Genomic DNA, 213,552 nt, shown 5'->3' with positions numbered 1-213,552 from the left:
GGAAATAACCCAATTAAGAGTGCAAATCGCAGACAAGAACGCAGTGACAAATTTTGACCTTTAGTACGGGTAAAAAGAATCTATTTAAAACATTTTTCGCTAAAGCCAGCTTACTTGGAGAACGTATTCCTAATTTTAGTATTTGTGTTCGTAAGGGTCAATAAGCAGTATCGCGTGGTACAGATCGCCGTAGGCAATTATAGTAAGAAAAGGCGGCCCGAAGGCCGCCTTTCAGTTAAAGCCATGGAAAGTAATTATTCTTGTCCAACAAAGTCAACGTCAGCAAGGCTGCCAGTTACGTTAACGACACGTGAAGCAAAACGATATCGTTTTGCCGACACGCCGACAACATAGCTCTGACCAGCTTCGACATCTTCGAACGCGTAGATACCGAATGAACCGGTAGTTAACAGTGCGACGATTGTCTTCCGAATCCGTGAGTATAACGGTGCATTACGCAGTGGCTGGTCCGCCTGCCGTTGTTTTCACACGGCCGCCGACACGAACACCAGCAGCTGTCGGGCCGATGACGATATTGCCCGCTTTTCGGTGGGTCGTAGCAAGCAAAGCCCCGGAGCATTCGACACGCCCGGGCGGTCGGGGTGTCGGAGAAGGTCACCCGATACGTTCCGGACCGCAGCGTTTGCTGCAACCGTGAACGTGACCGTCAGATCTGGCGGGTGCCTGCTGCATACGTATTCAGCATCGCCAATACGCCGAGGCGTCCTGCCGCCGTCTGGCTGGTGTTGACCCAAGGTTCGTGCCCGTTGGTACGCCGGCACCTGCGGCTGAGCTCACATATGTGAACACTGCCGGGTTCCAGTTTACCGTAAAGCTGGCCGAAGCCTCGTCGCCCTGCGAATCGAGCTGGAACGAGACGGCTACCGTCTGTCCTGTTGTAGTCGTGGTGTTGACTGCACGGATGATGCGTCCTACTACCTCGGGAGATTCACCCCTTTCAGCTTCGGTCGTACACCGCCGACAACCGTCGGACCGCATGTTGGGAAACCAGAGCCGTGCTGTTGAGCAAGATTGATCTGATGACTCGTAATGTCACCGGAATCGATCTGGCCGTTTCCGCACGGAAGGTTAACGTCAGCACGCTGGAACCGATTCGGTGTGGTTACCCAACCCGTACCGTTCAGGACGTACTGTCTGATAGCACTTACGTCGTTCGCGAGAACGAGGTTGTCGCCAGCAGCACCGCTGCTACCGTCAACGATGTTCGCCTTCTGAATCCGGCAGCAACCGGATCGGGCCGTCATCATTGATCGTGGCAACTCTGTCTCCTGCAGGGCTGACCGAGATCGTACTCTGCCGTAGCACTGATGAGACGTAAGAAGAACGTTTCATCAAGCTCAGGAGTCGTATCACCGACAACCGTAACGGCTTACGTTTGCTGACATAGTACCAGCCGAAGTTAACACAGTTGGCTGCACCCAGCCGTAAGGCCGATGTAGTCAGTTCTTCAGTAGCAGTTCCTGCGACAAACTGGTAGCAGACGTTCGAAGCAACCGATGAATCACCGATTCTGTCAATGGTGAAGGTAATGCCGTTACTGACGTTTCCTTCAGCACCTTCCAGGACCAGGAAGCGAACTGCGAAGGCAAGGCCGTCGTCGTTCACGATCGTGACCAGAGCAGGTGAACCGGTCGGATTGATTACGCCTGCTTTCACCAGCACCGTTGATAACAACATTGAATGTTTCTTATTCGGCTCGAACGTTGCATCCTGACAAACCTGAACAGGAAGGTCGATACTTAGTTCGGTCCGGAAGCCGGAGGTCCAACTGCAGAGGCAAAAGCCGTTTGCAGCGAACGCTACCGTCGCATTCGAAATGTTGATGAAGTCAACTCCAGCTGTACAAGATGAGCGCCCGTAGCGGTGCCACCTGAGGTGCTGGTGCTGTAGGTGATGACAGTCGGTACCTGCGTCGTACCCGTTCTGGTAAGTCTTACGTAGAACGGAGCCGAGGTTCCAGCTGCACCATTGCCTTCAGCCCGAATGACTGGTCCAAGAGCAAAGCTCGGGCCGCGTCGCCAGTACATCCGGCACCACTGTTTACGATGACACCGAGTCCGATAGGATCAGCACCACCAACAGGGTCAACTACAACATCCGATGACGCTCCAACGATCTGAAGTGCAAGGTTTCATCCGTTTCAAACCGTATCGCCGTTAACAGTTACCGGTACGGTTAGGGGTCGAACAGTTAATGAAGCTGAACCGTTGGCCGCCTGGGGTCAAGATACCGACATAGTCGCTATCCGTCGTCGTTGCCGTTCCGTCAACAGTGTTCACGCTGACCGTCGAGGTGAGGTATGAAGCACCCTGTTCTCGTGATCGAATACTGCAGCTGCTGTCCCGCTTTCCGGTTGGGCAGACGCTGATGTCGCTGACCGAAATGATCGGAGCCGTGCACCGTCGTCGTTGATGGTTGCGGTTGCTGATGCCGCGCTGATGACACCATTCGAAGGGATCTGAAAGGGTCGCCGTGAACGACTCCGTTAAGTTCGGCATAGATCTCCACAGTAAGGAACCGTGAAGGTCGTCGTCGATGAACCGGCTGCGATCGTGATCGAACCTGATGAGGTTACGAAGTCACCAGCGCATTGTTGAGTGCACATGATGCACCAGCGGTTGCTGCGGACGTTCCTGAACCAGTCGAGGTTGCCCACCCGCCGTTACCGGGTTCGAGGTGCTGCCTGTTCTGGTTACCGTGAAGGTTACGCTACCACCAGTCGATGGGGTGTTGCCTTCAGTGACCGGGCTGGCTACCGACAGAGCGATCGAAGGAGCACCGTCGTCGTTCTGGATAACGCCGAGGCCAAGACGGTCTGTGATACGCGGATTGCCATTCTGATCAACTGGATTTGTTTCCACTGGACCAGGATTTGCAGTTCCGGCATTCGCCTGAACGCTGACAATTTCCAACGTGAACGATTCGTCAAACTCTGCAACGAGATCGCCATAGACGATGACCGGTACAGTGATGACGCTAGCTCCACCCTGTGTAAAGGTCACACAGTTTGTCGGGCCAGCTGCTCGGGTCGTGTAATCAGGCTCACCGACGTTTGACGGAATAGTTCCGCCCGGACCGCCGATAGCTGGGTTAGGGATTGACCGCAGGATTCTCGATGTCACTGTTAACCGTACGGAAGCAGACCGTTTCGCTTCGCCTGGGCATCACCGGTTCTGGTGATACGGAAGTTGAACGCTGAGGTTGATGCTACCGTCGGATCTTGTGCACTCGGGTTGCCTTCGATCTGAACTACGTTATTGATAGCGAACTGAGTGTTCGGTTCGTTATCAATGATGGTTACGGTACCGGTTCCAACATTGATGGTCGCATTGGTAGGCATCGCACCAAGGGTAACGGTAAAGAATTCATTCGGCTCATCGATGTTGTCATCAATGATAGGAATGACGATAGATGCAGTCGTGCTGCCGGCAGGGATCGAACCCGTGCTTGAACTAGACGTGTAATCAGCGCCAGCTGTTGCGGTATCGCCCATGGCACCAGTGCTGAACGAGAACGACGTGTTGAGGGTCGATACGATGCTCTGGGTAACCGTAAGGGTTGCCGTACCAGCATTTTCGTTAACCTGGATGCTATTGATGCTCAAAGTTGGAGCTGCATCGTCGTCGATGATCGTCGCCGTTGCAACTGCCGGAGCACCAAGGAATCCACCGGTCGGGTTCGTCAACTGAGCGTCGAACGTTTCAGGTAACTCGAATGCCAAATCGCGACATACTCGGATGGTGAAGTCCTGGAAAGTAGACGTCTCACCAATAGCAGCGGCGTTGAACACGAGTGTTCTACCGTCTGCGGTGTAGTCCTGGCCAGGCTGGCAAACCGTGTTCGGTGCACCGCCAACTGCTGTACCTGAACCAGGAACGGTCGATACATCGACGTTACCGGCAGGCGAGTTTTGGCCGTTACGGAACACACGGAAGGTAACAAGGGTTTCGACGTTAGGAATTGGATTACCCTCGGTCACGCCCTGTCCAGCACCAAACGGTACATTGTTTACAGCATCCCAGAACTGGATCGTGTAGGTCGTATCGTCGTTGCCGATATTACCAGTAACCGACGTTGCAGTAACTGGAGTGTAACCAGTACCTGCGTTAACCGTCGTGATGACCGTTTCGTTCGGTTCGACGATCGCGTCGCCTTCCGGCGTCACGATGAACGACACTGTCTGCGTGTTGCTTGCTGAGCCCGCTGGGAAGCGAACCGTACCAGCACCACCAGCACCAGCAACCGGAACCCCTGTCTGAGCACCCGTTAGCACATAGTCACGAGCCGAGCTCGCACCTGAGCAAGGAGCCAGAGCACAAGCTGTACCAGCGACACCGAAGTTAACATCCAGCTGCTGAGCTGCATTAGCACCGTTCGACGTTCTGGTGAACGTGTAACGGAGGCCTCTGCCGCCATTTTCGCTGACTGTGTCACCCGCTGCGTCAGGATTCGTGATCGAGACAGCAACGCTGACGTTGTTGTCGTTGTTTCCGATCGTACCAGTTAATGAAGTGCCGGTCAGATCGTAGCCTTGTGGGCCAGGAGCTGTGACACCGATCGTGTTGACTGCATCACTTCCGTTAGCATTGAAGCCAACGATAACGGTTTCGTCGCCTTCGACGACGCCATCATCAACCGAAGCAATGGTGATAGTTGCAACCGGGTTACCGGCCGTGAATGTCAGGGTACCAGTTGCACCCGTGCCGTTCTGTGAAACACCGGACACCGCACCACCGATGGTGTAGTCGTTAGGATCCGCAGCGTTGCCGCCGAGGAATCTTGCCGAACCAGTAACGGTGAACGGGATCGCGAGGTTAGCAGCACCTGCTGCACCAGCTGACGTTCGGGTACATGTATAGGTCAATGTACCGCCTTCAGTTACGACCGTTTCGGTACCAACTGCACCACCCGTTGGGCCTGTGCAAGCGATATCGTTGTCATCGTTGAGGATGACACCGGTCGACGTAGCACCAGCACCTGCTGGGTCAGCGTATCCCAAGCCGGGCTTGAGTGTAACCGTAAGGTTGTCATTAGGCTCGACGTCATTATCTGCCACTGCGTTCAGGACAACAGTCGCTGTTGCCGAACCGTCAGCAAATGATGCAACATTCAGCGGAGCGTTGCCGTCGTTGCTGAGCGTTGCACCAGTGAAGTCAGACTGAAGAGCACCAGTGTCGCTCGTAACTACGAAGTTGACGCTAAGTGCACCAACAGTGCTTGTACGCGTGAAGGTTGCGGTAAGAGTACCAGCAGCCGATGCGTATGGAGCAACGTTGCCTTCTTTAGCGGTGTTCGTACCCTGGCTTCCCGTGATAACAACCGAAACGCCGGTGTCATCATTGGTGATCGTACCTGCAGCAGCTCCAGGAGCACCGACCGTGTAGCCTGCCCCTGCAACGAGCGTAGCAGTTGCGGTTTCATCAGCTTCGACGAGCGTGTCGAGCTTCGGATCGATAACCAGCGTTGTCGATGCATTACCGCCTGGGATAATGATCGTCTTGCCGTTACCGAGCGTCGGTACACCGCCTTCGAAGTCTGTTGCAGCATCCAAACCAGCACTGCCGGTCAGGGTTGGGAGTAACAGTCAACGGACGAGCCGTGCCGCGTGTTCTTTCGAACGTGTAAACCAAGTTCGCAGCACCGTCCTCTAGGACTGCATTCGGAGCAACCGTTATGCTTACGACCGCGTCGTCATTGAGGATGAGGCCTGATGCCTGTGCCGGATTACCCGGTGTAGAACTGTCCAATGCCAGTGGGTTATCAACCCGGATCTGACTTCTTCATCGGCTTTCGACATCAGCGTCGTCAGTCGGGTTTACGATAAACGTAGCCTGATTTGCCTGAACACCGCCAATATTGTCAGGATTACCTGCTCCTGCAGGGATTCCGATACTGCCAGGCGAAACACCCGCAGTTGCCGTGAACGCATTCGTACAAGGAGCGATCGTCGCAGCCCCGAACGAAGTCGTGTAATCGGTCAAAGCCGAAGCACTAACTCCCGTTGCGTTGAAGTTCGCACAGGTCGGATTGTTCGTTTCACCTATACGCGTGAAGGTATAGATAATGTTTGTAGCGTTCGGAGCCGAAGGGCTGCCTTCGGTAACGGACGCCGGTGCTACACCAACGATAACCTGGAGGTCGTCGTTGTTGATCTGACCGTCTGCCGTAGCGGTACCCGAAACAGCACCGTCAGGCCCAACTACAGGACCAATGCCATAATTGTTAGCTGGTGCACCCGTGTTAGGCGTGATCGTCAACGTAAAGGTCTCGTTGTTTTCCGGCAGATTGTCGTTGACCGGAGTCACGAGAATCTGACCATTAACGTCACCGCCAGCCGGGAACGCGATCGTTCCGGTACAGTTGACCGGGTTGTAAGTCACAACCTCATTACTACCTGAGGAAACGGTGAAATCAGAACCAGTACAATTCGCCTGCGTAGCCGTTGGGGCTAGTGACGAGATGCTGAAATTCACAGTCAAAACATCAGTAACTGCAGGATCGTTATCCGGAACTGCTCCGCCAACTGAGTTAAAGTTACGAACAACGTTGAACTGAATTCCACCAGGACCAGCTTCTGACAACGGCGAATTCGCAGGAGCGACCGTGATCGTTTCATCGTCGTCGTCGATCGTTGCAGTATCGTTACTGTCAGCACCGATCGTATAAGTGTTGCTGTTATTCAGCACTCCTGGAAGGTCAGCTCCCGGAGCATCGAAAGCAAGGATCGTCATTGTGACCGGTTCGTCAGCCTCAACACGCGAATCGTCAACAAAAGTAACGACTGGGAGATTGATCGGATCGTCTTCCGCTCCAATGTACTGGAATACGCCGCGTCCGGTCGTTGCGTTGATACAGTTGAAAGCAGTAACCTGATTTCCACCGCCAACGGTAACGGTATAGTCCGTTCCGCAACCAGAACCCGTTGTCTCAAAACGGATGTTAAGAGTTTGCAACTGGCTATTAGGATCCTGTATTCTCTCCGGATCGAAGGCGACAGAGCCGGCCGCGCCCGGATTACCTTCAGTGCTTTCACCGGGATCGCTGTTTAAGGTGATCGCCGAAAAGTCATCATTCAGGATGACGCCCGTCTTGGTATTCGCACCAACGGTAGGACTGATGGTATAGTTGCCCGCCGCGAGGGTGATGACATAGTTCTCATCCGGTTCAACTCGCAGATCCGTGAGTGTATCGAATACCAGCGTGCATGAAGCCAACCCAGTAGGAATATCGATAAATCCCGTGTTTGGCGAATTAATAAATACCGTTTCGTTATCGCAAGTACTTGCCGCGATATCAACGGTAAGGTCATCGATCGTTGGTGCCGCGTTATTGTCAGCTGCATCAGGACCGCCGCCGTGCGTAAAGTTGACACGCAGCGGGAAGTTGTTCGGAACACCCGCTCGCGAAAACGTGTAGCTGAGCTGTGTGGCTGCATCCTCAAGGGAAGGAGCCGAAACCGCCGATATCGACGTGATAGCATCTTCGTCAGTGACCGTGATCGTGCTGCTTTGCCCTGCGAAGGTGTCTCCGGCCGGAGCTGAGGTGATCGTAATGATCAAAGTTTCCGTAGGCTCAGGAACAGCATCGTTGCAGACCGTCAGATTAAGAACGAGCTGTGTCTGACCCGCACCCCAGGCTACCGCGCTCTGAGAAACGCCGTCATCGCCCGGGTTACAGCCCACGCCATTGACCAGAGTGCCGGTGCCCGTGGTAAAATCGAGGGTCATCAACCCAGCATTAGCACCGGCTGCTCGAGTGAACGTAATTGGCACAACACCGGCGGTTGCTTCAGCGACGGTAAGGGTCGCCGGCGTGATCGTGATCGCGCCGTTCGGAGCGTTAGGCCTGTCGCCTTCAGCAATAACGCCAATTTCCCTCTCGGTTAACGCACGGCCAAAGATCTTGACCTCGTCCACGAGACCGACGAATGGAGCCCGCTCAGCAACCTCAACACCATCAACAGTCAGGCCACGTGTCGAACCAATCTTCAGAGTCGATTCATCGCCGGTGAAGAGACCTTTCTGCTCGTCCCTTGCAACTTCCTGTCCGTCTATATAGAGACGTCGAGTGGTTCCGTCGTGCGTTGCCGCAATATGAACCCATTTATCAGTGTCGATTGACCGATTCGAAGCGGTGAGCACTTCACGGACGCCGTCAGCGTTCATGGAAACGAACGTCGGATTTCCGTTACGGACTTCAAGTGAATATGCATCACCTTTCGAGATCAGACCAAAGATAACCGCTCTATTCGAGAGATTAACCCAGCCGTCAACGGTGAGGCTGTCAACGTTAAGATCCGGTGAATTCTGGATCTCTACCGTTGACCCACCGTCAAAACTGAAGGCTCCGGTTCCTGTCTTACCATCAGCAAATCTGGAAGCACCGACCCACTCACCAGTATGAATGCCTTTAGCATCATATGCGTTGTGGTCGCCGCCGTAGCAGGCCAACAGCCCTTCCGGAGCAGTGTCACAGCCGGTACTAGCGGCCGCAGGTTTCGCTGCCTCGGCAAGGCCGAAGAAGCTTAAAATATTGTTAAAGCTGGAGGCGATAAAACCAGACTGCTGCGAAGCCGCAGTGTCCGTCGTCGCCGCCGTGGCATTAGCCGTCAGTGCATTAGCACTAAAAACGGCCGTAAGAATTACTAACGTAAGAAACACGAAGACCCTTGCCTTCGTTGCTTTCATCGTTGTAACCCCTGTGTTTGAGGACCGCGGAGGCGATCCCTTTCGGGCGTTGGATGACATATTCATTCTCCTAAAAACTAAAGTATTCGTGATTCGAATCTGTTGTTGATTTCTTTCAGTACCGACAACGGAAATACAGCCCACGCAGGGCAATAATTGCTACACCGTTTTACTACAGTCTAAATTTAAATAAACTACTTTTCGGAACGAACTACACGGATTATACCCAATACACCCCTAATGTCAAGCGTATTTTCGGATACAGTTAAACTTTTTTTACATAACGGCGAACCGCTATATCTATTATAAAAAGTCAAATTAGTGTGTTTCTCCTATAGTATTTTACTTAAGCAATGCCCCGCTGTTACCGGCCGCCTGCTAGCTGCAGACGGACGTTGGCGGCATCCAGTTGTTCGCGGACAGCCTCAGTCTCGACAAGCGAGAGCGAAGCCGCCGCTGCAAAAGCCTTTTCCGCCTCGTCACGCGTTGTGCGGGCGGCATCGATATCGATCTCTTCAGCCGTCTCTGCCGAATCGGCAAGAACGGCGACCTTATTAGCGTTAACCTCGAGAAAACCGCCCGAGATCGCCAGTTTATCCGTCGCACCTTTTACCGTAAAGGAAAGGATGCCCGGCTTGATAGCGGAAACGAGCGGCGCGTGGCTCGGCAGAATGCCGACCTCACCCGACGCCGTTGGGACGGTGACGGAATCTACCTCGGCATCGAGGACGCGTTTTTCGGGGGTGACTATTTCTAATCTAAGCATGAACTTTGATTTTGGATCTTTGATCTTTGATCTTCGATCCTATTATTTCTCCCGCGTTGTTTTGCGGGCTGTTTCGTCTACCTTGCGTATGTACGCATTTAACTTTGGCGTTAGTTCGTTTATTAGTTCCGAAAAAACTTTCGTGTTCGCCTCGGTAAGGAGATCCCTTTGATGGGCCCGGCGGAGCCAGTGCCTTGTTTCATAGAGCGATCCCCTAGCCATTCTCAAAAACCTCCGGTTATCGGCTGGAGTCCCGCGACCACTGCCCTCGGATATATTTGCCCCAATACCGTCTGCCGATCGAATGATCTGTTTTCCGACCGTATCTTGAGCGATTCGCCCCCAACCCATTGCCATTTGCCAAATTGCATCGGCTAAAGATTCGGAGATCTTGTAGATATCAAGATTTTCAAAATTAGTCTTTTCCATTCTTTTGGAAAAATCTAAGATCAAAGGTCAAAAATCAAAGATCGATTCGTCTAGGCAGCGGCTGCCATCTTGGCGGCCTTTTCTCTGGCCTGCTCGATCGTGCCGACCATGTAGAAGGACTGCTCGGGCATATCGTCGCATTTACCTTCGAGGATCTCTTTGAAACCCTTGATGGTGTCTTCGATCTTAACGTATTCACCTTTCAAGCCGGTGAACTGTTCACCGACGAAGAACGGCTGCGAGAAGAAACGCTGGATCTTACGAGCACGGGCAACTGTTAATTTGTCATCTTCGCTGAGTTCGTCCAAACCAAGGATAGCGATGATGTCCTGCAGATCCTTGTAGCGTTGGAGGATCTTCTTAACAGACTGTGCCGTATCATAATGGTCGTCGCCGACGATCTGCGGATCAAGGATACGCGAGTTCGAAGCGAGCGGGTCGACCGCCGGGTAAATTCCAAGCTCAACGATCTGTCGCGACAGAGCCGTAACAGCATCGAGGTGAGCAAAGGTCGTCGCCGGTGCCGGATCGGTGTAATCGTCGGCCGGAACGTACACAGCCTGGATCGACGTGATAGCACCGGTCTTGGTCGAGGTGATGCGTTCCTGCATCTCGCCCATTTCCGAAGCCAGCGTCGGCTGATAGCCCACAGCGGACGGCATACGTCCGAGAAGTGCGGACACTTCTGAACCAGCCTGCGTAAATCTGAAAATGTTATCGACGAAGAAGAGAACGTCGTTCCCCTGATCGCGGAAATATTCAGCAACGGTCAAACCCGAGAGAGCAACACGGAGACGGGCTCCTGGAGGCTCGGTCATCTGACCATATACTAAGGACACCTTAGAGCCCTTGATCTCATTCTTATCAACGAGGGAAAGATCGAACTCGCCGGTCTTTTCCATATGCTCGTTAAATTTGTCGCCGTACTTGATAACTTTGGACTCGACCATTTCGCGGAGAAGGTCGTTGCCCTCACGGGTACGTTCACCAACACCGGCGAAAACCGAGAATCCGTCAGAACCGATAGCGACGTTATTGATCAGCTCCATGATGAGAACTGTCTTACCGACGCCGGCTCCGCCGAAGAGGCCGATCTTACCACCGCGAAGGAACGGCTGGACAAGGTCGATGACCTTGATGCCCGTTTCGAACATTTCGAGCGAGGTCGACTGTTCGTCAAATGACGGAGCGTGGCGATGGATCGAGGATTTCGTTTCCGAGCTAACCGGGCCGAGTTCGTCGACCGGATCGCCGATGACGTTCATAACGCGGCCGAGAGTTGCTCCGCCAACGGGAACCATGATCGGGCCGCCGAGGTCGATGACCTTCATGCCGCGGACCATACCATCGGTCGGCAGCATCGAGACCGCACGCACGCGGCCTTCGCCAAGGTGCTGCTGCACTTCGGCGACAACGTCGATCTTAGCCTCGACATCGAAGCCTTCGCTGGTGATGCGAAGCGCCTGATAGATCGGCGGTAAATAATTATCTGAAAATTCTACGTCAACGACAGGACCGATGATCTGTACAACCTTACCGATCTGTCCGTTACCATCTGTGGCCATTATTAAAAGTTGCTCCTAATATATAAAGGTAATAAGCGGACTTATTACAAAGGAGTAAGGATATCACAACGGAATCGAGCGGCGCAAAGGCTAGGGTCGACGTTTTCGATACTATTTTGCTCATTTATTACCGCAGCGATCTGTTGTATGATTTGAAAAATGACGCAAGTACTAAACAATGATCCCGTGACCCTCATCGAACACCCAATAATCCTTTGAAGAAACTAGAACTACCAACGCAGGGACTAAATACGCTTTTCGGCGTTCAGGACCAGAACATTAAATATCTTGAAACTCTGCTCGACGTTTCGATCGGGGCTCGTGGTAATGAGCTGCTCATCGACGGCGATGAACGAGATATCAAGACGGTCGAGCAGATCCTCACCGATTTTGGTGATCTGTTTGCCGATGGCAATACATTTACTGACAAAGAACTACGCGACGCCTTTAAGCAGATCGCTGAGGACGGGGCGTACACGCTGAAAGACCACTTTCTTAAGGCACGCTTCAATCCGGCCGGCAAAAAGGCAGTTGCCCCAAAAACTGCGAACCAGCGAAAGTACCTCGACGCGATCGCGGCGAACGATTTGGTTTTTGGCATTGGTGTGGCCGGAACTGGCAAAAGCTACCTCGCGGTGGCGATGGCGGTCGATGCCCTTTTCAAGAAACAGGTCAGCCGGATCATTCTGACGCGGCCGGCGGTCGAAGCCGGTGAACGGCTTGGGTTCCTGCCCGGCGATCTGCAGGAAAAGGTCGATCCTTATTTGAGGCCGCTTTACGACGCCCTTTTCGACCTTGTGGATGCGGAGAAAGTAACTAAAATGCTCGAAAAACGCATCATCGAGATCGCTCCGCTGGCTTTTATGCGAGGACGTACGCTGTCTGATGCGTTCATTATCCTGGACGAAGCCCAAAACACGACCAGCGAGCAGATGAAGATGTTCCTGACCCGCATCGGCTTTGGTTCAAAGGCTGTCGTTACCGGCGACAAGACGCAGATCGACCTTCCGCGCGGGCAAAAGTCCGGCATCAAGGAAGCTGAGACAGTCCTTGCGGACCTCGAAGGCATTGAATTTGTTTACTTTTCAGAAAAGGATGTCGTCAGGCACAAATTGGTACAGATGATCGTAAAAGCCTACGAGCAAAACTCCGAAGACAACGAACCCGGCGACCACTGACCTATGCCCGACGTCGTCAATCTACAACGAAAGATCAAGCTCGATCTCGCCCCAATTCGTGCATTCGTGGCGCGACTCTCGAAAACCGTCGCGGAATCGGAAAACTCGACTTTCACCGTCGCCTTCATCGGCGACGGTCGCATGAAGCAGCTCAACGAGCTCTTTCGCAGCAAAGCCACCACCACCGACGTCCTCTCATTCCCCCACGAACCCGATAACTTTGGTGGAAGTACCGACTTTAGTCACCAACCGGCTGAAGGCGTGACTCCAAGCCCGGTTTTCCTCGGCGATGTAGTAATTTCTGCCGAACAAGCCGCAAAACAGGCCCTTGAGAACGACCTCACGCTCGAGGGCGAGTTCAAACAACTTATTCTCCACGGCCTGCTCCACCTCTGCGGCTATGATCACGAAACCGACAACGGTGAAATGAACGCCCGCGAAATCGAATTACGGGAATTGCTGGAAATCTGACCTCAGAGAGCACGAACTCGCGAATCCTATCGTTTTCCGCGAACGTTTCTAAACATCCCTCTAACGCACTGAACCGTTCGCCTTCCGATCATTTGCGGAGAGCATCCAATTTTATACAAACATCCTCATTTCTTGGGTCGCTATCATCTGCCGATTATTTGCCTTTTATAGAGATAGTAGCTGATGGACAAAACCGTAAAGGCAATCGCACCGAAAACCGCTCCGACCATCAAAACCCACGGAGTTGCCATTCTCCGCTCGATCACAAAGATCAAGATCGCAATACCTCCCAAAATGATCGGCATCCCTAAACAACCGCCGAGACAGCCGATAGTTTGCCTTCGCTTAAAGGTTGCCGGATTCCTCAGATATTCAAAAATGATGCCCACGCGTCTTAGTTCTCCAAGCCATTTTGAAAAATTGCCGCGAGTCGTGCCGCTTGTTTGGAAAGTTGTCGGCGAATCTGATCCGCCGACTTGCTCCCGACGTCAATCATTTTCTTTCCCTCCAGAATTTGAATCGGATTTCCCGAAGCAAAATACAGCCTTTTTTCGGTTTCATTTTTCTCAAAATAGAAGATCAAATTTCTTTTCTCATCAAAAAGAAACTCAGAGGTCTCAGTCATTGCCGAACGATTGGTCGTGGTCAAAATTTTCAGCAAACGATTCGGATAGGGATCTTTTTCGCGGTCGCCAAATGTATAATAAAATTTGACGATCGATCTATAGATCCCGACTGCCGGATACGAACCATTGTTCTTATTGACAACGACCTCCATCAAAAACGTGTTTGAGGTGTCGCCGTTTTCGTCGCATTCGGCGACCCTTTTATTTACATCCTGATAGATCTTGCGGATCTCTTCGATACGTTTATTCGTTTGGGAAAACACGTTTGCGAAGCATCCGAAGCCAAGTGCCAACATCACGATAGTAAATATTTGCAGCGGTCTGTAGTTTTTAGGCGATATACTCATAGTTTTCTTGCTCACTTCTTGACCGGGATCTTAGCGGTAAAATTACCCTTGACGCTTTTATCGCCGTCGGTCAGGTTTATTTCGCCGCTGACCGAATCAGCTGAAACTGACGTAATTACTACTTCGCCTGTCGTTTTGGCGATCTCAAAAGAATTTGAAGATTCCTTTCCATTAGCGAAATAGGCGACATTCACATAATCAACCTTGTCGAATTTTTCCGCTTTGGTCGTAAAAGTTCCGGTTTTGAATCCGGTCTTTTCGTCCGTTCCTTCTTGTCCGACGAGCTGAAGCGAAACTCTGATCTGGTCAGCCGCGGTCACAGCTTTTCCCATCGAATTCATGCCCGCACTTGTATCAATGTCATAATTACCAAGCACGATGTAGTTTGACGATGCTTTACTGACCTTTGATTGGGCGTCGGTAAAGGTCTTAACGGTATTGTAAGTTCCGCTCGATCTCACACTCACCGGCATCGTTTTGCCGCCTGCCTTGACTTCAATTTTCGATTCGGTCAATGCTCCGCCGCATGCAGCCAACAATATCCAAACCACAAGAATACTTATCAAGTTGATGTTTCTCATCGCATTTCCCTCCGTTATTACTGTTGGCAGACTACTTCGATCTTTTGCATACCGTTTTCATGCAGCTTTAAGCAGCCTTGCTGACACTGGTCGATGTATCTGCGAAGTTTCTCATTATCCATAGCTGCCCATTTTTTCTCCTTCAGCGATATTTTTTCTTGGTTGAAGTCAATAGGAACCTTTTTCGCTTCAGGTGTTTTGATAAATTCCTGATACAGGCGGTCGTAACCCTGGTCGCCTTCTATGCAGTAACTGCTGCACGCATTTTGTCGGGCCTGGGCTTCGACCCGGTCTTCTCCCTTAAGGTCTGTTGTAACCTCGCTTGCCGACCCCTGAAATGTTTTTCCATCAACGGTTAATTTGCCGACACAAGTTTTACCCGACCCTCCGCCGCAGCCAAAAACCAAGCCGAGAAGCATCGAGGATACGAACGCAGCTGATGCAAAATTCTTGTTCAATTTATTTCGGATCATTACATTTCCTCCTTTCGCGTTCCGCGAAAACCGCTATTTCAAGATATCTCCGAATGGAATTGCCTGTTCTGTCGGATCGCCGTCAAATTTGACGAAAATCCGCCCTATCTTGGCATCGACTCTGGAAACGGTCGCATCTTTGAATGTGTTGTATTTTGCTGCTTTTACGTGGTCACCTTCTTTCACATTCGGGACGACAGGAACGGCTTTGCACGACGATTTCGGGTACACTTTTAGTTTGCCCACAGATTCAAGTACCAGGACCTTGTCGCCGGCCACGCGGATCACGATGGCTTTGGTCATGTTCGCACCATCCTGGACGGCGACGGTTGTTCCCGCATCCCATTCCTTAAGCTTGAAGAATGAATCCGGCACGATCTTTTCATCCATTTTGCCGATGGTCGTGACGTTATCGCGGGATTTGGCGGGATTGTCGTAGTCAATGTCGAGATAGCGGACGATCGGTGAGATCGGATCTTTGTCGTCAACCACATATGCCCGGTTCATTCCCGAACCGGTTTGCCACCAAGTTAAGATGACATCGCCCTTCTTTGCTTTCTGTCCCGGGGGGATCGCTACGATGTAGGCATTTGGAACACGTCGGCGTTCGGACATAAATTGGACATCTGAGAATTCCTTCTCCGGCGCAGCCATTTTTTGCACGTACCAAATGAAACTGGTTGTCTCAACGCCTTTTTCGGCAGCATCTTTTAGCCAGTTGTATGACGGGACGAGAACGTAGTCGCCAGCTTTGGCGGTAGTTTCTACCACCGGAAAACCGGCGATCGGAAACTTGACCGGTTCATCGGTGTCCGCCGCGGTGCTCTGAAAACTCGGCGGTTTAGCTTCTGAGAGTTTTGGTTCGCCCGGCGGTGTCGGGGCCGGTGAAATATTAGCCGCAGCGTTGTCCGCCGCGGGCTTCGTATTATTGGCCGGCGGCGGAACATTGCCACAAGCCGAGATCAACAAAAAGCTTGTCAGAATCAGTATTATTTCTTTCATGTTCACTCCTTATTTTCGCCGTGTTAATTCGTTCTTGTCCGGCGAAATGTCAAAGGTCGGGTGCTTTGATCCGACTCGTTTGACGTAGATCTTGTAATCCTCTTCGCCCATTATCCAAATATCCCTGCCTTCGTAAGCGATCGGATTATCTTCCGCTTTCAGATCTTTGATCGGTGCCTGCCAGCTTGACCAGCTTTCTCGCCAGATCCTGTTTGACGGCGCAAAGAGTCTCTGCAAAGCTGTCGTTCCACAGGCAGCAAGGTCATTTTTATTCAGCGTCTGGGCGGACGTAAATTTCATGTGGGCAACGGCTATATATTTTATATCGGCCGGATTTAGATAGAGTTCGAGATTGCTGCCGGATATTTTGTAGATCGCATATCCGGGATAATCTGCTGCCAGATTCCTATCCTCTTCTGGCGAAAGATTGAGGATCAAACCGACATCGCACATCTTTCTATAGACCAACCCCGGCTGAGTCGACACGCCGCCGTCGATCGTTTTCTTAAAAATATCCCGAACGCCTGGTGGTGAATCTTCTCCCAGCAAACAAGCGGAAATTTCCGCCATCGGGATCACTTTGCGTTCTGCCATCGCTTTTGGCGCGAAAAACCACCAGCCCTTGTACTGCTGGCCGAAGCAGATCGAACTCGCTCCAACGGCAATAAGCAAAATCATCAAAATCCTAGTTTTCTTGATCTTCATTTTTTCACCTCTTTGTAACGGAATTTCCGATCGGTCTCATGGTGAAACCAGAGCTAAGCAAATGGGTTTCTCCGATCTGAAAAGGCGCAAGACCTATGCCGCAGTTCGATTTAGGCTTGATCTGAGAATGGGTAACAGTTTGCGGCGGGCGATCGTCATTTCGGCAGGATAGACTTTTCTCCTGTGAACTATTTCACGATCGTTCGCGAGTTTCTTCGCGCGGGAGAGCCTCGCCGTATCCCGAGTCTTGATCATTCCTGTTACTTTGGCATACGCGAATGGTAATACGAAAGGGCTGTTCTATTGGCAGATCTGTGGTTAAATATGAGAATGAATGACACTAAAAAGACCGCAGATCCATGCATTATGGTGATCTTTGGTGCTACCGGAGATCTGACCAAGCGAAAACTCTTTCCTGCACTTTACAACCTGGCTAAAGACGATTTTCTTCCCCATTCGTTTGCGATCATTGGCGTCGGGCGACAAGAGCTCACGACGGAAGAATTCCGGGCTCAGATCATCGAACATCTTCGAGAGTTCATCCCAAAAGGAGCTGATGAAAAGGCGATCGACTGGTTTGCCGAAAGAACGTATTACACCGGCGGGGATTTTGATGATGATAAAAAGCTGTTCTCCGATCTCAAATCACTGATGGACCAAGTAACTGCCGAGCGACAGATACCTGAAAACTATTTTTACTACATGGCGACGCCGCCCACTCTCTTTGCGAACGTCACCCAGAAGATCGTCAAGAATGGGCTTGGCAAAGAGGAGAATGGGAACTGGCGGCGTTTTATTTACGAGAAACCCTTCGGCAATGACCTGCGATCGGCTGAAAAATTGAACGCCGATCTGCTCAAACTTATTAAGGAAAGGCAGATATACCGCATCGACCATTACCTCGGCAAGGAGACGGTTCAAAACATACTTGTCTTTCGCTTCGGCAACAGTATTTTTGAGCCGATCTGGAACCGCAACTATATCGATCATGTTCAGATAACGGTTGCCGAAAAGCTTGGCGTCGAGCTTCGGGGCGGATATTACGACTCGGCGGGAGCGTTGCGCGATATGATCCCGAATCATATCCTGCAGCTCGTCACTCTCACTGCCATGGAACCGCCGGTTTCCTTCGAGGCGGACGCCGTGCGGGATGAGCAGGCAAAGATCCTTACGGCGATCCAGCCGTTCTCGCCTGAGGATGTTCTGCATTCGACTGTCCGGGGCCAATATGGTGAAGGTAAGATCGATGGAAAGGCAGCGGCGGCTTATCGTGACGAACCAAATGTCGCCCCCGCATCCAACACGGAGACCTTTGCGGCTCTGAAGCTCTCGGTCGACAACTGGCGTTGGGCCGACGTGCCGTTCTACATTCGAACCGGAAAGCGTATGGCTGCCCGGCATTCCAGTATCGTTATTCAATTCAAGAAAGCCCCGTTCATGCTGTTTCGCGGCACTCCAGTCGAAAAGCTGACCACCAACCGCATTGTCATCCACATCCAGCCCGACGAAGGAATCACTCTCCACTTCGGAGCTAAGATCCCGGGACCGATCGTTAATATGGGGGCGGTGGATATGGATTTCAACTACCTCGACCACTTCGGCGATCAGGTCAGCACGGGTTATGAACGCCTGCTTTTCGATTGTATGATCGGCGATGCCACACTCTTTCAGCGGGCTGACATGGTCGAGGCCGGCTGGCGGATCGTTTCGCCCGTGCAGGACGTTTGGAGTGCTTTGCCGGCTCGCAGTTTTCCCAACTACGAATCCGGGAGCTGGGGCCCGAAAGAGTCCGATCAACTGCTGGAGCGAGACGGGCGGTCGTGGAAAAATCTCACCGATTGAGCTCGTTCTTTAAAGTTCAGATCTTGTAAAAACACCTGTCGCTAATTTGGCACTTTCAAAAGTGTGAATCGTTTCACACTTTTGTGAAACAGCCGTATTTATTGGCCTACAGAGTGTGAATCGGGCTGATTGGTCGTAGGAATTCACCTTACTGCCGGCGGAAAACAGTCCAATTGGTAGAGTAATTCGGCAGATAGGTCAAACGTTTTTGGGGGGAGAATTGTTTGACCAATCCTGGTGCGTGCAGAACCGAAAAGAGAGATCGAAGTTTGTTAAAAAACAGGCTGCCTGGAATTGTTTCCGGGCAGCCTTTTTCAGGTTGAGGAGGGGACCGGATCTACTCCAGTCCGACAAAGTCAACGTCAGTAATGGCGTTGATAAGGGAAATCATCCGTGACGCGAAACGATAGCGCTTCGAGCTTACTCCAACAGTGTAGGAGCGGTTGGCTTCGACGGCATCGAAGGTGTAGAGGCCGAATGAACCGGTGGTGACCGTTCTGCGGATGCCGGTTTGGTCGGTCAATGAGACCACCGCACCCCTCACGCCCTGGCCGTTCGAGTTAGTGACGCGGCCTGAGATGGTGACATCGGCGGCCGCGTCGGAGATAGTGACGAAGCCGGTTTCGTACCTCGTCGGCAGCAGGGCTCCGTCGATGTTGGAAACGCTGCTGAACGTGGCTGCGTTCGAGAACGTGATCGGGTAGTTTCCGTTCGCTATCCCATCGGCGACCTTTAACCTTACTCGCAGCAGCCGCCTCGTGCCCATCGTCTGCACAATGGTCGAATCAAGCAGCACCCCGAGCCTTCCCTGTTCGGTTTGGCTTGTGTTCAGGCCCATGTTTGTCCCGACTGTTGCGTCTTCGCCGAGTTGGGGGAATTCGTATCGAAGAACCGCCGGATCCCAGTTCGCAGTAAAGCTCTGGGAAGCCTCATCGCCCTGCGAATCCATTTCGAACAAAACCGTCACTGCTCGCCCCGCACTCGATGTCATCCCAACCACACGCAGCACACGTGATTCTCCCGCCGCTGCCACTGCCACTGCCGCTGATCCGTCCCCTTCTCCCGCTGCCACCGCCTGGCCAGTCGGTCCGCAGGCTGGTTTGAGCATCAGTTCGCCGAGGTTGTAGCGGCGAATGACGGTCACGTCACCGGCATCTATCTGGCCGTTGCCGCAGCCGCTGTTGGCATCGAGATTGACGTCCGCTGCCTGGAATTGTACTCCTGCGACCGGACCCGGTATCAGCCCGAGCTGCATCTGGCGGATGACATTCACATCATTTGCCAGAACAAACCCGTCTCCGGTCGTTCCCGAACCATCTGCGTCAACGACATCACCTTCGACACGGCCCTGCGGGGTCGGGGTCGGCGTTGGGGTGCCCGACGGGTTCGGGTCGTCGTTGAATATCACGCCGATGCCGTCCGATTTGACGAGGATGATGTTCGCTCCGCCGGTGACGGTCAAATTTGTCAGTTTAACGAAGAACGATTCGTTCGGCTCGAACACGGTATCGCCGATGACCGGCACGGTTATACGCTGTAGATTCTCGGTATCGGCGTTAAAGGTCAGACTGCCTGATACCGCCTGATAATCGCTGCCCGCCGTCGCGGTGATGTCTACTGTCGAGTAATCAAGCCGAACCTGCGACCCCAAAGGCGGCTCCGAAGAGATCGCGACCTCGAACACAAACCCTGTCACGCCTGAATTCCCCTCGCTCCCCGTCATATCCGTGATAGAGATCGTCCGCACCACAGGCGTCGGAGTTGCCGTCGGCGTTGGATTTGGCGTCGGCGTCGGCGTCGGCGTCGGAGTTGGAGTTGGAGTTGGAGTTGGCGTCGGCGTCGGCGTCGGCGTTGGTGTCGGCGTCGGCGTAGCCGTCGGCGTCGGCGTCGGAGTTGGAGTTGGAGTCGGTGTTGGCGTCGGTGTCGGCGTAGGCGTCGGCGTCGGCGTCGGCGTCGGCGTCGGAGTAACCGTTGGCGTCGGCGTCGGCGTCGGCGTCGGAGTAACCGTTGGCGTCGGGGTCGGAGCAATTCCGGTTTGCCCCTCGAATGCACCAATGTCAGAGCCATTGCCTCCGGAGTCATTTGAGATCGCCGGATCGTCAAAGGGACGGACGAGGCCGCGTTGGTCGGTTATGATCGCGAGCGAAGAGATCGGGTCAACCGCCGCCGCACCTTTGTCGATCGCCGGGCTGCCCGTGAGCAGTGCCATCGTCTGGGTCGACCCACCATTGTTTGCCAGCGGCCCAAGCAGCGGATTGATCGGCGAACCATTCGTCCCGATCTGGTCGGCGGTTCCGGGCGACGGCGTGATCGTCGCGTCTCTGCTATTGCCGATCAGGTTCCAGCCTTGTGAGGTGAGGATGTTAATAAAGTCTGGGCCGAGGCCAGTCGGAGATACGGTGTTACCAGCAATTATAGTGTTCTTTGCATTCACGGTGCTGTTGGCCATGAAATTGTTAACGCCCCCTCCCTCGCCCGTGCCGAGACCGCCGCCAACGCAGCTGCCGCCATTATCTAAATTATTTCCACCCACGGCCGAATTTCCACTGATAGTGCTGTACGTGAGAGTCAATTGGCCGCTATTGAGAATACCGCCACCCGAGCTTTGAATGCTGCAACCAGCGCCGCCTACGCCCGTGTAATTAGGACCTAAGGCTGAATTGCCAACGATCGTGCTGTTTGTAAAATTTGTCGTACCACCGTTCGATATTCCGCCACCAGATCCACCAGACGCGATCCACAAAGTTGCGCTGGTACCCAATATGAAGTTGCCGCCACCAGCGGAATTGCCGGCTAACGTGCTTTTTACAACATTCACGATGCCGGGGCTGATATTGGAAATTCCACCGCCAGAAGCTCCTATTGAGAATGCAGTGCCTCCCCCTCCACCCGGGCCAGGGGGCGTACGAGTATCGCCCTTTGAGGCCGAGTTGCCCGAGAAAGTGCTGCTTGTGATATTTATGGTCCCACCGTTATTGAGAATTCCACCGCCAGATGCACCTCCTCCCAACGCCTTATTGAGATTGTTGACAGTTGTTGACGCTGTGCCACCGCGGGCTGAGTTGTTTAATACTGTGCAGTTTATCAAGTTCACGGTTCCTGTTGTCTGGTTGTAGACACCGCCGCCGTTGCCCTCACCACCGAAAACATTAACGACGCCGATGTCGGGATTATTGTTTCCCCCCGTGGCCGAGTTGCCAGAGAGGGTGCTGTTTGTAATCGTCACCGTCCCGGTGCTTCGGTTATAAATGCCCCCACCGTTACCGATGCCGCCATTCGCGCCACTCCCGCTCGCCTGACCATCGCCGCCAATCGCCGCATTACCAGAAAGGATACTGTCGGTAATGCTGAGTGTACCCGCACTGTCGTTGAGAATCCCACCACCGAAGCCATTCGCCCCAAGGGCCATTGCATCGGCTCCGCGATGCCGGCCATTCGCGATGGTCAGGCCGGAGATGGTGACGTTTAGGTTGCCGGTTCCGATGTTGAATATGCGCGATGCGTTGTTGCCGCTTACTATGAGAACGCTCGAGCCCGGGCCAGTAATTGTCACACTATCGGTGATCGAGAGTTCGCCCGTTGTCAGCGTAATCGTCCCGGTCACACCGCCCGCGAAAGTGATCGTCTGTTCACCAGCCGTCGAGTTAGAACAAATAACTGCCGAGCGCAAACTGCCCGTTCCGCTGTCACTCGTATTCGTTACAACAAATCCACATGCCGGTGGCGTTGGAGTAGGCGTCGGAGTAGGCGTCGGGGTTGGTGTCGGGATCAGACTGAGCCCACCCCATGTGGGTATTAGATCGGAACCCGGATCGGTCGTGAGCCTGACCTGGTTGGAGCCATCGAGATTCATCACGAAGAGATCCTGGTTGCTGTTACGGAATGTCGAAAAGACTATCCTATCGCCCTCCGGGCTGAATGATGGCCCCTGGTCGGACGCCGCATTATTCGAAACATTCGTCTGGTTTGAACCGTCTGTGTTCATTATGAAGATCTCGTACGTGAAATTTGGGCCCGCACGGTCCGAGGTGAAAGCGATCTTGCTGCCGTCCGGGCTGAAATCGGGTTCGAAATCGATCCTGGCATCGTTCGTGAGGCGAACCTGATTTGTTCCATCGGCATTCATCGAGTAGATCTCCGAATTGCCGTCGCGCTGCGACGTGAAGACGATCTTCGTTCCGTCCGGACTGAATGACGGATCGCCGTCTCCTGCCGCGTTATTGGTCAGCCTCAACAGGTTCGTCCCGTCGGGATTCATCGTGTAGATCTCGTCATTTCCATCCCGGCGGGTGCAGAACACGATCTTACTGCGATCGCCGTTGAAAGACGGCGCATTGTCGTTCTGCGCATCATTCGTGAGCCGGACAGTGCCGGATCCATCGGCATTCATCGAATAGATCTCATTATTTCCGTCTCGATTGGAAAGAAAAGCGATCTTCGCCCCATCCCGGCTGAACGCGGGCTGCGAATCGAAGAAGCTATTGTTCGTCAAACGAGCTTCGTTGCTGCCGTTGGGATCGACCGAATATATCTCGACGTTGTTTGTGTTAGCGTCGATCGATCGCACGAACGCAATGCGTTGAGCCCCGGGCACAGGTGTCGGTGTTGGTGTTGGTGTTGGCGTCGGCGTTGGTGTTGGCGTCGGCGTCGGTGTTGGTGTCGGTGTCGGCGTCACTGCACCGTCACAAACCGTTCGATAAAGGTGATCTTGAATGACTGCGTTACCGGCTGGGTTTACGCCGCCGGTACTCCAGATCTCGCCACCCGAACGTCCGGTGCTAAAGAAGCCCGCCTGATTTGCCTGGCGCGGGGATGGTAGATTCGAAGGCGAAGCAACCCACGTTCCGGCGGGCCAGGCGCTGGTCTCAAGTTCGTCCACCTTATCCGATGGATTAAACCCGACGCCCGAAAGATCACCACCGATCGCTACAAGCCTCGTTCCAACGGCCGCCAGCGCAAAATCAGCCCGTTGGGGCGTAAACGCCGGGCCCGTACTCCAGGTGTTCGTGGCCATATCGAGCCTCATGCTGACGGACGAGTTTACCGATGTAGCCGTGAAACCACCGATCAAATAAAGGTATTGACCAATTTGAGTATAACCGCCAAGACGATACGGAGATGGAGCGGCCGGTCCAGAGCTCCACGAGTTGCCGGCGATATTATAGATCGAGACCACATTTGTAGGGTCACCCGGAGTCATGCCTAAGTCGCCCCCTACAAAGTAAACACTGCCATTGTATGCCCCGGCGGCTGAACCGGAACTAGTATAGCCGGGCCTGTTCGAGGGCGAACTCCACGTATCAGTCAATACATCGTAAACACGTAAGAAAGTACTTGCATTCCCCCCCACTGCTCCGTCCGCAACGTAGATTTTGTTGTTGTAGAAGGCCGCAGGCATACCAGACGTGGCGACCGGGTAATTGGCGAGAGACGTCCACACGTTCGTCGATGCGTTATACCGCCGAACGGCGTTTGTCTGAGCAATTGGGTTGGTATAACCCGCGATCACATACATGTCCTCCCCGTTCTGGGCAAAGGCGTATTGCCCAACCGCGGCCGGTGATTGGGCCGCAGCATTCCATGAGACAGGCGAACAGGCCGGGGTTGGAGTCGGTGTCGTCATTGTACAAGTGCCGAGACGCACCGAGACGTTACTTCCACTATTGTTCGCCGTCACAAAATCCGCTTTACTGTCTCCATTGAAATCCCCGACAGCTATCCACCTGGGATCCGTTCCTACTGCCACTTCAGGTGAAGGCGGTGAGGTAAAGCCTCCCGCACCGTTACCCAAGCGAAACGACACAGTGCTTCCACCATTGTTGGCAGTAACAAAGTCTTGTTTGCCGTCGTTATTGAAATCTGCGATCGCCACTGAGCGAGGATTAGAGTCAACAGATATTTCAGGCACGGCAGGCGACGTAAATGCTCCCGCTCCGCTTCCCAAACGGATCGAGATCGTGTCACCGCTGCCATTCACCACAGCCAGATCCGGATTCGAGTCGCCGTTGAATTCACCGACAGCAACGAATGATGTGAATGAGCCGACCGTGATTTCCGGTATGGCCGGCGAAGTGAATCCACCGGTACCGTTCCCCAAACGGATCGAGACCGTGCCCGAGGTTCGATTTGTGGCAACGAAATCCAGATTGCTGTCGCCGTTAAAGTTTCCCACTGCGACCGATGAAGGTGCGGTTCCAACTGTGATCTCCGGAACCGCCGGCGATGTAAAACCTCCCGCCCCGTCCCCAAGACGGATCGAGACGTTGTTGGAACTTAGGTTGGCCGTGGCGAAATCCAGTTTCAGGTCGCCGTTGAAATCGCCTACAGCTATCGAAAATGGGGTGCTGGTGCCACTGGAACCGACCGGAACATTAGGAACCGCCGTAAACCCGCCTGCACCGTTCCCTAGCCGGATCGAGACGTTATCCGGACCTGCACTAGCATTGGCCGTAACAAAATCCAGATTGCTATCGCCATTAAAATCTCCGGTTGCGATCGCTTGGGGAACACCAGAGATCGTTACTTCCGGAACGGCGGGCGAGGTAAATCCACCGGCTCCGTCACCCAAGCGGATCGAAACATTTCCGCCCGTGTTGGTAGCCGCGAAATCCTGTTTTAGGTCTCCATTAAAATCTCCGACGGCAACGGCTAACGGCTGGGCTCCAACCCCAACTTCAGGCACCGCCGGTGAAGTAAATCCAGGCGTTCCAGCACATGCTACTATTGGCATCGCCGCAGCAGCTACCAATTCCGAAGGAGTTTCTGTCTGCTCCGTCATCGTACTCTCAGCGTAAGCAAAACGCATTGAGAAGAACTGTTGCGCCGCAATGGCGATCGAAAACACGAAAAGCGTTACTATAGCTATTCTGATACGAGTCGATTGACGTGACATGATGGTCTCCTTTTGTTCCCCCGAGCAGGCAGATTTTTCCTTTCAACCTATAGGGCGGAAAATCAGAGCAAAAGCGCCAACCGGCGGCGGAAAAAATTTTTGTTTTCTCCGGGATGTTCGTATAATGAGAGCCAAATATTGAATGCCCGCGATGAAGACGACCGACGAAGTAACAAAATTACTAAATGAGTTTGGGGCTGGCAACGAATCATCGCCGGACAAACTCCTCGCCATCGTCTACGATGACCTTCGACGCCTGGCTGGTTCTTATATGCAAAACGAGCGCGGCGATCATACACTGCAGGCGACTGCTCTCGTGCATGAGGCATACATGCGGTTAGTAGATTGGAAGAATGTCTCGTGGCAGAGCCGAGCCCAGTTTTTCTCGGTCGCGGCCGGGGTGATGCGCAAGGTTTTGATCGATCATGCCCGCGCTCGCCGGGCAAATAAGCGAGCTGGGCATAAGCTGGTATTGGATGATGCGATCAGCATACCGGAACAGCGGCCGATCGATCTTATCGCCCTCGACGAAGCCTTGCAAAGCCTGGAAAAGATCGATCCGCGGCAGGCGAAGATCGTCGAAATGCGTTTTTTCGGAGGCCTTTCTATCGAAGAAACCGCCTATATTCTAAAGGTCAGCGAATCAACCGTCAGGCGCGACTGGACATTTGCAAAAGCCTGGTTCCAGCGAGAACTCAAGTCGTGACGAACGATAATGTGTTTGAGTGAAACAACCGGATTGGGAAAATATTAAGGACATTTTTTCGGAAACGCTCGAGATCGCTCCGCAGGAGCGTGACGGGTTTTTGCGGGAACGCTGTAACGGCGATGAAGCTCTTTACCGTGAGGTGCGTTCGCTGCTCGATGCATCCGACGAGCCTGAAAATCTCATCGAAGAAAACTCGATCGACCTCGCCTCGAAGATCCTGGACACGGAATCCGATTATTCCGAGCGGCACTTCGGTAACTACCGGATCATCCGCGAGATAGGCAGCGGTGGAATGGGCACGGTGTTTCTTGCCGAGCGGGATGACGGCGAGTTTTCGATGCAGGTTGCACTGAAGATCGTCCGACAATCGATCGCGGGTTCTGAGGTCATTAACCGGTTCAGGCAGGAACGTCAGATCCTCGCGGGACTACACCACCCCAATATCGCCGTTATGCATGACGGCGGGCTAAGCGACAAGGGCGAACCGTTTCTCGCGATGGAGTATGTCGATGGCGACGAATTTATCGAATACTGCGAAAATAACGATCTGACCATCCCCGAAAAATTGAGACTTTTCCTAAAGATCTGCTCCGCCGTCGCGTACGCTCACCGCAATTTGGTCGTTCACCGCGATATCAAACCGTCAAACATCATTCTGACATCTGAAGGTGAGCCGAAGCTTCTGGATTTTGGCCTGGCAAAGATCTTTCATGAAGACCAAAAACAGACACAAACGGCCCTCCGCGCCTTTACTCCCGCGTACGCCTCACCGGAACAGATCATTGGCGGAAAAGTGTCGACAGCGTCGGATCAATACTCGCTTGGAGTAGTGCTTTTCGAGTTGCTGACCGGCTCGAAGCCGTTCGATTTTGAAGGGAAAACCGTCGACGAGATATTGCTGTCGCTCCAGTCTAGCGAGGCTCGCTCGCCTTCATCTGTAATTTCAAGATCTAACGGCCATGTGAAAAACCGCCTCTCTCGCGATCTCGACAACATTACCCTAAAGGCTCTCCGCAAGGAACCCGAACGACGTTATGGATCGGTCGAGGCATTAGCAGAAGACATCGAGCGCTATCTCGACGGGCGTCCCGTAACGGCCCGCCCAAACACATTTGCATACCTTGCGTCGAGGTTCGTCAGAAGGAATAAAACGACGGTCATTGCGGCGGTATTTGTCGTTTTAGCCGTTTTTACAGGACTTGGCATCGCTCTGTGGCAGGCAGCCATCGCCCGAGCCGAACGTGACCGGGCCGAGCGACGCTTTCAGGAGGTACGCCAGTTATCAACGTCGCTGCTATTCGAGATAGCTCCAAAGATCGAGCGGCTTTCGGGTTCAATTGATGCTCGTGAAACACTGGTCCTCCGCGCCCTCGATTATCTTGATAAACTTGCGGCCGAAAGCCGAAATGACGAAAGCCTCGAGAGCGAACTTGCGAGAGCGTATCAAAAAGTCGGTGACCTACAGGGAAATCCGAGCAAGCCAAATCTTAGTAACTTTGCTGGAGCAATTGAAAGCTACTTGAAATCAAAGGCGATCATCGATGCTCTCCCGCCCACAGCCGAGCATCGTTTGATGCTCGCGTCAACAATGAAAGAACTGGCACGCATCCGCTTCGCTCAGGGTGAGTTTCAAAAGTCAGCCGAAGATTCGCAAACCGCCCTCAATGTGTTCAAAACTCTGGCAGATGAAACACCCGGGGATCTTGCGGTCAAAAAGTCCTATGTCGAAGCCCAGATCGATGACGCCCATCGCTTGGCGATCAATAACCAGTACGATCTGGCGATCCCGAGATATCGTACGGCACTTATAGAACTCGATCAACTCGACCCGGCCGACGGCGATGTTCAAAGGCTGACCGCTATGGTAACGGCTTATCTCGCCAATGCACTATCCTGGGATGGTCAACAGTTAGAGGCAGAGGCTGAAAACGCAAAAGCGGTTGGGGCAGCGGAGATACTTCGCTCAAGATATCCCTCAAACCCCAACATCCAGAAAACCGTTTTTTTAGTGTACTCTTTGGCCGGCAGCAATTTTGAGAGCATCAAGAACGACGTGTCCCTCAAGTATGCTAAGACTGCTCTGGAAATCGCTCGTACCTCCGTCGAGATCGACCCTTCCGATACGCAGGCGCGGCAAAATCTTGGCCGGGCCCTGTCGCGATACGGAGTGACCCTGGCCCTCGTTAAAAGAGCATCCGAAGCAGTCAATTATCTTCGCCAGGCAGAGGAGACCATACTAGAGCTGATCGGCCGAGAACCCAGGAATACCGTATATCAGGATGATCTGGCAACGCTTTACACGCGATTGGGAGACCTGGAGAAGACTCGAGATGACCTGCCGGCCGCTCTCGCTGCATACACGCGGTCAGCCGATATCTTCGGCAAAATGGCGACAAGCGATCAAGCAAACCTGGTCGCCCTGCGAGACTGGGCACAAGCGATGAAAAGTGTCGGCGTCACGGAGGCAAAGCTTGGACAAAATGAGCATGCCAAGCGAAGTCTGGCTGCTGCAATAGAAGCGGTCGCCAGGCTAAAGAGCCAGAACGCACTCGGAAAATGGGATGAAAAGATCTTCAGCGAAATGCAGCCGATCCTGGACAAATTGAGCAGGGAAAGGAGTTCGCATTAATTTAACGGATAAGCCTGTTTGAGGAAGCCGCAAAACAACGTAAAATCAATAGAAGATGGAAATCGAAATAGTCATAGCAGTGATTATTTTGCTCGCTTTGGTTCTTCTCGCGACCGTGGACATGGCATTCTCGCGCCTTTCTGATGTCAGCCTCCGCCGGCTCGCCTCCGATGTCGAAGAAAACGATAACAGAACCTCTGAGATGCTGCGGGAAATGCTGGAAAACCGGCCGCGCTATCGATTCGCACTTTCCGCGACCATCCAGATATTGCTTATCGTTTATTCCGTGATCCTGACTCTGCTTTTGCTGAGGTTTGTCGATGACCGGACCCGCCTTTTGCTTGCCGCTTTGGTGATCGGGTTAGGCTCAACCGTGGTCTTTCGACAGATAGTTCCCCGCATCGTTGTCGCGAGCAATCCTGACAAGCGGCTGCTCTTTTTTCTACCGATCGTTGGGCCGCTCTTTTCGCTGGTTTCCAAGCTCGCGGCACCGTTCGATGCCAGGATGACCGCAAAGGAACGCCTGAAAATGGAACTTACGGCAGCTCCCGACTCCTCAGACGACAGGACAGAGGACAGTGCGGATGATTTCCAGGCCCTAATGGAAGTTGGCGAAGCCGAAGGGATCATCGAAGAAAAGGAACGCGAGATGATCGAGACGCTGGTCGAATTCTCGGACACCCGAGTAGGCGAGATAATGACGCCACGCACTGAAATATGCGCTCTGCCGGTCAAATCAACGGTTAAGGATGCGCGGGACCTGATCGTTGAGGAAAAGTATTCGCGTCTGCCGGTTTATCGCGACAGCATCGACAATATCGAGGGCATGATCTACGTCCGCGATCTGATGCAGGCGTGGGCGGAGGGAAAGGAAGATAAACCGGTCAGCACGATCCTACGCGACGCTTTCTTTATCCCGGAAACAAAAACGGCGTCAGAACTTCTTAAAGACATGCAGCTCAATCATGTGCAGGTCGCCATCGTTATCGACGAATATGGCGGCGTCGCCGGATTGATCACCGTCGAAGACATTCTCGAAGAGATCGTCGGCGAGATCGAAGACGAAGACACCGAGCAGGAAGAGATCATCGAGATCGTCGAAGGCGAAGATGGCTATTGGGACGTTATCGGTTCTACCGAGATCTTCAAGATCGAACGCATCTTCGACGCCGATCTCGAGGACGAAGATTACACCACCATCGCCGGTATGGTAACGAGCGAGGCCGGTTATGTCCCCAAAGAAGGCGAAAAACTTGAGCTTCGCGGGCTGGCGGTTGAGATACTGCGAGCCGACGAGAAAAGGATCCATTTGCTCCGGTTGCGTCGAGCCGAACCCGAAAGTGAAGAGCAGGCAGAATCGGAGGATTAAATCTCTCGTAGATCATTTGCTACAATCGCAGTAACGAAATTTTCATTGGAGGCTTTAATATGTCGATCAGATTAGGGGACACAGCGCCCGATTTTTCAGCAGAAACAACCCAGGGACAGATCAATTTCCACGAATGGCTCGGCGATAGCTGGGGCGTTCTGTTTTCGCATCCTAAGGATTACACGCCGGTTTGCACCACCGAACTCGGCATGGCTGCGAAGCTCAAGCCGGAATTCGACAAACGCAACGTCAAGGTCATTGGCCTGAGCGTCGATCCGCTCGATTCGCACGTTGGCTGGGAAAAAGACATCGAGGAAACACAGGGAACGGCCGTCAATTTCCCAATGATCGCCGACAGCGACCGAAAGGTCTCTGACCTTTACGAAATGATCCACCCGAACGCGAATGATACCTTCACTGTTCGCTCCGTCTTCGTCATCGGGCCGGACAAAAGGTCAAACTAACACTGACGTATCCGGCAAGCACCGGCCGCAATTTTGACGAGATTTTGCGTGTGATCGATTCGCTCCAGCTCACTGCAAAATACAGCGTCGCGACACCCGTAAACTGGAAGGATGGTGACGATTGCATTATCGTTCCGTCGATTTCGAACGAAGACGCGAAGGCCAAATTCCCTGCCGGCTGGAACGAGATCAAACCATATCTCCGCGTAACGCCGCAGCCAAATAAGGCTTAGGTATTGAGGTGTTTTTATGGCGATGTCTGAAAAACAGGCTACTGAGTGGGAGCAAAAGATTAGGCACGGAAAGGCCGTGTTCATCGTTCAAAAAGCTCTGATCTTCTTTGTTCTTTTCACGGGGGCGAAGGTGCTCGTAGAGTATGTATTCGAACGACGCCCTCCAATTTTTTATGGTTCAGCATAGTGTTTACTTTGTTCCTGAGCATCCTTATGGGATCTGTAGCATGGTGGTCTGGTAATGGCCAATACCAAAGCTATTTGCTCGAACAAAAGATCAAAAAGGGCTTGTAGGAATAACCATCTTGATGAAGAAAATGTCCAGAAAGCAGTTTCTCCGTTGGGAAAAGCTGCGGATGAAAGGAAAAAACCATGTCGTGCTTAGGTCGGCAGTTATTTCCGCCGTTTTCTTTTTCGTATTGCTGAATCTGGCGAGTTGGTTGTGGTACGGCTTCTCGCTGCCATCCACATTTCTATTGGCCTATCCGGCATTAGGGCTCGCGGTGGGAACATTGTACTGGTGGCTGAATGAGGAGCGATTCGAAGAATTTCTTTTCGAAAAAAAGGCCCGGGCGGTATCGAAACGTTAGTTGATTTGCGATGAAATTTCTTGCTGAAACAGACGGGAACAAATATGAGATCGATATCGTGCGCGATGGCGAACGCGTCGTCGCGAGCATCGACGGAAGGCAGTACGAACTAGAAGCCTCAGAGCCCGAATCCGGTGTTTTTCTCTTCAAAAAAAGACGGTCAAATATTCGAGGCTTCTGTTTCTCGTAAGGCAAAGTCAGACGATACGAATTTGGTGCGGGTAAAGTCAGGGGTTCACGAGATCCGCATTATCGATCCCAAACGGCTCCGTGGAACCGCCGGCAATGATACTGACGCCTCAGGGAAAGCTGAGATCAAGACCGCAATGCCCGGCAAGGTCGTCAGGGTACTGGTTGCCCAGGGCGATACCGTTCAAAAGGGTGACGGCGTGGTCGTCGTCGAGGCGATGAAGATGCAGAATGAAATGAAATCTCCCAAAGACGGTGTGATCGCCGCGATCAAGGCCGCCGAGGGCGACACGGTCGGGGCGGGAGACGTCCTCGTCGTCATCGAGTAGCTTACGAAACCTTCGTCCTGTTCGCGTTTATCGGCAGACTGGTCAGCGGCCAATTTCCACGGTCGATCTCAGCCTTAAAACATTTGGTGCGATAGGTCGTGCTGCGAACTGCTTCACGTGAATGGTTGGCAAGCCATTCGTGGCGGGCGTTAACATAAGCGGTCGTCCATTCTATTTCATTTCCGCCGTTTGCCGGGACAGTTTCGGGAAACATATTGCGGATCACCGACAAAATGCTGCCGCTCTGGATAAACGAATCGTAGATGACCAATGCCGAAAGCGGCAAAATAAAACCTCTGTCGCTCGCCCATTTTATCGCCGGTTTGTAATAAACCTCATCGAAAAACACATCCTGAACTGTCCGCATGACCGGGTCTTCGTTACCAGCTTTTTTGAGCAGGGTTTTGAAGGTATCATCGTCCGTCAACGGCGTAACGCCAACCTTGTCGACAAAGGGTTTTAGCTTTTTGCTGTATATTCCGCTCGCCGCTGCGTAATTTTTCACGAGCTTGGCAAGGTTGCCGTATTCAGTGGTCTGAGACCGTCCGTACGTGATCTGCCTGATGTCATTCGGCCCGTCGTTAAAGATCGCGATCACACTATAATTCCCGTCCGGCTTGCCGGATTCGAATACGTTTATCACCTTTGTGATCAGTGTCTTGTGCTTGGATGAAAGGTTCATTCGAGATCCCCCAAATTTCGATTGACTTTACTTCGTCGCTTTCGGTTTTTGTGCCTTCGGCAGACTTAGTAGATTTGCGAACAACCGATACGCTCCACTGACGCCATTCGGCAATTGGCGAAAGAAAGAATAGCTGCAATACGTCCAAGTTCCCTTCCCTAACTGCGCGACAACGAGTCCGCCCTTATTCTCCGCCTCGCCGGCATCATGCGATTCTAGAAGCGGCGTGAACTGCGCGTCAAAGGTCACCAGGTTATAAGCATTCCGCTCTTGAACCCAGCCGCTGAAATCCGCGTCAGTGATCTTGTTCGGCGTATTGAATACCGGATGTGCGGGCTCGAGAATATTCACTTTGGCGTTTTCGTCTACGACGCGTGCAATGCTACCTGCAGCCGTTCTTTGAGTATCCGCGACCGTCACCGGAAATGGAGCAAGTGCCGTCCAATTACCGCGTTGGTATTGCACAATGACGTTGCCGCCGTTCTTTGCGTACTCGAGCAGTCGACCGTTATTCGCAACCAGATCAGGCCGCGTTTCCGACGCCCTAATGCCGACCACGATCGTGTCAAACTTCGATAGATCGCCCGACGCGACATCTTTTTCCTCAAGCATCGTGACCGCGAGTCCAATTTGCCTGATCGCCTCAGGCACCTCGTCACCGCTGCCCATAATATAGCCGACCTTGACGGGTGACACCTTTAGATCGAGAACCTCAACCTTTGTCTCGGCACGCGTGTAATAACGGTGCGTCTGAATGTGCGGATAAGCTATCGTCGTCATTGTCTGCTCGGCAGTAACGTTGCCGGACGAAGCGTTCGGAGAGATGTAATAGGTACCGAGCTGCGTTCTTGCAGGAATGCTCATATGGACGCTCAAAGTCGAATTCTCACCTTTGGTTTTGAGCATAAAGCCGCTTGAATTTTGCTTAATATCCCATTTTGGCAGCTTTTCGACACTCAAAGCCGTGACGCCTGAAATCGGCTTTACCGAGTTGCTTGTTACGTTGATTGCCAACGTTCGCGTCTGCGGTTTTTCACTCTGCGGGATGACAATTAATCTTTGATCGACGCTTAGCGATAGGGCTGGAACTACATTGATCTCACGCCGTATTTCGCCCCGCGACGGATCTGCAAAGCGGTACTGCACCGGCTGTTCGAGCACGATCTCGATCCCACCCACGCTGAATGTCGCTTGTGCGGACAGGAGTTGGGGCTGAAACGGCAGGTTCTGTGTATCATCCTGAGGCCAACGAAACAGATCGCCATCACGCGGTTCGATAAGCCAATATGGCTGGGTGATCACCGCATTTTTTGCGACAGTCACTGCGTAATACTCTGCTTGGTTCGCGACATCGCGACCAGCAAATCCAGGATTTGCGGCCGTTGGTGCAACAGTCTTCGCGGCATTCCAGCCGCTCGGAACCTTCAGCGAGATCTGCTTGACGCTGACCGTCTGATCTTTTGGAAAATAAACGTTAATGTTCGCAAGCAGATCGTCACCCGGAACCACCGTTTCCTTGTCAGATAAAGCGTCGAGCGTTATGCCATAACTCGATGCTATTGCCGCCGAAAATTCAGCTTCCTTACGGGCGAGGATCGAGTCAATGGCACGACTGCTCGCCTCGGAGCTGTTCGAGAGCTTGGCTCTCGCATCTCTGGTCGATCGTAGCCCAGTTTGAAGCGCCGGCGACATCGCTCGGATCTCGACCGGACGAAATTCTTTCAGTGCCGTTTCAGCGGATCTCTTGATCGATTCGAGATCTGCCGCGAGCCCCGGAAAAGAGTTCCCCGCAACCGCTGACAAGCCCGTGACCGTCGTATCGAGACCATCAAAAATGCTCGTTTCCTTCTCGACCTTCGCGACTTTACTGTCTACCAAATTTAAGCCCGAGAATCTTTCTCCCCGTACCTCGATCCGGCCCTCACCCTGCGACCTGTGCTGGCTGCGGCCTTCGATCGCGATCTCTGAGTACGATCTCCCAAGCATCGTGTCGAACTGCCCCGTATTCACCCGCAAACTCGGTGTTCCGCCGATACCGCTGTAAAATTTTTGCACTTGCCAAGGCGTTCCTGACTGCGTGCACTGAGCCGGATCCGCCGCCGCTTTCACAGCCAGAGGCGTAATATAGCCGGCGTACTGATGCTGGCCGTGACCATCCGAAGGTGTGCCCGAAAACCGTGATAAAACGACCATCGGCCTGAAGCCGCGGATCCCGCGAACGACGTCGCAGAGAACGATCTTCTCATCCCATTTCTGCTTCGCCTCCGCCAGCGATTTTGAAAAGCCATAGTCGAATGCCCGGGCAAAATACTGCTCCGCACCGTCCAAACGGCGTGCCTGCAGTAGCTCTTCGGTGCGGATGACACCGAGCGATTCGAACAGTTCCGGCCCGATGATGTTCTGCCCTCCGTCACCGCGGGTCAGGCTCAGGTAAGATGTTCTCGCGTTCTCACCGCGTGCGAGAAAGGCCAGCAGCGACGAATCTTCATCATCAGGATGTGCTCCGACCATCATCACGCTCGCCGTTGTATTCAGCTTTCTAAGCAAACGGCCAATTCCCAACGCACCGTAATCATTTACCGGCCTAACCTGCGCTGACGTCGTGAGCGGGAGTGCTGAATGCAAAAGCAAACTACCCGCAAACAAAATAACTGTTAAGGCTCTTGATCTCGTCAGTCTCATAAACTCTGTGTATCTGCGTCTCCGCGTTCTGGTTCATCTCCGACCGTCAAGCTGATCAGGAAACCGGCCAAAACCGTAACCAGACAGCCGATCACGTTGAACCAAAGAAATTCAATGTCGGTAAAAATACTCGCCGTCCAAACCGAAGTGATTCCAAACAACAACCCAAAAAATGCTCCGCGTGCCCGAGCCCTTTTTACCACAAATGCCAGCACAAACACCCCAAGCAGCGAGCCGTAAAAGAACGAGCCAAATTTGTTGACGACCTCGATCAGCGAACCCAGATTTGTCGCAAAGATCGCAACGATACACGCAAAGATTCCCCAGATAAACGTAGTCGCCCGGCCGACGGCTACATAGTGCGCGTCGGTAGCGTCGGGCTTATAAAGACGCCTGTAGAAATCGATGGTCGTCGCCGTCGCCAGAGCGTTGAGTTCCGCCGCGATGGATGACATCGCCGCCGCAAATATCGCGGCGATCAACAGCCCGATCACGCCCATCGGCATATTTTCCAGCACGAATGTCGGGAAGACGTAGTTGATGTCGTTAAAGCCAGGATTACTGGTCGATCGGACGAATGCAACAGCCTCCTTGCGGCTCTCGTTGAACTTTTTATCCGCTTCGATGTAGTTCTGGCGTAACTGCCCATCTTCGGGTTCAAATTTCAAAGCAGCTTCGCGACGTTCGGCATGAGCCGCGGCATATTTACTCTGTATCTGCCGGAATTCTTCTGTCTGGGCCGCTTTGTCGACCTCCGCCGGGTTAAAAACGATCGGCGGTGCCGTGAACTGATAAAACACAAAGACCATGATGCCGATCAGCAGGATCCCGAACTGCATCGGGATCTTCAAAAAAGCGCTCATCAATAGCGAAGTGCGGCCTTCGTCAACCGACTTTGCCGTGAGGAACCGCTGCACCTGGCTCTGATCGCAGCCGAAATAGCCGAGCATGAGGAATAGGCCACCGATCAATCCCGACCAGATGGTGTATTTTTCCTTCAGGTCGAAAGTGGTATCGACCATATTCAGTTTGCCCAGACTGCCCGCCAAATGGAGTCCGTCACCGAGCGTCACACCGGCCGGAAAGCTCCACAGGATCACCAGAAAACAGACGCTCAGCCCAAAACCGATGATCACCATCTGCTTCACGTCCGTCCACGTGACCGCCTGAACGCCGCCAAACACGGTGTATATCGTTGTCGAGAGCCCGATCGCGAAGATCGTGGCTATCAGATTCCAGCCGAAAACGATCGAGAGAACTATCGATGGCGCTGAGATGATCGTACCAACGCCAAGTCCGCGTGAGATGAGAAAAAAGAAGCTCGTAAGCGTGCGAACCTTTACATCGAAGCGCTTTTCAAGGTACTCGTAGGCCGTAAAAACATTGGCCCGGTGAAAGAACGGTACGACCGTCACGCAAAGAATGATCATCGCAAACGGCAGTCCGTAGTAGAACTGAATGAATCGCATCCCATCGCTATAGGCCTGGCCCGTAGTCCCAACGAGGGTGATCGCCGAAAGCTGCGTCGCCATTACTGACAGCCCGACAGCCCACCACGGCAGGCCGCGATCGGCTAGGAAATACCCTTCCTTACTGCCGCTGTGCTTCGTCATTCGGATACCATCCCAAACGACGTAAATAAGGTACGCGACGACGATTGCCCAATCGAGTGATCTCATCTGAAATATTTACCAAATGCCCAAAGAGCCGTGACCACAACAAAGGCCGAGACCACAACTCCCGCGTAAACCCTGTTCCAAAACGCATCGGGCCGCTCCGGTATTTGTTTCTTTTCGTTTTCCATCTAGGTTCGGTGAAACGCCCGCTCAATGTCCTTCATCGAAAGCCGCAAAATAACCGGTCGTCCGTGCGGACAGGTGGTCGGCGACGTCGTGACGAGCAAACGGTCGATCATCCAGCGCATCTTCTCGGGCGTGAGCTTCATGTTGATCTTGACCGCCGCCTTGCAGGCCAGGCTGGCAGCGATGTAATCCCGCAAGGTCTTTTTCGCACCGCCTTTTTTCTCGTGCTCGACAGTGTCCAGGATCTCCGAAAACAGATTTCTCGCCTCCGCCGGCTGCAGATCGGTCGGAATGCTCTTGATCGCCACCGTTCGACCCGAAAGGCGCATCAGTCCGAATCCGAGCGATTCCAGATCGTCCTCGATCAACTGAAAGGCCTCGGATTGAGCCGGCGAAAGGTCGATCGTTTCAGGCAAAAGCAGATTTTGCGACTCGATCTGCCGGTCCGTCTCGCTCTTCCGGAACTTGTCGAAAAGGATCCGCTCGTGAGCCACGTGCTGGTCGATCAGCAGCAGGCCTTCGTCATCCACTGCGATAATAAAGCTGTCATGAAGCTGTCCGATCGGCTGGATCTTCGAACCGGAAACGGCGTCGATCTCGATCGATCTAGCGACCTTTATTCCTGAATCCACCGGCGGCAAAACCGCATAGCCCGCTGGCGGCAACCGCTCTTCGGGAACCGAAATGCCCTCGGCCACGAAGAATCCGGCCGCTTCTAAAGACGGATCTTCGACAACCAGCGGATGATAAACATCGCCTCGCTCGAGCTGCGGATTCGCGGAGGCGACGCGAACAAGCGGCTCGGGCTCACGTGCCTGTTCAGTATCTTTCGGCTTGAATTCAAGCGTGTTGTCAATAAATTCGATCCGGCTTTGCTCAGGCGGCTGAACATGTACCGGCGGAGCATAGACTGGCTGAGTTTCGGGTTCAAGATCACGCTCGGGCCTAAGTTCCCCCACGATCCCGGCGTTCGCGAGAGCGGCACGAATGGCCTCGGCGATCACATCTTTTACAGCTTCTCCGCGGCGAAAACGCACCTCGGTTTTCGCCGGATGGACGTTCACATCTATCTCCTCAAGGGGCATTTCGAGAAACAGAAATGCGACCGGATAAACGCCGTGCGGAAGGACCGAACGGAAGCCTTCGAGCAGGCCGCCCGCGATCGTTTTATCGCGGACAAAGCGTTTGTTTACAAAGAAATACTGAGAATCACGCGTTGTTCGACGCTCACGGGGAGCGGACACAAATCCAGATACCTTCGCCACATATTCCCTGCCGCCATCGACTGGCAAAAGACTCTCTAGCAGATCTCGGCCGAATATTTGGAATGCCCGTTCCCGCAGATCCTTCGCCGGAGCGACGCGGATGACCTCGCGGCCGTTATTCGTCAGCGTGAAAGCGATCTCCGGGTGAGCGAGTGCGTAGTGCGTGACGATACTGGTCAGATGATAATTTTCGGTCGCCTCGGACCGCATGAATTTGCGTCTCGCAGGCGTATTGTAAAAAAGATCGCGGACCGATATCGTCGTCCCCGTGTCGCGTGCGGCGTCCTTTACGTCGATCAGCCGTCCGCCCTCGATAACGACGCGAGAGGCCGTGCCTTCGGGTTCGGTCTTTGTTAAGAGTTCGACCTTTGCAACAGACGCAATAGACGCCAGAGCTTCTCCGCGGAACCCGAGCGTTGCGATGCTGCCGAGATCTTCCGCAGTTTTGATCTTCGAAGTCGCGTGCCGTTCGAATGCCAGGATCGCGTCGTCGCGGCTCATGCCTTCGCCGTCGTCGCTGATCCGCATCAGGCGTCGCCCGCCGAGTTCTATATCGATCTGGATGCGTGCCGCGGCGGCGTCGATCGAGTTTTCGACGAGTTCCTTGACGACAGACGCAGGCCGCTCGACTACCTCGCCAGCGGCGATCTGGTTTGCAAGATTATCGGATAGGATCTTTATCTTGTTCATTTACAGCTCTATTATCCGGTGATCTTTGTCATCAAGATCGATCGCGTCGTAGATCCAGTCGATGAACTGCAATCCGTATCTATTCAGGAACGAGAACACGTTTATCGTGCGTTCCTGCAGCCCGCCGTTCGGCATCAGGCTTGCAAAAAGCTCGGCGATCTGGCGGTTCGAGATCTCATCGTTTCGAACCTTTGCGATCAATGATTTCTTTCGCAACGCCGCTATGTGATAGACGATCCGATGCCGACGGCGGGCAACATTTGCCGCAAGCGTCGGCTCAATGTGCGAAACTGCCTGGTCGAGCCGATTCATCTCCGTATTGATCCGCTCTTCGACCTCCGCAAAGAGCCGCGCGGTCTCAGGCGAAACACTGTTCGCGGCGAGATCCAGGATTGTGTTTTCCTTCTCATCGAACAGATCCTTGAGTTCAAGATCGAATTTGGTAAGCACGCGGCGCTGTTTTGCCTCAACTACGGTAAAACTCTGCCGGTGGAATACGGGCGTCGCCGGACGTCCGAGTACCCGGTAAACTTCACTGTTCTGGGCAAAATATGCAACCTCAGCCCCGCCGCCGAAATAACACGCGGTCGGGAACAGAAAATCCTGCACCACAGGCCGCAGCATGACGCCCGGGCTGAAACGGCCCGGCTCATTTACGGCGATCTGACGCAATTCTGAGACGGAAAACGACCTTCGGCCTGTTTTCTCCTTAAAAACGCCTTCACCGGTCTTTCTGAGGGCAAGACGCCGCCCTTCGTCGTCGTGCCAGAACAGTGGAAAGTAATCTTCCTCGACCAAAACTTGCGCGTGATAGCCCTGATCCACCAATTCCCTGCCGCGAGCAACAACGCTCGACACGATCGCGTCCACATTCTCGATCGCCGACGCAAAGATCGGAGATGAAAGCCGTTTGACACCTGGGTGCATCGGATCGATGTAAACGATCCCAAATTTGCCAAGTAACCAAGCCAGAGTCTTCCCGAATGCTTCACCAAACTTCGTCCCCTCGGCCCAGATCTGAGCTAATCGGTCGGGAATCTCTGCCGAAAATTCATTTCGGGGCAGATCATCGAAAACCTGTTCGATCATTTTCACCAGTTCGCCGTCGATCGTAACGGTCCCGACGGGCGTTCCCTCGATCCTGCTTTTGGGCGAGTACTTCGCAACGGTAACAGAGCCTATCTTGTCTACGAAGAACGCTTCGGAAACCTCTTCGAAATCGTGGTCCTCGGTCGCCGCCCAAAACACCGGAACGGCCTTTATTCCTTTCTCAGTCAATTCCCGGGCCAGCTTTACGGCAGAGAGTGCTTTATAGATCGTATAGAGAGGGCCGGTGAACAATCCTGCCTGCTGTCCCGTTATAACCGCGACCGTTTCCAGATCTCTGAGCTTCTCAATGTTCTCACCCGTTAGAGCACCGGTATCGAGAGCCGTGTTGATCTCAGATAGAACGTCGCAGAGTTGGCCGCGATCGGTCGTGTAATTAGAAAGTACCGTCGGAATAAATGACACGACATCGTCGGGCGATGCGAGTACGTTAGGGTAGAATTTTTTGAGGGACAGAGGGTCGTTCTGATACTGAACAAAAAGCCGCGACTGGTGCGGTATCTCTGAGAATGGTAATCGCGAAACCCGACAGCCAGGCTTCCCCGATGCAGATTCACGAGCGGTCTCTTGCTTCAAACTGATGGCTCCTTGTTATCTCGTCAGATTATAGAATTCCAGCGGAAAAGTTCCAAGTTGCCAACTCACAACCGCCGGGTCAAGCGTAGGGAGCTTTCCGAACCAGCAATGGTTCTGATCAAATAAAAAAGCTGCCTGAATTGATTTTCAGACAGCTCTTTTTCTTAGTTTGACCGGCTTTCGATCACATTCCGGCGGTCGTTTTGGCGATCCGCTCGATCTTGTAAACACCAGAGGAATGCGTCGCCGCAAAGATACGGTCCGGATCCTGAGGATCGAAGGCCATTGACCAGATTCGGCGGCTCGGTAGTTTCATCTCTTTTGTGTCCACCCGTCTCCAGCGGTTACCGGCATCGGACGAAATAAAGACGCCGCCGTCCGTATCGATCGCACTGGAGATAATGATCTCGTCGGTGTTGTTCGGGTTGATCAGGATACTCGTAAAATTACCCAGCGAGAGATTGCCGCCGCGGCGTGTCCATGTTTTGCCATTGTCACGGCTAAGATAGAAGGTCTGAGTTGTGCCCACATAGATGTAATCCGGGCGTTTCGGATCGGAGGTGATGGAACTCACCGGCACATTATCAGCCGCTCCGCCGGCTTTATTCCACGTCATGCCCTTATCGCGTGAAACGAGGACACCCGACGTTGCCGTTCCGACCCAAACCGTATCGGGCCGTGCCGCCGATACGTGAACTGCAAAAACATTTTCATTCAAGCCTTCCCCAAAAGAAAGCTTTTCCCATCCTTTGTTGAGGTCGAGGCTGCGGTAAAGGCCTTTATCCGTTCCGGCGTAGAGCCCGCCGCCAGGGATCATTTCGATGATCGTCACTTTGTCAGTGAGCGCCGGGATAAGCTTTGGTGCTGAGGCCGCCGCTGCATTCGTGACAGCGGGAGGAGCATTTCGGGCAGTGACCGCTGCTGTTTTTTTAACCGTCGACTTAACAGGCGCTTTAACCGCTGGCTTTGCAGCGGGCTTCGCGGCGGGCTTCTTGACCGGCGGTTTTGCTGCCGGCTTAGCGGCGGCAAGTTGAGTCCACGAATTACCACGATCAGTTGTGCGGAATATGCCAAGATTGGTTCCCAAAAACATCGAATTCGGGTTGGTTTCATCCTGACGGAGCGTGAATGTCCTGACTCGGCCAACGTCTAAGCCGATCGACTGCTTCCAAGTTGCACCGCTATCGTCGCTGACAAAAAAGAAACCGCCGCCGGTCGCCGTGTTGTGCGTTGCAGCGTAAAGGCGATTCGCTTTCTGAACGTCCGGCGTGACGAGATAAGTGAAACGGCTGCTGAAATTGGTATTTGTCTGCTGGAAATTACGCCCGCCGTCGTTCGAGACCATTACGCCGTAGTTGTTCGTTCCAATAAAAACACGATTCGGCTCGTCGGGGTGAACAGCGATCGAGTTTATCTCAAGGTTACGCTGCGTCGTCAGAGCCCAGCTCTTCCCGCCATTTGTCGTCATCCAGAATCCCTCGGTCGTCGCGGCATATACCGTGCCGGGAATCGTCGGGTGCTGCAGAATATCTCGGGTTCGGCGCGATTGGGACGGAATGCCATTGATCTTGGCCCATTTTTCCCCGCCGTTGAACGACTCATAAATACCACTGCACGCCGAAGCAATGACGTGATCTGGATTTTTCGGGTTTAGCGTCACGGCAAAAACATCGGAATCATCGATCATTCCGTCGCGTATCAGACGCCAGTTCTTTCCGGCATCGGTGCTCTTGTAGGCACGCCACCAGGTTCCGGCGTAGATCGTGTTCTCGGTCCTTGGGTCGATCGCAAGCGAATCGATATTCACCGGCATGGTAGTCGACGATATTTTCTCCCAGCTTTCACCGGAATTTTTCGAAGACCAAACGCCTCGTGTTGTTCCCAGGAGGATGAGTTTTGGATCGACCGGTGATTGGGTCATCGAGTGGATCGACTCGCCCTTGAGTTCTTTCGATTCTTTCCAAGTCTCACCGCCGTCGGTCGAGCGGAAGAAGCCGCCGGGAGCGTTTCCGCGATGTCCGGAGGTGTAGATCGTTCGCGAATCTTGAGAATCGACCAGCAGTTGATCCAAGATAAGCTCAGCCTTGTTCAGGTTAACGAGAAGCCGCCATGTCTTGCCGCCGTCAGCGGACGTATGGATTTGACCGTCGAGGGTGCTGATATATAGGCGGTTCTTATCCTTTGGATCGATCTCGACGACGCGCACATCGCCGCCAGTCGGGCCGACGACCTGCCAGTCAGCGTACGAATCAGCTGCGTCAACCGAATGTACGTCAGCAGCGAATGCCAATGACAAAGAAACGTGCGAGATCGCAACGGTCAACAATATCGATAAAACGGATCGAAGCTTTCTTAGGTTCGGCATAGTCTTGAGATTCCTAATAACAAAGATGAGAAGGCCTGAAAACAAGTACCTGATCGCAGAGCAAGCGCCGCGTCGCTGGTTTGATGCTCAGAACGGGCCCACAGGTTTGCAGTTCCATCCAAACTAATCTGGTAAATTGACACAACTATTGTTGATGCCGATGAAAACGAACAACCACTATCTTACAGAAAAGCAATGCCAATGCAAAGCGAAATTAAGCATTAGCTTAATACAAGCACAGATATTTAAACAAAAAACAGCCGGGACTTCGTGATGATCGTCCCGGCCGTCTTGGTTATTTGATGTTCACATCCCGAGGGATGCGAAGCTTGCATGCTTACGGCTGTGGATTGTCCGCACCGGCAGGTACCAACCAGAACTTGGTCTTAACCTCGCCGTTGTTCGGACCGTCAACAAACGTCACACGGCCTGCATCGTATTTACGGAAGGTGATCGCCTTCATGATCTGAGCTTTCTGCTTCTTGATCTGAGCGGCTGTTCCGTAGTTGATGATGTAGCCCTTAGCACTCGGATTGTTGTTCAACTGGATATAGAAGTTGTCAACACGAGCCTTGACGTCATCATCTTTGAGAGCACCGTATTCGTCAACCGGGGTTGCGGTCGGGATCGCAGCTACTCCACCATTGTCGGACGCAGTGGTAAGACAGTTGCATGTTGGGTCTGTGCCGCCGATGTTTACCGTAGCGGTTACGTTCGAGCCAGCCATTTCCTTGGTTGTGCGAACAGTGATGCTTGGCGTTCCCTGACCGGATTCGATCGAACCAGCCGAAACTGTCCAGTTATAGGTAACATCGCCGCTTGCGCTTGCCGTGAAGGTCATGGTGTCGCCAGGATTCGTGATTCCGGCAGGTCCGCTAACCGACAGCGTCGGGCACGAACAAGTCTTCGGTGGAGCCTGGCAGTCAGGACATTCTTCAACGCGGATCGTCTTGGTATCCGTTTTGCCGCAAACACCGCAACCATCATCGACGCCCGTCACGATCGTGTAAGTTCCGACCTGAGCCGAACTGAGATCCCACTGAACGTTTGCACCTGTTCCGACAATCCGTCCGCCTGAGACGGTGTAGTTGTAGGTAAGGACGTCGTTTTCAGGATCGCTCGCTTTGGTCGATACGCTGATCGTCTTGCTGTCGTTGCAGGCACCCGATTTGGATGTCGTGCCCGGACGGCAAGGAAGCGTGATGACCATATCGCTCAGCGAGACGGAGTCAACGTTCGCTGGCTGGTTCACGACTTCGCCAAGGCGTTTATCGCGACGACCGATCCAGAAGTTAGCAATGTAACCGTGCGGATCTGCCGAAGTTCCAAGACCAACCGGGACACCTTCTCGGGTGACCGTCGTGGTGGTTGGAACGCAGCCAGGAAGCGAAACAGGTCCGCAAAGAACGGTGACCGAGTTTGAGGTCGTATCACCCTGGAAGCTGTCGAAATCCTGTTGGTTAAAGTTGTAGCGATAAGCCAAACCAAAGCCGAACCAGCGACGCGGATAAACGCGGAAACCAGCGATACCGTCTTTAGGATTCTGCTCAAGAGCATTTGGGGTACGTCCGCCAACATAATCCAACGAGCGGAACTCGAGGATAGGTTGGAAAAATTTATTTACCGGGAAATCAACACCGACCGACAACTGAAGCTCGTCGCCTGGATCGAACATTACATAGTCAGCACCTGCGAATGTACCCTTGACCTTGCTGGTGTAGAGGTAACCCGCATTGAACGACACGTTAGCCCACTTCGTGGCACGTGCGTCAACGAAATAGGTAACGCCGATGTCGCCCTTGCTGCTGCCCGGGCCCGAACCACGCTGCATCATGTTGAAGCCAGCGAGGTCGCTGCCGCTATCCATATAGTAGCGGTAGAAAGCGGTGATACCATGGCCCCACGCTGCTTTCTCATCATTGAAACGCCATTTGAAACCGACGTTCATCGTGTTGAACGACGACGTTCCCCACGTTCTGTTGATGAAAGGAGCATCTGCAGTGTACGTCGGAGCGGTCGAGAAGCTAGCCGGAGCCGTGTTGCCGTTGATCAGCGGCGACGTGGTCAGCACAATACCCGGAAGGATGCTGCCATAAACCGAACCAACGCCCGGGAACAGATCCTGAGCTCCGCCGACTCTCGGCGGTCCAAGCGTGTTAACTGCTGTGCCGAGGTTCGGGGTGTAGAAAACACCGCCCGTGAATGGAAACGCCGTAAAGGCGGAACCGATCGGACGATAGATCGCACGAGTTCCTGAGGTGCCCGGCTCAAGCACGATCGCACCCGGGCGACGGAGAGCGTTACCGATCAGAAGCTGCGAATTCGGCAGGTAAAAACCTGAAAGATTCTGCGGAGCATTCACCTTGACGCCGCGATAGCCTTCGGTCGTGAAGAACAACTCGAATTTATTAGAGAGGCCGACCTGAAAACTTAGCGGGACGGTCGAGATGTCGACGTTACCCGGATCGCGGTCGTAATTGCTGAGTGACGCGCTCAGGGTGTATTCGCCTTTTCTCAAGGTCGAGCTGTCATAGACAGTAAAAAGACCTGTCGGACCACCAACGGGTCCTCCAGTTCCAACAGTTGGAGCCGTGTTCCTGGGCTCTTTCTCGGACTTTTGGGCCGACACCGCGAACACGAGCGTTAATATAATAAGTGTAACAACGTACACTCTTGTAGCGAGTTTCATCACATTCCTCCGCCGAAATAGAAAATTAAATTTCAAATAGTAACAACATCGATCAGCCGCAAAACGCGTCCGACCTCAAACAATTCCATAATTATTGCATACGTTACGCTTAGTTACCAAACCCAAAAGTGGTGGAAACCGGACGTAGTGCAAATAAAGAAAAATCAATACTTACGCTATGTTTATAGAGGAGTTTGACTTCAAAGTCAACACTTAAAGACAATTCCCCCGACTTTTGACGTTAACGTAACTACCCACAAAAATCAAGTTTTTTCGAACCTTGCCGTCGCTGATCAAGCGTAGATCCCGCGCATACGAGTATCATAGGCGACCCTATCGATTGCCAGCATGTACGCCGCTGTTCGCGAATCCACATTATGTTTATCTGCATAATGCACGAGTTCGTTAAAGCTTGCGATCATTTTAACCTCAAGGCGTTCGTTCACTTCGGCTTCAGACCAGAAATATCCCATACGGTCCTGAACCCATTCAAAATATGAGACTGTGACGCCGCCGGCGTTAGCCAAAATGTCCGGAATGACAAAGATGCCCTTATCGTGCAGGATCTTATCTGCTTTCGGTGTGGTCGGGCCATTAGCTCCTTCAGCAAGAATTTTACAGCGAATGCGGTCAGCATTTTCCGATGTGATCTGATTCTCAGTCGCACACGGGGCAAGAACGTCGCACTCAAGTTCGAGCAGTGCTTTGTTATCCACAAATTCGACATCCGGATAGCCTTCGAGTGATTTGTTGTTCTTCAGATATTCGAGAACGTGCGGGATATTAAGGCCGTTGGGATTGTAAACACCGCCGCCGACATCCGATATGGCAATCACCTTGTAACCAGCCGCGTGCATCAATTCCGCACCGATGCCGCCTACGTTTCCCGAACCCTGAACGACAACGGTCGTTTGCTCAGGCGTGAGGTTAAAACGTTTAATAGCTTCATTTACTGTAAACATTACGCCGCGGCCCGTAGCTTCGCGACGCCCGAGCGAACCGCCGAGAGCGACCGGCTTACCGGTGACGACCGCGTTCACTGTGTGGCGCATGTGCATGGAATATGTATCCATGATCCATGCCATCGTCTGTTCACCGGTGTTCATGTCCGGTGCTGGCACGTCTTTGTCGGGGCCGATGAAATCTATCAATTCCGACGTATACCGACGCGTCAGCCTCTCAAGTTCGCCGATCGACATCTGGTGCGGATCGCAAATGACACCGCCCTTACCTCCGCCGAAAGGAACATTGACGACCGCGCATTTCCACGTCATCCACGCTGAGAGGGCCTTCACCTCGTCGAGAGTAACGTCCGGGGCGTAGCGAATGCCGCCCTTTGCAGGGCCGCGAGCAAAATTGTGCTGTACGCGAAAGCCCTCGAAAACCTGAATATGCCCCGTGTCCATTCTTACCGGAATATAAACTTTCAGTTCACGACTCGGCACGCGCATCACGGCGTAAAGGTCTTCTTCGAGATTGAGCAGCCTGGCGGCACGGTCGAACCTTTCGCTCATTGCTTCGAACGGATTCTTTTCATCACTGCCGCGAAAACGCCGCATTTCATCAGCCATCGGATTTGCCATTGTTAAAAATCTCCAACTATAAAAATATCTTATTCTGTAATAACTACTTTTCTAATACCTAGTCTAAACCAATCGGACGCCAATGAGCGAATTCTCCGTCCAACAAAATTCCATGCAAATGCATCTCAAATGAGTTGTCAAAATACACAAATTTTGGCTATTTGGACGCCGTCTAAGGAGAATATCTGTTGAGCGATACGATCATTTCGGCGGGAAACGCGGGCCACAAAAGCCGCCACGTTCAAACTCAAAATTTTAACTTACAAAAAAGTAGGAACGCAAATCTTTGAGACCAAAAAACTTCGCAAACGGCGGACACGAAAATCCTTGGAAGATCTCGCCTCGTCGGTGTTACTATTAAGCATTCGATCTTCATGTTGTATCAATTGTTTACCCGAGATCTGGTTCGAATAAGCCGTGCAATAAGCCGTTCGATGGCGTCTGCCCTGCTTATCGGCACTTTCGCTTTTATCGTGAGCTTTCCCGCGTTTGGCCAGGATGATGAAAAAAGCGACGACCCCGTCGCGGTATTTAGTGAGGCACAAAACCTGCACGAAAAAGGCGATCTCGCCGGTGCGATCAAGCTCTATGAAAAGGCGCTGAAGATCGAGCCCGCATTTCCCGAGGCTCAATACCAGATCGGCACCGCTCAATTGATGCTGGGAAAGAAAGACGAAGCCGAGAGGTCCTTTCGGCTGGCCATCGATCTGCGTACTGACTGGACACTGCCGATGACGGGGCTTGGTTCCCTGCTTATAGACAAAGGAGAGTTTGCTGAGGCCGAGAAGCTTCTGACCAAAGCCGTCAGCCTCGAACCGCAGAATTCTGTCGCCCTGACGGCCCTGACCGAACTCCGTATAAATAGTAAAGCTCCATCAGCCGAGTTGGAAAAGCTCCTGGTGCAAATCAGCATGCTTACCGGAAAAGCCAACGCGACGCCGGCCCTTTGGTCAGCACGGGCAGCCCTCGAAAACGCGCTGCAAAAACGTTCGGCTGCCAAGGCAAGTACGTTGAAAGCCCTTGAAACTGACCCAAAGAATCGATCGGCATTATTCCTCCTCGCAGAAATCGCCCTTTTTGAAGGGGACATCGCCAGAGCAAGAGACCTGGCCGCTCGGATCGAAACATTGTCGGCCCCATCGGATCAATTGAAGCTCCTGCGAGCGAGCATTCTCGCCATCGAAGGCAGATATGACGAAGCAGCAGCCCAATTAGATTCGATCCAAGAGCAAAGCACCTCTTCATCTGAGCTTAGAAGTAAGCTTATTTCGGCGAGATCAACCAAACCTGCCGATCTGGAAAAATTGTATGAAAAGGATCCGACTGATGCGTTTGTATTAGGGCGGCTTTGTACTCTCTATCGCCGTGAAAATCCGGAAAAGGCGCTGTTCTATTGCCGTAAAGCCGCCGACGCGGAACCGGGTAACGTTAATCACGCTGTTGGCTTTGGGGCGGCTCTGGTTCAGGGCAAACAATTCGAAACGGCGGTCGGGATACTGCGAAAGATCCTCGAAATTGTTCCCGATAACTTCACCGCTCATGCTAATCTGGCAACAGCTCTTTTTCAATTGAAGCGATTCGCGGAGGCAAAGACCGAGTTTGAATGGCTCACGGCCGCACAGCCGCGATCGGCGGGTGCTTATCTATTTTTAGGTATAATTCATGACGAGGCCGGCGAATTTATGGACGCGATGGCGAACTACCAACTCTATCTCCGGCTTGCTGATCCCGAGGCGAATAAACTAGACATTGAAAAGGTCAACCTCAGGCTGCCGCAGCTCCAAAAACTTTTGAAAGACGGCAAAGGAAAGAAAAAATAGTGAATAGAAAAGGGTTAACACTTAAAGCTAATCGGGCGGCTAAAGGATTTGGCTACCTTTTTATCGGTTTTCTGCTTTTAATTCTTAACTTTCCCTATTCACTGCGGCCTCAGCTCAGGATGATCAACTCGAGGCTGCTCCGCCGCCGCTGAAGATAATCTCAAAAGACGAAATGACCCGGCTCAATGCAAAGACCGATCTCAAGGACCGCACAAAGCTCTCCGTGGAGATGATGAATCTGCGCCTGACGGCGGCAGAAAAATTGAGCGCGGCTAAGAATTTTGAGGCGATGTATCTTGAGCTCGGCTTTTTTCACGCTCTGATGGACGACGCCCTCGGCTTCCTCAACAAGAAAGATGACGGGCGCGGTAAGGTGCTGGATAATTTCAAACGACTCGAGATATCGCTCCGCGGAATGGCACCGAGGATAGAGGTCATCCGCCGCGATCTGCCGCTCCGCTACGATCCCTACGTCAGAAAGCTGATGGGATATCTCCGTTCCGTGCGGGCTCAGGCAACCGATTCGCTTTTTGGCGACTCTGTAATACCAACGGTTAGGAAACCTAACCAGTAGCCGTTATGAAATTCCAACTTCTGTTTTTGATAGCAATAGGCGTCGCGTTCGTGATCCTGCCGCCGACAGCCTCAGCCCAACGCGACTATTTCACCGCCGAAGAGGTCGAACTGATCCGCGACGCTCAAAAAATAGACGATAGAATAAACCTGCTGACAAAGATCATCGACCGTCGCTTTGATGCCCTGAAGGTGGACGTTCACGGGGCTAAGATATCGCCCAAGGAACAGGAAAAATGGGGCGTCCTGCCTGAGAGTTCCCGGTTTCAACTGCTGCTCGACATCAAACGTATATTGCAAAAGGCGGTAGACGACATCGACGGCCTTGCGGAACGGCCTGATTCAGCGATTTTGCCTGATCCTGACGATAAGAAAGCAAAACAGAGTTTTGCGGACCTTTTCCCAAAGGCCGTGAAAGCTCTCGCGGCAGCGGCCCAACGCTACCAACCAGCGCTTAAAGCGGAACTCGATAAGACAAACGCGGGCTCAGAGACCGGATCGATCCTCGATTCGCTCGAGTTCTGCGACCAGATCATCGCGGCAGTCGAAAAACTGCCTGCCCAGATGGAGAAATCAAAGAAAGGAAAAAACTAGCACCCCGATGCCTGACAAACAAAAAAGACGCGAGCAATTGAAAATCGCCCGCGTCTTTTTCGTTTTTAAAATAACCGTCTATCCAGCCGATGCCGATTTAAGATCGAGGAGAGTGTCGAGCGGCGTGTATTCGAGATTCTGCGATGTGGCAACCGCTTCATAGGTGAGCTTGCCTGCGTAGGTGTTGACACCTTCGTAGAGCCCTGAATCTTCAGCGATCGCTCTCTCAAAGCCTTTGTTCGCGAGATCCAATGCGTACGGCAGCGTGGCATTTGTCAGAGCAAAGGTCGAGGTTCTCGGCACGGCTCCCGGCATGTTCGCTACGCAGTAGTGCAGTACGCCTTCCTCGTAATACGTCGGGTTCGAGTGGGTCGTCGCGTGGGTGGTCTCAAAGCATCCGCCCTGATCGACCGCAACATCAACCAGCACCGCACCCTGCGGGATGAGATGAAGCATGTCGCGGGTCACAAGTTTCGGGGCCGCAGCACCGACTACCAGGACCGCACCGATCACGAGATCTGCATGCGAAATGGCTTCCTCGATCTGGTAACGCGATGAGGCAAGTGTCTGAACCTTCGACAGGAAAATATCGTCAAGCTGACGCAGACGGTCGAGATCACGGTCAATGATCGTGACCTTAGCACCAAGGCCCACCGCCATTTTTGCTGCCTCAGTTCCAACGATACCGCCGCCGATAATGACCACATTTGCGGCCGGAACCCCCGGAACGCCGCCGAGCAAAATGCCGCGGCCGCCGTTCATTTTCTCTAAGTAAGTGGCACCGACCTGCACGGACATACGGCCCGCAACCTCAGACATTGGAATGAGCAGCGGCAAGCGGCGTCCGCTTGTGATTGTCTCGTAGGCAACGCCGGTTACTTTTCGCTCAAGCATTTGCTTAGTAAGTTCGAATTCCGGGGCGAGATGTAGGTAGGTGAAAAGCAGCTGATTTTCACGCATCCGCGGATACTCGGGAGCGACTGGCTCTTTGACCTTGACGATCATATCGCCTGCGGCCCAAACGTCATCCGCCGTGTCGAGCAGCTGACCGCCGGCCTTTGTGTACTGCTCATCCTTAAATCCCGAGCCCTCGCCCGCTGTTTTCTGCACGAAAACAGTATGGCCAGCCGCGGTCAATGCCTGAACACCAGCCGGCGTTAACCCAACGCGGTATTCGTTGTCTTTGATCTCTTTCGGTAATCCGATCTTCATCTTAAATAACTCCTAAGGTTTTATTGATATAACAAATTCTTTTAACCCAGAATTATAACTGTTTGTTGTGATTTTCTAAAATGCCATTAGCCAACTGGAAGGTGAGTACACTGCTCTACGTTGGTTCTTTATCTTTGAGTATTTGCCCGGTTTGTCGGGATCGCAGGGCGAGCAGGATGCTCACCCGCCAGACACAGCCGCCATCACGGCCCTTATTTCACCGTATGAATAATCCTCGCCAAGATACTCTTTGATCGGCGAAAGGGCGTTCGAATCGGAGAACTTCTCGATCGCCTCGCGTATCGGCTCGACCTTTTCGATCGCAACAAATTGATCAAGGCGAACTTCGCCGGTCGGGATAAATCGGGCGAGGTGATTTTCTATCGTCGTCACGGAAAGAGACCGTTCCCTCGCAATTTCCGGGATCGAGAGGCCATCGCGAAAGAGATCGAGCGACGTGATAGGTATCTTTTCCATTTACATCACGCTTTGTCCGCTGTTTTCGCTCGCGTTTCGGAGATTTAAGATCGATCCGTGAGACGAGGCCGTTCCGGACGCAGTAATTGCGGATCTCATTCAGAAAATCGGCTCCATATTTGTCGAACTTAAGATCACCGACACCTGAGATCTTTCGCATTTCCCACTCTGTTTGCGGCAGATATGTTGCCATCTCGACAAGCGTCGCATCGGAAAAGACAACATAAGGCGGAACATTTTCAGCCCGGGCGAAGACGGTCCGCACCTGCCGAAGATCGTTGAACAGTTCAGGAATATGCGGATAAGTAACTTCCGGCGAAAGACGTTTCGTTTTCTCCTCACGCACCCGGGCCTTGATCAATTCGACCGTAGTTTTTCCCGAAAGAACATCGAAACTCGTCTCGGTCAATACGAGCACAGGATACTGGCCCTCGGTCTGAGCAAGATAGCCTTGAGAGATCAGATCCTTGAAATACTCGGTCCAATGGTCTTTAGAGATATCAGCCCCAACGCCATAGGTTTTTAGGTTCTTATGCTCGTCGCGGATCTTTTCAGATTGCGAACCGCGCAGAAAATCGACCAGATAGCTGAGGCCAAAACGCTGATTCGTTCGGTACACCGCACTCAGGGCTTTCTGAGCGATCACTGTTCCGTCGAACCTCTCTACCTGGGTGGTGCAATTGTCACAATTACCACAATTCTCCTCCATCGGCTCGGAAAAATAGTTGAGCAAAAACTTTCGCCGGCACGTCCGCAGATCACCAAAACTGCCCATCGTATCGAGCTTTTTGAGCATGATCGCCGACTGTTGAGCATTTCCCTCAACCTCGGCAAAACCCTTCAGCTTGATCACGTCACCCCAACTAAAGAAAAGCAAAGCATCGCTCGCGAGGCCATCACGGCCGGCACGCCCGGTTTCCTGATAGTAGCTCTCGATATTCTTTGGCAAGTCCATGTGTACAACGAACCGGACGTTCGATTTATCGATGCCCATACCGAAGGCGATGGTCGCGACGACGATCTTCGTATCGTCCTTTAGAAAAGATTCCTGATGTTTGTCGCGAGTCTGTTTGTCCAGCCCCGCGTGATATGACAAAGCACTGAAACCCTCCTCACGAAGATCAGCGGCCAGCGAATCGACCGAACTGCGGCTAAGGCAGTAAATGATGCCGCTATCGTCCTTTCGTTTTTCGAGAAAATCAAGGAGTTGTTCGTATGACTTGCGCTTGGGCTCGACCGTGTAGAAGATGTTTGGCCGGTTAAAGCTGGAAATGAAGAGCTCTGCGTCCGGTATATTAAGCCGCTCAAAGATATCTTTTCGAACAAGCTTGTCCGCCGTCGCGGTCAATGCGACGATCGGAATATCCCGGAATTCTCGTTTGAGCGTCGCGAGCCGTAGATATTCCGGCCGGAAATCGTGTCCCCAGCTTGAAATACAATGAGCCTCGTCGATCGCGAAGAGCGAAACATCGGTCTGATGCAGAAAATCCAGAAACTGGTCACCGCTCTGCAAAAGCCGCTCAGGAGCAACATATAAAAGCTTCAGCTTGGCGCTGCGAACCGCCTGAAAGACCTCGATCTGTTCACGATTCGTCTGCGTGGAATTAAGAAACGCCGCCTCGACGCCATTCGCCCGCAAGGCATCGACCTGATCTTTCATCAGAGCGATCAGCGGCGAAATAACGACCGTCAACCCATCCAGCATCAACGCCGGTATCTGATAGCACAACGACTTGCCGCCGCCGGTTGGCATAAGCACGACGCAGTCCTTCTTATCAAGGACAGCCTCGATCACCGCCTCCTGATTCATCCGGAAGGAATCGTAGCCAAACTGGTGCTTGAGGCTCTCGCGTGCTTTTTCGATGGACATAAAAGAGTTGGCCACAGATCCGACAGATCTAACGGATCTCCACGGAGCTAAAAATGACTATCCGTGTGGATCCGTCGAATCCGTTTTATCTGTGGCCTATTTTCTTCGAAATTCTAAATCGATTTGGTCTATATTTCAACAGCGTCGATCTGTGCCTTTTGGAGCTTGCCGCTGTAATCTATGTAAAGCGATTTCCACTCGCTGAAGATGTCGAGAACCTGTGTTCCCGCTTCGCGGTGGCCGTTACCGGTTCCCTTTGTACCGCCGAATGGCAGGTGAACTTCGGCTCCGATGGTGGCCGAGTTTACATAGCAAATCCCGGTGTAAAGCTCCTGCATTGCGTAGAAAGCCTGGTTAACATCCTGCGTGTAGATCGCTGATGAGAGGCCGTAATTTACGCCGTTTACGATATCGATCGCTTCATCGAGCGTTGAGAACGGAATGACGCTCGTGACCGGCCCGAAGATCTCTTCCTGCTCAATTCGCATTCCGCGCTTTACGTCTGTGAATACGGTCGGCTCGATGAAATACCCGTTCTTATGATCGCCCTTGGTGAGACGAACGCCGCCGCACGCAAGCGTTGCTTTATCGTGTATCTTGCCGATATCGATGTAGCCGAGGATCTTGTCCAACGCTCGCTGATTTATCACCGGACCGACTTCCGTTTTTGGATCGAGACCGTCGCCAACGCGAAGCTGCTTTACCTTTGCGACCAGCTTTTCGCAGAATTTTTTATACACCTTCTTGTGAACGATCAGTCTAGACGACGCCGTGCATCGCTGGCCGCTGGTACCGAAGGCTCCCCACAACGATCCTTCGACAGCATTGTCCAGATCGGCGTCATCCATAACGATGATCGCGTTCTTACCGCCCATCTCAAGGCTCACGATCTTGTTGTCCTGCGCACAGCGTTCCGCAATAACTCGGCCTGTGGTTGTCGAACCGGTAAACGAGATCAATCGGACGTCAAGGTTTTCCACGAGAGCCGCTCCGGCGTCTGAGGAACCATTGACGAGATTAACCACGCCTTTTGGAATTCCCGCCTGTTCACATGCTTTGATAAGGTTTAGCGATGAAAGAGGCACGTCTTCGCCAGATTTGAGAACGACCGTATTCCCGCAAACAAGTGCCGGGATAAGCTTCCACGACGGGATAGCCATCGGGAAATTGAACGGCGTGATCAGCCCGCACAGCCCAACCGGCTGGCGAACGCACATAGCAAACTTATTCGGCATTTCGGCAGGTGTCGTAAAGCCGTGCAAACGCCTTCCTTCGCCGGCTGTATAGTAGGTACAGTCGATCGCTTCCTGCACATCGCCGCCCGCTTCCTTAAGCACCTTGCCCATTTCGCGGGTCATCTGCTGCGTAAATTCGTCCTTGTGTTTGCGCAGAATTTCGCCAAGCGTAAAAAGGAGTTCCGCCCGCTTCGGTGCCGGAGTTCTGCGCCAGCGTGTTGCCGCATCCTTGGCAGCTGAAACCGCTGCGTTCACGTCCTCAGCATTCGAAAGCGGAAAGCGGCCAACGATGTCTGTTGTATCGGCCGGATTTACGTTGTCAAACCACTCGTTAGACGAAGATTTGACCCACTCGCCGCCAATGTAATTTTTGTATTTTTTGATCTCTGTCTTTGCCATAATTGTTCTACCAATAATAAACGACGAGGGACGAGATTCAAACTTCCCGTCCCTCGTCTGCTCCATTTCGCCTACGCAAAGATCACCTTACCGTAAACTGCACGATCTTGGTCTCCTGATTTGCGGACCGTGGATTGTAGCTGATGATGTGAAGCACTACCGGGTCTCCGATCTTTAACTTCGAGACCATCTCGTTAAAAGCCTTGAGATCGGTAACGCTGACGCGGTTGATCCGCTGTATAAGATCGCCCTCGCCGAGAGCCTCGCCCCCGAGCGAATCTTTAACGTCCGCGATAAAACTCGCAGGATTGATCTCTTTTACAACGAGTCCCTTCTGAGTTCCGAGTTTATATTTCTCAACGAGGATCGGCGAAAGTTCGCTGACGGTGAGGCCGAAAGGTTTAGGATCGCCCTTTACGCCATCCACTGGCAAAACGCGCCGTTCACCGTCTTCGTCATCGCGTGCGGTGCGGTTTGTCGGGCGTTCGCGAAGCTTGATCGATGCGCTCTTGGCGTCTAGCTTGTCGCCATTCTCCCGCATAAAACTGATGCTTACCATCTGATCCGGAGGCGTCGACGCGATCTTACCGATCAGGTCCTGAGCAGATTCGACCTGCTGCCCGTTAAACTCAGTAACGATGTCACCGACCTTCAAGCCCGCGATCGCCGCCGGACTGTCAGGGTCACGAACGTCCGTAATGATCGCGCCTTTCGCATCTTTTAGCCCGTAAACCTTTGCAAATTCTACTTTTACCGAATCAAGATATGCTCCGAGATATCCACGCCGAACCTTGCCGTTCTTGATGATCTGATTGAGGACACTTTCGGTCACCTTTGACGGAAGAGCGAACCCGATGCCATTGTAGTCGCCCGTCGAGGTTGCGATCTGTGAATTCACGCCGATCACTTCGCCATCGATATTAACAAGCGGCCCACCGGAGTTTCCGCGGTTGATCGCGGCATCCGTCTGAATAAATCTCTGAAACGCCGAGCCAAAAGGGGTTTCACGCTGCTTCTGCGAAATGATCCCTGCGGTCACCGTTTTCGCAAGGCCAAAAGGCGAACCGATCGCCAGAACCCAATCGCCAACCTCAGCCTTGTCCGAATCGCCAAACCTCACAAATGGCAGATCTTTCGGAGCATCGATCTTTAGTACCGCAAGATCGGTCTGTTCGTCGGTCCCGATGACCTTTGCGGTGTATTCTTCGCCGGAATCCAGCTTGACCGTTATGCGTGAGGCTTCCTCTACAACGTGAGCATTCGTAACAATATAGCCCGCTTTTTCAACTATAAAGCCGCTGCCTACCGCACGTACCGGTTTCTGCTGCATCTGACGCCGCAGAAAATCCATGACGTCATTCCCCTCCGATCCGCTTCCCGGAGTCGGGGGCCGAGTTGAGACCTGCTGAGTCTTACCCTTCGTCTCGATACTGACGACCGCCGGTTCGATCCTCTTTGTTATCTCAGCAAAAGACTTCGCTAACCTGTCGGATTGGGCCTCGACATTGATGCTGAAGGAAGCAGCCGCCAAAAAAACAACCGCTGTGATCGATTTGGAATAAAAATGCCGAGAAGATCGGGCTTTCAACATAATGCTCTCCTACTTGACGTCAAGACACCTCTGACTGTTGAACACAGATTATAGCAATTCGGCGCGTGACCTGGGAAAGAATTTTATCGGTAAACGTTTCCTTACGGCCTCAGCAGGATCTTTAACACTCCTTTCTCCACCGCCCGCCCCATCGCCGCGACACCATCGCTCAGCGGAAGTTCGTCGCTTATCAGGTCATCCACTCGGACTGCACCGCTTGCCAGCAGCTTGATCGCGGGAGCAAACCGCCCGCAGCGTGAACCAACGATCGTTATCTCGTCAACGACCACTCGGGCGGCAGCCCAGGTCGGCGTTCCGTGAAATGTTGATTTGAGAACGACCTTTCCACGCGGCCGTACAAGATCAAGAGCCGTCGCAAACCCCGATTCCGAACCGCTCGCCTCGACGACGACGTCAAATTTATTCGACAATTTGGCGGCATTCGTGGATAGCTCCGTCGAGATGTCACGTCCATTTCGTGACGCATGCGCGAGCTTTTCGGTGTGTTTGCCGATCAACAGCAAGTTCTTTGTCTTAAGCGCCAAAGAGAAAGCACACAACAGACCAAGTTTGCCGTCGCCAATGACAGCAACCGTGGAGTCCTCTGCGATCTCGATCTGCTCATTTATTCCGTAGGCAGCCGCGAGCGGTTCAGCAAAAACGGCCTGCTCGTCGCTAACGGCGTCAGGTATCTCGATCAGATTTCGGCTTGGCAGCTGCAAAAACTCCGCGTGAGCTCCGTCGCGGCCGACGATGCCGAGAACCGTTCGTGCCGGGCAATGCCGCGGATCGCCTGACAAACAAAGATCACAGATCCCGCAGCCCGCATTTATCTCACCCGTAACGCGTTTCCCCACCAGATGCGGAGCGTCATCCGCAACCTCGACAACGCCGACGAACTCATGCCCGATCGTTCCCTCAAATCCGGCATATCCGCGAACGATCTCGATGTCCGTGTTACAGATGCCCGACCTGACGACACGCACTAGGGCTTCGCCTGGCCGATCAGGCGGCGGAATCTCGGCGAGCGAGAGGTTGCCGTTAATAAATCTCAGAGCCTTCATCGACATCAATTATCCAGAGCTTCTGTGCTAAACACCAGCAACCGGAAAGAAGTTTGCAAATCCTCGTTGCGGTAAGATACTCTGACCCTTTAAGAAAAGGTTGAAATTATGCTCAGGATCTTAGTTTTGATAACCGTTCTTGCATTGGTGGCCCTGGGCATCGGATGCGCCAAAGAATCTGTCGGCACCGGCGGCGGGGCAACGCCAACCGAGGCCTATAAACAGCTCTTCGCCGCCGTAAAAAGCAAAGATATCGAGGCGATCAAGCGAAATTTAACCAAGAAAACGGTGGAATTCGGAGCCTCGGCCGCCGCACGCACGGGTTCAACGCCTGAGAAAATGTACGAGAACGGTTTTACCGAATCGACCTTCGCGGCGACGCTACCAACCATTCGCGACGAGCGGATCAACGGAAATATGGGTTCGGTCGAGGTCTGGAGCGCAAAGAAAAGCGCGTGGGAAGATCTGCCGTTTATGCTTGAGGACGGCGTCTGGAAACTCGCTGTTGGTGAACTATTCTCCGGAGCCTTCAAATCTCCCGGCAAGGGACGTGACGAACGGGAAAAGGAAGCAGCAAATATAATGTCGTCACAAACATCGTCGGCTTCCAATGCCAACGCGAACCGCATGGCGCCAAAGGTTATCGAAGTCCCAGCTTCCCCTTCAGGCAAAAAATAATGAGCACCGAGCTAATTGCCGAAATATTTGCGACCTACAGGAAATACGGCTGGGTTCCGCGGCGTTTACTGTTGACTGATGCCGGAAAAAAGAACATCGAAAATCCTGAGCCTGAACTGCCTGTTTACGACGCTGAGATCAATGCAGCTTGGTTCTCGAGGCCTCCGGCCAACGGCGAGATCGCATGGGAAATACGATATTTAGGCAATACGCCGTATGCACTGCTTGAGAATTTGGATGAGGCGTCGCCGGATTTTGAAGATAGGCTTAAAGATGTTCAAAAAAGATTAAAAGCATCGGTCGCGGCGAAACAAAACTGACGTTCACCGAATTTTTGCCGCTTGACAACGCCCCCACCTGATAGCAAACTTACGTTATTGAAATGACGATCAACGAAATCGGCGGAAGGGTCGCAAGTGTTTGGGAAGGCCTGCGGCCGATCACAAAAAAAATGCTTGTCGGTGCCCTTCAGTCCACTGCCTCGGGCACGACAAATTCAAAGCCTCCAAAATTCTCCTACGATGCACATGCCGATTGGGAAGTCAGCCGTTTGTTGACTGCCCTTGACGAGCAATCCAAAGCAACCGACGTTAAGAAAGACGACATTAAACTCTCTGAAATAAAGCAGTTAGCAGAGACTTGTGTTCGCGTACTCGAAGCCCAATCCGCATCTGCCGAGGTTTTTATCCAGCTTGCAGAAAGGGCGATAAAGGACCGCGATTACGCTCGCCTCGACAAACTGGGCGATCACCTTGCCCGCCGATATTCGTCGAGCGAGATAGCGGAGATCGTTCGACAGACAGATCTGCCGCAGATACGTGCTATTGCCTACGAAACGCTGGCGATGATGCCCGTTCAGGCACTGATCCCGCTCCTCGACGATCCGATCTATGCCGGTATCGCCGCAGTATCGCTGGAACAAAAAGCTTACGAATTTGAATCTGAAGAGGCTCGGGATGTTTTAGATCAGTTTGATGAAGAAAGCGGAAGTGCGGGCCAATCCTAGTTTTTCGTTCCTTTTACCGGGTGTTTTTTCTCCCAGTCTTTCCCAAATCCCCAGCGAAACGGAGTCGGGAGGAAGCCTACCCCGCCTGTCCGAACGCCAACCCACATTATTTTTGAGATGAATCGATGGCCTTTGGACCGCACGCATTCGCTTAATCTATTGTCAGCCGCTCGCCGCTCTTTTTTGGTTCCGCCGAAAAAATACGCCTTATCATGTTCTACGCAGCAATCAGCATAGTTTCCATCGGGAAATGAACTGCAGTTATCGCTGACGTAATTTTCCGGAAGTTTGCGAGTATCGGCCCCCTGGGGGAATATCCCGAGGACCAAACCCGCAATAACAACTATCGCTAAGAAAAACTCACGGCTACGCATATCTCATCTGAAGTATCAGGCTGCGGAGAGAGCACCTTCGCTAATTGGCTTCAGCCGATCTGGATACATCGGAAATTTAGCGGTTATTTCGGCTACACCTTTCTTAACGCTCGATCGTACCTCTTCCGATTCCGGTTCGTGAATGACGGATGCGATCATCTCACCGATCAATTTCATCTCACCTTCTTTCATTCCCCGGGTCGTAAGTGCCGGCGTGCCCAGTCGAATTCCCGAAGCCACGAATGGTTTCTGGGTGTCGAACGGAATGGTGTTCTTATTGACCGTAATGTGAACCTCGTCAAGTGCCTTTTCAGCCGCTTTGCCCGTAATTCCCTTGCCGTCCATGTAAACGTCCACGAGCATCAGATGATTGTCCGTGCCTCCGGAAACGATACGGAGCCCGGAATCGGCGAGAGTTTGCGCCAGCTCTTTTGCATTATTGATCACCTGCTGCTGATAGCCTTTGAAATCGCTCTGAAGAGCCTCGCCAAATGCCACCGCCTTTGCCGCGATGATGTGAATAAGCGGCCCGCCCTGCACGCCCGGAAACACGCTGCGATTCACATCAGCGGCAAACTCTTCACGGCACAGGATCAGACCGCCACGCGGCCCTCGAAGTGTCTTGTGAGTTGTCGTCGTCACGAACTCGCAATGCGGCACCGGTGAAGGATGGAGGCCGGCCGCTACCAATCCTGCGATATGTGCCATATCAGCCATCACTTTTGCCCCGACCGATTGAGCTATTTCGCCAATGCGTGCAAAATCGATCGTCCGCGGATACGCCGAAGCTCCGCAGATAAGCAACGTCGGCCGTGATTCCTCAGCTTTTTTCTGAAGTTCATCGTAGTCGATCTGCTCTGTGTCCTTATTAACGCCGTAATCAGCAACGTGGTAATTGATGCCGGAAAAATTCAGCGGATGTCCGTGCGTTAGATGTCCGCCATGTGCCAGACTCATCCCGAGTATGGTATCGCCGTGATTCAACGCAGTCATCAAAACAGCCATATTTGCCTGAGCACCAGAATGCGGCTGCACATTGGCGTGCTCAGCACCAAAGATCTCCTTCGCCCGGTCGATCGCCAGATTCTCGACCACATCTGCAAATTCGCAGCCGCCGTAGTAACGCTTAGATGGATAACCCTCGGCGTATTTATTGGTAAAAACAGTTCCCGCAGCCTGCAAAACGGCCTCTGAAACGAAATTCTCCGAAGCGATCAGCTCCAGCCCATCAGTTTGCCGTCTAACTTCATTATCGACCGCACCACTGACAGCGGGATCGGCCTGTTCCAAACCTTCCGTAAAAAATCTGTTGATTAAGTTTTTTTCCATTGTCCCTTGATTATAAATGCTTCTTGAAACAAATCAAAAATTCCCTTGGTTAAGTTTCGCCGTAACAATGGCGAATCCAAATTCTCCGGCCGCGCGAAAAAACGTATTAGAAAAAATAATTAACTCTACATTCATGGCATTAACTAAAATTATGAAACTACAAAAATCAGATCTGTTTATCCTCGCTGCCGCGTTTTTTTCATTCCTCTTCTCTGTCTCCCTGTGGTTTGGGGTATTTGGTGAGGGAAATCGAGATACCGCTATATTTGTTGGGCTTTGGGTGCCCTCGATACTCGCGTTGGGGCTTTACGGAACAACGACCAGGACAAAAATATGAATAACCTCATCGTTTTTTGCGTCGGCGTACTAGTAAGTGTCTTGGTCGTCTACGGGATATTTACCCAGGTAGTTTCTGAGATGTATTCGGCCCGAAACCCCGTTCAAGCAGAAAATCAGGAATGAAGGCTGCAATAAGGCCAGCTAGATCATTTGACTGAATTCTGCTTCATCCAACACGGGAACGCCCAAGGATTCAGCTTTTGTCAACTTGGACCCGGCATCGCTTCCGGCCAGAACAAAATCAGTTTTCTTGCTCACGGACGAAGAAACGCGGCCGCCGCGTTCCTCGATCAGTTTTGCCGCCTCATCGCGTGTGTAGTTTTCGAGTTTGCCGGTCAGAACGAAGGTTTTGCCGACGAAGCGTTCGTCCAGCAGGGCTGTCGACGATGCGTCAGTTTCTGTTTTGACGCCGGCGGCTTTGAGGCGGTTGACGAGGTCAATGTTTCGCGGATCGCGGAACCACTCATAGACACTCTCGGCGACCGCTAAACCGATCTCGTGAATATCGTCGAGTTCCTGCACACTCGTTTCGGCAAGACGATCTATCGAACGGAAATGATTTGCGAGGATCTTCGCATATCGTTCGCCGACGTGGCGGATATCGATCCCGTAGAGCAGCCGCTGCAGGCCGCGTTCCTTGCTCGCGGTGATCTGGTCAATCAGGTTCGTCCCCGATCTTTCCGCCATCCGCTCAAGTGATGCGATCTGTTCAACGGTCAGTGAATAGAGATCCGCAACGTCTTTGACCGAGCCGTTATCGACCAGCGTATTGATGAGAACTTCGCCGAGGCCTTCGATATCCATCGCCTTTCGCGAGGAAAAATATCCGATCCGGGCCTTAACCTTTGCCGGACAAACTTCATTTGTACATCGACGAACGGCCTCACCCTCAGGCCGTATTGCCTCCGAGCCGCAAACCGGACATATTCGAGGAAATTGAAATTCCATCTCGCTGCCGTCGCGTTTCGTCGTCACGACCGACAAGACCTGCGGGATGATCTCGCCGCTTTTTTCGATCATCACATAGTCGCCGATCTTTAAGTCGAGGCGTTTGATCTCGTCTTCGTTGTGAAGCGAGGCTCGGGAAACGGTTGTTCCAGCTAGCAACGTTGGCTCAAGATGCGCAACCGGAGTCAAAGCCCCCGTTCGGCCAACCTGAATTCCGATCCCGAGTAGCCGAGTCGTTGCCTGACGTGCAGGATATTTGTATGCGATCGCCCAACGCGGGGCTTTGGTCGTTGCCCCGAATTCGTCCTGCAGAGCCGTCGAATTCACCTTTACGACCACCCCGTCGATCTCATAGTCGAGCGAATCGCGGACCGTTTCCATTTCGGCGACGAACGCCGCCAGTTCATCAAAATCGGCACATAAGCGACGATTAGGATTCACGTTAAATCCGTTCCTTTCGCACCACTCAAAATTCTCCCAGTGCGTCGCAAACATCTTCGAACTGCCGGTAAACGCGTCGTACGGAAACATATCGAGCCGCCGCGAAGCGACGATCGCGGAATCGAGCATCCGCAGCGTTCCCGACGCACAATTCCGTGCGTTCGCAAACTGCTTTTCGCCCTGCATGTCGAGTTCAGCGTTGATCTTTGCGAACTGCGACCGCGACAAAAATACCTCACCCCGAACCTCAGCGTGTTCCGGAGCATCCGCCTTTAATTTAAGCGGAATCGACCTGATAGTCTTAACATTCTGCGTAACCTCGTCGCCCTGCTGGCCATCACCGCGCGTGGCTCCGGTCGCAAGAATTCCATGCTCGTAATGGAGCGAGACGCTTAAACCATCGATCTTAAGTTCCGCGACGTAATCCAGCTTTCGCCCCTCGGCCAGCTTCTCACACCGTTCAGTGAATGCCTTCAGATCGTCAAGATCGTACGAGTTGTCCAACGACATAAGCGGAACCGTATGGGTGAAAGGCTTTAGGCCCGTCGCCTTGCCGCCAACGCGCTGGGTTGGGCTGTCCGGCGTGATCAGTTTCGGATATTCGGCCTCGAGGCCTTTCAGCCGTTCAAGCATCTGGTCAAACTCAAGATCAGAGATCTCAGGTGCGTCGGCAAGGTAATAGAGATCGCTGTGCCGGTTGATCTCTGCACGAAGATCTTCGATCACTCTTTGAACATCTAAACTCATAAGCCCTAACTCAAAAATTTGGCGATCAGCCGGTGAAAATGATGCGTTCCCTGCTCTTTTGTCGGCGAATATCTGCCGTGCGAATAGAACCTCGAACGAATTCCCTTCTGTACGCTCTCAACAACGGCTTCGTCTTCCATCTCGACACCGTGCAGGTCAGCTCCGGCTCCTGCATCGATCAACGATCCATCGCGGACGTAGGTATAAAATTCGACAACCGTTTTCGATGGTGTGACCGGGCGAACTACGTTCACGGACACTCCCCAAGGATAATAGTTCAGCATCAGGTTGGGGAAAACGAACAAATACCTCGCAGCCACCTCGCCCGCATCGTCATAACCGGTCTGAAGGCTCGAATAACGGAACGTGTCCGTCGTATAAGTTCCATAATCAACGACCGCGTTCAATACCGGATGAACATACGGGATATGAAAACCCTCGAGATAATTTTCGCAGTACAAAGCCCAGTGAGCGTCGACCTCATATTCGCGTGTCGCCGTTAGCTTTAGTCCTGCGGTCTCGAAATTATCAAACGATGAAAAAGCATCGTCAACAAATGCGTCGAAAGTCTCGACAGGATCAATTGACGCAAACAGGAATCCGTCTTTTTCCGCAAGGGTGATCTTTGTGAGATCGTCGCTCTTGCACGGAAAATTCTCGACCTCCTCAAATTCCGGCATCGACAGGAATTTGCCGTCGAGCGAGAATCGGCGCCCGTGATAACCGCAGCGAATCAGATTTGCCTCGCACGGCTCCTCGATGAGGATCTTGCCGCGATGGGTGCAGACGTTTGAAAGACAGGAAACGGCTTCGTTTTTCTTAACTAGAAGGATGGGTTCGTCTAAGAAACCCGGCAACATCGTCACAGGCCGCAGGCCGGAAAACTCATCCTTATGCCCCAGAAAATGCCACGCTTTCGCGAAGATCTTTTCTCGGGACATCTCGAAATATCGCTCGTCCGCATAAAAATCGGTGGAAAGCGTCCTGGCTTTTCGAATGTCCGGATCGATCTCGAATTGTGACATTTTTAGTCTTTATAGAGCAGGTACGCGGGCCTTACGGCGTCGCGACGGAAAGCCCGGCCCGCCAATCCGGCGGAAAAAGCGGCCTGAAACTCGCCGCGAATGCGAAGCTGCTCGGCTAGCGCCGCCGCAGGATCTGACGCAACCAGCCCAGCCCAGTCATTTGTGATCACGATCTCGGCTTCGGGTTTTCGGTCGTCGATGAATTTCTCGCCCGCCGCGAGAGCCGCAACCTTGGGGCTTTCCAAATGCCATTCGGCGATCAAACGGTCGCTCGCGAGGCCGATCTTGGCATCCGGAGCGGTCGTGTAATCGACCCCGTAGAAATCCACCTCATATTCGGCAACGATCGCGCCGAGCTTTTCGAGATTAAAATACGCATTTCGAGCCTTCATCGGTTCAAATGTCCACTTAATGTATTTTACGCCCTCGCTAAGGGCTCGGCGGCGTTGACCCCATTTAAGTTTTGCTCCGATCCCATGGCTTTGGTATTCCGAACGAACGCCGGTCATGTGGGAATAGAATGCGTGCTCGCCGCGCACGAAAGCGGGCACGCTGAGCACAAATCCCGCCAGCCTGTCACCGTCATAAGCCCCGAGCGTAAAGCCTCCTGCGTTTTTTGTGACAATGAAATGCCGGACCGGCGAAAGCTCGACCTCCGGCAATTGGAACACGTCACGCTGCAGTTGAACGCACTCGGCTAGCTGATCGAGCGTCGCACACTCGCGTATTTCTATCTCGTTTTGCATCAATTTCTCGTATTGCTTCTTAAAAATCGTATCAGAAGTATTTATTAAACGCTAAAAAAAGGCTTAACTTTTCAGCCGGGCATTTGTTATCATTATAGTTGGTGATTTCCTCGCCTTCCCGCTCATCCTTCGTCATACAAAATGACTCCGCAATCCGAACTCGAAATAAAGGGCACTTTTTACAAGCATCCATTCGCTGAACTTCTCGTTGAGATAGGACAGGCCGGGCTGAACGGCTCGCTGCGCGTTGCCAGAAAAGAGGCGAAATGCGTCATCTATTTCAAGGGCGGGCAAGTCGTTTTCGCGGTTTCAAATGCCAGATCGACGCGGCTTTTTGACATCCTTCTCAGACAAGGAAAGCTGAAAAAGGACGACTTGGTTCAAATTCCGAATTTTTCAAACGACTTCGAATTCACGAAGTATCTTATCGAAAAGAACTTTCTGACCAAGGCTGATAGCGACCGGCTGTTCACGGATCAGATCCAAGGCATCGTGCTCGACATGCTGACCTGGGACGAAGGCGAATGGACTTTCAGCCCGCATGCACGGATCCGTGATGGCTTATCCTTCGCGATCGATATGACGAGCCACCTGATGAACTACAGCCGGTGCCTGTCTAACGATGCGATCCTGAACCGGTTTCGCACGCTGGATGAAACATTTCGCCGATCGACAGCTTCTGAAATGGGCGTTGATCTCACTCCCGAAGAAGGTTTCGTCCTATCGCGGGCTGAGGACGGCCATCTTTCAGCGTCAAACCTGATCAGTCTTTCAGCGATGCCTGAGGTCGATGCGCTGCATACTCTCTACAATCTATGGGTTGGCGGCCTTCTTGTTCGTGACAATTGGAATCCGGCGTTTTCACGGACGTTTGTATCAGCTATCAAATCTGCCAAATTCGAGCTTAAGGCAGAGAAGAAGGAACGCGAGTCGTTCCCCAAGACAACGAAGCCAGAGGTCGAGGAAATTCCTCCGACTCCTTCTGAACCTTTATCCGAACCTCGCAAGGAACCGGAAAGCGTCATCCCGCTTGAGGATTATCTCCTTCGCGTCGAAAGGGCGGCCACTTATTACGACATTCTCGGTGTCGACCCAAAAGCGGATGCCGGCGAGCTCAAACGAGCTTATTTCCATCTTGCGAAAAATTTTCACCCGGACCGATATCACTCCGAGGGCGGTATTCAGTTAAAGCGTATCCAGAGCGCCTTTACGGAGCTCGCCCAAGCTCACGAAACCCTCAAGAACGCAGAAACGCGGGAAATCTATGATTACCGGATGCGTAAGGAACTGGTCGAACGCGAGAACCGCCAGGCAACCGGCACGAATGGAGCGGCAGGCATTCAGATGCAGCAGGCTGGCGAAAATTTCGACCGCGGGCTCAGCTTGCTCATGGATGATGATCCGGATGGAGCGGTACCATTCTTTGCTCGAGCCGCGCATTTTGCTCCTAAAAATGCTCGATACCGCGCCTACTACGGAAAAGCCTTATCGTTCGATGAAAAGCAGCGGCATAAAGCCGAATCTGAGATGCAGGCGGCTCTCAAGATCGACCCGAACAATGCTACTTACCGGATCATGCTCGCCGAGTTCTTCATCCAGTTCAGTCTGATGAAGCGCGCTGAGGGCGAACTAAACAGGCTGCTCGCGATCTTTCCAAGTAATCGGGAAGCCCGTGAGTTGCTTGACAGCATCAAGGTGCAAAGTTAGCCCTCTCCGACGATATTTGGGCCCCAAAAATCAAAACCGAATCTACACTTGAAAGTTCTTCCTAAATCAGGCGAAACTAGAAGCGTGGAAAGCATTCTCGTCAGCAGCAAGGAAAACGAAGGTGACCTCTTAAAATTATCGGCAAAGATCGATGGTTTTGAGGGCTACCACAGCCCGCACGGCCAGCGGATCGCGGCGATCGCTGACGTGATGGCTACGGCTTTCAACCTTGCCTCGCGCGACCGCTTTTTTCTGCAGCAGGCGGCGTTGATCCATGACATCGGCGAAATGTCGATGAACCGCGAATACATCCGCGTGCCGCGAGCCCTGGTCGAGACCGAAAGTCTCGATCTTCAGCGGCATCCAGTAATCGGCGAACAGGAAGCCTCAAAACTCGGCCTTCCCCGCGGCGCTCAGCTTATCATTCGCTGGCATCATGAATGGTGGAACGGCAGCGGTTATCCTGACGGCCTCGAGGGCGAACAGATCCCTTTGGCTGCACGCATTCTTCGCGTGTCCGACACTTACGCCGCTATGACGGCGGCGCGGCCCCATCGAGCTGCGAAAACCGCTGAGGAAGCGAAAAAATATCTTATCGAATGGTCCGGCATCGAATTTGACCCGGCGGTTGTCAAAGCATTTCTCGCCGCCGCCCAAAAAGCCCAAACCAAACCGCAGCCCGTGCTTCAGGCTCAGACGGTGTAACGATCTCTATGCACGGCCAAACAAAAATTTCACCACGGAGCTGGCTCGCGTTCGATCTGAATGTTCTGCGTCGGCTTACCTTTACTTCGGTCGCCCTGCCGTTTACCGAGCAAACCTCACTCGGGGCTTATTTGAAGCGCTGGAACGTTAGGGTTGCGGCTAACGATCCGCTCCGATGTGCCTCCACCCGTTCGCTCGCGCACATCGCCAACAGCGGTGAAAGCCTATCTGGCGCCGACGTTGAGATCGTTCTCGAAGACGCGTATGTTCCCGGCTACAGGCTCAATAATCACGCTCTGGCAAATTGGTTCAGCGAGACTGACGCGTGGTGGTTCGATAATGTAAGAAAAAACATCGACAGGCTGCAAACGCCGATGTCGCGAGCGATAGCATCGAGCGTTGCGATGGCAACGGGCGACTATGTGCTCTCGTTCAATAGCGACACCCGCGAACTGCGGCAGCCGCTCTCGAACGTCTTCCGGAGGTTGCTGTCAATACAGCCGGTCACGTTCAATAATGGTCAGAATAACACCAGCGATAACAAGATCGCCGATGATTTCATCGCGGAAACCCCGGCCGATCTGATGTTCCTGCGTCTACCACAGGCTCATGCTCAGGCCGAACGCACCCATCTCGGCCGCGCGGCGTGGCGCGAAGAATGGCTTCGCGGCGGCAGCGATTTCTGGGCAGATCTCGAATCCAGCCTGCACGGCAAACTCGGAGCCGCGACCGAAACAAAATCTCAGTACCTGCACCTGCTCGAGGAAACCCTCCGGCGTGCCTCGCACAACAAAAAATGGGCCATCGCCCACGTCGAAGACGGCTTCATCCAAACCCAGGACATCGCCGACACCGTCGCCAAGATCCGCCGCGTCGATACCGTTTACACTAAGGATTTTTCCGAGTTAACGGGAACGAAGGCCGTGATAATTACTGCCTAAGTGCACAAGCCCGCTCGTAAGCAAGGGCGATTCAAGCAGCTTAATGATCAGTCAGCGGTCAGTTTGATTATTGTCCAAATTGAGAGAATCGCCCTTGCTTATACGCGGGCTTGTGCATTGCTCGGTTCCGTCTTCTTCTCCCGCAAGAACCAAACAATACCCGCGAGAGCGGACAAGACTCCTGAAATGATCGTCAGGGTCTGCGGCGTGATGTAGAACATCATTCCGCTTGCGACGTAGCTTGAGAGGCCGAACATTGTGAGTTCCGCACCGCGATCCAGCGTTGAAATCCGGCCGCGGATGTAATCGGGCAGGCTGCGTTGGAACATCGTTTCCTGCACCGCGTACTCGACTCCAACTATCGCCCGCGAAACAAACACGATCACACTGAACAGCCACAGCGTCGGCATAAAAGCCGCCAGCGAAAACAGGACTCCGTGAATTATCAGCGTCCAGCCTATAAAACCGTGATTGAAGCCCTTGCGGTCTAGATATATAGATGTTCGACGCGCGATAAGCATCCCGAGCGTCAGCCCAAATCCAGTCGCCGTCCACAACATCGCGACCGCGACATCCGGATTCCAGCCCTCGGTCCCCGCAAAATAAACGCCGCCGATCCGCTCAAAAATAACATTGATCGACCCGCCGCCGGTTGCCCAGATAACGTTCATTATCAGGATCGTTAGAGCGAAATGATTCTTGACCGTATAGCTCAACCCTTCGCGGAGCTCAGTCATGAAGGAAGGCCTTTCTTGCCTCCCTTCCTTATGCATCCTCGCCCCGGTCTCCTCATCCCGAGTCGCTTCTTCCGGAATCAGCCAAACCGTGTACGCCGAGATGAGAAATGAAGCCGCGTTGATGATAAACGCCGCCTTGTAACCAAAAGCCGCCGCCGCCCAGCCGCCAAGCGCCGAGCCGATCGCCATAAGCAGGAATCGGGTCGAAAAGAGCAACGCGGTCCCGGCCAGCAAGCCTTCCTTACCCGTCAGATTTGGAGCCGCCGCATTCTTAGCCCCGTCAAAGAAGGCTCCGAAAAAGTGAAGCAAAACCGTTGCAAGGTAAGCGATCCACAGATCGCCCGGGTCATTCACAAACAAAAACGACAGAGCGATCGCCACCCGAAACAGATCGGTCCAGATCATCACCTGCCGCCGCGAAAAGCGATCAACGAACGTACCCGCTATCGGCGAAGCCAGCGCGAACGGTATCAACCTCGCCACAAAAAATAATCCCGCCGCCGTCGGCGAAGCCCCCGAAACCAGGCGCACGAGTCCCAACCCGGCAATAAAATTGAACCAGTTCCCCAACTCCGAAATGAATTGCCCGGCCAGCAGATTGCGAAAATTCTTATTCCCGCGGATCAACTCACCGTAGGTCAGCGAATGCATTTAGATAGGATAAAGCTTGGCCCTCAATTTGTCAGACCTCTGTGTTAAACTGTTAGTATGACCGTTGCTGTAACAATTCCCGATGAGCTGGTTACGGATGCTCAGGGTCTGTCTCGCGACCTCCTAGAAGCCTACACGATCGAGAAATTTCGGCTCGAAGAGATAAGTCTTGGACGTCTAAGAGAAGTGCTTGGCCTCTCGATCGATGAAGCCAATATCCTGCTGAAAGAACGCCGTCTGCCCTCTCAATTTGATCGGGAGTATTTGGAACGCGATCGACAGACGATCGAGAGCCTGCTTCGCAAATACTAGTTGTTTCGGACACAACACCTCTCCATTACCTGATATTGATTGGGCGGATGACATCCTCCCGGCTCTTTTTGCGACTGTGGTGGTGCCGACAGCCGTTCTCACTGAGATGGTGCATCACAATGCCCCGTCCCAGATCCAGTCCTGGGCGAACAACTTACCCGCTTGGGTGACTCTTGAGACTTCATCGACCGCGTCGGGCTCGAAACTGAACGGGCTGGGCCCGGGAGAAACGGAAGCTATATCAATTGCACTCGAACTTCACGCAGATGCGTTACTCCTGGATGATAGACGAGGTATTCGTGAGGCCACTCGCTGCGGACTTTCGACCATCACGACGCTTGGCGTTCTGGAGTTCGCTTCGTCACAAGGACTCCTAAACCTTGCCTCCGCATTCGACGAGCTCGGAAAAACCAGCTTTTACATGCCGCCGCCGGATATGTTGCAGGAAATACTCGACCGGGCCGCCCTTAGCCGTAAAACCGCATAGGCCAGGCAGCTAAACACCTCTTTCACCGCCCTGATAGTATTGCAGTGAATATCCACCGTGTCCGCGATCTCCTGAGCATATCCTCCGCTCATTGTCGTTACGATCGGAATGCCTTCGTCGCGGGCGAATCGCAGTACGGCTTCGTCGCGGCGGCGTAGGCCTTCTTTGGTCAGCTTCAGACGGCCGAGCCGGTCGTTTTCGTATGGGTCGGCTCCGGCGAGGTAGAAGATGATGTCGGCGTTGTGCAGCCGCAGGCGAGACAACGCGTGGTCGAGGGTTTCGAGATATTCTTCGTCAGCGGTTCCGTCGGCAAGTTCGATATCGAGCCGAGATGTCTCCTTAAAAAGCGGAAAATTCTTCGCTCCGTGCATCGAGAATGTAAATACCTCAGGTGAATCCTGAAAGATGAACGCCGTGCCATTGCCCTGATGAACGTCCAGATCGATTATCAAAAACCGGCTTGCCAGATTTTCACGCTGAAGAACGCGGATCGAGACCGCCACGTCATTCAGCACACAAAACCCCTCGCCGCGATCGGGATATGCGTGATGCGTGCCGCCCGCGAGATTAGACGAAACGCCGTCAACTAAAGCCCGACGCGAAGCGTTGATCGTTCCAGATATCGCGTGCATCGACCTTCGCACCAAGGATTCCGACCATGGCAGCCCGAGCTTGCGTATCTCCTTCGCCGTCAGCCGCCCTTCGATCAGCCGCGTGATGTAATCCTCGGTGTGAACGAGCAGCAGATCGTCTATCGCAACTCGCTCCGGGGCAACTATCTCATCCGGCGATAAAGTGCCCTCCGCGAGCAAAATATCCTTCGCTATCTCAAATTTACGGATCGGAAAAACGTGGCCTTCGCCGATGTCGGCATAGTAGTAGGGCGAATAGAAAATACGGTATTCGGACATCTATTTAGATGTTAGTTTGCGGCGTTCATTTAGTAAATCAACCGGAAATGGAGGGTGGCATCACCGGGCTGTGATGCCAATGATCTTGCTCGATCACTATTTAGTTCCACGGTTAGAAAAGGTGGGCTGAGGAACGAGGTATTTTTGTAACTTTTCTGCGGCGGTTTAGGGCAGACTGGTCTCGTTCGACCGCTTTCGCACCCAGCCGGTCAAGCGTCTAAATGTGAGTGCGAATCCTGTATAGACCAGAAACGCGCCGCCGATACATGCGATGAATCCGATGATCTGGCCAATGATGCCGAAAGATTCGCCGGTGTGCGTAAATCTTGACCACGACCGAAGCTGCTGAGCCGCGTTACGCTTTTCGTACGGGTCCCATTTTGTGATCTCGCCGCTCGCGGCGTCGAGCGTCAGCGTCGATCGGGCAAAAATGTTAAGCGACTTGCCTTCGTCGATCGTGAAAACCGCATCCTTCGCGGCGGGCAACCGCATCGAGATAGACTTCCAGCCTTCGCTTTGAGCGGCGGCACGCGACCAGAGTGAATTAATATTCTCCGGGATCACAAAAGCCTGTTCGGCAGACGGAGCGTTCTTCGGCGGAGCCGGAGCCTGCGGCGTGGGAACTTCATTGCCGGTCAGCGTGTAAAGCAAATTCCCCGCCCATTGATACGAGATAATTGCCGCCGTGGTCGTTAGGATCACCAGCACCAGCGATGACCAAAATCCAATTGTATTATGCCAGTTAAAATCGCGTGCCTTGCCCGACTCGGTCGAGCGAAACCAAAGGACTGGCCTAAAATGCTTCCACGTAAACTTTCGCGGAAACCATATGTATACGCCTGAGATCGCCAGGAAAAGGAACATCAGATTGCACGCACCCGTGATCGCTTTTCCAATGGGACGCCCGTCGCCTGACAGAGCGATCCAGCGATGCAGATCGGTCATCGTTCCGAAGAACGCCCTTAGGCTCTTGTTCCCTTCACCAGTTATTGCTCCCGTATTAGGATCAACAAATACCAAGCCTTCACGGCCGAGAGCAAACGTGACCGAAGCCGCCGGGTTGTTCGATACCGCCATTGACGAAGGTTTCGCATTCGGCTTCTGCTCCAGCACCTTGGCCAGCAATTCCTGCTCGCTCAGTCGTTTTTCACCTACAGTCACGAACCGCTGGCCGTACTCGACCCTTTCGAGAATATTCTTCTCAAACGACAGAGCCGCTCCGGTCACGCACATGATAAAGATCACGATCCCGCCCAGCACACCCGCGACCAAGTGCAGCCAGAACAATGTTTTACGAAATATTTTCATCTTTTTTTGTGTGCTTTCGTGAATTTTCGTGGTTACTTCTTGAGAATTGGAACAACGAAAATACACTAAAGATCACGAATCTCGTTTATTGCACGGACGCGTTCATGTAGGTCTCGCCATCGTGATCCATCAGGTCAAAGATCGAGCCGTCGCGGACCGGCCAATCGCTGTAGTTGATATCGACGACGGCCTCAGTGAAGCCCGAAAACTCTTCTCGCGTAAAATTCAACACCATTTTCCCGACAGACATATGAACCACCCCACATCCGCGGCACTGCCAAGCTGTCACATTTGCCATGTTTCGAACCGGTTTCGCCGTTCTCGTGATCTCCATCCATGAACCTCCTAAATAGTTGATCTTTTTTTGTTTTGTCTTTCAGATTCTAATGATAATGATTTTCATTATCATTAATGAAAATGAGAATATCGGAACAGAAATTCTCTGTCAATTGGGGAAGTGAATTTAAAAACTTGTCGGGAAAATCGAAAACGCCGCCGGGCCAATTGTCCCGAGCGGCGTTAGACAGAATGTGAAACTGGAATACTAGTTTCCCGTAAAATTCGGCGGGCGTTTCTCAAAAAACGCTGCAACGCCTTCTTTGAAATCAGCCGATTTGCCGGATTCGATCTGGCATTCGTGTTCAAGGGCGAGCTGCTGGGAGAGATCGTTTGACGACGAAGCGTTTAGCATTCGTTTGATACGGCCGATCGATCCGGTCGGGCCGCCCGCGAGTTTGGCGGCCATCTTTGCGGCTTCGATCTCTAGTAACTGCGGCTGAACGACGTGGTTGATCATACCGATGCGCAAGGCTCTTTCTGCCGTTACGGCATCGCCGGTCATGAAAAGTTCGGCAGCGATCTTGTCACCGACGGCACGCGGCAGGAAGAACGTTCCGCCGCAATCCGGCGACAAACCGATCCGCACAAAAGCCTCGCGGAACGACGCGTCTTCAGCCGCAATGACGATGTCGCACGCTAGGGCAAAATTCACGCCCGCACCCGCACAAACGCCGTTAACTGCCCCGACAAACGGTATCGGCGTCTCGCGCATCAGCCTGATCACGTCGTGCAAAGCCCCGAGCGGATCTTCAAGAAATGCCTCGATGCGGCCTTCTTTTTCCCACATGGACTGCATCTCACGCAGATCGCCACCGGAGCAGAAGGCACGTCCGGTTCCGGTCAGGATCACGGCACGAGCACCATCCGCAACGGCCTGCCGAAACGCAGCCCCGAGATCCAGCGTCAGTTGCATCGACAAAGCATTCAAAGCATCCGGCCGGTTCATCGTCACGGTCGCGACGCCATCTTTTAACTCGTATAAAACAGTCTCAAAAGTCATATCTTAAAAAGGTCTCTCCATCTTCCTAAGCATGCCGAGCGCGCGACCTGCTCGCTTCGTGGCAATCTTTGCACATTACCGAGCGCCCGACCTTTGGCTGAAAGGGCACCGTGTCGTGTCTTCCGCAGTTGTCGCAGACGATCTCAAATCGCGCCGGAGCATCAGGCCGCAGCGCAGCTTTTTTCGAACGGCACCTCGGGCAGCGCTGCGGGGCCATCATATTTCGCTGATAGAACGCTTCCTGTTCTTTCTCGCTAAAAATAAAAATGTCTTTACATTGAACACATGGAATTTCCACGTCGGGCATAGCACACCTCCAAAGGGCAAAATTTGTCGGTTAATTTCACGATTTTAGCACACACTTTCTCAAACGTTGCTATTCCCTTTGATGCAAATTATATTGAATCCATATGGAACACAAAACCGCTACCTGGCACCGCTGGGAGGACATGCCGAAAGAGTCGGTGACCGACCTGCTCGACCGCCGTTTGATCACGGCTGACAAGATGATGCTCGCTCATGTCTACCTCAAAAAAGGCTGCATCGTACCGCAGCATTCGCACGAGAACGAGCAGCTCACCTACATCCTTGAAGGAGCCCTCAAATTCTGGATCGGCGAAGAAATGCGTGAACAGATCGTCCGAGCCGGCGAGGTATTAGTAATTCCCGGCAACGTCCTTCACAAAGCCGAAGCTCTCGAAGACACGCTCGACGTCGACATCTTCAGCCCACCGCGTCAGGACTGGATCGATAAGACGGATGATTATTTGAGGAAGTGATCCTTGATCGTTGATCGTTGATCGTTGATCGTTGATCGTTGGCAAACATAATCCCATCAACCATCAACCATCAACAAACAAATCCCAATGAACCTCGGACTAAACAACAAGATCGCCCTCGTTTGTGCCGCTTCGCAGGGCCTCGGCTTTGCGGTGGCTGACGAACTCGCTGCCGAGGGTGCGTCGCTTATCATTTGTTCGCGTAGTGACGCGAATATCAGTAAGGCAGCTGACGCTATTCGTGATAGACGCGGCGGCGGGGTTCTCGCGGTCGCGGGTGACCTGTCCGTCGCCGCCGATATCGAACGCATCGTTGCGGCGGGCATCGAAAAATTTGGCCGGATCGATATTCTCGTCACCAATGGCGGCGGGCCGCCGGCGGGGAATTTTGACTCGCTTGATGCCGCCGCATGGGAAACGGCGACCCGCGTCGTCCTGACGAGCGTTCTCTATCTGACGCGTCTCGTGCTTCCGGGGATGAAGGAGCGCGGTTGGGGCCGCATTCTGAATATCACATCGATCGCCTCAAAACAGCCGGTCGAGAATCTGATGCTTTCGAACAGCTTACGGGCGGCGGTCACCGGCTTTGCCAAAACCCTCGCGGGCGAGGTCGCGGCTGACGGCATCACGGTCAACAACATCCTTCCCGGCTACACCCGCACCGAACGGCTCGAAGAACTTATCGACTTCCTCGCCGAAAAAGAATCGCTCACCGCCGACGAGATCAAGGCTCGCTGGTCGTCCGAGATCCCGATGCGACGCCTCGGCGAACCCACGGAATTCGCCGCCCTCGCTGCGTTTCTTGTCTCTGAGCGTGCGAGCTACATCACGGGCAGCTCGATTGCCGTAGACGGCGGCTGGATCAAGTCGCTGTTCTAAAAGAACCGCCTGCGTGAGCGGGCGGAACGAACTCAATAAACAATAACGTTCCTCAAATGCCGAGTCCCGACCGCCCGCCTACGCAGGCGGTTCTGACTCAAGTCGATCAAAACCGGTGCAGACGGCAATCGACGCCGCGGCCGAGCATGTTGACGGCGATCGAGACCGCGTCGATCTGGTCGTCGTGGCGTCCGTTCGGAAAACGGCAGATCTCGTCGACAAATTCGTCATTCCACGCGCCGCGAACGAGAATGACTTTGCCCTCCTCAGCCAGATTCAGCCACGCCAGAGCCCGCGTCAGCTTATCGGCAGTAACGTAGACCGCCCGAAACGCGTACCGCCACAGTTCCCTGTCGCGGCGCAGCTCCTGAACGACCGCCTTTCCGTGCGCTGCCGCTTCCACGCCGTGCTCGGTGTTCGCCTCGAACTTCATCCGCTCGACGATAAAGCGACGCTGCTCGGGATACTCGATCCGCGCCCTAAAGCCGTCCGCGATGTACAGATTTCCCTGCTTATCGAACGCACACCGAAAGCTCGCCGTGTAATCGGCCGAAGTTTTGGTTGAGATCGCGAGATCGTAACCCCGCTTCCAACGCAGCCCGTCGGGAGCCTTGTCAACGATATTCTTAAACCAAGCCCGCTTAAACCGCCCGCCCTCCAGCGGCACCGGCCGCTGCTGATACAACGCCGAAAACGAATACGATCCAAGCTTTCGCTTGTATTTCAACAAAGTCTTCGCCGGATATCGCTTAGGACAAAGAGCCTCGCCTTCCTTACGGCCGAGCGGATCGACTGGAACGCAAGCATCCTGCTTGCCAACGCCGGTTCCTCCGGCGTGACGACGATCACGATCATTCAACTCGAGAGCACTCTCTAACGACGCCTTCAAAGACCGGCTTGAATGCTTATCTTCAGCATTTTCACTCCCCTGCACCTTTACACCGGAGGAACCGGTGTTGCAGGCGAGGGCGCCTGCGTTCCAGTCGTTTGCATTCTGCGGTTCCGCGAGAGCCGGCAAACAAACCACGTCCCACTTCTCACCACCGCTTTTCATTTCGTTCAACAAACGCCCGGCGAGGTCGTCTTCGTGCCAGCGGGTTTGGATGAGGATGATCGAGGCGTTGGGTTCCATTCGGGTGTAGATGTCGTCGTTGAACCATTCCCACACGCGGTCGCGAAATGCCTCACTCTCAGCCTCTGCCCGGTTCTTCACCGGATCGTCGATCACGATCAACCCCGCACCAAAACCCGCGATGCCCGCTCCAACCCCAACCGATCGAACCACGCCGCCCGTCGGAGTTTCCCATTCGCAAGCAGAATTAAGACGCCTGCCGACTGGAGCGCAAGCATCCTGCTTGCCAACGCCGGTTCCTCCGGCGTGAAGGCGTTCGATACTACTCAAGCCGGATTCACTGGTCGACGGCGCCGCCAAAACTTTCGTTGAATGTTTTCGTTGAGCTTTCCCATTTCGCGGCGCCGTCACGCCAGAGGAACTGGCGTTGGCAAGCAAGATGCTTGCGCTCCAGTCGGCGTCCGCGACGATCCGCTTGATCCGCCGCGAAAACCGGTCCGCGAGCCTCTGGTTATAGCTGCCGATGATCACGTTCAAACCCGCGTCCCTCAGCAACCGCCAGGCCGTGTAGCGGATCGTCACCATCTCGCTTTTGCCGTGACGCGGCGGCATGAATATCATCAGGCGTTTGCTGCTGCCGGCGGTGATCGCGGCGAGCTTTTCGTAGATGTAACGCTGATATTTCCAAGTCCAATGCAGCTCCGGCGACACTTTTTTGAGCCAACTTTCAAAGCTGTTCCGCCCCGCGTGCCGACGCTGCACGATGCGCTTCCGGATCGCGATCGCCGTCTTGTCCCAACCGAACCGCTCCGGCCAGCCCGGCGTCACGCCGTGCGTATGCTTGGTTGCGTATAGCAGCGACCGGTAAAACCGCCACCCACGCCCACGCATCTCCCGCTCGATCCGCTCCGTCTGCCGACCGTTATATTTTAAGTAAAGTTCCCGTGCATCCGCGATCATCTGCGCCGGATATTCTTTGTATCTATTCATAAGATTGACCGAAACCGGAAACACACCGTTGCACATCCGGCCCGGCCAATCATCCTAGCAACAGCCCAAGCAAATTGAAACCCTGTTTTTCTCACATTGATAGGTTATGCACAAATTGTATCGTTTTGCTCAAATTGCTATGTTTTGCGTACTTCGCGTGCAATCAGTTGCAAAAGCCCGCGCGTAAGCAAGGGCGAATCGCGAACGCCAAGATTTCGACCGCTCGCCCGGGTGGGATCTCGAATATCAGAGTTGAATGAATCGCCCTTGCTCACGCGCGGGCTTTTGCACCGGCCTGACCCCGAAAATCTATTGACGTCCGACCAAAAGAGGAATAAACTTCCCGCAGTCGTACAAAGTAACGTTCCCGGTTGTTTTGTCTCCCAAGACCTTACAGCCCTTCTTTGCAATTGCTCAGAACTAGCGGTAAGGAGAATTGATGAATAAAACAAAACTCTTTATATTCCGAGTTGTCGTAAGTTTGGCAAGGCATAAGAGGCAGTATTTTCTTGGCCTAATCCATCTCTCAATTATTTTTTACTTCATCGGCATCGGCGAGCTGTTTGCTCAATCTGAAACTCGACGAGTAAATCAGCGTCCTTGGGCTGGACAGCCTATTACGATCGAAAAAGTTAGGGTAAAGGATAGATCCATTTCATTTCAAGATAGCTTTATTGAGTCCGAGGATTGGTTGAACGGATTTAGTTTTCAAGTTAAGAACATATCTAAGAAAACAATCGTCTATCTCGACATTTCGCTTGTTTTCCCTCAGGACGAGTTCGGAAACCCTACAAAACCAGCGTCAGAAGTTCTGCGTTTCGGAAAATTCCCGAAAGCCGACAGCGATCTTGGTAAAATAGATTCCAACCTGCCAACGTTAGCGCCTGGAGAAAGTGTGACGTTATACGTAAAAAGCTATTTAGAACTCCAGAAATTACTAGAGTACGCCGGTCATCCAAAAAATATTTCGGATGTGACTATCAGGCTTGAAAGAGTTGTTTTCTCAGATGGAACCATGTTTAGCGCTGGTAAGACACTGACTAGGGACCCTGGCGATCCCGAACGCTGGCGGGTCGAGAATGGGGTCCGTCATGCAATCTTGCAATTTTAGTTTGAACCGTATTTCCGAGGAGATCTTCCCGATCGCGACGCCCGCGGAAATCGCGGCTTGCCGCTCTATTTGCGGGCAAGCTTGCTTGCCCGTAAGCATCTGAACAGATCTTGCGGCTTCGCCGCCGCCGAACGTGAGCATGGAAATATTTTTGAGTGTTTGAGCGGCGGCAAGCCGCAATAGGAAGGAAAGATGCCCGGCGAAGCAAGCTTCGCCGCAAATAGAGCGGCAAGCCGCAAAAAGCACCGAACCACTACCCCAATAAAATTCCCTCAACCCCACACGGAATAGAGAAAACACTGTCGCCGGTTGCGGCTATTAGTTCGCCGGCTCGGGTGAAGCAGAGGCCGACAACGCTGTTTCCGGCGACGAAGTGTTCGCAGGTTTTGCCGTCGGGTGAGATCTTGACGATGCCGTGGCGGCCCTGGTAGCAGGCAGCAACGTAAAGGTTTCCGGCTTTGTCGAAGGCGAGGCCTTGGGGGCGGCCGAGGCCGCGGAAGAATTTTTCGTCGAAGCCCTCGTTGTCGATCACGTGGACCGCGTCGTGGCTCGCGAGGCCCGGAGCGGTCATATATAGTTTGCCGTCGGGGCCGAACGCCATGTGATAGGCGGCGACCGAGGCTTCCATGACGGTGAATGTCTCGACCTCGGCAAAATCGCGGACGCGGTAGATCGTGCCCGAACGGTCACCGACGTACATCAGGCCTTTCTGATCGAACGCGAGCCCGGAGGCGATGCCGAGCCCCGTTGCATAAACTGTCGAAGTTCCGTCCCGCCCGATCGCGTAAACCTCGCCCTGAGCACGGTTTGTGACGAACATCTGGCCGTCTTTATCGAAGGCAATTCCGGTTGGATTGAGAACAGCCTCAGGCATTTCGTCGAGAAAACCGTCCTTCTCAAGCCTAAATAACGTTACCGGCAAATGCTGTCCGCGCGAGCCGGAACGCGTCAGGATCAGTGCGTCGTCCGACGGATCGACCGCCGGATTGGCGACGATGTGCATCCCGCTTTTCAGGCGGCGGCCGACGGTCATTTCGATCGTGTTGCTGACAGCTCCGTGGCTTTCAAGATGCACCGGCGTAAGTTTCCCGCCCGAACGGATATCGACCCCGACGACGTCTTCGGGAATTATCGCCAGCACGCGGTTAACCGATGCCGCGACGATGCGGCACTGCATTCCTTCGACATAAACGCCGTCAGCCGTTCCGTACTTTAATCGAAAGCCCTCGCATTCGATCGCGATCTCGGCACCCGGAATTGCGTACTGCGGCTCGACCGAAATTATCCTGAGCGGTTGTTCCATTGATTTGATTCTACGTCGCGCGCAAACTCGTGTCGAATACGAGATCGACGCACATCAACACGTTTTTTGCCGATTTCATTTGCCCGCCTCACAAAAAAAGTAGCCGGGCCGTGGTCAAAATGCAATAAATACGGTCATTTCTTCGCATTCTGACCGGTCAAAAAAACATTGACCTTGTTAAACGATAGAAGCTAAACTTGTAAGAGTCCTTGAACATCCGTTCTTATCCGGCGGATCCCATCTGAGCAGTACCGTTCAAGCTCCCGTTAGAGTATGGCAACACGAATCGACGATCTTCTGCGAATGGCTATGAGCTTTGGAGCATCCGACCTGCATCTGCGGGCGGGCTCGTATCCGGTCATCCGGGTCACAGGTGAGCTGAAGCCGCTCTCAGGCGTGAGCCGCATGACGCAGGACGAGACGCTGGAGATGGCGTTCTCGATGATGTCGAACCGTCAGAAGCAGCATTTTAAAGAAGCTTACGAGGTCGATATCGGTTACGGCGTCTCCGGGCTTGGACGTTTCCGCGTCAATATTTTTCAGCAGCGAAACTCCATCGGCATCGTCGCCCGCGTAATTTCGGACACGATCAAAACCTTTGCCGATCTCGGCCTGCCGCCGATCCTTAATACGATCGCGGAAGAGAACCGCGGCCTGATCTTGGTAACCGGAACAACCGGCTCGGGCAAATCGACCACGCTGTCAGCGTTGGTCGACCACATCAACCAAACCCGCAACTGCCACATCGTCACGATCGAGGATCCGATCGAATTCCTGCACAAGGATAAAAAATCTTTCGTCACGCAGCGTGAGGTCGATGTCGATACGCGTAATTTTGCCGAGGCACTCCGCGGCTCGCTCCGTCAGGATCCTGACGTGATCCTCGTCGGCGAAATGCGAGATCTCGAAACCATCGAAACGGCGCTCGTCGCCGCCGAGACCGGACACCTGGTGCTCTCTACGCTGCATACTCTGGATGCTCCGGAGACGCTAACGCGAATAATCTCGGCATTCCCGCCATACCAGCAAAAGTCGATAAGGATACAATTGGCGGGATTGTTGAAAGCGGTGGTATCGCAGCGATTGATGAAATCGGCGAAAGGCAGCAGCCGCATCCCGGCGGTCGAGGTTTTGCGTTCAACACCGTTGATCAGAGATTACATCCTTCACGAGGACAAAACTTCGTCGATCCGCGACGCGATCGCTGCCGGTACTTCACAGTACGGGATGCAGACGTTTGACCAATCTCTGTTTTACCTCTACCAATCAGGCCTCATCAAGCTCGACGAAGCCCTGAGAGGTTCGACCAATCCGGACGAATTCCGCCTGCGTCTCGCCGGCATCCAGAACACGACGGCCAGCTCACGCGAAGAAATGGAAAAATTGAGCGGCGTCGGAACGGTAACCGATTATATCCAAAGAGGATAGCGTTACTAGAAGGCAATTTCAGCGGCCAAAACGACGAATTTTGGCCGCTGAACTGTTTTTATCGATCTGGCAAGCCATTTCACAGCCCGTCTTTGCGAGAAGTAAAATCTCTCAAATGTTTATGTTTCAAGGTTTTTCGGCTGTTTTGTCTTGACAGCAGGGCCTCAGCGCGTGTACATTTGCCTATTACCTCATTGAGCGGACCGATAGGAAACCGGGCACTTTCGTTGCGTTGGCCTTGCATCTGCTTTTGGGATCGTGAAGCTCAGGGAATGAAAGGCGGTTTTCTCCGTGTCGGCTCAAGGTGGTAAATAGTTAAAAACAAAGTAAATACAAGGATTTAGAACAGGCGTAAATGACAAACGAGTTAACCCAGGACGCTGAAGAATCGGCAACGATCGAGAAAACAGCGATAGAACAGACAGAATCAACCACCGCGACGGCTGAGGCCGCTGCACCAACAACCACCGAAGCAGCTGCTCAAGAAGAAGCTGTTGAAGCTCCGGCTGCAGCGGAAACGGCCCCAGTTGCCGAAACACCGGCAGTCGCTGAAGCTGCTCCAGAGGCTCCGGCCGCGGAAGTTCCAGTTGCTGCCGCTCCGGTTCAAGAACCGGTAAAGGCTCCAGCACCTGTGCAGGCTGCTGCTGAAGACGATGATACCGCCGCATCCGGTGAGATCGACTTCGGCGCCATCCTCGAGCAGTTCGAACAGGAACAGACGGTGTTTCACCAAGGCGAGCTCGTTGAGGGCAAAGTCGTCGGCGTGACCGACCGTGGAGTTCTGGTTGATTTTGGCTACAAATCAGAAGGGTTCGTACCCGTTGAGGAATTCACAGACGCGAGCGGAGAAATGACAGCTAAGGTCGGCGAATCGGTCGAGGTCATTATCCGCAGCATCCACTCAGGCGACGGAGCACCGCAGCTTTCGAGAATGGATGCCCTCGGCCGCAAGGTCTGGGACGAGATCGAAACCGCATTTAATTCGGAAACCCCGATCGTCGGAAAGGTCGTCGACAAAACCAAAGGCGGCCTGCGGGTCGACATCAACGGTATCGAAGCATTCCTGCCTGGTTCGCAGATCGATTCGCGTCCTATCCGCGGCCTTGATACATACATCGGCCAGGATATCGAAGCGAAGATAATCAAATTCAGCCGTCGCCGCAACAACATCGTCCTCTCGCGCAAGGTCATTACCGACCTCGTTGTCAACGAGCAGAAAGCCGAGACGCTGGCGAAGATCGAAGTTGGCCACATTGTCGACGGCACGATCAAAAATCTCACGGAATATGGTGCTTTCGTCGATATCGGCGGCATCGATGGCCTGCTTCACGTGACCGATATGTCATGGGGACGCATCCATCACCCCGGAGACCAGTTCAAAGTCGGCGATCACCTTCAGGTTAAAGTTCTGAAGCTCGACCGCGAGAAAGAAAAAGTTTCGCTCGGCTACAAACAGCTTCTCCCGGATCCCTGGTCGACGGTTGTTGAGGTTTATCCGGTCAACACGAAGCTCAAGGGCATTGTTTCATCGGTAACCGAATACGGCGTCTTTGTCGAACTCGAAGCCGGTGTCGAAGGCCTCGTTCACGTTTCCGAGATCTCATGGTCACGCCGTGCACAGAGCCCGAAACGCATGTTCCACAAGGGACAGGAAGTCGAAGTTCAGGTTCTCGGTGTTGATACCGTCGAAAAACGCATCAGCCTCGGCATGAAGCAGTTCCAGGAAAATCCCTGGGATATGGTCGATATCAAATACCCGATCGGAGCCAAGATCATCGGCCGCGTTCGCAACCTCACCGATTTCGGTGCGTTTGTTGAACTCGAGGAAGGTATCGACGGCCTCGTTCACGTTTCGGACATCTCGTGGGCCAAAAAGATCAAGCATCCGAAGGATGTACTTAAGAAAGATCAGGAAGTCGAAGCCATCGTCACATCCATCGACAAACGCGGCCAGCGTCTGTCGCTCTCGATGAAAGACCTCACGCCAAGTGCATGGGAAGGCTTCGTGGCGACACACCGTCCGGGTGACGTTGTTCGCGGTAAGGTTTCACGTCACACCAACTTCGGCGTTTTCGTCGAACTTGGTGAAGGATTGGAAGGCCTATGCCACATCTCGGAACTCTCTGATGAGCGTGTCGAAAATGCTGAGTCGATCGTTTCGGTCGGCCAGGAAATGGACTTCAAGATCCTCCGCATCGAGCCTGTCGACCAGAAGATCGGACTTTCGCATCGTGCAGTCGGCAAGGAAGACGAACCGATCGTAGATACGAGAATGTATTCGACCGAAGCCAAGGGCGGCATGGCCTCGTTAGGCGAGCTTGCTAACTTGAGATTCGGCGGCGAACCGGAAGCTGAGGCTCCGGTTGCTGAAGATCCGGAAGAGAAGAAGCGTGCTAAGGCTGCTGCTAAGGAAGCGAAGGCGAAGGAATTCGCCGCTAAGGAAGCCGCTGCCGCTGAAGCAGCTCAGGCTGAAGCTGAGGCACCGGTCGAAGAACCGGCTGCTGAAACCGAGGAGGCTCCCGCGGCTGAGGTTGCCAGCGAAACTGAGGAAACTCCTGCCGCTGAAACCACTGAAGAAGCTCCGGCTGAAGAAGTGGTCACGGAAGCTGCACCCGAAACCGAAATTGCCGCCGAAGTAGCAGCAGCGGAAGAAGCTCCGGCCGAAGAGCCTGTAGCTGAAACCGCTGTCGAAGAGGCTCCTGCGGCTGAAGCCGAAGCTGAAGGTGCTGCCGAAGCTGTCACTGAGGAAGCTCCGGCTGAAGAAGCAGCAACTGAGGAATCGGAAAAGAAATCGGCTTAGTTGCCGGGATTAGTTTTTTATAAGGGTAATACCGGGAATCAGATTTTCTGGAGAAAAAGTGAGGAAATGACAAAAGCTGATCTAGTCGAAAAAGTTGCGCAGGAAGCGGACATGACAAAGAAAGATGCCGAACAGCTGGTTGAGATCATCTTTGACAGCATCACAGGCACTCTTAACAAGGGTGAAAAGATAGAGCTTCGCGGATTCGGTAGCTTCCGTGTTCGCGAACGTAATTCACGCAAAGGCCGCAACCCCAAGACGGGCGAGGCTGTCGATATCCCGGCAAAGCGCGTAGCGTATTTCAAACCGGGCAAGGAGCTCAAAGAGCTTATCAACCAAAGCTAGTTAATTAATAGACCAGAGACAGGAGACGCGGGACGAGAGACAAAAATGAGTCTCAGGTCTTTCGTCTCCTGTTTCAGTTTGAATCTGAATTATGGATGTACTTTGGAGCCCGTGGCGATACGATTACATAACGAGCAGCGGGCCTGTCGAGAAAACGGGCTGCGTTTTCTGCGACATACTTAAAAACTCGGCCAGCGATGAGGAGAATTTCATCCTCAAGCGGGCCGAGTTTAACTTTGTCATCCTCAATATTTACCCGTACACATCAGGCCATCTGATGGTGATCCCATACGAGCATCTTTCCACTCTAGACCAGGCAAGCAAGCAGGTCTCGGACGAATTCATGGACCTTACCAAGGCCGCTCAGGCGGCGATCTCAGAGGTCTATTCGCCCGACGGTTTAAACCTCGGAATGAATATAGGAAAAGCCGCCGGAGCCGGGGTTGACAGCCACATACATATGCACGTGCTTCCGCGTTGGGTTGGAGACGTCAATTTCATGACCGCCATCGGCCAGACGCGCACCATCCCCGAGACGATCAAGACCACCTACGAAAAGCTGAAAGGCAAGTTCTAACCGCGAAATACACGAAAAAGCACCAAAGAAGTGGCTTCTTCTGGATAGGTTATATTTTTGTGATCTCGTGGTTACGATCCTTACACCGCAGATTCGATCTTTGGAACAAAGATAAACGCCGCAAGCAGATTGAAAAATATCAATCCCGTGCAGACGATCGGAGGCAGGAAAGTAAAATACGCCATCACCGCAAACACAAAAGCGAAAACACCGAGGTTGATGCCGATGATGCCCTTCATGATCGAGGGTTCTGTATGCTTAAAGAGCAGATAGCCGTTGATGAGAGCCGCGAAGATACACAGGAAGGTAAAACACGAGCTGAGGGCTGTAAAAAGATTATAGAACGTCGGCGTAAAGCCCGGCCCCATGTTCATCTTGTGGGTGGTCATCAACTCCAGCATCTGACGCTCGACATCGCTTTCCGGCACTGGATTAACGAAAAGGCTGATCGAATGGATCAGCCCGGTCAAGAGCTGAAACATGATCGCGGCAGAGAACCAGAATGTGTAAACGTTTGAGCATTTTTCCTAATTTGATGCTTTTGCATCGGCCTTTCTCGGTTCGATGGACCGGTCGATCGCTTCGTCCTCGATCTCACCGCCCGGGCTGATGGGAATATCTTTTGGATCTGCGTATTTCATCAAACCTCTTTCTTCGCTGTCGCTTTCTATCGCCGGAAACTTAAACTGTCCTGAATTAGGCGGAACGTAGCCGGGATAATCAACCCTCGAGTGATAGATAGCGATGAGGGATTTTATCATCGATTCACGGATCTGCGTGAGTTCGCGTAGCGTCAGGTCACATTCGTCGAGCTGATCGTCCTGCAGAATAGCGTCGATGATCTTTGTCACAATAAATCGGATATTTACCGGGTTTGGCTCTGCTAACGAACGGGCGGCCGCCTCACACGAATCGGCGATCATCATGATCGCAGCCTCCTTGAATTGGGGTTTCGGCCCGGGATATCGAAAATCATTTTCTGAAATATCATGAGGATCGCGAGCTTCGGCCTGAGCCTTTTTCAGAAAATAGTGAAGCGTTCGCGTACCATGATGCTGCGGGATGAAATCTATGATCCGCGTTGGCAATCCCATTTCCCTGCCGAGCTTTACGCCGTAATTTACGTGGCTGATGATGATCTTCGCACTTTGCGTCGGCTTTAGGCGATCGTGGGGATTTTTGTTCGACTGATTTTCGACGAAATGCTCGGGAGCGGCAGTCTTTCCGATGTCGTGATAAAGAGCACCGATGCGGGCAAGCAGACCATTGCCGCCGACTACTCGGCAAGCTTCTTCAGCAAGCTGCCCAACAGCGTGCGAATGCTGATTGGTTCCCGGAGCTCTCAGAGCAAGCTGGCCAAGAGCCGGAAGGTCAGCGTTAGAAAGCTCGAGCAATTTCACGTCAGTCAAGATGCCAAAAACATTTTCACAGATCGGAAGCAAAACCGCAGTCACTGCCGAGGTGATGATGCCACTGGCCAGGCCGCAAGCTATCGAGAGCAAAATGGTGTTCAGAATTATCGGCTGCTGCGTATAAGCGATCAGAGCGATAGCCAGGATCGAGCTCGCCACTCCGACCAATCCACCGGCTATTGTCACGGTCTGACGGCTGCGATAGCGGCCAATCCCATAAACCGCAACGGCCGACACCAAGGCTGAAAATATCGCGAATTCAAATCCACGAGGTGCGATAAATCCTGCAATGAATGAACCAAAAATACCGGTAAACAAGGCAGTCGGCCGATCCGCAAGCAGCGTCATCAACAAACTCGCCGTTGCGAACGGAACCGCGAATGACCACAACATCGGGTCGCTGAGCGGAGCCTTAATATTTTGTATGGCCGTAAATTCAGCCAGCCGAAAAAATATTGCCAGCAAAGCCGTCTGAACGAGGATAACGAAACCAAGAAGAGCAAAGGTTTTACGGGGCGACAACGCCAGTCTCGGCACCACGCCGCGGTGCTGTACAAACTTCCACCCGAGCCAGAAAAGTCCACTGACGAGGATCAGGATGCCGACAAAGCGATTGATCTGACGCGATGAGGCACTGTAGTTTCTGAGTGCAGCGATCTTCGTCAGCATCGCGTCGGTCACGATGTCGCCTTCGTCAGCGATCTTCTGGCCGCGTTTGAGTGAAATGGTACGTGGTTCGATATTGTCAGACGCCGCTTGGCGGGCTGTTTCCGTCGCTACACTGTCGTATGAAACGCTAGGCTCGACCAGTATCTCGCCCGCTGTGTAGAACGCGTCGGCCTCCTTCGGCGAAAGGCTTCTTATCGAGGCTAGCCTCGTTTTGAATTTCTCACGGGCTGCAGATAGCGGCGTCCAGTTGCTCTCCGGCATTGAGACGTTCGTCTGTAGGTTTGGTTTTGAACGGTCGAATACAAAGACCTCGTTCTGAAAATACTGATTCTCGGAATCGTCGAAGATGTAGCCTTCGGCACTCTCTTTCAATGCACCCTGAACTGCGTCGAGTTCGTTACGGCTGAAGGTCCGCGAAGAAAGGGTTTTGCCAACCTCTGGTCCGCCGCCGCCCGTCCAATGAGTTTCAGCTTTTGCGTCTGAGTTCGATAGTTTTGAATTCACCCCTTCGCCGCCATGACGCTGGAGCTTTTCCCAGGAGGAAATAAATCTCTGAACAGCCTGCTCGGCCTTGTTCGATTCGTAGCGAAAGATGGGCTTCACGGCCCTCCGCGATTCTTCTTTAAGCTTTTCGGATTCTTCGATGTCCGTGTAGATAACATCAGCGGGAACGATGATGCTCTCACGAGCGATATCGCCCTCTTTATAAAGCTGTTCACCGCTGGCTCGCCATAACGGATTATGGATCAGTAATGTGGTGCTCACACAGAAAACTGCAAACCCGATCCAGAACTTTTGACCGACAGACAAAGAAGCAAAAGGACGCCCCACAACTTCGAGCAGCCATTCAAACCACTTAGAAAGCGGCGATCGGAGATCTTTTATCCTTTTGCTCATTCTATCCGAACTGCCCGACCGCGATCTCAGATTTACCTAAAAGCTCAGCGATCTGTACGACCATTGGCCGCAGGGTTTCGCGTTTGATAGCTGAAATTGACACGGTTGGTGCTCCCAAGTCAATAGAAATTTGCCGCGTCAGGTTTTCGATATCCTGCTTTTTGAGCAGATCGGTCTTATTCAAAACGATCAATTGCGGTATCTTGCCAAAATCCAGGTCGTTGATGATCTTTGTAACCGAAGCGATCTGCTGCAAAACCTGCGGATGTGCGGCATCGACGACGTGGATCAGCAGTTCACTGTCCGCGATCTCCTCAAGCGTTGCCCGAAATGCCGAAACCAAAGCCTCAGGCAGATCGCGGATAAATCCCACAGTGTCATTGATAATAACTTCCTGATCGTAAGGCAGGCGCAAACGCCGCGAGGTAGGATCGAGCGTCGCGAACATCTTCTTTTCAGCGTAAACTTCGCTTTGAGTCAAGGAATTTAAGAGCGTTGATTTGCCGGCATTAGTGTATCCAACCAGCGAAATTATCGGCAGGTGTTTCTGAACACGTTTCTTACGGCGTTCCTGTCGTTGATGGCCAAGGTTGTCGACTTGCTTCTCAAGCTGCGCGATCTTGTCGCGGACACGTCGGCGATCAGTCTCGAGTTTTGTTTCACCGGGACCTCGTCCGCCAATACCGCCAGCGAGACGTGAGAATGCGGAGTTTTGACCGATAACCAATCGAGGTAAAAGATATTTGAGCTGAGCAAGCTCAACCTGCAGTTTACCTTCGCTGCTCTGTGCACGCTGGGCAAAAATATCGAGGATCAACTGCGGACGGTCGATGACCTTCAGCTCCGTAGCATCGCTCAAGGAGCGAACCTGTGCGGGCGAAAGTTCGGTGTCAAAAACAAGAATATCCGCTCCTAAACGCATCGAACGAACCAGCAGGTCTTCGAGTTTACCTTTCCCAAGCACGGTTTTCGGATCGATCTGCGGGCGTTTTTGGATAATGGTGTCAAGGATGACGACATCGGCCGACATCGCGAGTTCTTTTAGTTCGGCGATCGACTCAGCGGCTTCGTCCGAATCTCCGGTGGTTACGCCTACCAGGATCGCGCGATCGCGCCCAGTCTGGCGGTTGCGGCCGGTGAGACGAATACGCGCCATTTCGTCTTCGAGTGAGTTGATCAGCGAAGTGAAATCGGTGTCGAGCTGCGATGGGATATTTGGCTCAAGAAACTCGTAAGGTAACGACTGAGCTTCTGCCTCGAGGCTCTCAGCGTTTGTCGGGACGAGATGGGCGGAATAGACCATGCCGGGTAGCCCATCTTTCCGATCGACCTGAATAGCTGACATCAGGTCAAGCCGAAGTAGCGCGAGATCGGTAAGGTCGTCCTGCGTCAGCTTTTCACCTGAAAGGTGCGTGTGAACACACCGCAGGCCGCGAAAACGGTCTTCGGAAACACGGGCTCGGCCAAAATCCGGCAGCTCGATAGACTTTGCCGTACCGACCATTACGTAGTCGATCTGGCCTTTACGGTTGATCAGAACACCGATCTGCCTTCCGGTCTCATGCGAGATCTCGGACATCTGGCGAGCGAGTTCCGGCGAAACTATAGTGTCCGCCGCGACACGCCGTGTGCCCAGTTTTTCGATCCGGCGAAGCTGATTATGTTTAAGACCTCGGGTAAACCCGTGAACATCACTGATAGAGCGTAAACCTCCGTAACAAGGGTAATTATAGCAAATCTCGTGGTCATCGGTTCAAACATTAGGGGCCAAGGCTCAAAGTTCGCTCATACGGTACTTTGAAGTTGGACGGTTGGACCTTAAACTACTCTCATGCCCGCACAGACCAAGCGCCAGCGTGAGGTACTAAATATCATTACGCGCTACCTGGAAACGAACGGCTTCCGGCCTTCGTATCAGAGCATTGCGAATAGCCTTGGCCTTAGATCTCGGTCGGGTATTGCCCGGATCGTTCAGGACCTTGAGTCTCAGGGATTGCTCCAACGGCGGCGGGAAAACCGACACTTCTCGCTGGAAATAAAGGAAAGGGGAACCACGGTTTCTATAGCCTGGCTGGATATCCCCGAAGGTGGTTCGAATGGCACTCAGAGCCAGTCGCCGCTCATGCTCCCTTCGTTTATGATCGGAGATTACGATCCTGAAGACGTCCGAGCATTCAGAATAACCGATTCCTCTATGGCCCCGGAGATAGATATTGACGATATTATTCTCATCGAACTACGGGATTACGCGCGAAGCGGACAGCCTGTGGTAGCGCTGCTAAACGATGAGACGATCGTTTTGCGAAGATACTATCGGGCCAGTTCAGAGGTCGAACTCCGTGCGACAAATAACGAGATAAAGCCGATCATTCTCTCCGCTCACGACATGCGTATTGTCGGCATCTATCGTGGGCTGATCAGGCCTATGATCTGAGCAGCCAGGAAGTTGGGCGCTCGTCGTATTTGCCCTAAAGAACCTTTTTCGGCATACTTTTTATTTCGCGTCGAAGCTCGTCTACGTGCGGGCTTTTGTATTTGTATGAATCATAAACCAACACCTAACGCCAGTTACTCGCTTACCCTCAGAGTCAGAATTCAAAATCAACCCGGCAAACTCGGCCAGATCACCACAGCGATCGGCAAGGCCGGCGGCGATATCGAAGGTATTGACATCGTCAGCGTAGGCAAGGACTACCTTATACGCGACATTACGGTTAATGCTGCCAGCGAATCGCACGATCAGGAAATAGTCGCGTCTGTCCGGGATATAGACGGAGTTGATGTTGTGAACGTCTCGGACCGGACGTTTTTGATGCACCTCGGCGGCAAGATCGAGATCGCTTCAAAAATGCAGCTTAAGACGCGGTCGGATCTCTCTATGGCGTACACGCCCGGCGTTGCCCGCGTTTGTGAAGCGATAGCAAAGGACCCGGAAAAGGTATATAACCTCACGATCAAGAAAAATACAGTTGCGGTCATATCTGATGGAACGGCAGTTCTGGGCCTTGGCGATATCGGCCCGGCCGCCGCGATGCCTGTAATGGAAGGCAAATGTCAGCTGTTCAAGGAGTTCGGCAATGTCGACGCATTCCCGATCTGCCTGAACACAAAGGACCCGCACGAGATAATCGAAACGATAAAGAATATTTCGGTCGCGTTCGGCGGGATTAATCTGGAAGATATTTCCGCACCGCGTTGTTTCGAGATCGAAGACCGCTTGAAGGAAGAGCTTGACATACCGGTTTTTCATGACGACCAGCACGGAACCGCGGTCGTCGTACTCGCCGCTCTCATGAATGCCCTCAAGATCGTCGGTAAGAAAATGGAGGATGTTAAGGTTGTCGTCAACGGTATCGGTGCTGCGGGGGTCGCGTGTTCGAAGATCGTGATGGCAGCGGGTGTTAAGAACATCATCGGCTGCGACACAACCGGAGCCATCTATCCAGGCCGTAAAGAGAACATGAATTGGGTGAAGGACTGGTACGCCCGCAACACGAATCCAAATGCCGAACAGGGCACGATCCATGACGTCATTAAAGGTGCGGACGTTTTCTTCGGCCTCTCGGCTCCGGGCGTGATCGATGAGAATGATCTCAAGAACATGGCAAAAGACCCGATCGTTTTTGCGATGGCAAACCCGACGCCGGAAATCATGCCCGAGGACGCCAATGGGCTTGTCGCCGTCATGGCTACCGGACGTTCAGACTATCCAAACCAGATCAATAACGTTCTTTGCTTTCCCGGTATTTTTCGCGGTGCTCTGAATTGCCGTGCTTCGAAGATAAATGAAGAAATGAAGATCGCCGCCGCAACGGCCATTGCCGGGATCATCGGCCCGGACGAGCTGCATCCGGATTACATCATCCCATCGGTCTTCGACCGCCGTGTCGGTGAAGCGGTCGCAGCAAAGGTCGAGGAAGCTGCCTACGCCACCGGCGTCGCCAGGCGGCTCCGTTCGAACTCGGATTCCCAGTTCTAGACGACCAAAAGAAAACACAAAAACGTTACAATTTACCGAACCATAATTTGATATTATGGTTCACATGACAGCTGTGATTAAGGAAAAACTGGGTGCTTTGTCGATCGAGGAACTCGCGAACACGATCACGCACGGATTTGGTTTGTTGCTAAGCGTCATAGGTTTTGCGGCACTTGTGATCCTTGCGAGTTTTCGCGGAGATTTCTGGTCGATCGTGAGCTGCACTGTCTACGGGCTGTCGCTCGTCGTGCTCTATGCCGCTTCGACCTTTTATCACAGCACCACCTCACCGCGGCTGAAGAAGAATCTCCAGGTCGTCGACCACTGCTGTATTTATCTCCTCATCGCAGGCAGTTACACGCCGTTTGGACTGGTCATCGCGGGTTCGACCTGGGGACGCGAGCTGATGTTCGGAATTTGGGCATTTGCGATCGTAGGAATATTGGTAAAGCTCGTAATTCGCGATCGTTTTGCTGCCATTAACGTGATCTCGTACGTGCTGATGGGCTGGCTCGGCGTTTTCGCCGTACAGCCGCTCTTAGCTACTCTTGGACTAAACGCAGTGATCTTAACGGTCGCAGGCGGCATAGCGTATACTCTCGGCGTGATCTTCTTCCCTTGGACGAGCATCAAGCACCACCACGCGATCTTTCACGTATTCATCCTGCTTGGAAGCATCATTCATTACGCCGCGGTTGTGCTGTATGTAATCCCGCATGTGACGTAAGGGTCAGGACCGCCTGCGTAAGCGGGCGGATGGCTTTCGGCGAAGATAAAGCTCAATCGATGCAAGTTAGTTCCCCCCCGCGCACGCAGGCGGTTCTGACTTACACTACTCAAACAGTAAACTTATATCCAAAGCCATGCACTGTCTGAATGAACTGCGGATGCCGCGGGTTCTCTTCGAGTTTCTGTCGCAGCCAAGCCACGTGAACGTCAACCGTCCGCGTCGTCGGCATCGCATCATAACCCCAAACCGCATCTAAAAGATCATCTCGAGAATGAACCGACCCGCGATTCTCGATAAAAAACTGCAGCAGTCTGAATTCCATCGCTGAAAGATCCACCGGCTGACCACCCTTTGTAACCTCAGCCCGCTTGAAATCTACGCCGATCTCACCGAACTTAAATTCCCCATTCGGCACAGCCTCATTATTATTCGGCGAACGACGCAGCAAAGCCTCGACACGAGCTAAAAGCTCGATCACTTCAAAGGGCTTTGTCAGATAATCGTCCGCCCCAAGTTTTAACCCGAGAACCTTGTCGATCGTTTCGCCCTTGGCGGTAAGCATCAGTATCGGTGTGCTAATTCCCTTTTGTCGGAGGTCGCGGCAGATGTCGTAGCCGTTCTTTTTGGGGAGCATTACGTCGAGAATTACAAGGTCGAACTTCCCAGCAAGAGCGGCGTCAAATCCCTTCTTCCCGTCATTCGCCGAAGTTACTTCAAAACCCTCGCTGTGCAAACGGTCGGTCAGCGTAAGTATCAGGCCTTCTTCATCTTCGACTAGGAGGATTTTCATAGAGATTTTGCCACAGAGTTCACAGAGGAAAATGAGGTTCTTTAACCCTTATTTGTCTCTGTGATCTCTGTGGCTAATTTTCGGTTTGCGGCAGTTCGATAGTGAACTTACTTCCACGGCCAAGCTCACTTTCGGCATACACTCGTCCGCCGTGTGCCTCGGCGATCTGCTTGACCAGCGAAAGACCTAAGCCATTCCCGTGGATCTGCGCATCGACCACGTCTTTAGAGCGATAAAACGGCTCAAATATCTGTTTCAGATCGCCTTTAGAAACGCCGATGCCGTGGTCTTCGACAGAGATCTTTACCTTCCCGCCGCCGTTTGATGCGGTAACGCGAACCCGTTTGTCGCCATTGCCGTATTTGATCGAATTCACGATCAGGTTCTGTATTGCCTGGCTGACGGCATAGCCGTCAGCTATGATCAGCGGCAATCTCGGCGATATTTTCGTTTCAACATCGACCCCTTTCTCTTCGATAAGCGGACCACATTCGAGCAGCGCATTTTCCACGATCGATGCAACAGGCGTTTCAGCAAAATTATATTTCTTACGTCCGGAATTTGCTCCGGCAAAATCTAATATCTGCTCGACCATCGCCGACAGCTTTCGGCCTTCGCCTTTGATCAGATTGCCGTAGCGCAAGACCTGCCCGTCTTCTTTGGCTACGCCATCGGCGAGATTCTCGCCGGCCGAGTAAATAACTGCGAGAGGCGTACGAAATTCGTGCGACACGCTCGAAACAAAATCGACCTGCCGCTGGGCGAGCATCCGAACACGCTGGGCCGAAAAAACGACTGCTGCGATCGCCGCCGCAAGCAGAAACAAAATGCCAAAACCGATCGCGAGATTTCGACGCAGCGTTGTGGTCAAAAAAGTCTCAAGCGAGCCCGTTGAATGCTGAACTAAAAGCGTCCACGGCCCCGGTTCCAGATTCCCGGTGGTTGTCGCGGTGAAAACAGTAGTTCGCGGCTTCGGATCTTTTTTGATCTCGATCGTCATGCTGCCCGGCTCACCATTTTTGGTCTCAATCCGGTTAAAGCTGTGGGTCTCGATCCTGGAATTTAATACCACGCCAGGTTTCTTTTCCGCCAGCTCTCCCGTGTCACGCTTGATTGACGTCATCAGCTCGCGGTTGCCGAAAAACATAAAATTATCCGGCGCGAGATTCAGCAGGGCGGCCTTGGCATCGCTTGTCTCGCCGCTAACCGCCTGGAATACAGCATCTCCGGCATTGTCACGCACAGCAGTCTTAAATTCGCCGTCGCCAAAATACTTTGTCGTCAGATCAGGCAGTATCTTTTCTTTAACAGTTGCGGGATCGAGCTTGATCACTAGATAGCCGTACTTTTTCGGTCCATCCTCTATCATGCGATTATGCGGTTCGGTTCGCCCGCTCGTACGCACGACTACTCGATCGAGCTTCGTGGCCATTTCGTGGATCGGTTGGACCAACATCAATTCATCGCCGTAGATAGGCTTGAATGTCTTATCGTTTGAGAATTTTTCGCGAAGCCCTCTCAGATCGGGTGTCATCTCAGCAACCGCAAAGGTCTTGCCCGCCGCGTAGTACTTTAGCGGAGCGGTTTCCGGTTTGTCCTCAAAGAAATAAATATCCGTGACCAGATCAGGATAGGCTGCTTTTTCCCGCCAAAAATCGTATCGCTCATTAAACTCCTTCCAGTCCCTGCTTTTCCAGCTTTCCGGCCCGGTCTGGAGATTAAAATAAACGTTCTGTATCTCGCGATTAAAGTCCGCCGCGAATCGATCGGCCTGTTCCTGTACGCGTTTCCGGGCTTTTTCACCATCAGATTCACTGATCTGGCTCAACCAACGATACTGAAGGCCGCCAAGCAGAACAAGCAAACCGGTTAGCCCCAAGACCAATAAAATTGTAGACCACGAACGTTTCATAGGATCTGTTCGTAGATCGTTGATAGTTTTTCGTTGCGAATTTGTTTACAGCGAACAACCATCAACGATCCACGATCGCCACCTGCATTATGCAATTATCAACGATCAACAAACAACGGACTTTTCGCACATTTTACATTCTTAACATTTTCTTTGCGTCCTCTTAATCACCCGCGAAAACTGGTGGAGCATAATCCATGTTGTAGAAACCGACATGGCCCCAAGGCCGTTGTCCCAAAATACATTCGGCGTAACCGAACGGATATTTTCACAGTCATTAACTACAGATCCAATATTCGTGATAGGTTACTTGGCATTAAAGGAATAATTCGAAATAGTTCGGAGGTAAAATTTATGAAAAGATTCGCAATTACAATTCTTACGGTGGCCGTGTTCTTTGTCGGCCTCGGTGCTCTGGTGGATAATGTCGGGGCTAAATTCAAGTCTGACGAAAAGGCACTTGACCTCGTTCGCAAGGCTCGCGTGGCGATCGGCGGCGATGCCGCGATCAATGCGGTCCAGAGCCTCCGCCTCGTCGGCCAGACGACACGCACGGTGAAGGTCGATGGTACTGACAGATCAGAACAGGGCGAGACCGAGATCGCTCTTCAGTTCCCTGACAAGCTCATGAAATCGATCAAGATCGGACACGGCGATGGTAATGGACTTGTCGAACAACGAATCGACAAACAAGTCGATGTCGTGGTCGTTGGCGAGGCAAAAGAAGGCCAGAAGATGAAGATCATTGCCGATGGAAACAGCGGCGGTGCGGTTGCTCGCAAGATCGTTATCCGCAAAGATGACGGCACCGTTCAGGAATTGACGGGCGATGAAGCTGCAAAGTTTGTGACGAAAGCAGATCATCCCGGAATGCCTGCAGGTGCTCACACCATTACGCTCAAGAAAAATGCTGACGGCACGATCGAGCAGGTTGGCGGCGGCGAAGGCCAGACGATCATCCTTCACAAAGCTGATGGAACCGGTGGAAACGCGACCTTCACTTCAAAAGACGGTAAGACTTTCAATATCGACGGCAAGGACGTCGTTATGGAACGTGCGATCGCAGGCGGCCCAGCCGGCGGCCCGCGTGACAATGAACTTCTCCGCACGACGCTCAGCCTCTTGCTGACCGCTCCGCAGGGAATGGATGTCAGCTACACCTTTGGCGGCGAAAGCAGCGTTGACGGTACGGACTGCAATATCGTCGTCGCTGAATTCGCCGGAACCTCGTACAAGATTTTCCTCGGCAAATCGTCAAATCTGCCTGTCATGATGAGCTATTCGGCACCGAAAATGCCGATGATCTTCGCTCGTACGATCGCTCCAAAAGCCGGCGAAGAGCCGAAAGGCAATGTGATGTTCACCCGCACCATCAGCGGTGATGCAGGCCCAATGGCAGAATACACCGTCAAATTCTCAGACTACCGCGCTGTGAACGGCGTTCAGCTTCCATACAAATGGACGCGCAGCGTCGGCGGTGCTACCGATGAGGTTTTTGACGTGACCAACTACGAAATTAATCCTGCCAACATCTCGGAAAAATTTCAGAACAACAACGTCAAAGTCAGAATGGCAAAGCCCGTGATCGATAAGTAAATTCCCGATCGCTAATTCAACTCAAAGGCTGTCTGAAAAAGGCAGCCTTTTTCGTTTTTGGGGGAAGATCTTTATGTGAATTTTTGTGTCTGTAAAAGCAGCGTCAAAGTAGCCCATTTTAAGCCGTCAATAAAGTGTGAATCGTTTCACACTTTTCATTTTGACTGTTTTAAAACTCGTAAGTGCTGTATTTGCTGCACTTCCTAATAACGAAATTCCGGCCTCTGTCGTTGATGTTTTCAGGGATCGGTAAAGTTAGTGTGCAAGTTTGGTAGAGGTATTTCGGAGATTGGTCAAACGTTTTTCTGAGGCTCACGTGTTTTGTCGGAGTTGGAACTGAGGCGTGTCGCAAGCTGCGGGATGAGGGCCTTTCCGGCGTCGATCGCACCTTTGATATGCCGGTGATCGGTGAAATGTCCGGCGACGAAAACGCCGGGGACATTCGTCTCGAAAGTTTCCGGATCATAGACCGGAACCTCGCCATACTTTCCCTCACGCGTCGCAACGCCGAGCGACTTCATCATCGACAGATCGGCATCTGAGCCGATCAGAACGAAAACCACATCGTTGGCGAGAGTCACACGGTCGCCGTTCTCGTTCTCCATATCGATCTCGCCGGGGCGGATCTCGAGGACCTTGCCGAGAAAGAAAAGGTTGAGGCAATGCTCGTTCAGTTCCTGTTCGAGCGGCTGTTTGACCCAGTATTTGATACAGCCCTGCTTCGGATCGTCGTTTTCCCAGTCGGAGCGAAAAATTGCGAGCGTTGTGTCCGCACCTTCCTGAGCCAGAAACAAAGCCGCCTCGCCGGCCGAATTCCCGCCGCCAACGATCAACGCTTTTTTCTTGACCCAAGGATAGGTTTCCTTAAAATTATCAAAAACATGCGGCAGATCCTCGCCTGGGACATTCAACTTTCGCGGATAGTCCATGGAACCGATGGCGAAGAGGATGTTTTTGGCCAAATACTCGCCTTTGCTTGTAAGCACGGCAAAATTCCCTTCCTCTCCTTCCTGTTCCGTGTCTTCCGTGTGTTCCGTGTGTTCCGTGGTTAAATATTCTTCAGAATTAACCACGGAACGCACGGAATTCACGGAAAGAACGGTTTCCTCTGTCTGAACATTCAATCCATTATCCAAAACAAACCGCACGTAATATGACAGCAGTTCCTCCCGCGTTGGCTTTTCGCGAGCGGGCTTGAGGTCCCCGTCGTTGAATTCGAGTTCGTTGGTGGTCGAGAAAACGGTCAGGCCGACTGGGTAATTGTAGATGGTGTTCCCGATCAGGCCTTTTTCGATGACAAGGTTCGATAGCCCCGCTTTTTTGGCTTGGTAGGCGGCTGAGATTCCGGCCGGACCGGCTCCGATGATTATAAGGTCAAATATTTCGTCGGCCATTGTTTTAATCAGGCAAATACACCGCTTCACGTCGAGTCCGAAAAGCCCTAGGAGCGAAAGTTGTAAAAGAGGCGATCGACAGTCAGCCGGAGGAGCGACACTGAACCCCCCCCCCCCTTTTTCTTCCGCCCTCCGGGGCTTCCGGCGAAGTGAACGATCGCCTATCTACAAACATATCGCTCCTAACGGAGCTACATTGCTTCGCTCCCCCTGCAGGCAATCCTACGATGCATTTTCCAGTTCCTTTAACACCTCAGTCAATTTCTCAATCTGCAAATGCGTATTCTCAAGAACCCGTTTTGATTCGAGATATTTTTCCCATTCGCCCGTGTTCGTCATCGCCTTGAGCACTTCGGGGTCAACAGCGTGTGACATCAGAACGAGCAGGTCGCTCAGAGCCTCGTGGCCGTCGAGGAGCGATTGGATGATGGTGTACGCGAGTTTTGCGTTGGGCAGGTCGATGTCTAGTTGTTCCATATTGATTTGAGCAATATTCATTCTAGCTAATAAAAGGCAGATCGGTCACCGTGCATGTTGCTTCGCCTGCGATCAATTCCGTTCCAGCGGAAAGAAAATCATATCGAACAAAAGCGAGGGCGATCGTTCTATCGACCTTTGGCGAAAATGTGACAGAAGTTATTCGTCCCGCGTTCTTCCCTTCTACAGTTGTCAGTTCCGCTCCGGCTTGGAACCCAGTCGCTATCGCTCCCGGTTCTGACACGAGCCCGGCCAGGCGTTTGGCGACGTGGCCGCGGAAGTGGATGCGGGCGATGATCTCCTGGCCGATGTAGCAGCCTTTGTTGTATGAGATCAGGCCGTCGAGGCCGAGTTCGGGGACGATGGTCGTTTCGTCCATGTCGATGGCGTATTTTGGGATGCCGGACTCGATGCGGAGGATTTCGTAGAGGTCGTCATCTATCTGGACCGCTCCGTTAGCGGCAAGACCGGAGGCAAAGGTGTCGGCTTGATCCGTCCCCACAAAATAACCGGTTGATCCGCTTCCGGTGAAAACGGCCCCACCCGGTTCTGGCACAGAAAACGTGCCAGTGTTGTTGGTAGGCCCAACAACCGCCGCAGGTGGTACTGACCCGTCACCGTTGAAAACTTCAAAATACCGATATTTATCCGAGAGATCCTCAACAAAAAAATCACCCGCGTACGTAAACCGAAAAAGATTTGCGAATAACTTTTCCCGCGTCGCGTCCTCGGTCTCGAACAAAAACCTATCGCCCTGTCGCAAAACGCATACGACTGCGAGCAGCCGGCCTTGCGCATTCGGGAACGCCGCGAGCATTTGGGCTCCGTCCGCGAGCGTTTTCATGTCGTTGGTGATCAGGCCATCGAGGAATTGAATGGCTTCCTTGCCCCAAACGGCGATCAGGCCGCGTTTTTGTTCGTAATATCCGGCGCCGCCCGATCTGATTTGTTCGTATTCGTTGATACTCATTATCTAAAGCGTAAATCCTTGCGTCCAGAATGTCACTCGCGCAGCACACCGTTGAAACTTGCGTGTTGTCGCGGCGTTTTTGTTACAATCTAATTTAACAAAATTAAATGAGCACTATTACAGAAGCACGCGTTTTAGAAGGCCTTAGTCAGATCATCGACCCGGATCTGCGAAAGGATATTGTCACACTCGGGTTTATTCACGATCTCGTGGTCTCGGGCGGCGATGTGTCGTTCACGATCATGCTCACGACGCCGGCTTGCCCGGTGAAGGAGCTGATGGAGGCACAGGCGATCGAGATCGTCAGCGGGCTCGAGGGCGTAACCAGCGTCAAGGTCAAAATGGACGCTGAGGTGCCGCAGGGCCGTGGGATCAAGAACAACATCGCCATTCCCGGCGTCAAAAATATTATCGCCGTCTCCAGCGGCAAAGGCGGCGTCGGCAAATCGACCGTCGCGGTCAATCTCGCCGTTTCCCTCGCCAAGGACGGAGCGAAGGTCGGCATCATGGACGCTGACGTTTACGGGCCGAACGTTCCGATGATGCTCGGCACGGGCTATGATCAGCCCGAGGTTTTCGACGGCAAGCTCGTTCCGATCGAAGCACACGGCGTCAAAATGATCTCGATGGCCGTTCTCGTTCCGCCCGACAAGCCGATGATACTGCGAGGGCCGATGCTTCATGGCGTTGTGCGGCAGTTTTTGAGCGATGTAAATTGGGGCGAGCTCGATTATCTGATCGTTGATATGCCGCCTGGAACGGGCGACGTGCAGCTTTCGCTCGCACAGCTTGTACCGGTTCAGGGAGCTGTTCTGGTGACGACTCCGCAGGAAGTTTCGCTGTCGGACGTTCGCCGTGCCGTCAAAATGTTTGAGCAGGTCAATATTCCTTTGCTCGGCGTGATCGAGAATATGTCGTACTTCATCGCACCTGACACGGGCAACAGGTACGCCATCTTCGGCACCGGCGGCGGCCAGAAATTGTGCGACGAATACGGCCTCAATTTCCTCGGCGAGGTCCCGATGGGCATGGAAGTCCGCGAGGGCGGAGACAAAGGCATTCCGGTCGTCGTCTCGTTCCCTGACTCGCCGCAGGCACTCGCCTTCGACAAGGTCGCCGAAGAAGTCGCCCGCCAGATCTCGATCGAGGCGATGAAGCCCGAGCTTACGATACTGACGCGTGCCGGATAACGCTTTTAAGCTCTCTATCATCATTTCAACAAAAGGGGTTATACGGACATGAAGAAATTTATCGGAATTATCTTGATCTTCTCCCTGACGGTCTTGCCGGCGTTTGCCGATTACAAGATCACGCAAAAACGGACGATGCAGGGCATGGGCCAGGAAACGACCGTTTATTCTAAGGGCGTTCGCGAACGCCGTGAGAGCAAGATGGTAATGGAGGGCGACGCTGAGACGATGGCGATGATGGCTCAGATGATGCCAAACGTCGTCCATATCAGCCAGTGTGACCTGAAACAGGACGTTTCGCTCAGCGACGCGAAAAAGCTCTACTTTGTCGACCCGTACGACTGGACATCTCTAACACCTGAGCAGAAGATCCGGCGTCCGGCGGAAAAAGTCACGATCAAGGGAACGATGACGGTTTCGTCCATCGTTACCGATTCCGGCAAACGCCAGCAGATGTTCGGAATGACGGCGAAATGGCTGAAACACGTCCAGTCCATGGAAGCCTCAGCCGACAGTTGCGAGGGCCGTTCAAATATGCGGATGGAAACCGAAGGCTGGTACGTCGACCTCGTTCTGCAGCAGGACCGCTGTCAGGCACCGCGGGTTGAAGGCCCGACGTACACCGGCGGCTGCCGTCCGAAAATGATCATCAAGGGTATGCAGGACCCGGGCTTTTTGCTCACCGGTACTATGAAGATGTACATGGACGACAAACTCCAGACGACATCGAGCGTCGAGACCACTGCGCTGTCGAAAGCGACTCTCGATCAGGCACTATTCGAAATACCGAAAGGTTATACAGAAGCCGCGTCAATGGATGCCCTCACCAAAATGGATATGTCCCCGATGGCTTCGATGGGATCTTCCTCTAACCCGTCAAAAACCGCCGGCCTGCCGGCGGCCGTGAGCATGGGTAACATTCCGGATAAGAAGATGATCGCGATCGATTTTCTCACGGGCAACGCGTCCAAGGTCGATCAGCCGTCGATCCGAAATTACGTTGCCAGCAAGGTTTACGACGCCGGTATGACCGGCACGCTGGTCAATTCTACTTCGGCGGTCGCGAGCGGTAATTTCGCAAACTTCATAGCACTCGAAGTAAAGAAGGTAAAAGAATCAAGCGGAGCCAAGATCGGCGGCCTTTTCGGCAAGGTGACCGGTGCGGATGATGCGGCAAAACTCGGCGACACTGAGGCCGAGATCACGATCACTGTATATGGAAAAGACGGCAAGTCCGTCGTCGCCAGCGATAGTGCCTCGGTCAAGGTCAAAGGCAAAAGCGAAGATGCGGTCAAAGCTGCGATCGATAAGATCATCGGCGGTTTGCTCGAAAAGATTCGCTGATATCGCTTTCTCCGTGTTATCTTTGGATAGTTCAAAAAAATCTAACTAATACGGAGAAATATGTCTTTGAAGCTGGTTCAACGTTTGCGGCAGAGTGTATTCACGCTCTGCCTTTTTAGTCTCGTCACTTCGTCGCTGCTCGCGCAGACCGGCGGCAAAAGAGCTTTGACAGCTCAGGATTTCGACGCGTGGAAAGGCCTGCAGGGTACGGCGATATCGCGTGACGGCAAGTTTGTCGCCTACGTGATGCAGGCCCAGGATGGCGACGGCGAGGTTTTCGTCCGCAGCACTTCGGGGACGACCGAATACCGCGTACCGCGCGGCTACCGCCCGCCGACTCCACCGCCCGACCCGTCAGATCCGGCCGCAACGCAGGCTTTCGCGGCACTTGGACGTCTTCTGCGACCGGTATTTTCGGCTGACAGCAAGTACGCATTCTTCAACCTCGAACCCGAAAAAGCGGTCATTCTCAAAGCCCGAAAAGACAAGAAAAAGCCCGAAGACATGCCGAAAACAGCTCTCGGCATCATGGATCTTTCTAACGGCAAGGTCACCCGCGTCGAGGAAGTGAAGAGTTTCCAGGTTCCCGAGGATGGATCAGGCTATGTCGCGATCCTAAAAGAGCCCGGCAAGCCCGAGCCTGCCGCTTCGCCGAGCCCGAATGCAAACTCGAACACCGCTGCCCCAGCAGCTCCGCAAGCTCCCGCAAAGAAAAAAGATTACGGAAGCACTCTGATCCTCCGCCGACTTTCTGACGGTAAAGACCGCACGTTCGCGGATGTATTGGAGTACTCGTTCGCTAAAGATGCAAAGACCTTGCTCTACGCAGTTTCATCAAAAAAAGAAGAAACAAATGGAGCATATGCGGTGACCCCTCAGAGCGACGCGGCACCGGTCGCACTACTCTCAGGACCGGGAAAATATATCAAATTTACGTGGGACGAAAAGCAGGAACAGGCTGCGTTCATCAGCGATAAAGTCGATGCGACAGCGAAACAGCCGAAGTTTTCGGTCTATCACTGGGCGAGAACTGCTCCATCGGCAAGCGAGGTCGTTTCGGTAAAGACGGCTGGATTTCGTCCTGAATTCGTCGTGAGCGAAAAAGGCTCGCTCGCGTTTTCATACGACGGCAGCCGCCTGTTCATCAGCAACGCTCCGCCGCCCGATCCTGAACCGGATCCGGCAAACGCCGTTCCGGATGAAGAAAAGGTCGTCGCCGATCTCTGGCACTGGAAGGACGATTACGTCCAGCCGCAGCAAAAGGTCCGCATGATCGCGGACCGCGACCGTTCGTACCGAGCGGTATTGCACATCGCGGACAAGAAATTCGTCCAGCTCGCTGACAGGACGATGGAGAATGTGATCCCAAGTTCGAATGGACTTTACGCTCTGGGCACGGACGACCGTTCGTATAGAATTCGCGGAAACTACGATCCGGGCTTCACGGATTACTATCTGGTGAATACGGTTGACGGTTCGCGCAAAATGCTTCGTCAGTCTCTGCAGTTCGGCATGAGCTGGTCGCCGGGTGCGAAATATGTCGTGTTTTTTGACGGCAAAGACTGGAATTCGATCTCGATCCCGGATCTCAAGGTCACAAATCTAACCAATAAGATCAACGTAAAATTCACCCGCGAGGATCACGATTCCCCGAGTGCCGCACCATCCTACGGACTCGCCGGTTGGACCAAGGACGACAAGCAGGTGCTGATCTATGACCGATTCGACATTTGGCAGGCAAATGCCGACGGCAGCGGAGCGAAAATGCTGACCGGCGGGATCGGCCGTAAGGAAAAAACGGAGCTTCGCTACGTTAGGCTCGATCCGGACGAAAGATTCGTCGAACCGGGCAAGGATATGCTGCTTCGGGCAGAGAACGAAGAGACCCGCGATTCCGGATTTTACCGCGTCAAACTCGACGGCTCGCCGGAAAGACTGGCGATGGACGCAAAGAATTTCACAACGCCGACAAAGGCTCGAGATACGAACACGATGATGGTACAGGCTTCGCGGTTCGATATGTTCCCGGACGTGTGGGTGACGGGCGGTGATTTTAAGGATCTGAAAAAGCTCAGCAACGGCGATGCTCAGCGTGATCCGTTCATCTGGGGAACGTCGGAGCTGATCAAATATAAGAGTGCCGACGGTGTTCCGCTGCAGGGCGTGTTGTTCAAACCAGGAAATTTCGATCCGAAGAAGAAATATCCAATGCTCGTTTATCTTTACGAGAAACTATCGGATACGGTCCATAATTTCGCAAACCCGAACGTCGGCCAGAACGTCAATCCGAGCTTTTACACCAGCAACGATTACGTCGTCTTCATGCCGGACATCGTTTACAAGATCGGTTATCCGGGCAAAAGCGCGTTGAATTGCGTCCTGCCTGGCGTCGACGCGGTTGCGAAAATGGGCTTTGTCGATGAGAAGAACATCGGCATTCAGGGCCACAGTTGGGGCGGTTATCAGATCGCCTACATGATTACGCAGACCAACCGATTCAAGGCCGCTGCACCGGGAGCTTTGGTCGCGGATATGTTCAGTGCGTACAACGGCATCCGTTGGGGAACGGGATTGCCGCGACAGTTCCAGTACGAACGAACCCAAAGCCGCATCGGCGGAACACCGTGGAATTCGACCAAGTTGTTTACCGAAAATTCCCCGCTTTTCTACATCGAAAAAGTACAGACGCCGGTTCTAATGCTTCACAACGACGGCGACGATGCCGTGCCGTGGTATCAGGGCATCGAATTCTATCTTTCGCTCAGGCGTTTGAACAAAGAGGTCTATTTCTTCAATTACAACGGCGAACCACACGGTCTGAGGAAGAGGCAGAACCAAAGGGACTATTCGCGGCGAATGAAGGAATATTTCGACCACTTCCTGAAGGGTGCTCCGGCCCCGGAATGGATGGAGAAAGGAATCCCATATTTGCAGCGTGAGAAAGAGAAAGAAAAGTACCGCCAACCGGCCGGCACGGCTCCGAAAAATTGATCGCGGGGCAAGTTATGCTTGTAATTTGGCATAACTTGCTTTATTATTTACATTAAAGTAAGGATTCGCTTCGTTGAGGAAACTTACGCACGAAGTTAAGGAGAAAACAAAAAAATGGCAGCAGTTGCAGCACCTTCAGTCGAATTAATAGTTACAGATAGCGCAGCGGTAGAGATCAAGAAATTCCTCGCCAACGAGGATGACCTGCCGGAAACAGCCGGGCTTCGTGTTCGCGTTGTGCCGGGCGGTTGTTCGGGCTTTCAGTACAGCCTCAACATCGAGGAAGAGTCGAAAATGGGTGATTTCGTTATGGACAAGCAAGGCATCCGCCTGTTCGTCGATATGTTCTCGGCCCAATATCTTAACGGTATCACCATCGACCACACAACCAATATGATGGGCTCGGGATTCACATTCGAGAATCCAAATGCGACCGGCGGCTGCGGCTGTGGAACGTCGTTCTCGGCATAAGTCTTGCACTTTTTTAGTTAACATAACGAAGGCCCGAATTTATTTTCGGGCCTTTTTGATGTTTTGTTGGAAGCAATAGGCGATTGAGTCTGTTCTAGAAACATACAGACAACTAAAGGAACGCTGAAGGCTCAAGGTGGGGTGATGGATGACAAGCCGCCCGCGAAAGCGGGCGGTTTTCTACCGGAAAACCATAACTTTTTCTGCCTGTTTGCATATCCATTTCTGATGGGGCATAATCTTATTTGCTAGTTTCAAGGTTAATAAGGGATATAAATTTGAGTTTGCAATAAACGAGATTCTTGAAGTTTCAGGAATTGTTTCTGCGTTTATCGTTTTATATAGATGGTGAGGCTTATTGCCCATCTCCTCAGATCTTCCCGGCCAACCGCAAAATTCAATTACTGGAGATACGATTTGATAGTTTTAAGAAAGATGCTCTTTATTTCGGTTTGCGTCGTCGCCGCTGCCGTGTGTTTTACGGGAAAAGCCGCAGCCCAAGGCCGCGATCGCATAGTCAAGTCAACCGGAAGCCAACCAACGAACATGCCGGCACCCACGCAGCCGGTCGAAGTGGTAAGAACATCATCCTCACGTCCTACGCTCACAAATTCAATTAATGTAGTCAAACCAAACGTCGATCCGGCATACGAACCGCTCGTAAACAATACTGGATCATCAATGCCGACGAGCTCCGCCAGCTTGGCCGCGGCCGGAAAGGCTGCATACAGCGCATCGACCAGTGTTCGACTCGATCAGGCGATCAAGTCCCGCTACGGCATCCGATACCGCTACGGTTCGAGCGGGCCGAACACCTACGATTGTTCAGGATTTGTTTGGGCCGCCTTTCAGGAAGCCGGTATTGGCTTCACACGGGCGAGTGCTCGCAGCCTTTGGGCTCAGTCGGAACCGGTTTCCGGCGATGACCGCTTTAAGTTCGGCACTCTGGTATTCCTGAACGGCCTCGGCCATATGGGGATCGTTGCTGATGAGAACGGCTTTTACCATGCGTCGTCGAGCAAAGGCATTACCTACTCGCCCTTCAAAGGTTACTGGGCCAGCCGCATCGTTGGTTTCAGAAAATTAAACCCAGAAGCTCCGACCCTGGATAATAAGTAGATCGTCTCGCTATCCGATCCTTAGGAAGCTGCCTAAACGGGCAGCTTTTTTGTTTTAAGCAGAAGAAAATTCGTATCGAAAAAGGGCGAGTAGTTTTATTCGATCTAAGAAATGCCGCCAGGCGTGACGCGATATTCGGCTACAGAACAGACCGAAATATATGAACGATGATCTTTGGAATAAGGCTTTCTTTGACCGGGGCTTCTACCTTTCTGGTCGTTTTCATATACCCGTCCATAATTTTCATCATTTTTTGATTAAATTCTGGTGAGTAAACCAACATAACGTTTTCAATATCATGTTTGAAGCTTCTTTGGTTTAGGTTCACTGAGCCTATCGATGACAGCTTTCCATCAACAAGAATGATCTTTGAATGTAAAATGTCGGCCGGACTACTAAACTCATAAATTTCAAATTGCTTATAAAACCTATTGATGGCCTTTTTGTTGACCGCTTCCAGCAGTACCCATGCGGCTGTATCACCTTCGAGATTAATTCTTGTGACGAGACGGACGTGCACACCTCTTTTGACTGCGTTCGAAAACGACTGGGTCAATTTCTTAGTTAGATTAAAATATGGGGTTGAGATAACAATTTCTTTCTGAGCAGAGTCGATCAATCCAGCAACATAATTCTCAAGTTCCTGGCCGTCTCGATAAGGCACAGAGATAAAGTGCCTTACCATTGGCTTGTCGCTTGTGAAAAACTCGTCACCTACTACTTTCCCGTTTTTTAGATTGATCGAATAATTTCTAAAAAGCTGCTCATCATTATCATTGTCAAAAACGGTGTGAAACTGTCCGATCAGCGTCTTGACAACAGCTTGATCTCTGATTGATAGTTCAAAATCGGTCCAGCGACAGAAGGACTCGTCTGCTCCTTTCCCTTTCCCGTACTGCACCAGGCCTGGAAAACTAGCAAGGTTAGATGCCGTCTTAAAGATAAAACCATCGTGAATATTTCTCCCACCGATCACCGCCATATTGGACTCTGGATCACTTTTTGAATAAGTAATAAAGGTTTTCATATGGATCGCACGGTGAAACTGATTGACCCAATCAGGAAAGCTCTTTATCGCGGCACCATCCACACGTGCATATTTCACGGATACATTTTTGGGAAAATCAAACTGCAGTTCGTCCAATGACTTTCTATCTTTATCGAGGGTGACCACATCCGCGACAACGATCCTAATTTGAGTTCCCCTTCCGGCGTGATAGCGAATGAGCCTTTCAATGACTGCTCCGTAGTAATCCAATCTAAAAACAAGATAAGAAATATAGATGGCGTCGAGCTTGGGAGCCCGTGAGAAATCAAGTGGGAAATAGGGATCCCGTTTTTCGATCATCTCAGCCGGAAGTTCAAGACCTAAAAGTGCCCTTGCCTTTTCCTGGAGGCCATCAAGTGGTTCCTCCAGAGTTCTAAAGTTCTCCATTTTCTGCGGGCATGAAAATGAATTGAGTGTATCTGTTAAGAAGAATCGTTTGCTCGTGTCTGATCCGGAATATTCTGGCAGGCCGCACACTTCAAATGACCTTGACATCGATCTCAGATCATCGTTCAGGACCTGATCTTCATTTACAAAACGAAAAGTGGCCCTTTCCCCGGTTCGGTTTTCAACATTTACCGAACATTTTTCTTTCGCCGGCGACATGGCAAGTTCAGCAAACTTCTTGTCACCCTTTTCTAATCTAAATTCCGTGACTTGATCTGCCTTTTTTGAACGAAAGATCAGTCCCGTCTTGATCCTGTATTCACCATCACAAACGACTCTGGCAGTGATGTACCTGCCTTCAAATTGTTCGCCTCCAGCCAATAGGTTTTTTAATCTAATGAAGTTCGTTTCAACTCCGATCGAATCGATCATAACCTCCCGGCCATCCATCTTAGAAAGCTCTTTTATTTGTACGGATCGAATGTTATTTCTAAAATTGCCTTCATACTGTGACTTCAAGATCGTTAGGCTTTGATCGTGTGGATCTAGATCCATGATCTGCTGAAACGCCTGGTCGATAAATCGCTCGCCCTCCTCAAGTACCTGAGTTGTCTTTTTCGATTCCAATGCTTCCTTGGAATTCTGAACATTACGTCTAAGTTCGTGAATTTGAAGAGCTCTTCTGGCCCTGACCATTTCGATATCTTTTTTGTACATTTTTTGCAGCAGCTCATTTTGATCTGGAGTCACCTGCCCGAGGACGGTCGGTGCAAAGAGAGCGATCATAAATAGAATTGCTGGAAATACTGAATTCATAAAGATCCGTCGATCATGAAGCGAGCGAGGAACCTGACTCTATACCGTAATGAAATTCATAGCTACCGACATCGTTCCTATTCACTATCGACGCAAAATTGGTGCCAGTTCGGAAAGAGATCTTTTGCTGAAACACCTAATTCTTCATATTGTTCGCTAAGATGGCGGTCTGACACGCGTTCAGGTGTTGACACGCGGCACCAATTCCCTAAACAGCAGTTGCGGAGGCGTATATGAGCGAGTATTTCCGGAACTTATGCGGAGAATTCCCATCATTTGCCGGGAAATATCCACGCTAGCCCTTTCCTAAAAAGCCGTTCGCAGTGGTGCTGGCACAAGACAAGTGCACCAATGCCGAGAGGCCATTGACCGTTTCCGCCCGGACATTCCGATTCAGAAAGCAGGACAAATAACAGCTACGGCCCCTTAATACCGGTTTTATTCAGGAGGCTACCTTATACGACCGCCTCTCAATTATTTGGTTATTGCTGATCTCTAGCTGATAAACCCGGGACGGGTGTGTTGGTCTTTGATCTCGTAAACGACTGCGATCATGTCAACGGAAACGTATGCGACCTTGTCGTCTTCGTCGCGGAGGTAGAGTACGCCGCCTTTTACATCAATTACGTCGCCGCGAAACGCCGCGTTCGAACCGCACGTCACGTCGATCTTCTTTCCCATCAGCTGCTTCAAGAGTTCTTCCATATCTTAATATTATCAAATGCGGGCGTTCAGTTGGGCGAGTCTGCCCGCCAGAGCCCATTTACCGGGCCGGCCGTTTTCCGCGTTCGCGGCAGGCGAGGTGGCGGCCCGTGGTTTTGAATGTGCCAAGGCGGCTGCGATGATCGCGATGTCACGTTCAGTTTCATTCGATTGGCCGGATGAGTTCCGTTCAAAAAACCTCGGAATGAATCCTGTATCAAGCTTCCCGTCGATGAACTCATGATCGTCCATCACATCGCGAAAGAACGGCAGCGTCGTCTTTATCCCGCCGACCTCGTATTCCATTAGAGCCCGCCGCATTCTATCGATGGCTTCGGCTCGGTCGCGGCCGTGAACCGCGAGCTTCGAGATCATCGGGTCGTAATAGATCGAAACCTCGGCGCCATCATAAACGCCACCATCATCACGAACTCCAGGCCCCTGAGGCAGTCTCAGACGCGTTATTCTGCCCGGCGAAGGCATGAAGTTGCTGTCCGGATCTTCCGCATAGACACGACATTCGATCGCGTGGCCGTTGATCTGAATGTCTTCCTGCGTGAACGAAAGCTTTTCGCCCCACGCGACGTTGATCTGTTCGCGAACGAGATCGATTCCAGTTACGAGTTCCGTCACAGGGTGTTCGACCTGAAGACGCGTGTTCATTTCGAGGAAATAGAATGAGCGGTCGAGATCGGAAACAAGGAATTCGACTGTTCCGGCTCCGACGTAATCAACCGCCTTGGCGACCTTAACTGCACATTCGCCCATTGCTTTTCGCAATTCGGCGGAATTGATCGGCGACGGGGCTTCCTCGATCACTTTTTGGTGCCGTCTCTGGATCGAACACTCTCGTTCGCCCAAATAGACGTGATTTCCGTGCGTATCCGAAAAAACCTGGATCTCAATATGCCGCGGTCGAACGACAGCTTTTTCAACATAAACCTCAGCATCACCAAATCCGGCGAGAGCCTCGGCCTGAGCATTTTCGAGTGCGGATTTTAGTTCCGATTCTTCGAATACCAGCCGCATTCCCTTCCCGCCGCCGCCGGCAGAAGCCTTGAGCATGACTGGATAACCGATCTCGGCAGCAGTAACTTTCGCTTCTTCAAACGACGCGAGCGGCTCGGTCGTGCCGGGAACGATCGGCACACCGGCGTCGATCGCGATCTTTCGTGCGGACATCTTCCCGCCCAGCCCTTCCATAGCTTCGGGCGGGGGGCCAATGAATGTGATCCCGGCCTTCGTCACCTCTCGAACAAAATCAGCATTCTCTGATAAGAATCCATAGCCCGGATGTATCGCCTCGACGCCGTTCTTCACGGCAACGTCAATTATCTTCTCCCACCGCAAATAACTCTCAGCCGAAGGCGGCGGCCCGATATGAAAAGCTTCATCCGCCATCCGCACATGCAAAGCATCTTTATCCGCATCTGAATAAACCGCGACCGTCGCGATCTTCATCTCACGGCACGCCCTGATCACACGGCAGGCGATCTCTCCTCGGTTCGAAATGAGTATTTTCTTAAACATCGATGGCTATTATTGCTCTCAAAATAGCTGATAGCTGGAAGCTATTAGCTAAAACTCGTTCTCCGAATTTACTCCACAACCGAATTGCCTTGATTCCTCGGATCGTAACGGATTCCGACTCTCGCTCCCGGAGCATATCTGATCGGATCGCGTCGTTGCTCCGCTGTAAGAATGTCTGACGATTCAAAATCGACGCCGTTCAGCGTGTATGTGTAATAGATGAGTTCCTCACCGGACGGCTCGATCTGGCTGTCGATGATAACGCCGTCGGTAATGCGTCCAGTGGCGAGCAGCATCCGGCGGCGTGCATCCGGATCGGGCTTCTTTCGTCGCAGGAGTTTGTCGATTATTCCCATTAATCTTCATCCAGCTCGAGCGGCGATTTGTTGTACTTCGCTCTGAGTCTATTTATTGCTGAGAGAACCGCGGGACGTTTAATGATACGCGCCTCGATCGGCCTTTTTCCCGGAATGTCGAGAAAGATCACGCCAAGCAGTATAGTTAAGATCCCCTGTCCGGGAACGCCCGGCAGCGAGAGAACAATTCCTAGTAAAATTAGAAAAACGCCGGCGATGTTCTTAGCGATGACGGCTCCCCAACGCACGAGCCATGGGCTGTTGGGGAGAAAATCGCGGTCGTGCCTCGAACTAAAATAGTGCGGCGGAACCTTGACCATCACGAGAGCGATCGCTCCAAAGCTCAAGCCGAGCGAGACAAGAAAGAGGACGACGCCGATGAGGACACCTTCGAGAGTTAGTGATTCCCAAAACCGCGTGAGCCAACTCATTTATTCTCTTTTTCGTTCTTATCCATCAGCATCAACTCGCGACGGATAAAGATCATTCGCTGGATCAGCGTCCACATGGAACCAACAGCTAAAACCCACAATACCTGCGGCATTCTATTCGCAAGAAATGCTGTTGAGTTCCAATCCCACGTCGACAATGCTCCTATAATGAACAACACAACGCGTTCCGGCCGTGCAAGGAAACCGACGTTGGCTTTTACGCCCAGCCCCTCGCTCCGAGCCGTGGTATAACTCACCAAGACTGAAGCAACCATGCCGATCCCGGCAAGCGCGACGTTGAGCACCGAATGTTCCGGCGTGTTGCGGGAATAAAAAATGATTATTCCGACAAAGACCCCCATATCCGAAAGCCGATCGAGCGTCGAATCAAGAAACCCGCCGTATCGCGTTACTCGCCCTGTCAATCTCGCGACATTGCCGTCGAGCATGTCAAAGAGATTCGCGACGATCAAGACGATGCCGGCCCAAAAGAATTCACCGAATCCGAACAGGACGCCGCACGCCAGATTGATTATTACGCCGATCGTGGTCAGAACGTTCGGAGGAATGCCAGCCGAAGCGAGAGCCCGCACCATCGCATTGATGATGCTCATTGCTCCTCGTCCTATGCTCGCTCCAAACATTCTCGTTGGTCCAACGTCCAAACGTCTAAAGTCCAAAGCCTTTGGACTTGGACTTTGGATTAATCCTTATCGTGTATCGTCCTCAGCCGCGTTATCTCAAAATTTCGCCAACCGGTCGGGGTCTTTACTTTGACCTCGTCGCCTTCCTCTTTGCCCATGAGGGCCTGGCCGATCGGCGAGACGGTCGAGATCAGGCCTTTTTCGGGAGCACTCTCTTCAGAGGTGACCAGCTTATAGGTAACTTTTTCTTCTTTTTCAAGATCGTACAAAACCAAGGTCGAGCCGTAGGCCGCGGTGTCCGTCGGGATCTTGGACAGATCGATCGAGTCAACCTCCATCATTCGCTGATGTAGTTGGCTGATCCGTGCCTGTACCATCGACTGGCGTTCTTTCGCAGCTTTATACTCGGCATTTTCCTTTAGATCGCCGAATTCTCGTGCGTGCTGAATATCTTTGGGGAGCTTAAAGTGTAATTCGTGCTCAAGCAGGTCTAATTCCGCCTGAAGTTTTTTCTTAATATCTTCCATACAAATCTCTAATCGTGGGTGATATAGGTCGTCGGAGCGGTCGCCGAAACGCGAGGAACTGAATTGCCGTTTTCAGCAAGTTTCGATTCCTTCGGCGCGGCAAACGAGATACCAATATCGCGTGCGGTTCTAACAAGCTGTCCATCGATCGGCACGGTCTTAATACTCGTGCAGGCTTCGTCAAGCGGAACCGTTATGATCGTTCCGGCTTGAAGGGCAACCATCTTGCCGGTTTCGCCGTTGGCGAGTGCCCGAACGGCGCAGGCACCGAAATTCGTTCCCAACATTCTGTCGAACGCGTTCGGGCTTCCGCCTCGCTGAAGGTGGCCGAGAACAACACAACGCGATTCCTTGCCGGTCAATGTCTCGATATGCCGCCGCAGGTAATCGCCAACGCCGCCGAGCCTTCGCGTTTCTGAATCCTGATACATCTCGGTCTTGCCAACTTCGACGGCGCCCTCGGCAACAACGATATTGGTAAATCTCGAACCCGACTTCTCGCGTGCCTGAACCTTGCGAACGATCGCGTCGAAGCAGAAAGGGATCTCCGGGATCAAGATGATATCCGCACTTCCGGCAAGTCCCGCCGTAAGAGCTATCCAGCCCGCGTTACGTCCCATAACCTCCAGGATCATAACGCGATCATGTGAAGCCGCCGTCGTATGCAGCCGGTCGAGAGCTTCGGTCGCAATGTCGATCGCCGTCATGAATCCGAATGTAAACTCGGTTGCGGCGAGATCGTTGTCGATCGTTTTTGGCACGCCGATGACGGGAAACCCGCGCTTGTGAAACTGTTCGGCAATACCGAGCGTTCCCTCGCCGCCTAGAACGATGAGGGCTTCGATCCCAAGAATGTCCAGGTTCGCGATCGCCTCGCCGATCGGCATTTCAGGATAAACCGGAACGCCGTTAACATTTTTTACAAAGCTGCCGCGGTTACGCGTGCCCAGAATAGTACCGCCGCGGGGCAAAATGCCGCTCACGCTTTTTGTGGTCAACGGCACTGTATGTGTATCGCCGAGAATGCCTTCGAAGCTATCCTCGATACCGATACATTTCATCCCGTATTCGCCGATCGCCGTTCGGACGACCGCTCGAATTACTGCATTTAGGCCCGGTGCGTCACCGCCGCCGGTCAAGATCCCGATCTGTTTATACATAGAAAATGAGTACTCAAAACGAACTAGTATTTTACTCTACGCGCGGAAGAATGCGAAAAGGCGGCGAGCTTGCCTTTCTCTATTCAGCCCACAATAGTTAGCTCTGCAACTTATTATCTAAAATTTTGTGCGAACGTAGCCACCATATTAGCGGCCTGCGGCATCGTCTCGATTGCCTTCAGCACCTGCGGATCGGCCTCGAGCAGAACCTGAACGCCGGCTTCGGTGGAATAGTTGGCGGTCGCAAGTTCCTCGCGGAGGCGACGGCGGGCGTATTCCGCTTGGCCGAGAATATTTTCAGCGGTCAAACCGTTATCTTTGTTGGCGGCCGCAAATGATCTGAAAGACTCAAATACCCGGTCGCTGACCGAGAATTCGTTGGGCTGAAGCGTGGCTTTGAAGCTTTGCTTTTCAACTTTGAAATTCTCGAACCCTGAGATCTTTCCGGATACGAGCTGCCGTACAAAAAAGAATGCTGCTTCATTGATGCGTCCGCGGATCGGACTGAATTTCTGGCCGTCGGCGACAATATCGGGCTCGATCCCGCGGCCGCCGTAGAGCACCCTTCCATTAGCCGTCGTCACCGGGCTGCCGGTTGGTTTCGGCTTCACGTCAAGGTCGGCATTCTCCGGCAGTTCATCCCCGTGCGTGTAGTAATCGTAGATCGAACCGTTGGAGTAATCCCTCTGCAGCGAACGGCCGAACGGAGTATAGTAGCGTGCCGTAGTAAGTGTCAGCCCGGTGCCGTAAGGCAGCCTGAAGACTCGCTGTACGAGGCCTTTACCAAAGCTGTCACTGCCGACGACCAGTCCTCGTGCATAATCCTGGATCGCTCCGGCAACTATCTCTGAGGCCGACGCCGAACCGCCGTTTATCATTACAACCAGAGGGAAGTTCTCATTGCCCCCGCTGGTCGAACGCAGTTCGCGAGCGTCCTGCCCGTTTGCACCCTTGACCGAGACCACGACCTGTCCGCCCGGAACAAACTTCCTGACAACAGCAACCGCCTGTTCCAAAATACCACCCGGATTACCTCGAAGATCGAGGATCAGGCTCTTCATTCCCTGCTTCTTGAGATCGCCGATCGCCATCGACAATTCCTCAGCAGTTGTCTGTTGGAAACCCCCGGTCAATCCCACATAGCCTATCGATTCCGGCAGCATAAAGACGTTTCGGACCGACGGCAGGGGAACACCGCCGCGCACGATCTCAAAATCAAGCGGGCTTGCATTTCCAACTCTATCGATCTGAACTTTTACCATCGTTCCGCGTTCACCGCGGACGTTTTTCGAAACCTCGGCGCTCGTCCATTCCTTCGCATCTTTGCCGCCAACAGTTAGGAAACGGTCGCCGTAGCGGAGCCCTGCTTTATCCGCCGGCGTATTCGGGATAACCGACTGCACGTAGACGCCGTCGCGATGCTGTAGGATCGAAACGCCGATGCCATAAAACTGCGAGGCCTGATCTTCAGTAAGTTTGCGATATTCCTCAGCCGTAAAGTACGAAGAGTGCGGATCGAGCGTCCAGAGCATGCCTTGGATAGAGCTGTCGTTCAGCTTCTCGAAATCGACCTTGCCGGCGTATTCACTTTCGACGAGACGAGCGGCCTCGCGGTAGTCCGCAAGGAGAGTTTCCTTAGTTACTGTTCCCTCAGCCGACGAACGTGAAGGCATTCTGCCAAAGAGCCCGCCGAGTAATGCTCCGATAACTATCAGGATGATCGCAAAAAAAGTAAATCTTTTATTCATAGAAAGCTCGTCGACTCTTATCAATATAGCATAGACGCTATGGTGCCGGGGATTGGTTTGCTTCCCAATGTTATGAGGTGAAATTTACTTTTAAACGGCAAAAACTTACCATTAAATCTTTGTGAAATGAAACCTGATACCTCAATAGTCATTCCCGCTTACAATGAGAGCGAACGCCTCGGGTCGCCGCTGAACACTATTCTCAACTTCGTCGCGGCCAACAACATTAATGCTGAGGTCATAGTCGTCGACGACGGCTCGTCCGACGATACTGCCAAAGTCGCGGAAAGTACTTTTGAAGCCGTACCGTCCGTCTCCACTACCGTCATTAGATACGAAAAGAACCGGGGCAAAGGTTTCGCTGTAAAGACCGGCCTGTTAGCGGCAAAAGCGGATATCGCTCTATTTTCCGACGCCGACCTCTCAACGCCGATCGAGGAAATGTCGAAACTCATCGACCCGATCCGCAAGGGCGAATTTGACGTCGCGTTCGGCTCCAGAGCTATCGATCGTACGCTTATCGGCACGCACCAGCCGTGGCGTCGTGAACAAGGCGGCCGCGTGATGAATCTCATCATAAAAACGATGTCGGGGCTGAAATTCTACGACACACAGTGCGGTTTCAAGGCGTTCAACATGGTGAAATTCCGCCCGCTGCTCGATGTGATGCAGATCGACCGGTTCGGCTTCGACGTCGAATTTCTCTTCGTCGCAAATTACCACAAGCTCCGTCTAGCCGAGATCCCTGTCCGCTGGAACGACGTTGCCGGATCAAAGGTCAGCGTCCTTCGCGACACCCGCCGAATGATCAGCGAACTGAATCAGATCCGGCGGAACGCGAAGAATGGAACGTACGATCTAAAAGGATAGGTGACAAAATGACCGCTAAACTTAACGTCAATATCGATCATGTCGCAACGGTTCGTGAGGCTCGCAAGACTATTGAGCCAAGCGTAGTCGCGGCTGCAGTTATCTGTGAACAGGCTGGTGCCGACGGCATCACGGTTCACCTTAGAAGCGATCGACGGCATATCCAGGATCGCGATATTGAGCTGCTCCGAGACGTCGTCACGACATATTTGAATGTCGAAATGGCCGCGACCGACGAGATGGTCGCGATCGCCGCGAGGATCTTGCCGGATGCCGTTTCGCTCGTGCCAGAAAGCCCGAACGAGATCACGACGGAGGGCGGTTTGGACGTGGTAGGGAATTTTAAGAATGTGCGGTTAGCGTGCGAAGAACTGAAATCGGCCGGTATATTTGTCAGTATGTTTATTGATCCGGACACTGACCAGATCGATGCCGCAAAAGTAGCGGGTGCCCAGCAGATCGAACTCTGCACAGCAGAATATGCCGAGCTAACCCTTTCATCACGCTCCGCTCACGGAACCGGCCACCAAAAAGCCGCAGCGGAATTGATCCGGATAAAAAAAGCCGCACACCACGCCGTCGACCTTGGATTGATCGTCGCCGCCGGGCACGGCCTCACAACTAGGAACGTCGGTGCCCTTGCCGCGATCCCCGAGATCACCGAATTCAACATAGGCCATCACATCATCTCGCGTGCCGTATTTGTCGGATTAGATCAGGCAGTAAAAGAGATGATCGACGCCATTTCATAGCAACGGGTTCTTGCTCGTCCGCAGCACACAAGTTAGAACTACGACGACACCAAACCCTTCTCCAACAATTTATGACCTACATCAAAATGTTCCTCGCCGTAACGTTATTTGTTGCTGCACAAAATACATCTTCGTCCGCCCAGACCCCTGTCTCGCCGAGCAGCGCTGAAAAGATCGACGAATTCTCGTTCCTGGCGGATGCTTGGACCGACAAATGCAAATCCGGAAACTGCGTCAACGGCAAAGGCAAGATGATTTACGGCAGCGGTGACACTTACGATGGCGAATTCGTTAACGGTCAACGACATGGTATGGGTACATATCGGACCAAAGATGGCCAGGTATATGTTGGGCAATTTGCCAAGGGCAGCTACAACGGCAGAGGTAAGATCACATTTGCAAACGGCGAAACTTACGACGGCGAATGGCTAAACAACGAGCGCACTGGCGAAGGAAGAGCCACCTACAAAGACGGTGCAAATTACGAAGGTGTTTGGCTCGCGAACAAGTGGCATGGCTTAGGACGCTGCGCCTATTCAAATGGTGACGTTTACTACGGCAACTGGGTCAACGGAGTCAGAGATGGTAAGGCAACATATTATTTTAAGAACGGCAATTACTACATTGGATTCTGGAAAAACGATCTACAGCATGGAGAAGGGAGATTTGTTGATAAACAAACCGACCAAACTATAACCGGAATATGGAAAGACGGTGTTGCTCCCTATGCACTGACACCAAAGCCAACTCCAGCCACAACCGCCGGTCAGATGACATTCGAGGGTGGAGCAAAATTTGATGAGCCAGTCGAGCAGGCCAAGCCAATTAACTCAACCACGACTAATTGTATTTCCGGCAGTTGTTTAAATGGCATCGGCAAATACCTCTTCCCCAACGGCCTTGTTTACGAAGGCTCTTTTGTAAACGGAAAAGCAAGCGGCAAAGGCAAAGCAACCTACCAGGACGGCTCGACGTATGTCGGCGATTTCGTTAACGGCAAAATGGAAGGCAGAGGCATCTTTTTATATGCCAACGGAAACACATACAATGGCGGTTGGCTGGGCAATGTTAAATCGGGACAAGGAACTCAAACGCTAAAACAGAGCGACGAGCTTTATGTCGGACAGTTTGCCAACGACAAACGGAACGGCAAGGGCAAAGCTACGTATAAAAATGGCGACATCTACGACGGCGATTGGGTGAACGGTCTCCGCGAAGGTCAGGCGACGTACACGTTCCCGAACGGCAGCTATTACATCGGCGGTTTCCTCAAGGATAAACAGCACGGCACCGGCAAACAATTTAACAAGCTGACCGGCATCACGATCGAAGGGATCTGGACAGACGGGAAATTCGTCAACGCTGCCGCCACAACTAAAGTAACTCAGGCTAATTCGGAATCCAAACTTCCCGTGGACGCGATTGCAACGCAATTACGCGAGACGCTGAACGGCAAATACGATTATATGGACCGAAAGCCGCTCACGTACATTGTGACCAATAAAAAGACGAACGAAGTTCTGCGATACCAGATCGAATTCATCAATGACGGCGGCAAGTTAGAGTTCCGTTGGAAAGAAAGCACCAGGAAAGAACAGTCCGAAAAACTCGTCATCACTGACGAATCTCTGAGATCGGCGAGTACATACGTCAACTTCTTCTCCACCAAAACAGTGATCGCAGCAGACAAAGAGATTTCGTTTATCCTTAGCCAAAAGCTTCACAAAGAGCTGAAAGACAAAGAGGAAATAAGCCTTGATCTAGGAAGCGGCCTGAAACGCTATACCTTCCTTATGAGCCTATCGGCTTCGAGCGGAACCTACACTGACAAAAGGATAAAGGTGATTCACCTGCAAGGCTCCGACGGAGTATCCAAAATACAAATCCTAGACGATCCGATCTGTCCGCTCATCATCAAGATCGAAACGACCGAGTATACGTTAGCTCTCGTTTGAGGCTGATAAATGCCCGACGCCTTTGCCGCAGACAAAGGCGTCGTCAAGTTGTCGGCCGACCATGTAGTCGATCCTATTTCGCCGGAGCACCGGTCACGGTAAATTTCATATCCTGCGACGTTTGCGAGAGCTTACGGTCGTTTGCGTTAAAGGCCTCGACTTTTGCAGTATAGTTCCCCGGCGTCAAAGGTTTATCGAGGGTGATAGACGTGCCATCGACACGCTTGTTTATATGATCAAAATCTGTCTCAGCCCCACTGGAGCTGTCGGCGTGGATGCTGTATTTGTAGTACGCCGCATCGGGATAGGCATCCCATTTGACCTCGATTCCTGCGGCTGCAACCTTTGAACCGGCCTTCGGGCTTATCAACTTCACATCATTCTTAAAGAGGTGCGTGTCCGGAGCAAAGTAGGTCTTACCGTCCTCGATATTGTATTTTGCTGCCGAGATAATGCCCGCCGTCGCAAAGACATAATATGGCGTCTCAAAAACCTGAACGGTCAATCCTTCATATGTTCCCGGTGTAACGTCCTTAATCAAGTATTCACCCGAATCATCGGTCTTGGTGGTAAATGTTTCGCCACCGCAGCCATTCATATACTGGCTAAACGTCTTGCAAAGTTTTACCTGAACGCCGGCCGCGGGCTTGTCATTGAAGAATGCCTTGCCCTGAACGTTCGCTTTACCGGAAGCCGGCTTTTCCTTTTCGACGCCCGTGCCTGACGGGATAGTTCCGTCTTTGTTAGGTTGGACGGCCACTTTATTCGCCGGCGCCGGTCCGGCGACGTTATCAACCCGATCCCCCTTAGACCCGCACCCGCCCGCCATCAACGACCCCAACACAACCGCCACACACGTTAACTTAAATACTATTGACATAAATCGTTTGCTCCCTGAAACTAAAAAGATAGGCGAATAAACCGTCTCGCCAGTAATTCTAAGAATTATAGGTTTGAACGGACGCGACGCAAAAGTCTTGCACCCACCCGACAACTGTTCGAAGGAATTGCTACATTTATAAAAAGAAGCAATTCCTTTACTTCATATCTTCGGGAACCACCATAGGGAAGTTGACGATGGACACGCCGGAGCTTGCGTAGCCGCCTTCTTCAGGCACGATTTCTACAAAGACATCGTTCAGCTTATCGTAATCGGATTTTGTGGTGCGAACGGCGTACCAGTGTTTCAGCATCGGTCTATCAAGGCCATCACTTCCCCATTTTCGCCATTGTTCGGCTTTCTTAAATTTTACCTCTTGGGGAACACCGAAAGCATCAGTCATCTTGTTGATAATTTCGTCGAAGGCTGATTGGTCATAGTAGTCCCGTGCCTCCTTCACCATTTTGGACCTCAATAATGGCCTATCATTCTTAATGAGAGCGTCAACGATCAAATCACTAAGCTCGCGCGCTTTCTTTCGATCAAACACATAGTTCTCTGTAGGAGTCCCACTAGGTTCGGCAGGGGCTCACGGTCGGAGATGTGGGCTGTACGGAGGTAACAGGAATTCCTCCGCAAGTAAAAGCTGATATGAGCATCGATATAAGAAGCGTAATTTTCATGGTGTTGGCGGGTCCCTTTTCTTTGGTGGTGCTTCGACGTGGGCGGCGGTGTTCCAGGCGCCGATGGCGCCGGTTTCGCCGGAGCAGAAGTTTGGGACCATGTAGCCGACGATAATCTTTTTATGGCCGCGTAGCGGACGAACGACTTTAGCCGTGGACGTTTGTCCACGAAACGCCGTCAAAAATGATCCTCGTCGCGTAGCGACGATTGAATCAATCAAATATATACCGCTCATCGTAATCAATACCGTTCAATTTCAACATCGCAACATATTCATCCTCGAACGATTGTTGTTCATGATGTTTGCGTTGGTTCTTAATATATTCAACCACATCCGGCACGCTCGATTTGCTCACGCTGAATATGCCATAACCAACTTGCCACTCAAACGAACGCATCTCAGGAAATGTCTCGTGTATCCATCTCGACGATTCGCCCTTTAACCACTGAACGATCTGGCTCGGAGAAAATTTTGGCCTTGCCATTATTAAAACGTGAATATGGTTCTCGATGCCGCCGACTTGAATGGCGATTAACTCGTGATTCCGCGCGATCCCGCCAATATATGCCCAGACGCGGACCTCGATATCTTGGCTAATCAGATCTTTTCGCCCCTTCGTCGAAAAAGCGATGTGGTAGAACAAATTTGAATATGTGTTCGCCATCGCTATTCAATCGTCGCAACGCGACGATGACGTGTTTGACACGTTCTCCGTGGACAAACGTCCACGGCTAAATTCGATCTGTCGCTATGCGACGCACTAAGAATTTTGGGTTTACTGTGCGAAAAGGATACTCGATTAGAGCACGCTTTTCAAAGCCTGGCCGGTAAAGGACTTTTTGACTTTGGCAACCTCTTCCGGTGTGCCGGTCGCGACGATTTTACCACCGCCGGAGCCGCCCTCGGGGCCGAGGTCGATTATGTAGTCGGCTGATTTTATGACGTCGAGGTTGTGTTCGATGACGATGACGGTGTTGCCGGTGTCGACGAGTTTTTGCAGGACCTCGAGCAGTTTGTGAACGTCTGCGAAATGCAGCCCGGTCGTCGGTTCATCGAGAATATAGATCGTCTTGCCGGTGGCACGTTTGCTTAGCTCTTTCGCTAATTTAATGCGTTGAGCTTCGCCGCCGGAGAGAGTGGTGGACGACTGGCCGACCTTGATATAGCCGAGGCCAACGTCGAGCAAAGTTTGCAGCTTTTGCTGGATCGATGGAATGTTTTCGAGCAACGGCAGAGCGTCTTCGATCGTTGTGTCGAGAAGGTCGGCGATCGAGAGGCCTTTAAACCTCACCGCGAGTGTTTCGCGGTTGTAGCGATGGCCGCGGCAGACGTCGCAGGTGACGTAGACGTCGGGCAGGAAATTCATCTCGATCCGCTTCAGCCCGCCGCCTTCGCACGCCTCGCAGCGGCCGCCTTTGACGTTGAACGAGAAGCGTCCGGCTTTGTAACCACGCGTTCGTGATTCCGGCAGCATCGCATAAAGCTCACGCAGCGGTGTGAACAACCCCGTAAACGTCGCCGGATTAGAACGCGGCGTTCGGCCGATGGGTTTTTGGTCGATCTCGATGATCTTGTCGACGAGATCGAGGCCTTCGATGCTGTCGTGTTCGAGCGGCTCGACAGCCGATTTGTAGACGTGTTTGTAGAGCGCGGGATAGAGAATTTCCTCAACGAGCGTCGACTTGCCTGAGCCGGAGACTCCGGTCACAACCGTCAAAAGCCCGAGTGGAAATTCCGCATCGATATTCTTCAAATTATAGGCCCGCGCACCTTTTACCTTGATCCGCTTGCCGTTCGGTATGCGGCGAACTTCCGGCACCTCGATGCTGATCTCGCCACTAAGATATTTCCCGGTCAGCGAATCCTTCGACTTTTCGATATCTTTCGGCTTGCCGCTAGCGACAACCTCGCCGCCGTGCGTTCCGGCAAGCGGGCCGAGATCCACTACCCAATCTGCCTGCTCGATGGTTTCGGCATCGTGTTCGACGACGAGGACCGTGTTCCCCAGATCGCGCAGCATGTGCAAGGTCTCAAGCAGACGCTGATTGTCGCGCGGATGCAGCCCGATGCTCGGTTCATCAAGTACATAAAGCACGCCGCGAAGCTGCGACCCGATCTGCGTCGCCAGCCGAATTCTTTGCCCTTCGCCACCCGAAAGCGTCGCCGACGAGCGGCTCAGCGTCAAATAACCGAGTCCAACTTTGTCGAGAAAATGTATGCGGTCCTTGATCTCTTTCAGCACAAGCCCGGCGATCTTTTCGTCTCGCGGGCTTAGCTTGATCGCGTCAAATTTCTTCGCAGATTCTGAGATCGGAAACTCGGTATATTCCGCAATGCCGAGCCCGTTGACCTTGACCGCCAGGCTCTCCGGCTGGAGCCTTGAGCCGTGACATTTCGGGCACGGGATCGGTGCGATCAGCTCCTCGAGAGCGGCTTTTATCTTTTCCGAAGGCGGATTTTCGATCCGCTCGCTCATCGCCCGCATCGCTCCCAGCCAGTCGCGTTCGAATTTGTAGTCGCCGTGCCGAAAGGTCAGCCGTTTCTTCGTTCCGTTAAAAAACGCGTCACGGATCGCCTGCGGCAGATCGTTAAAATTGACCTTCAAGGCATCGCTTTCGCCGCCCGCAAGCAGATCTTTCACCTTCTTGAGAGTCTTTCGCGGCTTCTGATTCCCGGTCGGCGGCTCGAGCGGATCACCGGTCGTAAACCTTTCGATGATCGCGACCAAAGCCGATTTGAGAAACGCAGCTCCCGATTTGTCGATGCCGCTCAGAAAATCGACCTTCCCTGCCGGAACGTCGCCGTCCGGAACGATCTTTTTCGCCTCGATCTCAAGCACCGTCCCGATCCCTTGACAGCGCTTACACGCACCGAATGCGGAGTTGAACGAGAACGACCGCGGCTCCAGCGGAGCGATGTTTATGCCGCAATTGATGCACGCCATCTTTTCGGAATACATCTTCTCTTCGCCGTCGATGATCGAAACGACGACCGCACCGCCGGTGAGTTTGAGAGCAGTTTTGACCGATTCGGCAAGGCGTTCGCGAACGCCGTCCTTCATCAGAAGGCGATCGACGACGACCTCGATCGTATGATTTTTGCGTTTGTCGAGAATGATCTCTTCGTCGAGTTGCCGGATCTCGCCGTCGATCCGGGCTCTTAAGAATCCGTCTTTATGAAGCTTTTCGAGTTCTTTTTTGAATTCGCCTTTGCGGCCGCGAACAAGCGGAGCAAGAATCATCACGCGTTCGCCTTCGGGCAGTTCGGCCACACCGGCTATGATCTGATCGACCGACTGCCGCGTGATCGGTTCCCCGCACTGATGACAATGCGGCTGGCCGATAGATGAGAAAAGCAGTCGAAGAAAATCGTATATCTCCGTCACCGTTCCAACCGTCGAGCGTGGCGAACGCGAAACCGTCTTCTGCTCGATCGAGATTGCGGGCGACAATCCCTCGACCGAATCTACATCGGGCTTTTCAAGCTGATCGAGAAATTGCCGTGCGTACGCCGAAAGCGATTCGACATAACGACGCTGCCCCTCGGCATAGATCGTGTCGAACGCGAGGCTCGATTTGCCCGAGCCGCTCAATCCCGTGATCACAACAAACTGATCACGCGGAATGTCAACGTCGATGTTTTTAAGATTATGCTGCCGCGCCCCGCGGACCGTGATCTGTTTAATGCCCATTACAGAGTAAAATCCCGCCAATAGTCGAAACTACTATTTTAACAGAAAGCTACCAAGAGACAAATCTTGTTGCAAGGATGCAACTGCGTAAGGTTAAAATAAAGAAGGCGGGAGCAAAATTTTAGAGCAGTTCAAAAACGGCAAACAACGAAACTACCGAAATAACTATCCACAAAATAACACCCTCAAGCAGTGCCATATATCCGCATTTTTTCAACGTCTCCCGCGATAGGCTGACGCCAATAAAAAAGAGAGTCACTGTCAGCCCCGCCTTTGCCAAATTTACTAGAGCATCGTAAATGCTCGGCAAAATGCTGCTTGGCGCGTACGAGCGAAAGGCCGTCGCGAGCAGAAAAAGAAAGATAAACCAGGGGATCGCGATCTTTGTCTTTTTTTCGGAGCCCCGTTCGCGGTAGATGTAGGCAAAAAGCAGTGCGACCGGTGCGATCCATAAGGCTCGGGCGAGTTTGACTGTCGTCGCAACTGCCAGCGCCTCAGGGCCATAGGTGGCCGACGCCCCGACGACCGAGCTTGTGTCATGGATCGCGATCGCCGACCAGATCCCGAACTGATGCTGTGTCAGGTTGAGCAAATGCCCGATCACCGGAAAGAGAAATAACGCCACCGAATTGAGCACAAAAACCGTGCCCATTGAAACAGTTATCTCGTCCTTCTCAGCATCGATGGCCGGAGCAACGGCCGCGATGGCACTGCCGCCGCAGATCGCAGTGCCGGATGAGATCAGCGTTGAGGTTTTGCTCGCAACGCCGAGCATTCTGCCGACAAAATAGCCGAGGATAAGCGTCCCGAAGATCGTTGCGATAGTAAACAAAATGCCATCTTTGCCCGCCTTGTAAACGGAAGTCAGATTCATTCCGAATCCGAGAAAGACGACCGATCCCTGTAGCAAATATTTCGTGACCTTTCCCTCTACCTCAGGAAACGGGTTGCCAATAGTAAACGCCAAAATCAGCCCCAAAGCCAAAGCGATAGGAGGCGAGCCCCACGGCGAGAGGCAAAATAGAACAAGGAGGATAAATAGGGCTTTTTGCCACATAGCCAAAATGACTGGAGCGCAAGCGTCCCGCTTGCCAACACCGCAGCTTCTGCGGTGTTACGGCCCGACGTTTCTGCGAGCTGAATTGATCTGAGGCTCTGTGCGGCCTGCGACCGCTGGCAAGCAGGACGCTTGCGCTCCATTCATCTCAAAATTCCAAAAACCTTCTTCAACAGAGCCGTGGTTCTGCCGATCGGGTTTTCGCGGATCTTCCGCTCTTCATCTGCAACTAACAAAAACGACCCGTCGAGTGCTTTTTGCGTGACGTAACCATCGAGGTCGGTCGCGTCTTTACCGAGCAATTGAGCCGCAAAACCAGCCTTTCCAACCATTGCCTTGTACTTCTGCGTGACACCGGTTTTCTCTGTGAATTCCTCAACTATCGGCCGGAATTTCCCGCGCAAAGTCTCCTCGCTTGACCTTCTAAAAAACTGCGTCGCCGCATCCTTCTGCCCGCTGAACAAGATCTGCCGGGCATCATCGAACGACATCCATTTGATCGCGTCAATAAAAACGTCGATCGCGACCGGAACTGCCTTCTCAGCCGCGTTATTCATCGACGCTACGAAAGCATCGACCGACCTTCCCTGCCCCGCGACACGAAGACCCTTTTCAAGCTTTTGCAGCGATTTCGGAAGCGGGATCTTAACCCGCGGGTTGAGCAAAAAGCCATTCGGCTTTCCCAGCGAGTTGACCGCCGAGCTCACGCCTTTTCCGAGTGCTTCTTTTAGGCCTGCCGCGATGTCATTGTCGGAGACATTTTTCGTGCTCTGAGCCAATAACCCCGTTGAAAGCATCGTGAGAAAAAAGAGAGCTTTGATAAACTTAAACATAGATTCGTTATTCGACGTTTAGCATCCTTTTTTCCGACAACCGGCCACCGACCACTACTTAGCCTTTCCCTGACTTGCGACCGCGTCCTGGGCTGCCTTTATTGCTTCGGCGTCACCGAGATAGTAGCTCTTTATCGGCTTTAGATTTTTGTCGAGTTCGTAAACTAGCGGGATGCCGGTCGGGATATTCACGCCAACGATCTCATTGTCAGGGATGTTATCAAGGAACTTGACCAGCGACCTGAGACTGTTGCCGTGAGCAGCAATGATCAGACGTTTGCCGGCTTTGATCTTCGGGGCGATCTCGCTTTCCCAGTAGGGAACGACGCGGGCAACCGTATCTTTCAGACATTCGGTCTTGGGGAAATTAGCGATGCCGGCGTATCTTGGATCGTTTCCAAGATAGCGTTCATCAGTTTCTTCCATCACCGGCGGCGGGACATCGTAGCTTCGGCGCCAGATCAATACCTGTTCGTCGCCATATTGAGCCGCCGTTTCCGCCTTGTTCATTCCCTGCAGCCCGCCGTAGTGCCGCTCGTTGAGCAGCCATGATTTTGTCACCGGCAGCCACATCCGATCGAGCTCGTCCAAAGTTATCCACAAAGTACGGATCGCTCGCTTAAGCACCGACGTATACGCCTCATCAAACTCAAAACCCTCCGCCTTCAACAACTTACCTGCAGCATGCGCCTCTTCCACGCCCTTTTCCGAGAGGTCAACGTCCTTCCAGCCCGTGAACCGGTTTTCCTTATTCCATTGACTCTCGCCGTGGCGAATTAGAACTAGTTTGTACATATTTGGAACGCCGGCAGCCTGCCGGCAATAGCCTAATTATCAATCATTTCCTTCGCTTCTCCAACCAGGTAAAGCGAACCCGTGACCAATATCAACGCATCATCATCTGTCACCTCGATCGCCTTCGCGATCGCATCCTTCACGTTTTGGGTAATAACGATTCGAGTTCTCCCAAATTTCGCTGACATTGTCCGAACGATCTCATCCGGCTCGATCGATCGTGAATTTTCCGGCTTGGTCAAGATCAGTGTATTAGCCTTCGGAAACAATATTTCCCCGATTTCACCGATCTCCTTGTCCCTCATCGCCGCGAAGATCATCGTGATCGGCTGAGTGACGAACTCATCGAGATATTCACGCAAAGCCTTTGCTCCGGCGATATTGTGAGCACCGTCAAACAGGAATCTACCGACATATTCGAGGCGTCCGGGATGACGGGCGTTTTCAATTCCGCGATCTATATTTTTCGGCGTGATCGAAAACTCGTTTTGTAATATTTCCGCTAGAAGGATGGCGATCTTCGCGTTTTCAAGCTGGTGGTGACCGATCAGGCCAAGTTTTTCGACTTTGTATTGAGCTTTTTCGGTCTCAAACGTCGTCCGCCCGCTCACGCAGGCGGTTCTGACCAGGTCTGCCGGCTTCGCCGGCAGACTCAACTGTAAGAGCCGATCGGCGATCACAATTCTTGCTTCGTTTCGCTGTATTCCAACTACAACTTGAGAGCCGGAGTGAATTATCGCCGCCTTCTCGGCAGCTATCTCTTCGATCGTCTCACCCAGATATTCCTGGTGATCGAGATCAATGGGTGTGATCGCCGCAATTTCTGCCTTCGTGGCTGTTGTCGCGTCATATCGACCGCCAAGTCCGGTTTCTAATATCGCGAGTTCAACTTTCGCATCGGCGAACGCTTGGAGAGCCATCGCCGTGACCTGTTCGAAATATGTTGGAACTCTCCCGAGTTTGCCGTCCTTGACCAGCGATTCCGAAGTTTTACGAACAAGGGTTGCGAGCCGGGCGAATTCTTCTTCGCTGACGTCTTTTCCGCCGATCTTGATGCGTTCGGTAATGGAAACAAGATGCGGCGAGGTATAGAGCCCGGTCGGAATTCCGACCTCGAAACATATCGAATCGAGAAATGCGCAGACTGAACCTTTCCCGTTTGTTCCCGCGACCTGTACTTTTAGGTAATTATTCTGAGGATTCCCGAGAGCATCGAGCAGTGTGCGGATATTCTCGAGCCCAAGCTTCATCGTCTCGACTTCGTTGCCGAGCGAGAGAAGATACGATTCGGACTCGCGGAAATTCACTTTGGTACGGGAGATCTATGCCGCGATCTGCTTGTTCATCATAAAATCAAGCATGCGGATTATGGTTTCTTTCATTTCACGACGATCGACGACCATATCGACCATGCCGTGTTCGAGCAGGAATTCGCTACGTTGAAAACCTTTTGGGAGTTTTTGGCGGATCGTTTGTTCGATGACGCGTGGGCCCGCGAATCCGATAAGGGCTTTCGGCTCGGCCAGAATAACATCGCCCAGCATCGCAAAACTCGCGGTCACGCCGCCAGTCGTCGGGTCGGTTAAGACCGAAATGAACGGCAATCTCGCGTCGTGCAGACGCTGTAACGCCGCCGAGATCTTGCCCATCTGCATCAGGCTTAGCGTGCCTTCCTGCATTCTAGCTCCGCCGGAGGCAGAGAAGATAATGACGGCGCCGCGTTCGTCGACCGCACGCTCGATCAGCCGCGTGATCTTCTCGCCGACCGCCGAACCCATCGAACCGCCGATGAACGACATATCCATCGCCCCGGCAAATGTCAGATGCCCGCCGGCCATCCCTTTGCCCGAAACGATCGCCTCGGGCAACCCAGAAACTTCTTTCGCCTGCTGGATACGATCGACGTACCGTTTTGAATCGGTAAATTCGAGTGGGTCGCCCGAGGTCACTTCTTCGTCGAGCTTTTCATAACGGCCGTCATCAAACAGATCACGCAGGCGTTCGACCGCCGTGTACCGGAAATGATAACCACAATGCGTACAGACCTCGTGCGAATCTGCGAGTTCGCGTTTATACAGAGCGTTGTCGCAGTCAGGACATTTTACAAAAATGCCCTCGGTGCGGACGGTTTGCTCCTCGTCGTGCTCCTGCTCCTCGATCTTCGGTTTGTCTCTGCGAAACCAGGACATAGATTTAATATTGCGGTCAGTTAATCGAAATTTAAGACTAACATACGACGCAGCATCTTGTCAGAACCGTCTGCAGGTCCGGGTCAGAACCGCCTGCGTGAGCGGGCGGAACGCGACTCGGCCTGTCTTCAACGTAAAGCCTCGTCGCGACGTTCGAGATAAGGCCCGATAAACCCTCCCGATCGCGTCCTCACCGCCCGCTTACGCAGGCGGTTCTGACAGTATCTTCTGCATCTCGCCGTGTATCAGACCGTTCGAAACGAGCATCGGCGGCGAATAGACGCTGAATTTCGAGCCATCATAACCGCTGACCTGCCCACCGGCTTCTTCGATCAAAAGCACGCCAGCCGCCATGTCCCACGCGTTCAGCCCTTCTTCCCACATTCCGTCGAAACGCCCGCACGCCACATACGCCAGATCGATCGCCGCCGAGCCGTCACGCCGGACTCCGCGAGCTTTTAATAAAAACTCGGTCAAATGCCGCGCAAAATTCTCGCGGCTCTTAAAATTGTATGGAAAGCCCGTGACCAGCAAAGCCTCGCTCAACTTCTCGGTCTGCGAAACACGGATCGGCTTGTTATTGAGCGACGCACCGCGGCCGCGTTCGGCGGCGAATAATTCGTTTCGCGTCGGGTCAAATGTCACGCCGATGACGATCTCGCCGTCGTGTTCGAGAGCGAGCGTGACCGCAAAACACGGATAGCCGTGAGCGTAATTCGTCGTGCCATCGAGCGGGTCGATGATCCATTTCCAGGTATTTTCGCCGCCGATAATGACGGCATTTCCCGATTCCTCAGCGAGGATCGAGTGTTTTGGGTGATGGGATTTGATGCGTTCGATGATGAGAGCCTCGCTGGCGATGTCGGCCTCAGTGACGAGGTCGATGTCGCCTTTTTTCGAGATCGCGACGCGGCCAAATTTTTCTAGTAATAGCTGTCCGGCTTCGCGGGCTGTTTCGATGGCAAAATTGAGCATGGATTTAAATTTTCGACCCAAAGCCGCAAAGATGCAAAGTCAGAACCGCGTGAGTAAGGGGGCAGAACGAACTAAACGTAGATCAAACCGATAAGACGTATGAGCCTAAACGCAAAAACCGCCCACTTACGCGGGCGGTTCTGACCTAGAATTGGTGGCCTCAGACTTGATCGCAACACACGCTTGTAATTGCTACCGTTGCTCGATTCCTCGCCTAGCGGAGTTCACAACAAAGCGTTGTGCGGAGCCTGAGACCATATGGCGGAAAGGGTGGGATTCGAACCCACGGAACCCTTTTGAGGTTCACAGCATTTCCAATGCTGCCAATTCAACCGCTCTTGCACCTTTCCACGAAACTAAATTTTCAATTACCGGTTAGCCGATCTCGATGATCTCTTCTTCGATCACGACCACATCGGCTGGTTCATCGTCGCCGACCATCCAGCTATAAACAAAACCTGCGAGCAAAGCTCCGAGGATCGGAGCTATCCAGAACAGCCAGAGCTGCCCAACCGCCCAACTATCGGCAAATATCGCTACGAAAACTGCTGGTCCCGTGCTGCGTGCAGGGTTGACCGAGGTGTTCGTCACCGGGATCGAGATCAGATGGATCAGCGTCAGGCAAAGGCCGATCGCGATCGGGGCAAAACCCTTCGGAGCCAGCCGGTGCGTCGATCCGAGGATGACGATCAGGAAAAAGAACGTCAATACGACTTCAGCGACAAAGCAGGCCAGAACCTCGTATTGCCCGGGCGAATGCTCTCCGAACCCGTTCGAGGCAAAACCGCCGGCCATCGAAAATCCCGTCTTTCCTTTGGCGATCAGGTAAAGAATTCCTGCTCCAGAAAGGGCTCCCAGAACCTGAGCGATGACATAGGGCAAAATATCTTTCGCCTCAAATCGCTTCCCGGCCCACAATCCGAATGTAACCGCCGGATTAAAATGGCCGCCCGAGATATGGCCGACAGCATACGCCATCGTCAGAACCGTCAAACCAAATGCGAGCGAAACGCCCGCAAAACCGATGCCGAGATTTGGATAAGCCGCCGCCAAAACCGCGCTTCCGCAACCGCCAAGCACGAGCCACAACGTTCCAAGAAACTCTGCCGACAACCTTTTTGCAATAGGCATAAGGTGGATCCTCCAGAAATATCTAAATTGTGTATTACGGCGCGATAATAACCGATAAATTCTCAAAGAACAAAACAGTTGGCAGAAGCACCAGGCTGTCGGCAGAAAAAACACCGAAAACTGCCGGCTGCTGCAGCCAACTGCCTACAAAATTCAAGTGGCGGAGAGGGTGGGATTCGAACCCACGGAACCCGTTAAGGTTCAACAATTTTCGAGACTGCCCGATTCAACCACTCTCGCACCTCTCCGCGAACCTACAATTCTAAACATTTACCCCTACGCTTTTCAAGTTTGAAAGGAAGAAGAAGGCGGAACCACGAAAATACACGAAAGATCACGAAATCAAATTTCCTATTTTAGTGTTCCTTTCGTGTACTTTTCGTGGTTACTAACTCTTCCGCCGCGCTTTAAAGAATTCCTGCATCAGGCTGCGGCATTTTTCGGCGAGGACGCCTGATCGGATCTCCATGCGATGGTTCAGCTTCGGGCTGTCGCAGACACGGAAGTGCGTTTCGGCGGCACCAAATCGTTCGTCGTGTGCTCCAAAGACCAGCCTTTTGACGCGAGCGTTCACCAAAGCTCCGGAGCACATCGCGCAGGGCTCGAGCGTCGTGTACATCGTCGTCCCGTTAAGGCGGTAATTCCCCGTCCGTATCGCCGCCGTGCGAAGAGCGAGTATCTCGGCGTGAGCTGTCGGGTCGTTATCTTTAATTGTCCGATTAGATGTTGCGGCAAGTATCTTCCCTTCGGCATCGACCAAAACAGCTCCGACGGGAACTTCACCGATCTTTTCCGCTTCGCGGGCCTGATAGATCGCCCGCCACATCCACTGTTCGTCTAGGTCTGAATCCGGCATCGGTTTGAGTGTAACTAACTTTTAGGGAAACAACGAAAAGGGCGCGAGTTCCAACAGAGCGAAGCGAGACTGGAGCGGCATGCATCCCTGCTTGCCACGCCGGTTCCTCCGGCGTTAAGCTCCAAAGGTAAAATCACGTTAAGGGTGCGGAATGCCCGCGGACGTAACACCGCAGAGGCTGCGGCGTGGCAAGCAGGGATGCTTGCCGCTCCAGTCTCGCTAAGCTTGCGCTCCAGTCAAATCTTGCATCCCGCCCTCTAAAATGTTAAACATTATGATAATAAAGCTTTCTCGTCTCTCCAGAAATGCTCCGCTAAAACGCTATGAACGATGAGGTTCGACCGGGAACCCAATCTGCCGATGATATCCACATAACAAATGTGCCGCAGTCGTTCCGCGCCTTTGCTGAGGAAGTCCATAAACGCACGCAAAAACCGAAAACAACGCCGATGGCGATCCCGCAGAAGCTGCTGCCGGCCGAGTTCAACATGGCCCTCGTGCACTTCTACCGCGGCGAGGTACAGCGTTCCAACGTCTGGCGTAGTCGCCTCGATGCAACGACAAACTGGGCGGTGATCACCGCCGGTGCGACGCTGTCGTTTGTTTTCAGCTCACCGGACAACCCGCATTTTGCGATCCCGATCAATACCCTGCTCGTGTCGATCTTCTTGTTTATGGAGGCTCGCCGTTACCGTTATTACGAGGTTTGGGCAAATCGCGTCCGCGTTCTCGAGACGGGCTATTTTGCCCCGATGCTTTCGCATCGCACAATTCCCCCCGACAAAGAATGGGCCGAGCACATCGCCGCCGACCTGATATCGCCGCATTTTACCATCAGCGAATGGGAAGCCGTCGGCCGCCGTCTGCGCTCGAACTATCTTTGGATCTTTATCCTGCTGACGCTCTCGTGGACGCTAAAAGTTTACATTCACCCTTCGCCGATACCTCTCGTCTCGGATGCGGATTACAAAGCCTTCTGGGATGTATTTCTCAATCGTGCGACCGTGGGACTTACGCCGGGCTGGCTCGTTGTGCTGAGCGGTATACTTTTTAATGGCCTGATTTTGTTTGTTGCGTTCAGCACATTAAAATTAAAAGACGCATCCAGCGAGGTGCTGCCGCTCGAAAGTTTCGAATGGCACCCGCTGAAACAGGTTTCCGACTGGGCCGAAAGCAGCCTCAAACGCCGAAATACAATAAGGCGCTCGAAAAAGGCAAAGCAAAGGGTCCGGTCGATACACAAAACGGAAGGATAGTTAGTGGTTAATGGTGAGTGGTAAATTGTTAATAACCCAGCCATCTATCACGAACTAACGATTTACCATTAACCATTTACTATTCAACATTTAACCTATGCCAATCGATCTAGAAAAACGCGGCGACGCACTCGAAAACGAATATTTCCACCGCAAGGAACAGGAACTGATCGCCAAAATGAAGGCGAAACTCGGCGAAGAAAGCGCGAAAAGCCTCGAGATCAAATGCCCGAAATGCGACGGCACCCTGATCGAGACCGATTTTGAAAAGATTAAAATAGACGTCTGCAACAAATGCTCGGGCGTCTGGCTCGATGCCGGCGAACTGACCCAGATCGCCGACAAAGACGAAGAAACCGGCTGGTTCGGCAAGCTTTTTGGCTAGCGACTGGAGAGCAAGCGTCCCGCTTGCCAACGCCGGTTCCTCCGGCGTAATGGCGACGGATATTTATCACGTTAGATCAAGCTTAAGCGCGTAAGCGGTCTTTGACCGATGGCAAGCGAGACGCTTGCGCTCCAATCGAAGGCAAAACCATGAAACTAACCAATCGATCATCCATCCTCAGCCTTTTAGTTCTCCTACTAGCTCTAACATTCTCGCTGCCGCTCTCTGCTCAACAACCGGGCAAAAAGCTGTCTGACCTCAAACTCGCTAGCAAACTGATGGGCCGCGATATGTCGTATCGGGTTGTTTTGCCGCCCGATTACAACGGCGGCAGCTCGCGTTATCCGGTAATCTATTTGCTCCACGGCCTGACGGGAAACTTCGCGAACTGGACCGACAAGACCAAACTCACGGAATATGCTCTCAACCACCGTTTCATCATCGTCACTCCTGACGGCGGCAACGGCTGGTACACCGACAGCGTTTCGGTCCCGAACGATAAATACGAAAGCTATATCATCAAAGAGCTGATACCCGAGATCGACAAAACCTATCGCACCATCTCGACGCGCGATGGCCGTGTGATCGCCGGATTATCGATGGGCGGCTATGGTTCGCTGAAATTCGGGCTGAAATATCCCGAAATGTTCACGCTGATCGGCTCATTCAGCGGAGCGCTCGGAGCTACAAGCTGGACCGAGAAAACCGCTGGAGCAACCGGCAGATCGATGGATGCCGTTTTTGGCACCGACGAAGCAGGCGAAACGAGAAAAAGCAACGATATTTTCAAAATGGTCCGCGAGCTGACCCCGGAAAAGGTGAAGTCGCTGCCGTACGTTTATCAATCCTGCGGTACCGAGGACTTTCTCATCCAAAACAACCGCGATTTTCTCAAACTCCTGAACGACGCAAAGGTTCCGCACGAATACCGCGAACACCCAGGCGTTCACGACTGGGTTTTTTGGGATGCTCAGGTGCGAGAATTCCTCGATCTCGCGGACCGTCGGATAAAAAGATAAACGACGTTAAGGCATCCTCTTGCGTACGCGGCAGGTTGTGCGTTACCACCTCCGAGTAGTTAGCCTCTGCCGAGGCTCGCCGATGAAATTAACCATTAACAACGGTATCACTTGGCTGCTGATCGTTATCGTCGGTCTGTCGCAGGCTGGCCAGGTGTCTAGCCAGACCACAGCGGTTGAAGCGTCGAAAGTAGTCGTTCGGGCCGAAGTAACGACGTCAAAATTCAACAGCCCCTTGATGGGCCGCGAAATGCCTTATCGCTTGATCCTTCCGCCAGACTATAAGACAAAACCGGAACAGAGCTACGCTACTGTCTATCTTCTCCACGGCTTGGGCGGAAACTATCAAAACTGGAATGCTCTGACCCGGTTAGCTGAATACGCTCTGAAGCATAGTTTCATAATCGTTATTGCTGAAGGCGGAAACGGTTGGTACACCGACAGCCTTACCGTTCCAAACGACAAGTATGAGAGCTATATCGTAAAAGACCTGATCCCGGAGATCGATAGAACCTATCGGACCATTCCCGACCGGAACAACCGCATCATGGCCGGCCTCTCGATGGGTGGTTACGGTTCGTTGAAATTCGGATTGAAATACCCGGAAATGTTCTCACTGATCGGCACCTTTAGCGGAGCTGTAAATGCCGCCAGCTATTCTGAAAACAATTCCGCAACCGCGGGCCGCGGGATCGACAAGATAATGGGCCCCGAAAATAGCGAGGCTCGAATGGCAAATGACGTTTTTAAACTGATCCATGATCTCACACCGCAAAAGCTGCGAGACCTTCCTTACATTTATCAGTCATGCGGTACCGAGGATTATCTGGTTAAAAACAACCGCGACCTATTGGCTCTCATCAATGAGAAAAAGGTCCCTCACGAATACCGCGAGCATCCCGGCGGCCACGATTGGATGTTCTGGGACGCTCAGATAAGAGAATTTTTGAACCTGGCCGAGAGGCGTTTGAAAAAGTAAAATATTGATCATATTCACCCTTAAACAGCCATGAAACTTATCCTCACAGGCTTAATTGCCACGATCCTTTTCACCGTTTCCGCTTATCCTCAGGCTCGAACGGAAGTCAACGACGGAAACGCCGCTAAAATGCTTCTCGGCCGCCACAAACTCTCGCTGCAGTGGATAAGCTGGGACTATTTCGGCACCGCGAATGTCACCAACAAAGGCGGTGTTTACTACCTAAAAGGCGAACAGAAAGGTCGTGAGAATGAGGATTTCGTCAAAGTTGAAGGCATCATCACTTCGATCGACGCCAAGCAATTCACTTTCGACGGAACGGTCACGACCCAGGTCAGCCACATTAACGGCGGCAAACCCTGCGAACGAAAAGGCCCGCTAAATTTCCGTATCACCGGTAAACGCAAATACTGGCGCATGCAGCAGATCGATAACCCTTGTGACGCGGTTGCCGATTACGTCGATATCTATTTCCGCTAATCGGACTGGAGCGCAAGCGTCCCGCTTGCCAACGCCGGTTCTTCCGGCGTGACGCTTGTGCGCTTTCGGCGGCGGATCGCGGCGGCCGGCGGTGGACCGCGGTGACTAGCGGCGGCCGGGAGCAACCGGCGGCGACGGAACTGGCGAGAGCGGCAGTGGGCGGCGTAACCATCTCCTGATCCAGATCCGCTTGATCCGTATGGAAAATCACTGAATTCTCAGCTAAAAACACGTTTGACCAATCTCCCAAATACCTCTACCAATCTCGGCAAAGATTCAACGACAACACCTCAACACCTGTAACCAAACCACTCGTTTTTCAAAATTCGAAGATAAAACCTCTCGCAATCGTTCACGGCTTTATCCTTTCTTCGTTATCCATTATCCTTTAACAAATGTCGTATCAGGTGATCGCACGAAAATGGAGGCCGCAGACCTTTGAAGAGGTTACGGGTCAGGAGATCATTACGCAGACGCTGCGTAACGCTCTCGAATTTGACCGGCTCCATCACGCGTACCTGTTTTCCGGTGCGAGAGGCGTCGGAAAGACGACGACCGCCCGCATTCTAGCCAAGGCCCTCAACTGCCATAAAACGCAAGGTAAACCCAATCTAACGCCGTGTTTACTGACCGATCCGACGATCTGCCCGTCGTGTCTCGAGATCTCAGAGAGCCGTTCGATGGACGTGCTCGAGATCGACGCAGCCTCGCACACCGGAATCGATGACGTTCGCGGTACGATCATCGACAGCATAAATTTCAACCCGGCACGCGACCGTTACAAGGTTTTCATCATCGACGAGGTCCACCAGCTCTCGAAATCGGCCTTCAACGCCTTGCTCAAAACGCTCGAGGAACCGCCAGGCAACGTCGTCTTCGTTATGGCGACGACTGAGCTGCACAAGGTTCCGGAAACGATCCTTTCGCGATGTCAGGAGTTCGAATTTCGAACCATTCCGCTGACGAAGATCTTCGACCGGCTAAAGCTGATCGCTGAGGCTGAAAAGATTGATATTTCGGATGACGCTCTGCGTGAACTTGCCCGTTCCGGCGAGGGCTCGATGCGTGATGCTCAGTCTAATTTTGACCAGGTCATCAGCTTTTCAAGCGACACGATCTCATCCGCTGATGTGACGAACGCCCTTGGTTTTGCTGGGGTTGAGGTCCTTTCGAAAGCGATCAACGCCATCGCCGAGCGCCAGCCAAAGGCAGCTCTCGACGTCGTCGATAACCTGATCTCACGCGGCCACGACCTGCGTAATTTTTGCCGCGACGTGCTCGGCCTTTTCCGTGATCTCCTCGTTTTCAAGGTAAGCGGCGGCGACACGAACCTATATGAAGGCGCCGTTTTCAGCCCCGAAGAGCTGGCAAAACTTGCCGAACCGTTCTCCGAATCCGATCTGCTTAGGTTCTTTAATTCATTGGCCGAAACCGAAGCAAGCCTGCGCGAAGCCGTCCATCCGCGTTATGTTCTCGAAGTCGGTCTCGTCAAGCTGATCGAGATGCGAAAGGTCGCGACCATCGAGAGCATTTTGGAACGACTAGATGCCCTGACGAACGGCTCACCGATGCCCGTCAGTTCGATAGCCGCAGCCGCCGTCCCGGAAAAAAAAACTCTAATTATTGACCCGCCGCCCGCCGCGGCAAAGGCCATCGAGCCGATCGAGGCTCCCAAACCCGTCGAAAAGGCTCCGCTTCGCGTTGAAACTCCGGCTCCGCCAAGATTCGACCCGCCCGAACCGCCTGAAGAATTTCACGGATTTGACGAGCCTGTTTTTGAGGAATCCCCGTTTTCGCCGGGTGAGGATTTCGAACCCGTTCCTTTGCCGAGAGCTCCGATTCGGGAGAATTTCTCGCAGCTTCAGGTTCGGCTGATGCCTCTGTCGGCAGACGAACTCGAACATTTCGACGACAAGCGGCTCGATGAAAGCTACGAAGAAAAACTCACATTCGACGACGACGATCTCATGCCGATCAAGAACGCCTCCAACATTGTAAAGGTCCTATTTGGAGACGTTTACGAAAGGCCTGCTGCCAGATCTTATACCCCGAATGGCCATACCGCAGCGGCGGTCGTTCCAGCATTCGATGTGTTAAAGCTAAAAGAGGAACTCGGCCATACAGAAGACGTCCATGTGGAGCTGCCCGTGCTCGGTGCCGAACCGACCGACGAAGAACTATTGGCGTACGCGAAAGCACATCCTTCCGTGAGGGCGGCAATGCGCGTTTTCAAGGCCAAGATCCTCGAAGTTAGAAAGGCGTGATTGCGATTTCGCGAACATCGCATGTTAGAATTCGTAATACTTTCTTGATTGGCGGGACGTTTTTGCCCTACTAATGATAAATAGATCTTTGCCGGCACAATTAAAACTTCTTGTCGCGACGATGGCGGTGGTACTCGGCGTTTTCGCTGCTCACGCCCAGGAAAATCAACCCTGGTCGATCAACACCTCGCCCTTGCCGGCTCCGACCGGCTTCGTCAACGATTACGCCGGAGCGATCGACGCCGCGACCAAACAGCAGCTCGAAGTAAAACTAAAGAATCTTAAGGACACAACAAATCCATCGGTCGAGATCGCAGTTGCCGTCGTAAAAACCACCGGCGACCGCGCGATCTCAGAATACTCGATCGCTGTCGCTCGGGGCTGGAAGATCGGTTCGAAAGAAGACGATAATCCGAGTGCCCTGCTGTTCGTAGCTATCGACGACCGAAAATATTTCACCCAGGTCAGCAAAGATCTCGAGGACGAGCTTCCTGACGGCCTCGTCGGCAGTTTGCAGCGGCAATATCTCGTACCGGAGTTTCGAAAAGGCAATTACGGCAAGGGAATTTCCGATACGATCGACGCCTACATTGCCACGATCAAAAGCAAAAGCACGGGATCGCCCGCCGTTAACACACCTGCAACGACGAAAAAGTCCGCCGGCGGAGTCTCGCTTTTCGGCATTTTTTGCTGCGCGGTCATCATTCTCGTCATTCTCATCATCATCTTCAGCCGCTCAAAAGGCGGGCCGACTAAGGGCGATAAGGATCGCTGGGGTGGAGGCGGATTCGGTGGTGGATCTGGTGGAGGCGGTGCTAGTGCGTTGCCGTGGGTGATAGGAAGTATACTTTCCAGCGGTTCCGGAAGCTCGTCTTCATCGAGTGATTGGGGCAGTTCATCCGGTGGTGGTTCGGATTGGGGTGGCTTTGGTGGTGGTGGTGATTTTGGTGGTGGTGGAGCTGGAGGTGATTGGTAAATATGGAGAGATTTCACGCATTTGTTGATGATCTAAAGGCGACGCACGGCAAGAATCTGTCGTCCGTCATCCTCTACGGCTCAGCCGCGGCCGGCGATTTTGTGCCCAAGCGATCGGACTACAACATCCTGATCGCAATGCACAAGATCGGCCCCGAAGACCTCAGAAACGCGCACGCCTGCGTCCGCGAGTGGGCCCGTCTGGGTAATCCCGTGCCGGTCTATTTCACCGTTTCCGAACTGCAAAATGCGGCAGATGTCTTCCCGATCGAGTTTCATCAGATGAGCATCGCTCGCAAGGTTCTATACGGCCCGGACGTTCTGGCGGGGCTTGAGATATCGGATAAATCCCTGCGTTTGCAGGCAGAATATGAACTGCGAAGCAAGCTGATCCAGCTACGCCGCCAGTACATTCCAGCATCGGCGTCCGTCGATGGATTGAAGCGTTTAATGGCGGACAGCCTCTCGAGTTTTTCGGCTTTATTCCGTGCGGTGCTGATCCTGCAGGGTTTCAGCCCGCCCGCAACTAAGCACGAGATCGTTGCTTTGACGGCGAAGAATCTTAACATCGACGGCACGCCGTTTGAAAAAATATTTGATATCCGTGAGAATAAGTTCACTGGAAAATTTGACGAAAAGAGTGCCAACGAACTGTTTGGTGACTATTTGGAACAGATCGAGAACGTTATAAATGCTGTGGATTCGATCGGAAAATAACAGCTTTATCAATAGGAGAAGTAAAAATGAAAAGAGCGATCTTATTATCTTTGGTTTTATTCGCGGCATTCGGCCTTAGCGGCTGCAGCTACAATGACCTCAACGCAAAACAGCAGAACGTAAAGTCGAAGTGGTCTAACGTCGAGAGTTCGTTGCAGAGGCGTGCCGACCTGATACCGAACCTGGTCGAGACCGCCAAAATGGCTGGAGTTCAGGAGCAGGAAGTTTTTGGCCAGATCGCCGATGCCCGCTCTCGTCTTTTGAACGCCTCCGCTGCGGCACCGACCGGTGCGGATGGCGATAAATCGCCGGAGCAAAAGCAAGAGATTATCGCCGCCAACAATACATTTGGAGGCACGATCGGGCGTCTACTGAGCCTGCAGGAAACCTATCCGGTCCTGCGTTCGAGCGATGCGTTTATGAAGGTGCAAGACGAACTATCTGGTACGGAGAACCGAATAAATACTGCCCGAATCGATTACGGCGACGCTGTGAAAGATTACAATACGCTGCGAAACTCGTTCCCCGCGGTAATTACCGCAAGCATTTTTGGCTACAAAGAACAGCCATATTTCGAAGCGGAACCGGGTTCGCGGACGGCTCCGAGCGTAGGCGATGCTAATTCGCTCAGAAAGCCCGCAGCCGCTCCGGCAGCTCCGGCTCCGGCAAATACGTCACCTGCCAAACCATAAGTAAGTAACTACTAAATAACACAAAAAGCACGAAAAAGGAGCCAACCTATTTCGTGCTTTTTTCGTGTACTTTAGTGGCTAGACTTCTTCCTAAAATCCCCGCGAATTGCACATCGAACATTGATCGCAAGCCTTTGTTGGCTCGAACGTGCACGCCTTCTCTTTCTGAGCAAACAGCCCTTCAACGATCGCTTCCGCGACAGCGAATTTATCTTGGCTTGGATGAACACTATTTAAGATATTCGATCTTAGATTTGAGATCGACGGCGATGCTTCTAGCCGATCAAGACGCTCGTTGATCGCATCGAGGCTCTTCTGTATCGAACCGAGATCTCCCGTTTTGGATTCCGATGCGATCACCTGAGCGATCTTCTCAGCCAGATTGTTTATCTGATCTTTGTTCATTACGTTCGCGGGAAAAGGACGCACGATCTATTTCTCGTTCGGCAGCAGGTCGACGTAATCGACCACACCTACGATCGCCGAATCGATCGCCGCTCCCGGCTTACCGGTCGATGCAGTCGAGGCTCCCCAGCCTTCCTGGACAATGACGACAATGTCGCCCTCGCCTGCGTTTACTGAGTCGAGAGCGATGCAGGTATAATCCATATCCTCGCCCTCCGGAGTGATCTGCCTGCAAAGCATTGCGCGCGTTCCCTCGTAACGCTGATTTTTCTGCGTTGCGACCACGTTACCGATGACACGGGCTAAGAGCATTTGAATGGTTAATCGTAAATGGAGAATTATAAATTGTCTCTCGATTAACAATTTACAATTAACAATTCACCCTTGAAAAACGTGTGCGTCGGAATCGATGATCCCGACGATGGTGCAGTCTGTGGGCGTTTCGTCGCGTTTGAACGGGAACGAGGCCTCTTTGCCGCGGCACCAGAAAACCAATTCGCCTTCGCCCGCACCAACCGCGTCGAGAGCGATCGTTGGCGAGCCTTTCGGCTTAAGATCGGCGTCGAGCGTCTGCACGATCAGAAACTTTCGCCCATCGAGGGCCTCGTTCTTGACGGTTGCAACGACGGTTCCGATTACGCGAGCGATCTGCATATGACTAGACTTTGAAATCTATTTCGTCGATCACCCCTATGATCGCGGAGTCAACGGGACAATCTTTGTTGCCCTCGGCCAGCCGCGCGGATGAGCCGCCTACGACGATTACCTTCTCGTGAAACCCGGCCCCAACCGTATCAACGGAGACGATATAGCCGCTCTGGTCTGTACCGTCGAGGTTGATCGGCTTGACGATGAGCAGCTTTTTCCCGAGCAGGCGTTCGTCTTTTTGGGTGGACACGACCGTGCCCATGATGCGTGCGATGATCATGGATTTTGTTCGTTGTTGGTTGCTCGTTGTTCGTTGTCGAGTGCAAAAAGCAACGATCTACGAACGACGATCAACGAACAATGCCTATTTTTTAACTACCGGCAACGTCTCATCGACGCTTGAGTGCGGACGCGGGATGACGTGGACGCTGACGAGTTCGCCGACTCGGCGAGCAGCAGCAGCTCCTGCATCTGTCGCCGCTTTGACAGCTGCTACGTCACCACGAACGATCGCCGTCACGAAGCCTGCTCCGATCTTTTCGTAACTCACGAGAGTTACATTTGCTGCCTTGACCATCGCATCGGCAGCCTCGATGACAGCCACGAGACCCTTGGTTTCTACCATTCCTAAAGCTTCTTGCATTTAGTTTTACTCCTGATTCGTCTAAAACAATTCTATCCCGCTAGTTTAACCCAATTTGGCCGCTTGGCTCAAAAGGTCGATGAGTTCTTCGCGGGTGAACGATATTTTCTCGCCGTTCGAATTTCCGTTGGACGGATACGAAACGTCGAGATCGCACGCGATCTGGGCTTCGTGTAGATATCCGCACGCCTGACAACGGGCGTTCGTCCCCAAAAAGCCAGCCTTCTCCCTGATCTCTATCAACTTTTTTACCGCACCTTCAGGCAAGTCATTCGCTCCGCCGAGCGCTTTTGCGAGGATCGCGATCTTGGCCGTGTGCTCGAGCGTTTCGAGGCGGTCGTACGCTTGCCAGAGATGTTCACCGTAGGCGACTGCTCCGTGATTGGCCATTAAAAGTGCGTTGTGATGCGGCACAAAGGGTTTCATCGCCTCGGTCAGCTCGTCCGTAGAGGGCGTTCCGTATGCGGTCAGCGGCACGCATCCGAGCGTCAAAACAACTTCGGAAAGGATCGGCTGATCGATCGCCAGCCCAGCCACTGCAAACGCCGTCCCGTGTGCAGGATGAGCGTGGCAAACGGCATGAATATCCGGCCGCATCTTGTAGATCAGCAGATGCATCGCGAGTTCGGAAGAAGCTCGCTTGTCGTTCAGGGGCTTACCGTCGAGATCAGTGAGAGCCAGACAATCTTCGGTCATTCGCCCCTTCGAGGTCATCGTCGGCGTGGCAAGCACCGTGTTCTCGTCAAGCCGAATGCTCACATTGCCGTCAAACGCGACCACATAGCTGCGTTCGTACAGGAGTTTGCCGACCTCAACGATCAGTTTTCTTGCCTGAGACTCGTCCATAAAATAAAGAAACCACAGATTAACACATCGCATCGCGGCACGTTAACCTGTGGTTTTAAACTTTTGGAGAAATTATCTGCCGTGTCTTGGCATCGGCGGCGGTGCCGGCGCGTCGAGTACCGGAATTTCCGGCCCATGGCCTGAAAAATGGTCGTGGCTTACCTTCGGGAGATCGTCGAACGTCATCACTTGGCTTCCGAGCTGATTTTTGAGCCGAAGATTCTCATTCTTGAGCATCTCGTTCTCATAGCGGAGCCGCTTCATTTCTTTGTGGCGTCCGCCCCAATTGCCGCGGTTAAAATTCGGGGCACTGATCGAAACAAAAAAGCTGGCGATAAACAAGCCAAACGCGAAAGTCGCGAAAAACGGCAACATTCTTTTAAGAAAACCTTTGCTACACATCAATATTATTACCTCTCAAACCTCTAAAGATAATTACGTCGGAACGCGGCTTTCGGATTCGCCCGTTCCAGTTATTTTATACCTTTGTCACTCCGCCGCAAAGTTAAATCTTTCCAAAAGGAGTAACATCGTAAATTATTTAGTTGCATGCTCGCGTCTCACTGTTGCCCGATGCGGATGGTTTGTCTACAATCGTCCTGTCATCGCACGCAAACACGAGAATAATGATCGCTTTTCTTTCCGGTAAACTCATTGAGAAACAAGCAAATACGGCCATCGTCGATGTCGGCGGCGTCGGTTACGAAGTGGCGATACCGCTCACCACGTTCTACGAACTAGGTGAGGTCGGCGGCGATGTTCAGCTGCGCATCTACACTCACGTTCGAGAGGATGCGATCCAATTATTCGGGTTCAAGACGCTGCGTGAACGCGATCTTTACCTAAAACTGATCTCGGTCCAGGGAATCGGCCCCAAATCCGGCATCGCAATGCTCTCCGGCATGAGTGCCGACGAAATAATCGTCGCCATCCGCTCAAATGACCTCGCCCGCCTAAAATCGATCCCCGGCGTCGGCCTAAAAACCGCCGAACGCTTGGTGATCGAACTCCGCGACAAGGTCGGCGAAATGTCCGACACAACGCCGCTAGACGCGAGTTCACGATCGAGTTTGCCATCAGACGCGGTATTCGAAGACGCTCTGTCGGCCCTGATAAATCTCGGCTACCAAAAAAATGCGGCAGAAAAGGCCCTGAATCAAGCCGCCGGCGAAGGCATCGAGATCTCGGTCCAAAAACTGCTGAGAAGAAGTTTGCAGATATTAGCCAAATAACGGGCGAAGCGACTGGAGCGCAAGCGTCCCGCTTGCCAACGACGGTTCCTCCGGCGTGGTGTTCGCGAGTGTTTTTCTAGTTGAATTTTATTTTAGCGCCGCCACACCACCGAAGCGGCGGCGTTGGCAAGCGGGACGCTTGCGCTCCAGTCCTTGCTCCAGTCTATGCTCGACATCGTCCGCCAGATCAAAACCGACTTCACCGCACTCGACCGCCGGGCGGTCTTCGCTTTTGTTTACGCGGCGATCGGTCTGACGTGCATCACGTATCTCAAAAGCCCGGAATATCTGAACGCGGTACTCTCAAAAACAAGATTCGCCGCTATCGGCGAGGAAGCCGTAAACTCCGCAAACAATAATCTTTACGCCCTGATCTGGTGGGTTTTTGTGTCGGTTTCTTTTTATTTTGTGATCCCGGCGCTGTTTGTGAAGTTCGTCCAAAAGCGAAACCTGAGCGAGATCGGCCTCGCTCTCAAAGCCGAAAGAGGTTTTCTAAACTTGCTCGCCATCTGCATCAGCGTGATGCTGCCGATCGTTTATGCGATGTCGCTGACCGGCAGCTTTTCGGCTAAGTATCCTTTTCTCAAAGTTTACAACGGCGATCCGTACTGGTCGTCGACGCTTTTGATCTGGGAAATGGTCTATTTCCTGCAGTTTTTCGGCCTCGAATTCTTCTTTCGCGGATTCCTCGTCCACAGCCTAAAACCGTCGCTCGGCATCTATTCGATCTTCATCATGACCGTACCGTACACCATGATCCACTTCCAAAAACCCATGCCCGAAACCTTCGCCGCAATCATTGCGGGGCTGTTTTTAGGCTGGGTCAGCTACAAAAACGGCACGATCTGGCTCGGGCTTGTACTGCATTGCAGCGTGGCGTTCTCAATGGATATTTTGGCTTTATACCACAAGGGGCTATTATTTTGATTGAAGATCTTTAACGCGAAGACGCGAAGAAGCAAAGACGCAAAGCTTTCGACCGTTCAACAGTTATCAAGGATATCTTCTTACCTTTGCGTCTTTGCCCCTTAGCGACTTTGCGTTAAAAACATGACCAACTCTGCACCAGTAAACATCCGCGACGAAGAGCTTTCGACCGACGACAGCCGGTTTGAGGCTGTGCTGCGTCCGGCTCAGTTGTCGGAGTACATCGGCCAGGCAAAGGTGAAGGAAAACCTGCGCATCTTCATGAAGGCGGCGCTGAAGCGGCGTGAGGCTTTGGATCATATTCTGCTGACCGGCCCGCCGGGGCTGGGGAAAACCACGCTTTCAAACATCGTTGCGAACGAGATGGGAGCTTCGCTCAAATCGACTTCAGGGCCGGTGATCGAAAAGGCGGGCGACCTGGCGGCGATCCTGACGGGGCTTGAGGAAGGCGATGTGTTGTTTATCGACGAGATTCACCGGCTCAACCCGGCGATCGAGGAAATTCTGTATCCCGCGATGGAGGATTACAGCCTCGACCTGATGATCGGCCAGGGAACGGCGGCGCGGTCGATAAAGCTTGAACTGCCCAAATTCACGCTCGTCGGAGCAACCACCCGCCCCGGAATGCTGACCGCGCCGTTGCGGGCGAGGTTCAATATTGTATTTAATCTCGATTTTTACAACGTTACTGATCTGCAGACCATCGTCACGCGATCGGCAAGTATTTTGAAGGTAGGGATCGACGGATCGGGCTCGCATGAGATCGCCCGCCGCGGTCGCGGTACGCCGCGAATCGTCAACCGTCTGCTTCGCCGTGTGCGTGATTTTGCCGAGGTCGATCACGAAGGCCACATCAACGAGCACGTCGCCAACGACGCCCTAAACCGAATGGAAGTAGATAGTTACGGCCTCGACGAGACCGACGCCAAGATGCTCAAATGCATCATCGAAAAATTCGACGGCGGCCCCGTCGGCCTTAGTACCATCTCAGCCGCGATCCACGAGGAAAAAGAATCGATCGAGGAAATGATCGAGCCTTACCTGCTTCAGATCGGCTTCCTGAACCGAACCCCACGCGGCCGCATGGCCACACGCCTCGCCTATCAGCACTTCGGGCTTGAGGATCTGATGCGAAGCAATGATGTGCAGCCATCTTTCCTTGTAAACGAATAGATCATTTTCCTTCCTTTGCGGCTTTGCGTCCAACTTCGCGGCTTTGCGGGAAATCTCTTACTCCTTTGACGTTTCCCGGAAAGTCGCAAAGCTAAAACCGCAAAGCTGCAAAGCTGCGGAATAAACGCTCGCATTCTCAGCATTGTCGAAACAGGAGAAAACTATGAATAAACAAAAACTTTTCACAATATCGACAGTGTTGGGAATGGTATTAACAGCGGCATTTGCCGCCTCGGCTCAGATGATGAGCTTTGTCTCGTCTGAGGATGCGGCCAAAAAGGCTTTGAATGTCGGGGCAAAGGCCCCGGAATTCGAGCTAAAAGACAGCACCGGCAAGCTCGTTTCCAGCAAGACACTGCTCAAACAGGGCAGCATGGTGCTCACATTCTATCGCGGCTCGTGGTGCCCTTTTTGCAACACGTATCTACGCAAACTCGGCCAGCGAATGCCTGATATCAAGGCCGCAGGCGGCAATCTGGTCGCGATCTCGGTCGAGAATCCTGACGCCTCGATGGCTGTCGCCAAGAAGAACGAAGTTCTCTTCCCAGTCCTCAGCGACGCAAATCTCGATGTGGCCCGCAAATTCGGCATCGTCTACCAAATGCCGCCGGACACTGACGAACGCTACAAAAAGAACGGCCTCGACGTCGCCAAACACAACGCGATGGACAAACCCGAACTCCCGCTCGCCGTCACCTACATCATCAACAAAAAAGGCGTCATCACCTACGCCTTCATCGAAACCGACTACAAAAAACGCGCCGAGCCGGATGTGTTGATCGAGCATCTGAAGAAGAAAATGTAAAAAGAGGCTGTTAGCGTTTAGCTGACAGCTTTTTTTATTTACATTCAATAAAACGGTGATAAGATCTGCACCATGAATGCCAAACGATTGCTCCCATCTCTTCTCTTAATAATCGCTGGTTATTCGATCGCCGCCGGTCAGTACACTTCGACTGAAGCGGTCAAAACGCTCAAGAACCTATCTGCAGACCTTGCCAAAACCGAACAGAAAGAAAACGAACCATTGGAGTGGTACGTTAATCAAAAAGCTGACCACGCAAGGGGAATAGCGATCGATCTACAAAAAGGTCTGAAGCTAACTTCGGTAAAAACGGAAACACCGCCGCCACCAGTAGAGATTCCTGCTGGCACTCGAAAAAATATTGTGAGGTCGCTCTCGAAGCTTGTCGATGACCTCCTCAAAGATCCGATCCCGGAATCCCCTGAGGGAATCGACGATAAGCAAGCCGCAAAGTTGGCACTCCATCTCAATGCAATAATCCAGTTTACTGATCCTGGGCAATTCGAAAGCCGAAAATCCTATCCATTATCAGTTAGCGATCTTCTTGGAGCGTTCGCGCGAACCAATCCTGTGAGTTCGCCCGATGCCATGGAAGAGCGAGCAATGAATCTTGTGCGCAAGAGATGCGTCGATTTTGTTCTTAACGAAACAACATCTTGGGCCTTCAAAATGGCGGGGGCGAGCGATGCGTTGATCCGGGAAGTCGACTCATGCATATCTCCCGCACAGCGTGTTGCTATCACTGACCGTGATGCTGCCAAACCCATCTCAGATAGAATGAGTGACGATGCCGTCCTAATCGGAGACTTGTTTCGTACGCTATTCATTAGAAAGGACATAGAAAGCCGAAAGCGATGTATTGAGGTGGGACGTGAGTTTATTCGAAGATTTGAGCACTATGAAGATGCTCGCGAATTGGTGGACTATTTAAAGATTTGGATTCCCAAAACCGAAGACAAGATCGCAGCAGAAGAGAGGTCGCGGAAACAGTATTGACTTGACCTCACCCAACTTCCACCGTATGATTATAGATTGCGCTAATTACGCAAGTTTTCACATCGCTTATATACGGCGAAGGAAGTGAACATTATGAAAAACGAAATACATCCAAACTACAATGAGATCTCAGTCGTCTGTGCCTGCGGCAGCGTGTTTCAGACGCGTTCGACGCTGAAGGACGATCTTCACATAGAAATTTGCTCGGCTTGCCATCCGTTCTTTACCGGTAAGCAGAAACTGGTCGACACGGCCGGACGCGTTGACCGCTTTAACAAACGCTACGCTCGCGGTGCCGCTGCTGCCGCTGAAACGAACTAATTGTTTTGTCACGTGACTAAAGTTACCGACAGATATTAGCAACCAAAACCTGACGCCGACTCTTTGGCCGATCGATAAAGGTGTGTTCAAACACGCTATCGAAAGGTGAAAAAAGTCGGCGTCATTTTTATTTTGAATTTCAGATCTCAAATTTGAAATTCAGTTCTTCGATTCCGCATTAATTGAACATCTATTTCTAACAGATCGCTATCTAAGGAATTGATATGAAAAAGAGAACATCGCCCAGACTACTTCGGTTCATTCACACGATCTTTGCTATGGAGCGCGATCTGATCGTCGGCGGCCAGGCCGTGATGGAGGGCGTAATGATGCGCACTCCGTCGGCTTACGCCATCGCGTGCCGCCGTCAGGACGGATCGATCGTCACGACCTCGGAGACGCTGCCGAAGTGGAGCGATAAATACAAATGGCTCAACACGCCCGTCCTGCGAGGCGGCGCGACGCTGATCCAGTCGATGGCTCTGGGCGTCAAAGCTCTGAATTTCTCTGCCAAGATCTACGAAGAAGACGCCGCCGCAATGGAAGCCGCCGAAAAATCGAAGGCCGGCGAAACGCAGGCAGCGTACGTTGACGGAACTGAGGACGAGAATTTTCTCAAAGCTCCGGTCAAGGTCATAATGCCTGAAAAAGCCGAGAGCAAAACCAAAAAGGCCGGACAATCCGCGAGCGCGGTCGGGTCGATCATTTTTGCGCTTGGGTTTAACGTGCTTCTCTTTATCGTCGCACCGCTCGTTTTGACGAACGTTCTGTTCATCTCGCTCGGCTGGGCCGGTTCGCCGACAGTTGCCGCGGACGCGAGTTGGTGGCAGACAGCGATGGCTTACGCTTGGAAGATCAAGCTCGATTCGTTCGGCTCCTGGATCTCGTTCAACCTCATCGACGGACTGATCAGAATGGTGTTTTTCATCATAATGATCTTCTCAATGTCGTTCCTTAAGGATATCCGCCGCGTTTTCGAATACCACGGAGCCGAGCATAAGACAGTTTTCACCTGGGAAAAAGGCCTCGATCTGACGCCGGCCAACGCCACGCTGCAAAGCCGTCAGCATCCGCGATGCGGAACGTCGTTCCTGATGGTGGTGATGCTGGTCGCGATCGTTCTGTTCTCGGTCATTAATTTCGAAGCGACCTGGATGAATCTTGTTGTCCGAATCGCCCTGATGCCGCTGGTCGCGGGGCTTTCGTATGAAGTTATCCGCTACGCAGCGAAGAAGGAATCGGGTGCGATCTTCAAATTCATGACGCTTCCCGGCCTCTGGCTCCAAAACATCACGACCCAGGAACCCGACGATGAACAGCTCGAAGTCGCGATCAAAGCACTCGATGAATCGCTGAAGTTAGAGCCGCAAACGGCCTAAGACATTTGCCCGCGAAAGAACGCGAAAAAATGATTTGATTTCGCGTTTTTTCGCGTATTTCGCGGGCACAAAAAATTTATGTTGGAAAAACTTGCCCAAATTGAAAAATCCTACGAGGAACTGACCGAGCAGATCTCGCAGCCGGAGTTCATGTCCGACATGTCGGCCTATGCCCGTCTGATGAAACAGCACCGCAGCCTCGGTGAGATCGTTGAAAAATACCGCGAGGTCCGCAAAATGACCGAAGATCTGAAGGGTGCCAAGGATCTGCTCGAGGTCGCGGACGACGACGATATGCGCGAGATGGCTATGCTCGAGATCGCCGAGATCGAAGTAAAACTGCCAGCCGCCGAGGAACAGCTAAAAACGCTGCTGCTTCCAAAAGATCCGAACGACGAGAAGAACGTAATTCTTGAGATCCGCGCCGGAACCGGCGGCGACGAAGCGACGCTTTTTGCTGCAGAGATCCTCAGAATGTACACCCGTTACGCCGAACGTCAGGGTTGGAAGATGGACATCCTCGAGATGACCGACACCGGCGTCGGCGGTATCAAGGACGCGACGGCCGTCATCGAGGGCGACAACGTCTACTCGAAAATGCGTTTCGAATCCGGCGTTCACCGCGTCCAACGCGTGCCGCAGACCGAGACCCAAGGCCGCATTCACACATCCGCGATCACCGTCGCCGTTCTACCCGAGGCTGAGGAAGTTGACGTTCAGATCAATAATAATGACCTGCGTATCGATACTTTCTGCTCGTCAGGCCCTGGCGGTCAGTCGGTGAACACGACCTATTCCGCAGTTCGCATCACGCACATGCCGTCTGGCGTGGTCGTCTCTATGCAGGACGAAAAATCGCAGATCAAGAACCGCGAAAAGGCGATGCGCGTTCTCCGTGCCAGATTACAGGAGCTCGAAGAGCAAAAACAGCACGACCTCGAAGCCAGCGAACGTAAATCCATGGTCGGCAGCGGCGACCGCTCTGAGAAGATCCGCACCTACAATTTCAAAGAAAATCGCGTAACTGACCACCGCATCCATCTGACCGTCCACCAGCTCGAACTGGTTATGGAAGGCCAGATCGATGAATTCGTGGAAACGCTGCGAACGCATTACCAGACCGAGAAACTGAAGGCGGAAGCGGTCGGTGCCTAGTGGTTAGCGGCTGCTCCGCTCTATTTGCGGAAAAGCTGTGCTTTTCCGGTAAATTTGTAAAAGATCTTTGCGGCTGTGCCGCCGATCCTACTAAGAGCGGCGGCATAGCCGCAGTAGTTTTACAACCTCTCGGAAAAGCATAGCTTTTCCACAAATAGAGCGGCATAGCCGTGAGACACTGCCGGTGGTTCATTTTTTGCTGTTCGCCTAATCTCTAATCGGCGTTTTTATGAAGGAAATTATTCGCGACAAGCTGCTCGAAATTCAAGGTGAAGAGAATGTTCACATCTTCTACGCCTGCGAATCGGGCAGCCGTGCGTGGGGCTTTCCTTCCGCAAATAGCGATTATGATGTTCGATTTCTCTACGTTCGCGAGAAAGACTGGTATCTCTCGATAGACGTCGAAACGAAACGGGACGTCATCGAATGTCCAATAAATGACGAACTCGATGTCAGTGGCTGGGATCTGCGAAAAGCCCTTGGCCTGCTTCGCAAATCGAATCCGCCACTTCTCGAATGGTTGAGTTCTCCGATCATTTACATGATCGATGAAGAGATCACCGAAAGGTTTAAGGCACTAATGCCGATATGTTATTCGCCGTCGGCGTGCATTTTTCATTATCTGAATATGGCGCGGAATAATTTTCGCGAGAATTTGAAGGGTGATATCGTTTCCGTCAAAAAATATTTTTACGTCATGCGGCCGATCCTGGCGATCAAGTGGATCGAAAAATACCATTCGATAATTCCGATGGAATTCGGCGATCTTGTCGAGGATCTAATAACAGATAATGAACTTCGAGACGAGATCAATGCGCTTATCGAACGAAAACGTGCGGGCGACGAACTAAAACGCGAACCACGCATCGAAGTTATAAGTACATTTATCGAAACGGAGCTTAAGAGGTTAGAATCAATCGTATTTCCCAAACGCGATGACAAGCCTCAAATTGATGCTCTAAATGCGGCGTTCAGAGAGATACTGGAAATGCCGCAGATCGCGAAACTCGGAGCGGCCAAATAACAAATGCCTCCACCAACACGCCTATATCTCATTCGCCATGGTCAATCGGCTGGTAATGCCGAGGGGCGTTTTGGTGGGCACGGGCCGACGCCGTTGTCTGATCTCGGGCGTAAACAAGCCGAGAAAACTGCCGAGGTGTTGGCGAAAGAAGGGATAACGGCGATCTATTCGAGTGATCTTATTCGGGCAGTTCAGACAGCGGAGCCGTTGGCAAAACTGCTTGGCCTGCCGATCCATCAGTCTGCTGCGTTTCGCGAGCGCCACGTCGGCGTGCTGCAGGGACTTACGTTTGACGAATCGAAACAGCGATATCCTGACGATTACTACGCGTTGATCAATCGCAACGTCAACCACATCATCACCGAGGGCGAGAGCTATCGTCATTTGCTCCGCCGCATCACCGCTGAGCTAAGAAATATCCTTCGCAACCATAACCGAGAACGCATCGCTATTTTTTCTCACACCGGCGCGATCTGCTATCTGACGCTGCACCTGATGGGGGCGATCCATCGCGACACGAAAACCACGCCGTGGCTCATTACTTCAAATTGCGGCATCAACCGCTTCGAGTTCCGCGGCCCGCGAAACGTCCGCGTTCTCGCTCTCAACGACACACGGCACCTCGTCCAAACGACTGGCGAAGACTCCTTCGCAGCCCACTAATTCCATTTCCCGAGATTCAAACACTAGTCGTCTTTTGTGTTATAAAAGAGGCTCAGGAAAACCACAAATGATGGTAATTTGCGTAAGAAAGATCGGCTTCGTTTTTTCTCTTTTTCTCGCCGCGGCAGTATTTTTCGGCCCTGCGACTGAAAATTCGCGTGCTCAGACCCCAGAACCTAAGCCCGAAGAACTCTCGCAGCAGGTCGAGATCATTCGCACGGCGTACGGTGTTCCGCATATCCGGGCAGAGAATATGAAAGCTGCCGGTTACGCCCTCGCCTGGCTTCAGCTCGAAGATTACGGCCCGCAGACCGCGATGAATGTGCTCGGAGCGAGCGGCCGCTCGGCCTCGGTGTCAGGCTATGAACGCATCGATTCTGACTTTACGATCCGGCGATATCGCAATGCGGCACTTCGCAATTACCATCTGCTTTCGCCAGAAACGCGCGGCATCTATGAGGGCTTCGCCGCCGGCGTGAACCGGTACATTGAGCTGCACCCCGAGGAATTCCCTGCCCAAATGCCGACGGATCTCACCGGCCGCGATGTCGCCGCACTCGAACTTGCGGCTCCGTCAGCCGCAAAGGTGCGAAACTTTCTGGCGAAAATGGAATCGGCTCCTGCCGCGGCCCGGCCGGTCGCTTCGCCAGATCCGAATAACGAAGGCGAAGAGCCCGGCCCGGACGATGGTTCTAATGCGTGGGCATTTGCTCCGAGCCGAACAAAGTCGGGCAAAGCGATCCTTCTTCGCAATCCGCACCTGCAATGGACCGCAGGATATTACGAAGCTCATTTGACCGTTCCGGGGATCGTGGATTTCTACGGCGATTTCCGAATAGGTGGGCCGTTCGCGGTGATCGGCGGTTTTAACCGCGACCTCGGCTGGTCAACGACCAACAATGCTCAGGACCTCGATCAGATCTATGCTCTCGATGTCGATCCCAAAACGCCTGACAGCTATCTGTTCGACGGCGGCTCTGTTCCGCTGACCCGCGAGCTGATCACTGTCCCGTTCCGCAACGGCGATGGCATTTCGACCGAGACGCGCGAGGTCTGGTCAACGCCGCTTGGGCCCGTGATCTATCGGGCGAACGGCAAGATATACATCATAAAATACGCCGCCGACGGCGAATACCGCGCGGGCGAGCAGTTCCTGCGAATGATGCGGGCGAAAACGCTCAACGAATGGAAAGACGCGATGCGAATGCGGGCGCGCGTGACGTCCAATTTCACCTACGCTGACCGAGCGGGCAACATCTTTATGGTTTGGAATGCCGCACTTCCGATACTGCCGCACGCTCCGGCTGACGAAACCACCGCCATTCCCGCACGCAAAACTGCGGACGTTTGGACGGCCTACGTTCCGTTCGATTCGCTGCCGCAATTTCTCAATCCGCCAGGCGGCTACGTCCACAACGAAAACAGTTCGCCGCATTACACCAATATTCGCGGCGCCGTCGATACCAAAAATGCGTTTCCAAATTTTGAAGAACCAAAGCTTTCGCTGCGCAGCCAGCTCGCTCTTCAACTCATCGGCGGCGACGAGAAATACTCGCTCGAGGATGTCGTGAGCCTCAAACACAATTTCCGAATGCTGCTCGCCGACCGAGTCAAAAGCGACCTTTTGGCGGCCCTAAAAGCCGCAAACCCGGTAGACGATGTTGCCAGTGCCGTGGCATTGCTCGAAAAATGGGACAATACCGCATCCGCCGAAAGCCGCGGATCGACGCTGTTTGAGATCTGGTGGACACACTATTCAGGCATCCGGCCGCCGGAACGAAACGTGCTCCCGGATGACAAACGGTTCGCCAAGGTTTGGAGCATCGCCGATCCGTACAACACGCCGCGAGGCCTCGCCGACAATGCCCGGGCTGTCGAATCCTTTATCTGGGCGGTCGCCGAGACTAAACGCCGCTATGGCAGTTTTGACGTTGCCTGGGGCGATGTTCACCGCGTGCGTCGCGGCTCGGTCGACGTACCCGTCGGCGGCTGCGGAAACGACCTTGGGTGTTTTCGTATCCTCAGCTTCGCACGAGATCCGGACGGCAAACTCTCGGCAAACAGCGGCGACGGCTGGGTTCTGGCGGTCGAATTCGGCGATACGCCGCGAGCTCTTTCGGTCCTGGCTTACGGCCAAAGCCGCATTCCTGCTTCGCCTTATTTCGCGGATCAGGCTGAATTGTTCGCCAAGGGGAAAATGAAAACCGTCGCCTTCACCGCTGCCGACGTCAACGCCCAGGCGATCTTACGCTACCGCCCCGGCCAAAAACGGGTTCGGTAAGAAATATTTATTCCGTCGGGTTATCGTTTGCTGGAGTGTACTCATGAGAATCATCATCTCTGTCTTTTTTCTTCTTTTCCTTTGTTTTTCGGCAGCAGGCCAGGCAAAACCGGCCGCCGTTATTTCGTACGACACCGCTTTCAAGCCCGCCGAATTCACCGATCCGGCACGGCTCGAGAAGATAAAGCAGACATTCCCGGCGATCGAAAAGATCTACAAAGATCATGCCCTAAAGAACCATTTCCCCGGCATCGCCTTCGGCGTTGTGGTGGACGGAAATCTCGTGTTTGCGGGGAATGACGGCTACACAGACATTGATAAGAAGACGCCGGTCACGTCACAGTCGCTCTTTCGGATCGCGTCGATGAGCAAGAGCTTCACGGCGATGGCGATCTTGAAGCTGCGTGATGACGGCAAACTCAAGCTCGATGATCCGGCGTATCTCTACGTGCCCGAGCTGAAAAAGCAGCGATACCCGACCGCCGATTCCACGCCGATCACGATCCGCCAGCTGCTCACCCACGGAGCCGGTTTTCCCGAAGACAACCCGTGGGGCGACCGCCAGCTGGCCGATACCAACCGCGAACTTTCAGAGTTGCTCAATAAACAGGTCTCGTTCTCAAATCCTCCCGGAATTGCTTATGAATACGCCAATCTCGGCTTCGCCCTGCTCGGCCGCATCGTTACCAAAGTCTCAGGCATGCCGTATCAGCGGTACATCCGCGAAAACATCTGGCGGCCGCTGGGCATGACGACCTCCGAATGGGAATACGCCAACGTCGCCCCTGACAAACTCGCCCACGGCTACCGCTGGCAGCGTGAACGCTGGAACGAGGAAACGCTGCTGCACGACACGCCGGACGGTTCGTGGGGCTCGATGGGCGGCATGATCTCGTCGATCGACGAATTCAGCAAATACATGGCGTTTCACCTCTCCGCCTGGCCGCCTTCGAATCTCGCCGAAACCGGCCCGATCAAGCGTGCGTCGGTGCGTGAAATGCATCATCCGTGGCGATTCAACAGCCTCAATCCGAATTTCACTTATCCCGGCGGACGCGTGTGTGCAACAGCCGGAGCCTATACATACGGCCTCGCGTGGCTTCGCGACTGCGAGTCGCGGGTCTATATCGGCCATAGCGGCGGACTACCGGGCTTTGGCAGCCAGTGGCGAATACTGCCCGAATACGGCATCGGCGTTGTGGCATTCGGCAACGTCACCTACGCCAGCCTCGGAAATGTTAATCTACAGGTCCTCGATCTCATGATCAAAACCGCCGATCTCAAACCGCGCCAGCTTCCCGTCTCAAACATCCTCGCCCAGCGAAAGGCCGAGATACTCAAAGTCATCCCTTCGTGGGAAAATGCGGAGAAAAGCGGCATATTCGCGGAGAATTTCTTCCCCGATCACCCGATCGACCTGCTGAAAAAAGACTACGCGGCACTGTGGACAAAGGCGGGTAAGATAATCTCGATCAAAGAAATGATCCCCGAAAACCAGCTCCGCGGCCGCTTCATCATCGAGGGCGAGAACGCCAATATCGAGGTTTTCTTCACGCTCAGCCCCGAAAATCCGCCGCTTATCCAGCAGCTCGACGTTCGGGAAGTGCCGAAAAAATAGCATCGGAATTCAATCTTTGCGGCTATGCGTCCGCCCTTCGCGGCTTTGCGGGAAATGCCAGCCGACCATATCTTGACACGCGTCGCATCGAGGAATATCCTCGGCAATAGATGGACTTTTATTTTTTACTATTCTCGCTCTTCGCACCGCGTATCGTGATGCTGGTCTATCTGCTGATGTTCCCGGCCCTGTTCCCGGCGAACACGGTCCCGCAATGGGCAGACTTACTGCTCGGCGTATTTTTCCCGCGTATCCTGATCCTGATCTACATTTACCAGAACATGGGTTACGACAATATCTGGTTCGCCGCCCACCTGATCGTCGCGATCCTCGCGTACATGGGCGGTACGCACCAAACCAACCGCCGACGCCGCCGTCGATCGGATTCGGAATAGATCATTTGCATCCATGCAACGCTTGACTATCCATGCATTCCTGTGGCAGTATTTCAAAACGCCCTGAATGTAAGGATCACTCTAAACTAGCGCCATGAACATTCGATTGAACCAAACCCGCCGAGGCACCACGTTCGAGATCCTCTGCGACCTCTGCGGCGAACCCGTCTCGCTCAACGAAACGATCCACTACCTCACGCCCCAGGCCCCAAAAAAAGCCGAAGACCTGATCGCCCACAACCACTGCTACCACGCCCGCCCCACACCCGGCTACTGGTCCCAACTCCACCGCGTCCGCTGGCTCCTCGAAGAACTCCTAAAACAAGACCGCGAACGCCACCCAACCCTAACCGCCTTCCTGGCCACGCTACCGAATCAGGAAGAGAAATGAAAACTCCCCTCCTTACGAAGGAGGGGTGGCAGCCGCTTCGGCTGACGGGGTGGTTCTTTGCCAAGGTTGTTTATGCTCCAACAGGATCTGATCAAGACAGGCTGAATTCAAAGCCCTCGAAGAGGGCAACAGCATAAAGCCCCGGGTGCAAACCCGGGGAAAAGGTCGATAATAATTCCAGCCCGTGAAACGGGCGACAGAAGCAAGAGCGTAACCCTGAATCTACGCCGCCCGTCGATCAAACCCGTACCGCGTGCGATGAGCGACCTGAGCGTCGATCTCCTGGTCGATGAGTTCGATGATCTCGTCCGCCGAACGCGATTCCGCCTGCCACGCCTGAATATAAACATTCGCCGTATGCGGCCGCCCATCCACCACACACTCCGCATTCACCAATATCAAAGCCTCCAGACTCTCCCCCAAAGCACTCGCCGCACACTCCTCGATCGAATAACTCGAAAACGCATACGCAGGATTAAAACGATACCAACAGTAAAACGGCGTAATGTACTTATATCGCGGCATGACTGAGATTATACCTGCGAATGATATTACGTTGCAAGAATGATACAGATAAATTAGCGTCCTCTGCGGCCTCAACCTTAAGCCCTCGGAGAGGGCGACAGCATAAAGCCCCGGGTGCTAGCCCGGGGAAAGGGTTCGAAAATAATCCGAGCCCGTGAAACGGGCGACAGAGGAACGAGCGTATTTCAGAATTAATTTAGATCGCGTCGATCCGTTCGCGCAGCCAAACCGTCAGCTCTTCTTCAGAAAGCGTGCCTTCGGCGAGTTGGAGAATGGTGGTGTATTTGTCTGCGGGAGTTGCGATGATCGTACATCCGTTGAGAATGAGAAACGTCCGCATGGCAACGAGGGCGGTGCGTTTATTGCCGTCGATAAAGGGATGATTCTTTGCGATCCCAAATCCGTATGCGGCGGCAAGCCGGGCGATGTCGGCTTCGGGCTCATAAGCGGCAATGTTCTGCGCCCGTGCCAAAGCGGATTCGAGTAACCCGAGATCGCGCACGCCGTCCTCGCCGCCGTGTTCGGCGATCTGGCGTCTGTGCATCGCGAGCACCGCATCGACGCGAAGCCATTTCATTCGGCCAGTTTCCTCAGCACATCCCGATCCTCACGCATCACACGCTCGGCAATCGCCATCTGCTCCGCGAATTCATCGTCAAACGCCCGCAGCTCCACACCATCCGGAGTCTCCGTCACAAACAGCGAATCCCCTTTCCCAACCCGAAGCCGTTCAAGGATCTCCCGCGGCAAAACAACCCCCACCGAATTCCCCACCGTCGTGATCTTCAGCTTAGTCCCCATGATTGTAGATTATAACGCCCGTTATAACGCAAGGTCAAGAAAAAGAAGTTCTGTCAACCTTTTCTTGCCATCGCCGAAATCGTTCCGGACACACAGTGATCCGCAATTCGCTTGACACATGATGCAAGGTCATTCTTTATTTCGTTCGCCCAAAAGCGGAGAACCACGAAGCCTAGCTCACCGAGCTTCTCGTTATTTGCCCTATCTCTCGCAATTGGGCTTTCGAATTTAGGAATCCAGTATTCTCAATTCGCTTTTATTCGGGTTTTCTTCTTTTCCCACTCAAACCCATGCCAAAACTCGCCATCGATGAAGATGACGAGGTTATACCGGTTCAATACAATATCTGGTTTTCCAGGTAGCTTAGGCGAGTTAAGGCGATATCGGAAACCAATTCTAGTTAATTCTTTTCGAAGAAGTTTTTCAGGCTGAGTATTCTTGAGCCTGATCTTCTTCATTAACCGTGAACGCTCAGGCGACGTTTTGAACTGGAATTCGGCTGCCATTCTTCTTCAACAATATAGTCCTGGGAAATCCACAATTTCTGAAAGTCCTTCTTGATCGCACGGGCAAGAGCCTCGGCCATCTTAACAGCAACGGCATTGCCAATCATTTTGTATCCCGCAGCAATACTCTTGTAGCAGAAATTAAAATCATCAGGAAACGTCTGGATACGAGCACATTGGCGCACAATCAAAACGGCGATATAGTTCAATCCGAATGCGGAAGCCCGCACGAAGTAAGGGCGTTCTTAGCCTTCGACACGGCTAAGGCAGATTCAAAACTTTGACGCCAAAACAATCTGTTGCATAATTGCTCAAAAAACCATATGCAGGACGATTATGGATTCGATATCTACGACGAAAATGAGTTTCCCCTCGCTTATCTTTTGACCTTTCGCACTTTCGGCACGTGGTTACATGGTGACCAACGCGAGTCGATAGGACGGGATGGAAGAAACCATTACGGCAAGTCAAAAATCCGGCCGAAACCCGAATTGGAACTAGCGATGAGGGAGGAAATGAAACAGCCTCCATTCATTCTCACAAAACCTATGCGTCGAATTGTTGAATCGGCGATCAAAGAACTCTGCCAGCGACGTGGGTACGGTCTATCAGCAGTTAACGTACGGTCAAATCATGCTCACGCGGTTGTTTCTGCACAGATGAAACCAGAACGAATAGCGGACGCACTGAAGGCGAACGCGACCAAAATGCTACGCGAAGCATTGTTGGTCTCTTTGGATACAAAAGTGTGGTCACGCGGTCGTAGCCGCAGGTATTTATGGAAACCAAGACATGTTAGTGGAGCGATAGATTACGTACTTTATTGCCAGAGCGATCTTCCCTTCGACCTTGTTGAATAATCACAACGAACGCCCTTACTTCGTGCGGGCTTCCGCATTCGGAGCGATCGCCGTCCCGATTAGGTATGGAGTTCGACTAGTATCCAATAAGAAGTATGCCGTCTAATGGAAGAGTGATTCTACTGCTGATGTACATCGTTTCGAGAAACGCGTAAATTTTTTGAAAGTCATCCCCACCGCGATAATCATTTCTGACGGCAATGACTAAATACTCGACACCAAACATCATTGAGGCTTGAAATATGTCCTTCAGGAACTGGTTGTTATCTACAGCCCTTCCAGCTTCCACTTCGATCACAATTTTACCGTCAAGCGAAAGAGCATCGGCATTAAAGGATTTATCTATTTTGTTATTCAGTCCGAATAAAACAGGGACCTTTATCTTGTTTTCATCTTTTTTGCCCGTTTCAACGGTGAAGTTTGTGGCGGATAAATCCGCTCGAAGAATTTCCAATACCTTATTACTTGAGTAGTTATTATTATCAGAGTTTATCTGTTCAAAATTTCTTTGAAAACACTGAATGATCTCTGATATTTCATGAGTTACCGCAGTTGATCGGGGAAAAAACTGATACCTAAGCATATTTGTTAGTATATCGGTTGGTCGTAAAATGTCGATGATTCACAGCTTCCCCGAGCTCTAATATTATTTCAGTTAGAAGCTTCTTATCATTCTCAATAAGCTCAAAATTCGAATCTGTAAAGATGTGCAAGGAATCCTCATCACCTACCATTTTTTCGAAGATACACGTTTCCTCAAATATTAGATTCGCGACATGGTGTGCTAACCCCTTTTTGCAATGCACGACCGTTATCAAGTAAAAATCTACTTTCATTCGACCCCCACTTTAATGGTGTTTCGCTTCCCATTTTCAACACTGTTAACGTAGGTGCGATCTAGACCTGCCATATGAGCTAAGGGCTCCTGGCTAATTCCTAGGTTGGATCGTAATTCTTTGATACTTTCCCCAATTTTTGTGATGCACTAGGTAAGTATGCTTGGGTGACAACTTTGAGACAACGGACTATAAGTCACGTTTACAGGAGGAGTCAAAGGGGGAAGGAACAGCAGTAGGTTCTAGAGCGATTGTTCGGTGGAGTTGCGGGTTGTCCTGGGTCGGCGATAAGAGATGGTGTATCTCTGTGAGAGGTACGTTGATAAACTTTCGCCGACGCATGACTAGATGGTGCAGGCGGCACGGTCGGGGAAGCGACTTCTTGTCGCCAACGCCGACGGACATTAAAGCCTGGGGTGGAGGCTCGGCGTAACCCCTAGGTTAAGCCAGTTCAGATGATCCGTCCCTGCGGTTGCGGACCTACCGCAACACTCGCACGTCTTTTGTGCCAGAACAGGACGCACAATTTACGCTGAGATTTTTTGTCACCGTTGGCGACAGAAGATCAATGTGTTCGATTCCCGGGGTTGCACCCTAGGCTTAAGATTCGTCACCGTTAGCGACAAGAGCAGAAGAAAAGCCCCGCCGATCGCTCGACGAGGCTTTGCTTGAGCGAGACTACCTTACCGCTATTTCTTCTGAGCCCAAGGATCGAAGATCTTGACGCCTGTGTGGGCAAGATCCTGTGTATTTCGGGTTACGAGGGTTAGGTCGCGGGCGAGGGATGTGGCGGCCATTAGCGAACCGATGACCGGCATCGCTCGGCCTTTTGATTCGAGATCCACGACCATCACGCCCCAACGGAGAAGGGCCTTGGTGCCAAACTTTCATCGATCTTCGGAAGCAGATCCCATACAGCGGCTTAAGCATTTGCATATCTGCAACAACGTTGCATTTACGTATCATTATGAAACGTCACGACCGAAGTGGGTCAAATTTTTTCTGCGAAATTTGGTCAATCTGACACACGTTTGAACAAACTCCAAAATACCTCTACCAAACTCCGGTTTCGCCTCTATCAATCGTGCGATCCGACTCTATCTATCGCGGGTTTATTTGCTTGGTAAAGTAGACTCGTTTGGATCGATCGTTTAAGGGTGAGAACCTTGCCCTCGGAGTCGAAAAAAGCCTCGTCGATCGCTCGACGAGGCTTTTCTGAAATACTGGCAAGCAGTGATGGTTCTGGCAAAAAATACTTGCCAGTGTTGCGAAACGCAACCGGCTGCTCCAGTCACTATTCAGCGACTGCCATTTCTTTGTCTTTCGACTTTTTCTCGCGTTTGATGCCGCCGATCTGGACCAGGGCTTCGCCTTTGATGCCGGCTTTTTCCATGACCATTTCGTTGTAGAGTTTACGCATCATCTGCATTTCCTCGGCTGCGGTCTTGGGACCTTCCATTTCCGGCTTGTTCGGACGGGCGAGGTCGACTTCGTTGAGGATGAGATTGTGGCTCTTATCGCCGAGTTCGACGTTCTTGCCGCGGGCAAACACTTCGTGGCGGCCCTGGTCTTTGTACCACTGAGCAACCGTCGCATTCTGGTGCATATGCTCGATGATGTTTCTCCAGCCGATGCCGGTGTTATACGCACAGAAGCTGATCTCGCCTTCCTGGGTGCCGTAAGGGATGATGCACATCTCGGTGCGGCGGAAATCGTAGTTGAACAGATCCTGGAACCACATTCCGGCGATGAACAGGAAGTTCCAAGGGTCCTGACGGCGTTTCTCGATGTCTTCCATCGTGCGGTCAGGGCCGACCTTGCCGTAATCTTTGCCCGACAGGCCGAACGATTTGTCGAACTTCTTCAGAATGCCGCCGAGCGTAAGGCTGTTCGGTGCACCGTACGGGTTGTAATTCTTGAGCAATGCGAGGCCCATCATAAGGTTTGAGAACCACTTGCCGCGGTTCGTATCAGTGATGTGCTGCATATCGGTGACGAGGCCCTGAATATTCAGGAACTGCGGAACCGGTGCCATTTCCTTTGTATTCTTATTGACCATAACGGCCGTGCCGACGCCGCAATTCGGGTGGCAGCCGCATGAGACCTGGCCCCATTCGTGCTCGGGTCCGTGAACGACGTCAGCAAAGTCAGCGAACGCTCCCATCAGCGAAAGCGGGAACCAATCGCGTGTCGGTTCGGTAATGCCAACCTGGCCCTTTACGTCGTGCGCGAGATGAGCAAGCGTGTAACGCTGCTGCAGACGACGTTGTTCGGTGATCAGCTCGTCGCGGCCGGTGAACGACACTGGCTGAAACGCGATGAACGAAATTTTCTTAGGATTCTCGAGAGCGAACCGAATGATCGTACCGACCTGATCGTTATTAACACCATTCACGAGCGTTGTAACGAGGATGATGTCGACGCCGGCTTCGTGCAGGTTGTTGATAGCACGGAGTTTAACGTCAAACAGGTTGCCGATCTGGCGGTGCGAGTTCGCGTCGTTGCCGATACCGTCGAACTGGAGATAGACGAAACGAAGGCCTGCTTCAGCGGCTTCGCGACAGAATTCCTTCGATTTAGCGAACTCAATTCCGTTGGTCGCGGCCTGAACCGAGTTGTACCCAACTTTGCGAGCGTAACGCACTGCATCCAGGAAGTAAGGTGACAACGTCGGCTCACCGCCCGAGTACTGAACCGACATCTGGCGACGGGGTTTGATCTGAATGGCGTTGTCGAGGATTTCCTGGACATCTTCCATCGAAAGCTCGTGCACGAATCCAACCTGGTTCGCATCCATGAAGCACGGATCGCACATCATGTTGCAGCGGTTCGTCAGATCTACCGTCAAAACCGCTCCGCGGCCGAATTTGACCGACGAGGTGCCGTGATTGTGAAGCTTTTCGTCATTGTGCGACTCGATGTCGCGGCCAGGGAAAAGCGACTCGATATGCTGTAGAAACTGTGAGTCGATCGCCATCATGTCTTCGAAATGGCCGTGCGTCGGACAATCCTTGATCATCCAGACCTGCCCGTCACGCTCGATGATCTGTGCCTTGATCTCGCCAACCTTCTCATTGATCAGCATTGAGACGTCATTGTCGCCGCTCAGGATCGACTCGCGTGCTTCGATAACGCAATTAGGACATAGTGAATCTGTCGTACGAGGGAAACCGAGTGTTGGCTTCGATTTCTGCCACGATTTAAGAAGTGGCTTGTCCGACCACTTCGGCGTGAACGACGGGTTTGGCTTAAACTGATTGACTGAACGAATTGCAGCAAAAGCTCCCTTTGCAACATAGGTCAATCCTTTTTCGAAATGCTTAATGGGTCTCATTGAAATATTTTCTCCAATAGGGTCAAAATCGCCGAACAGGTACGCGATGGTAGAATTACGGCGCAAATTTATACACTCAGGCGAATGCAAAGCGTGTGCCATGCCGTTCGGCATATCTATTGGGCCAAAGATCAGCCCTAAACCTCTTGTTTTCAATAGCTTATTCGTACGCGGTGATGATCACAATTGCGCGCCATTACGATACACTTTTATACCAACTGTATCCGATGTGACGATTTGATACAGAAGACGCCTTACTCACTCGATGCAATTCATCCCTAATGATAGCGCTTAAAGATTTCGTTCATATATTGTTCGTCTTTTTGGAATAAAGTAAGGTCATACGTCAGGGAGCTATATCTATCTTGTTGAAAATACATATCTTATATATTCTTTAGCAACTGCTTTACACGGGTTTAAGCCTATGTTAAAGTCTTACCACTTCACGGGAAATTGGGTTACCGGCTTCACTAGCACGAAAAGATTGGCTTATGTCCATACGTTTTGGAACATCCGGATGGCGGGCGATTATCGCGGAAGATTTCACGTTCGAAAACGTAAAGCTGGTTATCGGATCTATCTGCAGCTATTTGACAACCGTTCCGCCGAAGACGGAAAGACTATTGGTCATCGGACACGATTCTCGCTTCATGGGTGAGAAATTCGCAGCCGTCGCAGCTGGGATCGCGGAACAAAAGGGCTTTCGAGTTCTGCTTTGTACCGGCCCGACGCCGACACCGACAATATCGTATGCGATCCGCAGCAACCGCGCGGCCGGCGGTATAAACTTCACCGCGTCGCATAATCCGCCGGAATATCAGGGCATAAAATTCTCGACCGCTGACGGAGCCCCGGCTCTGCCTGATATTACCAAGCAGATCGAGCTCGGGATAATTGAGAAGGTTACGACATCTGACGAGAGCGGCGGTTCGATCATCGAGTTCGACGCACAGCCTTCGTATCTAGAGGATATTGGGAAAAAGATCAAGTTTGACATAATCGCTGCAGCGAAGGGCAGATATGCCTACGACGCATTGTGGGGAACGGGCCGCGGATACCTGGATAAGTGCCTGCGGGATCATGGATCAGAAGTTGAGACGATACACGATTGGCGTGACGTTACCTTTGGCGGCATGTCGCCGGAACCCGGGGAAGATCATCTCGACGAATTGAAATTGGCAGTTACGAGCAAGAATTTGACGCTTGGCATTGCAACTGATGGCGATGGTGACAGATTTGGGGTTATAGATGCGAACGGAAAGTTCATTACGCCCAACCAGCTGGTTGCTTTATTGACAGATTATTTGGCAGAGAGCCGTGGGTGGACGAATGGCGTGGCCCGCAGTGTGGCGACATCTCATTTGGTCGACAGGGTTGCCAAAGAGCGGAATATCAAGCTTTACGAAACGCCCGTAGGCTTCAAATTCATCGGCGAATTGATAAACAAAGACGAGATCATCCTCGGCGGCGAGGAATCTGCAGGCCTTTCGATACGCGGCCATTATCCGGAAAAGGATGGAATTCTGGCCTGTTTATTGGCCGCCGAGGCAGTCGCCGCGAGGCAGACCAGCCTTACGGAGCAGCTAAATGAGCTTTACCGCCGTGTAGGAAAATTAGAATCGGGCCGCATCGGGCTAAAGTTAACTCCCGAAGTTGCCGATAAGCTTAAAGCTAAGCTTGAACAAGAGCCGACTGAGATCGGCGGTCGAAAGGTTGAGAGTATTAACCGCATGGATGGCGTTAAGTTTCTATTTGAGAATAACGCATGGATGCTTATGAGGCCGTCGGGCACCGAGCCGATGGTCAGAATCTACGCCGAAAGCGAAACCAAAGACGATCTGGAGAATTTACTTGAGCAAGGCCGCAGATATTTATTGGGATAGCCCCCGCCGAACGGCGGCTAAGAGGCCCGCACCCGCGAAAAATCGACGCGTAACCGCCGCAGCGGATCGTCGAACGGCCCCGTGGTGGCTTTCGTTCCTGATCGTGATTTCGATCTTTGTAATGATATGCGTTTCGATCAATTTCCGGGCGGTTTCCGACGTTCGGGCAGAGGCTGATCAAAACGTCAAACTTGCTAGCCAGATAGAGAATCTCATGGATGAGAATCTGGCTCTGCAGGAAGAGATACATTCGTTGAAAACTGATCCCCAGGTCATCCAACATGAGGCCAAACGAATTGGGATCCGTATTCAACCAGAAAAAGTTCCCGTGCCGGCGAACTAACTTACGCGGAGGAGTTGTTCATTCGGCACATTGCCCTGCCCATTGAAAATCCGCCCTTTTGCCTACAGCTCCGCGAGGCCTACAGTAAATGCCTATCCGTAATTAGCGGCTTGAGTTTCCCGAAACCAAGCCGCACTTCTCTTTTTAAACTACTTGTCCTGCAATAAGACCACCGCCGCGTATTGATCACATTGTTCCGTGCGAATATTTTTCGTATTTTGTATCATTACATGTATAGTTTGGGAACGCGTTGAGGAATTGAGTATTGAGTTTATGAAAGAGATCGTACGTAACTTAACATTTTTTGTATCACTTTGCCTCGTGTTTTCGATGCTGACAGGCTGCGCCGGAACTGGAGCGAACGTTGCCAACACGAATACCTCGAAATCTGCCTCCAATTCCAACGAAACGAAAAACAGCAAATCCAGCGAATATCCGCCACTTGCATCCGGCCTCGCCGAGGCTGATTTCGAACTACTTGACGGTTCTAAATTTAAGGTTTCGGAAAAGAAAGGGAAGGTTTTGCTGCTCAATATTTGGGGCACGTGGTGCGGTCCTTGCCGCGAGGAAATGCCTCATCTTGTTGAAATGCAGAACAAATACGCCGCTCAGGGCCTCGAGATAATCGGTCTCAATATCGGCGACGGCAGCGGCACACCCGAATCTATTGAACAGATAAAGGCGTTCGTCGAGAAGATGAAACTCAACTACACGATCGCTCGGAGCCCGAATGCGTCGACCATCCAGTTCTATCAGATCAGTAAGCAGCAAGTTGTTCCGCAGACTTTGCTGGTTGACCGCGAGGGCCACCTCAGGGGCGTCTTCGTCGGTGGCGGACAGCGTGTTATCGATTCAATGAAGAATACACTCGATAAAACGATGGCTGAATCCTAGATCTAAGACTTAACAACAGTTTCCGGAAATCCCGATTCCACCAAAATAGTTTTGAAGCTTGATAAACTTGCGAGCCCCGGAGCGGCTCGCTTTGGCTTATTGACGAACTTTTTTTGAGTGTAGTTAACGGCTGCCTTCGGTTTTTCGCGGGCGTCGCTGTAAAAAGCAGCTAATCGGGCGGCCTCAACAAGTGTTGTGACGGGGATCTCCGTACGATTTGGGTTGCGTATTATCACGTGCGAGCCGGGATAGTCAGCAGCGTGCAGCCAGGTATCGTGGGATCTTGCTATGCGAAAGGTCAGATGGTCGTTATCTTTTGCCTTCTTCCCAACCATTATTTCAAAACCGTCGCCTGAGACGAATTTTCTAGCTCCCGTAAAACTATCCGCCTTTTTTTTCTCTTTCGAGGCTTGAGGCTCAACATGTTTTGCAGAAACAAACTCGCTTAACTTTCCTTCATCTTGCGACGATATAGCTTGTTCTATTGCTTCCTGGCGCCGCTCAAGCTGCTCGATTTCCGCATTGACGGCTTTTTTGCGTTCAGCGATCGCAATCACGGCGTTGCGGGCTTTGGTATATTTGCGAAAATAGGTCTCTGCAGCTTCGGTTGGCGGTTGATCGCGATCGGCCGCGATCCCGATCTCGCTCATTTTGGGATCAAAATAGTCGGTCACGTAGATCGTATCGGACTCGCGCCGTAGATTTGAAATGTTCGCCAGGATCAGGTCCCCGAATTTCTTCCACTGCTCGGCGTTCCCATGCTGAGCGAGGTCGCCGTTGAGATTAGAGAGCAGCCTCCGCCGCTTTGCGAACTCGCTCTTTAATTTTTTGCGGGCTTCCCTAGCCAGCAGCTCAAATCGGGCCGCGGAATCATATTGACGCCTCTCAGCGTCAAGAATAGGCGACAAAGTCCCGCCCTGCAGGTCAGGTCTTTCACATTTGGCGTCTTGATCCACGCGAGGCCCGGCATAAACATCTCCGACCTTCTGGCCGTCCCGGTCCGAGGTTCTCGCTGCTGCAACTATCACGCCTTCCTTGTCAATGACAAAGACATTCGGCGAACCGCCGCTCAGTTGGATCACCAAAGTATGGACATCGTCTTCCCCGGACAATTCGAGCGATATTGAACCGGCATCTTCGGAACTTCTGGTCAGTTCCCTTCCGGTCAGTGTCTTACGGAGTTGAATGATAAATGCGTTCGAATGGACCGCGGATCTCTCAAGTTCCTTCAGTTTTCGAACGATCAGGAAAGCCGATCCGGTTCTTGAGCAACAATCTGCGAACAAATAGCTTCCGGCGTGCGGGTAAAAATCGATCGCAAATGACGTCGCCGACAGCGGGAAAATCTTGCCGAACTTTCGTCCGCGCATTGCATCGTCGATCTCTTTCGCTATTTGTTTGATCTCAGCGCTGTTCACAGATCCAGATTACATATCCAGAAAGAAAAGCCCAAAGCACTTACTTTGGGCCCGTCAATAAAAAGCTATGACAATAAAACTTAGAACTCTCTAACCAATATCGTTCCCGAGAGCAGATCGTGGGCAGCTCGCTTTTCTTCGTTAAAAAAAACCGTCAGAAACCCTGCACCGGCAAAAACGAGCGAGAATATATAGACAGACGAACTGACCGCAGCCTGATGCAGCGTTGGGTATTCATTTTCAACGGCATCGACGAGCTCGAGCGAGAAGAGCCTCATACCCATCGTTTTGCCATAAAAACCGAGGCAGATCGTCATGTAAAGGAACATAACGATCGCAGAAACACCCGCAAATGTAAGCAATCCGGCCGCCGTAAACCAGTCACCACGGGTGAACGCAACCGGTGATAAGATCAAGAGGCTCGCAAAAGAAGCGATGATAAGATCGAACAGGCCCGCCCCAAACCGTGTTGAGAACAATGCAAGATCTTCGATATCGTCTCCCTCAACCTCGGGTAGTTCATAATTCTCGATCTCCTGATGTTCAGCCCGGATCCGGATCCGCTTGATCTCAGCAAACTCGACGGGCATCGCGGCCGCGACCGGTTGTTCGATTCTAATTTCGTCACGAGTTTCTACGACTGCCTGCTCAAGCGGCCGCATGGCGATCGGCGGTAATTTATTTGTATCGCGCTTAAGCGGAGCCGGAGCGCTGACTAGCCGCGGTTTTGGCGCTTGATTTGGCTTTGCCGGCATTGGCATCGGCATCGACGGGGCTGCATTCGTTGGCACTACGTCGAACTTATAAGGCTTTGGGGCCACAGGCATCGGTGGCCGCGAGATAGCCTTCTTTTCGGTTTCAAGGAATGTGTTCCTCGATTCATTGATCCGTCGAAGCGCATTCGCTACGCGGGGATCCGAGATCTTCGATTCTACGGTATTTGGCTCGGCTCGTTTAACTACCTGAGCCTTAAGAACCGGGGCCGGATTCGCCGCAACTTCGACGTTCGCTGGCACCTCCACATTTGCAGCCGTTTCAACCTGGCCGCCCTTTCTCTGCTGAACTGCATTCTGCAATTGAATGCGCCAGTCAGGCAGCGTGGCGTTCTTGCTTTGGAATCCGACCAGCGTCGGGCTAGTCTTCGGAGCCACGAGGTCTGCCGTTTCGACACGACGCACCGGCTGAGGAGCGACTGCGACCGCTTGGCTCGTTTGAGGACGAGCGACGGCGACAGCAGCTCCCGATCCCGAAACCATTTGGCTTGGCATCGATGGAGTTGCACGAGGCGGTTGGATCGGCTTCGCAGCCATCGGTGTCGAGACCATTTCCAACGGCATTTCCTGTTTAACTTCGGGTCGTGGGGAAAGACGTCCTGACGTGATCTTCGTTTGCAACTCCTCTCGGACGGAGTCGAACATCATTGCTCCACAACTCGGGCATATTGACAGCGTCGGGGCTAAACTCCGATCACACACGGGGCAGTTCATAGGCTTGTATGTGTCCTGGTCTGGGTCTTGTGAAGTTTCGATTCCTTAAAAACTGCCTGATAATATCAAGAATTACTTTAAGTAGTCAACCGTTAAAGCGCACAAATGCTTAAGATTTTTAAGTTTTTACCGAAATATTAGCTATTTTGTGGAAAATCTGTGGAAAAGTTACAGTTTTTGCCTTCCAGCAAAGCCCGCGTCCATTTCGTGCCACCACTCGATCTCGTCCCCGTCGCCGATCTGCCAGCAAAGTAAAACGACGCGGTCGCCGCTCATGCTTGGGAAATCGATCAGTCCCCGCGATGGATCTTTGATCTCGATACCGAGCTCGTGGATCTCCGTCGTATGCTTTCCGATCTGATAAAGTGTATTGACATAACCCGTCCCGCCTTCCATTCCGCCGCCTAAACTTGAGGCTCCGGCCGCCGCACGGGCTTCGGCCCTGAGGCCGTCGATAATAACGTAAAGATCGCGGATCGCCTCGAGCTTCGGGATAACATCCGGGAGCAGTTCGTTCGCTTCTCTTACGGTGAAAAGTTTCATCGCTCATCTCCCCGGAGGTCCGTGATCAGTTCGGTCTCTGATTCAGCAAAATCATTATCGAACGGGACCGGCTGCGATATGCGCTTAAAAGCATCGCGAGGAGCATTTGGGGCTTCGGAAGACTCGCCCGGAGGAACGAAAGACGGAATATCGTAATCGCCGGCCTGGCCGACATCCTTCTTGATCAAATGAGCGATGTCGCCAAGATCAATGAAGAAATCACCGACGTCGATCAATCGTGGGGCGGTATTGGAACGAAATCCCGCGACCTCAACACGGCAACCTTTGTAAGCCACCGCATTTACAGCATAGACAAAATCCTCGTCACCCGATACGAGCACAGCTGTATCATAACGACCTGCAAGGCTGAGCATATCGACCGCGATCTCTACATCGAGATTTGCCTTGCGGGTGCCGTCATAAAAGGTCTTAAGCTCCTTCTGCACGACGCGAAAACCATTGCGGCGCATCCATAGCAGAAATCCCTGCTGCCGCTCCGCCCCGACGTCAACACCGGTGTAGAAAAAAGCACGCAAAAGCCTTCCGTCGCCAAGCAGAACACGGAGCAGCTTGTTGTAATCGATATCTATGTTATGGAACCGGGCTGCGTGGAATAGATTGTTCCCGTCAATAAAAACGGCTACACGGCCACGATGCCCAAACTGCCAGGACGAGCTTGTAGTCGTATCGAACTGCATTTTAATGTACCTCAAACTACGAGAATATGAGGCTGTTTTACCGAAGAGGCAAGCGATCCAGATGGCGGAAATGAGCTATTAAATAATGCGAAATACGCGGCTAAAATAAACTGTCAAGAATACGCGGCTGAAAAATCAGTTTGAAAAAATAATATCTTTCTCTGCAAATAGCCATTACCCCAGGCTGTGATCATCTGCTTCGTAGGAAAAAAGCTTAGTTACAGTTTGCCCTCTGAGCTTGAAACGGTCAAGCAATTTCACGGGCAAAATGCTAAAATCGAAGTTTCCGGTCCGTATTTTATGTCCACAAACACCGATTCTGAAGCCAGTTCCCTGCCGGGATTCGATCCATCGATCCAGACAGAGAATATCGCTTTTGATCGAGCCGAAATGGTGCTCTGCTCAAGCTGCAAGAGGGCAAATCCGCCAAATCGTCTCAAGTGTCTTTATTGTGCGGGCGATCTGGATCTACCTAGCCAAAAAACGGCCGGGATAAAACTCGCTCTTAGAAAACTCGAATTCTGGGAACGCGGCGAAAATCTCATCCTCAAGCGAGTTTCCGACGCGGCTGATACCGAGAAGGCCGCGGTATTCCTATCCCTGGAACGTGAAGAATTCGATAAGATCGCCAACGCTCGCAGCCGCCTTCCGCTCGCGAGGGTCGGTAGTAATGGCGAAGCGAGAGCAGCGATAGAACATCTGAGCGCCTTGGGAGTCGAGTGTTTTTCAGTCTCGGACGAGTCCCTTAGGCTCGAAACGCCTAATATTCGCATAAGCGGGATCGAATTCCTACCCGGTGAGATCGGATTCAAGAACTTCAATACCGGGAAAATAGTTCACTTCCCAACCTACGAGGTCGCGCTTGTCGTGGAAGGGTTTATTAGCAGAACCAAGGTCGATCTTGTTGAGAAGCGGCAAATCAGGGGCGAATCAAGATTGATCGATCAAACGTCTATAGCGAGTGATGACCGAGTTTTAGATGTTTATCCCCGTGATCAAGTTATTGGATTCAGACTGAGCCCCGCAGGATTTGATTTTTCGTGTTTGGGCGAGAATAAGAGCCTTCTTGCCCGCGGAAACTGGGGACGGCTGATCGATCTTCTGAAAGCAAGGCTGCCGAGTGCTGAGTTCGTCTTTGACTATCCCAAGGTACGACAAGCTCTCGAATCAGCTTGGCCGATAGAATCTCTAGTTGGCACCAAGGGAATGGTACAAACCGGATTTGGGAAGCGCGAGTTTGGAAGTGTCGCTACTACCAGCAATCTCGAGCAATTCAACAAGTATTCGCGACTGCAAAGACATTTATATGAAACCAAAAAGTAGGGACTTCAGAGAAAAGGACCGTGGGCGAAGAACTCCCGAACGAGACAAACGCGAACGGCCGGCACCGTCGCCGCTTAAAACAAATGCGTCGCTTATTTACGGCCTGCTGCCGGTTCTCGAGGCTCTAAAGGCTGAAAATCGTCGCATCGACAAAGTGGTCATCGCCGACGGAGCAAGGGAACACCGCGTCTCAGAGATCATAGATCTCTGCCGTGACCGCTCGATCGCGTGGAACCGCGTTCCGAGAGAGACGTTTGCCAAGCATCTGGAGTCCGGCGTGAACCATCAAGGCGTGATCGCCTTCGTTGCGGCCGCGGACTATGTTTCGACCGACGAGATATTTGAAAACGCTAATAAAATCCCCTTGATCGTGGTGCTCGACGGTGTTGAAGACCCACGAAATCTTGGTGCTATCCTTCGCACTGCGGAAGGAGCGGGCGTCGACGGGGTGATCATTCCAGAACGCCGTGCTGTTGGCCTCAATGACACGGTCGCAAAATCCTCAGCCGGAGCGATCGAATATGTAAAGGTTGCCAAAACCGCCAACCTTAACCGCTTCATCGGAAAACTGAAGGAAAAAGATATCTGGGTGGTCGGCACGAGTATGGACACAGAGATGTCATATACCGATTGGGACTGGACTCGTCCGAGTGCCCTTGTGCTCGGCGGCGAGGGTGGCGGATTGCATCGCCTGGTTGCCGAAAACTGTGACGTTTTGGTAAAAATTCCGATGTATGGAAAAATAGATTCCCTGAACGTTTCGGTGGCTGCAGGCGTTATACTTTTCGAAGCACAGCGACAACGGTCGAAGGACGAGTAAATTTATGTTTTGCCCAAAATGCGGTGGCCAGAATCCTGAAGAAGGTAAATTTTGCAGAAGCTGCGGCACGGATCTAGGAAACGTATCAAGTGCGTTATCCCGCGATCCAGCTTCGGTCAGCCCGCAGCGGCTCCTCAATTCTAAGGGGAAGCCGATCAGTTACGAGAGTGCGATCACAAAGATGTTCTCCGGCGTGGCGTTCTTCGCCGTCGCGATCGCTTTGGCCTTTTCGATCGGAAAAGGTTGGTGGTTTTGGCTATTGATACCGGCATTTACCAGCCTAGGTGCAGGAATCGCACAGTATATTCAAATACGCCGGGCCGAAAAAGGACAGGTAGTTTACACGCCTGGCATCACCGCAAGCCTCGCCGCCGAATCGCCCAAATCAGGCCTCCCTCCTCAGCAGGCAACTTGGGTCGCCCCGGAATCACGCTATAAAACCGGTGATCTCGTACCGCCGAGCGTTACCGACAACACAACGCGGCATTTGGAGATGGATTCCGAAGGCAAGACTATGACGCTGCCGAAGCAGTAGCGGTCATTTTTTTCTCAAGCTCATTTTGTGGCCGCTGAGACGCTCTAGCATTCGCAAATAGTTTCTAGGGAACAGCCTGGAGATGATGCTTATGGCTTTAGCGTCTTTCCCGATCAATATCCGCGGCTCGTTCGACTTGATTCCTCCAATTATCACCTCGGCAGCGGTTTCTGAGGTAGTTTTTGCTACGCGGTCAAAAAACTTGACTCCCTGTTGCTTCCATTCGGGCGGTGTTCCTTCTCCCACGCGTGAATTGCGGGCAATATTCGTCAGGATCCCGCCGGGATGAACGCACGAAACCGAGATGTTTGAATCAGCCAGTTCGTGCCTCAGGCTCTCAGTAAATCCACGCACCCCAAATTTCGCCGAACAATAGGCAGTCTGCTCCTCAGGAGCGATCATTCCGAAGACGCTGGAAATATTTACGATATGGGCCGCATCCTGCTGCTTAAGGAGAGGCAAAAAGACCTTGCATCCATAGATAACGCCCCAGAAATTAATGCCCATCAGCCACTCAAAATCCTCGAGTGAGATCTGTTCAAATGTTCCGATCACACCTACTCCAGCGTTATTAACAAGGTGCGTAACGCGGCCGTGTTTGGCAACTACATCGTCCGCGAGTTGCTTAACGTGATCCAGTTTCGACACGTCGGTTATGTGAACGGAAACCGGAACGCCCATCTTTTCGATCGCTGCCTGGGTCACCGCCAAACCTTCCGCATTTACATCAGAAATTGCCACGCCGGCAATTCCATCGGCCGCTAGCCTGATCGCGAGAGCCTGACCGATGCCCGATGCCGCTCCTGTAACAACGGCTACTGAATCCTTTCTAAGCGTCATACGATCACCTCTTAACGACTTGTCGGGCGTTGCCGGAATTGCGGTTTACGTCAAAAACGCGAAGCGTGACGATATATTCGCCTGCTGCGGTCGGCACCTCAACTGCGTAAGTCTCGCTCGGCGAATCTGATATGCCATCGTCAGCGTAAACTGGCTTCCAATCGCCGCCGTTGATACTGTATTCAGCGCGGATCAAGTAGCTCGCCTTGTCGGTCGCTGTGAAAACAACCTTTCCGCCTGAAGCGATTCCGGCTGTCACAGTTGGCGGCGTGTTGTCGATATCGATCGGCTCGGTTGTCTTTTCACCCGATAACGCCGTCGAAGCTGGATTTGAAGAATTATCGCGGGCCACAACCTTAAAAATATATCTCCCGTCGGCTAGAGACTGGCCGTCGATCGCGAGGAAATTATCCGTCATTTCCCCACGGAGTAATTTGAAGTCAGCGTCGCCGGTCTCCTTGTAATATACGTCGTAGATCAGTTTGTCGCCATTGCGGTCCTCGGATGTCCATTGAAGCGAGGTTGCACCGCGTTGATAGACTTTTCGCGGTGGGACTGCGACAACCGGAATACCGAAGGTCGCTGGTTCCATTCCGTTCAACTCGATATTCGGATCGATCTGGATGGGCGGATTTGCCGCAAGGCCGACGTTGGTTGGCAAAGCTTGAATAGAAAGGACCTCTGGAGCGATATTTCTGGAAACAAAAGCGAGATTTACTTCGCTTACATTTGCGTTGCCCGCCCTAAGAAGCGTCCTCCACTGAATGAACCGTGCCTTTGGGCTCGCGATCTGAGCGCCTTTTTGATCCGACAAAGCCGTGCTCCATCCGCTCCAGGTCTCGTCAGGTTTTTCCGTATTCCCCGAACGCGTCTGGATCGTCACATTACCACTCGATCGCCACCAAATCCGTCCCCACGACGCTGTTCCTTTCGCATCGAGGACGGCGGAATCATAAATTCCCTCGGCAACCGTTTCCGGCCCAAACTTATAGAGCGAGCCTTGATTGCTCGAGGTTGCCAGCAAATTTTTACCATCGTTGCGGATCGTCGAGATCTGATTTGCGTCAGTCTGCAAAGCCAGCGTTTCGCTGCCATTGTTAGAGACACTGTAAATCCGTCCTTTATCCGAAGTTCCGAGAAGAACACCGCTTCCGTTTGCATGAGCATAAAGCGAAAAGGCCGTAACCGCCGGCGAAGCCCAAATAATATCGGTGCTGCCGTCTGGCAAAATACGATAAACAGCACTTTTGGCAGCAGTGAGATCGTATCGGCTCTTTGCCGGAGTTTCCGGCGTGGCCGGATTTGGTTTTTCGACTGAAACTGTCTTGTTTTCCGGGGTCGCGGCTGGCGTTGCGGCAGCGTCGGTTTTTGGGGCTGATGCAGATTCACCCAACGCGAGCACATAGACCGAACCGTCGGGACCGATGGCCATATCATGAATTTCGCGTAGCGATGAATCCAGCAGGCCGAACGGCTTTCCGTCCGCTCCAAATTTCATAACGATCCCGCTCGAATCGGTTCCGGCGTAAAGATTTCCCTGTTTGTCGGCGGCAAGCGAGATTATATGTGTTTCGCTTGTATCGAACAGCATCGACGACTCCGGCGAGGCGTTCGCCGACTTTACTTTATAGATCTTTCCACCATCGCCCGTTCCAACTGCGAGGCTGCCATCCGCAAGAACAGCGAGCGACCAGATGTATTTGTCCTTCGGCGAGAAGTAAACATCCGCCTTTCCGCTCGCATCGAGGCGATAAACTTTGCCGTCCGGCGAGGTCGCGGCAAAGATCTCGCCGCTCTTTCCGACCGCCATCGCGGAAACGTTCATCTCGGCGAGATCGGCAAGCAATGTACCTTTTCCGGCAACATCAACCTTAAATACCTTTCCGTCGCCGCCCGTGCCAAGATAGACATTTCCAGCCGCATCGACCACGGACGACCAAATAAAAGCCTGATCGGTCTTAAATGTTTCTGTAAGTTTTGGCGACAACGAGATCGTGCCGTTTTGGTCGATCGAAACGCCGCGGGCATCGCCCCTGAGCACATCGGCGCGCGAATTTACGGACCAGATGAGCGGCTCGCTGGCAAAGATTTTGGTGGAAAGAAAAGCTGCAACAAGAAGGACGAAAAAGAAATTCTTCATTTGACGATCGATAAGGGTTCGCTAATTTAGGACGTTGATTATGATAACAAATCCGCGTCCGATCAGGCGTTTCTTAGTTGATCGTTTTGTGTTTTGTTTTCGGCTGCTGGACAGGCACGGCCGAGCGGCCTTCGAGAAATTTTAATGCGTCGCGGAGATCTTCGGCATCACCGGTGATCAATCTCGCACTTCGCTCCCGGGTCAAATATGCCCAGAACCAGGCGAACATTACCGCCAGCCGGTTGCGAAAACCGATCAAAAAGAAGACGTGCAGAAAAAGCCACATCATCCACGCGATAAAGCCCCTAAATTTAAAGCCCGAAAGCTGAGCTATAGCCTTTCGACGGCCAATGGTCGCCATCGTTCCTTTGTCCCAGTAGACAAAATTCTCTCGCGGTTTCCCTTTCAGATCACGTAGAATATTTGCCGCCGTCGCATCGCCCATCTGCATCGCCGCCGGGCTTACTCCGGGAACGGGTTCGCCGCTTTCTTGCAAAAGCGAAGCCATGTCGCCGATCACGAAAACGTTTGGAAAGCCTTTCAACGATAGATCTTTCTCAACAAGTACACGCCCCGCCTTGTCCGTCTCGACCCCAAGTGCCTTGCCCAATGGTGAAGCAGCCACGCCCGTCGCCCAAAGCACGACGTCACAGTCGATCCAGTTTTCTCCAACTTTCACCCTACCGGCATCGATCTTGGTCACAAAACTGTTGAGATGAACCTCAACACCGAGCGATTCAAGCTGCGATTTTGCACTTTCCGAGAGGTCTTTACCGAATGAACCGAGGATCTTGTCAGAGCCCTCGTAGAGCATAACGTGGGCATCGCGTGTATCGATGGCCTTGAAATCTTTAGCGAGAGCTTTTCTCGCGATGTCCGCGATCGCACCTGCAAGCTCAACCCCCGTTGGCCCGCCGCCGACGACAACAAAATTAAGCTGCTTCTGCACGCCCGTGAGATATGCCTGACTTTCTGCTAGTTCGAATGCCAGCAACACGCGACGGCGTATCTCGACCGCGTCTTCAAGAGTTTTTAACCCCGGAGCGGCAGTTTCCCATTCATCATGGCCAAAATACGAATGCCTTGCCCCGGCCGCAATGATCAAATAATCGTATTCGATCTCAGCACCGTCGATCAGCGTAACCTTTTTCTCTTTCTTATCAAATCCAACCGCCTCACCAAGAATGACCTCAATGTTCTCAGCCCAGTGCAATATCCGCCGGATCGGCTGCGCGATCTCGCCCGGACTCAGCACCGCAGTCGCCACCTGATAAAGCAGCGGCTGGAAAACGTGATGATTTTTCCGGTCGATCAATGTCACCTGCACCGGCTTATTCGCCAAGGCCTTAGCTGCCCAAAGCCCGCCGAAACCGCCGCCGATGATCACAATTTTAGGCTTATGATCCATATTCGCTGCCTCAGTATGTAAGGCGTTAAGAGAAAAGTAAAAGTAGCAGGACTGGAGGGTGAGAAGGATGCTCATCATCAAGTCAGTTTCCGATATATCGCGAATACAAGGCCCGTGCGGCGGAAATATCATCAGTTCCCTTCACGATCGCCCTACCATCCGCAAAAATCGTCATCTCGCGACCGTTCGACAAAAACCGTACCAAATATTCGTTTTGCTTTACTTCACCCAATGATCCGAGCTTCGATGCCAGACCTTCAAGGTCGATTAGAGTAGGCTTCGGCGGGGCGATCTGTACGGCATCCCTACCGCACAACACTGCCGAGAATTCCTGCGTTTCCGGATCGAGAAACTCGAAGATTCGCTGACCGCACGTCTTGCAGTCCGCATCCGGTTCGCCAAGTCTAATTCGCTGTCTCTCGTTCGCCCACACGTCAAATTGCATCAGCGAACCGTGCAGCGATTCGAGATCGCCGACCAATATTTTCAACGCCTCGGCGACCTGAGTCGCTGAAACGGTTGCAATTATCGGCATTATCACACCGGTCGTGTCGCAAGTCGGTGACGAACCCGCATCGGGCAGTTCGTCAAAAATGCACCGCAAGCACGGGGTTTTGCCCGGAATTATCGTCATGGTCGTACCGTAGCTAGAAACCGCGGCACCGTAGATCCAGGTCACGCCATTCTTTACGCACGCATCATTGAGCAGATACCTGACCTGAAAATTATCCGTGCCGTCGATGACCAGATCGCAGCCGTCGATCAGCGTTTCAATGTTCGAATAATTAACGTCGACGATAACCGCGTCTACATCGATCTCGGAATTGATCTCGTAAATTCGATTTTTTGCAGCAATAGCTTTGGGAATTCGCTCGAGCGCATCGCTTTCTCGGAACAAAGTCTGCCGCTGTAGATTAGTAAATTCGACGAAATCGCGGTCAACGATACGCAACTTACCGACTCCGGCGCGAGCGAGCATTTCAGCATGCGAAGCTCCAAGAGCTCCACAGCCGACAAGAAGAACGCGCGAATTCAAGAGCCGTTCCTGTCCGGCTCTGCCTATCTCACGAAACAAAATTTGTCGGCTATAACGCTCGTTCATTATGGCAGATCGCTGAAATTCAGCTTCCTGATCCTCTTAGAAGAAACCCATTCGTCCCACTCTTTTCCATAACCGATATAGGTCACAAAATGCGAACCGCCTTTCACGGCCAGCACCGTCGCCTTGTACCAATCGCCTTTCCATTCGACCTCGACGGTCGTGCCTTTGGCATATTGTACCGTTTTCGAGCGGCGGATCTTGTCTTCTGTGACCCACTCGTCGTCGGTAGTTTCGTAGCCGTAATAATGGACCTTCTGCTTGCCGCCCTTGGAATCGACAATAAATCCGCGATACCAACCATCAACGCTGTAAGCCTCGACGCGTTCGCCAACCCGATTCGAAGTCGAAGATTCAGCCTTGCTCAGCACGATCTGCGGATCAAACTTGCCCGTAAATGCAATTGTCGCGACCTGCTCCTCGCCGAAAAGCATATCTTCCTTGGAATTCTCGCCAAGTTCGGCGAACGTGATCGTACCGTCGCGGTCTTTATCTACAAATGAGGCTCCGTTAAATGCAGAAATAAGCGATTCGGTGAATGTCCAGTTGGATGTCGAAAGTTGGCTCGCGAGCGATGACGCGAGAACGCCGTAGGAAATCCTTCGCGGTTTTCGCCTGACCGCATCTGCCATGGCTCCTGAGTAGCAGTTATCTAATGCAATGATCGCGTGTGAACCTTTGAAGTTCTGCTCGATCGCATCCGGTACCGTATCGAACTTCCAACCCTTGATACTCTCATTTACGTCGTAGGTTGCGAGATAAGGGACGCCGTCGTCGGTCTTATAACCGTGGCCCTCGAAATATACAAAGACCCAATCGCCCGGAGCAGGCTTTTTAAGGAACTCAGCAAATTTTTGTTCGACAACTGCAGTCTTCGCTGCCGAATCCTGCAAATAGACGATCTGCTCGGCCGGAACGCCGCGAGATTTGAGCGTGTCGCGAAGTAAAGTATCTTTTCGGTTATTCTTGGGGAACGACGAGAATGTTTCCTTATCTTTCCACTCGACGAGGCAGACAAAGAATGCCCAGCTGCGTTTCGCGTTCCATTCTTCGGCAGCTTTGGCCGACGACGATGCCGACAGGAAGATCAATGTAATAAAGATCGATGATGCGAAACGTGTGACGGAGATTCTTTTCATATTTTCAGGCGGCTGCTAGATATCGAACAACCGTCTGACGAAAGTTCTGGTTCCTGAGTTGGCTGGATCTTCAAGAAAGCCGCTGAGACCTGTGCGATTTGCCTGCATTGCGAGTCGCCGCTGTTCGTCGCGCAGCCTCTCGCGTTCCTGCTCAAGCTCGTTTCGCTCACGCTGCCTGGCGATCTCCATTCCGCCTTTCTGAACAAATTCGATGATCGCCGGAAGTTCATCTGCATCGAACCAAATGCCGTGTTTTTTACAAATATCAACAATAACTCCCGACGCTTTTGCGAAATTGCTGCGATTCATCAGTTGCCCGCAATCCGGACAAGGCACATAGCTTACCTTTGTCTGCGGCTGGCTGATCGCCCGCCGTTCGTCGAGAAATCCAAGGACCGCCGATTGACGTTCGCGATCTGCACAAATAGTTTCGAACGTTACAGCGTCCAGCCACAACCCGTCGCATTTCGTACACCCACGAAGCTCCGTTTCCCCGATCTGCAGCGGTTCAAGATCGCGTCGGCAACGCGGACAATCGCCCGATGTCTCGTCTAAACCGACCTCGATCGGTGCCGCGATCGCTCCACAATGGCCGCAAAACTTAGTTCCAACGAACATCAACCCAAAACACGATGGACAGCCAACGGTCTTGAGCCGAGTTTTGCAAAACTCGCACTGCGGCCGATCGCTCTGGACGCCGGCACCGCAATTTGGACAATTTAGAGCTTCAACGGTCATTTATTCAGTTCTGCGAATCTGGCAAGTATCAGTTGTTTCATTTGTTCTACAGGAGCGGGCTTTCCTGTCCAGATCTCGAACTGCTTCGCCCCCTGAGCCACCAGCATCTCCAGCCCGCCGATGGCCGGAATTCCCGCTTTTTTCGCTTCGCGAATGATCGGTGTATCGTATGGTTTCGTCACTAGATCGTAGACGAATTTTACATCTTTCAGCTGGTCCGCCGTAAATAGGGTTTCTTGCTCGTATGAGCCTGACATGCCTAGCGGTGTGCTATCAACCAATATTTCGATGTTCGCACTCGGCTTGAAATTTGAAATTAAGTTTATCGGTATCTCAAATTCATCTGCGAATGCCAGCGCCTTTTCGACATCTCGGACAAAAAGCTCAACCTCAGCCCCTTCTTCCTTAAGCGAATAAACGCAGGCTCGAGCCGCCCCCCCGGCGCCGAAAACAGCGACTCTTGCCCCAAGCAGATCACCATATTTTGCCTTCAAAGGGGTTATAAATCCGTGAGCATCAGTATTGTAACCAGTCAATTTTCCATCGTCACCAACCTTTACGGTATTGACCGCCCCGATTCTTGCCGCGATCGGATCAATGGTGTCAAGGTGCTGCATGATCGCTTGTTTGTGCGGCATCGTGACAGAAAAACCGCCGAAATTCAGCTCGACCTCACGTGTTTCCGGACGAACCATTCGACGCATGAACTCGTGGATATCTTTCACGAGGAACGGAATGAATACTCCATTAAACCCGACCGAAGCAAATGCCGGGTTGTGCATGAACGTCGACAGAGACTGTGAAACCGGATCGCCGAGAATACCATGCACTTTTGTGTCTCGATCGAGCTGTTTTACACGATAGAGTCCTATCAATTCCTCAGCATTCACTTGCCCGGGAGCAGTTTCACCGCCGGCGTCTAGCGAGGCGTAGGTTAAAAAAGCTCCGTGTGCGAGACCGAGAATGCGTGTCCATTTTCCCGCATCGCCCATCGCGATCGGAATCATCTTCTTGCCTTTAAGGCGGGACCGTTCGATCAGTTTCCAGATGCCGATGGTGTCTGTTATATCGCCTGCTGTTACCGCGATCTTAATGATGTCGAAATCAGACGCAGCGAGACGTTCGAAAATATCATTAAGATCTGCAGGCTCACCTGCAAAATCATGGTGCGACGCGATCCGGATGGAGCCGCCCCTGATCTCGTTCAAGATATCTTCCTCGAGATCTATGGCCCAAAACCTCGCTGCTTCCGCGTTCCAAAACGAAATCCGTTGGTCTAGCTTTGCTGCCCCGTTTCCGCCTTGTTCCGGCGCACGAAGGGTTGCGAGGATCGGCTTATCAAGTTTCAGATCTGAAATTTGAGATTCAAAAATGTCGAGCTGTTCGCCATCAAGGCAGTCTAAACGCACTTCTACAACATCCGCAAATTTCTCCGCCGATCTGATTCTCTCGATCATTTCATCCGCGGTTTTGGCACAAACCGAAACGCAGATCTTGCCGTCGATCATGTAGTCGTACTCTTTTGATTCATGACAAAACTCGCCGCTAAGACCAAACAGAAGATCACACAGATCGACGCGGCTATGACGATAACGGTATTGCCGCTCTGCTTGACCGCGATCGCCGTGGCAGCCCAGGCAACAGCCATTGGATAGAGATAATTTCTAAGCTGAAATCTCATGAACGCAGCCATCGCCGCCGCAACCACGAGAGCCGCCGCTCCGAGTAAGCTCCCGACGACGGGCGAAAGCTCAACGCCGAAATACTTCAACATGATGGCAAAATTAACTAGTGTCGCCGCCGTCACCCAGCCTGCATAAATGCCGAAAGCACCTTTTGTAAATATCGGCCCGCTTTGATCGGTCGATCGCGCAAATTGGATCAGGATCACTATCAATGTCACCAGTAACGCAAAGATAAGCCCGAAACAAAAAGCGATCTGTTCGCGATGCCAAAAATATATCCACGAACAATTCAGCACGCAGCTGATCACATACAGCGATCTGACGCTGCGAAACCGGACGAGATTTCGCGGCAACATCTGATAAACACTGAACGCGATCAGCGCGATGTAGATCAGCGACCAGATCGAAAAAGCATAGCCCGCCGGCGTCAGAACCGTGGGGTATTTGTCCGAAATAACTTCGGGGGTAATACCATTCACGTAGCCAGTCGCGGCAAGGCCGTTAAAAACGAGCGTACCAAGGGTCGCGACCAAAAGTAGGATCGACCGCATTCGATCCTGAGAATTTGCCGGAATTTCCATTCTCAAATTATCTCACTAATGGGATAAAACATCGGCGTTCAGCGTTGTCGAATTCACGTTTTCGTATGAAAATAACGGAAAACGTAAAGTTTTGTAAATGGCGATAGTGGCAAATAATAATAATACCAACCAAATAACCTGCATAAGCGTCATAAGAGCGTCTATGGCACTGGGATTGCCTTAAAAATAGACGGACGCACTTTCCCTCTTTCCCCGAAGGCGTAATTTTACGAAAGAGGAAAAAGAAAAAGCCATGAGAGTTATACAGAAGATCCTATTCACATTTGCTTTGGTCGCTGGCCTTTCGTTTGCGGCTTTCGCCCAAAAGGACGACAAAAAGCCAACTCCGCCAAAGCCGCAGCCGCCGGTCGTCAATCCGCAACCCAAAAACCCGCCGCCGAAGGAAAGTGAAAAGCCCAAGAAACCCGGCGGATCGATGGCGATCTGGAAAAACGAAGCTGGCGAAACTGCCTGACCCCAGTTTAACAATGAGACAACTGCCTGATCGAATACTCGATCAGGCAGCTTTTTTTGTTTCTACGAGCTTTCGAATAACCGATCTTCGAAATATCTGATAATCTTCTGAATATACCTATTCAGGAGATCAAAATATGTCAAGTTCGGCCGTCTCGTCTCGCCGCAGCGTGGTTTTAGCTGCATTACTACTATTGCTCTCAGTTCCTGCATTTTTGTTCGCACAATCCGTTGACGCTTCGCTCTATCAGAGTATGAAATGGCGAATGATCGGGCCGTTTCGAGCCGGCCGAACCGTCGGTGCCGTCGGCATTCCGTCTCAGCCAAATGTCTTTTTTATCGGCGTAAATAACGGCGGCGTATGGAAAACGACCGACGCCGGACGCACGTGGAAACCGATATTCGATGACCAGCCGACCGGTTCGATCGGAGACATCGCGATCGCTCCGTCAAATCCAAATGTGATCTACGTCGGCAGCGGCGAGGGCCTGCAGCGCCCCGACCTTTCGACCGGCGACGGCATGTACCGATCAAGCGACGGCGGCAAAACGTGGACGCATCTCGGGCTTCGCGAAGGCCAGCAGATCGCCGGCATTACGGTTGATCCAAAGGACGAGAACCGCCTCTTCGTCGCTGTCCTCGGCCATCCTTACGGGCCGAATGAAGAACGCGGCGTTTACCGCTCGACCGACGGCGGCAAGACATTTCAGCGTGTTCTCTACAAAGACGAAAATACGGGAGCATTTCAGGTCGAGATCGATCCAAAGAACTCAAACATCATCTATGCAGACATGTGGGCCGGACGCCAGGGACCGTGGGAAAACGGAGCCTGGCAGGGCAAGGAAAGCGGCCTGTTCAAGTCAACCGACGGTGGAAATACGTGGAATAAACTCACGAAAGGCCTGCCCACGATCGAGCAAGGCCTCGGCCGTATCGGCTTTACGATCTCGCGTTCGAATCCGACGGTTCTTTACGCCACGGTCGATGCTCAGGCGAAGTTTGCCGGAGTTTATCGCTCAAATGATTCCGGCGATAGCTGGACGTTGTTGAATGGCGACCCACGTTTGTGGGGCCGCGGGAGCGATTTTGCCGAGATCCGTGTCCATCCGAAAGACCCTGAAACTGTATTCGTCGCGAATGTTGCGTCCTTCAAATCAACGGACGGCGGTAAGACATTCGAGGGGCTGAAAGGAGCTCCTGGAGGCGACGATTATCACCGCATCTGGATCAATCCCGAGCAACCTGAGATCATGCTCTTCGCGGTCGATCAGGGGGCAACGGTCACTGTCAACGGCGGCGAAACCTGGTCGAGTTGGTACAATCAGCCGACCGCTCAGTTCTACCATGTGAATACAGACAATTCGTTTCCCTACCGCGTTTGCGGGGGACAGCAGGAAAGCGGCTCGGCGTGCGTGAAGTCTCGAGGCCACACAGGCGCGATCGGAGCATGGGACTGGGAAACCGTCGGCGTCGAGGAATATGGCTACGTCGCGCCCGACCCACTCGACCCCGACATCGTTTATGGAGGCAAACTTACACGGTTCGACCGCCGTACGCGGCACGTTCAAAACATCGCTCCCGAGGCTGTACGGACCGGGAAATACCGCTTCCTGCGAACGGCGCCGGTCATTTTTTCAGAGGTTGACAAGAAAAGTCTTTTCTACGCTGGGAACGTGATCTTCAAGACCACGACCGGTGGGCAGAGTTGGGAAGTGATCAGCCCTGATCTTTCGCGTGAGAAGTGGGATGTGCCTGAAAACGTCGGCATTTATAAAACAAAAGAGATGGAAACGATGCCGCGGCGAGGCGTTGTTTACACGGTCGCTCCATCATACAAGGACCTCGCCACGATCTGGGCCGGGACCGATGACGGCTTGATCCACGTCACCCGCGATGGCGGCAAGAATTGGGCAAATGTCACTCCGCCCGAACTTAAATCATGGGCAAAGGTCTCGCTCATCGACGCCGGGCGATTTGACGCCAATACAGCGTACGCGGCGATCAATACGTTCCGTCTCGACGACCTACGGCCTCACATTTTCCGCACGCATGATGGCGGTAAAACCTGGAAAGAGATCGCCAAAGGCCTGCCGAATGGCGGCATTGTTAACGTGGTTCGCGAAGACCCGATCCGCAAAGGATTACTCTACTGCGGTACCGAACAGGCAGTCTATTTCTCGACCGACGAAGGCGACAACTGGCAGCCGCTGCGTCTCAACATGCCCGCAACCTCGATCCGGGATCTGGTTGTAAAGGACGATGATATCGTCGTCGGAACGCACGGACGTTCATTCTGGATCCTCGATGATGTAACACCGCTCCGTCAACTAAATGCCGGCACAAAAGGCGAGAACGCGGTACTTTTTGCTCCACAGAGGGCAACCCGCGTGAAACGCAGCCTGCACACCGACACGCCGTTCCCTCCCGAGGAACCGGCCGGCCAGAATCCGCCGGACGGAGCGATCATCAATTACTATTTGAAGTCACCAGCCAAATCCCCGGTGGTTTTGGAGATAACCGATGCCGCGGGCAAACTCGTCCGCCGCTTTGCCAGCGATGACAAACCGCTTGCCGTTGACCTGAAAAGAATCAATCCGCCGCCGTATTGGATCCGCCCGTTCGAACCGCTCAAGAACGAAGCGGGAATGCAGAGGTTCACGTGGGACCTGCTATATCCAAATCCGCCTGCCGACAGCTACGACCTGCCGATCTCGGCGATATACAAGGACACTCCATGGACGCCGCAGGGCCCAGCAGTTCTCCCCGGCGTTTACACGGTCAAGCTAACTGTCGACGGCAAAAGCTTTACCCAGAAGTTGAATGTCCGCATGGACCCGCGTGTGACAACCTCAACTGCGGGGCTTAGGCAGCAGTTCGATCTCTCGATCCAGGCTTATGAGGGAATTATCCGCGCGAGGAACCTTACGGCTGAAGTAACAAAGCGGATCGCCGATCTCGAAAGAACGCAGCCGACGAGCTCTGAACTTGCGAAGTTGAGGGCCATGATCGGAGGCGGCCAACAGCGAGTCGGCGGTGCCGGAGAGCCCGTGCCGGTGGATGACTTTCCACTTGGCAGGCTTGCGGGTGCCTTCACTCAACTCCTCGACCTGTTGCAGGACGCCGACGTAGCACCGAGCACGCAGGCAGTGGCCGCGGCAAAAGACCTTCAGGCCGCATTGGCAAAGGCCGAAGCTGCCCGAACGGCAGCCTCGGCCGGTGGACGCTAATAACTCGTCCTTCTTCTATCCAAGCAAGTCTATCGCGGGCTTAGTTTCCGCGATAGACTTTTTTTCATTTTACCGGCGGCAATGCCGGCTGCGGAAACGGGATCTTTCCGGCGTTTTTAGGCGGCAATGCCATGAGCATGCCTTCCTTTACCTCGCGGCTGGTCCACGGACGTCCGAAGAGCGTTCCTTCGCGGATAGCATCGGCATCGAACCTGCCGTCGAATGCGTTCGGGTTCGGAAAGTAAGTTTCGACGAAATACCGTCCCGGTCCAAGATTTAGAGATCCTGTGGTTGCCGGATCTTGTTCCGGATGGCGCTGGATATGTCCATTCGGCAGGACCGTGAAACGCAGATCGCGAACAACCTCACCCGCGATCCTTATTTTCAAGCTCCATTTGCCCGGATGGTCGACGAGCCACATCCAGTTGGCATTACCCGCAGTTTCCGATTTCGGCCCCCAGATCAGCCTCGGCCGAAAGACAACGAGATATACGTTATTCTTGTTTATTACTCGGTCATTCGCGGCTTTGACAAAGAACGCCTCCTCCTGGTCGAACGTCGTGATCGATTCGTGGTTTTGTCCCGCGTCAAATTCATCCGATGGCGGCACTATTTTGCCGTCGACCTCGATGCGATATGTTATATCCTTCAAGATCGAGTCGTGCGGGAGATTCATCCACGTGTATATCCAAACAGACGGGCTTTGACTGCTGAGCTGCTGACGCTCGACAAGGTAGCTAAATCCGAGAAGATCACCGTAATCTGTACCATACTTCCAGACATTTTTACTGTTTTCGTAGTCAACCAAGCGAAGAACGTTGAATTTTCGAACTGCCAGCGGCGTGGTCGTCGCGGCGAGATCGTTCACGTATTTGAAGGTCGCTGTGAACTGGCCGACCGCGGTCATAAGATCTTTTGTGTCGTCGCCGCGAAAGTCCCAGTCTTCAAACCAGGTTTCTCCGCGATTGCCTCTTAGCGGAGCTCGAAATGTTCGGACCGATTTCCCGGCTTGCGCGAGCTCGATAGTCACGGCATCGCCGGAATTGGTGCGTCCCAGTATCCGACCGCTAATGATCGGCGTCCAACCTACATATTGATTCACTCCACTGACCATGTTCCGCTGACTCATGGCCTTGAACTCCAGCGGTGCATCGGCCATTGTTGGTGCCTGAGCAGCCGCAGCCTTGTAAGGATCTGCGTCCTGTCCGGCGGCCAGCCCAATGAAGGCGATCACCGATAAAACCGAAATTGAGAGCAATCCGCGGGAGAACGTTAGGAGCAGTGAACGATGTTCAGATTCTTCCTTCATAATAACTCCTTGGCTGTGCCGATCAGAGGGATCTATGCGATTCAGTCCATATATTCAAACGCAAAAGCCGTGCCTGCCATTAGCTCTATTGAACGCGATAATTAAGAAGATCGGACAGGAATCTGCGTGGGATTTCTCACACAAACTGCGTATTAGTTCCCAACTCAGAGCGCAAAAAACCTCCAGCCATAACCGGAGGCCCTTCACAAAATAAGGCACCGATCGACCTGATCGATCATTTTCACATACTTCGAACGCGGCTTGGAACATTGCCAAGCTGTATCACTTTCTTCACGGGATGAGCTTTGCCGATGGTCAAATTGGTATCGAAGAAATTCCACGTCGTTAGGCCGTCTTCGCTTTCCGGTTCGAGAAGATAGAAAACGAGACGGCCGAGCGGCTGCGCGGTTCTGACCAGAACAGTCCCAGAGGGAAATGCCGTCTTTGCTGAGCTGTATTTTCCGGTTACCTTTGCTTCAAGATGGCCCTGGAATGGTCGTGCGGCTTTGGTCATCGTTTCGACGGTAAAGGTCTCGGCATCGAGGCTTGTTCCGCTCGTCAGTTCCTCGACCTTGATGCCGTGCTGCAGCAATTTGTCGACGATCGCTTTGTCGTAAGCAAAAACGTAGGCTTTTGGCACTTTGACGCTGCGGGTTGCGGCGAACATTCCGATGTCATCGATCAACATCGGTGTGATCTTGTCCTCGAGCATCGCGGTCATGTCTTTGCCATTACGCGGGTTTTTGATCTTTTCGACATCGCCGACGAGGATCTCGACCTGCTTCGGCAGAGCTTTCGGCTGAAAGGCAACGCCCATTTCGCCAGGGTCGCTGCTCTTCAGCTTTTTGACGGTGTCTTCGTCGATCGTTCTAACCATCTGCTTCATCGCGGCACCGTTGGCGACGCTGAAGTTCAGGATCTCTTCCACAAAGCTCTCGGTCACCTCAACGCGCCGTTTGAACGGCAGATAGCTGTACGCTTCTGAAAGAATGGTAAATCTGTTGCGAAGACCCGCGTAATTCTGTCCGATGCGAGGCTGATGTGTAAACGCTTCCCACACAGCCTTTTCGCCTTCCTTCGGCTTGTTCGAAAAGCCCTTGAAGTTGCCGTAATAATAGCTGCGGAATTTATGGTCTTTCAGCAATGCGGCGGCGATCGTTGGCATCATTTTGTCTCGTTGATAATCGAGAATTCGCTGATCGGTGTTCGGATTGAGCGGCTGCGAATACGTCAAATGATACGCGTGATACGAACCGTTCGTCGTGTGCAGATCAACGCTCAAGACCGGATCCCAGGCCGTGTAAAGGGCAACGAGAGCCTTTGCCTCAGGTGATTCGAGCTTTATGTAATCGCGGTTGAGATCAAGATTCTGCGAATTCTCACGAACACCGACTCCGGCGACCGGGCCGTATTGAGCCGTGCGGTTGTTGAGGCTGAATTTTTCGTTACCGTCGGCATTGTAGATCGGAGCGAGCAGGATCGTCAGCTTCGAGAGCATCGGTTTCAGGTCGCCGAAAAGCAGGCGACGAGCGACAGCCTGAACCGCCTCTTTCCCCTCGACCTCGCCGGCGTGGATGTTCGCGAAAATAAAGATTATCGGCTTCCCTGCCGCCTTTGCCTGTGCGACCGTCGCAACCGGCGGATCCGAAAGCACCATCAGCGGCAGCTTTCGCCCCTCGAACGACGTGCCAAAATCGGAAACGCTCACCAGCCTACTGCGTTTTTGCAGCTCCCCAATGAACGCCTGCACATCGACATAAGTACTGGTTTCTTCGTAATTCGTTGCCTCAGCCTTCGACTTGAGATCGGCAGGAACCTGAGAAAAGACAACCGCAGGCACGATGGCAAGCATGAAAAGAACAAATAGTCGTCGCATTATCACGTGAGTTTTCTCCTGATTGTCAGAAACTTTTCGATAAGTTTAGCAGACAAGGTGGGCTTTCAGCTCCAGCGGAGCGGACATTTCTAGAAAGCGACAGCTTTCATGTTGTGGAAAAGAATAGAACACGGATAAAACGGATTTTCCGGATTCACACAGATCAAAAATTCATATCCGTGTAAATCTGTCCTGATCTGTTAAATCTGTGTTCTATTTCCGACTGGCACTAAACCCGAGATCGATTTCGATCTATTTCACCCGCTTCCTAGTAATCACAACAACCTCTTTCCCCCCAAACGCGGTTTCGGCGACGGTCACGCCAACGAATTTCTGGGTCGGGTCGGTGATCGTGTTTAACTCTTTTTCCATCGTCGACGTTTTGTTGGTCGCAAAAAGTATGTATTCGTACTTCGGATTTTCGGTGACCGACAGATCCTTTTCGAGGATCGTTACCACCTCTTTTCCGCCAAAGGTCGTTTCGAATACGGCTTGCCCTTTGTACTCATAGCCCATGTTCCCATATTCCTGCAGTTCCTTCTGCATCGTCGAGGTCTTGTTGGTGGCGAGCAGCTTGTATTTGAACTTAGGTTTCGCGTCGCCGGTTGACGAAAGTATCGCCACCGTCTCCTTCCCGCCGAACATCGTTTCGCCGCCGTTAAATCCCTCGAATCGAAAGCCGATCTCCGCCGCCTGATTCAACTCTTTTTCCATGGTCGACGTTTTATTTGTCGCCAGCAACTTAAACTTGGACTGAGCCGAAGCAGCGGTCTGTATCGCACATATCAGGCCGAGGCAAAAACATATCGTTAGTATTTTTTTCATACTCATAATTCCTTTCCCTTTCATATTCTATTAAACATTGCAGCCATGCATTGCCTGCTATTCTAACGGAAGTTCGAGCAAAACGGGGAAAGCGGCGAAGCTGATTAGCAACGGAAGAGTGAACCGAAAGGCTGTTTGCTGTCACAGATAAGACTACTCGCGACAAAGATGAGTTGCACGAAAGGCCATTTCGCCCCAGACAAAAAAAACGGACATCGCGAAATGTCCGTCCTTATCCAGAAAATGGTGCCGTCTACAAGATTTGAACTTGTGACCTATCGCGTGTGAAGCGAGTGCTCTACCACTGAGCTAAGACGGCTTTTGATATTTATTTAGATGCTCGGGTCGTCAGCTTTTGCGGGTCGATTTTCGTCGGTTCCCTTGATGCTGCTGAGATTCGAGTCGACGTAGAAATGTCGGGTTCCGGTTGCCGAAATACCCTCAGCGACCTGCGGATCGGCATTGATCGAGTACGAAGAAGGTACACTGGAGGATGACGGAACGACGGTCATTCTGAACACATAACCGTTTACAACTGGATTTTCTCCTTTGAACTTCTCATCCAGACTGACCTTTGCGATCAATTCGTCAAATGTTGCGAAGTTGCCTTTGTTTCGCGATGCGTATTGGGCTTGAAACTTTCTGAGATTTTCGACACTCTGCGCCGCTGTGGTCTCATTTCCCGAGCGAATGACAGCCTGCCAGGCGATGCTGCCGACACCGATGAGCAGGCCGATGATCGCGATAACGATCATAAGCTCAATAAGGTTAAAACCGCGTTGATCTTTAAGACGGACTCTTAGATTTTTCATAGAATTCTTTATTTCCTCACCGCTTTCAACACGAAAACGTTTGCCTTTTGTTTCAAAAGTTTAATTTGTTTTGGTGTGAATTTCAATGACTGGAGAGCAAGCGTCCCGCTTGCCTGTCTTGAATTCGGACGATCAAATGGTCAAAAACTCCGCCTGTGGCAAGCCGGACGCTTGCTCTCCAGTCATTTTGCAACTTTTTGGTGCGGTGGTTGTTTCTAATCGGGTAGAATAGTTTATACAGCCAAGACGCTGACGCATTAAATGAGAGATTGGATCGTAACAGAAATAACACAAGCGGGTGAGGGCGTTGCTCTCGATTTCGATCCGGCGGCTAAGGTCGCCAGGCTCCAGGCGACGATCGAGAATGTCATTCGCGGTAAATCCGAGACCGTGAAATTCGCTTTGATCGCTCTGCTCGGCAAGGGCCATCTGCTGATCGAGGACGTTCCGGGGATCGGGAAAACAACGCTCGCTAATTCGCTCGCCCGGGCTCTCGAACTTTCATTTCAACGAATTCAGTTCACGTCGGACCTGCTTCCGTCGGATGTCATCGGGCTTTCGATGTTCAATCAACGGAGCGGCGAATTTGACTGGAAGCCCGGGCCGATTTTTTCAAACATCGTCCTCGCGGACGAGATAAACCGCGCGACGCCTAAAACCCAATCCGCTTTGCTCGAAGCGATGGCGGAGGAACAGGTCACGGTCGAGGGATTCACGCGGCGTCTTCCGGCTCCGTTCATCGTAATTGCAACGCAAAACCCGTCCGAACATCACGGCACCTATCCGCTGCCTGAATCGCAGCTCGACCGCTTTATGCTGCGGCTGCACATCGGTTATCCGAGCATTGCGGACGAGCGGCAGCTGCTTCGCGACCGCGAGGGCCGCGATCCGCTGAACGTCATCGAATCGGTAATGTCACGTGACGAGCTTCTGAAACTTCAGGAACTAGTCGGCCGCGTCCGGTTTGACGATGCTCTGATCGATTATTTATTGCAGATCGTCGATCACACGCGAAAGGCGGAATCGCTGGAACTCGGCGTCAGCCCGCGCGGCACGCTCGCCCTTTTCCGCTCAGCTCAGGCCCTCGCCGTTATCGAGGGTCGCGATTACTGTATCGCCGATGACATCAAACGGCTTGTAGTTCCCTGCTTCGCTCACCGCGTAATAGTAAATTCGCGTATAAACACCGTCCGCAGCCGAACCCGTGAAGCGGAGGCGATCCTGCAGGAAATATTGCAAAAGGTAAGCGTGCCGATCTGACTGGAGCGCAAGCGTCCCGCTTGCCAGTCGCCGAGCTTCGATGGCGGCGTCTTAACCGGTTAGTTTAACGATTTCTAATTCAGCACGTGCAAGCAGGGGTGCTTGCACTCCAGTCAATGAATCTCAAACTAGCCAGCCAACTCTTCAGCTTACGTGATCTGCGAAATGCAATTCTGGGCATTATTGTGGTTTTCGGCGGCCTTGGATTGTCGGGTCTGACGCTCTATGCACATCAGCTAGGTGATGTGCGGCTTGCCGCGATCGCCGCTTCAGCGTCGCTGGTTTTCGTTTTGCTGATCCTTGTTTTTATCGTGCCGCCGCTTGCTCGAAACGCGGGGCGCGAAGCCTCGCAGATGAATCTGCCGTTCGAGTTTACGACAGGCGGAGCCGTTGTTTTGGTTCTGATCCTGATCGTCGGATTCTCGGCTTGGAACACGGGAAATAATCTGCTCTTCTTGGTGCTCGCGTTTTTGCTTGCCGCGATGGTGGTGGGATTTTTTGCGGGCAGCCTTTGTTTGAAAAGACTGGACGTGACGATGCGTTTTCCCGAGACGATCTTCGCGGGTGAGCCGACCCCGATCCTCGTGAGCATGAATAACCGCAAGCGCCTGCTGCCGGCGTTCTCGGTCGTCGTCGAGGTTCGCGGCCGCGAACGCGAGCGCTCGGTTGCCGCCGACCACATCGATGCGATCTTTCCGAAATGGATCGCTAAACGGCTCAGTCAGGCACCGGTCGTCCGCCGAACGCTGAATCATTTCGTTTATGTGGCGGCCCGCGAATCTGTCGAGGCAAAAACCGAGCATATTTTTCCGAACCGCGGCCGGCTTTCGATCAAAGATTTCGAACTTTCGACCAAGTTCCCATTTGGCTTTTTCCGCCATCGTCGTCGGTTACCGGCACGCGAGGCCGAGCTGATCGTCTTTCCAAGGATCACGGACGTTTCGCCCGAGATCGATAATGTTCCCCTCGATCTTGGACGCCGTGTTTCAAATAAACGCGGCAGCGGCCAGGACCTGCTCTCGCTTCGAGGCTACCAACCGCACGACGATCTTCGCCGCATCGACTGGAAGGCCACGGCCCGAACACGCCAGCTGACTGTTCGCGAATTCGCCGCCGAAGACGAAAAGCGGGTAACTCTGATCTTCGATCCCGAAATCCCGGATGACAGCGACCAAGCACCTATTCGCGACAAAATTGCGGCAGAGCAAGCCGGCAAGCCCGTGGTTCTTTCGGGTCGATTCGAAGCTGGCGCCAGCCTCGTCGCGTCGCTTCTCGCGAGGTTCATAAATGAGAATGCCGACACGCGGCTCATCATCGGTGATGACACCGGCGAACTTGGCAGCGGCCGTGCTCACCTGCACGAATCGCTAAAACGCCTCTCACTCACGGTGCCGCTCCTTATCAAAGCAGAAACTTCCGCAGAACCTAGGCCCGATCTCGAACGTATGCTCAGTGGATCCGACGACAGCCACTTTGTCCTCGTCACGGCTAATGGGACGCGTGGAATATCGGCGGAACTGCTTCAAAGATTGAAAATAATTGGCTTTTAAGCGAAAATTCTTGTCACAAGTAAGCGTTTTGCGGTGTATCTAGGTCGTGAAGAGCATTTTATGATGCTGAAAATGAACGAGAGTACGAACATTCTTGTGGACATAATGTCCGAAACAACAGCGACGGCCGCAGCTAGAGACATGATCGAGTTTGAGGAGGCATTTGCGCTCCATCACCGAACTGTCTTCCGGGCAGCACGATCCGTCGTGCAGGACGCGGCTCTCGCCGAGGACATCACCCAGGAAACTTTCCTCCGCCTCTACAAGCATCAGGATTCCATCACAGACAGTGAAATGCTCCGCCCGTGGCTCATAAGGGTCGCGATAAATCTTGCCAAGAACACTGTTCGAGGCAATGTTAGGGCGAACACGCGGGACGAAAATTACGTCAAAGAAACAGTGGAGACAGCGGTTCAGTCGATAGAGATCGACTATGAGGAATATTCCGGTGTCAACGAGATCTACAGGGCTCTGAACAAGATAAAAGAGCCGCTCAGGAGCTGCCTGATACTGAAGCAGCAAGGCCTCTCTTATAAAGAGATAGCCGCCAGCCTTGAGCTGAACGAAACGAGCATCGGCACTTTTGTCGCTCGGGCTAGGCAAGAATTTACTCGGTTTTACGGGAAGATCGGGAAGGATACGATATGAAGGAAGTTTGTTTAGACATAGGGATCATTCAGGCGTTTCTCGACAGTGAACTGTCGCACGACGAAACGGCTCGCGTCTCTGCACACATCGCGACCTGCGATAGTTGTGCCTTGATGCTCGCCGAAGCTGAAGAAGAATCCGCCTTTGTATTTCCCGTACTGGCCCGCGAAATGGACACGCTCGTCCCGACACAGCGTCTCTGGAACAAGATCAACGACTCGATCAAGGTCGAGAAGCAAAACCAGCCTTTTTGGGAAAAGGCATGGGCGTTCTTACGCATTTCGCTGGCGAATCCCTCGATGGTGGCAGCGGCGAGTTTGCTGTTGGTTTTTGGCGTGGTTGGAATTTTGTGGATCAATAAGGCTCGCACGGATGTTACGGTGGCCACAGTCACAAACCGTCCCGTGATGAAACAGACAGACGCGGCTCCGGTGGTTGATAAGACTTCCGCTCCGGAATCGACTCCGACGGCAGTTGCGGCGCCGGAATCGGACAGCACGGCATTCAAACCTGAGCGTGCGATCTATCGCCCTGAGGTTAGGCGTCCCGCAGTTGCCGAGGCCGACCGAAATCCGGTCTCGTTGAACGGCTACATGCCGGGCGAAGAGAGCTACGTGAAGACCATTTCGACGCTCGGAAAAACGGTCGATGAGACAAAGGACGGTGTTCTTCGCCCTTCCGAAAGGATTGCATACGAACGCGATATGGCGGTGGTAAATGACACCATTGCAAAGATGAGAACTGAGGTAATGCGAAATCCTAAGAACGAGACCGCCAAGCAGATCCTGTATTCGTCATACCAGAACAAGATCGACCTTCTGAATTCGGTCGCGCAGAAAGAGGAGTTGGTTGCGAGCCTTAAATAGGGCGACACGAAACCGGATCTGATGAACAAGCTCATTGAAAACCCCATCCTCGGTGCGGCAGCGGCGATATTACTCACGCTGAGTCCTATCGTCGCCGCTACCCAAACGGTTCGAATCGAACCGCCTGCAAAACCCGATGTTAAGATCAGCCCGCCTTCGCCGGAAGCCCGGCTTTCAGTGCCGCCGCGTTATCCCGTGCCTGCTCACGGGCCGCAGGATAGCTACGAAAGGTCAATTGCCGTTGACAGTGGAGTGAACCTGCTTCTTGGTTGCATTCTCGAGGGAACTGTCAGGGTTAATGGCTGGAATCGCAGCGAGGTCCGGGTTTTTGTCGGCGAGGGCAATAAATTCAATTTTCGGACGCTCCAGAAAAGTTCTAAGACGGGCCAACCGGTTTGGATCAAACTCGTCGGTGAAGACTCAAAAAGCAAGTTCGGCCCATCCAGCGAGTGCATTTCCGGTAGTGAGATAGAGATCGACGCTCCCGTGAATTCGACGATCACGATCAAGGGACGCGAGATCACGACCACTATTGACACCGTAAAGAAAGTGGACGTGAGCAGTATTGGCGGGAACATTTCATTGCGAAACATTTCAAGCGGCGTCTCGGCTAGCGCGGGACAAGGTGACATAACCGTTGAAAGCTCGCAAGGAGCGATGAATCTCAGCACGACAACGGGCAATATTCTCGTATTCGAAGCGGGGCCAAGCGAGATCGGCGATGCGTTCAAGGCAAACACGAACAGCGGGGCAATTGCCCTCCAGTCGCTTGAATATCGACAGATGACCGTCGATTCAGTGACAGGCTCGGTGGCTTACACCGGCGAGATACTCAGCGGAGGTTCCTACAACCTGCGTACTTCAAAGGGCTCGATCAGATTGACGATACCGGCGAGATCTTCGTTTCAGATGTGGGCTACCTACGGATTTGGTAATTTCTCGACTGAGATACCCGTAGATATTGCCACGGAAAACATCAGCCCGGGCCCGATCAAGAGCATCCGCGGCAAAGCCGGTTCCGGTGACGCGACACTCAAACTAACCACAAATAACGGCAGTATCGGGATCAAGAAAATGTAACCTACTGATGCTCGATCCGCCGTTTGGTTCTTGACTCAAATTGCTCCGCCATTGACGGCATATCGTCATTCCCTTCGTCTCTGGACATCCTTTCCACACGCCACATCGGGAAAAAGTTGTCGCTCATGTTCAGATAAACCTCATCCGCCACGATCGATTTGCACCAATCGTCAAAATAGCTCAGATCGATCGACCTGATCGTGATCCCAGCCGGGCTGAGCTCATTCAAAACGCCCAGTAGCTTTTCGCGTGGGCTGTGCAGAACAACAATTACGACATCACCGGCTTCGATCTTCATGAGAAAGATTGTCGCTGATTTCCGCTTTTCGTGCCACTGATATGGCACCTTCCTTGGCGGACTCTGCGGCTTTGCGACTTTGCGGGAAAAGTCGATTTCTACAACAGTGTTTCCCGCAAAGACGCAAAGGGTGCAAAGAAAACAAAGCGACAAGGAAAAACCTAAGACACGTATCGATTTCTTTCGCTTTGCTCGCAGATAAACTAAAATCATATTTCATATCTGAAATTCGCCCGATGCATATCTCAAAGATCGAGCTTGAGAACATCAAATCTCACGTCTCCACGACAATCCAATTCGAACGCGGAACCACGGCCATCACCGGCGAGAACGGTGCCGGGAAAACCACGATAATCGAGGCGATCGCATGGGTTCTTTTTGATCTTCTTGAATATAAAAAAGAAGATTTCGTCCGGCGTGGAGCAAAAAAAGGCTCGGTTACCGTTACCTTCGAAAGCGGAATCGACGAACGCGAATACATCGTCTATCGCGATTCCGGATCGGGTTATCACGTCATTGACCCGCGACTCCAAATGCGGATCGCGGACAAGAAGGAAGAGGTTTTTCGCTTTCTCTGGCAGCATCTCGGGCTTGAGCCGGGAACTGATCTCAAATCACTTTTCCGCCAGGCCATCGGAGTTCCACAGGGCACGTTCACCGCTATCTTCCTCGAAGGTTCGACCGAGCGAAAGGTCGCATTCGACCGTTTGTTAAAGGTTGAGGAATATCGTCAGGCCGCCGAAAAACTTCGTGAAACGACCCGTTATCTCGATGTCTCGATCAGCGGCATCCGCGAAGACATCGCTCGCGCGGAAGGCGAGTTATCCCGTTCCGACACGGTCGAAGAAGAACACAAACGAACCGCCGAACAGACGGCAAATCTAACCGTCGAGATGGAACAACTGTCCGCCGACCTCGAAACGAGGCAGATCCGCGTCAAAGCTCTCGATGAAGAAGAACGGCGTCTTTCCGGCCTAAAAACAGCCCTCGACCGCAGTCGTGCGGAAAGGGACCGTGCGGAACTCGTTTTCAAACAGTCTCAGCTCGCACACGAACGTGCGGCCGTCGCGACGGACAAGATCGCAATCGCTCGCCCCGATCACGAACGCCATATAGCGACCCTCGGACGCCTGACCGACCTAGAACGCGAACGCAATAAACGCGATCAGCTACGTTCTGAGCTGAATAAAACTACCACTGCGATCGCCAGCGTTAACGCCGAAAAAACACGGCTCGATCGCGATCTAAAGAATATCCTTGACGCCCGCGAAGAGATAGTCCTGCTTCGCCCAAAGGCCATCGAGCAGGAAGCGATCGAAAAAGAGATCGTCGCTCTTCGCGAAGCGATCACAAATGCCAAGAACGCCGACGAGCGTATCGGCAGCATCAACTCCCAGCTAGGCCGAATGCGCGAGCGCTACAAACAAATTCAGCAGGACATCAAAGCCGCTGAGGCCGGCCTGATCGCCGCCGAAGCCCAACCTTCGCTCGAAAAACGCGAGACCGAGATCGTCGCCGGAATTGCAACGCTGAAAGCAAACCTCGAACGAGATGAAAAATTCCAAAGCGAGGTCCGCAACGGCCTCTGCCCGATCCTCTCGCAGCGATGCCTGAATCTGAAAGAAGGCGAGACGCTCGAAAGCTATCTGTCGGGCCAGTTCCTCGATCTCAAATCTCAAATTTCAAATTTTGAATCGGAGCGAACACAGATCCAGGCTCAACTGACCGCCGCCCGCGAAGGGCAAACGCTCGCAAGGGCGCTCGAAAGTTTCCGTACCCGCGAGCAAGAACTGCGCGACGAAGGTGCCGCCCTTAACGCAAAAAAAGCGGCTCTCGAACAGCAGCAAAATGTTGCCGACGGAGAGCGTCGCATCGCTGAAGCTGAAAAGCAGCTTAGATCGCTCGCCGATCCCGCCGCGCGAATTCGTATCCTCGAAAAGGAATCGCTCCGCGAGGCCGATATTCGCGAGGGGCTCGGCAATGTCGAGAGCAATCTCGAACGCCTCACCAGCGACCGGAAGCTGCTAGACGAACAGCTTGAGGAATTTAAGGAACTCGACGCACACTGGACGCGTTTAACCTCTGAACGCGACGCGACTGCCGAGGCTCATCGGGTATTCCTGGCGAATGAAACCGAGGCAAACGCGTTGGAGCAAAGAAAGTGTGACCTCGACAACGCTTCAGCAGAACTCGCATCCAAGTCTGCGTTGGTTGAAACGGCTGAGAACGATCTCGCTGCCGCCGGTTCGGACTACGATCCGGACCGTCACAAGATCGAGCGAACCGAATTGCTCAATGTCGAACGCCGTTCGGCTGAGGTCAAAGCGACATTCGAGGCGGCGAAAAAGCGTGAAACGCAGCTCGCGGCCGAACTCGCGAGATTTACTGAGCTGCGAAAGTCGCTCGCCGACGAATTCCGCGAAAAAGAACGCCTCGAAAAGGTCTCGGAAGCGACGGCATTTATTCGTGATACGCTCAAGGAAGCCGCTCCGCGTGTCGCCCGCAACTACGTTCATCACGTCTCGCTGGAAGCGAACCAAATGTTTCGCGAGATCACCGGCAACGGCGACCGCACGCTGAAATGGGCGGACGATTATTCGATAATCCTGGAGGAAGACGGCTTTGAAAGGCCGTTCGTGAGCCTTTCGGGCGGCGAACAGATGTCGGCAGCTTTGTCAGTGCGGCTCGCTTTGCTAAAGCAACTGAGCGACATCCGCATCGCGTTCTTCGACGAGCCAACCACCAACATGGACGCCGAACGCCGCGAAAACTTCGCCCAACAGATCAGCCGCATCACGCATTTCGATCAGCTATTCGTGATCTCGCATGATGATACGTTTGATAGTTATGTAGACAATGTGCTTTCGCTAAGTTGAAGGATGGAAATAGCCGAGAATATTGCTAGGTTTGCTAGGATCGCTGAGCGATATTGCGCGTGGGCGGAAGTCACGACGTCGGATCCTGAAGCTGATATGAAGATGGCCCGCACACTTCTAGCGGAACTTCATGTCGCCGCCATCGGACTTGATGATATTGGTTGTGGCGATGATACAGAGCAAGTAGTTAGCTCTGAGGATTGGCATGTCATTCTGGAGAGATTTCAAGCATTGCCGATTGACCTTTATTGGGATGTCTTCGATCCACTTAAAGAAGAACCACCAGTTCTAAATTCTCTTTCGGACGATCTTGCGGATATGTATCGCGATATCAAAGAAGGCATGGTTCTATATAAACGTGCCAAAATCGTTGAGGCCGTTTGGGAATGGCGATTTAATTTTCACATTCATTGGGGTGCTCATCTTACAGGAGCCCAACGAGCGATACACAGCTATTTGGCGGATAAATCATATTAATGAAACAAGTAACAATAGTCTGCGACGGCTCGAGCCTTGGCAATGGAAAAGGCAATCCGCGGGCGGCGGCAGTGGCTGTACTTGGCTTTAAGGGCTATTGGCGAGCGGTCGGCGAGTATCTCGGAGCAGCAACGAATCAGCAAGCCGAGGTTGCGGCGGCGGCGATCGGGCTGGAGAATCTAAAGGAGCCGTGCAGCGTAACGATCTGGTCGGATTCCCGCTACGTCGTCGAGACGATGGGCGGCACATGGAAAAGAAAAACTAATCACGATTGGTGGAAAAGACTCGATAACGCAGCCAAACCGCATCAAATAATCTGGAAATGGGTCAAAGGCCACAGCGGGCACAGCGTCCAGGAAGTCGCCGACTCAATGGCGAGGAAAATGGCGGAGCTTGGGTACGTGGATGAGGACCTATTGGAGGAATCAGTAGTAGAATTGGGGACAATTCAAATTTAACCGCAGAGACGCGGAGACGCAGAGAAGAATTTTTAACCACGGATGAGATCGGATAGACACGGATCAGAAAAGACGATAGATGGAGCATTTACCGCTCCTCCTCTATCTGTGTCCATCCGCGTTAATCCGTTGTTAAAACTCCTATCTCAGCGTCTCTGCGTCTCTGCGGTAATATTCCTACTGACAACGCTAACCATCACTGCCCAGATCCGCACGGGACAAGGCTGGGTCTGGCAAAATCCTTCGCCGCAAGGAAATCCGCTTTATTCTATACACTTCGCTCCGGACAAAGAGATCGGATATGCGGTCGGTTCGGATAATACGGTTTTGCGCACCGTCGACGGCGGTTTTCGATGGTTAAGGCAGGATATTCCATTTTCAGATGTGACGTTCTCGTCCGTGTTCGTGAAGGATAAGAATATCGCATTCGTTGTCGGTGCCCGCGGCACGATCTATACGACCGACAACGGCGGCAAAGACTGGCGACGAGTCGCCACCGAGGTCAAAGACCATTTTTCATCGATCAAATTCACCGGAGCAGACCAAAAAACCGGCTGGATAACCGGAACATACGGCTGCATCCTAAAAACCACCGACGGCGGCCTGACGTGGAAGCCGCAAGCCTCCGGAACATCGGAAAACCTCCTACATATCGACCTCCGCGACGAATCACATGCGATCGCCGTCGGCCTCGGCGGTGTCACGCTCGCAACTTCCGATGGCGGCGAGACATGGAAAGCGTCTGATCCTTGCGCAGGCTCGATCGTCTCTGACGCCGCATACATCGCCGAAAACAATATCGTTGCGTCGGGTTACGGCGGCTGTGTGGCGGTCAGCGAGGACAGCGGTGCGACGTGGACACGAGTTAATATTTTCAGCCGTGCCGACCTGCTTTCCATTTCGTTCGCAGACGATCAAAACGGCTCGATGACCGATGCGAACGGCATGGTCTGGGTCACCGGCGACGGTGGCAAAACGTGGCTGCCGTTCAATGTTCTAACCAATCCGAAGCTTGTTTCCGTATTCATGGGCGACAAATTCACTGGCTGGGCGGTTGGCGAGAACGGCCTTATCCTGCGCACCAACGACGGCGGATTTAGCTGGCGCCGTCTGAGCGAAGGCGGTCGAGAGAATGTAAATGACCTCGTCTTTCTCGACGACGAGATCGGCGTCGCGGTCGGTTCGCGGGGCAAGATCTGGCTTACAAACGACGCCGGCCGCGAATGGATACCGACATTCTCAGGAACGCTCTCAAATCTGAATTCCGCGTTCTTCTTCGACGGCCAACGCGGCTGGGTCGTCGGTGACAGCGGCACGGTCCTCCGCACGATCAACGGCGGAGCAAGCTGGGGCAAAGGCATCTCTGGCATTACCGAAGATCTGATGTCGGTCAATTTCGTCTCCGACAAGATCGGCTTCGCTGTCGGCTCTTCAGGAACCATTCTGCGAACCGACACGGCCGGTGCGTACTGGCAGAAATTCGAATCAGGCACAAAGATGTGGCTCGAGGATGTGAAGTTCTTTGACGATAGGACCGGTGTGGTCATCGGTGACAAAGGTACAATACTTCGCACGACCGATGGTGCGGTGACCTGGACGGCAGTCAAGACTGGTGTCCGCGACAATCTGTATTCGCTCAGCTTTTACGATGATAAGAACGGTTTTATCGTCGGCTCGGGCGGCATTACGCTGCGAACTACCGATGGCGGCGTTACCTGGCAGGATCAGGAATCTGCATCCCGATTTAACCTTTTTGCGGTGCAGGCGTTCGGCCCCGAAGCCGCGATTGCGGTGGGTGAACTTGGAACCATTCTCGTTACCGAAGACGGCGGAAAAACGTGGGCCGTACAGCCAAGCATCACCAGCAAAGTCCTCCAGGCCATCGTCTATCGCGGCGGCAGCAAGGTCTGGGTCGCCGGCCGCGGCGGCACGATGATAAAGCGAACCGAATCGCTGTCGCCACGCACGCTGACCGTTCCCAAAGGTCCGCCGATCCTGAAAACCGCTCCCCCACGGGAACGACCAAAAGCCCGCGTGCCGCTGATCACGGTGACCGACGATGGGGATATTCCGTTCGCTACACCGGTGAAAAAGCCTTAACCTTTTTTTAACGCAAAGTCGCTAAGTGGCAAAGACGCAAGGGTGCTAATAAATTAGGCATGACAGAATGCTCATCCTATTATCTTCACCTTTGCGTCTTTGCTTCTTAGCGTCTTTGCGTTAAGAACTCTTTTCCACAATTACAGATATCCATTCCCCCGACGTATCAAATTTGAAATTTGAGATCTGAGATTCCTGAAGCGCCGCAGTGATGATGGGTTGCTGTTCGGCAAGAATGCCGGACAACAGCAAAAGAGAGCCTGTTTTTGCGAGCAGAAGTTTCAATATCGGCACGATCACATCGACTGTCAGATTGGCGAAAACAAAATCGTAAACCGGTGCGTCTTCGCGAAGCGGCCCGTCTGCAAATTCGATCCAATCGACGTTGTTCAAGACCGCGTTCTCCCGGGCTATCTTGACGGAATCTTCGTCGGTGTCGCAGGCGAAAAGGGTTTTCGCTCCGAGCTTTGCGGCAGCAATGGCGAGAATTCCCGTTCCGGTTCCAACGTCGAGAACTGACTGTCCCGGTTCATAAACCTCGCCGATGGCTTTCAGACAAAGCTTCGTCGTGTCATGGGTCCCCGTTCCAAAAGCCATGTTCGGCTCGATCTTTATGACGATCTTGTCGGTTTCGGTGACATTTTCCCAAGGCGGGGCGATGATGAATTTGCCGATCTCGGTCGGCTTCCAATGCTTCTTCCACTCGGCGAGCCAGTCGGTTTCCTCAACCACCCGCGTCTCGAAGCTTTCGATCACGCTGCTGTCGAGGCCGTGAATTCGCAGCGAATCCTCGATCGCCTCTGCTATTTCAACCGCTCCCGGCAATTCAGCAAAAAAGCCCGTGACCATCTGCGGCTCGCCTTTTTTCTTGCGCAGGCTGTCGATCTCGATGCCGAGACACTCGAGTTCGTTCAGCGCAAATTCGATCGCCTCGCCCGCATTCGGGTCGGCGACGATATCGACGGCATACCATGTCTTTAGATCTGTTGTCATTATTGAGAAAAAACTACTTCTTTTGATGCACGCCGATCTCATCGAGCGTCTGTTCCCGATTGCGCCAATCTTCGACTACTTTTACGAAGAGTTTTAGAAAAACTCTTTTCCCCAGCAGATTCTCAATATCGATCCGTGCCTTCGTCCCGATATCCTTGATCCTGGCTCCCATCTTCCCAATAACGATCTTCTTTTGCGAAGCCCGTTCGACGAAGATCGCACAATAAATATTCGTAATCTCAGCATCGGATTCGTCAAATACCTCAGTGATGACAGCCGTTACATATGGAATCTCTTCACCGGTCGAGATGAGAATCTTCTCTCGAACCATTTCAGACACGATGCTCCGCACCGGCTGATCGGTCATCTCGTCTTCGCTGAAGATCGGATCGCCGACGGGCAGGTGTTTGATGATCTGATCAAGCAAAGTCTCGATCGCATCGCCTTTCAGAGCAGACAGCGGAATGATCTCGGCAAATTCATACTCAGCCGCGTAACTCTCGATCAGTGGCAGCAGATTGCCCTTTTCCTTGATCTTATCGACCTTGTTCAGCACAAGAATGGCCGTCTTTCCCGATTGTTTCACGAGATCGAGCACAAATTTGTCCCCGTTACCTGTCGAAACGCTCGCGTCCCGCATCAGCACGAGCACATCGACCGACATTATCGCGTCATGCACCGCCGACATCATTCGTCTGTTGAGCAAATGTCCGGGTTTATGCACGCCCGGCGTGTCCACAAAGACGATCTGACCGTCGTCACGAGTGACAATTCCCTGAATTCTGTGACGCGTCGTCTGAGGTTTGTTCGAGACAGCCGCGATCTTTTCGCCGACGAGGCGGTTGAGCAAAGTAGATTTTCCGGCATTCGGCCGTCCGATGAGCGCGACATAGCCGCTTTTGAAGTCGTTTTGTGACATTACTTAGACGGTAGCAGAATTTGCGGGAAATGTTGAAGTGAGAAGTCCGGAGTTCCGCGTTCGCGGCGGAACTCCGGACCGAAGGTTACGGCTTGATCAATCTCGCCTTCGCATCCAACGCCTCTTTATATCCGCCGCCGCGAACGTCGTCGAGTTTGATGGCTTCGTCATAGAGTTTGATCGCGTAGGCCTTGTCGTTGTTGTATTCGTAAATGCGGCCGAGGGCGACGAATGTCAGGGAAAGCAGCGCCGCGTCGGTCGTCTGCGTCGCATTCTTTAGAACTTCCGTGTAAGCTCTTTTGGCCTCGAGGAGCTTCAAAGCCTGGGCTTCCGGATCTTCGATCGCCACGGCCTGTAGTCCGGCGACGCGACCGATGTTGAAATGTATCCGCGGCTCGGTCGGATTCTTGGTCAGCAGCAGTTTCAGATCGCTGTCCGCTTTCGCGTAATCCTTGGCGTTGATAAGCTTTTGGATCTCGAGCAGCCTCGTCGTCACTGGATTTTCGGCGACGATCATTCGCGTATCGGGTTTGATCTTGCGTTCCTCGCGAGTGGCGAGAGCTCGCTTGCGGGCTTCGGCAGTGGAGGCAACGCGGTCGCCTTCCTTTGAGGCATCGAATGCGAGGAGCATTTCCTTGAGCGACGCTCCGATATCAAAACCGGAATCCTCGATGCCTTTTAGCTGATCAGCAAAATAGAACGACAGCACGGCGCCTTTTTCGTAATCCTCGTACAAATGCTGGAGCGATTCGTCTGCGAGCGACTGCTCATAGGCTTTGAGTTCGTCGGTCAATCTCTTTTTCTCATCATCGCTTTTGAGAGTAAGGATCTTCGCACGCGACTGTTCCGTCGCGATCTTCAGCCTTGCGAACTCCGCCTGTTTGACATCGACCGCGGCGACCAGCGAGCGTGTCACCGCAAGAAAGAGGTCGGGCGTAATGCTCGGGTTGTTCTTGCGCTTTTCATCAAGGAGCGGTTTAACAAAGCCGCGAACGACCGCGATCTCTTTCGCATTATTCAGAACCAGCGGATCGATCACGAATTGTAAAAACGCCCGCCGTACCTCAGAAAAGCTTAGGTCCGTATCCGGCGGTACGATGACGTAATAATCATCACGAATATTGAGAAAATTGATAGTGCCCTTCGCCGCCAGTTTTTCGGGAACAAGGAAAAACCGTCGCTCGTGTTCACGCGTCTCGACCTGTTGCAATGTCGTGTTCTTGGTACCTTTCTTCGTTGTGGTCGTGAGGATCTTTTCCGTGAACGTGAGTTTTGGCCGAGTGTGAAGGTAATCAAGCAGTTCGCTCACCATCTCTCGGGCCGAGCGTCGGAGCACTGCGTCCGAATCCGCCTTATATTCCTTGATGTAATCGTCAAGCTTAGAGCTGATGACCGAGCGGCGATAAAATTCCCGTACCAGCGGTGCAAAATCCAGCACATCCAAAAGCGGGCCGGGCAGGTCGTTCGTGATAACGGGATCGCCGAGTTCCGGCACCGGCGTCAGCGTGTATGCCATCGAAATGAACGGCGCGATAACGTCGGCGTCCGTCGCTTTCGGATGGCTGCGTTTATATTGAGCAATAAAGGTCGAGATCTTGCGGCGAAGCTCAGGGTCGAGAGCGGCGTTGTCTTTCAGCAATTGCTCGCGAAACGGCACGCCCGCCTCAGAAAGAGGCGTGTTGATCATTTTTTCGTCAACACCGGCGGCATTCTTCTGAGTTGCGACTTCAAGTGCCGCGAGCACGACGATCAGGCGTTTGTCCGGTTCGATCCGTACACCGTAGTTCAAAAGATCAAAGCCCGATGGAACTGTCTGCCCACTGACGCTCAGAGCAAAAACCAAAAACAATAGAAAGAGAAATATTCGACGCATTATTACCTTTATCCTACAAGAATCTCATTAAAAAGATGAATCTCCGCTTCTTAAGGATGTATTCAAAGGAAAACAAAATAAGAAAGGATAGAGGAATCCAATAAATTCCCCTATCCCTTAACACTTTTAACGGCTAAAGAAGCTCAATGCCTCGTTTAGTTATAGCTGCTGAGAGCCGAAGCTTCGTCATCGAACGTATCGAAAACGGTCAAAAGCTTGGTGATCGCGAGCAGATCCTGGATCTTCTGCGTCAGGCTCAAAAGCTTGAGGATGCCGCCCTCTTTCTTGACAGCGGTAAAGCTCGAAACGAGTTCGCCGATACCGCTCGAATCGATGTATCCGACGCCGCCCAGATTGAGCAGGATCTTGTTTTTGCCTTCGCCAAGCAAGCGGCGAATGGTGTTACGCAAAGCAACGCTGCCTTCGCCGATGGTCACTTTACCGACCAGATCGAGTATCGTAACGTCGCCGGCCTGGCGTTCAGTTATGGTAATATCAGACATTTTTCTCTCCTCGTTTCCTTTTAAATTAAATTGCGATAGCAAATTCTAGCCCATATGTAGAAAATGGGAAAGTGAAAAGACCGGAAAGTGAGTTTATTTTTTAGAGCATCTCCACTTTCTCACCCGCTCATTCCCTCACACTCTCTGCATAAGGCTCGAAACCCTTACTTTTTCTTTAACATTTTGACCCGCAGGCCGCCATCGGTCGGGTTTTCCCATTCGACCTCGTCCATGAAAGACCTCATAAAGAGGATGCCGCGGCCATTTGTTTTCAAAAGATTTTCCGGGTCTGTCGGATCAGCGATGTCATCGACTGAAAATCCGGTGCCGTAATCACGTACCGTGATCTCAAAGCCCTCGGGCCGGTCGGCCATCGTCATCTGAACCGTTTTCGATTCGTCAAATTTATTGCCGTGTTTCACAGCATTTGCGACCGATTCGCGAACGGCGAGATCGACAGCGAAGGTGATCTCATCGCCAAATCCGCAGCTCTTGGCAAATTCGTCTGCCATCATTGCTGCTTCTTCGACCGATTCGATGCGGCTTGGCAACTCTATTTCACGCATAGCAAATTCAAGATATGTCTTGTAAGTTATAGGTTTACGACTGTTCCTGTCAAGACAGCCGCGTCGTATTCGGTCTAATATATTTTTATGAAAGTTAACCGCGCAGCTTCAGTTAACGGCAGCGTTAAATTACCCGGCGATAAATCTATCTCGCATCGGGCGGCAATGTTCGCCGCGATCGCCGAGGGAACGACACGGATAGAGAATTTTGCGACAAGCGCGGACTGTGCTTCGACGATCGAATGTTTCCGTGGCCTCGGCGTCAGGATCGAGCGTGAGGGCAATACCGTAACTGTTGCAGGCGTTGGGAAAACCGGTTTACTTGCACCATCGCAGCCGCTTGATTGCGGCAACAGCGGAACGACGATGCGGCTCATTTCGGGCATTCTCGCCGGGCAGAATTTCGAATCCACGCTGACCGGCGACGATTCGCTGCAAAGCCGCCCGATGAAACGCGTGATCGCTCCGCTCGGCCTAATGGGTTCGGTCATCCATTCGAACGAAGGCAAAGCACCGCTCACTATCAACGGCAAAAACCCGCTCATCGCGATCGAATACCAGCCGCCCGTCGCCTCCGCCCAGATAAAATCGTGCGTCCTGCTTGCCGGGCTCAATGCCAGCGGCGTGACCACCATCATCGAACCGGTTCAAACCCGCGACCACACCGAACGGATGCTCGAATGGTTCGGTGTTAACGTGCCGATCGAACGCGGCGAAAATGGTGCGAGAATTTCCGTCGCGGGCGATGCAAAACTAACTGCCCGAGATCTGATCGTGCCGTCTGACATTTCATCCGCGGCGTTCTTTATGGTGGCGGCAGCGTGTCTCGCGGGTTCCGATATCGTAATGCCGAACGTCGGCCTCAACCCGTCGCGGCGGGCGGTTCTCGACGTCATGATCGGTCTCGGAGCCGACATCGAACTGAGCGAATCACGAGAAACCTGCAATGAACCCGTCGCCGAGGTCCGCGTTAAGGGCGGCATCGGAGCTCCGACGATCTCGAATGTTCTCCGCGGCGACATTATCGCCAATCTGATCGACGAAGTCCCGATCCTGGCGGTTCTCGGCACACAGCTCGAAGACGGCATCGAGATCCGCGACGCTTCAGAACTTCGCGTTAAAGAATCCGACCGGATAACATCAGTCGTCGAGAATCTCAGACGAATGGGAGCCGCCGTCACAGAGTTTCCCGACGGCCTGCGGGTCGAAAGGTCAGATCTCAAAGGCGCCGAGATCGATTCGCACCACGACCACAGAATATCCATGGCATTCGCGATCGCCGGCCTCTTTGCCACCGGCGAAACCACCATCCACGGCGCCGAAGCCGCCGACGTTTCGTTCCCCGGGTTTTTCGAAATTCTTAGTTCTGTCGTAAGGTAGGAAGAATTGCCCACGAAAATCACGAAAGGCACGAAATAATTTTCAACCTTTGAAGATCTTGGTATCGCTACAGCGGCAATAGACACCACCTTTTTTCTTTTTTTAGTGCATTTCGTGCCTTTCGTGGGCAATTGTATTTGATGAATGACGTTCGTATAGCACTTACCGGTTTTATGGGCGTTGGGAAATCCAGCGTTGCTCGGCATCTGTCTCAGTTGCTGAGGAGCCGCCGTGTGGATCTCGATAACGTTATTGAACAGCGCGAGAAACGTTTGATCGTCGATATCATCGACACCGACGGAATCGACCGCTATCGTCAGATCGAGACGCACTATCTGGAACAGGTCATGCGCGAATCCACGACCAGCATCCTTTCGCTCGGCGGCGGCACGTGGACAATTCCCGGCAACCGTGAACTGCTCAAAGCCAATGGCTACACCAGCGTTTGGCTCGACGCGACTTTCGAGCATTGCTGGCTGAATATCTCGTTCTCGCGAAAGGAACGGCCGCTTGCTCGTGACAAACAGGCCACGATGAAACTCTTCGAAGAACGTCAAAAGATCTATTGCCTCGCGGATTGGCACGTGACCATTCGGCCGGGCTTTACATCACACGACGTGGCGCGTCAGATCGTGGACGAGATTTTTTCTTAAATAGCGATTTTCCTGTTGCTAAAATTCTCGCTTTCAATCAATAATTATCTCACTAAATAATTTAGTCCGTTCTCGCA

General features: G+C 52.6%; 191 protein-coding genes, 3 tRNA genes, 1 other RNA gene and 3 pseudogenes. 84 read left to right on the top strand and 114 right to left on the bottom strand.

Annotated features, from left to right (window positions below):
- Nucleotides 1–699: 699 nt before the first annotated feature.
- The 10 genes from IPG22_02600 to atpD form a co-directional block, all read right to left on the bottom strand.
- Complete coding sequence (locus IPG22_02600; protein ID MBK6587198.1) at nt 700–999, bottom strand: hypothetical protein; 300 nt, start codon at nt 997–999, stop codon at nt 700–702.
- Between the two features lie 216 nt (nt 1,000–1,215).
- The gene (locus IPG22_02595) at nt 1,216–1,698 is read right to left on the bottom strand and encodes a hypothetical protein (GenBank protein MBK6587197.1); all 483 of its coding nucleotides are present in this window, start codon (nt 1,696–1,698) and stop codon (nt 1,216–1,218) included.
- A gap of 122 nt (nt 1,699–1,820) precedes the next feature.
- Nucleotides 1,821–2,048, bottom strand: coding sequence for a hypothetical protein (locus IPG22_02590; GenBank protein ID MBK6587196.1), 228 nt, complete (start codon nt 2,046–2,048; stop codon nt 1,821–1,823).
- 129 nt (nt 2,049–2,177) lie between these two features.
- The gene (locus IPG22_02585) at nt 2,178–2,519 is read right to left on the bottom strand and encodes a hypothetical protein (protein ID MBK6587195.1); all 342 of its coding nucleotides are present in this window, start codon (nt 2,517–2,519) and stop codon (nt 2,178–2,180) included.
- An 81-nt stretch (nt 2,520–2,600) separates the two neighbouring features.
- Nucleotides 2,601–3,143, bottom strand: a complete 543-nt coding sequence (locus IPG22_02580) for a hypothetical protein (protein MBK6587194.1) — start codon at nt 3,141–3,143, stop codon at nt 2,601–2,603.
- Nucleotides 3,144–3,145: 2 nt separating this feature from the next.
- The gene (locus tag IPG22_02575; GenBank protein MBK6587193.1) at nt 3,146–5,572 is read right to left on the bottom strand and encodes a hypothetical protein; all 2,427 of its coding nucleotides are present in this window, start codon (nt 5,570–5,572) and stop codon (nt 3,146–3,148) included.
- A 229-nt stretch (nt 5,573–5,801) separates the two neighbouring features.
- The gene (locus tag IPG22_02570) at nt 5,802–8,708 is read right to left on the bottom strand and encodes a LamG domain-containing protein (GenBank protein MBK6587192.1); all 2,907 of its coding nucleotides are present in this window, start codon (nt 8,706–8,708) and stop codon (nt 5,802–5,804) included.
- A gap of 364 nt (nt 8,709–9,072) precedes the next feature.
- Entirely contained in the window at nt 9,073–9,474 is a 402-nt protein-coding gene (locus tag IPG22_02565; GenBank protein ID MBK6587191.1) for a F0F1 ATP synthase subunit epsilon, read from the bottom strand.
- Nucleotides 9,475–9,516: 42 nt separating this feature from the next.
- A complete protein-coding gene (locus tag IPG22_02560; GenBank protein ID MBK6587190.1) occupies nt 9,517–9,903 on the bottom strand; it encodes a four helix bundle protein in 387 nt (128 codons plus the stop codon).
- Between the two features lie 50 nt (nt 9,904–9,953).
- On the bottom strand, nt 9,954–11,468 hold the full coding sequence (gene atpD, locus IPG22_02555) for a F0F1 ATP synthase subunit beta (protein MBK6587189.1): 1,515 nt from the start codon (nt 11,466–11,468) through the stop codon (nt 9,954–9,956).
- Nucleotides 11,469–11,683: 215 nt separating this feature from the next.
- Here atpD and IPG22_02550 point away from each other — a divergent pair, with 215 nt between their 5' ends.
- Both IPG22_02550 and ybeY read left to right on the top strand, forming a co-directional pair.
- Nucleotides 11,684–12,646, top strand: coding sequence for a PhoH family protein (locus tag IPG22_02550; GenBank protein MBK6587188.1), 963 nt, complete (start codon nt 11,684–11,686; stop codon nt 12,644–12,646).
- Nucleotides 12,647–12,649: 3 nt separating this feature from the next.
- A complete protein-coding gene (gene ybeY / locus IPG22_02545; GenBank protein MBK6587187.1) occupies nt 12,650–13,117 on the top strand; it encodes an rRNA maturation RNase YbeY in 468 nt (155 codons plus the stop codon).
- A 143-nt stretch (nt 13,118–13,260) separates the two neighbouring features.
- On the opposite strand, the gene IPG22_02540 is transcribed toward ybeY, so the two are convergent.
- From IPG22_02540 to IPG22_02515, 6 genes are read right to left on the bottom strand one after another with little or no spacing between them, the layout of a single operon-like run.
- Nucleotides 13,261–13,506 carry a hypothetical protein gene (locus IPG22_02540; protein ID MBK6587186.1) on the bottom strand — a complete coding sequence of 82 codons (246 nt, stop codon included), beginning with the start codon at nt 13,504–13,506 and terminating at the stop codon, nt 13,261–13,263.
- Between the two features lie 5 nt (nt 13,507–13,511).
- A complete protein-coding gene (locus tag IPG22_02535; protein MBK6587185.1) occupies nt 13,512–14,090 on the bottom strand; it encodes a hypothetical protein in 579 nt (192 codons plus the stop codon).
- 11 nt (nt 14,091–14,101) lie between these two features.
- Nucleotides 14,102–14,671, bottom strand: coding sequence for a hypothetical protein (locus tag IPG22_02530; protein ID MBK6587184.1), 570 nt, complete (start codon nt 14,669–14,671; stop codon nt 14,102–14,104).
- A gap of 17 nt (nt 14,672–14,688) precedes the next feature.
- Nucleotides 14,689–15,129, bottom strand: coding sequence for a hypothetical protein (locus tag IPG22_02525; protein MBK6587183.1), 441 nt, complete (start codon nt 15,127–15,129; stop codon nt 14,689–14,691).
- 48 nt (nt 15,130–15,177) lie between these two features.
- Nucleotides 15,178–16,146: a hypothetical protein gene (locus tag IPG22_02520; GenBank protein ID MBK6587182.1), complete on the bottom strand. Its 969-nt coding sequence runs from the start codon at nt 16,144–16,146 to the stop codon at nt 15,178–15,180.
- Nucleotides 16,147–16,155: 9 nt separating this feature from the next.
- Nucleotides 16,156–16,851: a hypothetical protein gene (locus tag IPG22_02515; protein ID MBK6587181.1), complete on the bottom strand. Its 696-nt coding sequence runs from the start codon at nt 16,849–16,851 to the stop codon at nt 16,156–16,158.
- A 330-nt stretch (nt 16,852–17,181) separates the two neighbouring features.
- On the opposite strand from IPG22_02515, the gene zwf reads away from it, so the two are divergent.
- Entirely contained in the window at nt 17,182–18,693 is a 1,512-nt protein-coding gene (gene zwf, locus IPG22_02510) for a glucose-6-phosphate dehydrogenase (protein MBK6587180.1), read from the top strand.
- A 337-nt stretch (nt 18,694–19,030) separates the two neighbouring features.
- Here the strand turns inward: zwf and IPG22_02505 are convergent, their stop codons facing one another.
- Nucleotides 19,031–25,585 (bottom strand): VCBS repeat-containing protein, encoded by a 6,555-nt coding sequence (locus IPG22_02505; protein ID MBK6587179.1) that lies wholly within the window; start codon nt 25,583–25,585, stop codon nt 19,031–19,033.
- 142 nt (nt 25,586–25,727) lie between these two features.
- On the opposite strand from IPG22_02505, the gene IPG22_02500 reads away from it, so the two are divergent.
- The 7 genes and pseudogenes from IPG22_02500 to IPG22_02470 all read left to right on the top strand — a co-directional run bounded on the left by IPG22_02500 (nt 25,728) and on the right by IPG22_02470 (nt 32,097).
- The gene (locus IPG22_02500) at nt 25,728–26,291 is read left to right on the top strand and encodes a sigma-70 family RNA polymerase sigma factor (protein MBK6587178.1); all 564 of its coding nucleotides are present in this window, start codon (nt 25,728–25,730) and stop codon (nt 26,289–26,291) included.
- 19 nt (nt 26,292–26,310) lie between these two features.
- Nucleotides 26,311–28,923, top strand: coding sequence for a protein kinase (locus IPG22_02495; GenBank protein MBK6587177.1), 2,613 nt, complete (start codon nt 26,311–26,313; stop codon nt 28,921–28,923).
- A 55-nt stretch (nt 28,924–28,978) separates the two neighbouring features.
- Entirely contained in the window at nt 28,979–30,292 is a 1,314-nt protein-coding gene (locus tag IPG22_02490) for an HlyC/CorC family transporter (protein MBK6587176.1), read from the top strand.
- A 59-nt stretch (nt 30,293–30,351) separates the two neighbouring features.
- Nucleotides 30,352–30,989 (top strand): annotated as a pseudogene (locus tag IPG22_02485) (peroxiredoxin).
- 317 nt (nt 30,990–31,306) lie between these two features.
- A complete protein-coding gene (locus IPG22_02480; protein ID MBK6587175.1) occupies nt 31,307–31,579 on the top strand; it encodes a hypothetical protein in 273 nt (90 codons plus the stop codon).
- A gap of 10 nt (nt 31,580–31,589) precedes the next feature.
- On the top strand, nt 31,590–31,769 hold the full coding sequence (locus IPG22_02475) for a hypothetical protein (GenBank protein MBK6587174.1): 180 nt from the start codon (nt 31,590–31,592) through the stop codon (nt 31,767–31,769).
- Nucleotides 31,770–31,905: 136 nt separating this feature from the next.
- Complete coding sequence (locus tag IPG22_02470) at nt 31,906–32,097, top strand: hypothetical protein (GenBank protein ID MBK6587173.1); 192 nt, start codon at nt 31,906–31,908, stop codon at nt 32,095–32,097.
- A gap of 1 nt (nt 32,098) precedes the next feature.
- Here IPG22_02470 and IPG22_02465 read toward each other — a convergent pair whose 3' ends face one another.
- The 8 genes from IPG22_02465 to IPG22_02430 form a co-directional block, all read right to left on the bottom strand.
- Nucleotides 32,099–32,779: a chitosanase gene (locus IPG22_02465; protein ID MBK6587172.1), complete on the bottom strand. Its 681-nt coding sequence runs from the start codon at nt 32,777–32,779 to the stop codon at nt 32,099–32,101.
- A 27-nt stretch (nt 32,780–32,806) separates the two neighbouring features.
- Nucleotides 32,807–35,404, bottom strand: coding sequence for a PIG-L family deacetylase (locus tag IPG22_02460; protein ID MBK6587171.1), 2,598 nt, complete (start codon nt 35,402–35,404; stop codon nt 32,807–32,809).
- 53 nt (nt 35,405–35,457) lie between these two features.
- A complete protein-coding gene (locus tag IPG22_02455; GenBank protein ID MBK6587170.1) occupies nt 35,458–37,140 on the bottom strand; it encodes a sodium:solute symporter in 1,683 nt (560 codons plus the stop codon).
- 125 nt (nt 37,141–37,265) lie between these two features.
- Nucleotides 37,266–39,218, bottom strand: coding sequence for a DNA mismatch repair endonuclease MutL (mutL, locus tag IPG22_02450; protein MBK6587169.1), 1,953 nt, complete (start codon nt 39,216–39,218; stop codon nt 37,266–37,268).
- The gene (gene bshC / locus IPG22_02445; protein MBK6587168.1) at nt 39,219–40,901 is read right to left on the bottom strand and encodes a bacillithiol biosynthesis cysteine-adding enzyme BshC; all 1,683 of its coding nucleotides are present in this window, start codon (nt 40,899–40,901) and stop codon (nt 39,219–39,221) included. It lies immediately after the preceding gene.
- 184 nt (nt 40,902–41,085) lie between these two features.
- Complete coding sequence (locus tag IPG22_02440; GenBank protein MBK6587167.1) at nt 41,086–43,266, bottom strand: hypothetical protein; 2,181 nt, start codon at nt 43,264–43,266, stop codon at nt 41,086–41,088.
- Nucleotides 43,267–43,603: 337 nt separating this feature from the next.
- Entirely contained in the window at nt 43,604–45,955 is a 2,352-nt protein-coding gene (locus IPG22_02435; protein MBK6587166.1) for a hypothetical protein, read from the bottom strand.
- A gap of 293 nt (nt 45,956–46,248) precedes the next feature.
- Nucleotides 46,249–47,538 carry a Glu/Leu/Phe/Val dehydrogenase gene (locus IPG22_02430; protein MBK6587165.1) on the bottom strand — a complete coding sequence of 430 codons (1,290 nt, stop codon included), beginning with the start codon at nt 47,536–47,538 and terminating at the stop codon, nt 46,249–46,251.
- 374 nt (nt 47,539–47,912) lie between these two features.
- Between IPG22_02430 and IPG22_02425 the strand changes: the two genes are divergently transcribed.
- The 3 genes from IPG22_02425 to IPG22_02415 all read left to right on the top strand — a co-directional run bounded on the left by IPG22_02425 (nt 47,913) and on the right by IPG22_02415 (nt 50,525).
- Entirely contained in the window at nt 47,913–49,358 is a 1,446-nt protein-coding gene (locus IPG22_02425; protein ID MBK6587164.1) for a tetratricopeptide repeat protein, read from the top strand.
- 172 nt (nt 49,359–49,530) lie between these two features.
- Entirely contained in the window at nt 49,531–49,932 is a 402-nt protein-coding gene (locus IPG22_02420; GenBank protein MBK6587163.1) for a hypothetical protein, read from the top strand.
- Between the two features lie 5 nt (nt 49,933–49,937).
- On the top strand, nt 49,938–50,525 hold the full coding sequence (locus IPG22_02415; protein MBK6587162.1) for a hypothetical protein: 588 nt from the start codon (nt 49,938–49,940) through the stop codon (nt 50,523–50,525).
- A 78-nt stretch (nt 50,526–50,603) separates the two neighbouring features.
- Here the strand turns inward: IPG22_02415 and ald are convergent, their stop codons facing one another.
- The 5 genes and pseudogenes from ald to IPG22_02390 form a co-directional block, all read right to left on the bottom strand.
- A complete protein-coding gene (ald, locus tag IPG22_02410) occupies nt 50,604–51,737 on the bottom strand; it encodes an alanine dehydrogenase (GenBank protein MBK6587161.1) in 1,134 nt (377 codons plus the stop codon).
- Between the two features lie 180 nt (nt 51,738–51,917).
- Nucleotides 51,918–54,084, bottom strand: a pseudogene (gene recQ, locus IPG22_02405) (DNA helicase RecQ).
- A gap of 128 nt (nt 54,085–54,212) precedes the next feature.
- Nucleotides 54,213–55,718, bottom strand: coding sequence for an aldehyde dehydrogenase family protein (locus IPG22_02400; protein ID MBK6587160.1), 1,506 nt, complete (start codon nt 55,716–55,718; stop codon nt 54,213–54,215).
- Between the two features lie 82 nt (nt 55,719–55,800).
- Nucleotides 55,801–57,309 carry a Do family serine endopeptidase gene (locus IPG22_02395; protein MBK6587159.1) on the bottom strand — a complete coding sequence of 503 codons (1,509 nt, stop codon included), beginning with the start codon at nt 57,307–57,309 and terminating at the stop codon, nt 55,801–55,803.
- 101 nt (nt 57,310–57,410) lie between these two features.
- Nucleotides 57,411–58,373, bottom strand: coding sequence for an alcohol dehydrogenase catalytic domain-containing protein (locus IPG22_02390; protein ID MBK6587158.1), 963 nt, complete (start codon nt 58,371–58,373; stop codon nt 57,411–57,413).
- 108 nt (nt 58,374–58,481) lie between these two features.
- Here IPG22_02390 and IPG22_02385 point away from each other — a divergent pair, with 108 nt between their 5' ends.
- The 3 genes from IPG22_02385 to IPG22_02375 all read left to right on the top strand — a co-directional run bounded on the left by IPG22_02385 (nt 58,482) and on the right by IPG22_02375 (nt 60,057).
- Complete coding sequence (locus IPG22_02385; GenBank protein MBK6587157.1) at nt 58,482–59,051, top strand: hypothetical protein; 570 nt, start codon at nt 58,482–58,484, stop codon at nt 59,049–59,051.
- Nucleotides 59,051–59,371: a hypothetical protein gene (locus IPG22_02380; GenBank protein ID MBK6587156.1), complete on the top strand. Its 321-nt coding sequence runs from the start codon at nt 59,051–59,053 to the stop codon at nt 59,369–59,371. The genes IPG22_02385 and IPG22_02380 overlap by 1 nt, the downstream gene beginning before the upstream one ends.
- Before the next feature lie 62 nt (nt 59,372–59,433).
- The gene (locus IPG22_02375; protein ID MBK6587155.1) at nt 59,434–60,057 is read left to right on the top strand and encodes a hypothetical protein; all 624 of its coding nucleotides are present in this window, start codon (nt 59,434–59,436) and stop codon (nt 60,055–60,057) included.
- On the opposite strand, the gene IPG22_02370 is transcribed toward IPG22_02375, so the two are convergent.
- Both IPG22_02370 and IPG22_02365 read right to left on the bottom strand, forming a co-directional pair.
- On the bottom strand, nt 60,054–60,431 hold the full coding sequence (locus tag IPG22_02370; GenBank protein MBK6587154.1) for a hypothetical protein: 378 nt from the start codon (nt 60,429–60,431) through the stop codon (nt 60,054–60,056). The genes IPG22_02375 and IPG22_02370 overlap by 4 nt on opposite strands.
- Nucleotides 60,432–60,446: 15 nt before the next feature.
- A complete protein-coding gene (locus IPG22_02365; GenBank protein MBK6587153.1) occupies nt 60,447–61,760 on the bottom strand; it encodes a serine hydroxymethyltransferase in 1,314 nt (437 codons plus the stop codon).
- 151 nt (nt 61,761–61,911) lie between these two features.
- Here IPG22_02365 and IPG22_02360 point away from each other — a divergent pair, with 151 nt between their 5' ends.
- Nucleotides 61,912–62,097, top strand: coding sequence for a hypothetical protein (locus tag IPG22_02360; protein MBK6587152.1), 186 nt, complete (start codon nt 61,912–61,914; stop codon nt 62,095–62,097).
- 143 nt (nt 62,098–62,240) lie between these two features.
- On the opposite strand, the gene ligA is transcribed toward IPG22_02360, so the two are convergent.
- From ligA to IPG22_02345, 3 genes are read right to left on the bottom strand one after another with little or no spacing between them, the layout of a single operon-like run.
- Nucleotides 62,241–64,235, bottom strand: coding sequence for an NAD-dependent DNA ligase LigA (ligA, locus tag IPG22_02355; protein ID MBK6587151.1), 1,995 nt, complete (start codon nt 64,233–64,235; stop codon nt 62,241–62,243).
- A 5-nt stretch (nt 64,236–64,240) separates the two neighbouring features.
- Complete coding sequence (locus IPG22_02350) at nt 64,241–65,260, bottom strand: aromatic ring-hydroxylating dioxygenase subunit alpha (protein MBK6587150.1); 1,020 nt, start codon at nt 65,258–65,260, stop codon at nt 64,241–64,243.
- 2 nt (nt 65,261–65,262) lie between these two features.
- On the bottom strand, nt 65,263–66,006 hold the full coding sequence (locus IPG22_02345; protein ID MBK6587149.1) for a GNAT family N-acetyltransferase: 744 nt from the start codon (nt 66,004–66,006) through the stop codon (nt 65,263–65,265).
- Between the two features lie 141 nt (nt 66,007–66,147).
- Here IPG22_02345 and IPG22_02340 point away from each other — a divergent pair, with 141 nt between their 5' ends.
- From IPG22_02340 to IPG22_02330, 3 genes are all read left to right on the top strand, one after another.
- Nucleotides 66,148–67,713 (top strand): DnaJ domain-containing protein, encoded by a 1,566-nt coding sequence (locus IPG22_02340; protein ID MBK6587148.1) that lies wholly within the window; start codon nt 66,148–66,150, stop codon nt 67,711–67,713.
- 84 nt (nt 67,714–67,797) lie between these two features.
- Nucleotides 67,798–68,418: an HD domain-containing protein gene (locus tag IPG22_02335; protein MBK6587147.1), complete on the top strand. Its 621-nt coding sequence runs from the start codon at nt 67,798–67,800 to the stop codon at nt 68,416–68,418.
- Between the two features lie 8 nt (nt 68,419–68,426).
- Nucleotides 68,427–69,359: a hypothetical protein gene (locus tag IPG22_02330; protein ID MBK6587146.1), complete on the top strand. Its 933-nt coding sequence runs from the start codon at nt 68,427–68,429 to the stop codon at nt 69,357–69,359.
- 98 nt (nt 69,360–69,457) lie between these two features.
- Here the strand turns inward: IPG22_02330 and IPG22_02325 are convergent, their stop codons facing one another.
- Nucleotides 69,458–70,747, bottom strand: a complete 1,290-nt coding sequence (locus tag IPG22_02325; protein ID MBK6587145.1) for an MFS transporter — start codon at nt 70,745–70,747, stop codon at nt 69,458–69,460.
- Between the two features lie 57 nt (nt 70,748–70,804).
- On the opposite strand from IPG22_02325, the gene IPG22_02320 reads away from it, so the two are divergent.
- Together IPG22_02320 and IPG22_02315 are read left to right on the top strand one after the other, a co-directional pair.
- Entirely contained in the window at nt 70,805–71,059 is a 255-nt protein-coding gene (locus IPG22_02320) for a UPF0175 family protein (GenBank protein ID MBK6587144.1), read from the top strand.
- Between the two features lie 82 nt (nt 71,060–71,141).
- Nucleotides 71,142–71,546, top strand: coding sequence for a DUF3368 domain-containing protein (locus tag IPG22_02315; protein MBK6587143.1), 405 nt, complete (start codon nt 71,142–71,144; stop codon nt 71,544–71,546).
- Here IPG22_02315 and IPG22_02310 read toward each other — a convergent pair.
- From IPG22_02310 to IPG22_02290, 5 genes are all read right to left on the bottom strand, one after another.
- On the bottom strand, nt 71,477–72,457 hold the full coding sequence (locus tag IPG22_02310; GenBank protein MBK6587142.1) for a histone deacetylase: 981 nt from the start codon (nt 72,455–72,457) through the stop codon (nt 71,477–71,479). The two genes, IPG22_02315 and IPG22_02310, sit on opposite strands and share 70 nt — an antisense overlap.
- Before the next feature lie 165 nt (nt 72,458–72,622).
- Nucleotides 72,623–73,765 carry a PepSY domain-containing protein gene (locus IPG22_02305; GenBank protein ID MBK6587141.1) on the bottom strand — a complete coding sequence of 381 codons (1,143 nt, stop codon included), beginning with the start codon at nt 73,763–73,765 and terminating at the stop codon, nt 72,623–72,625.
- An 85-nt stretch (nt 73,766–73,850) separates the two neighbouring features.
- Nucleotides 73,851–74,099, bottom strand: coding sequence for a hypothetical protein (locus tag IPG22_02300; protein MBK6587140.1), 249 nt, complete (start codon nt 74,097–74,099; stop codon nt 73,851–73,853).
- A 210-nt stretch (nt 74,100–74,309) separates the two neighbouring features.
- On the bottom strand, nt 74,310–75,104 hold the full coding sequence (locus IPG22_02295) for an enoyl-CoA hydratase/isomerase family protein (protein MBK6587139.1): 795 nt from the start codon (nt 75,102–75,104) through the stop codon (nt 74,310–74,312).
- 25 nt (nt 75,105–75,129) lie between these two features.
- On the bottom strand, nt 75,130–75,411 hold the full coding sequence (locus IPG22_02290) for a zinc-ribbon domain containing protein (protein ID MBK6587138.1): 282 nt from the start codon (nt 75,409–75,411) through the stop codon (nt 75,130–75,132).
- Nucleotides 75,412–75,514: 103 nt separating this feature from the next.
- On the opposite strand from IPG22_02290, the gene IPG22_02285 reads away from it, so the two are divergent.
- Nucleotides 75,515–75,883 (top strand): cupin domain-containing protein, encoded by a 369-nt coding sequence (locus IPG22_02285; protein ID MBK6587137.1) that lies wholly within the window; start codon nt 75,515–75,517, stop codon nt 75,881–75,883.
- An 87-nt stretch (nt 75,884–75,970) separates the two neighbouring features.
- Complete coding sequence (locus IPG22_02280) at nt 75,971–76,762, top strand: SDR family oxidoreductase (GenBank protein ID MBK6587136.1); 792 nt, start codon at nt 75,971–75,973, stop codon at nt 76,760–76,762.
- Between the two features lie 106 nt (nt 76,763–76,868).
- On the opposite strand, the gene terL is transcribed toward IPG22_02280, so the two are convergent.
- The gene (gene terL, locus IPG22_02275) at nt 76,869–78,824 is read right to left on the bottom strand and encodes a phage terminase large subunit (GenBank protein ID MBK6587135.1); all 1,956 of its coding nucleotides are present in this window, start codon (nt 78,822–78,824) and stop codon (nt 76,869–76,871) included.
- A gap of 439 nt (nt 78,825–79,263) precedes the next feature.
- Here terL and IPG22_02270 point away from each other — a divergent pair, with 439 nt between their 5' ends.
- A complete protein-coding gene (locus IPG22_02270; protein ID MBK6587134.1) occupies nt 79,264–79,935 on the top strand; it encodes a hypothetical protein in 672 nt (223 codons plus the stop codon).
- A 253-nt stretch (nt 79,936–80,188) separates the two neighbouring features.
- Here IPG22_02270 and IPG22_02265 read toward each other — a convergent pair whose 3' ends face one another.
- Nucleotides 80,189–81,238 carry a gluconolaconase gene (locus IPG22_02265; protein ID MBK6587133.1) on the bottom strand — a complete coding sequence of 350 codons (1,050 nt, stop codon included), beginning with the start codon at nt 81,236–81,238 and terminating at the stop codon, nt 80,189–80,191.
- Between the two features lie 273 nt (nt 81,239–81,511).
- Between IPG22_02265 and IPG22_02260 the strand changes: the two genes are divergently transcribed.
- The 4 genes from IPG22_02260 (at nt 81,512) to IPG22_02245 (ending at nt 86,388) form a co-directional block, all read left to right on the top strand.
- Nucleotides 81,512–82,666 (top strand): type IV pilus twitching motility protein PilT, encoded by a 1,155-nt coding sequence (locus IPG22_02260; protein MBK6587132.1) that lies wholly within the window; start codon nt 81,512–81,514, stop codon nt 82,664–82,666.
- A 355-nt stretch (nt 82,667–83,021) separates the two neighbouring features.
- A complete protein-coding gene (locus IPG22_02255) occupies nt 83,022–85,466 on the top strand; it encodes a 30S ribosomal protein S1 (protein MBK6587131.1) in 2,445 nt (814 codons plus the stop codon).
- Between the two features lie 66 nt (nt 85,467–85,532).
- Complete coding sequence (locus IPG22_02250; protein ID MBK6587130.1) at nt 85,533–85,811, top strand: integration host factor subunit alpha; 279 nt, start codon at nt 85,533–85,535, stop codon at nt 85,809–85,811.
- Nucleotides 85,812–85,902: 91 nt separating this feature from the next.
- The gene (locus tag IPG22_02245; GenBank protein ID MBK6587129.1) at nt 85,903–86,388 is read left to right on the top strand and encodes an HIT domain-containing protein; all 486 of its coding nucleotides are present in this window, start codon (nt 85,903–85,905) and stop codon (nt 86,386–86,388) included.
- Nucleotides 86,389–86,468: 80 nt separating this feature from the next.
- Here the strand turns inward: IPG22_02245 and IPG22_02240 are convergent, their stop codons facing one another.
- From IPG22_02240 to hflX, 3 genes are all read right to left on the bottom strand, one after another.
- Nucleotides 86,469–86,870, bottom strand: coding sequence for a hypothetical protein (locus IPG22_02240; GenBank protein MBK6587128.1), 402 nt, complete (start codon nt 86,868–86,870; stop codon nt 86,469–86,471).
- Between the two features lie 45 nt (nt 86,871–86,915).
- Entirely contained in the window at nt 86,916–89,234 is a 2,319-nt protein-coding gene (locus IPG22_02235) for an HDIG domain-containing protein (protein ID MBK6587127.1), read from the bottom strand.
- A 133-nt stretch (nt 89,235–89,367) separates the two neighbouring features.
- On the bottom strand, nt 89,368–91,065 hold the full coding sequence (gene hflX / locus IPG22_02230) for a GTPase HflX (GenBank protein ID MBK6587126.1): 1,698 nt from the start codon (nt 91,063–91,065) through the stop codon (nt 89,368–89,370).
- A gap of 132 nt (nt 91,066–91,197) precedes the next feature.
- Here hflX and IPG22_02225 point away from each other — a divergent pair, with 132 nt between their 5' ends.
- From IPG22_02225 to IPG22_02215, 3 genes are all read left to right on the top strand, one after another.
- Nucleotides 91,198–91,800, top strand: coding sequence for a hypothetical protein (locus IPG22_02225; protein ID MBK6587125.1), 603 nt, complete (start codon nt 91,198–91,200; stop codon nt 91,798–91,800).
- Nucleotides 91,801–91,905: 105 nt separating this feature from the next.
- Nucleotides 91,906–93,345: an NAD-dependent malic enzyme gene (locus tag IPG22_02220; GenBank protein MBK6587124.1), complete on the top strand. Its 1,440-nt coding sequence runs from the start codon at nt 91,906–91,908 to the stop codon at nt 93,343–93,345.
- 64 nt (nt 93,346–93,409) lie between these two features.
- Nucleotides 93,410–94,072, top strand: coding sequence for a hemolysin III family protein (locus IPG22_02215; protein ID MBK6587123.1), 663 nt, complete (start codon nt 93,410–93,412; stop codon nt 94,070–94,072).
- 109 nt (nt 94,073–94,181) lie between these two features.
- Here the strand turns inward: IPG22_02215 and IPG22_02210 are convergent, their stop codons facing one another.
- Both IPG22_02210 and IPG22_02205 read right to left on the bottom strand, forming a co-directional pair.
- Nucleotides 94,182–94,871 (bottom strand): response regulator transcription factor, encoded by a 690-nt coding sequence (locus IPG22_02210; GenBank protein ID MBK6587122.1) that lies wholly within the window; start codon nt 94,869–94,871, stop codon nt 94,182–94,184.
- A 67-nt stretch (nt 94,872–94,938) separates the two neighbouring features.
- Nucleotides 94,939–96,777: a HAMP domain-containing histidine kinase gene (locus tag IPG22_02205; protein ID MBK6587121.1), complete on the bottom strand. Its 1,839-nt coding sequence runs from the start codon at nt 96,775–96,777 to the stop codon at nt 94,939–94,941.
- A 354-nt stretch (nt 96,778–97,131) separates the two neighbouring features.
- On the opposite strand from IPG22_02205, the gene IPG22_02200 reads away from it, so the two are divergent.
- Entirely contained in the window at nt 97,132–98,373 is a 1,242-nt protein-coding gene (locus IPG22_02200; GenBank protein MBK6587120.1) for a hypothetical protein, read from the top strand.
- 293 nt (nt 98,374–98,666) lie between these two features.
- Here the strand turns inward: IPG22_02200 and IPG22_02195 are convergent, their stop codons facing one another.
- From IPG22_02195 to IPG22_02185, 3 genes are all read right to left on the bottom strand, one after another.
- Nucleotides 98,667–99,767 (bottom strand): NAD(P)-binding domain-containing protein, encoded by a 1,101-nt coding sequence (locus IPG22_02195; GenBank protein ID MBK6587119.1) that lies wholly within the window; start codon nt 99,765–99,767, stop codon nt 98,667–98,669.
- A 222-nt stretch (nt 99,768–99,989) separates the two neighbouring features.
- Nucleotides 99,990–100,244 carry a hypothetical protein gene (locus IPG22_02190; GenBank protein MBK6587118.1) on the bottom strand — a complete coding sequence of 85 codons (255 nt, stop codon included), beginning with the start codon at nt 100,242–100,244 and terminating at the stop codon, nt 99,990–99,992.
- Between the two features lie 22 nt (nt 100,245–100,266).
- Nucleotides 100,267–101,214: a hypothetical protein gene (locus IPG22_02185; GenBank protein MBK6587117.1), complete on the bottom strand. Its 948-nt coding sequence runs from the start codon at nt 101,212–101,214 to the stop codon at nt 100,267–100,269.
- A 107-nt stretch (nt 101,215–101,321) separates the two neighbouring features.
- On the opposite strand from IPG22_02185, the gene IPG22_02180 reads away from it, so the two are divergent.
- The 5 genes from IPG22_02180 to IPG22_02160 all read left to right on the top strand — a co-directional run bounded on the left by IPG22_02180 (nt 101,322) and on the right by IPG22_02160 (nt 108,329).
- Nucleotides 101,322–102,404 (top strand): Mrp/NBP35 family ATP-binding protein, encoded by a 1,083-nt coding sequence (locus IPG22_02180; GenBank protein MBK6587116.1) that lies wholly within the window; start codon nt 101,322–101,324, stop codon nt 102,402–102,404.
- 48 nt (nt 102,405–102,452) lie between these two features.
- Complete coding sequence (locus IPG22_02175; protein MBK6587115.1) at nt 102,453–103,748, top strand: hypothetical protein; 1,296 nt, start codon at nt 102,453–102,455, stop codon at nt 103,746–103,748.
- Nucleotides 103,749–103,814: 66 nt separating this feature from the next.
- Complete coding sequence (locus IPG22_02170) at nt 103,815–106,739, top strand: S9 family peptidase (protein MBK6587114.1); 2,925 nt, start codon at nt 103,815–103,817, stop codon at nt 106,737–106,739.
- Nucleotides 106,740–106,853: 114 nt separating this feature from the next.
- Complete coding sequence (locus tag IPG22_02165) at nt 106,854–107,210, top strand: iron-sulfur cluster assembly accessory protein (GenBank protein MBK6587113.1); 357 nt, start codon at nt 106,854–106,856, stop codon at nt 107,208–107,210.
- 417 nt (nt 107,211–107,627) lie between these two features.
- Nucleotides 107,628–108,329, top strand: coding sequence for a C40 family peptidase (locus IPG22_02160; GenBank protein ID MBK6587112.1), 702 nt, complete (start codon nt 107,628–107,630; stop codon nt 108,327–108,329).
- 139 nt (nt 108,330–108,468) lie between these two features.
- On the opposite strand, the gene IPG22_02155 is transcribed toward IPG22_02160, so the two are convergent.
- The 9 genes from IPG22_02155 to IPG22_02115 form a co-directional block, all read right to left on the bottom strand.
- Nucleotides 108,469–110,580 (bottom strand): phosphatidylserine/phosphatidylglycerophosphate/cardiolipin synthase family protein, encoded by a 2,112-nt coding sequence (locus IPG22_02155; protein MBK6587111.1) that lies wholly within the window; start codon nt 110,578–110,580, stop codon nt 108,469–108,471.
- A 495-nt stretch (nt 110,581–111,075) separates the two neighbouring features.
- Entirely contained in the window at nt 111,076–111,285 is a 210-nt protein-coding gene (locus tag IPG22_02150) for a hypothetical protein (protein MBK6587110.1), read from the bottom strand.
- Between the two features lie 12 nt (nt 111,286–111,297).
- Nucleotides 111,298–112,812 carry an acetyl-CoA carboxylase biotin carboxylase subunit gene (gene accC, locus IPG22_02145; protein ID MBK6587109.1) on the bottom strand — a complete coding sequence of 505 codons (1,515 nt, stop codon included), beginning with the start codon at nt 112,810–112,812 and terminating at the stop codon, nt 111,298–111,300.
- Between the two features lie 68 nt (nt 112,813–112,880).
- Complete coding sequence (locus IPG22_02140) at nt 112,881–113,168, bottom strand: hypothetical protein (protein MBK6587108.1); 288 nt, start codon at nt 113,166–113,168, stop codon at nt 112,881–112,883.
- Nucleotides 113,168–113,599, bottom strand: coding sequence for a hypothetical protein (locus IPG22_02135; protein ID MBK6587107.1), 432 nt, complete (start codon nt 113,597–113,599; stop codon nt 113,168–113,170). Before IPG22_02135 ends, IPG22_02140 begins: the two co-directional genes overlap by 1 nt.
- Nucleotides 113,596–114,243, bottom strand: a complete 648-nt coding sequence (locus IPG22_02130; protein MBK6587106.1) for a CDP-alcohol phosphatidyltransferase family protein — start codon at nt 114,241–114,243, stop codon at nt 113,596–113,598. Before IPG22_02130 ends, IPG22_02135 begins: the two co-directional genes overlap by 4 nt.
- Before the next feature lie 59 nt (nt 114,244–114,302).
- A complete protein-coding gene (locus IPG22_02125) occupies nt 114,303–114,770 on the bottom strand; it encodes a transcription elongation factor GreA (GenBank protein MBK6587105.1) in 468 nt (155 codons plus the stop codon).
- An 8-nt stretch (nt 114,771–114,778) separates the two neighbouring features.
- On the bottom strand, nt 114,779–115,930 hold the full coding sequence (locus IPG22_02120) for a 6-phosphofructokinase (protein MBK6587104.1): 1,152 nt from the start codon (nt 115,928–115,930) through the stop codon (nt 114,779–114,781).
- A gap of 113 nt (nt 115,931–116,043) precedes the next feature.
- Nucleotides 116,044–117,678, bottom strand: coding sequence for a S41 family peptidase (locus IPG22_02115; GenBank protein ID MBK6587103.1), 1,635 nt, complete (start codon nt 117,676–117,678; stop codon nt 116,044–116,046).
- 126 nt (nt 117,679–117,804) lie between these two features.
- Here IPG22_02115 and IPG22_02110 point away from each other — a divergent pair, with 126 nt between their 5' ends.
- The 3 genes from IPG22_02110 (at nt 117,805) to IPG22_02100 (ending at nt 121,255) form a co-directional block, all read left to right on the top strand.
- Entirely contained in the window at nt 117,805–118,548 is a 744-nt protein-coding gene (locus tag IPG22_02110) for a glycosyltransferase family 2 protein (GenBank protein MBK6587102.1), read from the top strand.
- 8 nt (nt 118,549–118,556) lie between these two features.
- Nucleotides 118,557–119,300 (top strand): pyridoxine 5'-phosphate synthase, encoded by a 744-nt coding sequence (locus tag IPG22_02105; GenBank protein MBK6587101.1) that lies wholly within the window; start codon nt 118,557–118,559, stop codon nt 119,298–119,300.
- Between the two features lie 71 nt (nt 119,301–119,371).
- A complete protein-coding gene (locus tag IPG22_02100) occupies nt 119,372–121,255 on the top strand; it encodes a hypothetical protein (protein ID MBK6587100.1) in 1,884 nt (627 codons plus the stop codon).
- 73 nt (nt 121,256–121,328) lie between these two features.
- On the opposite strand, the gene IPG22_02095 is transcribed toward IPG22_02100, so the two are convergent.
- The 15 genes from IPG22_02095 to tadA all read right to left on the bottom strand — a co-directional run bounded on the left by IPG22_02095 (nt 121,329) and on the right by tadA (nt 134,347).
- The gene (locus IPG22_02095) at nt 121,329–122,135 is read right to left on the bottom strand and encodes a carboxypeptidase regulatory-like domain-containing protein (protein ID MBK6587099.1); all 807 of its coding nucleotides are present in this window, start codon (nt 122,133–122,135) and stop codon (nt 121,329–121,331) included.
- A gap of 157 nt (nt 122,136–122,292) precedes the next feature.
- Nucleotides 122,293–122,685 carry a hypothetical protein gene (locus IPG22_02090; protein ID MBK6587098.1) on the bottom strand — a complete coding sequence of 131 codons (393 nt, stop codon included), beginning with the start codon at nt 122,683–122,685 and terminating at the stop codon, nt 122,293–122,295.
- A 346-nt stretch (nt 122,686–123,031) separates the two neighbouring features.
- Entirely contained in the window at nt 123,032–123,484 is a 453-nt protein-coding gene (gene tnpA, locus IPG22_02085; protein MBK6587097.1) for an IS200/IS605 family transposase, read from the bottom strand.
- Nucleotides 123,485–123,619: 135 nt separating this feature from the next.
- Nucleotides 123,620–126,511, bottom strand: coding sequence for an excinuclease ABC subunit UvrA (gene uvrA, locus IPG22_02080; protein MBK6587096.1), 2,892 nt, complete (start codon nt 126,509–126,511; stop codon nt 123,620–123,622).
- 121 nt (nt 126,512–126,632) lie between these two features.
- Nucleotides 126,633–127,568, bottom strand: a complete 936-nt coding sequence (locus IPG22_02075; GenBank protein ID MBK6587095.1) for a putative sulfate exporter family transporter — start codon at nt 127,566–127,568, stop codon at nt 126,633–126,635.
- Nucleotides 127,569–127,711: 143 nt separating this feature from the next.
- A complete protein-coding gene (locus tag IPG22_02070) occupies nt 127,712–128,401 on the bottom strand; it encodes a DUF4197 domain-containing protein (GenBank protein ID MBK6587094.1) in 690 nt (229 codons plus the stop codon).
- Between the two features lie 54 nt (nt 128,402–128,455).
- Complete coding sequence (gene gpmA / locus IPG22_02065) at nt 128,456–129,196, bottom strand: 2,3-diphosphoglycerate-dependent phosphoglycerate mutase (protein MBK6587093.1); 741 nt, start codon at nt 129,194–129,196, stop codon at nt 128,456–128,458.
- A 32-nt stretch (nt 129,197–129,228) separates the two neighbouring features.
- On the bottom strand, nt 129,229–130,503 hold the full coding sequence (locus tag IPG22_02060) for a bifunctional folylpolyglutamate synthase/dihydrofolate synthase (protein ID MBK6587092.1): 1,275 nt from the start codon (nt 130,501–130,503) through the stop codon (nt 129,229–129,231).
- A gap of 15 nt (nt 130,504–130,518) precedes the next feature.
- The gene (locus IPG22_02055; GenBank protein MBK6587091.1) at nt 130,519–131,385 is read right to left on the bottom strand and encodes an acetyl-CoA carboxylase carboxyltransferase subunit beta; all 867 of its coding nucleotides are present in this window, start codon (nt 131,383–131,385) and stop codon (nt 130,519–130,521) included.
- Between the two features lie 201 nt (nt 131,386–131,586).
- Complete coding sequence (locus IPG22_02050) at nt 131,587–132,360, bottom strand: inositol monophosphatase (protein MBK6587090.1); 774 nt, start codon at nt 132,358–132,360, stop codon at nt 131,587–131,589.
- Nucleotides 132,361–132,515: 155 nt separating this feature from the next.
- An RNA gene (gene ffs, locus IPG22_02045) (signal recognition particle sRNA small type) lies at nt 132,516–132,614 on the bottom strand.
- A gap of 5 nt (nt 132,615–132,619) precedes the next feature.
- A tRNA-Ser gene (locus IPG22_02040) sits at nt 132,620–132,710 on the bottom strand.
- 25 nt (nt 132,711–132,735) lie between these two features.
- Nucleotides 132,736–133,491, bottom strand: a complete 756-nt coding sequence (aqpZ, locus tag IPG22_02035; GenBank protein MBK6587089.1) for an aquaporin Z — start codon at nt 133,489–133,491, stop codon at nt 132,736–132,738.
- Nucleotides 133,492–133,649: 158 nt separating this feature from the next.
- Nucleotides 133,650–133,739 (bottom strand) — tRNA-Ser (locus IPG22_02030).
- A gap of 140 nt (nt 133,740–133,879) precedes the next feature.
- Nucleotides 133,880–134,347 carry a tRNA adenosine(34) deaminase TadA gene (tadA, locus tag IPG22_02025; protein MBK6587088.1) on the bottom strand — a complete coding sequence of 156 codons (468 nt, stop codon included), beginning with the start codon at nt 134,345–134,347 and terminating at the stop codon, nt 133,880–133,882.
- Nucleotides 134,348–134,670: 323 nt separating this feature from the next.
- Here tadA and IPG22_02020 point away from each other — a divergent pair, with 323 nt between their 5' ends.
- The 9 genes from IPG22_02020 (at nt 134,671) to IPG22_01980 (ending at nt 143,114) form a co-directional block, all read left to right on the top strand.
- Nucleotides 134,671–135,603, top strand: coding sequence for a DUF2270 domain-containing protein (locus IPG22_02020; GenBank protein MBK6587087.1), 933 nt, complete (start codon nt 134,671–134,673; stop codon nt 135,601–135,603).
- 97 nt (nt 135,604–135,700) lie between these two features.
- On the top strand, nt 135,701–135,988 hold the full coding sequence (locus IPG22_02015; protein ID MBK6587086.1) for a zf-TFIIB domain-containing protein: 288 nt from the start codon (nt 135,701–135,703) through the stop codon (nt 135,986–135,988).
- Nucleotides 135,989–136,137: 149 nt separating this feature from the next.
- The gene (locus IPG22_02010) at nt 136,138–137,007 is read left to right on the top strand and encodes an esterase family protein (GenBank protein MBK6587085.1); all 870 of its coding nucleotides are present in this window, start codon (nt 136,138–136,140) and stop codon (nt 137,005–137,007) included.
- Nucleotides 137,008–137,089: 82 nt separating this feature from the next.
- Nucleotides 137,090–137,986 carry a hypothetical protein gene (locus tag IPG22_02005; protein MBK6587084.1) on the top strand — a complete coding sequence of 299 codons (897 nt, stop codon included), beginning with the start codon at nt 137,090–137,092 and terminating at the stop codon, nt 137,984–137,986.
- Nucleotides 137,987–138,016: 30 nt separating this feature from the next.
- Nucleotides 138,017–138,466, top strand: coding sequence for a hypothetical protein (locus IPG22_02000; protein ID MBK6587083.1), 450 nt, complete (start codon nt 138,017–138,019; stop codon nt 138,464–138,466).
- Between the two features lie 395 nt (nt 138,467–138,861).
- Complete coding sequence (gene dnaX / locus IPG22_01995; GenBank protein ID MBK6587082.1) at nt 138,862–140,730, top strand: DNA polymerase III subunit gamma/tau; 1,869 nt, start codon at nt 138,862–138,864, stop codon at nt 140,728–140,730.
- Between the two features lie 88 nt (nt 140,731–140,818).
- The gene (locus IPG22_01990) at nt 140,819–141,706 is read left to right on the top strand and encodes a TPM domain-containing protein (GenBank protein ID MBK6587081.1); all 888 of its coding nucleotides are present in this window, start codon (nt 140,819–140,821) and stop codon (nt 141,704–141,706) included.
- Nucleotides 141,707–141,708: 2 nt separating this feature from the next.
- Nucleotides 141,709–142,422: a nucleotidyltransferase domain-containing protein gene (locus IPG22_01985; protein MBK6587080.1), complete on the top strand. Its 714-nt coding sequence runs from the start codon at nt 141,709–141,711 to the stop codon at nt 142,420–142,422.
- A 26-nt stretch (nt 142,423–142,448) separates the two neighbouring features.
- Nucleotides 142,449–143,114: a LemA family protein gene (locus IPG22_01980; GenBank protein ID MBK6587079.1), complete on the top strand. Its 666-nt coding sequence runs from the start codon at nt 142,449–142,451 to the stop codon at nt 143,112–143,114.
- 90 nt (nt 143,115–143,204) lie between these two features.
- Here IPG22_01980 and IPG22_01975 read toward each other — a convergent pair whose 3' ends face one another.
- The 7 genes from IPG22_01975 to IPG22_01945 form a co-directional block, all read right to left on the bottom strand.
- Nucleotides 143,205–143,519 carry a hypothetical protein gene (locus tag IPG22_01975; GenBank protein ID MBK6587078.1) on the bottom strand — a complete coding sequence of 105 codons (315 nt, stop codon included), beginning with the start codon at nt 143,517–143,519 and terminating at the stop codon, nt 143,205–143,207.
- Nucleotides 143,520–143,546: 27 nt separating this feature from the next.
- Nucleotides 143,547–143,831: an ethanolamine utilization protein EutN gene (locus tag IPG22_01970; GenBank protein ID MBK6587077.1), complete on the bottom strand. Its 285-nt coding sequence runs from the start codon at nt 143,829–143,831 to the stop codon at nt 143,547–143,549.
- A 66-nt stretch (nt 143,832–143,897) separates the two neighbouring features.
- On the bottom strand, nt 143,898–144,173 hold the full coding sequence (locus tag IPG22_01965; protein MBK6587076.1) for a EutN/CcmL family microcompartment protein: 276 nt from the start codon (nt 144,171–144,173) through the stop codon (nt 143,898–143,900).
- 4 nt (nt 144,174–144,177) lie between these two features.
- The gene (locus IPG22_01960) at nt 144,178–144,447 is read right to left on the bottom strand and encodes a EutN/CcmL family microcompartment protein (GenBank protein ID MBK6587075.1); all 270 of its coding nucleotides are present in this window, start codon (nt 144,445–144,447) and stop codon (nt 144,178–144,180) included.
- 84 nt (nt 144,448–144,531) lie between these two features.
- The gene (eutM, locus tag IPG22_01955) at nt 144,532–144,810 is read right to left on the bottom strand and encodes an ethanolamine utilization microcompartment protein EutM (protein MBK6587074.1); all 279 of its coding nucleotides are present in this window, start codon (nt 144,808–144,810) and stop codon (nt 144,532–144,534) included.
- Between the two features lie 45 nt (nt 144,811–144,855).
- On the bottom strand, nt 144,856–145,656 hold the full coding sequence (locus IPG22_01950; GenBank protein ID MBK6587073.1) for a class II aldolase/adducin family protein: 801 nt from the start codon (nt 145,654–145,656) through the stop codon (nt 144,856–144,858).
- Nucleotides 145,657–145,728: 72 nt separating this feature from the next.
- The gene (locus IPG22_01945; GenBank protein ID MBK6587072.1) at nt 145,729–146,031 is read right to left on the bottom strand and encodes a hypothetical protein; all 303 of its coding nucleotides are present in this window, start codon (nt 146,029–146,031) and stop codon (nt 145,729–145,731) included.
- 251 nt (nt 146,032–146,282) lie between these two features.
- Between IPG22_01945 and ruvA the strand changes: the two genes are divergently transcribed.
- The 14 genes from ruvA to IPG22_01875 all read left to right on the top strand — a co-directional run bounded on the left by ruvA (nt 146,283) and on the right by IPG22_01875 (nt 160,016).
- Nucleotides 146,283–146,888 carry a Holliday junction branch migration protein RuvA gene (gene ruvA / locus IPG22_01940; protein MBK6587071.1) on the top strand — a complete coding sequence of 202 codons (606 nt, stop codon included), beginning with the start codon at nt 146,283–146,285 and terminating at the stop codon, nt 146,886–146,888.
- Between the two features lie 165 nt (nt 146,889–147,053).
- Nucleotides 147,054–147,815: a CPBP family intramembrane metalloprotease gene (locus IPG22_01935; protein MBK6587070.1), complete on the top strand. Its 762-nt coding sequence runs from the start codon at nt 147,054–147,056 to the stop codon at nt 147,813–147,815.
- A gap of 123 nt (nt 147,816–147,938) precedes the next feature.
- Nucleotides 147,939–148,988: a Holliday junction branch migration DNA helicase RuvB gene (ruvB, locus tag IPG22_01930; GenBank protein MBK6587069.1), complete on the top strand. Its 1,050-nt coding sequence runs from the start codon at nt 147,939–147,941 to the stop codon at nt 148,986–148,988.
- A gap of 163 nt (nt 148,989–149,151) precedes the next feature.
- Entirely contained in the window at nt 149,152–149,793 is a 642-nt protein-coding gene (locus tag IPG22_01925; GenBank protein MBK6587068.1) for an AhpC/TSA family protein, read from the top strand.
- A gap of 72 nt (nt 149,794–149,865) precedes the next feature.
- The gene (locus tag IPG22_01920; GenBank protein ID MBK6587067.1) at nt 149,866–150,789 is read left to right on the top strand and encodes a hypothetical protein; all 924 of its coding nucleotides are present in this window, start codon (nt 149,866–149,868) and stop codon (nt 150,787–150,789) included.
- 93 nt (nt 150,790–150,882) lie between these two features.
- Nucleotides 150,883–151,110: a 50S ribosomal protein L31 gene (gene rpmE, locus IPG22_01915; protein MBK6587066.1), complete on the top strand. Its 228-nt coding sequence runs from the start codon at nt 150,883–150,885 to the stop codon at nt 151,108–151,110.
- Nucleotides 151,111–151,334: 224 nt separating this feature from the next.
- Nucleotides 151,335–152,489, top strand: coding sequence for a DUF1385 domain-containing protein (locus tag IPG22_01910; protein MBK6587065.1), 1,155 nt, complete (start codon nt 151,335–151,337; stop codon nt 152,487–152,489).
- Nucleotides 152,490–152,567: 78 nt separating this feature from the next.
- Nucleotides 152,568–153,644, top strand: a complete 1,077-nt coding sequence (gene prfA / locus IPG22_01905; GenBank protein ID MBK6587064.1) for a peptide chain release factor 1 — start codon at nt 152,568–152,570, stop codon at nt 153,642–153,644.
- A 229-nt stretch (nt 153,645–153,873) separates the two neighbouring features.
- Nucleotides 153,874–154,668 carry a nucleotidyltransferase domain-containing protein gene (locus tag IPG22_01900; GenBank protein MBK6587063.1) on the top strand — a complete coding sequence of 265 codons (795 nt, stop codon included), beginning with the start codon at nt 153,874–153,876 and terminating at the stop codon, nt 154,666–154,668.
- A 3-nt stretch (nt 154,669–154,671) separates the two neighbouring features.
- Nucleotides 154,672–155,331, top strand: a complete 660-nt coding sequence (locus IPG22_01895) for a histidine phosphatase family protein (GenBank protein MBK6587062.1) — start codon at nt 154,672–154,674, stop codon at nt 155,329–155,331.
- 67 nt (nt 155,332–155,398) lie between these two features.
- Nucleotides 155,399–157,612: a penicillin acylase family protein gene (locus IPG22_01890; GenBank protein ID MBK6587061.1), complete on the top strand. Its 2,214-nt coding sequence runs from the start codon at nt 155,399–155,401 to the stop codon at nt 157,610–157,612.
- Between the two features lie 43 nt (nt 157,613–157,655).
- Nucleotides 157,656–159,230: a beta-lactamase family protein gene (locus tag IPG22_01885; GenBank protein MBK6587060.1), complete on the top strand. Its 1,575-nt coding sequence runs from the start codon at nt 157,656–157,658 to the stop codon at nt 159,228–159,230.
- Between the two features lie 110 nt (nt 159,231–159,340).
- The gene (locus tag IPG22_01880; GenBank protein ID MBK6587059.1) at nt 159,341–159,625 is read left to right on the top strand and encodes a hypothetical protein; all 285 of its coding nucleotides are present in this window, start codon (nt 159,341–159,343) and stop codon (nt 159,623–159,625) included.
- Nucleotides 159,626–159,719: 94 nt separating this feature from the next.
- Nucleotides 159,720–160,016 (top strand): hypothetical protein, encoded by a 297-nt coding sequence (locus IPG22_01875; GenBank protein ID MBK6587058.1) that lies wholly within the window; start codon nt 159,720–159,722, stop codon nt 160,014–160,016.
- Between the two features lie 222 nt (nt 160,017–160,238).
- On the opposite strand, the gene IPG22_01870 is transcribed toward IPG22_01875, so the two are convergent.
- The 5 genes and pseudogenes from IPG22_01870 to IPG22_01850 form a co-directional block, all read right to left on the bottom strand.
- Complete coding sequence (locus IPG22_01870; protein MBK6587057.1) at nt 160,239–160,541, bottom strand: hypothetical protein; 303 nt, start codon at nt 160,539–160,541, stop codon at nt 160,239–160,241.
- A gap of 196 nt (nt 160,542–160,737) precedes the next feature.
- Nucleotides 160,738–161,118 (bottom strand): type II toxin-antitoxin system death-on-curing family toxin, encoded by a 381-nt coding sequence (locus IPG22_01865; protein ID MBK6587056.1) that lies wholly within the window; start codon nt 161,116–161,118, stop codon nt 160,738–160,740.
- Nucleotides 161,115–161,342, bottom strand: coding sequence for an AbrB/MazE/SpoVT family DNA-binding domain-containing protein (locus tag IPG22_01860; GenBank protein ID MBK6587055.1), 228 nt, complete (start codon nt 161,340–161,342; stop codon nt 161,115–161,117). Before IPG22_01860 ends, IPG22_01865 begins: the two co-directional genes overlap by 4 nt.
- A 53-nt stretch (nt 161,343–161,395) precedes the next feature.
- Nucleotides 161,396–161,848 (bottom strand): annotated as a pseudogene (locus tag IPG22_01855) (very short patch repair endonuclease).
- Entirely contained in the window at nt 161,800–162,039 is a 240-nt protein-coding gene (locus IPG22_01850; protein MBK6587054.1) for a DNA cytosine methyltransferase, read from the bottom strand. The pseudogene IPG22_01855 and the gene IPG22_01850 overlap by 49 nt, the downstream one beginning before the upstream one ends.
- Nucleotides 162,040–162,171: 132 nt before the next feature.
- On the opposite strand from IPG22_01850, the gene IPG22_01845 reads away from it, so the two are divergent.
- The gene (locus IPG22_01845; GenBank protein ID MBK6587053.1) at nt 162,172–162,708 is read left to right on the top strand and encodes a transposase; all 537 of its coding nucleotides are present in this window, start codon (nt 162,172–162,174) and stop codon (nt 162,706–162,708) included.
- Between the two features lie 76 nt (nt 162,709–162,784).
- Here IPG22_01845 and IPG22_01840 read toward each other — a convergent pair whose 3' ends face one another.
- The 4 genes from IPG22_01840 to IPG22_01825 form a co-directional block, all read right to left on the bottom strand.
- Nucleotides 162,785–163,291, bottom strand: a complete 507-nt coding sequence (locus IPG22_01840; protein MBK6587052.1) for a hypothetical protein — start codon at nt 163,289–163,291, stop codon at nt 162,785–162,787.
- A 249-nt stretch (nt 163,292–163,540) separates the two neighbouring features.
- The gene (locus IPG22_01835; GenBank protein ID MBK6587051.1) at nt 163,541–163,690 is read right to left on the bottom strand and encodes a helix-turn-helix transcriptional regulator; all 150 of its coding nucleotides are present in this window, start codon (nt 163,688–163,690) and stop codon (nt 163,541–163,543) included.
- 543 nt (nt 163,691–164,233) lie between these two features.
- Nucleotides 164,234–164,389 carry a hypothetical protein gene (locus tag IPG22_01830; GenBank protein ID MBK6587050.1) on the bottom strand — a complete coding sequence of 52 codons (156 nt, stop codon included), beginning with the start codon at nt 164,387–164,389 and terminating at the stop codon, nt 164,234–164,236.
- 449 nt (nt 164,390–164,838) lie between these two features.
- Nucleotides 164,839–166,878, bottom strand: coding sequence for a radical SAM protein (locus tag IPG22_01825; protein MBK6587049.1), 2,040 nt, complete (start codon nt 166,876–166,878; stop codon nt 164,839–164,841).
- A 491-nt stretch (nt 166,879–167,369) separates the two neighbouring features.
- Between IPG22_01825 and IPG22_01820 the strand changes: the two genes are divergently transcribed.
- From IPG22_01820 to IPG22_01810, 3 genes are all read left to right on the top strand, one after another.
- Nucleotides 167,370–168,761 (top strand): phosphoglucomutase/phosphomannomutase family protein, encoded by a 1,392-nt coding sequence (locus tag IPG22_01820; GenBank protein MBK6587048.1) that lies wholly within the window; start codon nt 167,370–167,372, stop codon nt 168,759–168,761.
- A complete protein-coding gene (locus IPG22_01815; GenBank protein ID MBK6587047.1) occupies nt 168,730–169,104 on the top strand; it encodes a hypothetical protein in 375 nt (124 codons plus the stop codon). The genes IPG22_01820 and IPG22_01815 overlap by 32 nt, the downstream gene beginning before the upstream one ends.
- Nucleotides 169,105–169,377: 273 nt before the next feature.
- Nucleotides 169,378–169,998, top strand: coding sequence for a TlpA family protein disulfide reductase (locus tag IPG22_01810; GenBank protein ID MBK6587046.1), 621 nt, complete (start codon nt 169,378–169,380; stop codon nt 169,996–169,998).
- Between the two features lie 2 nt (nt 169,999–170,000).
- On the opposite strand, the gene IPG22_01805 is transcribed toward IPG22_01810, so the two are convergent.
- From IPG22_01805 to IPG22_01790, 4 genes are all read right to left on the bottom strand, one after another.
- Nucleotides 170,001–171,416, bottom strand: coding sequence for a DUF814 domain-containing protein (locus tag IPG22_01805; GenBank protein ID MBK6587045.1), 1,416 nt, complete (start codon nt 171,414–171,416; stop codon nt 170,001–170,003).
- Between the two features lie 80 nt (nt 171,417–171,496).
- The gene (locus tag IPG22_01800) at nt 171,497–172,837 is read right to left on the bottom strand and encodes an RDD family protein (protein MBK6587044.1); all 1,341 of its coding nucleotides are present in this window, start codon (nt 172,835–172,837) and stop codon (nt 171,497–171,499) included.
- Nucleotides 172,838–173,071: 234 nt separating this feature from the next.
- Nucleotides 173,072–173,446 carry a DUF2203 domain-containing protein gene (locus tag IPG22_01795; protein ID MBK6587043.1) on the bottom strand — a complete coding sequence of 125 codons (375 nt, stop codon included), beginning with the start codon at nt 173,444–173,446 and terminating at the stop codon, nt 173,072–173,074.
- Nucleotides 173,443–174,144: an NYN domain-containing protein gene (locus IPG22_01790; GenBank protein MBK6587042.1), complete on the bottom strand. Its 702-nt coding sequence runs from the start codon at nt 174,142–174,144 to the stop codon at nt 173,443–173,445. The genes IPG22_01795 and IPG22_01790 overlap by 4 nt, the downstream gene beginning before the upstream one ends.
- Before the next feature lie 300 nt (nt 174,145–174,444).
- Here IPG22_01790 and IPG22_01785 point away from each other — a divergent pair, with 300 nt between their 5' ends.
- From IPG22_01785 to IPG22_01775, 3 genes are read left to right on the top strand one after another with little or no spacing between them, the layout of a single operon-like run.
- Complete coding sequence (locus IPG22_01785) at nt 174,445–175,467, top strand: hypothetical protein (GenBank protein ID MBK6587041.1); 1,023 nt, start codon at nt 174,445–174,447, stop codon at nt 175,465–175,467.
- Nucleotides 175,451–176,287 (top strand): 23S rRNA (guanosine(2251)-2'-O)-methyltransferase RlmB, encoded by an 837-nt coding sequence (rlmB, locus tag IPG22_01780; protein ID MBK6587040.1) that lies wholly within the window; start codon nt 175,451–175,453, stop codon nt 176,285–176,287. Before IPG22_01785 ends, rlmB begins: the two co-directional genes overlap by 17 nt.
- A 4-nt stretch (nt 176,288–176,291) precedes the next feature.
- Nucleotides 176,292–176,822, top strand: coding sequence for a hypothetical protein (locus IPG22_01775; protein ID MBK6587039.1), 531 nt, complete (start codon nt 176,292–176,294; stop codon nt 176,820–176,822).
- Nucleotides 176,823–176,825: 3 nt separating this feature from the next.
- Here IPG22_01775 and IPG22_01770 read toward each other — a convergent pair whose 3' ends face one another.
- From IPG22_01770 to IPG22_01735, 8 genes are all read right to left on the bottom strand, one after another.
- Nucleotides 176,826–177,662, bottom strand: a complete 837-nt coding sequence (locus IPG22_01770; GenBank protein MBK6587038.1) for an SDR family oxidoreductase — start codon at nt 177,660–177,662, stop codon at nt 176,826–176,828.
- A gap of 4 nt (nt 177,663–177,666) precedes the next feature.
- Entirely contained in the window at nt 177,667–179,802 is a 2,136-nt protein-coding gene (locus tag IPG22_01765) for a hypothetical protein (protein ID MBK6587037.1), read from the bottom strand.
- 73 nt (nt 179,803–179,875) lie between these two features.
- Nucleotides 179,876–181,210, bottom strand: a complete 1,335-nt coding sequence (locus IPG22_01760) for an NAD(P)/FAD-dependent oxidoreductase (protein MBK6587036.1) — start codon at nt 181,208–181,210, stop codon at nt 179,876–179,878.
- A gap of 82 nt (nt 181,211–181,292) precedes the next feature.
- Nucleotides 181,293–182,312 carry a ThiF family adenylyltransferase gene (locus IPG22_01755; protein ID MBK6587035.1) on the bottom strand — a complete coding sequence of 340 codons (1,020 nt, stop codon included), beginning with the start codon at nt 182,310–182,312 and terminating at the stop codon, nt 181,293–181,295.
- Entirely contained in the window at nt 182,312–183,448 is a 1,137-nt protein-coding gene (locus IPG22_01750) for a caspase family protein (GenBank protein ID MBK6587034.1), read from the bottom strand. The genes IPG22_01755 and IPG22_01750 overlap by 1 nt, the downstream gene beginning before the upstream one ends.
- Nucleotides 183,449–183,463: 15 nt before the next feature.
- A complete protein-coding gene (locus tag IPG22_01745; GenBank protein ID MBK6587033.1) occupies nt 183,464–184,186 on the bottom strand; it encodes a zf-TFIIB domain-containing protein in 723 nt (240 codons plus the stop codon).
- On the bottom strand, nt 184,183–185,694 hold the full coding sequence (gene aroE, locus IPG22_01740) for a shikimate dehydrogenase (protein MBK6587032.1): 1,512 nt from the start codon (nt 185,692–185,694) through the stop codon (nt 184,183–184,185). Before aroE ends, IPG22_01745 begins: the two co-directional genes overlap by 4 nt.
- Nucleotides 185,691–186,452, bottom strand: coding sequence for a tryptophan-rich sensory protein (locus tag IPG22_01735; GenBank protein ID MBK6587031.1), 762 nt, complete (start codon nt 186,450–186,452; stop codon nt 185,691–185,693). The genes aroE and IPG22_01735 overlap by 4 nt, the downstream gene beginning before the upstream one ends.
- Before the next feature lie 253 nt (nt 186,453–186,705).
- Here IPG22_01735 and IPG22_01730 point away from each other — a divergent pair, with 253 nt between their 5' ends.
- A complete protein-coding gene (locus IPG22_01730) occupies nt 186,706–186,927 on the top strand; it encodes a hypothetical protein (protein MBK6587030.1) in 222 nt (73 codons plus the stop codon).
- 136 nt (nt 186,928–187,063) lie between these two features.
- A complete protein-coding gene (locus IPG22_01725) occupies nt 187,064–190,153 on the top strand; it encodes a glycoside hydrolase (GenBank protein MBK6587029.1) in 3,090 nt (1,029 codons plus the stop codon).
- Nucleotides 190,154–190,217: 64 nt separating this feature from the next.
- On the opposite strand, the gene IPG22_01720 is transcribed toward IPG22_01725, so the two are convergent.
- From IPG22_01720 to IPG22_01700, 5 genes are all read right to left on the bottom strand, one after another.
- Nucleotides 190,218–191,462, bottom strand: a complete 1,245-nt coding sequence (locus IPG22_01720) for a hypothetical protein (protein MBK6587028.1) — start codon at nt 191,460–191,462, stop codon at nt 190,218–190,220.
- 241 nt (nt 191,463–191,703) lie between these two features.
- Nucleotides 191,704–193,338, bottom strand: a complete 1,635-nt coding sequence (locus IPG22_01715) for a hypothetical protein (GenBank protein MBK6587027.1) — start codon at nt 193,336–193,338, stop codon at nt 191,704–191,706.
- Nucleotides 193,339–193,590: 252 nt separating this feature from the next.
- Nucleotides 193,591–194,163 carry a hypothetical protein gene (locus IPG22_01710; GenBank protein MBK6587026.1) on the bottom strand — a complete coding sequence of 191 codons (573 nt, stop codon included), beginning with the start codon at nt 194,161–194,163 and terminating at the stop codon, nt 193,591–193,593.
- 244 nt (nt 194,164–194,407) lie between these two features.
- Nucleotides 194,408–194,482, bottom strand: a tRNA-Val gene (locus IPG22_01705).
- Between the two features lie 13 nt (nt 194,483–194,495).
- Nucleotides 194,496–194,975 carry a prepilin-type N-terminal cleavage/methylation domain-containing protein gene (locus IPG22_01700; GenBank protein ID MBK6587025.1) on the bottom strand — a complete coding sequence of 160 codons (480 nt, stop codon included), beginning with the start codon at nt 194,973–194,975 and terminating at the stop codon, nt 194,496–194,498.
- A gap of 261 nt (nt 194,976–195,236) precedes the next feature.
- Between IPG22_01700 and IPG22_01695 the strand changes: the two genes are divergently transcribed.
- The 5 genes from IPG22_01695 (at nt 195,237) to IPG22_01675 (ending at nt 200,379) form a co-directional block, all read left to right on the top strand.
- Nucleotides 195,237–196,235, top strand: a complete 999-nt coding sequence (locus tag IPG22_01695; GenBank protein MBK6587024.1) for a MoxR family ATPase — start codon at nt 195,237–195,239, stop codon at nt 196,233–196,235.
- Nucleotides 196,236–196,351: 116 nt separating this feature from the next.
- Nucleotides 196,352–197,785, top strand: coding sequence for a DUF58 domain-containing protein (locus IPG22_01690; protein ID MBK6587023.1), 1,434 nt, complete (start codon nt 196,352–196,354; stop codon nt 197,783–197,785).
- 72 nt (nt 197,786–197,857) lie between these two features.
- Nucleotides 197,858–198,433 (top strand): sigma-70 family RNA polymerase sigma factor, encoded by a 576-nt coding sequence (locus IPG22_01685; protein ID MBK6587022.1) that lies wholly within the window; start codon nt 197,858–197,860, stop codon nt 198,431–198,433.
- Nucleotides 198,430–199,299 (top strand): zf-HC2 domain-containing protein, encoded by an 870-nt coding sequence (locus tag IPG22_01680; GenBank protein MBK6587021.1) that lies wholly within the window; start codon nt 198,430–198,432, stop codon nt 199,297–199,299. The genes IPG22_01685 and IPG22_01680 overlap by 4 nt, the downstream gene beginning before the upstream one ends.
- Nucleotides 199,300–199,320: 21 nt before the next feature.
- Nucleotides 199,321–200,379, top strand: a complete 1,059-nt coding sequence (locus tag IPG22_01675; protein MBK6587020.1) for a hypothetical protein — start codon at nt 199,321–199,323, stop codon at nt 200,377–200,379.
- 1 nt (nt 200,380) lies between these two features.
- Here the strand turns inward: IPG22_01675 and IPG22_01670 are convergent, their stop codons facing one another.
- Entirely contained in the window at nt 200,381–200,677 is a 297-nt protein-coding gene (locus tag IPG22_01670) for a hypothetical protein (protein ID MBK6587019.1), read from the bottom strand.
- A gap of 236 nt (nt 200,678–200,913) precedes the next feature.
- Between IPG22_01670 and IPG22_01665 the strand changes: the two genes are divergently transcribed.
- Genes IPG22_01665 through IPG22_01650 form a run of 4 tightly spaced genes read left to right on the top strand, consistent with a single transcriptional unit; the run spans nt 200,914 to nt 206,588 of the window.
- Nucleotides 200,914–203,553 carry an AAA family ATPase gene (locus IPG22_01665; protein ID MBK6587018.1) on the top strand — a complete coding sequence of 880 codons (2,640 nt, stop codon included), beginning with the start codon at nt 200,914–200,916 and terminating at the stop codon, nt 203,551–203,553.
- A gap of 3 nt (nt 203,554–203,556) precedes the next feature.
- Nucleotides 203,557–204,030, top strand: coding sequence for a DUF5063 domain-containing protein (locus IPG22_01660; GenBank protein ID MBK6587017.1), 474 nt, complete (start codon nt 203,557–203,559; stop codon nt 204,028–204,030).
- Entirely contained in the window at nt 204,030–204,488 is a 459-nt protein-coding gene (locus IPG22_01655; protein MBK6587016.1) for a ribonuclease HI, read from the top strand. The genes IPG22_01660 and IPG22_01655 overlap by 1 nt, the downstream gene beginning before the upstream one ends.
- A gap of 42 nt (nt 204,489–204,530) precedes the next feature.
- Entirely contained in the window at nt 204,531–206,588 is a 2,058-nt protein-coding gene (locus tag IPG22_01650) for a hypothetical protein (GenBank protein ID MBK6587015.1), read from the top strand.
- A 120-nt stretch (nt 206,589–206,708) separates the two neighbouring features.
- Here the strand turns inward: IPG22_01650 and IPG22_01645 are convergent, their stop codons facing one another.
- The 5 genes from IPG22_01645 to IPG22_01625 all read right to left on the bottom strand — a co-directional run bounded on the left by IPG22_01645 (nt 206,709) and on the right by IPG22_01625 (nt 211,442).
- Nucleotides 206,709–207,581 carry a 50S ribosomal protein L11 methyltransferase gene (locus IPG22_01645; protein ID MBK6587014.1) on the bottom strand — a complete coding sequence of 291 codons (873 nt, stop codon included), beginning with the start codon at nt 207,579–207,581 and terminating at the stop codon, nt 206,709–206,711.
- A gap of 13 nt (nt 207,582–207,594) precedes the next feature.
- Nucleotides 207,595–208,500, bottom strand: a complete 906-nt coding sequence (era, locus tag IPG22_01640) for a GTPase Era (protein ID MBK6587013.1) — start codon at nt 208,498–208,500, stop codon at nt 207,595–207,597.
- An 85-nt stretch (nt 208,501–208,585) separates the two neighbouring features.
- The gene (locus IPG22_01635) at nt 208,586–210,373 is read right to left on the bottom strand and encodes a hypothetical protein (protein ID MBK6587012.1); all 1,788 of its coding nucleotides are present in this window, start codon (nt 210,371–210,373) and stop codon (nt 208,586–208,588) included.
- Nucleotides 210,374–210,528: 155 nt separating this feature from the next.
- Nucleotides 210,529–210,876 carry an STAS domain-containing protein gene (locus IPG22_01630; protein ID MBK6587011.1) on the bottom strand — a complete coding sequence of 116 codons (348 nt, stop codon included), beginning with the start codon at nt 210,874–210,876 and terminating at the stop codon, nt 210,529–210,531.
- Nucleotides 210,877–211,040: 164 nt separating this feature from the next.
- The gene (locus tag IPG22_01625; GenBank protein ID MBK6587010.1) at nt 211,041–211,442 is read right to left on the bottom strand and encodes an ATP-binding protein; all 402 of its coding nucleotides are present in this window, start codon (nt 211,440–211,442) and stop codon (nt 211,041–211,043) included.
- An 87-nt stretch (nt 211,443–211,529) separates the two neighbouring features.
- Here IPG22_01625 and aroA point away from each other — a divergent pair, with 87 nt between their 5' ends.
- Both aroA and IPG22_01615 read left to right on the top strand, forming a co-directional pair.
- Entirely contained in the window at nt 211,530–212,822 is a 1,293-nt protein-coding gene (gene aroA / locus IPG22_01620) for a 3-phosphoshikimate 1-carboxyvinyltransferase (GenBank protein MBK6587009.1), read from the top strand.
- Between the two features lie 140 nt (nt 212,823–212,962).
- Nucleotides 212,963–213,475, top strand: a complete 513-nt coding sequence (locus IPG22_01615; GenBank protein MBK6587008.1) for a hypothetical protein — start codon at nt 212,963–212,965, stop codon at nt 213,473–213,475.
- The last annotated feature ends 77 nt before the right edge of the window (nt 213,476–213,552 follow it).

This window comes from Acidobacteriota bacterium, from assembly GCA_016703965.1.
GTDB lineage: Bacteria > Acidobacteriota > Blastocatellia > Pyrinomonadales > Pyrinomonadaceae > OLB17.
This window is presented reverse-complemented; position numbering and strand designations above follow the sequence as displayed.

Coding starts and splice junctions, on each gene's coding strand:
- IPG22_01760 (MBK6587036.1), bottom strand. CDS start 181,210: ATGGATCATAAGCCTAAAATTGTGATCATCGGCGGCGGTTTCGGCGGG.
- IPG22_02370 (MBK6587154.1), bottom strand. CDS start 60,431: ATGCGTAGCCGTGAGTTTTTCTTAGCGATAGTTGTTATTGCGGGTTTG.
- IPG22_02380 (MBK6587156.1), top strand. CDS start 59,051: ATGAGCACCGAGCTAATTGCCGAAATATTTGCGACCTACAGGAAATAC.
- IPG22_01735 (MBK6587031.1), bottom strand. CDS start 186,452: ATGGAAATTCCGGCAAATTCTCAGGATCGAATGCGGTCGATCCTACTT.
- IPG22_02330 (MBK6587146.1), top strand. CDS start 68,427: ATGCACGGCCAAACAAAAATTTCACCACGGAGCTGGCTCGCGTTCGAT.
- eutM (MBK6587074.1), bottom strand. CDS start 144,810: ATGCAAGAAGCTTTAGGAATGGTAGAAACCAAGGGTCTCGTGGCTGTC.
- IPG22_02590 (MBK6587196.1), bottom strand. CDS start 2,048: ATGTACTGGCGACGCGGCCCGAGCTTTGCTCTTGGACCAGTCATTCGG.
- IPG22_01885 (MBK6587060.1), top strand. CDS start 157,656: ATGAGAATCATCATCTCTGTCTTTTTTCTTCTTTTCCTTTGTTTTTCG.
- IPG22_02345 (MBK6587149.1), bottom strand. CDS start 66,006: ATGCAAAACGAGATAGAAATACGCGAGTGTGCGACGCTCGATCAGCTA.
- IPG22_02200 (MBK6587120.1), top strand. CDS start 97,132: ATGAAAAGATTCGCAATTACAATTCTTACGGTGGCCGTGTTCTTTGTC.
- IPG22_01635 (MBK6587012.1), bottom strand. CDS start 210,373: ATGCGTCGAATATTTCTCTTTCTATTGTTTTTGGTTTTTGCTCTGAGC.
- IPG22_02240 (MBK6587128.1), bottom strand. CDS start 86,870: ATGTTTCAGCTCTTGACCGGGCTGATCCATTCGATCAGCCTTTTCGTT.
- IPG22_01825 (MBK6587049.1), bottom strand. CDS start 166,878: ATGAGACCCATTAAGCATTTCGAAAAAGGATTGACCTATGTTGCAAAG.
- IPG22_01660 (MBK6587017.1), top strand. CDS start 203,557: ATGGAAATAGCCGAGAATATTGCTAGGTTTGCTAGGATCGCTGAGCGA.
- IPG22_02300 (MBK6587140.1), bottom strand. CDS start 74,099: ATGGAGATCACGAGAACGGCGAAACCGGTTCGAAACATGGCAAATGTG.
- IPG22_02245 (MBK6587129.1), top strand. CDS start 85,903: ATGGATGTACTTTGGAGCCCGTGGCGATACGATTACATAACGAGCAGC.
- IPG22_01690 (MBK6587023.1), top strand. CDS start 196,352: ATGAATCTCAAACTAGCCAGCCAACTCTTCAGCTTACGTGATCTGCGA.
- IPG22_02390 (MBK6587158.1), bottom strand. CDS start 58,373: ATGAAGGCTCTGAGATTTATTAACGGCAACCTCTCGCTCGCCGAGATT.
- IPG22_02180 (MBK6587116.1), top strand. CDS start 101,322: ATGAGCACTATTACAGAAGCACGCGTTTTAGAAGGCCTTAGTCAGATC.
- IPG22_02050 (MBK6587090.1), bottom strand. CDS start 132,360: ATGCTCAATTTTGCCATCGAAACAGCCCGCGAAGCCGGACAGCTATTA.
- IPG22_02375 (MBK6587155.1), top strand. CDS start 59,434: ATGACGATCAACGAAATCGGCGGAAGGGTCGCAAGTGTTTGGGAAGGC.
- IPG22_01745 (MBK6587033.1), bottom strand. CDS start 184,186: ATGACCGTTGAAGCTCTAAATTGTCCAAATTGCGGTGCCGGCGTCCAG.
- IPG22_01875 (MBK6587058.1), top strand. CDS start 159,720: ATGAACATTCGATTGAACCAAACCCGCCGAGGCACCACGTTCGAGATC.
- IPG22_02515 (MBK6587181.1), bottom strand. CDS start 16,851: ATGAAGATCAAGAAAACTAGGATTTTGATGATTTTGCTTATTGCCGTT.
- IPG22_02155 (MBK6587111.1), bottom strand. CDS start 110,580: ATGAATTCAGTATTTCCAGCAATTCTATTTATGATCGCTCTCTTTGCA.
- IPG22_02220 (MBK6587124.1), top strand. CDS start 91,906: ATGAATCATAAACCAACACCTAACGCCAGTTACTCGCTTACCCTCAGA.
- IPG22_02290 (MBK6587138.1), bottom strand. CDS start 75,411: ATGCCCGACGTGGAAATTCCATGTGTTCAATGTAAAGACATTTTTATT.
- IPG22_02480 (MBK6587175.1), top strand. CDS start 31,307: ATGTCCAGAAAGCAGTTTCTCCGTTGGGAAAAGCTGCGGATGAAAGGA.
- IPG22_01770 (MBK6587038.1), bottom strand. CDS start 177,662: ATGACGCTTAGAAAGGATTCAGTAGCCGTTGTTACAGGAGCGGCATCG.
- IPG22_01965 (MBK6587076.1), bottom strand. CDS start 144,173: ATGCAGATCGCTCGCGTAATCGGAACCGTCGTTGCAACCGTCAAGAAC.
- IPG22_01950 (MBK6587073.1), bottom strand. CDS start 145,656: ATGGACGAGTCTCAGGCAAGAAAACTGATCGTTGAGGTCGGCAAACTC.
- IPG22_01975 (MBK6587078.1), bottom strand. CDS start 143,519: ATGAACAAAGATCAGATAAACAATCTGGCTGAGAAGATCGCTCAGGTG.
- IPG22_02185 (MBK6587117.1), bottom strand. CDS start 101,214: ATGAGTATCAACGAATACGAACAAATCAGATCGGGCGGCGCCGGATAT.
- IPG22_02095 (MBK6587099.1), bottom strand. CDS start 122,135: ATGTCAATAGTATTTAAGTTAACGTGTGTGGCGGTTGTGTTGGGGTCG.
- IPG22_01675 (MBK6587020.1), top strand. CDS start 199,321: ATGAACAAGCTCATTGAAAACCCCATCCTCGGTGCGGCAGCGGCGATA.
- rlmB (MBK6587040.1), top strand. CDS start 175,451: ATGAAACCAAAAAGTAGGGACTTCAGAGAAAAGGACCGTGGGCGAAGA.
- IPG22_01650 (MBK6587015.1), top strand. CDS start 204,531: ATGAGATCGGATAGACACGGATCAGAAAAGACGATAGATGGAGCATTT.
- IPG22_01985 (MBK6587080.1), top strand. CDS start 141,709: ATGGAGAGATTTCACGCATTTGTTGATGATCTAAAGGCGACGCACGGC.
- IPG22_01645 (MBK6587014.1), bottom strand. CDS start 207,581: ATGACAACAGATCTAAAGACATGGTATGCCGTCGATATCGTCGCCGAC.
- atpD (MBK6587189.1), bottom strand. CDS start 11,468: ATGGCCACAGATGGTAACGGACAGATCGGTAAGGTTGTACAGATCATC.
- IPG22_01700 (MBK6587025.1), bottom strand. CDS start 194,975: ATGAAAAATCTAAGAGTCCGTCTTAAAGATCAACGCGGTTTTAACCTT.
- IPG22_01960 (MBK6587075.1), bottom strand. CDS start 144,447: ATGATCATCGCACGCATCATGGGCACGGTCGTGTCCACCCAAAAAGAC.
- IPG22_01890 (MBK6587061.1), top strand. CDS start 155,399: ATGATGGTAATTTGCGTAAGAAAGATCGGCTTCGTTTTTTCTCTTTTT.
- ligA (MBK6587151.1), bottom strand. CDS start 64,235: ATGAGTTTAGATGTTCAAAGAGTGATCGAAGATCTTCGTGCAGAGATC.
- IPG22_01775 (MBK6587039.1), top strand. CDS start 176,292: ATGTTTTGCCCAAAATGCGGTGGCCAGAATCCTGAAGAAGGTAAATTT.
- IPG22_02490 (MBK6587176.1), top strand. CDS start 28,979: ATGGAAATCGAAATAGTCATAGCAGTGATTATTTTGCTCGCTTTGGTT.
- IPG22_02310 (MBK6587142.1), bottom strand. CDS start 72,457: ATGTCCGAATACCGTATTTTCTATTCGCCCTACTACTATGCCGACATC.
- era (MBK6587013.1), bottom strand. CDS start 208,500: ATGTCACAAAACGACTTCAAAAGCGGCTATGTCGCGCTCATCGGACGG.
- IPG22_02400 (MBK6587160.1), bottom strand. CDS start 55,718: ATGGCAAAGACAGAGATCAAAAAATACAAAAATTACATTGGCGGCGAG.
- IPG22_02055 (MBK6587091.1), bottom strand. CDS start 131,385: ATGTCCTGGTTTCGCAGAGACAAACCGAAGATCGAGGAGCAGGAGCAC.
- IPG22_02175 (MBK6587115.1), top strand. CDS start 102,453: ATGAAGAAATTTATCGGAATTATCTTGATCTTCTCCCTGACGGTCTTG.
- IPG22_02420 (MBK6587163.1), top strand. CDS start 49,531: ATGACCCGGCTCAATGCAAAGACCGATCTCAAGGACCGCACAAAGCTC.
- IPG22_02440 (MBK6587167.1), bottom strand. CDS start 43,266: ATGCCGAACCTAAGAAAGCTTCGATCCGTTTTATCGATATTGTTGACC.
- IPG22_01925 (MBK6587068.1), top strand. CDS start 149,152: ATGAATAAACAAAAACTTTTCACAATATCGACAGTGTTGGGAATGGTA.
- IPG22_01755 (MBK6587035.1), bottom strand. CDS start 182,312: ATGAACGAGCGTTATAGCCGACAAATTTTGTTTCGTGAGATAGGCAGA.
- IPG22_02115 (MBK6587103.1), bottom strand. CDS start 117,678: ATGAATAAAAGATTTACTTTTTTTGCGATCATCCTGATAGTTATCGGA.
- IPG22_02140 (MBK6587108.1), bottom strand. CDS start 113,168: ATGGGAATAATCGACAAACTCCTGCGACGAAAGAAGCCCGATCCGGAT.
- IPG22_01900 (MBK6587063.1), top strand. CDS start 153,874: ATGAAGGAAATTATTCGCGACAAGCTGCTCGAAATTCAAGGTGAAGAG.
- IPG22_02415 (MBK6587162.1), top strand. CDS start 49,938: ATGAAATTCCAACTTCTGTTTTTGATAGCAATAGGCGTCGCGTTCGTG.
- IPG22_02595 (MBK6587197.1), bottom strand. CDS start 1,698: ATGTTGTTATCAACGGTGCTGGTGAAAGCAGGCGTAATCAATCCGACC.
- IPG22_01820 (MBK6587048.1), top strand. CDS start 167,370: ATGTCCATACGTTTTGGAACATCCGGATGGCGGGCGATTATCGCGGAA.
- IPG22_02270 (MBK6587134.1), top strand. CDS start 79,264: ATGAATAAAACAAAACTCTTTATATTCCGAGTTGTCGTAAGTTTGGCA.
- IPG22_01945 (MBK6587072.1), bottom strand. CDS start 146,031: ATGTTGCCGTTTTTCGCGACTTTCGCGTTTGGCTTGTTTATCGCCAGC.
- aqpZ (MBK6587089.1), bottom strand. CDS start 133,491: ATGCCTATTGCAAAAAGGTTGTCGGCAGAGTTTCTTGGAACGTTGTGG.
- IPG22_02020 (MBK6587087.1), top strand. CDS start 134,671: ATGAACGATGAGGTTCGACCGGGAACCCAATCTGCCGATGATATCCAC.
- terL (MBK6587135.1), bottom strand. CDS start 78,824: ATGAATAGATACAAAGAATATCCGGCGCAGATGATCGCGGATGCACGG.
- IPG22_01910 (MBK6587065.1), top strand. CDS start 151,335: ATGAAAAAGAGAACATCGCCCAGACTACTTCGGTTCATTCACACGATC.
- IPG22_01625 (MBK6587010.1), bottom strand. CDS start 211,442: ATGCGTGAAATAGAGTTGCCAAGCCGCATCGAATCGGTCGAAGAAGCA.
- IPG22_02320 (MBK6587144.1), top strand. CDS start 70,805: ATGACCGTTGCTGTAACAATTCCCGATGAGCTGGTTACGGATGCTCAG.
- aroE (MBK6587032.1), bottom strand. CDS start 185,694: ATGATCGACGGCAAGATCTGCGTTTCGGTTTGTGCCAAAACCGCGGAT.
- IPG22_02325 (MBK6587145.1), bottom strand. CDS start 70,747: ATGCATTCGCTGACCTACGGTGAGTTGATCCGCGGGAATAAGAATTTT.
- IPG22_01795 (MBK6587043.1), bottom strand. CDS start 173,446: ATGAAACTTTTCACCGTAAGAGAAGCGAACGAACTGCTCCCGGATGTT.
- IPG22_02500 (MBK6587178.1), top strand. CDS start 25,728: ATGCCCGCGATGAAGACGACCGACGAAGTAACAAAATTACTAAATGAG.
- aroA (MBK6587009.1), top strand. CDS start 211,530: ATGAAAGTTAACCGCGCAGCTTCAGTTAACGGCAGCGTTAAATTACCC.
- tnpA (MBK6587097.1), bottom strand. CDS start 123,484: ATGGCGAACACATATTCAAATTTGTTCTACCACATCGCTTTTTCGACG.
- IPG22_01840 (MBK6587052.1), bottom strand. CDS start 163,291: ATGCTTAGGTATCAGTTTTTTCCCCGATCAACTGCGGTAACTCATGAA.
- IPG22_02285 (MBK6587137.1), top strand. CDS start 75,515: ATGGAACACAAAACCGCTACCTGGCACCGCTGGGAGGACATGCCGAAA.
- mutL (MBK6587169.1), bottom strand. CDS start 39,218: ATGAACAAGATAAAGATCCTATCCGATAATCTTGCAAACCAGATCGCC.
- IPG22_02255 (MBK6587131.1), top strand. CDS start 83,022: ATGACAAACGAGTTAACCCAGGACGCTGAAGAATCGGCAACGATCGAG.
- IPG22_01695 (MBK6587024.1), top strand. CDS start 195,237: ATGAGAGATTGGATCGTAACAGAAATAACACAAGCGGGTGAGGGCGTT.
- IPG22_02470 (MBK6587173.1), top strand. CDS start 31,906: ATGCCCGGCAAGGTCGTCAGGGTACTGGTTGCCCAGGGCGATACCGTT.
- IPG22_01895 (MBK6587062.1), top strand. CDS start 154,672: ATGCCTCCACCAACACGCCTATATCTCATTCGCCATGGTCAATCGGCT.
- IPG22_01680 (MBK6587021.1), top strand. CDS start 198,430: ATGAAGGAAGTTTGTTTAGACATAGGGATCATTCAGGCGTTTCTCGAC.
- IPG22_02265 (MBK6587133.1), bottom strand. CDS start 81,238: ATGGAACAACCGCTCAGGATAATTTCGGTCGAGCCGCAGTACGCAATT.
- IPG22_01870 (MBK6587057.1), bottom strand. CDS start 160,541: ATGCCGCGATATAAGTACATTACGCCGTTTTACTGTTGGTATCGTTTT.
- IPG22_01725 (MBK6587029.1), top strand. CDS start 187,064: ATGTCAAGTTCGGCCGTCTCGTCTCGCCGCAGCGTGGTTTTAGCTGCA.
- uvrA (MBK6587096.1), bottom strand. CDS start 126,511: ATGGGCATTAAACAGATCACGGTCCGCGGGGCGCGGCAGCATAATCTT.
- IPG22_01810 (MBK6587046.1), top strand. CDS start 169,378: ATGAAAGAGATCGTACGTAACTTAACATTTTTTGTATCACTTTGCCTC.
- tadA (MBK6587088.1), bottom strand. CDS start 134,347: ATGCCGGATTCAGACCTAGACGAACAGTGGATGTGGCGGGCGATCTAT.
- IPG22_01765 (MBK6587037.1), bottom strand. CDS start 179,802: ATGAAGAATTTCTTTTTCGTCCTTCTTGTTGCAGCTTTTCTTTCCACC.
- IPG22_02070 (MBK6587094.1), bottom strand. CDS start 128,401: ATGTTTAAGTTTATCAAAGCTCTCTTTTTTCTCACGATGCTTTCAACG.
- IPG22_02120 (MBK6587104.1), bottom strand. CDS start 115,930: ATGTATAAACAGATCGGGATCTTGACCGGCGGCGGTGACGCACCGGGC.
- IPG22_02105 (MBK6587101.1), top strand. CDS start 118,557: ATGACCGCTAAACTTAACGTCAATATCGATCATGTCGCAACGGTTCGT.
- IPG22_02385 (MBK6587157.1), top strand. CDS start 58,482: ATGCTCAGGATCTTAGTTTTGATAACCGTTCTTGCATTGGTGGCCCTG.
- IPG22_01865 (MBK6587056.1), bottom strand. CDS start 161,118: ATGAAATGGCTTCGCGTCGATGCGGTGCTCGCGATGCACAGACGCCAG.
- IPG22_01670 (MBK6587019.1), bottom strand. CDS start 200,677: ATGAAGATCGAAGCCGGTGATGTCGTAATTGTTGTTCTGCACAGCCCA.
- IPG22_01720 (MBK6587028.1), bottom strand. CDS start 191,462: ATGAAGGAAGAATCTGAACATCGTTCACTGCTCCTAACGTTCTCCCGC.
- IPG22_02225 (MBK6587125.1), top strand. CDS start 91,198: ATGCCCGCACAGACCAAGCGCCAGCGTGAGGTACTAAATATCATTACG.
- accC (MBK6587109.1), bottom strand. CDS start 112,812: ATGTTTAAGAAAATACTCATTTCGAACCGAGGAGAGATCGCCTGCCGT.
- IPG22_02430 (MBK6587165.1), bottom strand. CDS start 47,538: ATGGCAAATCCGATGGCTGATGAAATGCGGCGTTTTCGCGGCAGTGAT.
- IPG22_02535 (MBK6587185.1), bottom strand. CDS start 14,090: ATGAGTATATCGCCTAAAAACTACAGACCGCTGCAAATATTTACTATC.
- IPG22_02135 (MBK6587107.1), bottom strand. CDS start 113,599: ATGAGTTGGCTCACGCGGTTTTGGGAATCACTAACTCTCGAAGGTGTC.
- IPG22_02205 (MBK6587121.1), bottom strand. CDS start 96,777: ATGAAACGTTCGTGGTCTACAATTTTATTGGTCTTGGGGCTAACCGGT.
- IPG22_02560 (MBK6587190.1), bottom strand. CDS start 9,903: ATGGAAAAGACTAATTTTGAAAATCTTGATATCTACAAGATCTCCGAA.
- IPG22_01630 (MBK6587011.1), bottom strand. CDS start 210,876: ATGTCTGATATTACCATAACTGAACGCCAGGCCGGCGACGTTACGATA.
- IPG22_02250 (MBK6587130.1), top strand. CDS start 85,533: ATGACAAAAGCTGATCTAGTCGAAAAAGTTGCGCAGGAAGCGGACATG.
- rpmE (MBK6587066.1), top strand. CDS start 150,883: ATGAAAAACGAAATACATCCAAACTACAATGAGATCTCAGTCGTCTGT.
- IPG22_02435 (MBK6587166.1), bottom strand. CDS start 45,955: ATGAAACTCGCTACAAGAGTGTACGTTGTTACACTTATTATATTAACG.
- IPG22_02280 (MBK6587136.1), top strand. CDS start 75,971: ATGAACCTCGGACTAAACAACAAGATCGCCCTCGTTTGTGCCGCTTCG.
- IPG22_02125 (MBK6587105.1), bottom strand. CDS start 114,770: ATGGAAGATATTAAGAAAAAACTTCAGGCGGAATTAGACCTGCTTGAG.
- IPG22_01980 (MBK6587079.1), top strand. CDS start 142,449: ATGAAAAGAGCGATCTTATTATCTTTGGTTTTATTCGCGGCATTCGGC.
- zwf (MBK6587180.1), top strand. CDS start 17,182: ATGAATGACACTAAAAAGACCGCAGATCCATGCATTATGGTGATCTTT.
- IPG22_01880 (MBK6587059.1), top strand. CDS start 159,341: ATGGACTTTTATTTTTTACTATTCTCGCTCTTCGCACCGCGTATCGTG.
- IPG22_02570 (MBK6587192.1), bottom strand. CDS start 8,708: ATGAAAGCAACGAAGGCAAGGGTCTTCGTGTTTCTTACGTTAGTAATT.
- IPG22_02215 (MBK6587123.1), top strand. CDS start 93,410: ATGACAGCTGTGATTAAGGAAAAACTGGGTGCTTTGTCGATCGAGGAA.
- IPG22_01800 (MBK6587044.1), bottom strand. CDS start 172,837: ATGATGTTCGACTCCGTCCGAGAGGAGTTGCAAACGAAGATCACGTCA.
- IPG22_02005 (MBK6587084.1), top strand. CDS start 137,090: ATGAAATTAACCATTAACAACGGTATCACTTGGCTGCTGATCGTTATC.
- ald (MBK6587161.1), bottom strand. CDS start 51,737: ATGAAGATCGGATTACCGAAAGAGATCAAAGACAACGAATACCGCGTT.
- IPG22_02015 (MBK6587086.1), top strand. CDS start 135,701: ATGCCAATCGATCTAGAAAAACGCGGCGACGCACTCGAAAACGAATAT.
- ybeY (MBK6587187.1), top strand. CDS start 12,650: ATGCCCGACGTCGTCAATCTACAACGAAAGATCAAGCTCGATCTCGCC.
- IPG22_02075 (MBK6587095.1), bottom strand. CDS start 127,568: ATGTGGCAAAAAGCCCTATTTATCCTCCTTGTTCTATTTTGCCTCTCG.
- IPG22_01970 (MBK6587077.1), bottom strand. CDS start 143,831: ATGCTCTTAGCCCGTGTCATCGGTAACGTGGTCGCAACGCAGAAAAAT.
- IPG22_01715 (MBK6587027.1), bottom strand. CDS start 193,338: ATGCGACGACTATTTGTTCTTTTCATGCTTGCCATCGTGCCTGCGGTT.
- IPG22_01730 (MBK6587030.1), top strand. CDS start 186,706: ATGAGAGTTATACAGAAGATCCTATTCACATTTGCTTTGGTCGCTGGC.
- IPG22_02190 (MBK6587118.1), bottom strand. CDS start 100,244: ATGGAACAACTAGACATCGACCTGCCCAACGCAAAACTCGCGTACACC.
- IPG22_01860 (MBK6587055.1), bottom strand. CDS start 161,342: ATGGGGACTAAGCTGAAGATCACGACGGTGGGGAATTCGGTGGGGGTT.
- IPG22_02425 (MBK6587164.1), top strand. CDS start 47,913: ATGTTGTATCAATTGTTTACCCGAGATCTGGTTCGAATAAGCCGTGCA.
- IPG22_02360 (MBK6587152.1), top strand. CDS start 61,912: ATGAAACTACAAAAATCAGATCTGTTTATCCTCGCTGCCGCGTTTTTT.
- IPG22_02350 (MBK6587150.1), bottom strand. CDS start 65,260: ATGTCACAATTCGAGATCGATCCGGACATTCGAAAAGCCAGGACGCTT.
- IPG22_02455 (MBK6587170.1), bottom strand. CDS start 37,140: ATGAGATCACTCGATTGGGCAATCGTCGTCGCGTACCTTATTTACGTC.
- IPG22_02150 (MBK6587110.1), bottom strand. CDS start 111,285: ATGGAAGAACTCTTGAAGCAGCTGATGGGAAAGAAGATCGACGTGACG.
- IPG22_02475 (MBK6587174.1), top strand. CDS start 31,590: ATGAAATTTCTTGCTGAAACAGACGGGAACAAATATGAGATCGATATC.
- IPG22_01920 (MBK6587067.1), top strand. CDS start 149,866: ATGAATGCCAAACGATTGCTCCCATCTCTTCTCTTAATAATCGCTGGT.
- IPG22_01785 (MBK6587041.1), top strand. CDS start 174,445: ATGTCCACAAACACCGATTCTGAAGCCAGTTCCCTGCCGGGATTCGAT.
- IPG22_02000 (MBK6587083.1), top strand. CDS start 138,017: ATGAAACTTATCCTCACAGGCTTAATTGCCACGATCCTTTTCACCGTT.
- IPG22_02305 (MBK6587141.1), bottom strand. CDS start 73,765: ATGAAAATATTTCGTAAAACATTGTTCTGGCTGCACTTGGTCGCGGGT.
- ruvA (MBK6587071.1), top strand. CDS start 146,283: ATGATCGCTTTTCTTTCCGGTAAACTCATTGAGAAACAAGCAAATACG.
- IPG22_02195 (MBK6587119.1), bottom strand. CDS start 99,767: ATGGCCGACGAAATATTTGACCTTATAATCATCGGAGCCGGTCCGGCC.
- IPG22_02365 (MBK6587153.1), bottom strand. CDS start 61,760: ATGGAAAAAAACTTAATCAACAGATTTTTTACGGAAGGTTTGGAACAG.
- IPG22_02530 (MBK6587184.1), bottom strand. CDS start 14,671: ATGAGAAACATCAACTTGATAAGTATTCTTGTGGTTTGGATATTGTTG.
- IPG22_01665 (MBK6587018.1), top strand. CDS start 200,914: ATGCATATCTCAAAGATCGAGCTTGAGAACATCAAATCTCACGTCTCC.
- IPG22_01935 (MBK6587070.1), top strand. CDS start 147,054: ATGCTCGACATCGTCCGCCAGATCAAAACCGACTTCACCGCACTCGAC.
- ruvB (MBK6587069.1), top strand. CDS start 147,939: ATGACCAACTCTGCACCAGTAAACATCCGCGACGAAGAGCTTTCGACC.
- IPG22_01685 (MBK6587022.1), top strand. CDS start 197,858: ATGAACGAGAGTACGAACATTCTTGTGGACATAATGTCCGAAACAACA.
- IPG22_02585 (MBK6587195.1), bottom strand. CDS start 2,519: ATGCCGAACTTAACGGAGTCGTTCACGGCGACCCTTTCAGATCCCTTC.
- IPG22_02010 (MBK6587085.1), top strand. CDS start 136,138: ATGAAACTAACCAATCGATCATCCATCCTCAGCCTTTTAGTTCTCCTA.
- IPG22_02340 (MBK6587148.1), top strand. CDS start 66,148: ATGACTCCGCAATCCGAACTCGAAATAAAGGGCACTTTTTACAAGCAT.
- IPG22_01845 (MBK6587053.1), top strand. CDS start 162,172: ATGCAGGACGATTATGGATTCGATATCTACGACGAAAATGAGTTTCCC.
- IPG22_02600 (MBK6587198.1), bottom strand. CDS start 999: ATGCGGTCCGACGGTTGTCGGCGGTGTACGACCGAAGCTGAAAGGGGT.
- IPG22_02165 (MBK6587113.1), top strand. CDS start 106,854: ATGGCAGCAGTTGCAGCACCTTCAGTCGAATTAATAGTTACAGATAGC.
- IPG22_02395 (MBK6587159.1), bottom strand. CDS start 57,309: ATGTTGAAAGCCCGATCTTCTCGGCATTTTTATTCCAAATCGATCACA.
- IPG22_02260 (MBK6587132.1), top strand. CDS start 81,512: ATGGCAACACGAATCGACGATCTTCTGCGAATGGCTATGAGCTTTGGA.
- IPG22_02130 (MBK6587106.1), bottom strand. CDS start 114,243: ATGTTTGGAGCGAGCATAGGACGAGGAGCAATGAGCATCATCAATGCG.
- dnaX (MBK6587082.1), top strand. CDS start 138,862: ATGTCGTATCAGGTGATCGCACGAAAATGGAGGCCGCAGACCTTTGAA.
- IPG22_01655 (MBK6587016.1), top strand. CDS start 204,030: ATGAAACAAGTAACAATAGTCTGCGACGGCTCGAGCCTTGGCAATGGA.
- IPG22_02505 (MBK6587179.1), bottom strand. CDS start 25,585: ATGTCACGTCAATCGACTCGTATCAGAATAGCTATAGTAACGCTTTTC.
- gpmA (MBK6587093.1), bottom strand. CDS start 129,196: ATGTACAAACTAGTTCTAATTCGCCACGGCGAGAGTCAATGGAATAAG.
- IPG22_01615 (MBK6587008.1), top strand. CDS start 212,963: ATGAATGACGTTCGTATAGCACTTACCGGTTTTATGGGCGTTGGGAAA.
- IPG22_02520 (MBK6587182.1), bottom strand. CDS start 16,146: ATGAAAGAAATAATACTGATTCTGACAAGCTTTTTGTTGATCTCGGCT.
- IPG22_02465 (MBK6587172.1), bottom strand. CDS start 32,779: ATGAACCTTTCATCCAAGCACAAGACACTGATCACAAAGGTGATAAAC.
- IPG22_02565 (MBK6587191.1), bottom strand. CDS start 9,474: ATGCTTAGATTAGAAATAGTCACCCCCGAAAAACGCGTCCTCGATGCC.
- IPG22_02110 (MBK6587102.1), top strand. CDS start 117,805: ATGAAACCTGATACCTCAATAGTCATTCCCGCTTACAATGAGAGCGAA.
- IPG22_01790 (MBK6587042.1), bottom strand. CDS start 174,144: ATGCAGTTCGATACGACTACAAGCTCGTCCTGGCAGTTTGGGCATCGT.
- IPG22_02100 (MBK6587100.1), top strand. CDS start 119,372: ATGACCTACATCAAAATGTTCCTCGCCGTAACGTTATTTGTTGCTGCA.
- IPG22_01750 (MBK6587034.1), bottom strand. CDS start 183,448: ATGAAAAGAATCTCCGTCACACGTTTCGCATCATCGATCTTTATTACA.
- IPG22_02295 (MBK6587139.1), bottom strand. CDS start 75,104: ATGACTTTTGAGACTGTTTTATACGAGTTAAAAGATGGCGTCGCGACC.
- IPG22_01710 (MBK6587026.1), bottom strand. CDS start 194,163: ATGAAAAAAATACTAACGATATGTTTTTGCCTCGGCCTGATATGTGCG.
- prfA (MBK6587064.1), top strand. CDS start 152,568: ATGTTGGAAAAACTTGCCCAAATTGAAAAATCCTACGAGGAACTGACC.